This window comes from Nitrospira moscoviensis (assembly GCF_001273775.1).
GTDB classification, from domain to species: Bacteria; Nitrospirota; Nitrospiria; order Nitrospirales; family Nitrospiraceae; genus Nitrospira_D; species Nitrospira_D moscoviensis.
In genome coordinates, this window is sequence record NZ_CP011801.1 from 948,618 (window position 1) to 1,173,169 (window position 224,552).

Annotated in this window: 224 protein-coding genes, 7 tRNA genes and 5 pseudogenes (2 of these 236 cut by a window edge); 152 read left to right on the plus strand and 84 right to left on the minus strand. The window is 61.8% G+C overall.

Features of this window, described 5'->3' with window-relative positions; all coding sequences use genetic code 11:
- The 4 genes from NITMOv2_RS04655 to NITMOv2_RS04670 all read left to right on the plus strand — a co-directional run.
- Nucleotides 1-78 carry the 3' portion of an EF-hand domain-containing protein gene (locus NITMOv2_RS04655; protein ID WP_053378781.1) on the plus strand. It extends 456 nt beyond the left edge of the window, so only the last 78 of its 534 coding nucleotides appear in the window; the start codon falls outside the window, past its left edge; the stop codon is at nt 76-78.
- Between the two features lie 156 nt (nt 79-234).
- Nucleotides 235-972: a TVP38/TMEM64 family protein gene (locus NITMOv2_RS04660; RefSeq protein ID WP_083447741.1), complete on the plus strand. Its 738-nt coding sequence runs from the start codon at nt 235-237 to the stop codon at nt 970-972.
- Between the two features lie 77 nt (nt 973-1,049).
- Nucleotides 1,050-2,603 carry a mercuric reductase gene (locus NITMOv2_RS04665; protein ID WP_053378782.1) on the plus strand — a complete coding sequence of 518 codons (1,554 nt, stop codon included), beginning with the start codon at nt 1,050-1,052 and terminating at the stop codon, nt 2,601-2,603.
- Nucleotides 2,588-3,352: a DUF3047 domain-containing protein gene (locus NITMOv2_RS04670; RefSeq protein ID WP_053378783.1), complete on the plus strand. Its 765-nt coding sequence runs from the start codon at nt 2,588-2,590 to the stop codon at nt 3,350-3,352. The genes NITMOv2_RS04665 and NITMOv2_RS04670 overlap by 16 nt, the downstream gene beginning before the upstream one ends.
- 94 nt (nt 3,353-3,446) lie before the next feature.
- Here NITMOv2_RS04670 and NITMOv2_RS04675 read toward each other — a convergent pair whose 3' ends face one another.
- Nucleotides 3,447-3,848, minus strand: a complete 402-nt coding sequence (locus tag NITMOv2_RS04675; RefSeq protein ID WP_053378784.1) for a hypothetical protein — start codon at nt 3,846-3,848, stop codon at nt 3,447-3,449.
- A gap of 213 nt (nt 3,849-4,061) precedes the next feature.
- On the opposite strand from NITMOv2_RS04675, the gene NITMOv2_RS04680 reads away from it, so the two are divergent.
- The 14 genes and pseudogenes from NITMOv2_RS04680 to NITMOv2_RS04745 all read left to right on the plus strand — a co-directional run bounded on the left by NITMOv2_RS04680 (nt 4,062) and on the right by NITMOv2_RS04745 (nt 16,428).
- On the plus strand, nt 4,062-4,859 hold the full coding sequence (locus NITMOv2_RS04680; RefSeq protein ID WP_187299362.1) for a DUF547 domain-containing protein: 798 nt from the start codon (nt 4,062-4,064) through the stop codon (nt 4,857-4,859).
- Nucleotides 4,843-5,496: a hypothetical protein gene (locus NITMOv2_RS04685; protein ID WP_053378786.1), complete on the plus strand. Its 654-nt coding sequence runs from the start codon at nt 4,843-4,845 to the stop codon at nt 5,494-5,496. Before NITMOv2_RS04680 ends, NITMOv2_RS04685 begins: the two co-directional genes overlap by 17 nt.
- Before the next feature lie 7 nt (nt 5,497-5,503).
- Nucleotides 5,504-6,217: a TIGR04283 family arsenosugar biosynthesis glycosyltransferase gene (locus tag NITMOv2_RS04690; RefSeq protein ID WP_053378787.1), complete on the plus strand. Its 714-nt coding sequence runs from the start codon at nt 5,504-5,506 to the stop codon at nt 6,215-6,217.
- A gap of 183 nt (nt 6,218-6,400) precedes the next feature.
- Nucleotides 6,401-7,807, plus strand: coding sequence for a DUF5666 domain-containing protein (locus NITMOv2_RS04695; RefSeq protein ID WP_145976171.1), 1,407 nt, complete (start codon nt 6,401-6,403; stop codon nt 7,805-7,807).
- Between the two features lie 34 nt (nt 7,808-7,841).
- Nucleotides 7,842-8,375: a hypothetical protein gene (locus tag NITMOv2_RS04700; protein WP_053378789.1), complete on the plus strand. Its 534-nt coding sequence runs from the start codon at nt 7,842-7,844 to the stop codon at nt 8,373-8,375.
- A 183-nt stretch (nt 8,376-8,558) separates the two neighbouring features.
- Nucleotides 8,559-9,455 (plus strand): transporter, encoded by an 897-nt coding sequence (locus NITMOv2_RS04705; protein WP_053378790.1) that lies wholly within the window; start codon nt 8,559-8,561, stop codon nt 9,453-9,455.
- An 85-nt stretch (nt 9,456-9,540) separates the two neighbouring features.
- Nucleotides 9,541-10,143, plus strand: coding sequence for a sigma-70 family RNA polymerase sigma factor (locus NITMOv2_RS04710; protein ID WP_053378791.1), 603 nt, complete (start codon nt 9,541-9,543; stop codon nt 10,141-10,143).
- Nucleotides 10,144-10,147: 4 nt separating this feature from the next.
- Nucleotides 10,148-10,828: an isoamylase early set domain-containing protein gene (locus NITMOv2_RS04715; protein ID WP_053378792.1), complete on the plus strand. Its 681-nt coding sequence runs from the start codon at nt 10,148-10,150 to the stop codon at nt 10,826-10,828.
- A gap of 53 nt (nt 10,829-10,881) precedes the next feature.
- A complete protein-coding gene (locus tag NITMOv2_RS04720; protein ID WP_083447744.1) occupies nt 10,882-11,256 on the plus strand; it encodes an isoamylase early set domain-containing protein in 375 nt (124 codons plus the stop codon).
- 11 nt (nt 11,257-11,267) lie between these two features.
- The gene (locus NITMOv2_RS04725; RefSeq protein ID WP_053378794.1) at nt 11,268-12,149 is read left to right on the plus strand and encodes a hypothetical protein; all 882 of its coding nucleotides are present in this window, start codon (nt 11,268-11,270) and stop codon (nt 12,147-12,149) included.
- Nucleotides 12,150-12,515: 366 nt separating this feature from the next.
- A complete protein-coding gene (locus tag NITMOv2_RS24875) occupies nt 12,516-12,788 on the plus strand; it encodes a hypothetical protein (protein WP_053378795.1) in 273 nt (90 codons plus the stop codon).
- Nucleotides 12,755-13,132: pseudogene (locus NITMOv2_RS24880) on the plus strand (transposase); the annotation flags it as partial. The gene NITMOv2_RS24875 and the pseudogene NITMOv2_RS24880, both read left to right, overlap by 34 nt.
- A gap of 193 nt (nt 13,133-13,325) precedes the next feature.
- Nucleotides 13,326-13,652: a hypothetical protein gene (locus tag NITMOv2_RS04740; RefSeq protein ID WP_202967314.1), complete on the plus strand. Its 327-nt coding sequence runs from the start codon at nt 13,326-13,328 to the stop codon at nt 13,650-13,652.
- 118 nt (nt 13,653-13,770) lie between these two features.
- Nucleotides 13,771-16,428, plus strand: a complete 2,658-nt coding sequence (locus NITMOv2_RS04745) for a CBS domain-containing protein (protein WP_053378797.1) — start codon at nt 13,771-13,773, stop codon at nt 16,426-16,428.
- Between the two features lie 8 nt (nt 16,429-16,436).
- On the opposite strand, the gene NITMOv2_RS04750 is transcribed toward NITMOv2_RS04745, so the two are convergent.
- Nucleotides 16,437-17,123, minus strand: coding sequence for a DUF6573 family protein (locus NITMOv2_RS04750; protein WP_053378798.1), 687 nt, complete (start codon nt 17,121-17,123; stop codon nt 16,437-16,439).
- Between the two features lie 147 nt (nt 17,124-17,270).
- Between NITMOv2_RS04750 and NITMOv2_RS24885 the strand changes: the two are divergent.
- Nucleotides 17,271-17,474 (plus strand): annotated as a pseudogene (locus NITMOv2_RS24885) (DnaJ domain-containing protein); the annotation flags it as partial.
- A gap of 563 nt (nt 17,475-18,037) precedes the next feature.
- Here NITMOv2_RS24885 and NITMOv2_RS04760 read toward each other — a convergent pair.
- The gene (locus NITMOv2_RS04760; RefSeq protein WP_053378800.1) at nt 18,038-19,414 is read right to left on the minus strand and encodes an OmpP1/FadL family transporter; all 1,377 of its coding nucleotides are present in this window, start codon (nt 19,412-19,414) and stop codon (nt 18,038-18,040) included.
- Nucleotides 19,415-19,932: 518 nt separating this feature from the next.
- Between NITMOv2_RS04760 and NITMOv2_RS24890 the strand changes: the two genes are divergently transcribed.
- The 4 genes from NITMOv2_RS24890 to NITMOv2_RS04780 all read left to right on the plus strand — a co-directional run bounded on the left by NITMOv2_RS24890 (nt 19,933) and on the right by NITMOv2_RS04780 (nt 25,845).
- Nucleotides 19,933-20,184 (plus strand): bacterial transcriptional activator domain-containing protein, encoded by a 252-nt coding sequence (locus tag NITMOv2_RS24890; protein WP_420799890.1) that lies wholly within the window; start codon nt 19,933-19,935, stop codon nt 20,182-20,184.
- A 194-nt stretch (nt 20,185-20,378) separates the two neighbouring features.
- Nucleotides 20,379-23,429, plus strand: a complete 3,051-nt coding sequence (locus tag NITMOv2_RS04765) for an AfsR/SARP family transcriptional regulator (protein ID WP_053378801.1) — start codon at nt 20,379-20,381, stop codon at nt 23,427-23,429.
- A gap of 556 nt (nt 23,430-23,985) precedes the next feature.
- A complete protein-coding gene (locus NITMOv2_RS04775) occupies nt 23,986-25,347 on the plus strand; it encodes a class I SAM-dependent methyltransferase (protein ID WP_053378803.1) in 1,362 nt (453 codons plus the stop codon).
- Nucleotides 25,348-25,629: 282 nt separating this feature from the next.
- Nucleotides 25,630-25,845 (plus strand): HEAT repeat domain-containing protein, encoded by a 216-nt coding sequence (locus tag NITMOv2_RS04780; protein WP_053378804.1) that lies wholly within the window; start codon nt 25,630-25,632, stop codon nt 25,843-25,845.
- Nucleotides 25,846-26,056: 211 nt separating this feature from the next.
- Here NITMOv2_RS04780 and NITMOv2_RS04785 read toward each other — a convergent pair whose 3' ends face one another.
- Genes NITMOv2_RS04785 through NITMOv2_RS04795 form a run of 3 tightly spaced genes read right to left on the minus strand, consistent with a single transcriptional unit; the run spans nt 26,057 to nt 29,058 of the window.
- Nucleotides 26,057-27,265, minus strand: coding sequence for a metal-dependent hydrolase family protein (locus NITMOv2_RS04785; protein ID WP_053378805.1), 1,209 nt, complete (start codon nt 27,263-27,265; stop codon nt 26,057-26,059).
- Nucleotides 27,266-27,268: 3 nt separating this feature from the next.
- Nucleotides 27,269-27,862, minus strand: a complete 594-nt coding sequence (locus NITMOv2_RS04790; RefSeq protein WP_053378806.1) for a Tll0287-like domain-containing protein — start codon at nt 27,860-27,862, stop codon at nt 27,269-27,271.
- The gene (locus NITMOv2_RS04795; protein ID WP_053378807.1) at nt 27,862-29,058 is read right to left on the minus strand and encodes a pyridoxal-phosphate-dependent aminotransferase family protein; all 1,197 of its coding nucleotides are present in this window, start codon (nt 29,056-29,058) and stop codon (nt 27,862-27,864) included. The genes NITMOv2_RS04790 and NITMOv2_RS04795 overlap by 1 nt, the downstream gene beginning before the upstream one ends.
- Before the next feature lie 130 nt (nt 29,059-29,188).
- Between NITMOv2_RS04795 and NITMOv2_RS04800 the strand changes: the two genes are divergently transcribed.
- Complete coding sequence (locus tag NITMOv2_RS04800) at nt 29,189-30,712, plus strand: CPBP family intramembrane glutamic endopeptidase (RefSeq protein WP_053378808.1); 1,524 nt, start codon at nt 29,189-29,191, stop codon at nt 30,710-30,712.
- A 144-nt stretch (nt 30,713-30,856) separates the two neighbouring features.
- On the opposite strand, the gene NITMOv2_RS04805 is transcribed toward NITMOv2_RS04800, so the two are convergent.
- Nucleotides 30,857-31,639: a Rossmann-fold NAD(P)-binding domain-containing protein gene (locus tag NITMOv2_RS04805; protein ID WP_053378809.1), complete on the minus strand. Its 783-nt coding sequence runs from the start codon at nt 31,637-31,639 to the stop codon at nt 30,857-30,859.
- 152 nt (nt 31,640-31,791) lie between these two features.
- On the opposite strand from NITMOv2_RS04805, the gene NITMOv2_RS22455 reads away from it, so the two are divergent.
- Nucleotides 31,792-32,931 (plus strand): lactonase family protein, encoded by a 1,140-nt coding sequence (locus NITMOv2_RS22455; RefSeq protein WP_083447748.1) that lies wholly within the window; start codon nt 31,792-31,794, stop codon nt 32,929-32,931.
- Between the two features lie 59 nt (nt 32,932-32,990).
- Nucleotides 32,991-37,346, plus strand: a complete 4,356-nt coding sequence (locus tag NITMOv2_RS04810; protein ID WP_053378810.1) for a DEAD/DEAH box helicase — start codon at nt 32,991-32,993, stop codon at nt 37,344-37,346.
- 40 nt (nt 37,347-37,386) lie between these two features.
- On the opposite strand, the gene NITMOv2_RS04815 is transcribed toward NITMOv2_RS04810, so the two are convergent.
- Complete coding sequence (locus NITMOv2_RS04815; protein ID WP_053378811.1) at nt 37,387-38,232, minus strand: universal stress protein; 846 nt, start codon at nt 38,230-38,232, stop codon at nt 37,387-37,389.
- A gap of 10 nt (nt 38,233-38,242) precedes the next feature.
- Nucleotides 38,243-38,647 carry a DUF3015 family protein gene (locus tag NITMOv2_RS04820; RefSeq protein WP_053378812.1) on the minus strand — a complete coding sequence of 135 codons (405 nt, stop codon included), beginning with the start codon at nt 38,645-38,647 and terminating at the stop codon, nt 38,243-38,245.
- Nucleotides 38,648-38,785: 138 nt separating this feature from the next.
- Here NITMOv2_RS04820 and NITMOv2_RS04825 point away from each other — a divergent pair, with 138 nt between their 5' ends.
- A complete protein-coding gene (locus NITMOv2_RS04825) occupies nt 38,786-39,742 on the plus strand; it encodes a hypothetical protein (protein ID WP_053378813.1) in 957 nt (318 codons plus the stop codon).
- A gap of 79 nt (nt 39,743-39,821) precedes the next feature.
- Here the strand turns inward: NITMOv2_RS04825 and NITMOv2_RS22460 are convergent, their stop codons facing one another.
- Nucleotides 39,822-42,050 (minus strand): DUF2330 domain-containing protein, encoded by a 2,229-nt coding sequence (locus NITMOv2_RS22460; RefSeq protein WP_083447750.1) that lies wholly within the window; start codon nt 42,048-42,050, stop codon nt 39,822-39,824.
- Between the two features lie 204 nt (nt 42,051-42,254).
- Here NITMOv2_RS22460 and NITMOv2_RS04835 point away from each other — a divergent pair, with 204 nt between their 5' ends.
- The 5 genes from NITMOv2_RS04835 (at nt 42,255) to NITMOv2_RS04855 (ending at nt 44,338) form a co-directional block, all read left to right on the plus strand.
- Nucleotides 42,255-42,482: an addiction module protein gene (locus NITMOv2_RS04835; protein WP_053378814.1), complete on the plus strand. Its 228-nt coding sequence runs from the start codon at nt 42,255-42,257 to the stop codon at nt 42,480-42,482.
- Nucleotides 42,479-42,871: an addiction module antidote protein gene (locus NITMOv2_RS24195; protein ID WP_202967315.1), complete on the plus strand. Its 393-nt coding sequence runs from the start codon at nt 42,479-42,481 to the stop codon at nt 42,869-42,871. Before NITMOv2_RS04835 ends, NITMOv2_RS24195 begins: the two co-directional genes overlap by 4 nt.
- Nucleotides 42,872-43,151: 280 nt before the next feature.
- Nucleotides 43,152-43,385 (plus strand): hypothetical protein, encoded by a 234-nt coding sequence (locus NITMOv2_RS04845; protein ID WP_053378815.1) that lies wholly within the window; start codon nt 43,152-43,154, stop codon nt 43,383-43,385.
- Nucleotides 43,382-43,819 carry a type II toxin-antitoxin system VapC family toxin gene (locus NITMOv2_RS04850; protein ID WP_053378816.1) on the plus strand — a complete coding sequence of 146 codons (438 nt, stop codon included), beginning with the start codon at nt 43,382-43,384 and terminating at the stop codon, nt 43,817-43,819. The genes NITMOv2_RS04845 and NITMOv2_RS04850 overlap by 4 nt, the downstream gene beginning before the upstream one ends.
- Nucleotides 43,820-43,969: 150 nt before the next feature.
- Complete coding sequence (locus tag NITMOv2_RS04855) at nt 43,970-44,338, plus strand: hypothetical protein (protein WP_053378817.1); 369 nt, start codon at nt 43,970-43,972, stop codon at nt 44,336-44,338.
- 326 nt (nt 44,339-44,664) lie between these two features.
- Here the strand turns inward: NITMOv2_RS04855 and NITMOv2_RS24895 are convergent, their stop codons facing one another.
- Nucleotides 44,665-44,895, minus strand: a complete 231-nt coding sequence (locus tag NITMOv2_RS24895) for a HepT-like ribonuclease domain-containing protein (protein WP_083447751.1) — start codon at nt 44,893-44,895, stop codon at nt 44,665-44,667.
- A 24-nt stretch (nt 44,896-44,919) separates the two neighbouring features.
- Complete coding sequence (mntA, locus tag NITMOv2_RS04865) at nt 44,920-45,339, minus strand: type VII toxin-antitoxin system MntA family adenylyltransferase antitoxin (RefSeq protein WP_053381991.1); 420 nt, start codon at nt 45,337-45,339, stop codon at nt 44,920-44,922.
- 266 nt (nt 45,340-45,605) lie between these two features.
- On the opposite strand from mntA, the gene NITMOv2_RS04870 reads away from it, so the two are divergent.
- Nucleotides 45,606-45,950 carry an HPF/RaiA family ribosome-associated protein gene (locus tag NITMOv2_RS04870; RefSeq protein ID WP_053378819.1) on the plus strand — a complete coding sequence of 115 codons (345 nt, stop codon included), beginning with the start codon at nt 45,606-45,608 and terminating at the stop codon, nt 45,948-45,950.
- Between the two features lie 16 nt (nt 45,951-45,966).
- Here the strand turns inward: NITMOv2_RS04870 and pyk are convergent, their stop codons facing one another.
- Complete coding sequence (gene pyk, locus NITMOv2_RS04875; RefSeq protein WP_053378820.1) at nt 45,967-47,415, minus strand: pyruvate kinase; 1,449 nt, start codon at nt 47,413-47,415, stop codon at nt 45,967-45,969.
- 211 nt (nt 47,416-47,626) lie between these two features.
- Between pyk and NITMOv2_RS04880 the strand changes: the two genes are divergently transcribed.
- On the plus strand, nt 47,627-49,957 hold the full coding sequence (locus tag NITMOv2_RS04880) for a 6-phosphofructokinase (RefSeq protein WP_053378821.1): 2,331 nt from the start codon (nt 47,627-47,629) through the stop codon (nt 49,955-49,957).
- Nucleotides 49,958-49,963: 6 nt separating this feature from the next.
- On the opposite strand, the gene NITMOv2_RS04885 is transcribed toward NITMOv2_RS04880, so the two are convergent.
- The 19 genes from NITMOv2_RS04885 to NITMOv2_RS04975 form a co-directional block, all read right to left on the minus strand.
- The gene (locus tag NITMOv2_RS04885; RefSeq protein ID WP_053378822.1) at nt 49,964-51,403 is read right to left on the minus strand and encodes a hypothetical protein; all 1,440 of its coding nucleotides are present in this window, start codon (nt 51,401-51,403) and stop codon (nt 49,964-49,966) included.
- Nucleotides 51,404-51,450: 47 nt separating this feature from the next.
- On the minus strand, nt 51,451-51,948 hold the full coding sequence (locus NITMOv2_RS04890; RefSeq protein ID WP_053378823.1) for an RNA polymerase sigma factor: 498 nt from the start codon (nt 51,946-51,948) through the stop codon (nt 51,451-51,453).
- Between the two features lie 40 nt (nt 51,949-51,988).
- Nucleotides 51,989-52,486: a type II toxin-antitoxin system tRNA(fMet)-specific endonuclease VapC gene (gene vapC, locus NITMOv2_RS04895; RefSeq protein ID WP_238590464.1), complete on the minus strand. Its 498-nt coding sequence runs from the start codon at nt 52,484-52,486 to the stop codon at nt 51,989-51,991.
- Nucleotides 52,384-52,659 carry an antitoxin gene (locus NITMOv2_RS24900; RefSeq protein ID WP_420799880.1) on the minus strand — a complete coding sequence of 92 codons (276 nt, stop codon included), beginning with the start codon at nt 52,657-52,659 and terminating at the stop codon, nt 52,384-52,386. The genes vapC and NITMOv2_RS24900 overlap by 103 nt, the downstream gene beginning before the upstream one ends.
- 87 nt (nt 52,660-52,746) lie before the next feature.
- A complete protein-coding gene (locus NITMOv2_RS04905) occupies nt 52,747-53,295 on the minus strand; it encodes a hypothetical protein (RefSeq protein ID WP_053378826.1) in 549 nt (182 codons plus the stop codon).
- Entirely contained in the window at nt 53,292-54,020 is a 729-nt protein-coding gene (locus NITMOv2_RS04910; RefSeq protein ID WP_053378827.1) for a DUF3592 domain-containing protein, read from the minus strand. The genes NITMOv2_RS04905 and NITMOv2_RS04910 overlap by 4 nt, the downstream gene beginning before the upstream one ends.
- Before the next feature lie 4 nt (nt 54,021-54,024).
- Entirely contained in the window at nt 54,025-54,744 is a 720-nt protein-coding gene (locus NITMOv2_RS04915) for a DUF3592 domain-containing protein (RefSeq protein ID WP_053378828.1), read from the minus strand.
- Between the two features lie 410 nt (nt 54,745-55,154).
- Nucleotides 55,155-56,318: an FtsB/FtsL family cell division protein gene (locus NITMOv2_RS04920; protein ID WP_145976172.1), complete on the minus strand. Its 1,164-nt coding sequence runs from the start codon at nt 56,316-56,318 to the stop codon at nt 55,155-55,157.
- Nucleotides 56,319-56,341: 23 nt separating this feature from the next.
- Nucleotides 56,342-57,676: an Ig-like domain-containing protein gene (locus NITMOv2_RS04925; protein ID WP_053378830.1), complete on the minus strand. Its 1,335-nt coding sequence runs from the start codon at nt 57,674-57,676 to the stop codon at nt 56,342-56,344.
- A gap of 36 nt (nt 57,677-57,712) precedes the next feature.
- Nucleotides 57,713-57,937, minus strand: a complete 225-nt coding sequence (locus NITMOv2_RS04930; RefSeq protein WP_053378831.1) for a hypothetical protein — start codon at nt 57,935-57,937, stop codon at nt 57,713-57,715.
- A 59-nt stretch (nt 57,938-57,996) separates the two neighbouring features.
- Entirely contained in the window at nt 57,997-59,259 is a 1,263-nt protein-coding gene (locus NITMOv2_RS04935) for a M48 family metalloprotease (protein WP_053378832.1), read from the minus strand.
- Nucleotides 59,260-59,363: 104 nt separating this feature from the next.
- On the minus strand, nt 59,364-59,780 hold the full coding sequence (locus NITMOv2_RS04940) for a hypothetical protein (protein WP_053378833.1): 417 nt from the start codon (nt 59,778-59,780) through the stop codon (nt 59,364-59,366).
- Nucleotides 59,781-61,044: 1,264 nt separating this feature from the next.
- Nucleotides 61,045-62,016 (minus strand): amidohydrolase family protein, encoded by a 972-nt coding sequence (locus tag NITMOv2_RS04945; protein WP_053378834.1) that lies wholly within the window; start codon nt 62,014-62,016, stop codon nt 61,045-61,047.
- Between the two features lie 20 nt (nt 62,017-62,036).
- Nucleotides 62,037-62,669, minus strand: a complete 633-nt coding sequence (locus NITMOv2_RS04950) for a lysophospholipid acyltransferase family protein (protein WP_053378835.1) — start codon at nt 62,667-62,669, stop codon at nt 62,037-62,039.
- A 5-nt stretch (nt 62,670-62,674) separates the two neighbouring features.
- On the minus strand, nt 62,675-63,580 hold the full coding sequence (locus NITMOv2_RS04955) for a phosphatidate cytidylyltransferase (RefSeq protein ID WP_053381992.1): 906 nt from the start codon (nt 63,578-63,580) through the stop codon (nt 62,675-62,677).
- 32 nt (nt 63,581-63,612) lie between these two features.
- Entirely contained in the window at nt 63,613-64,218 is a 606-nt protein-coding gene (locus tag NITMOv2_RS04960) for a CDP-alcohol phosphatidyltransferase family protein (protein WP_053378836.1), read from the minus strand.
- Nucleotides 64,219-64,303: 85 nt separating this feature from the next.
- A complete protein-coding gene (locus NITMOv2_RS04965; protein WP_053378837.1) occupies nt 64,304-67,393 on the minus strand; it encodes an acyl-[ACP]--phospholipid O-acyltransferase in 3,090 nt (1,029 codons plus the stop codon).
- Complete coding sequence (locus NITMOv2_RS24200) at nt 67,353-67,706, minus strand: MFS transporter (protein ID WP_202967317.1); 354 nt, start codon at nt 67,704-67,706, stop codon at nt 67,353-67,355. The genes NITMOv2_RS04965 and NITMOv2_RS24200 overlap by 41 nt, the downstream gene beginning before the upstream one ends.
- Before the next feature lie 586 nt (nt 67,707-68,292).
- Nucleotides 68,293-70,131: a MutS family DNA mismatch repair protein gene (locus tag NITMOv2_RS04975; RefSeq protein ID WP_053378839.1), complete on the minus strand. Its 1,839-nt coding sequence runs from the start codon at nt 70,129-70,131 to the stop codon at nt 68,293-68,295.
- Nucleotides 70,132-70,179: 48 nt separating this feature from the next.
- On the opposite strand from NITMOv2_RS04975, the gene NITMOv2_RS23265 reads away from it, so the two are divergent.
- From NITMOv2_RS23265 to NITMOv2_RS04995, 4 genes are all read left to right on the plus strand, one after another.
- Complete coding sequence (locus tag NITMOv2_RS23265) at nt 70,180-71,049, plus strand: 50S ribosomal protein L11 methyltransferase (protein WP_053378840.1); 870 nt, start codon at nt 70,180-70,182, stop codon at nt 71,047-71,049.
- On the plus strand, nt 71,046-71,531 hold the full coding sequence (locus NITMOv2_RS04985) for an MOSC domain-containing protein (protein ID WP_053378841.1): 486 nt from the start codon (nt 71,046-71,048) through the stop codon (nt 71,529-71,531). Before NITMOv2_RS23265 ends, NITMOv2_RS04985 begins: the two co-directional genes overlap by 4 nt.
- A gap of 48 nt (nt 71,532-71,579) precedes the next feature.
- Entirely contained in the window at nt 71,580-72,239 is a 660-nt protein-coding gene (locus NITMOv2_RS04990; protein WP_053378842.1) for a class I SAM-dependent methyltransferase, read from the plus strand.
- Nucleotides 72,240-72,466: 227 nt separating this feature from the next.
- A complete protein-coding gene (locus NITMOv2_RS04995; protein ID WP_187299363.1) occupies nt 72,467-73,144 on the plus strand; it encodes a formylglycine-generating enzyme family protein in 678 nt (225 codons plus the stop codon).
- A gap of 72 nt (nt 73,145-73,216) precedes the next feature.
- Here NITMOv2_RS04995 and NITMOv2_RS05000 read toward each other — a convergent pair whose 3' ends face one another.
- The 17 genes from NITMOv2_RS05000 to NITMOv2_RS05080 all read right to left on the minus strand — a co-directional run bounded on the left by NITMOv2_RS05000 (nt 73,217) and on the right by NITMOv2_RS05080 (nt 90,181).
- Entirely contained in the window at nt 73,217-73,981 is a 765-nt protein-coding gene (locus NITMOv2_RS05000; RefSeq protein ID WP_083447756.1) for an alpha/beta hydrolase family protein, read from the minus strand.
- Nucleotides 73,982-74,046: 65 nt separating this feature from the next.
- On the minus strand, nt 74,047-74,829 hold the full coding sequence (locus tag NITMOv2_RS05005) for a hypothetical protein (protein ID WP_053378844.1): 783 nt from the start codon (nt 74,827-74,829) through the stop codon (nt 74,047-74,049).
- A complete protein-coding gene (locus NITMOv2_RS05010) occupies nt 74,826-76,064 on the minus strand; it encodes a hypothetical protein (protein ID WP_053378845.1) in 1,239 nt (412 codons plus the stop codon). Before NITMOv2_RS05010 ends, NITMOv2_RS05005 begins: the two co-directional genes overlap by 4 nt.
- Nucleotides 76,065-76,245: 181 nt before the next feature.
- Nucleotides 76,246-77,544, minus strand: a complete 1,299-nt coding sequence (locus NITMOv2_RS05015; protein WP_053378846.1) for a heme-copper oxidase family protein — start codon at nt 77,542-77,544, stop codon at nt 76,246-76,248.
- 3 nt (nt 77,545-77,547) lie between these two features.
- On the minus strand, nt 77,548-78,348 hold the full coding sequence (gene thiD, locus NITMOv2_RS05020) for a bifunctional hydroxymethylpyrimidine kinase/phosphomethylpyrimidine kinase (RefSeq protein WP_053378847.1): 801 nt from the start codon (nt 78,346-78,348) through the stop codon (nt 77,548-77,550).
- Nucleotides 78,349-78,361: 13 nt separating this feature from the next.
- Entirely contained in the window at nt 78,362-79,330 is a 969-nt protein-coding gene (locus tag NITMOv2_RS05025; protein ID WP_053378848.1) for a FlgO family outer membrane protein, read from the minus strand.
- Between the two features lie 38 nt (nt 79,331-79,368).
- Nucleotides 79,369-79,881, minus strand: a complete 513-nt coding sequence (locus NITMOv2_RS05030; RefSeq protein WP_053378849.1) for a hypothetical protein — start codon at nt 79,879-79,881, stop codon at nt 79,369-79,371.
- Nucleotides 79,878-80,804: a HEAT repeat domain-containing protein gene (locus NITMOv2_RS05035; protein WP_187299364.1), complete on the minus strand. Its 927-nt coding sequence runs from the start codon at nt 80,802-80,804 to the stop codon at nt 79,878-79,880. The genes NITMOv2_RS05030 and NITMOv2_RS05035 overlap by 4 nt, the downstream gene beginning before the upstream one ends.
- Nucleotides 80,805-80,980: 176 nt before the next feature.
- A complete protein-coding gene (tenA, locus tag NITMOv2_RS05040) occupies nt 80,981-81,691 on the minus strand; it encodes a thiaminase II (protein ID WP_238590465.1) in 711 nt (236 codons plus the stop codon).
- On the minus strand, nt 81,684-83,087 hold the full coding sequence (gene sthA, locus NITMOv2_RS05045; protein WP_053378852.1) for a Si-specific NAD(P)(+) transhydrogenase: 1,404 nt from the start codon (nt 83,085-83,087) through the stop codon (nt 81,684-81,686). The genes tenA and sthA overlap by 8 nt, the downstream gene beginning before the upstream one ends.
- 95 nt (nt 83,088-83,182) lie before the next feature.
- Entirely contained in the window at nt 83,183-83,845 is a 663-nt protein-coding gene (gene tpx, locus NITMOv2_RS05050) for a thiol peroxidase (RefSeq protein ID WP_053378853.1), read from the minus strand.
- Nucleotides 83,846-83,918: 73 nt separating this feature from the next.
- The gene (locus NITMOv2_RS05055; RefSeq protein WP_053378854.1) at nt 83,919-84,803 is read right to left on the minus strand and encodes an alpha/beta fold hydrolase; all 885 of its coding nucleotides are present in this window, start codon (nt 84,801-84,803) and stop codon (nt 83,919-83,921) included.
- Between the two features lie 73 nt (nt 84,804-84,876).
- Nucleotides 84,877-86,832 carry a sodium-extruding oxaloacetate decarboxylase subunit alpha gene (oadA, locus tag NITMOv2_RS05060; protein ID WP_083447757.1) on the minus strand — a complete coding sequence of 652 codons (1,956 nt, stop codon included), beginning with the start codon at nt 86,830-86,832 and terminating at the stop codon, nt 84,877-84,879.
- 43 nt (nt 86,833-86,875) lie between these two features.
- Nucleotides 86,876-88,294 carry an acetyl-CoA carboxylase biotin carboxylase subunit gene (accC, locus tag NITMOv2_RS05065; RefSeq protein ID WP_053378855.1) on the minus strand — a complete coding sequence of 473 codons (1,419 nt, stop codon included), beginning with the start codon at nt 88,292-88,294 and terminating at the stop codon, nt 86,876-86,878.
- Nucleotides 88,295-88,494: 200 nt separating this feature from the next.
- On the minus strand, nt 88,495-88,968 hold the full coding sequence (locus NITMOv2_RS05070) for an IPT/TIG domain-containing protein (protein WP_187299365.1): 474 nt from the start codon (nt 88,966-88,968) through the stop codon (nt 88,495-88,497).
- Between the two features lie 23 nt (nt 88,969-88,991).
- Nucleotides 88,992-89,813 carry a substrate-binding domain-containing protein gene (locus NITMOv2_RS05075; protein WP_053378857.1) on the minus strand — a complete coding sequence of 274 codons (822 nt, stop codon included), beginning with the start codon at nt 89,811-89,813 and terminating at the stop codon, nt 88,992-88,994.
- Nucleotides 89,814-89,875: 62 nt separating this feature from the next.
- A complete protein-coding gene (locus NITMOv2_RS05080) occupies nt 89,876-90,181 on the minus strand; it encodes an FmdB family zinc ribbon protein (RefSeq protein WP_053378858.1) in 306 nt (101 codons plus the stop codon).
- A 138-nt stretch (nt 90,182-90,319) separates the two neighbouring features.
- Here NITMOv2_RS05080 and NITMOv2_RS23780 point away from each other — a divergent pair, with 138 nt between their 5' ends.
- From NITMOv2_RS23780 to NITMOv2_RS05095, 4 genes are all read left to right on the plus strand, one after another.
- Nucleotides 90,320-90,496 carry a hypothetical protein gene (locus tag NITMOv2_RS23780; protein ID WP_187299366.1) on the plus strand — a complete coding sequence of 59 codons (177 nt, stop codon included), beginning with the start codon at nt 90,320-90,322 and terminating at the stop codon, nt 90,494-90,496.
- 92 nt (nt 90,497-90,588) lie between these two features.
- On the plus strand, nt 90,589-90,792 hold the full coding sequence (locus NITMOv2_RS05085) for a hypothetical protein (RefSeq protein ID WP_053378859.1): 204 nt from the start codon (nt 90,589-90,591) through the stop codon (nt 90,790-90,792).
- A 99-nt stretch (nt 90,793-90,891) separates the two neighbouring features.
- The gene (locus NITMOv2_RS05090) at nt 90,892-91,755 is read left to right on the plus strand and encodes a DMT family transporter (RefSeq protein ID WP_083447758.1); all 864 of its coding nucleotides are present in this window, start codon (nt 90,892-90,894) and stop codon (nt 91,753-91,755) included.
- A gap of 16 nt (nt 91,756-91,771) precedes the next feature.
- The gene (locus NITMOv2_RS05095; RefSeq protein WP_053378861.1) at nt 91,772-92,242 is read left to right on the plus strand and encodes a hypothetical protein; all 471 of its coding nucleotides are present in this window, start codon (nt 91,772-91,774) and stop codon (nt 92,240-92,242) included.
- Between the two features lie 22 nt (nt 92,243-92,264).
- Here the strand turns inward: NITMOv2_RS05095 and NITMOv2_RS05100 are convergent, their stop codons facing one another.
- Nucleotides 92,265-93,284, minus strand: a complete 1,020-nt coding sequence (locus NITMOv2_RS05100) for an acyl-CoA desaturase (protein WP_083447759.1) — start codon at nt 93,282-93,284, stop codon at nt 92,265-92,267.
- A gap of 361 nt (nt 93,285-93,645) precedes the next feature.
- Between NITMOv2_RS05100 and hemE the strand changes: the two genes are divergently transcribed.
- The 4 genes from hemE (at nt 93,646) to NITMOv2_RS05120 (ending at nt 97,622) form a co-directional block, all read left to right on the plus strand.
- Nucleotides 93,646-94,671, plus strand: a complete 1,026-nt coding sequence (hemE, locus tag NITMOv2_RS05105) for a uroporphyrinogen decarboxylase (protein WP_053378862.1) — start codon at nt 93,646-93,648, stop codon at nt 94,669-94,671.
- A gap of 74 nt (nt 94,672-94,745) precedes the next feature.
- Nucleotides 94,746-95,690, plus strand: a complete 945-nt coding sequence (gene hemH / locus NITMOv2_RS05110) for a ferrochelatase (protein WP_053378863.1) — start codon at nt 94,746-94,748, stop codon at nt 95,688-95,690.
- Entirely contained in the window at nt 95,675-97,138 is a 1,464-nt protein-coding gene (gene hemG, locus NITMOv2_RS05115; protein WP_053378864.1) for a protoporphyrinogen oxidase, read from the plus strand. The genes hemH and hemG overlap by 16 nt, the downstream gene beginning before the upstream one ends.
- Before the next feature lie 67 nt (nt 97,139-97,205).
- On the plus strand, nt 97,206-97,622 hold the full coding sequence (locus NITMOv2_RS05120; protein ID WP_053378865.1) for a hypothetical protein: 417 nt from the start codon (nt 97,206-97,208) through the stop codon (nt 97,620-97,622).
- A 40-nt stretch (nt 97,623-97,662) separates the two neighbouring features.
- Here the strand turns inward: NITMOv2_RS05120 and NITMOv2_RS05125 are convergent, their stop codons facing one another.
- Together NITMOv2_RS05125 and mazG are read right to left on the minus strand one after the other, a co-directional pair.
- Nucleotides 97,663-98,280, minus strand: coding sequence for an immunoglobulin-like domain-containing protein (locus NITMOv2_RS05125; RefSeq protein ID WP_053378866.1), 618 nt, complete (start codon nt 98,278-98,280; stop codon nt 97,663-97,665).
- Nucleotides 98,277-99,173 (minus strand): nucleoside triphosphate pyrophosphohydrolase, encoded by an 897-nt coding sequence (gene mazG / locus NITMOv2_RS05130; protein WP_083447761.1) that lies wholly within the window; start codon nt 99,171-99,173, stop codon nt 98,277-98,279. The genes NITMOv2_RS05125 and mazG overlap by 4 nt, the downstream gene beginning before the upstream one ends.
- A gap of 103 nt (nt 99,174-99,276) precedes the next feature.
- Here mazG and NITMOv2_RS05135 point away from each other — a divergent pair, with 103 nt between their 5' ends.
- The 7 genes and pseudogenes from NITMOv2_RS05135 to NITMOv2_RS05165 form a co-directional block, all read left to right on the plus strand.
- Nucleotides 99,277-99,672 carry a DUF1844 domain-containing protein gene (locus NITMOv2_RS05135; RefSeq protein ID WP_053378867.1) on the plus strand — a complete coding sequence of 132 codons (396 nt, stop codon included), beginning with the start codon at nt 99,277-99,279 and terminating at the stop codon, nt 99,670-99,672.
- Between the two features lie 108 nt (nt 99,673-99,780).
- Nucleotides 99,781-102,090 carry a sensor histidine kinase gene (locus NITMOv2_RS05140; protein WP_053378868.1) on the plus strand — a complete coding sequence of 770 codons (2,310 nt, stop codon included), beginning with the start codon at nt 99,781-99,783 and terminating at the stop codon, nt 102,088-102,090.
- 106 nt (nt 102,091-102,196) lie between these two features.
- Nucleotides 102,197-103,591 (plus strand): sigma-54-dependent transcriptional regulator, encoded by a 1,395-nt coding sequence (locus NITMOv2_RS05145; protein WP_053378869.1) that lies wholly within the window; start codon nt 102,197-102,199, stop codon nt 103,589-103,591.
- A 225-nt stretch (nt 103,592-103,816) separates the two neighbouring features.
- On the plus strand, nt 103,817-104,854 hold the full coding sequence (purM, locus tag NITMOv2_RS05150; protein WP_053378870.1) for a phosphoribosylformylglycinamidine cyclo-ligase: 1,038 nt from the start codon (nt 103,817-103,819) through the stop codon (nt 104,852-104,854).
- Between the two features lie 19 nt (nt 104,855-104,873).
- The gene (gene purN / locus NITMOv2_RS22470; RefSeq protein ID WP_238590466.1) at nt 104,874-106,223 is read left to right on the plus strand and encodes a phosphoribosylglycinamide formyltransferase; all 1,350 of its coding nucleotides are present in this window, start codon (nt 104,874-104,876) and stop codon (nt 106,221-106,223) included.
- Between the two features lie 160 nt (nt 106,224-106,383).
- The gene (locus NITMOv2_RS05160; protein ID WP_053378871.1) at nt 106,384-107,496 is read left to right on the plus strand and encodes a hypothetical protein; all 1,113 of its coding nucleotides are present in this window, start codon (nt 106,384-106,386) and stop codon (nt 107,494-107,496) included.
- Between the two features lie 113 nt (nt 107,497-107,609).
- Nucleotides 107,610-107,955: pseudogene (locus NITMOv2_RS05165) on the plus strand (helix-turn-helix domain-containing protein); the annotation flags it as partial.
- Between the two features lie 124 nt (nt 107,956-108,079).
- Here NITMOv2_RS05165 and NITMOv2_RS05170 read toward each other — a convergent pair.
- Complete coding sequence (locus NITMOv2_RS05170) at nt 108,080-108,967, minus strand: DUF72 domain-containing protein (RefSeq protein ID WP_053378873.1); 888 nt, start codon at nt 108,965-108,967, stop codon at nt 108,080-108,082.
- Between the two features lie 174 nt (nt 108,968-109,141).
- On the opposite strand from NITMOv2_RS05170, the gene NITMOv2_RS05175 reads away from it, so the two are divergent.
- Complete coding sequence (locus tag NITMOv2_RS05175; protein ID WP_053378874.1) at nt 109,142-109,690, plus strand: Lcl C-terminal domain-containing protein; 549 nt, start codon at nt 109,142-109,144, stop codon at nt 109,688-109,690.
- A gap of 37 nt (nt 109,691-109,727) precedes the next feature.
- Here the strand turns inward: NITMOv2_RS05175 and NITMOv2_RS05180 are convergent.
- The 7 genes from NITMOv2_RS05180 to NITMOv2_RS05210 all read right to left on the minus strand — a co-directional run bounded on the left by NITMOv2_RS05180 (nt 109,728) and on the right by NITMOv2_RS05210 (nt 115,932).
- A tRNA-Ala gene (locus NITMOv2_RS05180) sits at nt 109,728-109,803 on the minus strand.
- 183 nt (nt 109,804-109,986) lie between these two features.
- A complete protein-coding gene (locus tag NITMOv2_RS05185; RefSeq protein ID WP_053378875.1) occupies nt 109,987-110,601 on the minus strand; it encodes a hypothetical protein in 615 nt (204 codons plus the stop codon).
- Nucleotides 110,602-110,723: 122 nt separating this feature from the next.
- The gene (locus tag NITMOv2_RS05190; protein WP_053378876.1) at nt 110,724-111,047 is read right to left on the minus strand and encodes an Hpt domain-containing protein; all 324 of its coding nucleotides are present in this window, start codon (nt 111,045-111,047) and stop codon (nt 110,724-110,726) included.
- Nucleotide 111,048: 1 nt separating this feature from the next.
- Entirely contained in the window at nt 111,049-113,709 is a 2,661-nt protein-coding gene (locus NITMOv2_RS05195; RefSeq protein WP_053378877.1) for a response regulator, read from the minus strand.
- 6 nt (nt 113,710-113,715) lie between these two features.
- The gene (locus NITMOv2_RS05200; RefSeq protein ID WP_053378878.1) at nt 113,716-114,720 is read right to left on the minus strand and encodes a GGDEF domain-containing response regulator; all 1,005 of its coding nucleotides are present in this window, start codon (nt 114,718-114,720) and stop codon (nt 113,716-113,718) included.
- Between the two features lie 47 nt (nt 114,721-114,767).
- Nucleotides 114,768-115,406, minus strand: a complete 639-nt coding sequence (locus NITMOv2_RS05205) for a response regulator (RefSeq protein WP_053378879.1) — start codon at nt 115,404-115,406, stop codon at nt 114,768-114,770.
- A 76-nt stretch (nt 115,407-115,482) separates the two neighbouring features.
- Nucleotides 115,483-115,932 (minus strand): GatB/YqeY domain-containing protein, encoded by a 450-nt coding sequence (locus NITMOv2_RS05210; RefSeq protein ID WP_053378880.1) that lies wholly within the window; start codon nt 115,930-115,932, stop codon nt 115,483-115,485.
- A 159-nt stretch (nt 115,933-116,091) separates the two neighbouring features.
- Here NITMOv2_RS05210 and NITMOv2_RS05215 point away from each other — a divergent pair, with 159 nt between their 5' ends.
- Together NITMOv2_RS05215 and NITMOv2_RS05220 are read left to right on the plus strand one after the other, a co-directional pair.
- On the plus strand, nt 116,092-116,718 hold the full coding sequence (locus NITMOv2_RS05215; protein ID WP_053378881.1) for a hypothetical protein: 627 nt from the start codon (nt 116,092-116,094) through the stop codon (nt 116,716-116,718).
- Nucleotides 116,719-116,761: 43 nt separating this feature from the next.
- Nucleotides 116,762-116,971 carry a hypothetical protein gene (locus tag NITMOv2_RS05220; RefSeq protein ID WP_053378882.1) on the plus strand — a complete coding sequence of 70 codons (210 nt, stop codon included), beginning with the start codon at nt 116,762-116,764 and terminating at the stop codon, nt 116,969-116,971.
- Here NITMOv2_RS05220 and NITMOv2_RS05225 read toward each other — a convergent pair whose 3' ends face one another.
- On the minus strand, nt 116,972-118,387 hold the full coding sequence (locus NITMOv2_RS05225) for an MFS transporter (RefSeq protein WP_053378883.1): 1,416 nt from the start codon (nt 118,385-118,387) through the stop codon (nt 116,972-116,974).
- 106 nt (nt 118,388-118,493) lie between these two features.
- Between NITMOv2_RS05225 and NITMOv2_RS05230 the strand changes: the two genes are divergently transcribed.
- Nucleotides 118,494-119,129 (plus strand): hypothetical protein, encoded by a 636-nt coding sequence (locus NITMOv2_RS05230; RefSeq protein ID WP_053378884.1) that lies wholly within the window; start codon nt 118,494-118,496, stop codon nt 119,127-119,129.
- A gap of 11 nt (nt 119,130-119,140) precedes the next feature.
- Nucleotides 119,141-119,425, plus strand: coding sequence for a hypothetical protein (locus NITMOv2_RS05235; protein WP_053378885.1), 285 nt, complete (start codon nt 119,141-119,143; stop codon nt 119,423-119,425).
- 2 nt (nt 119,426-119,427) lie between these two features.
- On the opposite strand, the gene NITMOv2_RS05240 is transcribed toward NITMOv2_RS05235, so the two are convergent.
- The gene (locus NITMOv2_RS05240; protein ID WP_238590467.1) at nt 119,428-120,018 is read right to left on the minus strand and encodes a glutathione peroxidase; all 591 of its coding nucleotides are present in this window, start codon (nt 120,016-120,018) and stop codon (nt 119,428-119,430) included.
- A 25-nt stretch (nt 120,019-120,043) separates the two neighbouring features.
- Entirely contained in the window at nt 120,044-120,922 is an 879-nt protein-coding gene (htpX, locus tag NITMOv2_RS05245; RefSeq protein WP_053378886.1) for a protease HtpX, read from the minus strand.
- A 224-nt stretch (nt 120,923-121,146) separates the two neighbouring features.
- Here htpX and NITMOv2_RS05250 point away from each other — a divergent pair, with 224 nt between their 5' ends.
- Both NITMOv2_RS05250 and NITMOv2_RS05255 read left to right on the plus strand, forming a co-directional pair.
- Entirely contained in the window at nt 121,147-121,572 is a 426-nt protein-coding gene (locus tag NITMOv2_RS05250; RefSeq protein WP_238590468.1) for a cupredoxin domain-containing protein, read from the plus strand.
- Nucleotides 121,573-121,594: 22 nt separating this feature from the next.
- On the plus strand, nt 121,595-122,653 hold the full coding sequence (locus NITMOv2_RS05255; protein ID WP_238590469.1) for a phytoene/squalene synthase family protein: 1,059 nt from the start codon (nt 121,595-121,597) through the stop codon (nt 122,651-122,653).
- A 30-nt stretch (nt 122,654-122,683) separates the two neighbouring features.
- Here NITMOv2_RS05255 and NITMOv2_RS05260 read toward each other — a convergent pair whose 3' ends face one another.
- Genes NITMOv2_RS05260 through NITMOv2_RS05275 form a run of 4 tightly spaced genes read right to left on the minus strand, consistent with a single transcriptional unit; the run spans nt 122,684 to nt 124,141 of the window.
- Entirely contained in the window at nt 122,684-122,980 is a 297-nt protein-coding gene (locus NITMOv2_RS05260; protein ID WP_145976175.1) for an ATP-binding protein, read from the minus strand.
- Nucleotides 122,977-123,390 (minus strand): transcription factor IIS helical bundle-like domain-containing protein, encoded by a 414-nt coding sequence (locus NITMOv2_RS05265; RefSeq protein ID WP_053378889.1) that lies wholly within the window; start codon nt 123,388-123,390, stop codon nt 122,977-122,979. Before NITMOv2_RS05265 ends, NITMOv2_RS05260 begins: the two co-directional genes overlap by 4 nt.
- 9 nt (nt 123,391-123,399) lie before the next feature.
- Nucleotides 123,400-123,750 carry a (2Fe-2S) ferredoxin domain-containing protein gene (locus NITMOv2_RS05270; protein ID WP_053378890.1) on the minus strand — a complete coding sequence of 117 codons (351 nt, stop codon included), beginning with the start codon at nt 123,748-123,750 and terminating at the stop codon, nt 123,400-123,402.
- A 7-nt stretch (nt 123,751-123,757) separates the two neighbouring features.
- Complete coding sequence (locus NITMOv2_RS05275) at nt 123,758-124,141, minus strand: hypothetical protein (RefSeq protein WP_053378891.1); 384 nt, start codon at nt 124,139-124,141, stop codon at nt 123,758-123,760.
- 130 nt (nt 124,142-124,271) lie between these two features.
- Between NITMOv2_RS05275 and ald the strand changes: the two genes are divergently transcribed.
- From ald to NITMOv2_RS05340, 14 genes are all read left to right on the plus strand, one after another.
- Nucleotides 124,272-125,375 (plus strand): alanine dehydrogenase, encoded by a 1,104-nt coding sequence (gene ald / locus NITMOv2_RS05280; RefSeq protein WP_053378892.1) that lies wholly within the window; start codon nt 124,272-124,274, stop codon nt 125,373-125,375.
- Between the two features lie 38 nt (nt 125,376-125,413).
- Nucleotides 125,414-125,490 (plus strand) — tRNA-Pro (locus NITMOv2_RS05285).
- A 245-nt stretch (nt 125,491-125,735) separates the two neighbouring features.
- Nucleotides 125,736-126,086, plus strand: a complete 351-nt coding sequence (locus tag NITMOv2_RS05290; RefSeq protein WP_238590470.1) for an acylphosphatase — start codon at nt 125,736-125,738, stop codon at nt 126,084-126,086.
- Nucleotides 126,083-127,033, plus strand: a complete 951-nt coding sequence (locus NITMOv2_RS05295; protein ID WP_053378893.1) for a sigma-70 family RNA polymerase sigma factor — start codon at nt 126,083-126,085, stop codon at nt 127,031-127,033. Before NITMOv2_RS05290 ends, NITMOv2_RS05295 begins: the two co-directional genes overlap by 4 nt.
- Nucleotides 127,034-127,037: 4 nt before the next feature.
- A complete protein-coding gene (locus NITMOv2_RS05300) occupies nt 127,038-127,562 on the plus strand; it encodes an adenine phosphoribosyltransferase (RefSeq protein WP_053378894.1) in 525 nt (174 codons plus the stop codon).
- Between the two features lie 106 nt (nt 127,563-127,668).
- A complete protein-coding gene (locus NITMOv2_RS22475) occupies nt 127,669-128,220 on the plus strand; it encodes a TraR/DksA family transcriptional regulator (RefSeq protein WP_083447764.1) in 552 nt (183 codons plus the stop codon).
- 90 nt (nt 128,221-128,310) lie between these two features.
- Nucleotides 128,311-129,009: a 7-cyano-7-deazaguanine synthase QueC gene (gene queC, locus NITMOv2_RS05310; protein WP_053378895.1), complete on the plus strand. Its 699-nt coding sequence runs from the start codon at nt 128,311-128,313 to the stop codon at nt 129,007-129,009.
- A 4-nt stretch (nt 129,010-129,013) separates the two neighbouring features.
- Nucleotides 129,014-129,178: a hypothetical protein gene (locus tag NITMOv2_RS23785; RefSeq protein WP_187299368.1), complete on the plus strand. Its 165-nt coding sequence runs from the start codon at nt 129,014-129,016 to the stop codon at nt 129,176-129,178.
- A gap of 1 nt (nt 129,179) precedes the next feature.
- Complete coding sequence (locus NITMOv2_RS05315; RefSeq protein ID WP_053378896.1) at nt 129,180-129,572, plus strand: c-type cytochrome; 393 nt, start codon at nt 129,180-129,182, stop codon at nt 129,570-129,572.
- Nucleotides 129,573-129,761: 189 nt separating this feature from the next.
- Nucleotides 129,762-130,598, plus strand: a complete 837-nt coding sequence (locus NITMOv2_RS05320) for an SPFH domain-containing protein (protein WP_053378897.1) — start codon at nt 129,762-129,764, stop codon at nt 130,596-130,598.
- 296 nt (nt 130,599-130,894) lie between these two features.
- Nucleotides 130,895-131,260 carry a response regulator gene (locus tag NITMOv2_RS05325; RefSeq protein ID WP_053378898.1) on the plus strand — a complete coding sequence of 122 codons (366 nt, stop codon included), beginning with the start codon at nt 130,895-130,897 and terminating at the stop codon, nt 131,258-131,260.
- 37 nt (nt 131,261-131,297) lie between these two features.
- Nucleotides 131,298-131,645: a hypothetical protein gene (locus tag NITMOv2_RS05330; RefSeq protein ID WP_053378899.1), complete on the plus strand. Its 348-nt coding sequence runs from the start codon at nt 131,298-131,300 to the stop codon at nt 131,643-131,645.
- 335 nt (nt 131,646-131,980) lie between these two features.
- A complete protein-coding gene (locus NITMOv2_RS05335; RefSeq protein ID WP_053378900.1) occupies nt 131,981-132,325 on the plus strand; it encodes a hypothetical protein in 345 nt (114 codons plus the stop codon).
- 737 nt (nt 132,326-133,062) lie between these two features.
- A complete protein-coding gene (locus tag NITMOv2_RS05340) occupies nt 133,063-133,575 on the plus strand; it encodes a hypothetical protein (protein ID WP_053378901.1) in 513 nt (170 codons plus the stop codon).
- A gap of 119 nt (nt 133,576-133,694) precedes the next feature.
- Here the strand turns inward: NITMOv2_RS05340 and NITMOv2_RS23270 are convergent, their stop codons facing one another.
- Nucleotides 133,695-133,961, minus strand: a complete 267-nt coding sequence (locus tag NITMOv2_RS23270; protein WP_187299369.1) for a transposase — start codon at nt 133,959-133,961, stop codon at nt 133,695-133,697.
- Between the two features lie 123 nt (nt 133,962-134,084).
- Between NITMOv2_RS23270 and NITMOv2_RS05350 the strand changes: the two genes are divergently transcribed.
- From NITMOv2_RS05350 to NITMOv2_RS05370, 5 genes are all read left to right on the plus strand, one after another.
- Nucleotides 134,085-135,179 carry a hypothetical protein gene (locus NITMOv2_RS05350; RefSeq protein ID WP_053378903.1) on the plus strand — a complete coding sequence of 365 codons (1,095 nt, stop codon included), beginning with the start codon at nt 134,085-134,087 and terminating at the stop codon, nt 135,177-135,179.
- 2 nt (nt 135,180-135,181) lie between these two features.
- Nucleotides 135,182-145,918, plus strand: a complete 10,737-nt coding sequence (locus NITMOv2_RS23275) for a calcium-binding protein (RefSeq protein ID WP_145976177.1) — start codon at nt 135,182-135,184, stop codon at nt 145,916-145,918.
- A gap of 228 nt (nt 145,919-146,146) precedes the next feature.
- Nucleotides 146,147-148,321, plus strand: coding sequence for a type I secretion system permease/ATPase (locus NITMOv2_RS05360; RefSeq protein ID WP_053378905.1), 2,175 nt, complete (start codon nt 146,147-146,149; stop codon nt 148,319-148,321).
- A gap of 101 nt (nt 148,322-148,422) precedes the next feature.
- Nucleotides 148,423-149,697 (plus strand): HlyD family type I secretion periplasmic adaptor subunit, encoded by a 1,275-nt coding sequence (locus NITMOv2_RS05365; RefSeq protein WP_053378906.1) that lies wholly within the window; start codon nt 148,423-148,425, stop codon nt 149,695-149,697.
- Between the two features lie 133 nt (nt 149,698-149,830).
- Nucleotides 149,831-151,060, plus strand: a complete 1,230-nt coding sequence (locus tag NITMOv2_RS05370; RefSeq protein WP_053378907.1) for a TolC family protein — start codon at nt 149,831-149,833, stop codon at nt 151,058-151,060.
- Here NITMOv2_RS05370 and NITMOv2_RS05375 read toward each other — a convergent pair.
- From NITMOv2_RS05375 to NITMOv2_RS05385, 3 genes are read right to left on the minus strand one after another with little or no spacing between them, the layout of a single operon-like run.
- The gene (locus tag NITMOv2_RS05375) at nt 151,057-152,250 is read right to left on the minus strand and encodes a hypothetical protein (protein ID WP_053378908.1); all 1,194 of its coding nucleotides are present in this window, start codon (nt 152,248-152,250) and stop codon (nt 151,057-151,059) included. The genes NITMOv2_RS05370 and NITMOv2_RS05375 overlap by 4 nt on opposite strands.
- 48 nt (nt 152,251-152,298) lie before the next feature.
- Complete coding sequence (locus tag NITMOv2_RS05380; protein ID WP_053378909.1) at nt 152,299-153,444, minus strand: AI-2E family transporter; 1,146 nt, start codon at nt 153,442-153,444, stop codon at nt 152,299-152,301.
- On the minus strand, nt 153,441-154,316 hold the full coding sequence (locus tag NITMOv2_RS05385) for a M48 family metallopeptidase (protein WP_053378910.1): 876 nt from the start codon (nt 154,314-154,316) through the stop codon (nt 153,441-153,443). The genes NITMOv2_RS05380 and NITMOv2_RS05385 overlap by 4 nt, the downstream gene beginning before the upstream one ends.
- Nucleotides 154,317-154,470: 154 nt before the next feature.
- Here NITMOv2_RS05385 and malQ point away from each other — a divergent pair, with 154 nt between their 5' ends.
- The 3 genes from malQ (at nt 154,471) to NITMOv2_RS05400 (ending at nt 159,373) form a co-directional block, all read left to right on the plus strand.
- Entirely contained in the window at nt 154,471-156,720 is a 2,250-nt protein-coding gene (gene malQ / locus NITMOv2_RS05390) for a 4-alpha-glucanotransferase (protein ID WP_053378911.1), read from the plus strand.
- An 86-nt stretch (nt 156,721-156,806) separates the two neighbouring features.
- Entirely contained in the window at nt 156,807-157,961 is a 1,155-nt protein-coding gene (locus NITMOv2_RS05395; protein ID WP_053378912.1) for a sensor histidine kinase, read from the plus strand.
- An 8-nt stretch (nt 157,962-157,969) separates the two neighbouring features.
- Nucleotides 157,970-159,373 (plus strand): sigma-54-dependent transcriptional regulator, encoded by a 1,404-nt coding sequence (locus tag NITMOv2_RS05400; RefSeq protein ID WP_053378913.1) that lies wholly within the window; start codon nt 157,970-157,972, stop codon nt 159,371-159,373.
- 60 nt (nt 159,374-159,433) lie between these two features.
- On the opposite strand, the gene NITMOv2_RS05405 is transcribed toward NITMOv2_RS05400, so the two are convergent.
- The 5 genes from NITMOv2_RS05405 to NITMOv2_RS05425 form a co-directional block, all read right to left on the minus strand.
- Complete coding sequence (locus NITMOv2_RS05405) at nt 159,434-159,871, minus strand: hypothetical protein (RefSeq protein ID WP_053378914.1); 438 nt, start codon at nt 159,869-159,871, stop codon at nt 159,434-159,436.
- Nucleotides 159,868-160,122: an Lrp/AsnC family transcriptional regulator gene (locus NITMOv2_RS05410; RefSeq protein WP_053381999.1), complete on the minus strand. Its 255-nt coding sequence runs from the start codon at nt 160,120-160,122 to the stop codon at nt 159,868-159,870. Before NITMOv2_RS05410 ends, NITMOv2_RS05405 begins: the two co-directional genes overlap by 4 nt.
- A gap of 164 nt (nt 160,123-160,286) precedes the next feature.
- Nucleotides 160,287-161,477, minus strand: a complete 1,191-nt coding sequence (locus tag NITMOv2_RS05415; RefSeq protein ID WP_053378915.1) for a PD-(D/E)XK nuclease domain-containing protein — start codon at nt 161,475-161,477, stop codon at nt 160,287-160,289.
- A gap of 162 nt (nt 161,478-161,639) precedes the next feature.
- Nucleotides 161,640-162,023, minus strand: a complete 384-nt coding sequence (locus NITMOv2_RS05420; protein ID WP_053378916.1) for a hypothetical protein — start codon at nt 162,021-162,023, stop codon at nt 161,640-161,642.
- A gap of 309 nt (nt 162,024-162,332) precedes the next feature.
- Nucleotides 162,333-162,409 (minus strand) — tRNA-Arg (locus NITMOv2_RS05425).
- A 116-nt stretch (nt 162,410-162,525) separates the two neighbouring features.
- Here NITMOv2_RS05425 and NITMOv2_RS05430 point away from each other — a divergent pair.
- A complete protein-coding gene (locus tag NITMOv2_RS05430) occupies nt 162,526-163,017 on the plus strand; it encodes a hypothetical protein (RefSeq protein ID WP_145976178.1) in 492 nt (163 codons plus the stop codon).
- A 5-nt stretch (nt 163,018-163,022) separates the two neighbouring features.
- Here NITMOv2_RS05430 and NITMOv2_RS05435 read toward each other — a convergent pair whose 3' ends face one another.
- Genes NITMOv2_RS05435 through NITMOv2_RS05450 form a run of 4 tightly spaced genes read right to left on the minus strand, consistent with a single transcriptional unit; the run spans nt 163,023 to nt 167,680 of the window.
- Nucleotides 163,023-164,396 carry a DUF4340 domain-containing protein gene (locus tag NITMOv2_RS05435; RefSeq protein WP_053378918.1) on the minus strand — a complete coding sequence of 458 codons (1,374 nt, stop codon included), beginning with the start codon at nt 164,394-164,396 and terminating at the stop codon, nt 163,023-163,025.
- Between the two features lie 4 nt (nt 164,397-164,400).
- Nucleotides 164,401-165,924 (minus strand): GldG family protein, encoded by a 1,524-nt coding sequence (locus tag NITMOv2_RS05440; RefSeq protein WP_053378919.1) that lies wholly within the window; start codon nt 165,922-165,924, stop codon nt 164,401-164,403.
- Nucleotides 165,921-166,688: an ABC transporter permease gene (locus NITMOv2_RS05445; RefSeq protein ID WP_053378920.1), complete on the minus strand. Its 768-nt coding sequence runs from the start codon at nt 166,686-166,688 to the stop codon at nt 165,921-165,923. Before NITMOv2_RS05445 ends, NITMOv2_RS05440 begins: the two co-directional genes overlap by 4 nt.
- A complete protein-coding gene (locus NITMOv2_RS05450) occupies nt 166,685-167,680 on the minus strand; it encodes an ABC transporter ATP-binding protein (RefSeq protein ID WP_053378921.1) in 996 nt (331 codons plus the stop codon). The genes NITMOv2_RS05445 and NITMOv2_RS05450 overlap by 4 nt, the downstream gene beginning before the upstream one ends.
- 222 nt (nt 167,681-167,902) lie before the next feature.
- Between NITMOv2_RS05450 and NITMOv2_RS05455 the strand changes: the two genes are divergently transcribed.
- From NITMOv2_RS05455 to NITMOv2_RS05470, 4 genes are all read left to right on the plus strand, one after another.
- On the plus strand, nt 167,903-168,526 hold the full coding sequence (locus tag NITMOv2_RS05455; RefSeq protein ID WP_053378922.1) for a hypothetical protein: 624 nt from the start codon (nt 167,903-167,905) through the stop codon (nt 168,524-168,526).
- 181 nt (nt 168,527-168,707) lie between these two features.
- Complete coding sequence (locus NITMOv2_RS05460; protein ID WP_053378923.1) at nt 168,708-169,379, plus strand: septal ring lytic transglycosylase RlpA family protein; 672 nt, start codon at nt 168,708-168,710, stop codon at nt 169,377-169,379.
- Between the two features lie 109 nt (nt 169,380-169,488).
- Nucleotides 169,489-169,698 carry a hypothetical protein gene (locus NITMOv2_RS05465; protein ID WP_053378924.1) on the plus strand — a complete coding sequence of 70 codons (210 nt, stop codon included), beginning with the start codon at nt 169,489-169,491 and terminating at the stop codon, nt 169,696-169,698.
- A gap of 17 nt (nt 169,699-169,715) precedes the next feature.
- Nucleotides 169,716-170,540 carry a HEAT repeat domain-containing protein gene (locus NITMOv2_RS05470; protein ID WP_053378925.1) on the plus strand — a complete coding sequence of 275 codons (825 nt, stop codon included), beginning with the start codon at nt 169,716-169,718 and terminating at the stop codon, nt 170,538-170,540.
- Nucleotides 170,541-170,656: 116 nt separating this feature from the next.
- Here the strand turns inward: NITMOv2_RS05470 and NITMOv2_RS05475 are convergent, their stop codons facing one another.
- The 4 genes and pseudogenes from NITMOv2_RS05475 to NITMOv2_RS23790 form a co-directional block, all read right to left on the minus strand.
- Nucleotides 170,657-171,112 (minus strand): TM1812 family CRISPR-associated protein, encoded by a 456-nt coding sequence (locus NITMOv2_RS05475; protein WP_053378926.1) that lies wholly within the window; start codon nt 171,110-171,112, stop codon nt 170,657-170,659.
- Between the two features lie 8 nt (nt 171,113-171,120).
- Nucleotides 171,121-172,482, minus strand: a complete 1,362-nt coding sequence (locus NITMOv2_RS05480; protein WP_053378927.1) for a HEAT repeat domain-containing protein — start codon at nt 172,480-172,482, stop codon at nt 171,121-171,123.
- Nucleotides 172,476-174,730, minus strand: a pseudogene (glgP, locus tag NITMOv2_RS24905) (alpha-glucan family phosphorylase). Before glgP ends, NITMOv2_RS05480 begins: the two are co-directional and overlap by 7 nt.
- Nucleotides 174,697-175,530, minus strand: coding sequence for a hypothetical protein (locus NITMOv2_RS23790; protein ID WP_053378928.1), 834 nt, complete (start codon nt 175,528-175,530; stop codon nt 174,697-174,699). The pseudogene glgP and the gene NITMOv2_RS23790 overlap by 34 nt, the downstream one beginning before the upstream one ends.
- A 123-nt stretch (nt 175,531-175,653) precedes the next feature.
- Here NITMOv2_RS23790 and NITMOv2_RS23795 point away from each other — a divergent pair, with 123 nt between their 5' ends.
- The 65 genes and pseudogenes from NITMOv2_RS23795 to aroB all read left to right on the plus strand — a co-directional run.
- Entirely contained in the window at nt 175,654-176,169 is a 516-nt protein-coding gene (locus NITMOv2_RS23795; protein WP_053378929.1) for a DUF4112 domain-containing protein, read from the plus strand.
- 56 nt (nt 176,170-176,225) lie between these two features.
- Nucleotides 176,226-178,244: an ATP-dependent helicase gene (locus NITMOv2_RS05500; protein WP_053378930.1), complete on the plus strand. Its 2,019-nt coding sequence runs from the start codon at nt 176,226-176,228 to the stop codon at nt 178,242-178,244.
- Nucleotides 178,245-178,306: 62 nt separating this feature from the next.
- Nucleotides 178,307-179,206 carry a hypothetical protein gene (locus NITMOv2_RS05505; RefSeq protein WP_053378931.1) on the plus strand — a complete coding sequence of 300 codons (900 nt, stop codon included), beginning with the start codon at nt 178,307-178,309 and terminating at the stop codon, nt 179,204-179,206.
- Between the two features lie 212 nt (nt 179,207-179,418).
- Nucleotides 179,419-179,504: transfer RNA gene (locus tag NITMOv2_RS05510), tRNA-Tyr, on the plus strand.
- 74 nt (nt 179,505-179,578) lie between these two features.
- Nucleotides 179,579-179,653, plus strand: a tRNA-Gly gene (locus tag NITMOv2_RS05515).
- A gap of 268 nt (nt 179,654-179,921) precedes the next feature.
- Nucleotides 179,922-179,997, plus strand: a tRNA-Thr gene (locus tag NITMOv2_RS05520).
- A gap of 122 nt (nt 179,998-180,119) precedes the next feature.
- Complete coding sequence (gene tuf, locus NITMOv2_RS05525) at nt 180,120-181,325, plus strand: elongation factor Tu (protein WP_053378932.1); 1,206 nt, start codon at nt 180,120-180,122, stop codon at nt 181,323-181,325.
- Nucleotides 181,326-181,407: 82 nt separating this feature from the next.
- Nucleotides 181,408-181,557 (plus strand): 50S ribosomal protein L33, encoded by a 150-nt coding sequence (rpmG, locus tag NITMOv2_RS05530; RefSeq protein WP_053378933.1) that lies wholly within the window; start codon nt 181,408-181,410, stop codon nt 181,555-181,557.
- 76 nt (nt 181,558-181,633) lie between these two features.
- A tRNA-Trp gene (locus tag NITMOv2_RS05535) sits at nt 181,634-181,708 on the plus strand.
- Nucleotides 181,709-181,903: 195 nt separating this feature from the next.
- A complete protein-coding gene (gene secE / locus NITMOv2_RS05540) occupies nt 181,904-182,098 on the plus strand; it encodes a preprotein translocase subunit SecE (protein WP_053378934.1) in 195 nt (64 codons plus the stop codon).
- 44 nt (nt 182,099-182,142) lie between these two features.
- The gene (gene nusG / locus NITMOv2_RS05545; RefSeq protein WP_053378935.1) at nt 182,143-182,679 is read left to right on the plus strand and encodes a transcription termination/antitermination protein NusG; all 537 of its coding nucleotides are present in this window, start codon (nt 182,143-182,145) and stop codon (nt 182,677-182,679) included.
- 106 nt (nt 182,680-182,785) lie between these two features.
- Complete coding sequence (gene rplK, locus NITMOv2_RS05550; RefSeq protein WP_053378936.1) at nt 182,786-183,211, plus strand: 50S ribosomal protein L11; 426 nt, start codon at nt 182,786-182,788, stop codon at nt 183,209-183,211.
- 29 nt (nt 183,212-183,240) lie between these two features.
- Entirely contained in the window at nt 183,241-183,933 is a 693-nt protein-coding gene (rplA, locus tag NITMOv2_RS05555; RefSeq protein ID WP_053378937.1) for a 50S ribosomal protein L1, read from the plus strand.
- A gap of 97 nt (nt 183,934-184,030) precedes the next feature.
- Nucleotides 184,031-184,537, plus strand: a pseudogene (gene rplJ, locus NITMOv2_RS24390) (50S ribosomal protein L10); the annotation flags it as partial.
- Between the two features lie 27 nt (nt 184,538-184,564).
- Nucleotides 184,565-184,969: a 50S ribosomal protein L7/L12 gene (gene rplL / locus NITMOv2_RS24395; protein WP_053382000.1), complete on the plus strand. Its 405-nt coding sequence runs from the start codon at nt 184,565-184,567 to the stop codon at nt 184,967-184,969.
- 124 nt (nt 184,970-185,093) lie between these two features.
- Complete coding sequence (rpoB, locus tag NITMOv2_RS05565; protein ID WP_053378938.1) at nt 185,094-189,050, plus strand: DNA-directed RNA polymerase subunit beta; 3,957 nt, start codon at nt 185,094-185,096, stop codon at nt 189,048-189,050.
- Nucleotides 189,051-189,095: 45 nt separating this feature from the next.
- Nucleotides 189,096-193,283, plus strand: a complete 4,188-nt coding sequence (gene rpoC / locus NITMOv2_RS05570) for a DNA-directed RNA polymerase subunit beta' (RefSeq protein ID WP_238590473.1) — start codon at nt 189,096-189,098, stop codon at nt 193,281-193,283.
- A gap of 111 nt (nt 193,284-193,394) precedes the next feature.
- Nucleotides 193,395-193,766, plus strand: a complete 372-nt coding sequence (gene rpsL / locus NITMOv2_RS05575) for a 30S ribosomal protein S12 (protein ID WP_053378939.1) — start codon at nt 193,395-193,397, stop codon at nt 193,764-193,766.
- Nucleotides 193,767-193,853: 87 nt separating this feature from the next.
- The gene (gene rpsG / locus NITMOv2_RS05580) at nt 193,854-194,324 is read left to right on the plus strand and encodes a 30S ribosomal protein S7 (protein ID WP_053378940.1); all 471 of its coding nucleotides are present in this window, start codon (nt 193,854-193,856) and stop codon (nt 194,322-194,324) included.
- 113 nt (nt 194,325-194,437) lie between these two features.
- The gene (fusA, locus tag NITMOv2_RS05585; RefSeq protein WP_053378941.1) at nt 194,438-196,519 is read left to right on the plus strand and encodes an elongation factor G; all 2,082 of its coding nucleotides are present in this window, start codon (nt 194,438-194,440) and stop codon (nt 196,517-196,519) included.
- A 102-nt stretch (nt 196,520-196,621) separates the two neighbouring features.
- Nucleotides 196,622-197,827 (plus strand): elongation factor Tu, encoded by a 1,206-nt coding sequence (gene tuf, locus NITMOv2_RS05590; protein ID WP_053378932.1) that lies wholly within the window; start codon nt 196,622-196,624, stop codon nt 197,825-197,827.
- A gap of 77 nt (nt 197,828-197,904) precedes the next feature.
- Entirely contained in the window at nt 197,905-198,216 is a 312-nt protein-coding gene (gene rpsJ, locus NITMOv2_RS05595; RefSeq protein ID WP_053378942.1) for a 30S ribosomal protein S10, read from the plus strand.
- 75 nt (nt 198,217-198,291) lie between these two features.
- Complete coding sequence (rplC, locus tag NITMOv2_RS05600; RefSeq protein WP_053378943.1) at nt 198,292-198,912, plus strand: 50S ribosomal protein L3; 621 nt, start codon at nt 198,292-198,294, stop codon at nt 198,910-198,912.
- A gap of 2 nt (nt 198,913-198,914) precedes the next feature.
- Nucleotides 198,915-199,538: a 50S ribosomal protein L4 gene (gene rplD, locus NITMOv2_RS05605; protein WP_053378944.1), complete on the plus strand. Its 624-nt coding sequence runs from the start codon at nt 198,915-198,917 to the stop codon at nt 199,536-199,538.
- Between the two features lie 2 nt (nt 199,539-199,540).
- Nucleotides 199,541-199,828, plus strand: coding sequence for a 50S ribosomal protein L23 (locus NITMOv2_RS05610; protein WP_053382001.1), 288 nt, complete (start codon nt 199,541-199,543; stop codon nt 199,826-199,828).
- A 26-nt stretch (nt 199,829-199,854) separates the two neighbouring features.
- Nucleotides 199,855-200,697: a 50S ribosomal protein L2 gene (gene rplB, locus NITMOv2_RS05615; protein ID WP_053378945.1), complete on the plus strand. Its 843-nt coding sequence runs from the start codon at nt 199,855-199,857 to the stop codon at nt 200,695-200,697.
- On the plus strand, nt 200,690-200,977 hold the full coding sequence (gene rpsS, locus NITMOv2_RS05620; RefSeq protein ID WP_053378946.1) for a 30S ribosomal protein S19: 288 nt from the start codon (nt 200,690-200,692) through the stop codon (nt 200,975-200,977). Before rplB ends, rpsS begins: the two co-directional genes overlap by 8 nt.
- Before the next feature lie 89 nt (nt 200,978-201,066).
- Entirely contained in the window at nt 201,067-201,423 is a 357-nt protein-coding gene (gene rplV, locus NITMOv2_RS05625) for a 50S ribosomal protein L22 (protein WP_053378947.1), read from the plus strand.
- A gap of 49 nt (nt 201,424-201,472) precedes the next feature.
- Entirely contained in the window at nt 201,473-202,144 is a 672-nt protein-coding gene (rpsC, locus tag NITMOv2_RS05630) for a 30S ribosomal protein S3 (RefSeq protein ID WP_053378948.1), read from the plus strand.
- A gap of 12 nt (nt 202,145-202,156) precedes the next feature.
- Nucleotides 202,157-202,591, plus strand: coding sequence for a 50S ribosomal protein L16 (gene rplP / locus NITMOv2_RS05635; protein WP_053378949.1), 435 nt, complete (start codon nt 202,157-202,159; stop codon nt 202,589-202,591).
- Between the two features lie 18 nt (nt 202,592-202,609).
- Complete coding sequence (gene rpmC, locus NITMOv2_RS05640) at nt 202,610-202,822, plus strand: 50S ribosomal protein L29 (RefSeq protein ID WP_053382002.1); 213 nt, start codon at nt 202,610-202,612, stop codon at nt 202,820-202,822.
- Between the two features lie 2 nt (nt 202,823-202,824).
- On the plus strand, nt 202,825-203,088 hold the full coding sequence (gene rpsQ, locus NITMOv2_RS05645; RefSeq protein ID WP_053378950.1) for a 30S ribosomal protein S17: 264 nt from the start codon (nt 202,825-202,827) through the stop codon (nt 203,086-203,088).
- A gap of 36 nt (nt 203,089-203,124) precedes the next feature.
- Nucleotides 203,125-203,493 (plus strand): 50S ribosomal protein L14, encoded by a 369-nt coding sequence (gene rplN / locus NITMOv2_RS05650; protein ID WP_053378951.1) that lies wholly within the window; start codon nt 203,125-203,127, stop codon nt 203,491-203,493.
- A 9-nt stretch (nt 203,494-203,502) separates the two neighbouring features.
- Complete coding sequence (gene rplX / locus NITMOv2_RS05655) at nt 203,503-203,844, plus strand: 50S ribosomal protein L24 (RefSeq protein WP_053378952.1); 342 nt, start codon at nt 203,503-203,505, stop codon at nt 203,842-203,844.
- Nucleotides 203,845-203,858: 14 nt separating this feature from the next.
- Nucleotides 203,859-204,506: a 50S ribosomal protein L5 gene (gene rplE, locus NITMOv2_RS05660; RefSeq protein ID WP_274519501.1), complete on the plus strand. Its 648-nt coding sequence runs from the start codon at nt 203,859-203,861 to the stop codon at nt 204,504-204,506.
- Between the two features lie 66 nt (nt 204,507-204,572).
- Nucleotides 204,573-204,758 (plus strand): type Z 30S ribosomal protein S14, encoded by a 186-nt coding sequence (locus NITMOv2_RS05665; protein ID WP_053378953.1) that lies wholly within the window; start codon nt 204,573-204,575, stop codon nt 204,756-204,758.
- 49 nt (nt 204,759-204,807) lie between these two features.
- Nucleotides 204,808-205,203, plus strand: a complete 396-nt coding sequence (rpsH, locus tag NITMOv2_RS05670; RefSeq protein ID WP_053378954.1) for a 30S ribosomal protein S8 — start codon at nt 204,808-204,810, stop codon at nt 205,201-205,203.
- Between the two features lie 26 nt (nt 205,204-205,229).
- The gene (gene rplF, locus NITMOv2_RS05675) at nt 205,230-205,766 is read left to right on the plus strand and encodes a 50S ribosomal protein L6 (protein WP_053378955.1); all 537 of its coding nucleotides are present in this window, start codon (nt 205,230-205,232) and stop codon (nt 205,764-205,766) included.
- 20 nt (nt 205,767-205,786) lie between these two features.
- Entirely contained in the window at nt 205,787-206,152 is a 366-nt protein-coding gene (gene rplR / locus NITMOv2_RS05680; protein WP_083447772.1) for a 50S ribosomal protein L18, read from the plus strand.
- Nucleotides 206,153-206,254: 102 nt separating this feature from the next.
- Nucleotides 206,255-206,764, plus strand: coding sequence for a 30S ribosomal protein S5 (gene rpsE, locus NITMOv2_RS05685; protein WP_053378957.1), 510 nt, complete (start codon nt 206,255-206,257; stop codon nt 206,762-206,764).
- 2 nt (nt 206,765-206,766) lie between these two features.
- Nucleotides 206,767-206,985 carry a 50S ribosomal protein L30 gene (rpmD, locus tag NITMOv2_RS05690; protein ID WP_053378958.1) on the plus strand — a complete coding sequence of 73 codons (219 nt, stop codon included), beginning with the start codon at nt 206,767-206,769 and terminating at the stop codon, nt 206,983-206,985.
- Nucleotides 206,982-207,431: a 50S ribosomal protein L15 gene (gene rplO / locus NITMOv2_RS05695; protein WP_053378959.1), complete on the plus strand. Its 450-nt coding sequence runs from the start codon at nt 206,982-206,984 to the stop codon at nt 207,429-207,431. The genes rpmD and rplO overlap by 4 nt, the downstream gene beginning before the upstream one ends.
- Entirely contained in the window at nt 207,424-208,743 is a 1,320-nt protein-coding gene (gene secY / locus NITMOv2_RS05700; RefSeq protein WP_083447773.1) for a preprotein translocase subunit SecY, read from the plus strand. Before rplO ends, secY begins: the two co-directional genes overlap by 8 nt.
- Before the next feature lies 1 nt (nt 208,744).
- Nucleotides 208,745-209,401 carry an adenylate kinase gene (locus tag NITMOv2_RS05705; protein WP_053378960.1) on the plus strand — a complete coding sequence of 219 codons (657 nt, stop codon included), beginning with the start codon at nt 208,745-208,747 and terminating at the stop codon, nt 209,399-209,401.
- On the plus strand, nt 209,398-210,162 hold the full coding sequence (map, locus tag NITMOv2_RS05710) for a type I methionyl aminopeptidase (protein ID WP_053378961.1): 765 nt from the start codon (nt 209,398-209,400) through the stop codon (nt 210,160-210,162). Before NITMOv2_RS05705 ends, map begins: the two co-directional genes overlap by 4 nt.
- A gap of 19 nt (nt 210,163-210,181) precedes the next feature.
- Nucleotides 210,182-210,400 carry a translation initiation factor IF-1 gene (infA, locus tag NITMOv2_RS05715; protein WP_053378962.1) on the plus strand — a complete coding sequence of 73 codons (219 nt, stop codon included), beginning with the start codon at nt 210,182-210,184 and terminating at the stop codon, nt 210,398-210,400.
- Between the two features lie 18 nt (nt 210,401-210,418).
- Nucleotides 210,419-210,532, plus strand: coding sequence for a 50S ribosomal protein L36 (rpmJ, locus tag NITMOv2_RS22520; protein ID WP_083447774.1), 114 nt, complete (start codon nt 210,419-210,421; stop codon nt 210,530-210,532).
- 102 nt (nt 210,533-210,634) lie between these two features.
- Nucleotides 210,635-211,027, plus strand: coding sequence for a 30S ribosomal protein S13 (rpsM, locus tag NITMOv2_RS05720; RefSeq protein ID WP_053378963.1), 393 nt, complete (start codon nt 210,635-210,637; stop codon nt 211,025-211,027).
- Nucleotides 211,028-211,055: 28 nt separating this feature from the next.
- A complete protein-coding gene (gene rpsK, locus NITMOv2_RS05725; protein WP_053378964.1) occupies nt 211,056-211,439 on the plus strand; it encodes a 30S ribosomal protein S11 in 384 nt (127 codons plus the stop codon).
- 82 nt (nt 211,440-211,521) lie between these two features.
- A complete protein-coding gene (rpsD, locus tag NITMOv2_RS05730) occupies nt 211,522-212,148 on the plus strand; it encodes a 30S ribosomal protein S4 (RefSeq protein ID WP_053378965.1) in 627 nt (208 codons plus the stop codon).
- Between the two features lie 81 nt (nt 212,149-212,229).
- Nucleotides 212,230-213,228 carry a DNA-directed RNA polymerase subunit alpha gene (locus NITMOv2_RS05735; RefSeq protein ID WP_053378966.1) on the plus strand — a complete coding sequence of 333 codons (999 nt, stop codon included), beginning with the start codon at nt 212,230-212,232 and terminating at the stop codon, nt 213,226-213,228.
- Nucleotides 213,229-213,253: 25 nt separating this feature from the next.
- The gene (gene rplQ / locus NITMOv2_RS05740; protein WP_083447775.1) at nt 213,254-213,682 is read left to right on the plus strand and encodes a 50S ribosomal protein L17; all 429 of its coding nucleotides are present in this window, start codon (nt 213,254-213,256) and stop codon (nt 213,680-213,682) included.
- 155 nt (nt 213,683-213,837) lie between these two features.
- The gene (gene lptC / locus NITMOv2_RS05745; RefSeq protein WP_053378967.1) at nt 213,838-214,413 is read left to right on the plus strand and encodes an LPS export ABC transporter periplasmic protein LptC; all 576 of its coding nucleotides are present in this window, start codon (nt 213,838-213,840) and stop codon (nt 214,411-214,413) included.
- Nucleotides 214,385-214,969, plus strand: coding sequence for an LptA/OstA family protein (locus NITMOv2_RS05750; RefSeq protein ID WP_187299370.1), 585 nt, complete (start codon nt 214,385-214,387; stop codon nt 214,967-214,969). The genes lptC and NITMOv2_RS05750 overlap by 29 nt, the downstream gene beginning before the upstream one ends.
- Nucleotides 214,970-214,992: 23 nt before the next feature.
- A complete protein-coding gene (gene lptB, locus NITMOv2_RS05755) occupies nt 214,993-215,748 on the plus strand; it encodes an LPS export ABC transporter ATP-binding protein (protein WP_053382005.1) in 756 nt (251 codons plus the stop codon).
- 16 nt (nt 215,749-215,764) lie between these two features.
- Entirely contained in the window at nt 215,765-217,273 is a 1,509-nt protein-coding gene (gene rpoN / locus NITMOv2_RS05760; protein ID WP_053378969.1) for an RNA polymerase factor sigma-54, read from the plus strand.
- A 37-nt stretch (nt 217,274-217,310) separates the two neighbouring features.
- Entirely contained in the window at nt 217,311-217,871 is a 561-nt protein-coding gene (gene hpf, locus NITMOv2_RS05765) for a ribosome hibernation-promoting factor, HPF/YfiA family (RefSeq protein WP_053378970.1), read from the plus strand.
- Nucleotides 217,872-217,957: 86 nt separating this feature from the next.
- The gene (rapZ, locus tag NITMOv2_RS05770; RefSeq protein ID WP_053378971.1) at nt 217,958-218,824 is read left to right on the plus strand and encodes an RNase adapter RapZ; all 867 of its coding nucleotides are present in this window, start codon (nt 217,958-217,960) and stop codon (nt 218,822-218,824) included.
- 125 nt (nt 218,825-218,949) lie between these two features.
- The gene (locus NITMOv2_RS22525; RefSeq protein ID WP_187299371.1) at nt 218,950-219,162 is read left to right on the plus strand and encodes a MerR family transcriptional regulator; all 213 of its coding nucleotides are present in this window, start codon (nt 218,950-218,952) and stop codon (nt 219,160-219,162) included.
- Between the two features lie 17 nt (nt 219,163-219,179).
- Nucleotides 219,180-220,286 (plus strand): type IV pilus assembly protein PilM, encoded by a 1,107-nt coding sequence (gene pilM, locus NITMOv2_RS05775; RefSeq protein WP_083447778.1) that lies wholly within the window; start codon nt 219,180-219,182, stop codon nt 220,284-220,286.
- A complete protein-coding gene (locus NITMOv2_RS05780) occupies nt 220,283-220,834 on the plus strand; it encodes a PilN domain-containing protein (protein ID WP_053378972.1) in 552 nt (183 codons plus the stop codon). Before pilM ends, NITMOv2_RS05780 begins: the two co-directional genes overlap by 4 nt.
- Before the next feature lie 2 nt (nt 220,835-220,836).
- Nucleotides 220,837-221,478, plus strand: coding sequence for a type IV pilus inner membrane component PilO (locus NITMOv2_RS05785; protein WP_053378973.1), 642 nt, complete (start codon nt 220,837-220,839; stop codon nt 221,476-221,478).
- Nucleotides 221,479-221,486: 8 nt separating this feature from the next.
- Nucleotides 221,487-222,086 carry a pilus assembly protein PilP gene (locus tag NITMOv2_RS05790; protein ID WP_053378974.1) on the plus strand — a complete coding sequence of 200 codons (600 nt, stop codon included), beginning with the start codon at nt 221,487-221,489 and terminating at the stop codon, nt 222,084-222,086.
- Complete coding sequence (locus NITMOv2_RS05795) at nt 222,083-224,053, plus strand: type IV pilus secretin PilQ (protein WP_083447780.1); 1,971 nt, start codon at nt 222,083-222,085, stop codon at nt 224,051-224,053. Before NITMOv2_RS05790 ends, NITMOv2_RS05795 begins: the two co-directional genes overlap by 4 nt.
- A gap of 200 nt (nt 224,054-224,253) precedes the next feature.
- Nucleotides 224,254-224,552, plus strand: the beginning of a protein-coding gene (gene aroB / locus NITMOv2_RS05800) for a 3-dehydroquinate synthase (RefSeq protein ID WP_238590475.1). Its footprint extends 841 nt past the window's final position; 299 of the gene's 1,140 nt are visible here — the first part of the coding sequence; its start codon is at nt 224,254-224,256; its stop codon lies beyond the right edge, outside the window.

Below are 224,552 nucleotides of genomic sequence, written 5' to 3' on the forward strand. Positions count from 1 at the left end.
GGAGTAATCGATCCTTTCGAGCGGATCTCCGGCAGACTCGATATCGACCGGGATCTCGCGAACCATCGGTGGCAGTAGCCGCCTCGATCAGTCTGCTCACACCGAATCTTCGCCCATCTATCCTCTCGGTCCATCCGTAGTGCTCAACAACAGGGTTCGGTCCTCCGGACTGTAAGAAGTCGGAGACCGGATCGACCTACCTCCATTACATTGACAGCCACGGGAGGAGTCCCCATGATACGCCACGAGGTCACGATGTCGACCCCCGCATCTTCCACCACGGCCGGTGCTCAGACCAACATGGGTAAGCTCGTCATCGTCGCCGTCGTCGCCGTGGCCATCGGCGCCTTTTTCTTTTTCGACCTGGGGCGGTTTCTGTCGCTGGCGGCCCTCAAGGAGAATCGCGACAATTTGCTCGCCTTTACGCAGGACCATTACGCCGCAGCGGCCGGCTTGTTTATCCTGTCGTACATCGCCGTCACCGGATTGTCTCTGCCGGGGGCGGTCATCATGACGCTCGCCGGCGGATTCCTGTTCGGCGGGGTCGTCGGAACGCTCTTCGTCAACATCGGCGCGACGACCGGCGCGACGCTGGCCTTTCTTGCGGCGCGGTATGTGTTGCGCGACGCGGTCGAGCAGAAGTTCGGCAAGTGGCTTGGGCCGCTCCAGGAGGGGTTCGCCAAGAACGCCTTCAGCTATCTGATGACGCTGCGGCTGATTCCGCTCTTTCCGTTCTTCGTCGTGAATCTGGTGTCGGGGTTGACGCGGGTGAGCGTCGGGACGTACGTGGCCGCCACGGCGCTCGGCATCATTCCCGGTTCATTCGTCTATGCCTATGCCGGCCGGCAGCTCGGAACGATCAACTCGCTGAAAGAGATCGCTTCGCCGAACGTGATCGCGGCCTTTGTCCTGCTGGGCCTGTTGGCGCTGGTCCCGATCGTCTACAAGGCAGTGTCCGGTAAGCGGGCGTGATCACGGCGTGAAGCGTGAAGCGTGAAAAAGAGGGGACGTCGCGCGATGATCGGCTCCGTTCAGAGAGGACTATTTCGATGAGCCAGCCTGAAGAGACCCTTGTCCTGCCGAATGACGAGCACAATCGGACGTTGGTGGCAAACGTCCATCCGCGCGACTGGATCAATCCCCAGCCGGACGGGCGCTACAACATCGTAGTCATTGGCGCCGGCACAGCCGGCTTGGTGACGGCCGTGATTGCCGCCGGTCTCGGTGCCAAGGTGGCGTTGATCGAGCGGCATTTGATGGGCGGCGATTGTCTGAATGTCGGCTGTGTGCCGTCGAAAGGCATCATCCGGGCGGCGCGCGCCTGGGCCGATCTCAAGCAGGCGGACGAGTTCGGCGTTCATATCCCGCCGGGCATCAAGTACGACTTCGGTGCGGTGATGGCCCGTATGCGGAAGCTGCGCGCGCGCATCAGCCATACGGACTCCGCGCATCGCTATAAAAGTCTGGGGGTGGACGTCTATATCGGCGACGCGACATTCGTCGATCGCGGGACGATCCGGGTGGAAGGGCCGGCCGGCCATCGATCGTTGAAATTCGCGAAAGCGGCCATCTGCACCGGAGCGCGGGCTGCGGCGCCGCCGACGCCGGGACTCCAGGAAGCGGGCTACCTGACCAACGAAACGGTCTTTTCGCTCACCGAGCTGCCCCCGCGTCTCGGCGTGATCGGCGCCGGCCCCATCGGCTGCGAGCTGGCGCAGGCGTTCGCGCGCTTCGGCAGCCGAGTGTACTTGGTCGAGGCGATGCACGGCATCATGCCCAATGAAGACCGGGACGCGGCGGCGATCGTGGAACAGGCGATGAAGCAGGACGGCGTCACGTTGCTCTGTTGCGGAAAGGAACTGAAGGTTCAGAAGACTGAGGCCGGCAAGCGGCTCACCGTCGATTCGCACGGACAGCACTATGATCTCACCGTCGATGAAATCCTCGTCGGGGTCGGCCGGACGCCGAACACGCAGGGCCTGGAGCTCGAAGTCGCCGGTGTCGAGTACGACAAGACCGGGGTGAAGGTCAACGCCCGACTGCAGACGTCCAACCCGCACATTTTCGCTGCGGGCGATGTGTGCTCGAAGTACAAGTTTACGCACGCGGCCGACGCCATGGCGCAAATCGTCATCCAGAACGCGCTGTTTCCCCATCCCTTCGGGTTGGGCTACGCGAGCATGGATCAGCTGATCATGCCCTGGTGCACCTTCACCGAGCCGGAAGTCGCCCATGTCGGCCTGTACGAGGCGGAGGCCAAAGCCAAGGGATTGGACGTCGAAACCTACACGTACAAGCTCGATGAGGTCGATCGCGCGATTCTCGACGGGGAGGAAGAAGGCTTTGCGCGGGTGCACATCCAGAAGGGCAACGACAAGATTTTGGGCGCTACGATCGTCGCCGCCCGTGCCGGCGAGATGATCGGGGAATTTTCCGTGGCGATGAAAGCGGGCGCCGGCGCTAACACCATCGCGGCGACGATTCATCCCTATCCCACGCAAGCCGAAGTCAATAAGAAAGCCGTCAATCTCTGGCGGAAAGCCCATTTTACGCCGAGGACGAAGCACATCCTGACGAAGCTCTTTGCATGGATGAGACGGTGACACAGGCGCCGCGTCATCGCCGGATCGCGCGGGCCTGGTTGGCCGTGATCGTGGTGACTCTGCCGGCGCTTGTCCTGGCCCAGAACGAGGCCACGCTGGAGGTGGGCCGCTTTTCCACCGCCCCGCCGGGCGCGGCAGCGCCGCCGGGCTGGAAGCCGCTCAGCTTTAAGAAAGTCCCGCGGCAGACGCAGTACAAGCTGGTCAAGGACGGTGATCGGACGGTCGTCCAGGCGGTGAGCGACGCCTCGGCCTCAGGTCTGATCACAGAGGTGACGATCGATCCGCGCGACTATCCTATCGTGCGGTGGCGCTGGAAGGTCGAAAACTTGTTGACGCACAGCGATGTGCGCCGCAAGGACGGCGACGATTATCCGGCCCGGCTGTATATTACCTTCGAATACGATCCGGACAAGGTCAGCTTCGCCAAGAAACTCAAGTACAAGGCCGGGCGGGTGCTCTTCGGCGATATTCCGATTGCGGCGCTGAATTATATCTGGGAGACGGCCACGCCGGTCGGGGCCATCGTTGAAAACGCCTATACGGATTTTGCCCAGATGATCGTCGTGGAAAGCGGGGTTGGCAGAGTCGGCGAGTGGGTGGACGAGGAGCGGAACGTGTATGACGACTATCGGAGGGCCTTCGGCGAAGAGCCGCCCCTGATCAACGGCGTGGCGATTATGAGCGATACCGACAACACGAAGGAGCGCGCCACGGCCTACTACGGGGATATCGTCTTTGCGAAGCGATGACGGCTGGACCGACAAAACAAAAGGGCCGGCCTATGCAGGGCCGGCCCCCTCGAAGACACCCGCGCCGGGTGGGTGCGCGGATTCGAATACGGGACTACTGAATGGAATTCGCGAAGCCACCCCGCGTGATTTCGGCGCGAACGGTGTCCCCGACCTTCTTGTTCCCGCGAAGATGTTTGGTGCCCTGTCCGACGTACAGCTGCACCTGGTTGCCTTCGTAATCTTCGACCAGGTACATGTCGCCATGGATGCTCTTCACCGTGCCCCCGACCGTCTTCCAGGCCGGACCCGGCTTGGTATCATGCTGGCCGGACTTGGGAGCGTGGCCCGGATCGGAGATATGGGCTCCGGCAGCCGCTGCTGCGGCGCTGGCGGACTTATGGCCGGCCGGTTTTTTCGATTCCTTCTTGGAATCCTTGGCCCACGCCGGACCCATGGCCAACGCCAAAATCGCGAGGGCGCCCACCATGACCGGCATCGTCTTCGTCGTCTTCATCGCAATGCCTCCTTATTGGAAATCACCTAGAATAGGTTGATCTCTCAGCAAGGCGTATGCCATTGAAGACGAACCGCAGACCGAGCGTTTTTCTCGCCGCTTATGCGCAGGCGCGCCGGGGGAGATGCGTGGAAGTGCGTAAAAAGGAAAAAAAACGTCATGTGGCCGTGCAAATCTGGCCAACGGTCTGATCACCCACGTAAAAAGTGGGTGTTGGCTTGGGGACTTCTTGGGGCGACGGGCTTCCTTCAAGCCGGTTGTGCCGCGGTCCCGGATCGGTTTTCTCCGGCCGAGCCGGTGGATCCCACCTCGTTCAGCCAGGCGCAATGGAATGCGGTGTTGCAGGCTCATGTCCGCGACGGGCTGGTCGACTATCCCGCCATGCAACGCGACCAGCGGTTCCACGGCTATCTCAGCATGCTCGATCGCGTCGACCCCGGCTCATTGCCGACTGAGCAAGCGCGGCTGGCTTTCTGGATCAACGCCTACAACGCCTTTGCCGTCCAAGGCATCCTCGACGGCGAAAGGCCGGCTCCCTATGTCGGCTGGTATCGCTACTTCAAGCTGCGCCGTTATGGGGTGGGCGGCCAGCGCATCACGCTGTCGGATCTGGAGCATGAAGTGCTCCGCCGGCAGTTCCGCGAGCCGCGGATCCACTTTACGATCGTCTGCGCATCCTCCTCCTGTCCGAAGCTGCAACCTTGGGCGTTCGAGCCGGATCGGCTGGAGGCGCAACTCGACCAGGCCGCGCGCGACTTCATCAACGACCCGCGCCGCAACCGGTTCGATCCGCACGCCAAGATCGCCTATCTCTCGAAGATCTTCGACTGGTTCGAAGACGATTTTTCCGCTGCCGCGGGTGATGTGTTGCACTATGTCGCACGGTATGTGAATGATCCCGAGGTCGCGCAGGACGTGGCCGCCGCCCGCTATCGCATCGAGTATCTGGAGTACGACTGGTCCCTCAACGGCATCCCGCCCACGGAGGCTTCGCATGCTGATCCGTCCTGACGAACAGGTACCGATCGCTCGGCTGCTCACGTTTCTCGAATACGGCGAGCGGCTGGCGCACGACTGTGCGGCCAAACAGGCGGCCCTCGTGGACGAAGCGGGCGCCGCCCGCTTTCTGAATGGCCAGGCGCGGCAGGAACGCCTGCATGCCTGCGTGTTTCAGGGCGCCATCGCCTGGCTGGCTCCGCGCCATCTGGGCGCCGCGCCGTTTTTGCCGGCGCTGGAAGAATACCGGCGAAAACTGGACGATCGGCTGTCCCGGAGAGATCTGTATGAAACGTTCCTGGCGGAACAGATTATTCTCGAAGGGCTCGGCGAGGCGATTCTCCATCGCATCGAAGCCGGGCTCGTCAAGCGCGGCGCGCCGTTCGGCCGGCTCCGGCGCGTCCTCTTACACCAGGAGGAGGCGCATCATGCGTTCGGGTTGCGGATGATCGAACGCGGCGTGGCCGCCGGACGGGCCGATCGAGATCGGCTCCGCCATGCGGCGCAGGAGTATCTCGATCTGACGCACCGGATGGTCCTGACGCTGGCCGACCTTTTCAGCAGCATCCATGAGGATCCGGCCGCCTGGGCCGGCGATGTGAACACGTATGTACCGGCGTGGTTGGCGTGCGGGCCGTTGGAAGCGAGCTGAGGCCTTCATGGTGTCCGTCATCATCCCGGCTTATAACGAAGAGAAAGCGCTGCCGTCCACGCTCGATGCGCTCTTCCGGCAGACCGGCGACTATGAAACCGTCGTCGTCGACGGCGGCAGCACCGATGGCACGAGGCAGGTCCTCCGAAACTACGGTGTTGATTTCAACGCATCACCCGTCACGCGTCATCCATCACGCGTTCTTTTGACTGCTCCCAAAGGCCGCGCATCTCAGATGAATGCGGGCGCGAAGGCCGCGCGAGGCGAGTGGCTCTTGTTTCTGCACGCCGATACGGTGCTGCCGGTCGGCGCCATTCCACGCTTGAATGCCATGGAAATGGACCACATGATTCAAGCCGGCGGGTTTCTCCATCAATTCTCCGGCGACAATTGGCGGTTGCGGCTGATTTCGTTTCTCGATAATTTCCGTTGCACCCGCAGCCGGATTATCTACGGCGATCAGGCGCTCTTTGTCCGCCGGTCGTTGTTTGAAGAGCTCGGGGGATTTCCGGAACAGCTCATCCTGGAAGATGTGGCGTTCTGCGAGCGATTGATCCGGCGCACGAACCCGATGCTGTTGTCTCCCCCCGTGGTGACGGACTCGCGCAAGTTCGTGCAAATGGGTGTCTGGCGCAGCTTCGCCCGTGTGCTGGCCATCATCCTCCATGTCGAATGGGGCCTCCCGACGCTTCCCCGTTCGTTTTTTTCCGACGTGCGCTAGCCGATCCTCCGCGCAACGCCGACCTGTCCGGTCACCACTCCCTGAATCTTCCGTAGCCACTGCGTTTACCTTTTTTGTCCTTCCCCGTCTAACCCCTCAGCGACGGATCGGGTGACAGCGATTTGAACGTCCGCCGTCCGTTGGCAAGGGCTTCGGCATTGTTCCTTAACCAGGAGTGTTCTTATGAGACCGTCATCGTTATTCGTATCAGTCATGGGTGTCTTGGGATTGGTGGGACTCCTGAGCGGTTGCGGCGGCGGGGAGTCACCGACGGCCGGCGGCAGTGCCACCGGCACTGCCGCGGCATCCGGCACGATCACCGGATTCGGCAGCGTGTTTGTGAACGGCAAGAAATTCGAGACGAGCGGCGCCTCGTTCATCGTCGACGGCGAAGCCGGACGTGGCCAAGGGGACTTGAAACTCGGCATGACGGTAACAGTGACCGGTTCATTCAGCGGCGGTCAGCGATTCGCCAACTCCGTGCATCAAAAGGATGCCGTGGAGGGAGTGGTGCAATCGGTGGCGGCGGATGGACTGAGCCTCGTGGTGATGGGGCAGACGGTGCTCATCGACAGTACGACCATTTTCGACAATAACGTCGCTTCTGCGGTCGGGGACACGGTCGAGGTCAATGGCCATATCAGGCCCGGCGGCGTGATTCAGGCGACCTTCATAGAAAAGAAGGCGGCTCAAGGGACATCGGAAGTCCGCGGCTTCGTACACAATCACAACGACGGGACGAAGACCTTCCAGATCGGCGCGCTCATCATCAACTATGCGACAGCGCTCATCAACGACATGCCGAATCCGGCCGGCGATGCCTGGAACGGGCTTTTGGTCGAAGTGAAAGGTACGTTGTCACAAGGAACACTGGTGGCGTCGAAAGTCGAACCGGAGAATCCGGGCGTCCGACAGGCGGACGAGTTTGAAGTCGAGGGATTCGTGACGCAGGTGCTCGGCACCGGGGATTTTTTCATCGGTGGCACTCATGTGCAAACCACCTCGGGGACGGAGTTCCGCGGCGGCACGATTGATGAGATCGTCGTGGGCACAAAGCTCTCGGCAGAAGGCCGTTTGGCCAACGGCATCTTGACTGCCAAGCATGTGAAGTTCCATGAGAGCACGCGGCTGGAAGGGAACGTCGCGACGATCGACCTGGCGGCGAAGACCTTCACGATCGCCGGGCTGCCCGGCGTAACGGTCACGGTGAACAGCCAGACGGAGTTCAAGGCGAACGGCGGCACAGCGATCACCGGTCTGGGTGACCTGGCGGTGGGCAATCACGTGCGGGTGCGTGGGCGCGCGAGCGGCACTACGTCGATCATCGCCACGCGCGTCGAGCGACGCCAGGCGGACGATGATGTCGTACTGCAGGGGCCGGTGCAGGTGCTGGCCGGTCCGAACATCACGATTCTCGGCGTCACGGTCGATACATCCGGTATCGACGAGTTCGACGGAGTGAACGACGCTCCTATCAGCCGGACCGCTTTCTTCAATGCCGTGAAGGTCGGGGCAGTGGTGAAAGTGAAAGGCCGGTTGAACGGCGGAGTCGTGACGTGGCGTGAAGCGGAGTTGGAAGATGAAGAGTAAGGACGGAACCGAAACCTACACAAGGAGATCGACGATGAAGATTCAGCGCCGACACGAAATGCTCTTGGGCCTCCTCATCGGCTTCTTCGCCGCCGTCTCGCCGGCGGCGGGGCAATCGACCGACACGGAGCGCACTCCGCTGCCCCGCACGGACAATCGCGGACCTGGCTCCATGAACAGCGGGCCTGGATCCCTGAACCACGGGCCCGGATCGGTCAACAGCGGATCGGATCGAAGAGACCACAGCGGTCGCCGCGGCGATGATCTGCGTGTCGCCCAAGCGGGCGAGGTCAGGCAGGACGATCGCCGTGAAGATCGTCGAGAAGACCGGCGAGCCGATCGCCGCGAGAACCGCCGGGATAATCGAGGCGGCGAAGTCCGCGGGCTCGACCGGGCCGATCAAGTCGCCGGCGAGCATGGTCGAGAGGGCCGTGACAACGCCCGGGCTGCCCAGATGGACCGGCCGAACCGGCCGGACCGGATGGAACGGCCGCAGAGACCGGAACGGCCCGAGCGACCCCAACGGCCTGAACGTCCGGAACGACCGGAGCGCGGCGGCAGAAACTAAGCCACTCAGCCGTACGGTGGTGGGTGATATGCAGACAGCGGCGTTGCGCGCGCAACGCCGCTGTCTGCTATTGGGGCCGCCGGCAGCCGATCTTGCGGCCTTGCCGGGCATGGGGTACCTTGGGCCCCAAAACGGAGGGAGAACGCGTTGATACGGATGGGGGCCATCGCAGTAGGGGTTGCAATGATGATGTTCGGAATCGAGCAAGCGGGCATCGCAGCAGACAAGGTCGAGCAGGCGCCGCTGCCGCCTGACCGGCTCTGGCAGATCGGGTTTACGCCGTCGTATTCGTCGGGCAACTTTGGAACGAACACGACCAGCACTTTTTTCTACGCGCCCCTCTCCGTCCGCCGGCTGTTCCGGGACGGGGATGTGACGGTGATCGTTCCGTTCGTCACCGCGACGACGGATGGACGGACGACCCTCGTGGGCGGGACTGCGATACGAGTCGATGACAGCGGAGGGAGCAATTCGGGATCCGGCGGGGGCGGCGGGTCCGAGGACGATGGGGGATGCAGCGGGAAAGGGTCCAATGTAAGTGGGAAGGACCGGGTCTGCGGGACGACGACGCGTGCGCCGGGTCAAAAAGTCACCACGGCCGGTCTGGGCGACATCATTCTGCGAGGCCGGTACTACGCTGTGGAAGAGACGGAGTATCGGCCGTTGATTGCCGTGACCGGCCGGATCAAAGTCCCGACGGCGAACGAAAAGCTCGGCCTCGGGACCGGTGCCCTTGATTATGGGGTCGGCGTGGAAATGTCCAAGTTCATCGGCGACGCATGGATCGTGTTTCTGGATGGCGGCTACAATATCATCGGCGATCCCGAGGGGCTCGAGCTCCAAAACCAGCATTGGTACGACCTCGGGGCCGGGTACTATGTGACAAGGGATCTCCTTGCCAGCGTCTATTTTGAAGAGTACCGGGCGATTCTGCCGGGCTTCGTGAACGCGCGCGATTTCTTTTTCGCCGTCAATTACATCGCCTCCGCCGCCTGGCGGTTCAACGGCGGTGTGACCGTCGGCGTGTCGAACGGGGCGCCCGATTATCTGGTGTCGGTGGGCGCCAGCCATCGCTTCTGATCCGTCAAGGGTTGGTTTACGAAACCGGTATGGCGCCGTCTAATGAATCAGGTCAGCCCATGCGGACAGCGGCGAGTGAGGACCGATGAGCGCGCCGCTGGATGAAAGCCGAGCGACGGACGAGGCGCAGCTTGTTGCCCGCTGTCTCCAGCGGGACCCCGAGGCCTTCGGGCTGTTGGTCGAGCGCCATGCCGGTGTCGTGCTGAACTTGGCCTATCGCATGGTCGGCGATCGTGTGCAGGCGGAAGATCTGGCGCAGGAGACCTTTCTGGCGGCGTTCAAGGCGCTGCCGACGTTTCGGGCCGAGGCGAAGTTTGCCACGTGGCTCTACCGCATCGCGGCGAACAAGTGCAAGGATTGGCTTCGGGCCAAGCGCCCGGGAGAAGGCCCGCTGGATGTCGATGCCGAGACGGCGCTGGACGAGCGCGTCGCCGATGAGCGCACGCCCGAACGGGCCTTGTCGCAGCAGCAAGTGGCCGGTCATTTGGATCGAGCCATCCAGCGGCTGCCGCCGCTCTATCGGGAAGCCTTTGTGCTGAAGCACGTCGAAGGGCTGAGCTATGAAGAGATGGAACCGATCCTGGACGCGAAGGCCGATACGTTGAAGATGCGGGTGTATAAAGCCCGCGTGCAACTGGCCCGGGAGCTGGCGGCCCTGAACGAGGGATCGTCGGCGACGGCGAGGTGAGCGGATGACGGAACAGGAACGGCTCGTTCAACGGTTCATCGATCAGGAGCTGGCGCCGCGAGAGCGCGTGCAGTTTTTACAAGCCGTGGAGGAAGACGGGACGCTCCGGCGGCAGTGGCTTGCAATGGAGTTGGTGGCGGCGGAAGCGGCTCAGCTTCCGCGCCTGGCTCCCTCCGCCCGCTTCGTCGCCCAAGTCTGCGCGAAGGCCATGGCCGACAGGCCGAGCCTGGGTCGGCGGTTCATGACATTCGTGACCGCCCCCCGTGTGATCGAGTGGAACCTGGCCGGCGCGGTCGTCGCCGCCTCGATCGCAGGGTTGGCGATCTGGGGCCTGTTGCGCATCGTGCCGGAGCGAACCGGCGAAGTGGTCGTGACGACTCAGGCGACTCAGGCCACGGCTGCGAACGAGGCGCAGGAGCCGACGGTGTTCGTCCGGCTCGTCCTGCTGCAGCCGCAGGCGCAGTCCGTCTCGGTCGCCGGCGATTTCAACGGGTGGAATCGCGCGCTCACCCAATTGGAGCGGACTGACGGCGGCATGTGGACCGCCACGATTCCGCTCAAGCCGGGCCGGTATCAATACATGTTTGTGATCGACGGCAAACACTGGATCGCCGATCCGCTGGCATCCGAGGACGCCGGCGACGGATTCGGCTCGACCAATGCGGTGCTCGATGTGTCGATCTAAGGCGCCGGCATGGTCCCTTGCATCGGACTTGTTCGTCGGCTACCCTCGCCCGTATGGGAAGAGGACTTACGGGATTACGTGCGGGGGCCGCCGTGGTGGCGGCGCTCTGCGCCTTTCTTCCGAGTTGCGCGCAGATCTGGAAGCCGGAGCCGCCTCGGCCGATCGGCGGCGCTGTGCGGTTCACGCTCTCGGCGCCCGAAGCGAAGACAGTCTTCGTCATCGGCTCCTTCAATGGGTGGGTCAAGGGCGCCACGCCGATGGCGGCGGTCGGCTCCTCCGGCCTGTGGTCGGTGGACGTGCCGCTGAAAGAAGGGGAATACACGTTCATGTATCTCGTGGACGGGGTACGGTGGGTGACGCCGCCGCTCGCGGACGATTTTGTGACGGACGGGTTCGGGCAGACTAACGGCGTGGTGATCGTACGATGATGCATGGACGCATGAAAAGCGGTTTCGTATCCGTGGTCCTGCTGTCGGTGCTGTGCAGGGGTCCCGCTTTGGCCGAGTCGCTCTCCGTGCAAGATCGGGACGAGATCAACCGGCTCCGGGTCGCCCAGGGGCACAGCGCGGAAGCGGTCGAGCCGCTCATCGAACAGGTCAACAGGGCCGGTGAGAAAGGTATTCCGCCGGAGCCGCTTGCCAACAAAGTCAAAGAAGGGTTGGCCAAGGGTGTCGACCCGAAACGGATCGAACCGGTGTTGCGGCAGCTCACGTCCCATTTCGAAGCCGCGCAGGATCTGCTCCGTGAAGCCGGAACCCGCGGCGCCATCGAAGGCAATCGCCAGCGGGCGATGGAGACGATGGCCGAGGCCCTGGCGCGCGGCGCGACCGTCGACGAAGTGCGTGAGCTGGCGCGCGTGGCGCAGGACGGCAAACAGAAAGTGACGCAGGACCTGTTGGCGGCCGGCGCCAAGAGTTTGGCCGTGATGAAAGAAGGAAAGATTCCGTCTAAAGACGGAGCGGCGTTGGTCAGCGAAGGCATCCGCCAGGGCTATCGTCCGTCGGAGCTGCTGGATCTCAGCCGGGAAGTCAAGCGGCGGGGAGCCGAATTTCAGGAAGGCCGCGCCAATCTCCGGACGCTGCGCGAGCAAATCAGCCGCGGCGAGCGGGGCGACCGGTTGTTTCGAGAAGACCGCGGCGGTACCGGCGGCGGCGACCGCGGCGGCCGCGGAGACTCCGGCCGGGACCGGCTCGACCGGCCGGATCGCTCCGGCCACGGCGATCGGCCCGACAGGGTGGAGCGTCCAGAAAGGCTGGACCGCCCGGATCGACCGGAGCGACCTGAGCGTCCTGATCGGTCGGGCAGCGGCCGTGACCGCTAGAGCAGGATACTGAAAAAGGCCGCCAGCGGGGGACACGGGGCGCTCACCATCTCGCGCCCGTGCGCAAACCTGAGGCGACTTATTCGTCGCCTCGCGCACCTCAGTCGCCTGCCTCCCTGTGACGTACCGTTTCCGGGAAGCGAGCCGTCTCGGCGGCTCGGGGGTTGGGCGGGTGAGAATGGTACGCCTTGTATCATGGACAGTGGTACATGAGACGCACGGAATGTGACAGATCGATACGCCTCCGGTCCAACGAGACCGTGACTGAGCCAGGTCGTCACATTCCTCCAGTCCACAAGCCCGGACAGTTGCCAGGGCCAGCGAGCCCGCATCATGACAAGGACGGGCTTCACCAAGGAGGGGGCGATGCAGCCAGGGTCGATCTGTGTGGGGATTGATGTCTCGAAAGCGCACTTGGACATGGCGCTGTATCCCGGAGACGAGTCGATCCGGGTTGCGTATGACGTCCAGGGGATGGCGACCGTGATCGCTCGCGTGAGCGCCGCGTCGCCGACGCGGATTGTGGTGGAAGCCACGGGAGGAGTGGAACGGCCCTTGTTGCGGGCCCTGCTGGAGGCGGCCTTGCCCGTCGTGAGCGGGAAGACCTGCTGCGGAGTGTGCTGGGCATCGGGCCGGTGATGAGCCGCACGGTGTTGGCCGAGCTGCCCGAGTTGGGCCTGTTGAATCGCAAACAGATTGCCGCCTTGGTGGGCGTGGCGCCGTTCAATCGCGACAGCGGGCAGCTGCGCGGGCCGCGGACCATCTGGGGCGGCCGGGCCTCGGTCCGTACCGCGTTGTACATGGCCACCTTGGTGGCGACGCGGTGGAACCCCGCGATCCGTGCCTTCTATCAGCGCTTGCGGGCTGCGGGGAAAGCCCCCAAGGTCGCCCTCGTCGCGGCGATGCGGAAGCTCCTGACGATTCTCAATGCGATGATGCATCATGGGGCACGCTGGCGTTCCACAGCAGAAGTGGTCGCTTGACAATCAAGACAGTTGCTCAGTCGTCAGGCTCCCTGCGGCCTTGCTGGAAGGCCTTTTTGAGTATCCTGCAAGAGTGGACGCGTCGGTCTTAACCTGCTACATAAGCGCCACGCCGCATGCCTGCCCTGTCAACCGAGACCTCTCGCGGGCGTTGTAGGAGGCAGGTGTCGCAGTTCCACTTCACAAGGAGGCAATGATGAGGCAGATGTTGCTCGCCATCAGCACAGTGGTCCTTACCGCCGGCATGGCCTACGCGCAGGCCGACACGCCAGGGATCGATCAGCGGCAGGCCAACCAGGAGCGGCGGATCGATCAGGGCATCGCCAGCGGCCAGTTGACCCAACGCGAGGCGGCCCGCCTGGATCGCCAGCAGGACCGCATCGACCGTATGGAAAATAAGGCGAAGGCCGATGGAGTCGTCACCGCTAGGGAGCGGGCCCGCCTCCATGCCGCGCAGGATCGGGCCTCCCGCAACATTGCTCGTGAGAAGCACGACGCGCAAGGGAAGCGGCATCGCTGACCGGTCGTGAGATCAGGCGCCGTCCTCCGGGACGGCGCCTGCCGTCTCTTCATCCGTCCATCCGTTCTTTCCGAGCCGCCGCATTTCCCGCCTCAGAGGACCCTGCTAGAATGCGCCCATGGAGATCATCGCCACGCATAGCCATGCCGATTTCGACGGCCTGGCCTCCATGGTCGCCGCGCGCAAGCTCTTTCCGGAGGCCCAGCTCGTGCTGCCGGCCGGCGGCCAAGAGGCCGTGCGCGATTTCCTCGCCGTTCACGATCTCGGGCTCGCCAAACTGAAAGAGCTCGACCTCTCCCACGTGCGAAGACTGATCCTCGTCGATACGCAGGAGCCCGACCGCATCGGCGCGCTCAAGGTCTGCATCGAGAATCCCTCCGTCGAAGTCGTCGTGTTCGATCATCATGTGGACGAAGCATCCATCTGTGCAGGCCGCTCGCCGCACTCCGTCATCGACTCCGTAGGCGCGACCACGACGATTCTCGTCGAGCAACTGCGCCGGCAGAAGATCGCTATTACGCCGTTCGAAGCGACGGTGATGGCATTGGGGCTCTATGAAGAAACCGGGTCGTTCGGGTTCGCCTCCACGACCAGTCGGGATTTGGAAGCCGGGGCGTTCCTCATCGCGTCCGGCGCCGACGTGAATCTGGTGACGGAAACGTTGCGGCGCCCGCTCGATCCCGACGCCGTCGCCTTGCTCAACGATCTGCTCGAGCACAGCGAGGTGCATTATTTGGAAGGCCGAAAAGTCCTCGTCGCCACGAGCACGCTCGATCGGCGCCGCGGGGAGGCGGCCGATGTGGTGCACCGGCTCACCGAATTGGAGGGGGTCGATGCCGTGATCGTCGCCGTCACGATGGAGGACAAGGTCCAACTCATCGGCAGAAGCCGGCGGCCCGAAATCGACGTCGGCTGGATCGCGCGCGAGTTCGGCGGGGGTGGGCATGCGGTGGCCGCCGCCGCGAGCGTCAAAGGCCAGCCGCTGGCCGAGGTGCACGAGCGGCTGGTCCACCTGCTCACGACCCGGTACCGGCCCACATTGCTCGCGCAGGATGTCATGACGAAACCCGTGAAGGCGATCGCCCAGGACACCACGATCGCCGAGGTCGGCCAGCGGATGACCACCTATGGCTTGAACGTGTTTCCGATTCTCGACGAGAAAGACCGGTACGCCGGGCTGGTGAGCCGGGAGTCGATTCAAAAAGCGCTGTTCCATCGATTGGGGAAGAGATCCGTGCGGGAGATCATGCAGACCGACGCCTACTCCGCCCGGCCGGAGACGCCCTTTCACGACATCGAAACGGCGATGATCGAGCGCAACCAACGGTTCGTGCCGGTGATCAGCGGCACGAAGATCGTGGGGGTGATCACCAGGACGGATTTGCTGCGGACGTTGCACGACGATGTGCTCGGCGGCGCCAGGGTGCGCGCGCGACGGCCGGGACAGGCCGAGGACCAGTCTGCGGGGCGCCACCGCAATGTGCAGGGCCTGGTGCGGAGCCGGCTGCCGCATCGGCTCGTCGCCTTGCTGGAGGAGGCGGGGCGCCTGGCCGATCGTTTGAACGTGTCGCTGTATGTCGTCGGCGGGTGTGTCCGGGACCTCTTGCTGGGCATCGAGAATCTCGATCTCGATCTGGTCGTCGAGGGCGACGGGATCCTGTTCGCCAGGAAATTGGCCGAGGCGAAACAGGCCCGCGTGAAGGCGCACGACCGCTTCGGCACGGCCATCGTGCTCCTGCCGGACGGATTCAAGCTCGACGTCGCCACGGCGCGAACGGAATACTACGAGTATCCCACGGCGCTGCCCACCGTCGAGCAGAGTTCGATCAAGAAAGACCTGTACCGCCGGGATTTCACGATCAACGCGCTCGCCGTCCGTTTGAACGCCAAGGGTTTCGGGGAAGTGCTGGATTTTTACGGAGGCCAGCGCGATCTTCACGACAAGATCGTGCGCGTCCTGCACGGCCTGAGTTTCGTCGAAGATCCCACGCGGGTGTTTCGCGCCATCCGCTTCGCCGTGCGATTCGGCTTCCGTCTGGGCCGGGACACCGAAGCCTTGATCGAAGGCGCGGTGAAGATGAATCTCTTCCATCGATTGTCCGGCCATCGGCTGCTGGAAGAGCTGAAATTGCTGTTGGCCGAACGGGACGCGATGCAGGCCGTCAAACGCATGGCGGACTTCGGACTGCTGCGATTCATCCATCCGAAGCTCGGCTGGTCGTCGCGCCTGCAAGCGGGATTGCGCGCCGCGGAACAGGCGCTGGGTTGGTACCGGCTGCTCTATCTCGACCGAGAGATCGCGGGCTGGCTCGTCTACGTGGTGGCGCTGCTGGAGGTCTTGCCCGAGCGGGCGGTGGCCGACGTGCTCAAGCGGTTTCCCTTTACACAAGCGGAAGCCGCGGTGATCCGAGCCGCTCGGCTGAACGGCCAGGCGATCGTCCGGCAGTTGAGCCGACGCCCGCCGCCCAAGCCCGCTCAGGTCTATCGACTTCTGTGCGGCCTGTCCGACGAAACCCTACTGGGGTTGATGGCGCGCAGCAAGGCCGAGGCGATCATGCGCGCGATCTCCGCCTTTTTGACGACCTATCAGCATGTGAAGCCGTTATTGACCGGAGCGGATCTGAAAGCGATGGGGCTCAAACCCGGCCCGCAGTTCAAGCAGATTCTGGATCGGCTCTTGGATGCCCGTCTCAACGGGGAGGTGCACACGGAGCTTGACGAGCGCGACCTCGCGGCCCGTCTTATGAAGCAGAATGCGCCGCCGCCGTCTCGCTAGCCAGGTGTTCACTTCACGGGGATGATGGTCGCCGTCACTTCGTTGGGCAGCAGCAGAGTCACCAGCGCGCGGTGCCGTTCATCCGGCTGAATCAGCGCGAACAAAGGGATCGGCTGCGGAACTGATCCCGGCGGCAACGCCAACAGGGCCGGGAAGTCGATGAGCGGCGACAGAGTCGCCTGATTCGCGAGGCGCAGGCGAAAGGCCATCAGCACGTCGCGTAAGCGGTGCGCTTGTTCTTGTTCCGAGACCGATCCGCTCGTGGCGATGCCCACGTCCCATAAGGGCCTCGTCAGCGTCACGGGAAACGTCAATCCCACTTTCTTCGCCTCGTCCGTCACATCGATCAAAAATCCGGATCGAATGGCTTCTTCGCGTTTGGCTCGAATCGTCTCGGCCGATTCCGGCCCGTCACCGGAGGGCATGGAGTCGGAAGCAACCGATTGCGCCGCCGTGACCGGTTCCGAAGCGTCCTGTGTGGTCGGTTCGGCTGCTTGCGGGAGCTCAGCTCGCTCCGGCGAGGGCGAGAACGACCCGGCGGATTCAGGCTGTTGCGGGAGAGCCCGGCGTAAACCCTCGTATACTTTTTGGGCCGAGGCGGACCATGCGGGGTTGAAGGGCCGGCCGACGAAGGCGGCTTCCGCCGCCTTTTGCTCGTCATGGGTGAGCGCCCGGGGAGTACGTGGCTGTTCCATGAGTCAGTAAATAAGACGAGGCGGGGAAAAGTCAAGGGAACCTCCCAGGTCTGTGGGACATAGCGGGATGACCATGCGACGCGGCGAGGGGCGTTCACACTTGATCGAGGTGAAGCGCGTGGAAACGCCGTGCTATAGTCCTGCGCCATGGCCCGCATGGACTACTACCGCATCCTCGGCGTCTCCCGCGAAGCGTCCGACGACGAGATCAAGAAGGCCTATCGCAAGCTCGTCTTTCAACATCATCCCGATCGCAATCCCGACAGCAAGGACGCGGAGGCCAAGATCCGGGAGATCAACGCCGCCTACGAGATCGTCGGCGATGTCGAAAAACGCCGGAGCTACGACCGGCTGTTCTGGGGCGACGAACCGCGCGCCGAGGCCCTGGATCCGGGCGTCATTCTGGATCAGATGGAGCAGAAGCTCTTCGACGAAGGCCGCAAAGAGCTTTTCGCCATCTTGATGAAAGACGTGCAGCGGGTGAAGGCCGAGCTGGGCGTGATTCGGGAGCGCACGGTGGCGGCGCAGGGGTACGATTCGTTCGTCGAGAAGATCGTGGCCGCGCGCGCGGGCGAGATCATGGACGACTTGGTGACCGAGGAGATGGAAGGCCGCCGGCGGCGGCTGATCGAAGTGGCGACGGAAATGATGGTGTCGCAGGGGGTCGTCAAGCGCGGCGACGAAGGCGGCATCCGGTCGCTCCGGAATCGGCTCGACGAGAGCTTCCGCAACGGCCGCGTCCACGGCATCGCGTCGGCGTTGGAGCTGTTCTATGAACGGAGATAAGGCTGAATGTTGAATTGGCTCGGGGATTTCCGGCAATTCAACATTGAGCGTTCAACGTTGAACATTATTGTAGCCGTGCCCGGCGGTTCCCGTCACGGACGCGCCTATCTTCTTGTAAGAACACGGGATCAGAAATTGACCCGCATGGTGATGGCTCCGGCGTGAGTCGTCGTCTGGTAGATGCCGTTCACGGCGGCGATGGGGTTGCCGGTGACCGACCGCGATTCGAACAAGAACACGTGATACGCCAAATCCAGCCCGAGCATGGTACTGCTGAACCGGCTTTCTTTAGAACCGCCGCACGTGATCAGCCCCAGAAACCTGCCGTTTTCTTTGCAAAGGAAGCCGAGTCCGACTGACAGAACGTGAACCGGTGCATCCGGCGCGGCGGGGTTGAAATTCACATCGGGAATTGCGGCCTCTGAATGGAGGTACCCGGTGCGAATGGCGACGCTCCAATCGGGATGATTCGGGATCGACAGCCATTTGTATTCGGTCCCGATTCCCACGCTGACGGCATTGTTCCACCGTTGGGGATTTGCGATGGTCGTGCCGTTTGAGAGACGGACGTCGAAGTCGCGAATCGACTGCCAGCGTGCGTAATCCACGTCGACCTCAACTTTCCACTGCCGATCCCGATTGCGCACCGGCCATACGGCCAAGCCCCAGGTGTAGATTTCCGGGAGGCGAATCGAGGAGCTTGCGTCTGCCATCAGCGCTCCGTTCACCCGCAATTCTCCGTTGACCGGCAACACCGCCTGGCTACGCCACACAAAGGCGAGATTGAGCAGCGGCTCGCCGTCTTCCGTCTGCAGAACCTTGTACAGGAGACTGGCGTTGAGCCCGGCGGTCGTGCCCTTGCCGTTCAATTCGACGGTCGTGCCGCCTTGTATCGACCGCTGTTCCAAGTGGCCTTCCCCAAGGAAACTCGCGAACGTGAAGATGTCTGCGCCGAGGCCGACGGACAGGCGATCGGTCACCTTATAGGCCAGCGTCGGTTTGATATCGAGGAGCGGGAATTGGGCGAATGTCACGGCACTGGCAAACGGACCATCCCGGGGGTACTTGGCCGCGAATCCAAAAAGATTCTGCAGCCCAAGACCGACCGAGAGATCGCCGAGTGCGTGAACGCCGAGGTCCTTCAAATTCGCGGTGACGAACAGTTGTCCAGGCGGCGGCAGACCAATCGGAAAGGGGCGCTCGTTTGCGACCGAGCCGCCGGTCTGACTGGTGAAGCGCGTATTGACGCTGACGAACTGAACACCGACGGTGTGTTGAACACCGTGCAACTGTGTCATGCCGGCGGGATTGTAGAACACGGCCGTGGGATCGTCCGCCTGCGCCGCGAAGGCGTTGCCTTGTGCAATGGCGGCGGCGCCTTGAAACGGATTGCGAATGCCGTCGGCTTCCGTCCGTTGAGGTGTGGTCAATCCTATAGCAACGATGAGCGTGAGAGGGAGAAGGGCGAGGTAATAAGGCAAGTGACGGTTGCTCTTGTGTGGCACCGGCCGCTCCTAGATGGGCGGAAAGGAAGGTAACCAGTGGAGAAGCGGGTATCACAAGGGATGAACCGAGTCAACGGACGTATTGAGGTTTCTACGGCCATCGTGGGATGATGGATGCCGTCCGCCGAGTCGCAATAGGTGGAGGCGCCAGTGCCACGCACCTTGCTTGCGAAGAAGCGTCCCGCCTCTCTGGCCAAGCTCAGTCCTCCGCGTCTTCCAGCCATTGTCGGGCGCACCTGCCTCTACCGGTTGCTTGATCGTGCTCGCCGGCGTCCCGTCGTGTGGATCGCCGCCCCGCCGGGCTTCGGCATGTCGATGCGCTGTGGCCTGATGCGGATGGGGACATTGGCCAAGAGACGTTTAACAAAACGCTCCAGCGGCTGCGGCGGTTGTTGGTGCACGAACAGGTCGTGCAGGTCCGAGACGGCAAGGTTTCGCTCAATCCGTCGCTCTGCTGGGTTGACGCCGTAGCCTTCGAGAGGCTTCTCAGCTCCGACGGAGCGGATAGCCGCCGACCGATGTCTGACACCGCATGGGTCTCGCCATGGGAACGTGCGATGGCACTTTACCGCGGGCCATTCCTGGTCGAGGAAGACGGCGCAGGATGGGCGAAATTACGGCGGGAGCGCCTGCATAATCGGGTTGTAGAGGTCGGGCAACGGCTCATAGACCATTGGAGCCGCACAGGCGATGCGATAAAAGCTCAAGGAGTTCGTCGATGGATTCATGCGGTAACACTGGAATCATTCGATGTCCGATCGCCGAGATAATGTGGCCGGCATGTGCCTGAGGAGCCCTCGACTAAACCGCCATGAGCCATTCTCGAAGTGCTCCAATCGGGAAACTCTCTCCACCGCGCTTGCCCGCGATCGTCGAGCGGTCGCGCCTCTACCGGCTGCTGGATCGAGCGCGGAAACGGCCGGTCGTCTGGATCAATGCGCCTCCTGGATTTGGGAAAACGACAGTGGTCGCCGGGTATCTGCGGGCGCGCAAACTTCGTCCGCTGTGGTACCAAATGGACGAGGGGGACCGGGATCTGGCCACCTTCTTCCACTATATGGGCCTGGCTGCGCGGCACGCTGCGCCTCGATATCGGCGACCGCTTCCCCATTTGACTCCCGAATATCTACAGGGACTGCCAACCTTCACTCGGCGCTTTTTTGAAGAATTGTCTCAACGGCTGCGTACCGCCAGCCTGCTGGTGTTGGACAACTATCAGGAAGTGTCTCCGGACGCGCTCTTTCATGAGATGGTGGCGCTCGGCGTGGAGGCGGCATCGGCAGGGATTGGCGTGATGATTATGAGTCGCGAGCTTCCTCCGCCGGCATTCGCGCGGTTGCAGGCGGCTCAGATCATCAGCTTTATCGACGAAGAAGATCTCCGGCTGACGAAAACGGAAGCAAGGGCCGTCGTGCGGCTCCATACGGGATCAAACAAACTTCCTAGACTCGCACAGATCGACACGTTGCAGAACAAGTTCCACGGCTGGGTGGCGGGTTTTGTGCTCATATTGGAGCAGGTCAAAACAGTCAGGGCAGACCAGATAGCGGCAGACCAACAGACGCCCCAAGTGATCTTCGATTACTTGGCGCGTGAGGTCATGCGGCGGCTCAGTCCCGAGACGCAGAGGTTCTTATTGCGCACGGCCTTTCTGCCAAACATGACGGCGGCCATGGCGACGCGACTGTCTGAAGAAGCGTCGGCCGGTGACATGTTGGCCAGGCTGTATCAATCCCGCTCTTTTACTGAACGGCGTGCGGGAGTCGAGTCCCTCTACCAATACCACCCCTTGTTCCGAGAGTTCTTGCGCGCTCAGGCACGAGCGGTTCTGCGTCCAGATCAAGTGGCGGATATCCAGCGGGCTGCGGCCTCTCTCTTGGAAGAAGCTGAGCGAGTTGAGGACGCTGTGGCGTTGTACGCCGAGGCCGGCCAGATCCAGGAGATCGTTCGATTGGTGATGGCGCGAGGTCCGGAATTACTTCAACAAGGACGCAGCCAAACGTTGGAAAGTTGGCTCACACAAGTGCCGGCAGGCTTGTATGAGCAAGAACCTTGGCTTTTCTATTGGCTGGCCTCTTGCCGCCTGGTGACGGCTCCGCTTGAAAGCGAAGCCATTTTTGAAAAAGCCTTCGAGCGATTCAAGGCTCAAGACAATATGGCCGGCATGCTGCTGTCGTGGGCCGGAATTATTTCGTCTATCCAATTCTCGTGGATCGATCTCAGCCGGTTCGATCGCTGGATCGACATCATGCTGAAAATGGTCCAGCCCGGTGCGGCCTTTCCTTCAACGGAGATCGACATTCAGTTTACGTTTTGCATGGTGAATGCCCTCATGTGGAGACGTCCGTACGCCTCAGTTGTGGTACCGTGGATTGATCGCGCGAAAAACCTGCTTGAAGGAGTGCCAGGCATCGAAACGTATTCGCCTCTCGTCGCGCAGATGTCCAACTTCTGCGCATGGCTTGGAGATCTCGATGCCGCCGACAAATATGCAAAAATTCTGAAATCCGCCGCTGAATGTGAGACCAACTTACCATTGATGCGCCTCACCTATTATGCGAATACCACGCCGTTGGCCTGGCTTCGGGGACATCCCAAGGAAACGTTACGACTTGTCCAGGAGGGCTTGGCGATCTCGGAGAAAACCGGCGTGTATGTCTTTGACAGTGCTCTTTTGGCTGCGGGTTTTTACGGTTCGTTATTTCTGAATGAGCTGTCGTCCGCCGAACACTACCTCAAACGAAGTGCCTGCTTAGTCGAACATCCCGCCCATGTCATGCGCGCCAACTTTCTTCTTATGCAAGCGTGGATGCTGCGCATCAAAGGAGATCTGTCAAAGGCGTGGGGGCTCCTTCAGGCTGGGCTGGAAGTAAGGGGGTTACACGGGAGTCCCTATCCTGAAGCGCTCCTCAGTTGCGCGGCTGCTGAATTATTGCACGGACTCGGAGAGGAGGAACGGGCGGACCAGTACCTTAGCCATGCCCTGCGTATCGCGAAGGGCATGGGAAGTCGCGTCCTCCAGTTCATGGGGAATCTCTTCCAGTCTCAGTTCGCATTCGATCGGGATCGCCGAGAGGAGGCTCTATCGGCCTTACGGGAAGCGCTTGCCGTTGGCAAACAAAGCGGGTTCAGCTTCTTTGCCTGGTTTGTACCGGAGAACGTGGCCCGGCTCTGTGCCAAGGCGTTGGAGGCCGAGATCGAGACGGAGTACGTGCAAGAGCTGATTCGGATAACTCGGTTGGCACCAACGGAAGAATCTGTCTGGCTGCCGGAAGCCTGGCCTTGGCCGGTCAAGATTTACACACTCGGCCGCTTTGAGATTCACTTGGATGGGATACCGTTGGCTCCGAGAAGGAAAGCGCCCTATCGAGTGCTTCATCTGCTGAAATTGCTTATTGCATTAGGGGCCAAGGATGTCTCGATTTCACGGCTTGTCGATACCCTCTGGCCCGAGGCGGAGGGGGACACGGGGCAGGAGACGTTCAGCAAAACCGTCCAGCGATTGCGTCGGCTGTTGGCGTCTGAACAGGTGATTCAAGTCCGAGACGGAAAGGTCTCGCTGAACCGCGCTTTGTGCTGGACGGATGTCCTGGTTTTTGAAGAGCTCGCCAAAGAAACCGCCTTGAGCCGAGGGCAGCTCGACGGTCTAGTGCCACTCTACGAACGGCTGATCGAGCTTTATCGGGGTCCCTTTTTAGGAGAGGACGAAGTGGAAGGATGGGCGGATGACCGCCGGCGAGCCGCGCGCGAGCGATTTATACAGGCGGTAGACGGCCTCAGTGCCTCTTACCGGGAGGCAGGCCAGGCGGAACAGGCGCTGAGCTGCCTGGAGAAGGCGCTGGATGTGGATCCATTCGCTGAACTGCTGTATGGGCGTCTGATTCAGCTATTTCAATCTCTTAGCCGACCGGCGGAGGCGAAATCCGTATGGGTTCGGTACCGGAGACACGTCGTCGAGCGCGCCGGACGCGATCCCTCCGAAGCTATGCAACGTCTTGCCAAAACCCTCGTGTAACCCCCAGCCCAGTCGGTCTTTCCAAGAGAGAGGCGCGAGAATTTCCTGCCCACTTTGGTCAATATGTCCCCGTATCTGTCCGCCGCCTTATGCTGAAATAGCCGCACTTGGAAAGTAGTGTGAGCGGCAAAGCGATGGTCGTCTTCTGGTGCAAAATGGGCCTGTTGATGACGGTAGCACTGATGGTCCCGACATCTGTGCCTATCGCGGATGACCTGCGATCTCCTGTGGTGCCGGAATTGGCTCTCGGGTCTCACCCCACCGACAAACTTGAGCAGGAACTACGACTCATACAGGAAGAGCAAAGTGTCCCTCCGCCCGACTGATTCATTCTCTTGTTGGTCGCCCGTGTTGAAGCGAAGCCCATCTGAAATACGGGCATTTCGCTGTATGTGTCCTGCTATGTGTCCTCTCCTATGTGCTATCAGAGAACCTGGAGTGTAGTACCGAAAGAGAGTGCGAACGGCGGTAAGCCATGTTGGACCAGTGTGAGCAAGAACGGCGACCTGTGCAGCCAAGAGTCGGACAAACTGAAGAGAAACGGTATGGAGCAGAGATGCTGTCTGTTCCGTTTGAAGAATTCTATAAACCGCTCAGTGATATCCCCAGCCCCGAAGACCTGGCGCTGACGCGCCACAACCGCAGCCCCGAGTTGCTCACCGCTCGCTTACGCGAGCTCGTGCCGTTGTTGCGGATGCTGGAGTTCAGCTTGGTCTCCGTCTCGGATAGAGAAACCGTCGGAGTGGTGCCATTGCTGGCCTCCACCATGAATCAGAACGGCACTCACCAGTCCAGTGTCTTCTACATCATGTCGGACTACATCGCCGGGACGGCAGTCTATGCAGCTTTGGCGGGTACCTACGCCATCGGTCTGCACGATCGCGGACCGGGCCAACCTGTGCAGCTCTGGTTGAAAGCGAATGCGGTCAAACATCTTAAGCCTGGCACGGGTCTGATTCGAGGTCGAGCGGAACTGGTAGAAAAGCAGGTCAGCGAATTGAGAAGCAGACTGCTCGAAAAGGGCCGGTGTGAAGTGCAAATGCATGTCGATATCTTTCAGGGGGACGAATTGATAGCCATCGCAGAGCCGCTGATCGGAGTGTACGAGTACAATCCGCGGTTCATCGAAACCAAACTGGACATCTTCCAGCGGGAGAACATCAAGCTTTCTGCGAAACTCATCGCCGCTTTACGTGACGACGAGACGTCACGGCGTCTGGCGGGCGAACAGGGACGAGTCCTTGCCCAGCGTTTTGGAGAGATCAGCCCGCAACTGCGTACCTGTGTGGAGACCCGCAGCATGCATTTGGAGCAACACCTGGCGTCGAGACGCATGCAGTATCGACAGGTGGTCGTCATCGGTATCGGGCTCGATACCCGTGCCTGTCGGCATGCGTCTCAAACGCAGCGGTGGTTTGGTGTGGATGTCCGCCAAATGTGTTCCTATCGAACCGAGCAATTCGCGTCGCTCGGCGGCGACACGTCGTGTCTGACCCTCGTCCCGTGTGACGTGCGCTCCCCTCAATGGGGCTCTGCGCTGCAAGCGGCGGGCTTCGATCGGCACTTACCGACGCTCTTTATCGTCGAAGGCTTATCTATGTACCTGACAGGTCCCGATCTGGCCAACTTGTTTCAGACCGTCCGGATGCTTGTTCAGCACTCAGACAGTCGAATCTGGATCGATCATGTGACCCCGGACTTCTACAGGCTCGACAGCCAGGAAGTAAAAGATTTTCTCAACAACATCGGCAGGCTCGGGGAACCCTTTATTACCGGCTTCACCCGCGCCGAGGCCTTCACCCGGGATTGGGAGACTGTGGCGCAACACACATCGGCCGACATCTTGGCCGAGGATATCCCTATGCATCCGGTCTATGCGAATCACATGCTTTCATTAGTGGCTCCCAAAATGGAGTGAGGCATGCGGCTTTGTCACTGGTCTTGCTTCGACAGAACTTTGGAGGGTTATCCCCGGCCCGGCCGCCGAAGCGCATACAATCGAGGCACTCCAGTTCTCCTGCTCTTCGTGGGACTGCTATTCGCGCATGGATCCGGCGGCACGGGCAATTCCGCGGTGCTCACCGCGGCGGCGAATAGTCCAGGACCTAAGGGGCATGTTCCCACGCTCGTAGCAAGCGGCGCGCCTCTTGCCTCTCCCAATTCCCCTCAGCACAACGATCATCCGGATGAAAGCCGCCTTGTGCTGGACTGGATGGCTCAGGCGCTCGCCTCGCCGGATGTTCAAGTTCGGCTCAATGCGCTGGAGACGTGGGCGCGCGAAGGAGAAAGGAGTGCGGTCGATCCGTTGATGCTGGCCTTGAACGATCCGGACACGCGGGTGCGTGAGCGAGCGATGCAGTTGATCGAGCAGGATTGGCTGGCCGAGCAGGCCTTATTATCCAACGCAGCCCGTTGATCCCGAATTGTTGGTTCTTATCTCTTGCTCCCGGCACCCCGGCTGCTCCTGTTCTCTTCGGGCAAAGCGGGTCCGGCAGGTCCGTGACATTGACGTGGACGTACAACTGGGCTGGGCTCGCCAGCACAGCGAACGGATACGAGCTGCAGGAACCGACCGTCTGGGCGACGACCGGTTTTACCGTTCTTCCCCGCAGAACACTATGGAAGGATTACAACAACACCAGCGGTCCAGCCACGAATCGCCCCGCCTGCATCACACCCATGATCCGGCTTCGGTCGCGGAGCACCTCGATGCGGCGGAGGGGGTTGCCTTCGATGACGAGGAGGTCGGCCTGCATGCCTTTTTTCAGCGTGCCGACGGACTCGTGAATGCCGACGAGTCGGGCGGCGGCCCAGGTGGAAGCCACGATGGCTTCCATCGGCGCCATGCCGAGCGCGACCATTCGTTCGAGCTCTTGCGCGTTCTCTCCGTGATAATTGAACGGCGTGCCGGCGTCGGTGCCCATCGCGATCAGGAGGCCGCTGCGAAGGGCCTTCTTGAAGCTGGCTTGATGGCGCTTGGTTATCGACTTGGCCTTGTCCAAGGCGCTCTCCGGGATGCCGCAGCCCGGCCGTCCCGCGGCGGTGGTGGCGAGCGCCGACAGCGTCGGCACCATGTAGACGGCGCGGCGTTTCATCAATTCGCCCGCCTCGTCATCGAGCAGCGTCGCATGTTCGATGGAGTGGACGCCGGCCTGAATGGCGTTCTTCATGCCCGATGCCCCGTGCGCATGGGCCGCCACTTTTTTCTGTGCCCGGCGAGCCGCCTCGACGGCCGCGGACAGTTCTTCCAACGTCATCTGCGCCTGATCCGGCGACGTGCCGGGCGTGAGCACGCCGCCGGACGCGATCACCTTGATGACGCCGGCGCCGGCGGCGACTTGCGCCTCCACCGCCTGGCGGACTTTCTCCGGCCCCTCCACTTCCTGCCCGATGAACCGCGCATGTCCGCCGATCATGCAGATCGCCAGCCCTGCGCCGACGATGCGGGGGCCCGGCAGGATGCCGGCGTCGATGGCCCGCTGCAGCGTGAAGATCGAATGATCCCGGGACCCCACGTCGCGCACGGTGGTGATGCCGGCTTCGAGGGTCGCCTTCGCGTGGGCGGCGGATTTCAGGAGCGTGTAGGAGGGGCCTTCAGATTCCACGGCGGCGACGACATCCGGTTCGGCGCCCAGGCAGAGATGCACGTGGCAATCGATCAAGCCGGGCAGGACCGTCAAGCCGCGTCCGTCGATGCGTTTGGAGCCCTTCGGAATCGCCACCTCACGGCTCGGCCCGGCGGCGGCGACGGTGGTCCCTCGGATCAGCAGGGTGGCCGGTTCGAGGACAGCTCCGGTCCCGTCGATGAGACGGACATGGTGAATCGCGATGACCACGGGCTATTCTCCGACGGGAAAGGTGATGATGATGCCGCCCATCACGTCGTTCAGCTTGAAATCCCGGCGGGGGCTGTTCGGGTGGGCATTGTGGCAGTCGACGCAGGCCTGCGAGACGGCCCGGTCGGCATAGACGGCTTGGAACATGCGGACGCCGTTCTTCTTGATGTAACCGAAGTGCGGCTGCGACGGATCTTTCTCTACCGATGCCAGTCCCTGGCGTTCGAGGTCGGTATTGGCGCCGTTCCAGACGTAGATCGGGGTGAGGCTCGCCAAACGAAACGTGAAGTTTAAGTTCTTCAGCGAGACAAGGCGGCCGGATTCCATGAGGTATTGCGCCGGCAGCGGGACGCCCCGTTCATCCTTCCAATGTTCGTGCGCTTCGATCCCGTCCCGCTGCAGCTTGACGACGACGTTGTCCGTGTAATTGTTGCGGTTGGCTTCGAGAATGGCATGGACGAAGGCGGCCACTTTCTCGGCCGGCACCATGTCGGTCTTCATGTGATCGAGCATCGTCACTTTGAAGATCCAAAAGAAGACGACGCTGAGAAACGCGAAGGTGGCGGCCCCCAGCACGACCAGCAATGGGCGACTCATCAAACTCCGTCCTTTTCTAGTGGTGTGTGGCTATAGGCACGCGCGGCCGCTTGAAGCGCGACGCCGGGCGTCGAGAGCCAGCCGGACCGGATGCCGATTTCTTCCAGCGCGTTCAGGAGCGTCAGCACGTTGGCTTCGGTGGAGGACTCTCCCATGAGTCCGATGCGCCAGACTTTGCCTTTGAGCGGCCCCAATCCGCCGCCGATCTCGATGCCGTACGCCTGCAGCAACTGAGCGCGGACCACCGCATCATCGATATGGGAGGGAACCGTCACACAGGTGAGCATCGGCAATTGCCGGCCGGCCGGCGGCAGCAGAGTGAATCCCAGGGCTGCGAGCCCGGCGACGAGCGCGGCGCTGTTCAGGCGATGGCGGGCAAAGCGGGCCGGCAGGCCCTCTTCCTCCACCAGGCGCAGCGCTTCACGCAACGCGTATACCATCGAGATCGGCGCGGTGTGGTGATAGGCGCGCGAGCCCTCCTCCCAATAGGCGGCGATGAGCGAGAAGTCCAGATACCAGCTCTGACAGGGCGTGCGGCGGCGGGTGATCGTCTCCAGCGCCCGCTCGCTCACTGTCACGGGCGCGAGCCCCGGCGGACAGCTCAAGCATTTCTGCGTACCGCTGTAACAGACGTCGATCCCCCAGGCGTCCACCTCCACCGGAATGCCGGCGAGCGACGTGACGGCGTCCACGATGAAGAGGGCATTATGCGTGCGGCAGAGCGCGCCGACGGCGTCGAGCGGCTGCCGGGCGCCTGTGGAGGTTTCCGCATGCACCAGCGCGACGGCCTTGACCGGCCCCGATCGGCTCAACGCCGCTTCGATGGCCGCCGTTTCGATGATCCGGCCCCATGGCGCTTCGACGCGGATCGCTTTGCCGCCGCAGCGTTCCACCACCGTCGCCAGCCTGGTGCCGAAGACGCCGTTGACGCCGACGACGACGGCATCGCCCGGCTCTACGACGTTCACGATCGCGGCCTCCATGCCGGCGGACCCTGTGCCGGAGAGGGCGATCGTAAAACGGTTGTTCGTGTGAAAGATCTCCCGCAACAGTGTCTGGATATCCGTCATGACCGTCAGAAAGGCCGGATCGAGATGGCCGAGCAGCGGAGTCGCCATCGCGCGGAGCACGCGAGGGTGCACCAGGCTGGGACCGGGCCCCAGCAGTAATCGGCGGGGTGGCAGGAATTCCTGCATGCGCGAAAGCCTCCTCAAAATCGGGAGGTTAGTATAAGCCAAATGCGAGGCCCGAGGCCAAGTGATAATCGCGGGCGAGGACCAGAGGCCGACAACCGCAGAGGCCTCCGATCTAGCTATTTCGAGGGGTATGGGGGCGAAATCCTGCATGGTATTATCCGTCGTCATGAATCTGGACGCCTCTCCGATCCGGCAGCCGCCGGGCATGTCCTCCTGCTTTCCGGCCAATGACCGAGCAGAACCGTTCTCCTCGCCGGCCTCGGTCATCGTCTCCGTCTTATCGGCGCTCGTGTTGTTGGCGTCTTTCGGCGCGATTGTCTGGTTCTCCGCCGCGCTTCCCAAGGTGCAGCGATTCGAAGATCCCGTCCGGGCCCTGGACCTGATGGTGAGCCGGACGATGGAGGCACAAGACGGCCTGCGCGAGGCTCCGGCATGGCAACAATGGGTGACGGAATGGTCGTCCGGGGGCAGCGACGCGGAACGGGCCCAAGCGATTCAGTGGTACAGGGAGCTGGTGGAGGAAACCGACGACCCACTCTCCCGGCTGCGCCTGGCGATCCTGCAAGGAGAGTCGGACCGGGCGCAGGACGCGCTCGCAGCCGCAGCGGCGTGGCGCACGAGGGCCGAGATCCAGCCCCTCTATGCGGACCTCATCGAAGCGGCCTATGGCGCGGCGGTATTGGACCGCGTTCATGAGGGCGAACTGCAGGCGGGGTTGGCCGAGTTGCTGCCTGCGGGGTGGTTTTACAATGCGCTCGCTGCGCGGCTGGCCCTGCGGGCCGGCGATCAAGCGCTCTTGGCCACCGTGGAGCAGCAGCGCGCGGAGCGGGGGGAACGGATCCAAACATGGTCGGGGAATGTGATGCTGGTCGAGTTGACCTGCCTCATGGTCGGCTCGGTGATGCTGTCGGGAATCGTGCGGCTCAGGCGGCAGCGGATCGATATCATGCGCCTGCACCGGCCCGGTGTGCCGCCTCCCTGGCCAGGCGGGATCGGCACGGCGGTGTTGCTGCGGGGCGGCGCGCTCGGCGCGGTGCTGACGGTGGCGTTTCTGTCATTCGCCCCGGCTGAGCATGTCTCGCTGCGCGCCCTGGCGATCCCCGTGGCGAATCTTCCCCTTCTAGGCCTCGCCTACATGTACTTGCTCAAGCCGGCCGGCTTGACGTTCCGTGAAGGCTTCGGCCTGTTCATCAGTCGGGCGGACTTCGGCAGGCTTGCCGGAATTGTCTTGGCCGCCGTGGCGGCGGGCCTGTGGGGCGAATGGGTGATGGGGCAGGCGGCCGAAACGTTCAATTTGACCAACCATTGGACGGAATGGTTCGATCCCGATTTGGTCTGGGGGCCGCCCTCCGTGCTCGCCTTCAGCCTCTTGGAATACGTCGTCTTGGCGCCGATCTTCGAGGAGCTCGCGTTTCGCGGGCTGCTCTATGCGATCCTCCGCCGCCGCCTCGGCTTTCTGCCCTCCGCGCTGCTCAGCGCCGGCATCTTTGCGCTGGCTCATGGCTACGGGTTGATCGGCTTCGTCAGTGTGCTGTGGAGCGGCTTGCTGTGGGCCTGGCTCTATGAACGGACCGGGAGCTTGATCCCCGGCATGATCGCGCATGCGACGAACAATCTGTTGGTATGCTTGGCCGTGATGGCGCTGCTGAGATAGTAGGCTTGTGAAAACGGTCCCAAACTTCGTTCTCGGCTCGCCAAAATCCTCAACGTGCCCCGGAGGGTACGCCTGCGGTTTTGGCTTACCTGCGGCCTCGTTGGATGACCGTTTTGACAAGCCTGGAGGTTTTGAACCACGCTGTTACAGGCCAAGTAACTCTTTGAAAAGATCGGGATGCTGGATGGTGTAGCCGAGCTGCTCCGTGAGCTTGGAAATGGAGATGCGTTTGCCGGTTTCTCTGACGTCGGGTGCCGCGATAAGAGAGAGCTCGCAATGCGCTCGGCTCCAGTCGAAAATCTCATTCCATGTCCGTGGGCTGCCGTCGCTGACGTTGTAAGTTTCGCCCGGGATTCCTCGTTCCAGCGTAGCGAGGCAGATGGCGGCGAGATCTTCTACATGAATCAAGTTCACGTATTTGCGGGATGGACGGACACGGCCGGTTTTGAGCCACGTAACAGGATTGCGACCGGGTCCATAGATGCCGGCCACGCGCAGGATGATGGCGCCGCAGTGCAGTCGCAAGAATTCCTCGCCGCGCACACGGGGTTTCGTCAGATCGACCGGCGCCGTTTCGTCGATCCACGGCGGAGGATAGTCAGTCGAACGACCGACATCGTAAGCCGACGTACTGCCAAGGACGCCGATGCGCCGGGAAGAAGGATTTGCAGCGGCAGCGAACTGCTGCACCGCCTCCGGCGGCGTGGCAGGAAAGCACCAGAGGAGATCCGCGCGTTCGGGAATGTTCCGCCAGGTGTCCGGTTGCGCGAGGTCGAATTGGAGACGCTGGTCCGGAGCAACAGTGGGAAGGTTTTTCGCCGGCTCACGACTGGTGGCAAAAACCTGCACGTAGCGGCGAGAGGCAAGGGGAAAGACAACGCGCGCGGTATACCCGGCACCCAGAATGACCAGCGTATCGTGTTCCACTATGCAAGCTCCGACTGAAATGGACGACAGTGTGCCAGCCACGGTTCGAAGATGTCTATGCAAATCACGCGCTTTCCATTGGCACATGTTTTTCATGGTGCTATAAGTTGAGCGACCGACTCTCCTGCGGAACACGAACCAGAGGACCAACAATGAGCACACGATTTCTATCTTGGTTGGCACTGCCGCTGCTGATGCTGCTCACCGGGTGTCCGAGTGATGGAGGGGGAGGCGGGGGAGTTGGTGAAGGTACGGTTGCGCCGCCGGTCCTTTACACGGCGAATGATGGGTCTAATAACATTTCTGGCTTTACAGTTGGGACTGGGGGTGTTTTAACTCCAACCACTCCAGCGAGTTTTTCCACAGCTGGAACGAGTACGGAATGGATTGCTGTATCTCCTAATGGGCAGTTCCTCTATGCGTCGAATCAAGGCCCGGGAACTGTATCCGGATATACCATTAATTCCACCACTGGCGTTCTCACTGCTATGACTCCGGCGACCGTTACTACTGGCGTTGGATCTTCGCCAAGAGGAATTACTGTTACGCCAAACGGTCAGTTTTTATATGTGGCAAATAGCGTGACAAATACAGTGGCTGGTTTTTCCATTGGAGCTGGTGGTGTATTGTCACCGACCGCTCAAGGAACAATCGGGACTAGTGGTACTTTGGCAAGAGGTATTGCAGTTTCGCCTAATGGGCTGCTCCTTTACGTCGCAAATGCCGGGAGTAACAATATTTCGGGGTTTGCGATTGGTGCAGGCGGTACATTGACAGCTACCAGCCCGGCTACATTTTCTACGGGGGTTGGATCAAGTCCCGAAGGAATTGCGATATCTCCTAATGGTTCATTTCTGTATGTTGCAAGTAGCGGAACGGACCAAATAGCTGCCTTTACGATTGGAGCTGGCGGGGTGTTAGCGCCCGCCACCACACCAACCTTCTCTACAGGCCTTGTAGGATCAAGCCCTCAGCGTATTATAATTTCGCCAAACGGTTTCTTCCTCTATGTAACGAACGTCGGTATGAATGAGATAGCCGGCTTCACGATCGGCGCGGGCGGCCTTCTCACGCCGACAACTCCAGCGGCCTTTCCAACTGGTGCAACATCGGCGCCCGTCGGGATCACTGTGAATACGACTGGTCAATTTGTATATGTCGCCAATAGTGGGACAAACGAAGTAGCGGGATTCAGCATTGGAACAGGAGGAGTGTTGTCGCAAACTACGCCTGCCACTTTTTCAACCGGAGCCAATATTCCAGTTGGCATTGCCACTCCAGGCCGGCCATAAAAACTTCTTCCAACCCTACCAATAGAGCCTTCTCCATCGGCGTGGTAGAATCCCACGCCATGCCGCTTTCCCGGTTCCACCCCCTCATTGCAAACTGGTTTCACTCCCGCGTCGGTGAACCGACGGACGTCCAGCAGCAGGCTTGGCCGGTGATTCAGTCGGGCGTCGATGCCTTGATCGCGGCCCCGACCGGGTCGGGCAAGACGCTCGCGGCCTTTCTGTCGTGCATCGACAGTCTCTTCCAGCAAGCCCTTGCGCGCGAGCTCGACGATGTGACCCAGGTGCTCTACGTCTCGCCGCTCAAGGCCTTGAGCAACGATGTGCAGAAGAATTTGCAGAAGCCGCTGGCGGAGATCGGCCAGGCGGCGCTGCAGGCCGGGTTGCTCATGCCGGAGCTGCGCGTGCTGGTCCGGACCGGCGACACGCCGATGGCGGATCGCCAGCAGATGCTCAAGCGGCCGCCGCACATTCTCGTCACCACGCCGGAATCGCTGTTCATCCTCCTCACCGCGGAGAAGAGCCGCCGCATGTTGCAGACGGTGCGGACGGTGATCGTCGACGAAATCCATGCGCTGGCGCCGAACAAGCGCGGGGCTCATTTGGCCTTGTCGTTGGAACGATTGGAGGCGCTGACGCTGCGGAATCCGCAGCGGATCGGCTTGTCCGCGACGCAGCGGCCGATCGAGCTCGTGGCGCAATTCTTGGTCGGCGCCCCCTCACCCACCCCTCTCCCTCCAGGGGAGAGGGGATGCACCATCATCGACGTGGGCCACCGGCGCGAGTTGGATCTCGCGATCGAAGTGCCGAAAGATGAGCTGAGCGCCGTTGCGACGAACGCGATCTGGGCGGATGTCTACGATCGCGTGGCCGAATTGGTCCGGGAACATCGATCGACCTTGGTGTTCGTGAATACGCGGCGTCTGGCCGAGCGGGTGGCGCACTATCTCGAAGACCGGCTTCAAGACTTGGGTCCCGATGTCGTGGCCGCGCATCATGGCAGCCTGTCGCGCCACATTCGTCTGTCGGCGGAGGAGCGGCTCAAGAGCGGCAAGACGCGGGTGGTGATCGCGACGGCGTCGTTGGAATTGGGCATCGACGTGGGGACGGTGGATCTCGTCTGCCAGATCGGCTCCCCCCGCGCGATTGCGACCGCGCTGCAGCGGATCGGCCGGGCGGGCCATTGGATCACGGCGATTCCGAAAGGCCGGCTCTTCGCGATGACGCGGGATGAGCTGCTGGAATGCGCGGCCTTGGTCCGCGCCATTCGCGCCGGCACGCTGGATCGCATCGACGTGCCGATTGCCCCGCTCGATATTCTGGCGCAGCAAATCGTGGCGGCGTCGGCGACCCAGAGCTGGACCGAAGACGAGCTGTTCGCTCTCTGCCGCCGGGCCTATCCGTATCGCAATCTGGCACGGGCGGATTTCGATCACGTCGTGCGGATGTTGGCGGACGGTATTGCGACCAATCGCGGGCGCGGCCATGCCTACCTGTTTCACGATCGGATCAATCATCGCCTGAAAGGCCGGCGTGGCGCCCGGCTGGCGGCGATTACGTCGGGGGGCGCCATCCCGGATACGGCGAACTATGCCGTGATCGCCGAGCCGGACGGCACGGTGGTCGGGTCGGTGGATGAAGATTTCGCCGTCGAGAGCTTGGCCGGCGACATCATGCTGCTGGGCAATACGTCGTGGCGCATCAAGGGCATCGAAGCCGGGAAAGTCCGCGTCGAAGACGCGCAGGGCGCGCCGCCTAATATTCCATTTTGGCGCGGCGAGGCGCCGTCTCGGACCGCCGAGTTGTCGGCAGAGGTGTCGTCGTTGCGGGGGGAGATCGCGGATCGGCTTTCAATCTCGGCCATCAACCATCAGCCGTCAGCTATCAGCTCGGAGTCTTTACCCATCACCCATCACGCATCACTCATCACTTGGCTGAAGCAGGAATGCGCGCTGGATCGGCGGGGCGCCGAGCAGGTGATAGCTTACGTGGCCGCAGGGATGGCAGTGCTCGGGACGGTGCCCGCGCAGCGCCGCATCGTCGCCGAGCGGTTCTTCGACGAGAGCGGCGGGATGCAGTTGGTCCTGCACGCGCCGTTCGGCGGCCGGATCAATCGCGCCTGGGGGCTCGCGCTGCGCAAGCGATTTTGCGTGACGTTCGACTTCGAGTTGCAGGCGGCCGCGACCGACAACGGCCTCGTCATCTCCCTCGGGGAGAAGCACAGTTTCCCGCTCGATTCCGTCTTCGGCTACCTCCATGCTGCGACCGTGCGGGAGGTGCTGATCCAAGCCGTCCTGCTGGCCCCGATGTTCTCGACGCGGTGGCGGTGGAACGCCTCCCGATCTCTGGCCCTGCTCCGATTCGCCAACGGCAAGAAAGTCCCGCCGCAGATTCAACGCATGCGTTCCGAAGATCTCTTGGCCGCCGTCTTTCCCGACGCGATTGCCTGCCAGGAGAATCTCACCGGCGCGCGGGCGGCGCGGCAGATCCCAGAGCATCCGTTGGTGCAGGAGACGCTGCGGGATTGCCTGACAGAGGCGATGGATATCGACGGGCTCACGGCCGTGTTGCGCGCCATCGAGCAAAAAGAGATCGAATGTGTCGCCGTGGATACGCCGGTGCCGTCGCCGTTCTCGCACGAGATTCTCAACGCGAATCCCTATGCCTTTCTCGATGACGCTCCGCTGGAAGAGCGCCGTGCGCGAGCCGTGGAAATGCGGCGGACGTTGCCCCCTGACTTGCAGGGGCAGGTCGGCGCCTTGGATCCTGCGGCGATCGAAGAAGTGGAGCGCGAAGCCTGGCCGGTCGTGCGCGATGCGGACGAGCTGCACGACGCCTTATTGACGCTGGTGTGGGTGCCGGTGGAGCAGGCGGAAGCATGGGCGGCGTTTCTGCCGCGCTTGATCGAAGAGGGGCGCGCAGCGGAAATCGAGGGGAGAGGACATGCTGAGGGGAGAAAAGCGAGAGGATTGGTCACGGCGGAGAATCGGGATCGCATTGAAAAACTGTTCGCGAGCGGTGACGACGCGACGATGGATGCCATCGTGCAAGGCTGGATGGAAAGCATCGGACCCACGACGGTGGAGCAGTTGGCTGCGCGGCTGCACTTGCCCGCAGATCGGATCAATGCCGCGATGCTGCGGCTGGAGGCGCAAGGGCAGGTGCTTCGCGGTCGCTTCACGCTTCACGCGTCACGCTTCACGAACGACGAGACGGAATGGTGCCATCGCCGCCTGCTGGTCCGCATCCATCGCCTCACGATCGGGGCGCTGCGGAAAGAAATCGAGCCGGTCACGGCAGCGGAGTTCATGTCGTTCCTGCTACGCTGGCAGCATGCGGCGCCGGGAGCCCGGCTGCACGGCGAAGCGGGATTGGCCGAGGTGATCGGGCAGCTCGCGGGATTCGAGGCGGCGGCGTCCGCGTGGGAGCCGCATCTGTTGCGGACGCGTCTGGCGAAGTATGAGCCGGCCTGGCTCGATCGGCTCTGCCTCAGCGGAGCGGTGGCATGGGGACGATTGTCCACGCCGGTACGGTCGACTGGAATCGGAGAGGAGACCGCCCGCCGCATCGTTCCGACAAGCGCCGCGCCGGTGAGCCTCTTTCCCCGCGAAGCGGCCGAATGGCTGATCACCGCCGCCGACGGCACGATCCCGACTTGGCTCAGCGGCGTCGCGCAGCGTGTACTCCAGTGCTTGCGGCAGCGAGGCGCCAGTTTCTTTAGCGAGATCACAAGGGAGACGGGCCGTCTGGCGGCGGAAGTCGAACAGGGTCTGTGGGAATTGGTGGCGGCCGGGCTTGTAACGGCCGATGGGTTCGATAATCTACGCGCGTTGTTCGATCCGCATCGGCGGCGCGCGGAAGGGCGGGATCGCTTTCGGAGCCCCCGCCACGCCGGCGGACGCTGGTCGCTGCTCAGAAACGCCGTCAGCCCTCCGCCCTCAGCTGTCGGTCCCCAATCGCCGGACGCATCACGCATCACCCATCACTCATCACGTTCGATTGAGCCGCTTGCCCGCCAGCTCCTGCGCCGTTACGGTGTGGTGTTCCGGGATGTGCTCGGCCGGGAGTCCTCATCGATCGCCTGGCGGGATCTGTTGATGCAGTACCGGCGGATGGAGCTGCAAGGCGAGGTGCGCGGCGGGCGCTTCGTGTCGGGATTCGTAGGCGAGCAGTTCGCCTTGCCCGACGCGCTGGAATCGCTCCGCGCGTTCCGCAAAACCGGATTCAACCTCCCGCAGGAGGTCAAGCTCTCGGCGGTCGATCCGTTGAATCTCGCCGGGGTGATCCTGCCCGGCCCCCGCATTCCGGCGGTGCCGACGAATTTCCTCGTGATCAAAGACGGGGTCGTTGTTCGCACCGTGATCGGACGTGCGCGGGAAATTCGGGAATTGGGATTGGCGAAGGCAGAGTCGGTTTAGCTGGTACGAAAAACCCCTGTACTTGTCGAAGGGCCTGCTGTTACACCGGCAGCGCCAGCAGCGGACACCGCGCCCCCCGCAGCACCCGTTCCATCGTGCTGCCTTTGAGCATATCCGATATGGATTGATGCCCCTCGGTGGTCATCACGATCAAGTCGACGTCGAAGTCGGCGCCCATCCCCAGGATCACATCCACGACATTTCCCCGGCATGTCAGCGTATGCCACAGCCACCCGTTGCGCGACGGATAGCGGATGGTGTGTAACGTGGCATCATCGCCGACGTGCATGAGGATGCCGGTGAAATTGTCGCAGCCCAATGCGGCCGCCAGCTGCGCCGCCGTTTCGACGGCCGGCTGGGGGGTGGGTTGTGCGCTGACGGGGATCAGGACCCGCCGGAGCCTCGGTTGACCGCTCTCCTTCACCACAAACCCTTCGACGTGCGTGGGGACAAACAGCGTGGCGGTCCGGCTGCTGCGGGCGACCGGCTCCGCAACCAACCGGTGTTGCCAGCGCGCGAGCCCTTCGTATTGGTGCGTGGCCATGACCAGGAGATCGGCCGGATGTTCGGCGAGATAGGCCAGAAAGGCGTCTGCTGGACTGGCGGCGGTGGCGCGCGCCTTCTTGATGGTCAGTCCCAACTGCGCCACGTGGGCTTTCGTGCTGTTCGCCGGCAGGAGACCCCATTGCTCCAGAATCGGCCGGATGCGCGGAAAGTCTTCGAAGTCGGACCGTGGGACCGCCGGATCGATATGCATCATGGACAACTGCCCGTTGGCGAGGACGGCGAGCTTCAGCGCGTGGATGAGGGCCGTGTGGCTGTCGGCGGAGAAATCCGTGGGATGAAAGATCGTGCGAAAGGGAAACCCGCTCGCCCTCATCTGCATCTGATCTCTCTCAGCGAAGGAAGGGGTGCGCCGTCTCCCGCAGGGTCGCAAGGACGCGGTGCGGCGTCTCCCACGCTCCGGGGTCCGCTTCAGCATGACGCCTTTGGACCGCGGAAAAAAACCCGGGCTGCCGATCATCCGGCACGCCCAGAAGCCGGCTCACGGATCCAAGATACTCGCCCTGGCCGGCGGCCAAGTCCTGGAGCAGATCGGCTTGGTTCACGGACACAAAGGCGACCGCTTGGAACTCGGGACGGATCAGGCCCTCTTCGGTGAACCAACTGCGCGCCGACGACGTGGTGCCGGTCATGTTGGAGGTCGTGTCGGTGGTCTGATTCAGCGTGGCCTTAATCGAACAGCCCATCGCCTGCAACAGCAGCACGGCGAGAGCCATGTTCCGGAGAGTGAGTCGCATAGGACGCCTCCTTGGCTGGCGATCGTTCCGACGGACCGGGTGGCCCAACTATAGCACTAAGTCGGCTCAAGTTCAGCCGCCGTGATGCCGATAGGCATCATAGCGAAACTCATTAGAGCTGGTACCTTGGAGACTCCTATGCCGGTCGCATCCTTACGTCCATTCGATCCCGCGCAGTTGATTCATGCACCGTCGACGGCCGGCGTTCCCGCCCGGCGACTGGATACTCATATCGGCGCAATCGCGGTGTCTCATGAGCTGGCCGGACAACTGTCCGTCACGACGGCCGAAGGCGACAGGGTGACGCTGAGCGCGCAACTGGCCGAAAGCCTGCGAGCCGTGAGCTATTCGGGACAGGCCCGTCAAGAGGGGGCCTCGGTCGAGGTTGATGCCTATCAGGCGGAATACTCGTTCAGCCGCACGCTCGGGCTCAGCGTCGAGGGGGATCTGAACGATGAGGAAATTCGGGATTTGAGCAAACTGTTCAGAAAAGTCGCCGGCATCTTCAAGAAGCTCTTCAATGGCCAGGATGACGCCGCGCTCGCCAAGACGGCCAAGCTCGCCGACCGGTTCGAGCACTTGTCCAGTCTCGCCAGCCTGGATCTCGACGTGGAGGTCGAGCGCTCCGTCACCGTGATGGCGGCTCGGCTCACCGCCACCGGCGGGGGCGCAGCGACGCCGGCAGCTCCAAGTGAGTCATTCGAAACCCCGGGTGTGGCGCCTTCGACGACGGCGGCGATCCCGCCGTCGCCAACCGGTACCGCGGCGCCCACCCGACAGTCAGAAACCGGCACCGAGGTCGGCATCCGAGGCGGCCTGCGGCTCGCCGTACCGGCCGCCGAGGAACACCGGAAGTCGCTGGTCGATCGCGTGCTGGACGCCGTGCACGAGTCCAAAGTCGAAGGGCGTAAGTTGCGCAAGTATCTTCCCCGGCTGCTCGACCGCGTCCGAGAGGAGTTGGAACAGGGGCGCACCCGCCGGGACAGCCGGGAATCCGCGCCGGGTGCGGAAGCGGCCGTTCCATCCCACTCGGCGTTGTTCGTCGCCTCTCAATCCTACCGGCAGACCTCGGTCACCCTGTCGATCCGCTCATGAACAACACACGTCAGCCGCAGGGCTGGCGTCAGGTCCGACGACGGCGAGGCGGCTTGCGCCGCCTCGCCGTGCCGTTGTGCTAGTCGGCCCACAGGCGCTGATACCACTTCTTCTCTTCGGCGACCGGCAAGGCGGTGAGGTGCATCCGCTTGCGGATGTCGTCGATGTTCCAGCCGGTCAAATGCGCCAGCGTCTGCGCTTCCTTCTCATAACGTTCACGCAGCTGTTGCCGGTACGCGATCGCGGCGGGGCACTCGTCCTGTCCGGTCCATGGATGGCGGAGGATGTACCGTGCCTGGAAGTTCGACCGATCGGTGGTTTCTTGGAACAGCAGATCTTCCGGGAAATGCGCCTGGTCATAGCGCACGTGGAGGCGCGTCAGAAACACGTTGTGCGCCATCGGCAAGCCTTTGCCGATCCGACCCGCCGGCTCCTGCCAGAAGACCCCCAAGCTCCGGAGCTCCTCGGTGGACAGGGGATTCGCCGCGCAGGGATCGCACCAGGTCATGTCCCAGGCATATTCGAGGAAGACGCCGCGCTCGCTTTCCCGCTTCACTTGCTGCGTGAACAAGTCCCGGTAGAAATCGCCGAACTGGTCCTTGACGTACAGCGGAATCTCCTGCGCTTCCGGCAGGCGCACGGTTCGGTAGTTGGTCGTTTCCACGCGGCCCTGCTTCGTCAGGAAGTAGATAAAGAGTTCCTGCGCGCCGTCGGCATTCACCGTGCCGAGCCGGATCGGCAGCATGAACTTGGGCGACTCAAACACGATCTGCAGCGGGCGCAAGTGGGTGAGGCCCAGTTTGGCTTGCTCGCCGAGATTGACCTTCGCCACGAAGAACTTCATCCCCTGTTTCAGATAGCTCTTGAGGACGGAGGAAGCGCCGGTGGGAATCCGATAGCCGTTCTCCGTGAGCCAGGTTTCCAAGCCCGCGCTCTCCTTCGCGGAGAGGATCAGGATGTCGTATTCGCCCACCGTGTACTGGGCTTCGATCGTCACGCCGAGGGCCTTGCCCCGTTCACGCGCCGCGGCCGAGGCCGGCAACCGGTCCTGCAGCGCGCCCAGCTTCTGCTCTTCGAATTGGTACCGCAGGCAGGGATTCTGATCGAAATACTCCACCAGGCGCGGGGCGCTGTAGTCGGCCAGATGCCGCAAGACCGCCGCATCGCCGATGTGAATCTGATCCTTCTCCAAAACCGTCGGCACCGGCACGACCATCGCAAATTCTTTCACATCGCCTTTGAAGTCGTTCGCCATCGTGATGACGGTTTTGTCGTCATGGCGGACGATGGCGACTTCCGAGGCCTTGTTGAAGAGCTTCGTGTCGGCTTTCGCGACATAGAAGCCGCAAAACGCCGAGGCTGAACCGCTCCAGGCGAGCAGACCGGTCAGGAATGTGAGGACAAGCACAAGCGAGCGTGTCATGAGAACCTCCTTTGGTGATGGAACAACCACAGAAACCGGGATCGCGTCGGGAGTGCGCACGCTGATTGGGCCCCCCGAAGGGCGTGACCACTCGTAACGCGAACCGGGAACCAGGCGGTCGAGCAACGGAACGAACGGAGAGCAGGCAATCAAACCCCATAACGGTCCATTCGGACGAAACAGGCCGAACTGCATGTACAGCGCGGTCACGGTGACGCATAGCGCAAACACGATGCGCCCAGCGCGAGAATCCGGCGTTGTCTTGGGGTCCGAGATCATGAAAAAGGCAAAGATCAACAGCGCGCCGCTTTCGATCTGATGCAGCGGGATCGTGAGCGGATCGCCCAGCCACAGGGCCCGGGCGAGCAGCAGCCCGAGATAGAAGATCAGAAAGGCGAACGTCACGTCGGCCCGCGCCGCGCGGGTGACGACGAGCGAGCCGAGGCAGGCGATCAAAAACCCGAACCAGGCGACCTGCCCCCATTGCCCCGGCGAGATCCAGCCCAAACTGCCGGCGAGTATGGCGACGAGCGCCAGGTTGGTCGGATTGAAGAGATGTTTGCCGTTCCAGCGAAGCACGAATTTGCTGCCGATCGCGATGACGGCGGCAAGCGCCGCGACGGCAAGATCATTCGTCCGAAGCAGAAGGCAGAGCGATAGGCCCGAGATCAGCGCGCTCTTGGGATCGAAGGTGGGAACCTGGAAGTACCGTGTGCTGGCGTATTGAGTCAGGAGGGCGGCGCTGAGCGTGACGACAATTTGCCAGAGCGAAATGTCGAAATGGAGGAAGGCGAGACCATAGAGAATCAGGGCCGAGAGGCTGGCGATTTGGTAGAGCCGGGGATCGAGCGAAGAAAGCAGGGTCTTGAGTCGGTCGAACTTCATCCGGCACCTCGTGAGTAGCGTGGTGTGACGTCCCTGCACACGTTATGGCGCCAGGGGAAGAATCCTTTCATGGGGGTGAGGGTATTGGAGGCTTCTTTGATAAGGCCTACCGGGGCGAGTCGTTGACAGTTCGGTGAGCCTGCGCAAGAATCACAGGCCTATGAGCGGTTATCGTTGGAGGGAGGTTTCTAACAGGAGGATCAGATGTCCAATCTAGCCGAGGTTATCAAAGGCGCGATGAGCCTGGATGTTCGTGATCGGGCCATGCGCGCGGAAAAGCTTCTGGCCAGTCTAGAGGAGCTGAGCGAGGAGGAAGCGGAGCGTCTTTGGGCGGAGGAAGCACAACGGCGTCTGGAAGAGTATCGGGCGGGCCGGGCCAAGGGGGTGGAGGCGGGTGCCGTCCATGCCAAGGTGGATAAACTCTTTCGATGATGCCTCTGCGATATCATGAGGCGGCGGAAGAGGAATTGCTGAACGAGATTGGATACCTTGAATTACAGGCCAATGGGTTAGGGCGACGATTCTTCAGCGAGATTCGAAGAGCCGAAAGCCGCATTGCGCAATTTCCAGAATCATCCGAGGAGGTCATGAAAAAGACCACAACGACCCGTTATGACATCGCCGAGCATCTCCGAACGCCCGAAGACATGGTGGCGTATCTGGAAGCGTGCCTGGAAGAAGCCGGCGGCGACGCCGCGTTTATTGCCAAGGCTCTGGGTGATATTGCCCGGGCCAAAGGCATGGCGAAGATGGCACGTGATGCGGGCATGTCTTGCGAGAGCCTTTACAACTGTACGAAGAATGATCCCCGAACATCCTGAAGGTGGCCGGGGCATTAGGGCTCAAGCTGCACACCGAAAACTCAGTCGAGCGTCGCGTTCGTTCAGCTCCTCGTTCAGGCGGACGCGCAACAAAGGGACGAGCGGCCTGAAGTTGACGTCGTTCTGAAGACCCAAAAGTTCAAAATGATTCCCGATCCCTATGGTCGGAACGTGCCAGCACTTCATGTGATCTGCGTCCTGTCCCTGTAGATAGCCACCGGCCTTGACAGGCTGACCGGCGGCTGCCATTCTGTTGAATATTTCAACAATGGAGCGAGACATGGCGACGGTCAATTTCAGCGTGCCGGCTGATGTGAAGGAAGCCTTCGACAAAGAGTTCGCCCGTCAGAACAAGAGCGCGGTCTTGACCGAGTTGATGCGGCAAGCCGTGGAAGAGCGACGGCGCCGACAACGGCGAGCGAAGGCCGTTGAGAAATTGCTGGTGCTCCGTAAGCAAACGCGTCCCGTCACGGATCGAAGTATCCGGTCGGCGAGGAGACGGGGAAGGCCGTGACGACGGTGGTCCTCGACGCCAGCGTCGTCGTGAAATGGATCTTTGCAGACCGGGCCGAAGAATCCCATTCCCTTCAGGCGCTCCACATTCTCCGCGACATCCAGGAGTCTCGCGTCTCAGTGTTGCAACCGCCTCACTGGCTGGCCGAGGCGGCGGCGGTTATTGTGCGGCTGGACGATGAACGGGCTCGCCAAGCCGTCTTGCTCCTTCATGCCTTGGAGCTTCCCGTCGTCACCGGACCGGAGGTCTATCAAAAAGCGTGCGAACTGGCCGCGTCACACAACCAGCACCTATTCGACACGCTGTATCACGCGGTGGCCTTGACCGAACCGGGAGCCACGCTTGTGACGGCTGATGAGCAATATTATCGGAGGGTCTATAAGGCCGGCGGCATGATGCGGCTGAAAGACTATAGCTCGATCGACCTCGATTGAGGCGTTCTGCCGTTCGCGGTTCGAGGGCGCTTGTTCCCCTAGCAGTTGGTCATAGCCGTGCGCGAAGCCGAGAATCTTCTGTTGTCTTGCCAGTCTGTGCCGAGCGTGCAATCCTCAGTCATCTCAGCCCGTCCCATTTCTCGAACAGACATGAGCGACCGCAGTCCCGATTACGTGCCGGTTGTGGCATCCGCTCTGGGCGGATTCTTGGTATGCCTCGCCATTTCCATCGTTACGGGGCGCAAGGAAGCGTGGGATGCCGTCGCGTACTTTTCCATCGGCATCCCCATCATGTGCCTGCTCATCTTTGTCGTCGCCTTTCGCTATCCTCATCGGGCGTGGCGGTGGACGCTCTGGATGGCCGTCGGCCAGGCGGGCGCTATTTCGACGTCGGGCAACTCGTTATCGCTATGGCCCCTCGCCATCGTGGCGATGACGTTGGTGTCGATGCCACAGTTTGTGGCCGGGACGATTGCCAGTAAGCTGGCCCGAAAGCGCGCGGCGTTAGCGGTGAAGTAAGCCGGCGGGTCGATCTCGTGGATGGAAGTCACGCATGAATTTTGTGCTTGCCCTTCTGTTCTCTCCGCTACCACTGTTGATCGTGGGTTGGATCGTTTGCCGTCACGGTCCCATCCGGAATCGCTGGTGGCGCGGCGAGAACCCCATTGGGTTCGCGTTCTTTGTCGGCGCGATCACGTTTCTCCTCGGCTTCGTCGGTCCCATGATTGTGGTCCCCCAAGCCAATCAAGGTCCGTTGCTGGGCATCTTGTATACGGGTCCGATTGGGCTCGCTTTGGGGTTGCTGTGGGGACTTGCTCGCGCTCTGCGCCGGGGACAATGGCGTTCTACTTCGGCGGCTCAGTGACTACCAATGCCGACGTGATGATGGACAGGTCCTTTAAGAGAACGAAATTCTCAGCCATGGTGGTGGGAGGCTGAACTTCGGTGTCAGCGATGAGATGGGCGGCGAGATCGACAGAGAGTTGGACCGCACGTTGGAGGTTCAATGCAATGATGTCTTGCAAGTCCGGATCGCGTTGCAGCTGCTCGCTGGAGGCGGGCGTTTTGGCGGCGATGCGCTCGACGCATCGCCGGAGTGATTAGGTCCCGATCCATGCTTTTCTTCTGGCGGCGAGGATTCGTCGGTAGTATGGCATGAAATCCGCCTCTTCGTAGATCATTCGGCGGATGAGCTCGGCATAGTGAACCCGGTCCCTGCACAGGATCTTACGACCCTGCGTCAGGATTTGCTGGAGAAGAGGGCCATGCGTCAGATCCAGATCGATCAAATCGACCGGGCGACCCACGGCTACGGCCAGGTCGCCGATAAGATCCATCCGACCTTGCGAAGTGAGTGGAGTCGTGGCGGCGAACGCCACGTCGAGGTCGCTGTCTGTTCGACCGCGTCCTGCCGCGAGCGAGCCAAACAGGAAGGCCATCACGATGGACGGATGGCGGTTCAACACGCGTAAGATCTCTTGGTCGATATCGCTGCTGTGCGGGGATGCTGATCGAACCATGTCCCTGAGTATCACGAATGGCGTAAAGCTGCAAGAACGCGCCTGAGCATGCGGCGTGACCAGGGCGGCGCAGAGGCTTCTTCGGACAATCAGCGCCGGACCGGTCCTCTCCTGAGGACAACTTGTCCTCGACGTTGACGATCAATCCCTCCCACGTCATTCATGCGATACGTTCCCATGCAAAAGTCCGCAACAGCAAAGGATGCGGAGCGGCCGTCAGAGGCACGTGGCTTGCGTCGGTAGTTTCCGGTGGGGAGGAAACGGCCATGCAAATCTTGGTGAATACGGACAATCACATCGAAGGCTCCGAGGAGCTGACACGGCAGACGGAAGCGGTCGTGCGCCATGCGCTCGAACGGTTCAGCAGGCAGATCACGCGGGTGGAAGTGTTCTATACCGATGAAGACAGCGGGGCGCGCTCGACCGAACGGGACAAGCGGTGTCTGATCGAGGTCCACGCCGCCGGGCTCAAGCCGATCGCGGCCGGCGAGCGCGGCGCCACCGTGGAGCAGGCGCTGAATGCCGCGGCGGACACGGTCGAAGAAACGTTGGACCGAACGCTCGGCCGCTTGCACGATACCAAGCAGCGCCGTCCCGGCAAGGCGGCGTAGTGGGCGGCGGGATTGCTCACCCCACTTCCTGCAGCTTCACGAGATTCGTACCCCCCGGTTGTCCGATTCTCGTTCCGGAGAGGATGACGATCCGCTCACCGGGTTTGACCAGCCCTTCGCTTTTCAAGCGGCGTTCCGCTTCATCGATGCGCTCGTCGGTCTGGGCGATTTGTTGCATGGTCTGGGGGCGCACGCCCCAGTAGAGCGCCATGCGGCGCCGGACCGATTCGAACGGGGTGAACGCGATGATCGGCGCGGCCGGGCGCTGCTTGGAGATGAGCCGCGCGGTGCGGCCCAGCTCGCTGAACGCCACGATCGCGCTGGCGCTGATGGCTCCCGCGGCCGACGAGGCGGCGGTGCAGATCGCTTCCGGCAGCGACATGTCGCCTGCATCAACCTGACGGCGATGCACGACGCCGCGTTCGGAGCCTTCTTCCGCCGCGCGGATGATCCGATCCATCACCTGGACCGTCTCGACCGGATACCGGCCGACGGCGGTTTCCGCCGACAGCATCACGGCATCGGTGCCGTCGAAAATGGCGTTGGCCACGTCGGACGCTTCGGCCCGTGTCGGGCGCGGATGGTGCGTCATCGATTCCAACATCTGCGTGGCGGTGATCACGAGCCGGCGCCGGCGATTCGCTTCGGCGATGATGCGCTTCTGCAACAGCGGCACCGCTTCCGGCCCCATTTCGACGCCGAGATCGCCGCGGGCGATCATGACGCCGTCCGCCTCTTCCAGAATCTCATCCAGACCAGCGACGGCTTCGGCCCGTTCTATTTTGGCGATGATCGGCACCTCGGCGCCGCAATCGGCGATGAGTCGCTTGGCCGCCACGACGTCTGCGCCGTCTCCGACGAACGACAGCGCCACATAATCCACGCCCTGCGCGATCCCGAATTGGATGTCGGCGCGATCCTTGTCGGTCAACGCCGGTGCACGGAGCCGGGTGCCGGGCAGGTTGATGCCCTTATGCGAGGTGATCGTTCCTCCGGTGAGGACGATACATTCCACGCAGCCGCTTGCGATGCGGGTCGCCTGGAGCTCGATGAGCCCGTCGTCGATCAGAATACGAGCGCCGGATTCCAGGTCACGCGCCAGATGCGGATAGGTGATGGGAATGTCGATGCCGCCGCACCCACGATCGGGCGGGGCGGCCGCTCTGTCGGACGTGGCGGGCTCCGGCGTCAACCGGACGGATCGGCCGGTCTCAAGCGCCATCGTCCGGGCGGGCAGCTCGCCTACGCGAATGCGCGGGCCTTGGAGGTCTTGGATGATGGCCACCGCTGCGGCGCGGCGGTCCGCCGCCCGGCGGACCGCCTTGATCGCCGCGGCATGGGAGCCGTGCGTGCCGTGTGAGAAATTGAGTCGCGCGGCGTCCATGCCGCTGTCGATCAGACGGTCCAGTTGACCGAGCGACTCACTGGCAGGGCCGATGGTGCAGACGATCTTCACTTTGCGCATGCGAGGTTCCGAACATGGGGCGGCTCGTCGTCGCCGCGGGCGCACGTGAGCGCATGACGTATATCACAGCGAACGGAATTTGTATTGCGGCACCGTCTTCCGCACCGAGATTTTACACAGATTTTTCCCGGCGGCTCTGGACAAGCGGCGGCGGACGTCGCAATGATGCGAGGGCCGCCCCGCTGTTACAATGGCTCAGCACGAGGTGCCTATGCCGAATGCTCCACAGCTACTCGATTTCGTGACCCTCGAAGGTCTGCTCGCCTATGGGAACCGGCTGGCGCAACGCGCACCGGACGAGCGCGTGGACTGGCCGGCCGTGCGGGCCTGCTCTCTGCCATCACAACTCAGCCGCGTGAAGGCGGCCACGGACGCGATTGCCGCCTTGGTGCAACAGGCGCCGAAGGGATTTCCCGATGCCGAGGCCTACCGGTCGGCGAGGCAGACAGTGGTCGACACAGCGTGCGGGGGCGATCCGGTCGTCTTCTTCGCCGCGTGGAATCGCCTGCTGGCGGAAGGGGCCCTGCAACCCTTGCTCCGCGCGCCGATCGGGTCCGTGCTGAAGCCGACTCACCGCCGCCCGGTGGCCATCGTGCCGCGCGCGCAGTTGACGCCGCAATTGGCCGAGGGGCGCATCGTGCTGGACCTGGGCGACGACCGGTTCTGGCTCTTGCCGCGCGATCTGGCGGACCGCACCTTGCTCTTCACCATGCGCCACGGCGTTTCGCGCGTCGAAAGCAAGACGCACCGCGTGGGCCGCCGCCTGGCCAACGAACTGGACCCGGAACGGGGCGTGCCGCGGGCCGAGGCCGTGGGCGCGGCCCTCGCGCGCATGGTGGGCGTCGTGGGCCGGCAGCTCGACTTTTTGAATCTGTCGAACTACCTCGATCCAGGGAAATTCCTCCACTTCATCAGCCGCAGTCCGAATACCCGGCAGCTCTTCGAACGGGTGGCGGCCGGGTTGGCCGGCGGCGAACGTGTCGTCCCCGAGCCGGCTTATGCGCATCCGCTGGAATCGTCGGACTTCGGGTGGGTGACGGGCATGGAAAAAACCGCGGAAGCGCAAGAGCTCGCCGCTGCGTTAGGGGTCGAGGTGCCGGCGGCGAAGCGTCTCATCAAAGATCCGCTGTACTGCTATCCCGGCGGCCATTCGTTTTTCGATCTCTATGTCGACGTGATCGACGGACTGCACCGGCTCGGTCAGGCCCATCCGGGCACGGTCGCCTGCCTGTACACGCATAGCTCCACGTTGCGCGCGCTCATGATCTATCTGGACCCGCGCCCGTTTCACGAAGCCTTCACGGAGTTCAGCGACTATAAAGAAAGCCAGGACAACGTGGTGCTGCTCACGTTCGAAAAGGGGCGGCTGTCCGGCTACTCCACGGCCGTGGGGTTGTCACAGCGGGAGAAGGCCGCGCGGGAGACGTGGATCACCGTCGAACGGGTGCGCAAGGATCGGGTGACGCTGAAGCCGAGACAGATCAAGCGGATCGTCGCCCTGGTCTCCGGAGGGGATTTCGCCGGTGCCGGGGCGGCGTTGAAAGAGCTGCGCGTGACGGGCAACCGGCTCGGATTGAAAGTGCATTTCGTCCGCCACGGCTTTCTGGGGCTGGCGAATAATTGGATCGCGACCGTCACCGAAGACGATACGCGGGGAATGAGCAGCGTCGCGAGCAGCCCCATCGGCAGCAGTCGGTTCGAGGACTTCAAGGATGAAACGGTGCAGCAGGCGGCGATGCGGAATTTGGAGCCCTATCTTGAAGACGGGGCGTTGGTCGTCCTGGGCGGCGACGGCAGCCTGCGCGGCGCGCGGGCGATCTTTGAAGGCTTCGGCGTCCAAGTCGTCGGCCTCCCCGGCACCATCGACAACAACATCGAAGGGACGACATCGCTCGGCTATCATTCCGCCGTCGCGTTGGCCGATCAGTCCATCGAATCGCTCAAGGCGACGAGCGCCGCGATGGGTACGGTGTTCTTCGTCGAAGTGATGGGAGCCGGCTCCGGACACCTGGCGCTGGCCTGTGCCTATCAGGCGAGAGCCGAGGGCCTGCTGGTGAACGAGCATCCGGACCCCGACGCCTATATCGACGACGTGATTCTCGGGACGCTGAAGCAGACCCTCGGGGTGCCCAATAAAAGTCATCTCTTTGTCGTGGCCGAACGCACTCCGCACCGCCACCACAGCGACGGCGGCGTGCATGGGTTGGTGCCCTACGTGGCGGGCGCGATGGCGCAATGGCCGCCCCGCCAAGGCCGCTCAGGCTGCTATGCACCGACCCAGGCGACCAAGGCCACCATTTTGGGCCATACCTTGCGGGGAGCGCCGCCGACTCCCGAGGACAAGGCCATAGCGCAACACGTGGCGTATGAGGCCGTTCATCGGTTGGTGGAACGGCCGGATGAAGTCGTCGGCTGCATGCTGGCCTACCGGGAGCGGGCGGTGATCGAAGCCATCCCGCTCCATGCGGTGGCGCCGAAACAGTTCGATTGGGAGTTGTTCGCCAGAATGCACGGCAGCGAGCCCTCTGGGAATCTTCGGTAATCCCCGCTACGGGTGGACCGACAGGTTCACTTCGATGGAAAGGTGGTCGGTCCGGCCGGGGCCCGGAGCGACGACGTACATCGCATGTTCGGGCGGCACGTCGGGTCGGCCCGGCTCTACGCGTTCCGTCAGCAGCGCGGGCGACGACTGAGTCGGCGGCGGCGCATGTGGATCGCGAGGGCTGCGGGAGAAGACAATGAGGATCCGCGCCGGCTTGGCTTCTGTCTGCCGTTCAAAGAGCGCCGCTAAGGAAATGACGAGGGTCTTCCTGCCGGTCACCCCCCCATCGCCTTCCAGGGGGAACAGCCGTACCGGTGTCTCGCCTGCCGATCCCGGGCTATAGACAGCCAGGTAGCCGTCCTGGTTCGTTTGAACGGTCAGCCTCGGAGCATCGTCTTTTCCGATCGCCGTGGATGGATCGACTTCCAGATCAATCCCGCCCGGACCGGCCATGAGCAAACTATAGCGCAGGCCCAGCGGAGCCTGGACCGGTTGCGTGTCGGTCGATAGTTGACCGAGCAGCCCGATGCTCCGCTCCGCCCGTTTCTTTTCCCTTGTGGCGGCCTCTGCCGTCCTCCGGTCTTCGCTCTTCTGCTTGGCTGCTTCCCGTGAAGCGGCCGGCTCTTGCTGGGTGACAGAGAGTGGCTCGGCGACCGCCGGTGAGGCCGCGTAAAACAACGCGCGCGCGCTCGCGGCCGGAGGGCCGGCGCTTGCGGCGGCGGGCGCAGCCGGCGTTTGCGGTGAGAGAGGCGATTGAACCGGCCGCTGTGCCGGCGCTTCTGCGTCCGTCGCAGCGCGAGCGTCTTCGGCCGCTTTGCCGGAGGTGGCCACCTCGTCACGCGTCTTGTCCTGCTTCACGAGTGCTTCTTTGCGATCATGTCCGGCGTCGAGTCGGGACGGTTCCTGCGGTTTGGCCGGGACCGCGCGCCCGCGCCGGGCAAGCGGCGGTTCTGCCTCTCGCTGCCCGGACGGAGGAGCCTTTGCGCTCGTGTCTGTCAACTCGCGCTCCGGTTGGACACGTTGAGGCGGAGGAGTGGAAGCCGGCGGTGGGGCGGGCATGGGGGAGGCCGGAGCCTTCGTGTCTTCGGTGGCGACCGCCGGCGCGCGCTGCCGCAGACTGTCCTGATAGATCTTGGCGCCCAGCACGACGGCAAGGGCGGCCGCGGCCAGGCCGCCGGCAAAGGCCAATCCCGCCGGCCGTCGCAGCCAATCGAGCCACGAGCAGGCCTCGCCGGGCTCGGACGTCTTGCCTTGATTCAAGGCGTGAAGCAGACGGCGGCGCACGGCGGGATCGGCCAGCAGCTCTTTCAACGCCTGCTCATCAGCCAGCGAGTTGAATAGCTGTTGGTCTTCGAGCGCGGCACGGTACAGCAGCCGGCGTTCCTCAGACGTCAACGTATCCGCTGCGAAGCCGCCGAGGAGTTTCTCTAAGTCGTGCTCGGGCATGGCGAGATTACAAATGCAAAATTAAACATTCAAAATTATAAATTGCATCATTCCCAGCTCCCGCCCATTAGACTCAACAACTGTTTTCGGCAACGGAGGTCCCAGGTGTAGATCGTGTTGATCGACGCCTGGCCCATCAGTTTTTGAATCTCCGGGAAAGACTTGCCTTCCAGTTTCCACTTGAACAGCTCCCGACAGCGCTCGCCGAGTTGCGCAAGGGCGGCGAGCAGCCGGTCGACACGCTGCTTCTGGTCCAACTGTGTCGCCGGGTCGTCGGCCGGATCGGCGAGCGGGAGGTCGTCGAGCGATGCCTGATTATACTCACCGCGCCGGAGCGCTTTCCGATGGGCGTCCGACATCTTGAAGCGCAGGACCTGAAAGGCGAGGGGCACCAGCTCCGTCAACTCGGTCACGTGCGGGTACTTGTCATGCAGGACGGCCAGCACGTCCTGGGTCAGGTCCTCCGCCTGGTCCCTCGCTACTCGTGATGTCGCGAAGGCGAGAATCCTTTCGCGAAGCGAGGCGAGGATGTGATCGCGATCCATGAGAAGTCAAAATCTGTCGCGAGAGACAGACAAGAGGCTTCTATAACCAGTTCTCCACGTTCAATCGTGGCACGCGCTTAAACTCGGCGATGTTGTTGGTGATGAGAGTCACATCCAGGCTTACTGCATGAGCTGCGATCAGGAGATCCATGGCTCCGATGAGGCGACCCTGTTTTTCCAAGACGGTTCTGACACGGCCGTATTCGGCAGCCGCGTCGGTATCGAACGGCGCGACCTCAAGAGGCGCGGTAAACTCGCTGAGCGCTTCTCGGTTGCGTGCAGGATCACGGCTCTTTGCCACGCCGTACAAGAGTTCCGCCAGCGTGATGATGGAGATGCCGATTGTTCCGACCTGAAACGAGCGAAAGCGATCGAGAACGGAGACCGGGTGTTTTTTAATGAGGTAAATGCAGATGTTGGTATCGAGCATGAGCTTCATGAAAAGGCGCGTCCGCGCTTCTGGACGCGAGGCTGTTTTCGCCCCCTTTTCATGAAGTCGCTCGTGAATTTCGAGAAGCTGCTCATCATCACGTTCCAAGACGGTTTCTTGGGGCGTAAGACGAGCACATCGCCTTGCCGCCGTATCTCCACTTCGGTGCCCTCAAGATGAAACTCTCGCGGAATGCGCACCGCCTGACTGTTGCCGCTGCGGAAAATTTTCGCAGTCTTCATGACGGTCCTCCGTGTATACGAAGGATATACGGAGCCCATTGTACCGTCAAGGCGATCGATAGGACATGGCCGGGCAGCATTTGGAGAATCGCATCTCGATCCACGGCCGTCAAAATACGCTTCGGCTTAGGTGTGCCACAATCCCCATCCGATCCGGCCCAGTGCATAGAGCAGGGCTCCGCCGAGCAGGACTTTGACCCAGCCCGGTCCCAGCACGATGAATGATCCGAGAAGCCCGATCATAAACATGAGCGCGCCGAGGGCGGTGACGAACCGTCTGGCCCACACGCGGTCGCGCCGGACGGCGCCGGATCGCCAGGCCGCCTTGAGCTGGCCGAGCGTAAACTGCTCGGAGCCCTGCCGGCCTCCGGTCCGCCCCCACACGCGATAGGACGAGGCGCGCCAGGCCACCGGCCTCGCCGCCAGGCGGACGCTGCGCTCGACATCTTCCACCCCGGCATGCTCCAGAGGTTGATCCTGGTCCATCAAGAGTTTCAGGATGCCCCCCATCATCAGGGTGAATCCGATGACGCCGAGGCCGCCGGTTGTCCAGAGTAACGGCCGCTCACGGTGTTGAATCCAGGCGACGGCGGCGCGGCTGGGCGGCAACTCGGCGACGACCGCGCAGACGAAGACCAGCGCCAGGCCGCCCGCGATATGGACCAGCGTCTTCATGTCCCGGCTCGTCCGATCCAGATGTTTCGCTGCGGGCGCTCGCGATCGAACCGCACGGCGCCCGTGTCGCCGGCGCGCCATTCGGCGGCTTCATCGGGTGACAACAAGCCGCTCTCTCCTTGCCGGGTCCGTCCCATGTGATCGCGAAACGCGTAGCTCAGCCGCCATTGCGTGACGCGGTTGATTCGCGTGCTCGTCGGCCAGACCTTCTGGACCGTTCCTTCGGCGGGCAATCCTCCCCGGGACAATCGGATGACGAGGAGCACATGGCGGAGATCTGAGGAGGCGACCAAGGCTCCGATGAGCGCGAACAGCATCCCCCCGCCGGCGAAGATCAACGGCAGCCACCAGGCGTCACGATAATCCAGGTGAGTGGTCGTGGGATCAGACGGGAGGTAGCGCACGGGAAACGAGCTGCCTTCATCCAACCCCTCCCACTCGTCCACCGAAACCTCACCGACCTGCTCGACGGTGCCGCCGCCGGGAACCGCGAAGCGGTACGTCACCTGGTATTTCGTGCGGGGGTTGCCATCCCGGGTGGCCTTTTCAATCGACTTGTTCAGGATCGTCGCGTCTGTCCGGACCGATTCCCGCTCGAAGTGCTGGCGTGTCCGCCATTCCTGAAGGGCAATGAAGGTTCCTACGGTTCCGGCGGTGAGGAACAGCGCGCCGACCCACAGCAGGACCGAGCGGCGGAGCGTCTTGAACAGGGATACACCGGCCATGAGATCAGTCGGCTCCTCTCCAGACATTAACGTTCGGTTTGCGCGGGTCATACCGGACGCGGCCCATCCGTCCGGGCGGCCACTCGCCCGCCTCTTCCGGCGACAGGGTGCACGAGCCCTTGCGCGTCTTGCCTTGTGCGTCCTGAAACTCGTAATGGAGCGTCACCTGATTCACGCCGTTGATGCGGAGATAGGAGGGGCCGACGTCGGTGATCGTCGCCTCGGCCGTCATGCCGCTGCGCGCCAGGTCCCTCTCGCGTCTTCTGGCGCCGACGGCATTGAAAACGACGAACCCGCCGAGCGAGCCGATGACGCCGCCTACGACGCCGAAGACGATCGGTAAAGCAGTGTCGTCGCTCTGCCCGTGAATGCGATGGGACTGGGGCTCGTCCGGCAGGTACATCACTCGAACCGAGCCTCGTTCTTCCAACGCATCCCAATCTTCAGGGGCGACATCGGCAGTGCCCTGCACCATCTCGCCTTCACGAGGCACAAACCGGAAGGTGACCCGATAGGACGGGCTGGATTGCTTCCCGCTCTTGTTCGACTTCCGATAGACCTCCTTGGTCAATACGGTGCCGTCCACCGTCCGGCCTTCCCGCTCCAGCCGCTCGTCGACCGACATGCGGTGGATCCCGACGGACACGCCGACCACGAGAAATACCGCGCCGACGGACAGCCAGATGCCGCCGAACCAGAGCCAGAAGTTCTTTTGCGTGATCACTTTTTGCCAGCCTTAGAGATTTCTCTCTGCCCACTGTCGCATGAACTCTTTGAGTTCCCGAGCGTCTCGCATGGAAAGGATCGCTTCGACATCGGCTTGGGTGATGCGCTCATACCCGGACATACTGCTCGCTGTGCAGTAGACGCTCATCCACGGTGTTCCGCAGCGTCGACATTTCCCCAGTGTGTATTCGAAGCCGCCGGCGTGGTGGAGGTCGCGCTCGGGGTTCCATGATGGTTCATTGCAGCAGGTTAGGCAGTCCATGGATGAGGCGCGACAAGAGGTGGGGGGTAGACGAGATCTCACCGGAAGCACCGTCGATAATTTGTAACCTCGTCACATCCGCAGGGGCTAAAATAGCGTTCGCCTCTTTGATCGCGATGATTGTTAACGTGCTCTATTCTGAGATGCTAGAGATTGAGCTGTTTTTGGATCTCTTGACCGGCTAACGCCGTTTCCTCAATTTCTTTTGACCATATTTTCAGATCAACGAAAGCTTGCTGGGAAATAGCAAATAACAAAGGTGGGGACAGTCCTTTCCTAACCGATTCAATCATAAAAGGTGAGAGTGGGACGAACAGCCGTTCGCGAAAGCGGGCCTCCACCGTGTCAAGTTTTGACCTAAAACTGAACAGCTTTTGAAGGACCGCCTCGTCGGGTCCACCCTCGTCGCTGGTAAGCGCTTGTGTCGAAGAATCACTCAGGTTTTTGGTGCCCTGCTTATCGGTGCTGAATGTGCTTGCGGAACCCCCGCCTGCATCATTACTAGAGCCGCATTTCTTTCTTAGTTCTTCAAGTTCCTTAAGAATGGCTTCGATTTGATCGTCTATCTGATCGAGTTGCTTCTTTAGCTGCTTGGCTTCACGCTTTTGTTCGTAATAGTTAGAAAGGTCGTTAACCGCATCATCGGTGGCTTTTATACAACCGTAGACGTTGTTTGCGGCACTCACGACCTTGATGGCAGTCTGTGCCTGACCGACGGTGATAGGGGTGTCTGGGATTCGCATGTGTTTACCGTAGGACTGTACGGCCATTTCAAGTGATGCTTGGTCGACATAGACATCGCCTGCCTTTCTGGCGGCGTCCTTGATCAGCTCTTCTATGCCTTTGTTTAGGAATGCGTCGTCGCCGACCACTTGAGTTCCAGTGTTTACCCAGGTGTCCCATTCTATGGAGCCCTGATGAATGCTCTGTCCCATTCCAATACCCGCGTTAGCCCAACCGGCCCAATAGCTGCCTGCTCCGCTCGAAATGCTCAGCATTCCAAGAACTGAGTTGACATATCTTGCGCCGGACCCGCTGAACGGGTGAGCGAAGTTCCGCCAGGCATCGTCGCGCGCCTTAACGGCAGCACTGTACTCCTTTCGGATCATATCGGACACTTCCTTGAGTGCTCGCAGGCGTCCGATAAGGCCCTTGATCTTCTCCTCGTCCTCTTTACTGCACGGGCAGGTGGCTTCGCGGCAAGTGCCTGAGGGAGGTATGTGGCCGGGCTTATGAAATGCCAGAGCAAGTTTCACGCAGAAACTAAGTGCGACACATAAGGAAAGGAAGATCCCCATGAACTTTTTCAAGGCGCACCTGCCCGCATATAGGTTTAGGGAACTTTAGCGTTGACGCCAAACACAAACACTTTTCCGTTGCTGTGGTACGTCACTATTTTCGACCCGCGGATGGCGGACTGTTCTAAAAAGGATGGCAGTTCAGCCTCAGCGATGCTGCGACCGGAAACCCTATCAAACAGAGAAACGTGGTTTTGACTATGAACCGCCAACAAGGCGGATTCGTAAGGGAAGGCCAAGGCACTCACTGTTACACCAGGTAGGTCAGGCAACGACTTCTCTAAAGGCTGTTCTCCTGCCAAATCCCACCCGCGAATGGATCGATCCCTACTCCCGGACACTGCCATCTTTCCGTCCGGAGAAATCGCCAGTGCCACCACATTTAAAAAATGGCCCCTAAGGAGTACATGGTTTTGTGCTTTACTAGGGCTCCATATCCGCACAGTACCATCCGCACTTCCTGAGAACAGCTTGTGGCCGTCGGGGCTAAACAAAAGGCAGCTCACGGTCCGCTCATGGCCAACAAGAGGACTAGTCTTATGTTGGCGGTCCGAGCCGATAGTCCAAAGATGGATTACGCGGTCGCCACCTCCAGAAGCCACAATTCGTCCATCTGGCGAGAGCGCCAGTGCGGTCACGCGTAGTCCGTGTTTCCCGAGTAACGCGTTATCCTCCCGCGTACCATCCATATGCCATAACCGGACGGTCCTATCCTCGCCCCCCGAGACCAGAAGCTTTCCATCGTCACTGAGCGCCAGGGAATAGACCGGTCCGCGATGGCCTTGCAGGACTCGCGATTGAGACAGTTTAGATCTCGTATTACGCCAGACTTCGATGGTTCCATTTTCAAACCCGAAAGCAATAGCGTTCCCGTCCGCTGACAAAGTAAGTGCCGATAGCCTTTTCATATCCGTGGAACCGATAGCGGAGAGAGTGAGCCAGCCATGACCCGGGTAGAATACGTCGGTTTCGGTGTGCGCCACGTTCCCCGCGCGATCGGCAATCTCCACGGTCAGCTTGTGTTCACCTATGGGCAGTGACTTGGGCAGGGTGAGCTGCCCGCTCGCGCCCCGGCTATGTTGATCGAACTGACCGGCATAGTCGGTGCCGTTCAGGAGCACGTGGAGGGTGCGGACGGCGATGCCGCTGCCGGCATCCCGGTATTCGATTTCCACCGTGAGCGTGTCTCCGCCGATTTCCGTGCCGGCAGCCGGTTCGACGATGCGAACGCTGGGCGGGGTCCGATCCGGGTCGGCCGAGCCGGCGTTGGAGGAGAAGAGAAGTGGAGCGAAACCGGATAGAACAAAAACCACCCGGCAGAGCCGGAACCCTAAGCAGGCGGCCGGGCAGAAGCCGGCAGTCCGTCTCATCGCACCCTCACAGTTGAAGACAGACACCAGCGACAATTACTTTTTCGGCGCCGGCGGCGGAGCCGTCGGCTTCGTGTTCGCGTTCCTGCCCGCGTTGTTCCCTTTCTGCTCGGTTCCCGACATGGTGCTGGTGGCGGGTTTCGTCTCCTTGGTCAGCGGGGGTGTGCCGGCGGCATGGACGTCACGGGTGCTGATCCCGCTTCCCAACAGCTGCGCGACAACGCCTGATACGAGCAACATCCACAACGCATGTTTTCGCATGGTGTCCTCCTGGTTGCAGGGGCGTTTTCTGTGGCTCCCCTCAGCTTGGTGAGTCGGCATTAGGACTGCTTCAGTTCATTCACATACCGTTTGATGGGTTCCGCATCCTTGGCTCCCCCGTTCAGGGACAGATAACGTTCGAAGGCTTCAATCGCTTTGGGCTTGTTCCGCTGCTTGTAGTAGGCGAGTCCCAGTTCGCGATAGGCGTCGGCAAAGTTCTCGTTGAGTTGGACGGCCGTGGTCAAGTGGGTGACGGCCTGCTGCAGGCCGGCGGACCCGCCGGTTTCCGAGGCGATCTTGCCCATGTAGTAATGGGAGAGATGGTCTTTGTTGTTGGCGAGCAGGGCTTTCTCGAACATGGCAGCCGCCGTCTTGAATTTCTTCCGCTCATAGTCAAGGCGGCCGACTTCGACGACCAGATCGCGCGTGCGCTGCTTGAACTCGGCGGTGTTCGTGATCAACTTGCGCCTCTCGAGATCAGCGGCGTATTTCGATTGGACGAGGCTTGTGAGCTTCTCGATCCGCGCTTTGTTCGTGGGATGGTCCCCGTAGAAGAAGTTCTGCACGGCGCCCTGGTCGCCGTACTCTTTCATGAGCTGCTCGAAGGTGCCCGCCGCTTCCCGCGGGTCGTATCCGGCTTTGACCATGTAGTCCAGACCCACGACATCCGCTTCGCTTTCATTGGCGCGCCCGTGCCCGCTGACGGAGGCCTTCATCGAATATTCGTATGTCTTGTCGAGGAGCGCCGGGGGGATCTGGGTTTTTGCCGCGGCACCGGTGGAGACGGCGGTGACGCGCGCGATCTCGCCGAGCAGCTGGATGCCGTATGTGCCTTCAATCCCCTTCGTCACATGGCTTTCGGTGACATGCGCAATCTCGTGGGCGAGCACCATGGCGAGTTGCGCCTCGTTCTCCATGCGGGCGATCAAGCCGGCGTTCACGTAGAGCAATCCGCCGCCGAAGGTGAAGGCATTGATGCTGCCGTCATTCACGACACGGATGCTATAGGTAAACGGGCGTGGGTGGGCTTGAGCGACCAGCCGCTGGACGATGTCGCTCAGGTAGGCATCCAGCAGCGGGTCTTCCCACATCTTATGGCCGGCGTCGAACTTCCGCGCATTCTCCTGCGCCATGCGCTCTTCGTCGGCCTCTGTAAACTTCGGCCGATTCAGGATGGCGCCGCCGACCGACATGCCGGTGTTGAGGTACTGATCAGTCCCCGCCGGCAGTTGCCGCATGACGTCCTCGCAGCCGGTAAGCCAGACGGAAAAGAGGAGGAGTATCAGAGGAAGTACCGTGAAGGCCAAGCGACGAGTAGGCATGGCGAGCCTCCGTTATGTGGCAGGTCAGTGAGGATTCAAGGGATGAGCATTACAGCGTACAAAGGATGCCATGGTCAATAGTACGGAGGTATGCCCGATCAAAGTCAGAAGTCAGTGACTTGTCCCGCTCGAACCGTCACCTGTTCCTTCTGCCCCGCAACTTCAACATCGAACGTGCCGGCCGGCAGGCCGATGAGTTCCCCGCCGTAGCCGCCGGCGATCTCTTGGCCTCCCTCGAGGACCGCCGCTCGGACGTTCTTCGGGCGCGAGATACGCAGCACGCCCACCTTGATGGTGGTGTCATGGCCGGCTTTGACCGTGACGCTGGGAACCGTCTTGCCGGCTATCTTCACGTCGTAGGTGCCGGATAGCAGGTCAAATTCATGGTTCCCATAATCCGCCTGCACTTCTTGTCCGCCTTTGAGCACCGCGATCCTCGTGCCCGTCGGCACGGCGGCGGGCGGATACGCGACGACCAACCGCCCAAATCGACCCTTCAGCGATGAGTTTGCTAGGATCATGCAGCAGTCCTGGCCTTGCGTCTTTGCAGAAGCCGGTTCATCTGGGCAGGCGGCTCCGGCGCGATACCAAACATGAAACGCGCCATAGCTGGCGAATGCGATTGTGTCCCAGCTAAATGGGGCTGGCGTTCGGCCCGGCCCAGGATCCCAGGCCCACCGGATAATACTGTCCTCACGCACATGCTTTCGCACTTCCTCCAGGGTGCGTCCGCCATTGTGAGCCGGATCTTTGATCTGCCGGCAAATCTGTGCCGCGCTTTTCCCAGCGAACGCTAAGGCCGGCGGCGGCATTCTCCAGTGACCTGGAGCGCCGGGCGGGGTCCCGGGAGATGGTCCGTTTGTTTCGCCGTGACATTGCCGGCAGTCGGTCGTCTGGCGGTTCACGGGCGGTACATGAATGTGGCGGTCGTCGCCCTGCGTCGGACTATCTCCTGGATTGTGGCAGTTGACGCAGCGATGAAATGTGATCACCGGGCCTATGTAATTAGACCAAAGGTATCGGGCGCGTTCGTCGTCAACAAACAAGTACGGTCCCACTTCGGCCGTCTTTATCACTGTCCCCTCAGGCAATGTCAGCTGCACTGTCACAATGAACTTCGCGTCCCAACCGGGTAATGAGCTCGGGTATGGATCGGGAGTCCAACTCCATTGCGGATTGGAGGTCGGCTCTCCTGAAGCTGCTACGGGCTCGTTTCCGTGGTAACTATCAGTCTCGGCATTCCATCCCCGGATTGCGAATTGATACAGTGGCGGCGGACTGTTCGCCGGGAGACCGCTTACCGAGGCAGACATGCGTATCTCACCCCACTGAAGCCGTGGAACAAGAGGTTTGGAACTGCTCAGCTTTGGAGTTGCGCCGGTTTTGTCTGTGACTCTCAGAATGACCTGAATCGAAGATTGTTTTCCCTGCGAAGGCAGTGGCTTGCCGGTTTGACAGCCGGGTCCGACGCAGGGCTGTTTCTCCTTCGATAGCGACGGCCCGACCAGAACCATCAACAATACCGCGAGGATTGAAACCGAGAGCAGCTGCGGCGTGAGGATCAGCATAAGCGTCCTACTTCATCACCAACTGAGGGTCGTGAGTGCAACGTCCGGTCACTAAGAGAACGGGGCAGACGGCGGAACATTCGTCCGCCGGTGAGAAGAACGACCGATGCCGCATTGCTCCCTCCGTCAAGGAAGCCGGGTATCGCGGATGGAAGGTGCGCAAGCCTACAGCGAGGTATGGCGGGGCGTCAACCTGCAGAGGAGGGGAGGCTGAGCATTAGGGGGATGAAAATAGTTCGCCGAACGACCGGAATTTGACGTTCAGTCTCTCGCAGACTTCCACCTGGCGGTCAAACCGGTTCTTCGTGCGGATGATGTCGCGCAAGGTGCCGAAGGCGACGCGTCCCCAGGCCGCGACGTGGAAGACGGACAAGGGATAGTCGGTGCCGAACAGCAGGCGCTCGTGGATTTCGGGATGTTTCCGCAAATGCAGCAGCATGCGAAAGCGATTGGGCAACGTCAGAGCCGAGATGTCGGCGTAGAAATGCGGGTAGCGTGCGACGAAATCGTGAAGGGTGGGAATGAATTTCTCATAGAGGATCAAGCCGTAGCTGCAGGCGTGTGCGGCGATCACCGTCGTGCCTTCATCAAGCGCCAACTTCAGGCGATCCGGGTCTCCGACGGACTGATCCTTGCCGATCAAACTGAATTCGTAGCCGACGTGGCTCAGAAACGGCAGCTTGTGTTCGGCCAGCGCGCGATAGAACGGTTTGTACTTCGGATCGGCCGGGTTGAACTGTTGCGCATTGGGTAAGACTTTGACCAGTGTGGCTCCCGCCTCGGCGCACCGGTGAACTTCCTCGACCGCGTCCCGCCGCTGCGGGTTGATCGAGACGCCGGCAAGAAATTCGTTGGGATAGGTCTTGGCCGTCTGCAAGACATAGTCGTTGCTGATGAGGAAATCCGTGTGCTCCCGGACGAGCCGGCCGGACGTGTCGTAGACGCCGTCCATCCCGAGCAACACCGCTTGCCGCACATGGCGGGATGCCCGAAGCTCTTGCAGCAGGTCGTCGAGGTACTTGCGATTCGCGTCACCCGGCTTCTGGGGATCGAGGCCGTGTTTCCACAGCAGAAAGCGAAAGAGCGGGCTCTTCAGCATCTTCGCTGAAATGTAACAGCCGTTCCCGCCGTCCGGCAGCGCGGCGAGATGGACGTGGCAGTCGATCAGCCGCTTCGTCGTCTCAGACATCGTGTCCCCTTCTGCTCAGTCTACTCCCAGGCCGGTCTGTACCCTTCTTCCGACAGCGCCTTGACGGCCTGCTCCAGCGAGGTCATGAAGCCGGCCTTCTCTCCGGTCCACTTCAGCGGCTCGCCGACAAACACATCGCAAAAGAACGGCACCAACAAGGCCTCTCCTCGCGGCAGGGCTTTGCCCAAGCCGTGCAGAAACACCGGCACGATCGGGACATCCGGGTGGCGCTTCGCCAAGTGCGCAATCCCCGTCTTGAACGTCCCCATGTGCTCCGGGTCGCCGCGCGAGCCTTCCGGAAACAGGATCAGGATCTCCTTGCATTCCAGCGCGGCGCTGCATTCCGCCAGCGGGTCTTCCCGCGTCGTCACCTGCCGTGCCAACGGAATGATATGCATGATGCGCTTCGAAAACCAGGCCAGTAGAGGGTGCGAGAAGAAATAATCGCTCGCTCCGACCGGACGCAGCGCCGGCAGCAACCGCCAGGGCAGTAACGTCATCAGCACCAACGTGTCCAGATGGCTATTGTGATTGGAGACCACGATGGCGGGCCCGGCTGCCGGTAAGCGCTCGCGGTGGCGGACATTCATGCCAAGCACGATGAGTACCAAGGGGCGCACGATGAGAAGAAAGAATAGATGCTGCAGCGCCATGCGCCTCAGTAGTGCAGATAGTAGAGGAAATGGAAAAACAGCGGCGACGTATAGGTCAAACTGTCGATCCGGTCCAGGATGCCGCCGTGGCCGGGCAGCAGATTGCCGCTGTCTTTCACCCCGATGTCGCGCTTCAGAGCGGAGATGGTGACGTCCCCAATGAACCCGGCGATCCCGATGAGCAGGCCGGCGGCGACGGATTCCCTCTGTGTCAACGGCGTCAGATGGGGCGCGAGCAGCGCGGCGAGGGTGACGGTCGTCGCCAGTCCGCCGACAAACCCTTCCCACGTCTTGTTGGGGCTGACCGTGGGAATGATCTTATGCCGTCCGGTGCACTTACCCCAGACGTACTGCGCCACGTCGTTGAACTGCGTCAGAAACACGAGGTAGAGCACGAGCCCGGCGCCCGCCGCGATCGGATTGCGTTCCGCCGGCAGCACCAACAGGAACGCGGCATGGCTGATGCTGAAGACCATCATCATTAAGCCCCAATGCAGCGTGCCGGCGGCGCGCAAAAAGTCTTTGGTCTCGCCGATCGTGACCATGCGCATCGGCAGCAGGAGAAAGAGATAGACCGGGATGAAGATGATGAACATGCCGTACCATTCGAGATGGACCCAATAATACTGCATCGGAATCGCCGCGTAGGCCCACGCGAGCACGCGCCGGTCGGCCCGGCGCGTCGGAATGAGCGACAGGTATTCCTTCAGCGCGAAAAAGCTCACGAAGGCAAAGAAGACGATCGAGGACGTCCGGCTGAGCAGGATGGCGCCGGCGAACACGCCGGTCATGATCCACCAGGACTGAATCCGCTGCGTCAGCTCGGCATAGGACCGGTCGGGATGCAGCCGCTTCAGCAGGGTCACGATGGCCGAGGCCAGGACCAGGATGCCGACAATGCTGCCCAGCATCCACAGGACAGGGGAGCGGAGATGGGCCGGGATCACGCGGCCTCCCGCAAGGCCTGTCTGGCGCGATTGATGATCGTGAGGATGGAGAGCACCGACCCGAGCCCGAAGAGGGCCGCGCACCAGAGACCGGCCGGCACCCCTAGTGACAGCAGCAGCGTCGCCAGGCCGACGAGGACGGCCCGGTCGCTTTTCCCCATGGGACCGGCGTAATTTCGGGTGGCGCCGATCTGCACGGCGATCACGCCCGTCATCTCTACGATGGCTCCGAGGAGCACGAAGGTCACCACGATGGCCGGATCGAGGCCCGGCACCAGAGCGAGAGGGAGATACAAGACCGCGTCAGCCAGGACATCGCCGAGCTCGTTCAGGACGGCCCCCAGCCGGCTCTTCATGTGATGTTCGCGTGCCAGCATGCCGTCGATCGCGTTGAGCGCCATGCGAAAGAGCAGCACGACAGGAATGAGACCCAACATCGGCAGGTGCGCCGGCCGGCTTGCGATGAGCAGCCCGGTCACGGCCGCGAGCAGGAACGCCGCGACGGTGATCTGATTGGCCGTGACGCCCCGGGCGGCCAGTGAGACCGTCAGGGGCCGCAGGAGCCCTTGAAACGCCGGTTTAAGATCGTAGACGCTCGGCATCGACCTACGTATTCCTACAGTCAGCAGGGAGCGTATCACATGGCAGTCGGAGCGCGAGGGAATTGTGAGTTCTGGAAGGGAACGATTAGGCGGAGGTGCCCGACGCCAGCCGTTCCATTGCCATGCGCTTGAGCCCGCGGAGATCGAGCTTGCCGGTTCCGAGCACCGGCAGGGCGTCGACCTTCACGAAGTGATTCCGGGCGGGAATGAACAAATTGGGGAGACCCTGGGCCGCCAGCTTGTCGAGGATGTCCGGAATGCGTGCCTCGTCGAGCGTATGGAGGACGGCCAGGCGCTCGCCCTTTTTCTCGTCCGGAAGGCCGGTGACGGCAAACACCTGCATGTCGGCTCCGGCCGCCTGTTGCAAGGCCTCTTCCACCTTGCCGTGGGGGACCATCTCGCCGCCGATCTTCGAGAAGCGCGACAGCCGGTCGGTGATGGTGAGAAAGCCGTCTTCGTCCAACGCCGCGATGTCGCCGGTGATATACCAGCCGTCGCGCATGGCCTTGCTCGTCAAGTCTTCGCGGCCGAGATAGCCGTTCATGACGTTCGCCCCTTTGACGAGCAGCATCCCGGCTTGAGCGGGAGGAAGGATCTGCCAGGTGTCGGGATCCACGACGCGGACCGAGACGCCGGGCAGCGGCTGTCCGACGGTCCCGCGCCGGGAGGCGACTTGATAGAAGCCCGCCGCGCGGTAGTCCGGGCAATTGGCGGCGATCACCGGCGCGCATTCCGTGACCCCGTAGCCTTCGACGGGCGCGATCCCGAACTTCTGTTGGAACGCCTCGACCAGGCGGAGCGGCAGCTTCTCGGCTCCCGTCAGGACCACCCGCAAGGAACTGAACTGCTCCGGTGTGCAGCGGCGCAAATAGAGTTGGAGGAACGTGGGGGTGACGACCAACAGCGTGATGCGATACCGCGCGCACAGCTCCCCGATGGCCGCCACATCGAGCGGCGAGGGATGAAACACGATGCCGGCGTTGTGCCTGGTGTAGAACCAGAGCAGCATGTAACCGAAGGAATGGAAGAACGGCAGGATGCCGAGCGCCCGATCCTGCTTGTCGATGGGGATGACCTGCGCCGCCCCTTCGACGTTCGAATTGATGCTGAAGTGGGACAGCATCACGCCTTTCGGTTCGCCGGTGCTGCCGCTGCTGAAAATGATGGTGGCGAGGTCGTCCATCGTCGTCGGCCGTGTCTGGCCGCAGGCTCGCTCCAGCAGGGACAGCGGCGCAAGCAGGGCGAGGAGAAGGGCTGCGACTTTGTCGCGGCGACGGATCGTCTTGGCGATGTCTTCGAGCCACAGCACGGCGGCCCCTGCCGGGACCTCGAGCTTTGCCTTGTCGATGAACTGCCGGCTGGTGAGCACGGTCTTCAGCGAGGCTTGCATGACGGCCGACTCCAAGCCGGCCCGGCCCACAGTGTAGTTCAGGTTGACGCTGGTCTTCCCGGCCAGCGAGGCGGCGATGTTGACCAATGCGCCGGCCACGCTCGGCGGCAGCAGCAGGCCGACATGCTGTTGGCCGTGCCAATGCATTCGCAGCGCCCGAGCCAAGGCGATCGTGCCGATGAGAGCCTGAAAACCTGTTACCCGAGGTCGTGACCCGTCCGCCATGGCGAACGTGAAGGGCCGCCGCCGCCACGTCCGCACCACCGGCCGGTGCAACGGCTCTTGATCCGCCTTCCGCAGATGCCACGCCGCTTCACCCAACTCGCGGACCAGACGGCGCAGCTCATACGCCGGCGTCGCCGACGGCTGGGGCGCCCCGAAGGAAACCGTGACGGGATAGGGAATGCGGTCCGGCCATTTGCTCACGAAGCGGCCGTCTCTGAAGCTGAAGATGCTGCCCCACACGCGATCCAGATGGACCGGGATGATCGGCGCGGCGCGGCCTTTGACGATCCGCTCGAATCCGCGCCGGAAGGGCAGCAGCGTGCCGGTTCTGGTGATCTGGCCCTCGGGAAAGATGCAGACGACTTCGCCGTCGTCCAGCGCCTGTCCCGCCTGCCGCAGCGCCCGGAGGATCATGCGCGGGCCGCCGGAGGACGAAATGGGAATGACGCGCATCATCCGCATCAGCCAGTGCAAGAGCGGATGCGTGGCATAGCCTGCATCCACCACGAACCGGATCCGCCGGTCGATCGAGGCCATGAGCAGGAAGCCGTCCACGAAGGACATATGATTGGGGACCAGCAGGGCGCCGCCGGTCGCCGGCACATGCTCCGCTCCGACAACGCGCACGCGGTAGAGCGTATTCGTCAGGATCACCAGGACCAGGCGAATGAAGGCGTCGGGTAGCAGCCAGAGGGCCCACAGGGTGCCGCCGAGGGTCGCGAAGGCGGTGGCCACAAAAATACTGCTGGTCGAGAGGCCGCCGTTGGCGAGTGTCCCGCCGGCGAGCGAGCCGAACAGGATGCCCGTGAAGACACAGGTGTTCGAAAACGAGATGACGGAGCCGCGCCGGTCCGCCGGCGACTTCCATTGGAGGACGGCGTTCAACGGCACGAAGATGAAGGCGCTGGCGACGCCGAGCAGGCCCATCAGGGCGAAGGTGCCGGGCATCTGCGGCGCCAACAGCCCGACGAGGCCCAACGTGGCGAACACGCCCACGGCGCCCAGGGGGATCAACCCGTATTCCACCCGGTGTTGTGAGAGCCGGCCGACCAACATGGCGCCCAGCCCGATGCCGACCGATAGTACGGTCAGCGGCAGACCCGACAAGGCATCGGAGAGATTCAACACCGCCTTCGCATAGACCAGCACGTTTTGGGCGAAGAGACTCGCGATCGTCCAAAAGAAGATTTCTCCCGCGATCGCCAGGCGCAGCAACCGTTCTTCGCGAATGGCCGCCCAGGCCCCCTGGACGGTGGCGACGACGCCGCCGGACGCTCGCGCCGGCGTCACCGGCGGAACGGTCGATGCCGCTGCCAGTCCCACGATCGACAGGACCACCAGCGCGAGCGGCGCTATCCATAACGTCTCCCCGGCGCTTTGGAGGAGAAAGCCTCCGGCGGCGGTGCCGGTGAGGATGGCCGCGAAGGTCCACATTTCAAGGAGGCCGTTCGCGCCGGCCAACCCTTCGTGCGGGACCAATTCGGGAAGAATGCCGTACTTCGAGGGACTGAAGAGCGCGCTATGCACCCCCATGCCGAACAGCACGATCAACGGCAGCACGCCTCCCGCCGGATTCAACCACGAGCAGCACTTCCACGATTTTGATCGAAATGATGACGGTACGTTTGCTGAGGCGATCCGCCAACGTGCCGCCGACGAGCGAGAGCAGGACCAGCGGGAGGGTGAAGATCATGAACGTGATGGCCGTCTGCGTTTGCGCCACGGTCTCCGCGTCCGAGCCGGGCGCCATGTGCGCCGTGGCTTGCCGGATGGCGAGGAGGGCCACCATCAGCTTCCAGGCGTTGTCGTTAAAGGCCCCGCAGAACTGGGCGATGAGCAGGCCGCGAAGCGGATGTCGAGATGTCGGCGTCATCAACGATGCGACGAGATGAGAAGGCGTCTGCCGGCACAAATATGGAGGAAGATGAAGAAAAGGTCAAAGAAAAGTACAGCTGCAGGCCGAGCCAATTTCTGAGAATCAGATCGGGTCCGGCGAAATCGTGAGGGGTTAAGCGCCCAAGCCATCTTGGAGAACAACGTCGCCGCGGTCGAAGGTTGTCATAAACGGCTCGCCGAGATTGTCCCAGACCTTCTTCAGAGACGGCGTACTGGCTAAATGTGGACGAGCGAACCGCCGCAGCGGTGCTCGTTCTCCAGCAAGGTGGTCGCCCCAATGGTGCCTCTGAATCTCTCCTGCCCAACTGTGGTGTCTGCTCTATGAGCAAACGCCTCTACCCGGCATTGTGTTCGCCGGTGCATCGCCGCTATGTGGATACCGCGAAACTACGCCTGGCCCAGCGGGAGGCATCATTGAGGTTTGCCACGGTGAGACGATTCTTTGACAGCTCCTGGGCCTATGCCACTATATAGGTCCATCTATAGGTAGGCGGGGGTGTCATGGGCGCTACAAAACAAGCAAACTTCACGTTGCCTGAAGATCTGCCTGTGCCGAAAGGTGTTCAGTCCCGGCTGTTCTCCTGAACCGGCAGCCCCTCCAGTTCCATGATCCGCAGCGCATTCGTCGTCGGGCACGGACCTGAGCGCAATTTGTAGTCGAACTGCAGCGCGCCTGCCGAGACCGTTTCTTGAAAGTGGGCGTTGGTCAGCCCCGGCACGACCTTCTCCAGGTCGGCCAATTCCAAATCGTGCGTGCTCACCAGGCCGAACCCGTTGCCTTTCGACAGCTCGGCGATGTAGGCCCGGCTCCCGATGAGCCGTTCGCGGTTGTTGGTGCCCTTGAAAATTTCGTCGATCAGGAAGAGCACCGGCGGCGTCTGCCGCTCACGGGTGGCGTCGAGAATCGTTTTAAGCCGTTTCACCTCGGCGTAGAAAAACGACAGCCCGGCATCCAGCGAATCGTCGATCCGGATGCAGCAGGCCAACCGGCTCCACGTCCACTCAAGTCGATCCGCGCAGACCGGCGCGCCGGCTTGCGCGAGGCAGACGTTCACGCCGACCGTGCGCAGGAAAGTGCTCTTGCCCGACATGTTCGACCCCGTGACGAGCGTGATGGCCCCGGCGCCGTTGAGCGCGTAATCGTTGGTCACGCGCGACTGCTCGGGAATGAGCGGGTGTCCCAGTCGAGCAGCCCGCAACGCCGCTGTTGTGCCGTTGTGTTCGCTCGCCGCTGAGAGCGGCGCCGGCCACACATAGGCCGGATGAAGATAGGCGAAGGTAGCCAGGGCCGACGCGGCTTCCACTTCAGCCAGACAATCCAGCCACCGGGGAAGCTGGTGGCGGATCTCTTGCTGGACCTGTTGAAGCCGCTTGGTGAACCACAGATCCCAAGGGACGAGCGCATTGACGGCCAAGTGGACCAGGGGATGAGCCTTGATACTGATCGCGGACAGCGTCCGTGCGGCTCGCTTCAAATGCCGTGAGGGGCTGGCCCCCCCCATCAGCGCAGCGCAGGCCGACGCCAGACAAGAGCCGCGCCGTGTCGCCTGGCGCTCGAGATGGTTCAGAACGGTGCCCAGTCGCTCCGTTTCATGATGGAGGCCCACCGCATGTTCGAGCAGCTCTTCTCCCTGATCCGTCATGAAATAGATCAAGGCATAGGCGGCGAACGAGAACATCCAATAGCCGGGGAGCCAATCGAGCAGCGCGGCCAGGGCGAGGCTGATCGTCGTCAGCGCCAGCAGACTTTGGATGATCAGGACGGTGGTCAGGCTTGGCCAGCCGATCGGATGCTCCAGCACGGCGGCGAGGCGCCGGCCGTTGATTTCCTGCTCTCCGGTGAGCCGCGCTTCGAGCGCCAAGCGGTCGCGGAACAGCGGGCGGGGCGCCAGTTCCTTCACAAGATTTTGCCGGCTCTGCCACTGTGCGGGCGCGGGCGGCTGGGTGAGCAACCACGCATGCAGCCGTTCACGGCCACGATCCGAGACCGTGGTGTCGATCAGCCGGGTAAGGGAATGGGCGCCGAAGAGGTCGAGATCCGCCGCATACGGATGAGCCGCCGGGCCCTCGCCGGGCCGTGGCGGAATGGCGGCCCAATCCAGCGCCATGCGCGCGCGATGCACCAGCTTGATGTGCTTCCAGAGCCGCAGCCGGTGAATCCGGCTTTCCACCCTGTTATGATACGCCGCGATTCCGATAAACACGCCGACGAAGGCGGTGAGCGCCAGGTTGCCGCCGTGGTACCAACCGGCTTTGTAGAGGGCGACGGTGCTGACGGCGCCGATGAGAAAGACGGCCAGCCGCCATCGGGTGAGCGTGGAACTGGCCTTGGTGCCCTCCGCGATCCGGCGGTCGAGACGCCGGACGATCGTTTCTAATTGTGCCGTTCGGGAACGTGCCATGAAAGCGACCTTACTGATATGTCGTGCACCCGTCAACTTCGAGAGACCATGACACCGCACGGGTGGGTCGACGTATCGATCAAGACGGAAGTCGATGCGGGTGAGTTGTTGAACTTGCTGGACGATCCTACCGTTCAAGGAGCGTGGGAAGAGGCCGGCTTGGTCCACCTCTATTGGCCGAGCGACGCGTGGTCTCCGGAGTGCTCGGTCAGGCTGAGAGAGATCCTCCATCGGTTGGATGTGGCGGAACCGGCCATTGTCGTCCAGCCCATGGCTGGACAGGATTGGAACGAACAATGGGCTCGTTCCGTGAAGCCGCTTCGCATCGGACGCTTGGTCATCCGCCCCAGCTGGGAGCCGGTTCAGCTTGCGCCCCATGAAATTGAACTGGTGCTCGATCCCAAGCAAGCCTTCGGGACGGGGCATCATGCCACCACGCGCATGCTGCTGGAATGGCTGCAAGACGGCATCCGCGGTGGTGAAACGGTGCTCGACGTGGGCGCCGGCAGCGCCATTCTGGCGATGGCGGCGGTCAAGCTCGGCGCGGCGTCCGCCGTCGGCGTGGAGTGCGATTCGGTCGCCGTCGACTGCGCCCGAGAATATGTGGCGCTGAACGGGCTGAACGATCGCATCGAGCTGGTCTGCGGGACATTGGATGGGGCGGCTCGCACGCTGAACGTGCATATCGTGCTGGCGAATCTCGACCGACAAACGCTCCTGCTGCTGGCCGACGACTTGGCCGGATATGCCTCGGCCGGAGCGCGGCTGATGGTCTCCGGCGTCCTCCTCGACCAGCAGGCTGACATCATCGGCCGGTTTACCGATCTGGGATTGGCCTGCTCCCGGCGCCGGGAATGCGAGGAGTGGGCCGCGCTGGAGTTCATCGTTCCGGAATCTTGTGACGGGGCAGAGGCATGATCCATCATCGGCCGCCCTATCCGCATGTGCATCAAATCAACATATCCGACGGAGGCGTCCCGAAGTTTCCGGTGCTGGAAGCGAAGATCACGCAGCACGGACTGGACGGAGACCGGCAGCGGAACCTGAAAGTGCACGGCGGCCTCGAGCGTGCCGTCTGTTTGTTTTCGCTCGAGTTGATCGAACACCTTCAAGACGAAGGCCATTCCATCGATGCCGGCTCGTCCGGGGAGAATCTGACCTTGGCGGGATTGGACTGGGGGCTGATGCGGCCCGGTGTCCGGTTGACCGTCGGCCCGGACATCGAGTTGGAGGTGACGAGCTACACGGCGCCGTGCAGTCATAACGCGCGCTGGTTTCGGGATGAGGACTATTCGCGGATCTCGCAGAAGAAGAATCCCGGTTGGAGCCGCGTCTACGCCAAAGTCCTGCGCGGCGGCCTCGTGCGGCCGGGAGATGAAGTCAGTATCGTGAAGGCTTAGGTTGAGGTTAAGGTTGAGCATCTTACTCAGCCTTATGAGGGTTGTCAGATGAATCGTGTTCTCGAACCTGAGCTGATGGACGACGAGGCCCAGGTCATCGCGTATGCGAAGGCGGACTTCGCCGAGGAGAACCAAGGCTTCGTCGATCGATTTCGTGATTGCTTTCCCGGCTTCTCCGAAGGCGCCATCTTCGATCTGGGCTGCGGGCCCGGCGACATCCCTATCCGGTTCGCCAGGGCGCTGCCGAAGTGCCGGGTCGTCGGCATCGATGCCTCGGCGCCCATGATTCGGTGGGCCGAGCAGGCCGTGTCGGCGGCCGGTTTCACCGATCGCATCACGGTTCGCTGCGAGCGCATCCAAGATGTGCCCGGCGCGAACCAAGCCGACGCCATCGTCTCCAACAGCCTGCTGCACCACCTGCCCAATCCGCTGCTGTTTTGGAATCGAATCAGGCAGCTCGTCAAGCCGGGCTCGCCCGTGCTGGTGATGGATCTGCTGCGGCCCGACTCTCCGGAGGCCGCACAGGCGATCGTCGACCGGTACGCGGCCAATGAGCCGGAGATCCTCCGCCGCGACTTCTACAACTCTCTGCTCGCCGCCTTCACCGAAGACGAAGTGAGCGCCCAGCTGGCCCGTATGAACTTGACGCGCCTGCTGATCGACGTCATCGACGATCGGCATTGGGTGGTCGGCGGCATGGTCCATTAGTCAGGATGGTGAAAACGGTCCCCAACGTCGTTCTCAGTCGTGTGAACCCCTCAACGTACCGCAAGGGTACGCCTCGGGGTCCCAACTCCCTGCGGCCTCGTTGGATGACCGTTTTGACCATCCTGATCACAGTCAATACGGCAATCTGTATTTCGTCTACCTTTGGCCAACTCGACCGGCTCAGAAAGTACAAGACGTTGGAACCAGCGAGTGTTGCTGACGCGCCGATGATCGAGATTCCGGCCGGCGAGTTCACGATGGGCTTCGACGGCACGCAGGCGTTGGAGGATGAGCGGCCGGCGCATCGGGTGTGGCTGGATGCCTATTCGATGGATCAATACGAAGTGACGACGGCGCACTATGCGGCATTCCTTGCGTCGGAGAAGCGGAGTCCGCCGTGGCAATGGGAGCAAGTGGAGTTGTCCAAGCATGGCGAACGGCCGGTGATCGGGGTGGACTGGCCCGACGCCGAGGCCTATTGCCGCTGGAAAGGCAAGCGGCTGCCGACGGAGGCGGAATGGGAAAAGGCGGCGCGCGGGACCGACGGGCGGTTGTATCCATGGGGGAATCAAACCCCGACAGACAAGCACGCCAACTTCGCATTAGGCGCGCGGTTCAGCTATAGCCAGGTGCTGATGCCGGTGCAGTCGTATGATTCCGGAAAGAGTCCGTATGGGCTCTATCACATGGCGGGCAATGTCTGGGAATGGACGGCCGACTGGTATGGGGCCAATTATTACGAACGCAGTCCGGAGAAAAATCCCTCCGGCCCGGAGCAGGGCCAATTCAAAGTCCTCCGCGGCGGGTCCTGGTCGGATCTGCCCAAGTATCTCCTCACCTACGGACGTTTCAAGCTGCCGCCGGAGACACGCAATAGCTATACGGGATTTCGCTGCGCGAGATAGAGCGGTGAGGGGCGAGGGAAGAGGAAGGGCTTGATCAGAAGACGCTCTTAGAAACTTCGGCGGACGGGCCCGTCATGAGAGATGCACGGTGAGCCAATCGGCGATCAGATTCGTCATGCGGCTGAAGTCCGGGCCTTTCGTAAATTGATGATCGGCGCCGGGAATCATCTCCAGTCGTTTGTCTACGCGCAGCGCCTCGAACAGACGACGGCTTTGATGTAGCGGGACATGCTCGTCGGCGTCGCCCTGCACGATGAGCGTCGGCGCGGTGATCGATCGCGCCGGCTCATACGCGACCTGCCTCAGGCTGTCTTCATAAAATGCGTAGCGCAGCCGGATGCGGCCGGCCCCGCCCATGATGTTCGGGATCGTGTCCGTGGCTTTCCAGCGGGCCATCTCCTCCTCCCCGAATTCCAATCGTAATTCCTCGGCAAAATCGACGACGGGGCATTTCAGGGCCAGGCAGGCGAGATCCGTTCGTCCGGCGGCGGTGAGGAGCGACACGAGTCCCCCGAAACTGGAACCCATCAAGCCGACGCGGCGGTAGCCCTTCCCGTGTAGCAGCTTGATCGCGGCGTTCGCCTGCCCGACCGCCAGCGTGTTCGTAATGGCTTCGAACGGGCCCTGGCTCTCGCCCTGGCCGAAAAAATCGAAGCGAAAGGTGGCGATCCCGCGCCCTGTCAGGATGCGGGTGAGGGTCTTGTTGGTCGTGCTGTTCTTGCTGGAGAGAAAGCCGTGACACAAAACGGCGACGCGATCCGTGTCGTTGTCCGGCGTTGCGAGGAGCGCGGAAACGTGATGGCCCTCGGGGTCCTTGAACACCAGCGGCTCGTCCACGGCCGGATTGTAACAGAGCCAGACGGAGAGGTGAAAAGTGAACTTCGAACCTCGAACCGGACCCGTTACACTTTATTGGCTCGGATGCGGAAGTCGACGTTGTCGCGCAGCCAGCGCCAGAATTTCTCCTGCTCCTGGAGATCGATCCCGGGCTGCAGCTGAGCTCTCCAGCTTTTCATCACGTCCGCGTCGACGGTCCAGAGCCGCACCCGATGCCGCGGCACGTGGGCGCGCCACTGTTCGCCGACCTTGGGACTGACGTAGGCCAGCCGTAGCGTCACGTTGCGCGAGAGGTATTCCAGCGGTTTCAGGTCGATCTTCTCGTAGAGCTCCTGCGCGCCGGCTTTGGCGCCGCTGACCGACGAATCGGGTACGCCGTCCGTGATGAGCACGACGTTGACCGGCGCCAGGACGAGATTGCGCTCTTTGGTGATGCGCGCGACTTCATGAAAGAACGGATTGAAGTCCGTCACGACGTCGGTGGGAGGAAACCACTTTTTCAGGTCCGCTTCGATGGCGGCGGCCTCCTTGCCCTCGAATTCATGAATCGGATGGAAGCTCTTCGGCTCATGCAGGTTCTTGCCGCCGACCCCCGCGACGAACAGGGCCTGCGGCTTCTCCAGCCCGCCCAGCTCGTTGATGTGCCCGTAGATGTAATGGGCCAGGAACGAGAGTGCGTTGTCGTAATGCCCGGAGCCGCGGAAGGAGCCGCTCGCGTCCACGCCGATGAACAAGGTGGTTTTCGGTTTGCGCGGCTCGGCGGTGTCCCCGGCGCATCCGGCGAAGGAGCCAACGAGAATGGCCGCCGCCAGGGCGCAGGCCATGATGGCGGCCGGGCTGCGGTTCATGACGGCACCTTCTTGGTTTCCCACCGGACGGCCGGCAGGAGCTCGCGCGCTTCGACGACTTCTTGCAGGCTCTTGAACGGAATCGAAAAGACCGGCTTTCCCGTGACGAGGATCATGGCGAAGTTCAACAGCGCCGCCGCCACGTGCAGGACGGGCAGCATCAGATACTCCATCAATTCGTACGCCTTGTCGTGCAGCCAGCCGACTTCCCGCTTGAAATCGTCGAGTGGCGCGCGCCACCACACCGGCGCGGGCGCCGGAAGCGGCTCAGTGCCTTCGGCCGCCGCCGTCTGGTACATCGGCCGCCGCGAAATGAACGAGAGCAGCGGGGGCGTGCCGTATTGTCCGAAGAGGAACCAGGTCATGCCGCGGACGCCGACCCAACCGAAGGTGGCGAGGGACAGCGTGAATCCGATCCCCAGCCGGAACTGCTCGCCCGTCTGCTGTGCGATCCACGGCGTGATCGCATCTACGAGCTCGCGGTAGAGGAACATCACCTCGAAGATCATGACGAAGATTTCGACCAGCAGCATCTGCACGAGATAGCGGTACTCGTGGTTCTTCATGGCATCGGCCAACACTTGAATGCAGGCGAAGCTGCCCATGATCAGGAGGAACAGGAAAAAGTAGAGGATCGTGCCCGTCATGACGGAGGCGTCCGCTCCGGTGATGCCCGCCAGCACTTCCGTGACCGTCGGCATCAGAGTATAGGTGAAGATCGTGGCTTCGAGCAGGCACCAGAAGATCAGCAATAAGAAGGCGATCCAGGGCACGCCCGGCTGGAAGTAGCTCTGTGCTATCTGGCCCGTCATCTTGAAGGGCAGTATCACGAGCTGTTTCATTGCCTCGGCGCCGAGCTTCAGCGCCAAGCGGCCGAGCGTGAAGAGCCAGCCGGCGACGACCATGGCGAAGCGGGCGAGCCCGACCCAGTACATCCAAATCGCAAAGGCCGTATCCCACCAGGCGAGGAGAATCATTTTCAGCAGCTCGATGCGGCCGGAACGGAACGGCAAAGTATACAGCGTCAAGTGGGTGCACCAGACGGCGCCGATCCACAGCAGCACCGGAAACAGGAGCAGGAGGTAATAGAGGCCCGCGAGCCACCCGCCGGCCGACGACAACACGAAGCCGATGAGCGTGTGCTGCATATCGGGAATCCAAGACAGCGGCATCGTCAGGAAGTGGAAAAGGCTCCGCCAGGGATCGGGAACCATCTGGGAAAGCTGTTCGTTCATGGACGTCCCTCCCGTCGAGACCGAAATCGCGCCCCGGTGCATAAATAGCAAGAACCGCGCACATCGGCAGGAGCGACCGTTCCCTGAAATGACCACGACTTAGGGATTCTCGGTAGAACCGGAAGTGTTCACAGAAGGAAGCAGAGAGGCGACAGGGCTGTACAGAACAGCGCGGACGGACCTACACCGCCAGAGCGGGCGCTTCTTCGGGTCTTGTACTGAGCAGCAGCGCGAGTTTCATACTGAAGAGCACGAGGCTGCCGAGCAGGAGCGCGAAGCAGATCCACAAGGTCAGGTGAATAGACGGCGAGGAGAGCGGGACGTTCCAAGTGAGAGACGCGAGGAGCCCCAGCCCCATGGTGCCGAGGCTCAGCCCGCCGATTTGCACGGTGCGCCAGCGGTCCATCATGGCCGTGAGCCGGTCGAGATAAGGGCCGCGCTTCTTCGCATTCGCCACGCGGCGAACCGCCAGCGTCATCGGGATGAGATGGGACAGAGCCCCCATGATCGTGTTCAGCACGAATCCGAGCAGCGCCATATGGGTATAAGCGACGAGATGCAGCGTGCCGTAGGGCAGAAGCGGTGGAGAGGTGAGGCTGTTCGCGGCGACCAGCATGCCCAGGATAATCGTGAAGATGAGGAAAAAGGTTCCGAGCATGAGGTGATCCGAGGCGGCGTTGCCGGCATGGGAAGACGCCATCCACGTTCTGAACAGGTTCACGGCGTAGAGCGAAGCCGCTGCCAGTAAAAGCACCCCCCCGGCCAGCTCGATGGGCACAGAGGAATTCAGAAACCCGCCGATCAGGACCGCGACGCCCAGCGGCATCAGGATGACGACGATGCGCGCCAGTCGCGGGCTGAAGAGCGGCTGGTTCAAGACGGTCGGCAGCAAATTGTGCATCGTCCCGACGATCGCCAGCGTGACGAAGCCGAGGAGGTTCAAGTGGATATGTGCGAGCCGCACATAGCCGTATGACTGCTGGGCCCATCCGAGCGCCATGCTTTCCCCGGCCGTCAGGCCGGCAAACAGCGAGAGCAAAGCCGCGGCGTAGTACCAGAGATTGAGCGGCGGCGAGTTGAGGCTTTGACGGGCCTGCGCCCAGGCGTCCCGGGCGATCCAGAGAAAGACCCCGACGACGAACGAGCCGGCGATCCCGACGACGATAGAGTGGCGCAGCCAAAACCCGACCAGCATGCCGACGGCGGCGCCGTTGATCGTGGCGAACAGTACGGGATGAGAATCGCGTTGCTTGTGCCCCGTCATGAGCAGCGGCGGAATAAAGGCCAGGAAGCCGCCCAGAATCATTTGCGCGACGCCGCCCACCAAGGCCGCATGCACGTGGACCAGCCGGACCCAAGACGGCAGCGGCGTCCCGCGGACCAGCCCGATCAAAATCGCGAGCCCCAGAATCGACGAAACGACCAGCCATGTGAAGCCCGTGAGGAGAAAGGCGGTCGGAGGGTAGTGTTTGGGCAGCATCGGTCACCGTTCCAGAAAATAAAAATGATCCGTCGGGCCGTGGCCGTGGCCGATCGCCAGACCATGGCGGATCGCTTCGGTGACGTAAGCCTTGGCGGCCTGCACCGCGTCCAGCACCGGCCGCTCTCTCGCCAAGTGGGCGGCGACCGCCGAGGCGAAGGTGCAGCCGGTGCCGTGGGTGTGCGGGCTGTCGATGAACTCGCCTTTCAGCACGTTGAAAAACCGCCCGTCGTACAGCAGATCGGTCGCGCGGTCGGACGCCAGGTGACCGCCCTTGATCACCACGTGCCGACATCCCAGCGCATGGATGGCCTTGGCGGCGCGCCGCGCATCGGGGAGCGAATGGATCTCGACGCCGGAGAGTTGCTGCGCCTCGTGCACGTTCGGCGTGACGAGCAGCGCCAGCGGGATCAGGTGCATTTTCACGGCTTCAACGGCGTCCGGCTGCAAGAGCGCATGGCCCGACTTGGAAATCATCACGGGGTCCACCACGAGTTTCGTCACGTGTTGCGACCCGAGCCGCTTCGCCACCAGCTCCACGACGGCGGCGGAGGACAGCATGCCGGTTTTCACGGCGGCCACGTCGAAGTCGTCGAAGATCGCGTCGATCTGCGCGGCGACGATTCGCAGCGGCAGCTCGAAGACCTCCGTGACCTCCTCGGTGTTCTGCGCCGTAATCGCGGTGATCGCCGACATGGCGAACACGCCGTTGGCCGACAAGGCTTTGATGTCGGCTTGAATGCCGGCGCCGCCCCCGGAATCGGACCCTGCGATGGTCAAGACTTGCTTGAGTTGGTGGGCCATAGATGCTGAACGGTTACGGAGTCGCCGCCCCGGCGGCGGGGCCGGGATCAAGTCTCAATCGGTCGATGGCAAACGTGGCGTCCCGCCGGGGTGATTTCTCACGGTAGTGCAGCGTCCATTCGAAGGCTGAAGACTCGGCCGGCGCCGTGAACGTCAACACCGCGCGCGCCTTCTCGCGCGGCGCCAACTCCAGTCCGCGGGTGCACAGCCCGTCGCGGTTCTCCTCGATCCCTTGGACCCACGCGGCCCCATGATCGTCTTTTAACAGCGTCTCTTGCAAGAGGCACAGGATCTTGAGGTCTCGAGGCGACCGATTTTCGATCGTCACGTCCAGCTTCACGTGCCGATCCGTGCGCTGAAGCGACTGCACGATCAGCTCATAGGACTCGTTGCGATGGAAGCCGAGCCCGGTCGGTGTCGGTGCTTCCTTTGGACCTTCGAGCGCCGCCGGCGCCGGCTTGCCCGGCTCTTTGAGCATCTCGGCCAGCGGGCCGGCTTTCGGCAGCGTTCCACGCGCGGCGCCGACCACGTGCACATTGGAAGGGCTGACGAGCTTGATCGTCACCAGCAGGCCGTCCGACGTTTCGAGATAGGACCCGCTCAAGAAGACGTCCGCCCGCATGGCCTTGGCGGCGCGCCGCACGGCCTTGGCATGGGCCGAATCGACCTGCGCGACGTGGAACTTCTTGAGTGTGGATTGGACGAGCCGGCGCTCCACGACGTTCAACTCGCCCGCGACGAGCACCTGGGTGCCCACTTCTTCCGCAAGGAACTCGCCGATCGGCGTGGCCTGCCCTTTCGCGTCGGTGAAGCCGAGAAAGGCCAACCGCTGTTTTTTCGCTTTGAGCGCTTCCGCCGTCACACTCTCGGCGAGTTGTTTCAAGCTTTCTTCGTACTTGTCCGCGGCGCGGGTGACACCGGGAAGGCCAAGAGAGAGCAGGAGGGTGAACGCGAGAACCGATGTGCCGACGGAGATGCCCATGCGAATGGCCCTCATTATACTCAGGTCTTCCGAGGAGTCTAGCCTTCGACCGCGTCCGTCTCAGAGGGGCGGACGATTCGGATGAAGGCGATGATGAGCCGGCCGATGCCGTAGCCGAGCGGAATGAGGACGAGCAGGATATAGGGCAGGAACAAATAAACCAGCGCGCCTTGGGCATCGGGATACATCAGCGCGCTCAAGTGCGTCCAGAAACTGATGCCCAGCATGAGGAGGAGACTCCCCGAAACGCCGGCCAGCCGGCGCACGAAGCGCGGGCGGTCGAGCGGGCGCCATCCGAGGTGAAACAGCAGAAAGACGGCGCAGACGGCGAACGGCGCGGCGCTGAGCAGGCCCACGAGAAAATACTGATAGCCGGGGGCGAAAAAATGGAGGTGGACATGCTTCAGCGCCTCCGTCATCGTCCGGCGGTGCGCCGAGACTTCAAACAGAGTCAGCAATCCCCACGGAAGCGTTAAGCTCAGCAGGAGGCTGCCCCAAAACAGCGTGAGGATCAGCGTGGCCGGACGTGATGGGGCGTCGGCATCCCTCATGAGGTTTTCTCCCGACGCAGGGGCTCCAGCGCCTTCAGCGCATCCGGCGTGCCGATGGCTTCGAGCGCCTCCGCGGCGCTTTCCGTCACAATCGGGTCGGGATCATGGAGCGCGACGATCAATTCCGGGACCGCCTCCTCCGCGGCGGGGCCGATGGCGCGCAGCGCCTCGGCGGCCAGGTACCGATTCAGCGCCAATGAATCCTTCAACACGGAGATCAAGACCGGCGCGGCGTCGGCCGCTTTCGGTCCCAACTGCGCCAGTTGCTGGAGGGCATAGTCCTTTTCACCGGGACGCTCGAGCAAGGCCACGAGATGACTCACATCCTGTCGCTCGTTGCGGCCGGCATGTTCCAACGCCACTTCGGCCAGCGACGCGATGGACTTCTCCTTGTCGTCGCGCAATTCCAGCAGCGCCGGAACCGACATCGCGCTGACGGGAATATGAAAGGCGAACTGAGCCGCAGCCCGATAGCGGACGATGGCGGCGGGATCGTGCAGCGCGTGTGTCACCGCCGCGACGATCTCCGCCTGAGGAATGCCGATCGATCCCAACGCTCCGACCGCCCGCTCCCGGACCAGGTCGTCCGTGTCGTCCAACATCGTGATCAACGACGGCACCGCCGGCTTGGCGACCGGCCCCAGGCTGCCGAGCACGACGCAGGCTTTTCGCCTGATCTCGGGAGCGGGGTCCCACAGCGCCGGCAAGTAGCCGCTCACCACATCCCGTGCGGCGGTGAGGTCGAGGGTGTGGATGGCTGCGCCGGCCGCCGCACTCACATCTTGATTGGAATCGCGCAGCGCCGCCTCGACCAGCTTCGGTAACGCGTCCTTGGCGTCCGATCCCAGCTTCGCCAGCCACTGTGCAGCCAGAATCCGCGCGGTCGCATCTTCGTCTTCGAGCTGATCGATCAATCCAGGCACGGCACGAGGGCCGGTGTGGAGCCAAAAGATAAGAGCGAGGAAGATAGCGAACGCTCCGAGAGCTGCCACATTCAGGTAGATGGCTTGACGTGTCAATCTGCTTGCGCCTTGTCAGTGGGAAAATCGCATAGAAATTATTCAGATGGCGGGTTGACGCATGAGAAAAACTGTCTTAGTCACACCGGCCACGATTCTTCGTTCCACGCCATCTCCCAGAACATCCATTCGTAGCGGGAGCTGATCACGAACGACTCTTCCATCCGTCGCTTCTCTTCGGTGCCGGCCGTTTTGGCCCAGCGATCGACTTTCTGGCGCATCCACTCTTGCACCTCGGCGAATTCGGGCGAGGCGTAGAGCAGGAGCCAGTCGCGGTAGGGATGGTGTTTCGGCGGCGGGCCCTTTTTCAACAGGTGCCGGCCGACGACGCAATAGATCCACGCGCAGGGCAAGGCCACAACGGTCATTTCCGCCGCCGAGCCGGCCTGCGCCACGGACAGCATATGGCGGGTGTACGCATAATTGGTCGGCGCCATCGGGACGGCGGTCATCTGCTCGGCGCTCATCTTCCAGCGTGTGCCGTAGCTTTCGTGCAGGCTGCGTTCGACCGTGATGGTTTCTTCGGCCAGCTTGGCGAAGCGCAGCGCGCTGTCCGAATCGGGGGCCTTCACCGCGCCGGCCGCGAAGACGCGCGACAGGTCGGCCAGAAACCGGGCGTCCTGCAGGATATAGAATTTGAACTTCCGCTCCGGCAGCGTGCCGTCGCCCAGCGCGATGACGAATGGATGTTTCAACTGCGCGTCCCAGATGGGCTGGGCCAATTTTCGAAGATGGTTTGAAAAGGACATGTCCCCTCGCTTCACGGAGAACGCTTCACGAAGCTTACTCATGCGGCGGCCACGGCCGCGGCAGGCGGTTGATCCCGTCCAGCGCGGCGACTTTATAACATTCCGCGAGCGTCGGATAGTTGAAGACCGTGTCGATGAAGTAATCGATCTTGCCGCGGTAGGCCATGACGGCCTGGCCGATGTGGATCAATTCCGTCGCCCCTTCGCCGATCGCGTGGACGCCCAGCACTTCGAGCGTCTGCCGGTGGAAGAGCAGCTTCAGCATGCCGGTGTCGTCGCCGATGAGCTGGCCTCGGGCGATCTCGCGGTAGCGGGCGATCCCGACGCCGAAGGGCACGTTCGCGAGAGTGAGCTCTTCTTCCGTACGCCCGACCATCGAGATTTCCGGGATGGAATAAATGCCATAGGGCAGCAACGCGGTATCGGTCCGGTCGGGCTGGCCGAAGGCGTGGCAGGCGGCGTGCCGGCCCTGCTGCATCGACGTGGAGGCCAGCGCGGGAAAGCCGATGATGTCGCCGGCCGCATAGATGTGCGGGACGGCGGTTTGGAAATGCTCGTTGACGGCGAGCCGCCCGCGCGCGTCGGCCGTGAGGCCGACGCGTTCGAGGCCCAACCCGTCACTGGCGCCGACCCGGCCGACGGCGTACATGAGCGTGGTGGCGGTGATCGCCTTCGCCTCTTGCAGTGACACGTGCACCAGCCCGTCCGCTTGCGTCTTGATCCCCGACACTTCTTCGTTGTGATACAGGGTGACGCCGATCTCCTGCATCTGCCGCTGCAGCGCGTCGATGATCTCCGCATCGACGAATTCCAGCAGGCGCGGGCGCTTGTCGATCAAGACCACCGGCACGCCGAGCGCCGCCAGGATCGACGCGTATTCCGTGCCGATCACCCCGCCGCCGACGATGACGATCGATTCGGGAATGCGTTGGAGGCGCAAGAGGCCGTCGGTGTCGATCACCCGATCGTCGTCGAACGGCACATCGGCCGGCCGGGCCGGCTCGGTGCCGACGGCGATGACGATGAAGTCGGCCGTATGTTCGGCGGTCCCGCTGCTGTGGCGGATCTCCAGGCGATGCGGATCGACGAAGCTGGCCGAGCCGTACAGCATGTCGACGTGGTTGCGCGCCATCTGATTTTCGACGATCTGGATTTCGTTCTTGATGACGTGGTTGGCCCGGAAGGCGAGGTCTTCGATGGTGATGGTGTGTTTCAGACGGTAGCCGGCCCCATAGAGGCTGCGCTGGCGAAAGCCCGAAAGATAGAGGACCGCTTCGCGGAGGGATTTGCTGGGGATCGTGCCGGTGTTGATGCAGACGCCGCCGACGACTTCCTTGCGCTCGATGATGCCGACTTTCTTGCCGAGCTTGGCCGCTTGGACCGCCGCTTTTTGGCCGGCCGGCCCGGTGCCGATGGCAAGAAGATCGTAGTGAGCCATTACTGTGAGGCCAGGTTCAGGCTTAGGTTCAGGTTAGGACCATGACGCTTCGCTCGCTTTGCCTCAACCTCGCCCTCAATCTTGATCTTCCCATGCTAGCTCGCCGTGATCAGCGACCGGGCGAACTGGAAGGCTTCTTCCATGTCCGGCAGCTGCGCCAGCTCGGGGGTGATCTGCAGATATCGGATGACGTTGTGCTTGTCCACGACCATCACGGCCCGGGCGAGCAGATGGGGGTCCTTGAGGAAGAGTCCATGCGTCTTGCCGAAGTCCGCGCCGCGATAGTCGGAGAGAAACGTGACGTTGTTGATCCTGGCTTCTTCCGCGAACCGTTTCTGCGCGAAGGGCGTGTCGACGCTCACCGTGATCAACTCGACCATCTTGTCGAGCCCCTTGTTCTTCTCGCTCAGGTGATGGGTCTGTTGCTCGCAGACCTTCGTGTCGAGCGACGGCACGACGCTGATGATCCGCACCTTTCCTTGCCCTTTGGTGTGCGTGATATTCACGAGCGACAAGTCCGTCTGCGCCACTTTGACGTCGCGCAGGGTGTCGCCGACTTTGACGCCGTTGCCGGACAGCATGAGCGGGCTGCCTTTGAACAGCACGCTGTGGCCTTCGCCGGCCGCGGCGCTGCCCTCGGCCACGGCCAAATTCTTGTACATGAACCCGCTCTCGGCCGACTGACCCATGCCGGCGCAGGCCGCCGCGGCGAGGCAGAGGACGATGATTCCCAAACCGGACCAGGAGTGCGTCATCATAATGGCTCCATAGATCTCTGTAGTGAGTGGCGAGATGGCGTTGTGAAAAGTATATCTCCCGTTCGGCGCCGGCTCAAGGTTGAAGAAAGCGCAGGAGGTGCCGGTTCACCCGGTCCGGCTGCTCCCACTGAGGCACATGACCGGCCCGGGGGATTGACACGAAGGTCGAGTGCGGAATGCGGCGATGCAGGGCCTGTCCTACGGGCAGCCGGAAGACCTCGTCCGCCTCGCCCCAGATCACCAGGGTGTCGTGGCGGATCGCGCCGATGCGCGGTGCATAGCGGCTTTCCCACACCGGGAGATTCTTGCCGGCGGCCAAGAGCGGACCGAAGAGGCCGGGCCGTTTTCGGTTCCGATGGGAACGATCGAGGACGGCCGGAGTCAGCATGGTGGGATCGTAGACCAGCTCTTTCAGCACCCCTTCGGTGAACCAGCCGCCGAACAGCCAGTTGCCGAACGACACCAGCCAAGCCGGGGCGCTGGTGTCGAGAGCCCGTTTGAGCGTCGGATTGGTCAGGTTCTCCCTGACGTGCGGCGGCAGGCCGCTGATCAGAATCAATCTGGAGACGCGATCCGGTCGGTCCAACGCCATACCGATCGCCAGTCCGGCTCCCATGGAATGCCCGGCGACGGTCGCTTCCTGGATGCCCAACGCGTCCATGAAACCGGTCACGAAGTCGAGCATCTGGTCCGGGCGATACTCGATGTCCGGTTTGTCGGACAGGCCGGCACCCAGCACATCCGGCGTGATCACGCGCACGTGCGCGGCGAGGGCGGCCTGTTGGTACTCCCATTGCCACATGGAGCCGCCGAACCCGTGCAGGAGAATGACCGGCGCGCCCCGGCCCACATCGAGATAGGCGATCCGATGACCATGGACCTCGATGGACTGAAGGGGAATGCGTTCGATGGAATCGAACCAGGGGGGAAGCGGCTCGCGCGCCGCACAAGCGGTCATAAGGCAGAGGACACAAACGGTGAAGAAACGGCCTCTCACTCCACACCGGTGGGCGGCGGATGCATGACGGGAGCTATTCGAGCTGGATCAGCGTCTCGTCCGTTTTGACGTTGTCGCCCTCGGCGGCGAGGATGGCGACGACGGTGCCGTCGATGGGCGCGGGGACCCGGCTTTCCATCTTCATCGCTTCGATGATCAGCAAGGGGTCGCCGGTTTTCACCCGGGCGTCTTTGGCCACCAGAATTTTGACGACCCGACCCGGCATCGGCGGCGCCACGTCTCCGGGCTTGGACGGCTTCGGCCGCTTGGGCTTCCCGCCGGTTCCGCTCTCTTTCGCTTCCGGTACGCCGGCCAGCACTTCCTGAATCGGTTCGAGGGAGACCTCTTCCAGCTTGTCGTTGACCCGGATGTAGTACGGCTTCCGCCCGTCGGTCTTGCGACCCGAGCCGGACACTTTCACATGGTACGTCTCGCCGTGCACGGTGACGTTGAACTCGACCGGCGCGAGGTGCAGCTCGTGCGCGACGGCCGGCCCTCTGGCGGCCGAGGGCGCGAGCGGTTCCGGCATGAGATCGCCTTTCTCGCGCGCCTCGAAGAAGTCCCGCGCGATGGCCGGGAACAGGGCAAACGAGAGCTGGTCTTCCAGCGTCGTGGCGGACGGCGGCAGGTCTTTCTTGATGGTGTCGAGCTCGGGCTCCAGGCGATCCGCCGGCCTGGTCTTGATCGGCTCTTCGCTCCCGATGGCGCGGCTCATCACGTCGTTGTCCACCGGACCGGGGGCGCGGCCGTAGAGGCCGAGGAAGTAGTTCTTGGTTTCCGTCGTGATGACCTTGTAGCGCTCGCCGGTGAGCACGTTGAGCGTCGCCTGCGTCCCGACGATCTGGCTGGTCGGCGTGACGAGCGGCGGGTACCCCATCTCTTTCCGGACGCGCGGCACTTCGTCCAGCACTTCCTTCATGCGGTCGAGGGCGTTCTGTTCCGTCAGCTGCGCGGCCAGGTTCGACAGCATGCCGCCCGGGATCTGGCTGGTCAGAATCTCGGCGTCCACGCCGGTGAAGTCGCTTTCGAACTGCCGATATTTCCGCCGCACGTCGCGGAAATGCTCGGTGATGGGCTGAAACGCGCGGAGATCGAGCCCCGTGTCGTACGGCGTCTCGCGGAGCGAGGCCACCAGCGTTTCGGTCGGCGGATGGGAGGTGCCGCCGGCGAGCGGTGAGATCGACGTGTCGAGCATATCGAGCCCGCCCAAGATCGCCATCAGCGACGCCATGGAGGCCATGCCGGAGGTGTAGTGGGTGTGCAGGTGAATCGGCACTTTCACGGCGGCCTTGAGCCGGCGGATCAGATGGTAGGCGTCCAGCGGAGCCAAGAGGCCGGCCATGTCCTTGACGCACAGCGTGTCGGTGCCGAGGTCCTCCAACTGCTTGGCCATGTCCACGAAGCGGTCGATGCTGTGGACCGGGCTCACCGTGTAGCTGATGGCCGCCTCGACGTGTTTCCCGCAGGCCTTCACTTCCCGCACCGCCCGATCGAGATTGCGGACGTCGTTCAAGGCGTCGAAGATCCGGAAGACGTCGATGCCGTTGGCCGCCGATCGCTCGATGAACTTTTCCAGCACGTCGTCGGCGTAATGGCGGTAGCCGACGAGGTTCTGCCCGCGCAGGAGCATCTGCAGCCTGGTGTTCGGCATGGCGGCGCGCAGCGCGCGCAACCGCTCCCAGGGGTCTTCTTTCAAGAAACGCAGGCAGGTGTCGAACGTCGCGCCGCCCCAGACTTCGAGCGACCAGTAGCCGACCGCGTCCAGCTTTTGGGCGATCGGCAGCATGTCCTCCGTGCGCATGCGGGTCGCGAGGAGCGACTGGTGCCCGTCGCGCAACGCCACGTCGGTGATGAGGATGCGCTTTCCAGCGGCCGGCTCGATCGCCAATTCAGGCGGTCCCGGCTGCTTCGTCTTCGACGTCTTGACGAGGGGTGCCGCCGCGCGCTTCTTGGAGGTCGTTTTCTTCGCTGCCGGTCGTTTGTTCGCCATGGTGTCCGGTTATCTCATCGGAATTGAATCGGTGGCGGCCTCGTTACAGGCCTTCGTAGGCCGCAATGGCGGCGGCGAGCGCCAGCACCAAGTCCTCCGGCTGCTCGATTTCGTCGTAGTGGTAGAGGTCCGGGTGCGTGTCCAGGTAGGAGGTGTCGAAGCGGCCGGCCAGGAAATCCGGGTCCTGCATGATGGCTTTCATGAAGGGAATCGTCGTCTTCACGCCGCGCAGCACGTATTCTTCCAGCGAGCGCCGCATACGGCTCACCGTTTCTTCCCACGTCCGGCCGCGGACGGTGAGCTTCGCCAGCAGCGCGTCGTAGTAGGGCGGCACCGTATAGTCCTTGTACACCGCCCCGTCGATGCGCACGCCGATGCCGCCCGGCGACAGATAGGCCGTGACGGTGCCCGTGCAGGGCATGAAGTTGTTCTTGGGATCCTCCGCGTTGATGCGGCACTGGATCGCATGGCCTTGCAGCGTCACGTCGTGCTGCCGGATGTCGAGGGGCTTCCCGGCGGCGATGGAGATCTGGTGGCGGACGATGTCGATCGCCGTGATCTGTTCCGTGACCGTGTGCTCGACCTGCAGCCGCGGATTCATCTCGATGAAATAGAACCGCCCGTCCTGGTCCAGCAAGAACTCGACGGTGCCGGCGTTGTCGTACTGCACCGCGCGGGCGATGGTGATGGCAGCTTCGCCCATCGTGTCGCGCAGCTTCGGCGTGAGGATGAGCGACGGCGCGATCTCGATGAGCTTTTGGTGCCGCCGTTGGATGGAGCAGTCCCGCTCGCCCAGGTGGATGATATGGCCGTGGCGGTCGGCCAGGATCTGGAATTCGATGTGATGGGGCCGCTCGATATATTTTTCGATGAACACGCTGCCGTCGCCGAACGAGGCCTGGGCTTCGCGCGCCGCCGCTTCCATGTTTTCGCGCAGTTCCGCGTCGGACCGGACGACCCGCAGCCCGCGTCCCCCGCCCCCCGCGCTGGCCTTGATGATGACCGGGTAGCCCGCCTGCCGGGCGAACGCGAGGCCGTCCTTCACGTCGGCCACGCCGCCTTCCGTCCCGGGCACGATCGGCACGCCGACCTGCTTGGCCAGCTCGCGCGCCTTGACCTTGCTGCCCATCAACGTGATGGCATGCGGCGAGGGGCCGATGAAGGTGATGCCGGCCGTCTGGCAGAGCTCGGCGAACTCGGCGTTTTCCGACAGGAACCCGTAGCCGGGATGGATCGCATCCGCGCCGATCCGGACCGCGAGGTCCACGATCTGGCGGCTGTCGAGAAACCCTTTGACCGGCCCGGGCCCGACTTGATAGGCCTCGTCGGCCTTTTTGACGTAGATGCCCGTGGAGTCGGCTTCCGAATAGATGGCGGCGGTGGCGATGTTCAGCTCGCGGCAGGCGCGGATGATCCGCATGGCGATCTCACCGCGATTGGCTACGAGGATCTTCTTAAACATGTCTCGCCGGCTTTCGACAGTCCTCACCCGTCCCTCCGGAGCGGGCCGGTGAAAAAGGAGCGCGTAAGCTAGCATAGGATCAAGAGGTCTGTCGAGATAGCGATGGCCCGGGGCGCGCCGACGCAGGGCAGCGGACGCGGTGATGGGGGGCGGGGACAGGCGGGACGGGACGCCCAAAGGTCCCGCCCCGGCGACGCCTTTTACTTCGCCTGGACTAAAAAACCCTTGGATCGGGCGTTGCCGCCCCCGGCCACGACATCGATGAAGGACATGCCGGGCCGGACGTCGGGGACCGTCGCCTCGATCGTGGTGTCATTGACGAAGTTGTAGTCGATCTTCGCCGGACCGGCGGCGCTGAAGGCCACGCCGTGGAAACATTCCTTGGTCCCGAAGTTCTCGCCTTTGATCGTCACCTTTTGTCCGGGCTTGGCTTCGTCCGGTTCGACTTTGTGGATTTTCGGCCGCTTGCTGCGGTCGCAGACCGGGTCGCGTTCGACCTTCTCCGCATCGAAGCCTTTGATCGATTCCATGTCGAACAGGCTGAAGCCGGTGCCTTCGACGACGGCGCCGGGAGCGGGGGACTCCTCGGCATGCAGCGGAGCGAGGGAGGGGAGGGCCAGGGGCGTGAGTCCTACGAAAAAGAAAATCAATGAAAACCACCGCGACGTGCGCATGATGACCTCCTCATCACGAAGAATCATTTGTTCGTCATCGGGATATACGTGTCGGCGATAATGGCCTGTCCGGGGGGAGACAGCGCGAAACGGGCGAAGGCCTCCGCCACGGGATTCGGCTCTTTCTTCGACAAGAGCAGCAGCGGCCGCCGCAAGCTGTACCGGCCGTCTTTGACGGTCGGAACTTCGGGCTCGACCTTGTCGACCGGCAGCAGACGGACGGCGACGCCGCTGGAGACGACCGCGAGCCCGGTGCTCAGCGAGATGTAGGCGACCGCCGATTGCGGCGGCAGCGTCCCGACCACGGCTTTGACCACCTTGTCATCCTTGCCGATCACCTTGGCGGTCTCCGGGATTTTGCCGGCGATTCCGAGCTGCGCTTCAAAGGCGTCCCGTATATTTTGGTTGCGCGGGCGATCGATGAGCAAGACCTTGGTTTCCGGCCCGCCCAGCTCCGACCACTCTTTCACTTTGCCCGAATAAAGATCGGCGATCTGCTGCTTGGTGACTTCTTTGGTGAAATTGGACAGATGGACGAGGATGCCGATGCCGTCCCAGCCGATCTGCGTGGCGGCGAGCCCGGAATCTTCCGCGCCGGTGACGGCGATCTGCGCTTGGCCGGATTTCACCAGCTCCAACGGTTTGGAATTGTCGTCCCACAGGACATCGACATAGGCGCGGGGATGGGCCTTTTCGAACGCGCGGGCCAGCGCTTCCATCGTCGGAAGCTCCGGGCCGTTCCCCGCGATGGCCAGACTGCCCGATACTTCCGTCCTCCCCACAGTCGGCCATGCGGCCGCGCACAAGCCGATCATCACGCAGGCGAGCAGCGTTCGCGCACTCATGCGACCTCCGGGAAACTGGGTGAGAGGGGTCGGCCGCAGCGGGACGGAAGGCGGTTCATCGTTTACGATCCGGAACCGGCAGGGTCCGAGGCCGACGTGGTGTTGGGCGGCGGGACGTTGCGCTTGGCGTTCAGCGGCGGCAGCTTGGCGAACTTCTGCATGCGCTCATTGTTCATGGCGTTCGCCTTCATCTCTGTAAACGTCGGTTTATGGTCGCCCACGACCTTCGAGGAGAAGGAGGAGAGCAGGCGGGTCGCTTGCTGCGCATGGCAGAAGGGACATTCCGTGTCCTCCACCCGCGCATGCACCGATTGGGTGGCTTCGAATTGTTTCTGACACTGCTCGCATCGATATTCGTAGAGCGGCATGGCAACAGTCCTTTATGGTCTGGCAATACTCGAAGAACCCGCAAAATTTGCTCGCCGTACCCTTGACCGGTCCGCGAAGTTTCGCTTATTGTAGCACACTTGCTGAGTGAAACTGCCAGTGCTACAGGAGGATGAGCGATGTCGGTGCTGATTCGGCGGTATAAGGGAAACAACGGAGTGATGCAGGAAGAACGGATCGACGACGAAGACCGGATTGAACGGTACATGCGGCTGTTCGAGAAAGACGACGTCAAGAAGTTGGAGACCGGCGTCAAAGTCTTTATTGAAAAGGACGAGTGGCAACTCCTGCCCTAACCCGGTAAGGGGTCAGGGGTAAGGCGATCGCGAGGAGCGGCTCCTTACCCCTCACGCCTCACCCCTTACTCCGTACTTCTCGCTGGTCCCACATGATTTACTGGATTCACATCGCGCGCTCGATCGATCGGGTGACCCTGCATCGCGACCGCTGCTCGGAAGTGCCGTCCAACGCGACCTCCAGCGACTTTTGGGAGGGCGGGTGGTTCGACTATCCCGACAAGGAGCGGGCCCTGCGCGCGATGGAACAGGCCGGCACCAACGAACAGCGCCGCTGCCCGCTGTGCAAGCCGTAAGAGAAGTGACGCGTGACGTGTGATGAGTGACGAGCAAATATGAAGAAAGCAAGATTCTGATACCCGTCACCCGTCACTAGTCACTCGTCACTTATTCCCATGCCTCGCCTCGCCCTCCTATTGACGACCTTGATCTGGGGCGCCACGTTTCCTGCGACCAAGGCTGCGCTGGACCAAATCCCCCCCTTGTCCTTTCTGTTTCTTCGATTCCTGTTGGGCGCCGCGCTGGTCTGGGCATGGTTTGCCGTGGCCCGGCATCGCGTTCACCGGTCGCGCGCGGTCTTGGTTGCCGGCGCCATCGCGACGGTCTTCCTCTTTCTGGGCTATGTGCTGCAAACCGTCGGGTTGCGCTACACCAGCGCGTCGAATTCGGCCTTCATCACCGCCCTCTACGTCATCTTCGTACCGCTCATCTTGCGCCGGTTCGATGCCCGCGTGTTGACGGCGACGGCGATTGCGATGGTCGGGTTGTGGTTGCTGGTGAAGCCGAGCGCCGTCGTCAACGTGGGCGACCTCATGACGCTGGGCTGCGCCGCGGCCTTCGCCGGCCATATCGTCTGTCTCGAGCGGTTCACCCGCGAGTTCGACGCCCCGTCTCTGCTCGCGTGGCAGATGACGGCGATGACGCTGCTCTTCGCGCCCACGCTGCCTTGGGAGCAAGCGCCGGCCGCCGCTTTCGCCCCGACCGGCGTGCTGCTGACGGGACTGATCGTCACCGGAGGGTTGGCGACCGGCGCCTTCGCGGTGCAGATGTGGGCCCAGCAGATCGTGCCGGCGCAGCAGGTCGCCCTGGTCTTCGCGTCCGAGCCGGCCTATGCCGCCTGGCTCTCCTGGTATTTTTTGGGAGAAATGCTCGATCTCCAAGGATGGCTCGGCAGCGGACTTATTTTCATCGCCGTGGTGATCGGAGCCTTTGGGGCGGCCCCCGGGCCGGCGGAAATCAAAACCGTCCAGCCCGCCTAGGGCGAGAGGTTCTCCGATGGCGCAGAAATTCGGCAACAGCCGGTGGGTGCAGGAAGGATTTTTGGACAATCGCGTTCCCGGAACGGTCGTGGGCAGGATCGTCTTTGCCGCGGTCGGACCGGTGGAGTTCTGCCTGCGCGGGGACTTCCGGGGCGAGATCGCGGGCCAAGCCATCCGATTCCGCAACAGCCGGTACGAGGATGACGACTTGGCCGGGCAGGCCATCGGCGACCTGGAAAACCCGCAGGTCGGCACGGTGAATCTGATTGCGTTCGATCCGCACCCGAATCTGGCGCCGCATCCCTACATCGAATGGTTCTCTCTGCGGAAGAACCATTATCGCATCGAGCTGGCGCCGGGCGACGCATGGATCGCGTCGGCGGACGAGGTGAGCCTGATCGAGGGGGATTGCCGGAGGATCCGCGCCGCCCTGGCGGATCGACTGCACGATCAGCCGGGGCGGCGGGACGAGTCGGATTGGGTCTAACCGCCGAGTGCTCTGCCGCGCCTCACGAAGCGTCGTTCGCGAGGCTGGACCCGGTCAGCGAAACGGATGGCGCCGCGCCGGTTTCGTGCTTGCTCTTGCCTTCCCGCACGTAAATCGGCACGCCCTTGACGTCCCAGACCAGCCCCAGCCGCTCCATCGCCTTCAGGCAGTAGTAGGTCATGTCGATCTCCCACCAATAGAATCCCTGCCGGGTCGACGCGGGATAGTAATGGTGGTTGTTGTGCCAGCCTTCCCCCATGGTGATGAGGGCCAGGATGAAATTGTTGCGGCTGTCGTCGCCGGTCTCGTACCGCTGCGAGCCGTACACGTGCGAGAGCGAGTTGATCGTGCAGGTGCCGTGGATCAGCGCGACCGTCGAGATGAAGAAGCCCCAAATCAACATCTGCGGACCGTTCGTGCCGAGCTGCGGCGCATAGGCTTCCAGCAGCTCCCCGAGCCCGAACATGCCGAAGCCGGCCACGGTCGGCACGAGGATGTCGAACCGATCGAGGAAGCGCAGCTCCGGGTACTTGGCGAAGTCGGCGATGGCCTTCAGGCGCGGCGCAAAATGCGTTTGCGACGTGAACCAGCCGATGTGCGACCAGAGGAATCCGCCCTGGCGCGGCGAATGGACGTCGTCGGGTGTATCCGATGCGATGTGGTGATGGCGATGATGCCCGGCCCACCAGAGCGGACCGCGCTGCGCGCAGGAGCCGCCGAGCACGGCGAACGCGAACTGCACCGCCCGCGAGGTTTTGAACGTCCGGTGCGAAAAGTAGCGGTGATACCAGCCGGTGATGGCGAACATGCGTACGAAGTAGAAGGCCACGGCGACGGCGATCGCGGTCCAACTCCAGCCCACCCAGATGACGCCGAGACACATGAGATGCACCGCGATGATCGGCACGCAGCGGAGCCAGTCCATCTTCGGCGGCCCCTCCACCTTCATGTATTCAAGGCCGGCCCAGGAATCGAACCAGCGGAGAACCGTAAACCACAGCTCCCGAGCTTTCGTCGGCTGAAGTGCGCGCACGTCGGACATTCCAGTTACCTCCAGGTCAGGGGATCGGCGAGAGTGATTATGATGCAGAGAACGCCGGGGTCCCGATTCGTCTCAATGATCCCGCGGCGTATTGAAGAGTGGAGCAGGCCGCAGAGACTGAATCACATGTGCTGGGATGCAATCCAGCCATATAACGGGACCACATTATACACACATTGCCGCACAAAGTGGAATCCGACCGTTGTTGACGGCTGAGCCGCGGTCCGATCGCCTGCCACGATTGTACCGGAACGCCTCGCCCTGTCTACCTTTTGCCGGAGTTGCGCCGGCGCGGCGGACCGCTCTCCCGCAGCGGCTCAATTTGACACCCCCGCGCCGGCGTCTCTACAATGCGCGCACCATGAACGATCGTTTTTTGAAGGCCTGCCGGCGTGAGCCGGTCGATTGTACGCCCGTGTGGTTCATGCGCCAGGCGGGACGGTACATGGCCGAATACCGCCGACTGCGCGCCAAGCACGCGATTCTCGAGATGTGCAAGACACCGGCGCTCGCCGCCGAAGTCACGCTCCAGCCGATCGAACGGTTTCCCCTCGACGCCGCGATCATCTTCGCCGATATCCTGCTTCCGTTGGAGCCGATGGGTATCAGCCTGGAGTTTGCCGAAGGCGAAGGGCCGGTGATCCACAATCCCGTCCGCGACCGGGCGGCGGTGGACCGGCTGAACGTCGTCGACGGCGACGAATTGGACTATGTCGCCGAGGCGATCCGGCAGACGCGCCGGGCGTTGAACGGCCGTGCGCCGCTCATCGGCTTCGCCGGCGCGCCCTTTACGCTCGCCAGTTATGCGATCGAAGGCGGCGGGTCACGCAACTATCTCCACACCAAGCAGATGATGTATGCCGATCCCACGGCCTGGCACAAGCTGATGGATAAGTTCGCGCGCGTCATCACCGGCTATCTCCGGCGCCAGATTCATGCGGGCGCGCAGGCGATTCAACTGTTCGACAGCTGGGTCGGGTGCCTGTCGGCCGGCGACTATGCGGAATATGTCATGCCGCACGTGCAACTGATCTTCGACGGATTGAAGCGCGAGGGCGTGCCGCTGATTCATTTCGGCACCGGCACGACGGCGATTCTGCGTCAGATGCGCGAAGCGGGCGGCGACGTGATCGGCATCGACTGGCGGGTGCCTCTGGACGAGGCGTGGGCCACCGTCGGGCACGACCGCGCCGTACAGGGCAATCTCGACCCCGTGGCGCTGTTCGCGCCGCTCCACGAAATCGAGCGGCGGGTGGAGGATATTCTCCGGCGCGCCGCCGGCCGGCCCGGCCACATCTTCAACCTCGGGCACGGCATTCTTCCGTCCACGCCCGTCGACCACGTCGCCGCCACAATCGAGATGGTGCATAAATTAAGTACAAAGTAAGAAGGTAAAAGGAAAAAGTTCGGTGCGGGTTAAACTGTGAGCGTTCTGCTTCGCCTTTTTACTCGGGTGACTTGATGTCAGAAGGTCCCACGGCGATTCTCTTGATGATCATGGGCGGGCCGGATTGCCTGGAGAACGTCGAGCCGTTTCTGCTCGATGTGCGGGGCGGCCGTCCCACTCCGCCCGAGCTGGTGGAGGAGATTCGGGCCCGGTATCGGGCGACGGGCGGCAAGTCGCCCGCGGTCGGTATTACACAGGATGTCGCCAGGAAGTTGGAGCGGCGGCTCAATCAAGAAGGGGCCGGTCGCTATCGAGTCTACGTCGGCTTGCGGCACTGGCATCCCTTCATAAAAGAAGCGTACGCCGATCTGCTGAAAGACGAGCCGGAACAGGTCATCGGCTTGTGCATGGCGCCGCAACAGTCGTCGTTGAGCACGGGCGCTTATCGGAAAAAAGTGGAGGAGGCGCGGGCTGCGCTTCAAGACACCACTCCCGTCAGCTATGTCGGGAGCTGGAACCGGCATCCCCAATTAGTCGCCGCGATCGTCGGCCACATCCGGCAGGCCCTGCTCAAGTTTCCCGCCGAGGTCCGGGCCACGGTGCCGGTGCTGTTTACGGCCCACAGCCTGCCGGAGCGCATCGTCGCGATGAAGGACCCTTATCCCGGTGAGGTGAGGGGCACGGTGGAGGCGGTCACGGAAGGGCTCGGCGGCCAACCGACGCGCTTTGCGTATCAAAGCCAGGGACGCTCCAGCGAGCCCTGGTTGGGACCCACGGTCGAATCAGCCCTCGACGCCCTGTATCTAGAGGGGAACCGGCAGGTGCTTGTCGCGCCGATCGGCTTCATCTGCGACCATGTCGAGACACTCTTCGATATCGATATCGAGCTGAAACAGCGCGCGGCTGCCATGGGGATGCAACTGGAGCGGATGGCGATGTTGAACGGCAGTCCCGTCTTGATCGAGACCCTGGCCGACATTCTGGCGGCGCATGAATCGGCCCTGTGCCAGCCCTCGTGAGCCCGCCCCGTACAGTCGTCATCGTCGGTGGAGGCATCTCGGGCCTCGCCACGGCGTTTGCCCTCCGGGAGCAGGCGGCTGCCGCCGGCCTGTCCGTTCGCTGCATCGTGCTGGAAGCCGGCTCGTCGTGGGGCGGCAAGATCGTGACCCACCGCATCGGCGAGCTCACCACCGAAGCGGGACCCGATTCGTTTCTCTCTCAGAAGCCGGCTGGGCTCGAACTGATCACCAAGCTCGGCCTCACCGATCAACTCATCAATACCAATGAAACCGGCAAGAAGGCCTTCGTGCTGTCCGGCGGACGGCTGCACGAGCTGCCCGAAGGCCTGGTGACGTTCGTGCCGAAGGACCTCGGTCCCTTTCTTCGCAGCGGTCTCTTGAGCTGGCCGGCGTTGCTTCGAATGGGATTGGATGTCGTGATTCCGCGGGGCGGTTCGCAGGGCGATGAATCGGTGGCCTCATTTTTTCGCCGCCGGTTCGGGACCCAGGCGTTCGATCGCGTGCTCGAGCCGTTGATGGCCGGGATCTACGCCGGCGACGCGGAGCAGATGAGCCTCAAGGCGACGTTCCCGCGTTTCTTGGAACTGGAGCGGCAGTACGGCAGCGTCATCCGCGGCATGATGGCGGTCAAAAAGCAAGCGGCACCCAGGGCGCCCGGCGGTCTGAAACGCACTATGTTCGTCAGCCTGAAGAATGGCTTGAGCGATCTCGTGACGGCGCTCACAGCCCGGCTCACACAGCAGGGCGTGGAATTGCGGCTCGGGTGCCAGGTAGCCGCGCTCCGGGTGCGGTCCCATCGGCTGGGCCGCTGGATGTACGATCTGATCCTGAACGACGGCTCGGCCCTGTCCTGCGAGAGTCTCGTGCTCGCGACGCCCGCCTATGTCTCCGCCGAATTGCTGCGCCCGCTGACGCCGATCGCCGGCGGCTTATTGGAGATGATCCCCTACGCCTCCACCGCCACGATCGCCATGGCCTACCCGGCGGCGGACGTCGCCGGAGCGGTGGAGGGCTTCGGCTTCATCGTGCCGCGCAAAGAAGGGCGGGATCTGATCGCGGCGACGTGGACCTCGCTCAAATGGCCGCACCGCGCTCCAAGCGATCAGGTGCTCATTCGTTGTTACGCCGGCGGCGTCGGCCGGGAGGCGATCCTCCAACTCGATGATCAGTCGCTTATCGCGCGCGTTCGCGCTGAGCTCTCCACTGTCTGCGGGATCACGGCGGAGCCGAAGTACGTCGAAGTCAACCGCTGGTGGAAGGCGATGCCCCAGTATACGATCGGCCATCTCGACCGGCTTGCCCAGCTCGACGCGGCCTTGAGCCGCTACGGCGGCCTCGTGTTGACGGGGGCCGGCTATCGCGGAGTCGGCATCCCCGATTGCATCCGCGACGGGGCGCTCGCCGCCGGGCGCGTGGTTCGGTATCTCGCCGGGCCGCGAGAGGCGTGACCCCCCTCTTGTCTTCGCAAAAATTTCACCCGTATAGTAGCGCCTGATTCCACGGGGGCGGAGCGGCATGCAATCGACCGAAAGTAAGCTGACGATTTCCGACGTGAGCGGCCCCTTCAGGGAGCCGCGCGAACCGGTGTTTTCGTACGACTATTCCATTCAGCGTCCCACCTGGGCGACGCCGCACGGGTTGCGGGTGAAGGTCTCCATCGCGGACGAGCTCGATCCGTTCAAGATTCAACTCTTGGGTTCGGTGACCGGCACGGCGGGCCAGCAGTTGGTCATCACGAAAATTTTGTCCCGCACGATCGCCGACTGGAAGCTGCGCATCGCCGATGAAGAAGGCATGTTGTCGGAGCGGCGCGACGTCATGGTGGGGCCCTTCACCGGGCCGCTCGCGCATCTGTTTCCGAAACTGCAGGCGCTGTTCGAAAAAGAGCAAGCGGGGGTGCGGGAGGAGATCAAGAAGCGGGTGGGGATCTAGCCTGCCGAGGCGCGCTCGGGACAAGCTCGTCGAAGGGCTCTTAAAAAATCCGGCGAAAATGTTTGGAGTGCACGCCGGACTCGTCCGCCAATCCCAGCGAGCCCTTGTCCGGCGCGCCGGTGTCGTTCAGATCGATGCGATAGTGGCCCCGCACTTCTTCCATCGCCACTTCGAAGGGAATCGCCGTCGGCAGCAGGGTGCCCGGCGCATGGGCGCCGCGGGCCAGTGTACGGATGGCTTCCTGGTCGGCGTACTTCGGATCGGAAAAAATATAAATGTCCGCGACCGCATGGTCGCCGAGCTTGTGGCCGGGGGTGGTCGGAGGAACGTGGGACCCGAGCGTGCCGTCCAGCCGTTCCTGCTTCAGCCGCTTGAGCAGGCCGATGACTTGGCTGTCGGTGGCCTGCGGCGGCACGACGAGCCCGACGGCGTTCATATCGGGCACCGTGCTCTGGACCTTGAAAATCACCGGCGCCGCTTCGGGATCTTCCACCACGGGCGTCGCCAGCCCCTCGGTGCCCGCCGCCTGTTTATTCTTGGAGCTCGGGACAATCAGGGCGACAAACAGCCAAAGGCCCAGGAGAACCCCGAACACGACCACCAACGGATGAATGCCGGCTCGCTTGCCCTCCTGATAAGGTCCCTCATTGTCGCTCATCGCGATCCGCCTCTATCGGTGGAAACACGCCTGTCCGGCCGTTCCGGAGCGCCCGTCTCGCGCAACCGCTGCTTCGCCCGTTCCCAAAGCTCGTCCATTTCCGGGAGCGTCATGTCCGTGAGGGATCGGTCCTGGTCGGCCGCCTGCGCCTCCACCAGATGAAACCGGTCGACGAAGCGGTTGGTGGAGCCGCGCAACGCTTCCTCGGGATTGACCTTGAGGAAGCGGGCCAGATTCACCAGCGAGAAGAGCAGGTCCCCCAGCTCCGCTTCGATGTTTCGCTGGGCCGTGGCGTCCCGTGCAGGCGGTTCGGTGTCCGGCCGGCTCTGGTCCACCGCGTCCCGCAACTCGCCGATCTCCTCGCCGATCTTGCCGAAGATGTGCTCCAAGCCGGCGCGATTGTGCGGCCAATCGAAGCCCACCCGCGCCGCCCGGGCCTGGGTCTGGTACGCGCGGAGCAACGCGGGCAAGGTTTTAGGGACTCCATCCAGCGCCGATTGCGAGCCGCCGGCCGCTTCCCGTTCCGCGCGCTTGATCTCTTCCCATTGGCTCAGGACCTGTTCGCTGTTCGTGGCGCTCTTCTCGCCGTTGCCGAACACGTGCGGGTGGCGGCGGATCAACTTCGTGGCCAGCAACTCCAACACGTCGTCCACGGTGAACGTGCCCGCCTCCGCGGCGATTTGGCTATGGAAGAGGACTTGGAGCAGGACGTCTCCCAATTCTTCCCGCAGCTTGGCGATATCCCCCTGATCGATGGTCTCCAGGACTTCATAGGTCTCTTCGAGCAGATAGGGCTTTAACGACTGATGAGTCTGCTTGCGATCCCAGGGACAGCCGTTGGGAGCCCGCAGCGCGGCCATCAGCTCGACGAGCTTGGAAAATCGGTCGGACATGCCGCCCACTCTATACCGAGGACCGCCACCGCTTCAATGTCGCCCGTCTTGCGATGATCCGGGTGTGAATGGTAGGGTACTCCCCACGGAGGGACGGCATCTTATGGCAGAGCAGGAGCAGGGATTCGTCATCCGGGACCGGCGGGGAGGCGGGGGAAGTTCCGAGAGCCCGTCCGCTTCCGCATCGACACAGAAGCCCGCGGCGTCCGCGTCCCCATCGAGTACGGCGTCGGCTCCGCAGTCCCCCGGCCTTCCCGTCACATTTTCCTCCTTCGTTATTTCGCTCGGCTCCTCCTCCCTGATGTTGATGGGAGAACAGTTGGATCCGCAGCAGGCTCCTCTTCCGGTCAATCTGGCGCAAGCGAAGGAAATCATCGATCTCCTGTCGGTGCTGGAAGAGAAGACCAAGGGCAACCTCACGTCGGACGAACAGACGGTGCTGCGCGACATGTTGTACGCGCTCCGCATGAAATACGTCACGCTGGCCTCGCCGAAATAATCTTGGCGCGGTAGCCCCGCAGCCGGCACGTTTTGAGACGGCCTCCTAAATCCGCTATAGTGTGGCACGTATCCTCCGGCGAGACGCATCCGTCCAGAGGCCGCATCCATGCCTGAGTTGAATCCGCCCAAGTCCGCGTTGGGGATGGTCGCCCCCGGATCCGCCGATCCCGCCGTCCCGCCGAATCGGCGTGACGCGCCAGAAGCGGAGCGCAAAACTCCCCATCTACGGCCCGTCTGGGTCGTGCTGATTTTGCTCGTCTCCTGTCTGGCGCTCACCGTCTATTACTCGCAAGTCGTCATGCCGGCCGGCGAAGAGACGGATTCGTTTCTCCCCACCACCAGCTACGCCTTCGTCCTGCTTCTCCTGAATCTGGACCTCATCGGCTTCGTCGTGCTCACCCTGCTGCTCTCGCGCAATCTCATCAAGGCCTATTTCGAGCGGCGGCACCGGCTCGTGGGGTCGGGTTTCCGCACGAAGCTCATCGCCGCCTTCATCGGCTTTTCGCTGATTCCGACGGTCTTGCTGGCCCTGGTGGCGAGCGGATTGGTGAACAAGGCGGTCGACGTCTGGTTCAACGAGCAGATCGAAAAGGTGATGAAGGATTCGTACGAGGTCGCCCGCATGCAGCATGCCGGACACATCGCGCTGGCGGTGAACAGCGCGCGCGCGATCGGACAGGAGCTGTTCCGGGAAGACTTGCTGGTCCCCGAGCAGCGGGATCTGCTCGCCGCCGCCATGGCCCGGAAGCGCACGGAGTACGGGGTGGCGGGCATCGAAGTGTTCTCCGCCAAGATGGAGACGTTGACCAAGGCCCTCGATCCCGAGGTGCCGGCCGGCGTGCTCGATTTGCCGATCAGCCAGCTCGTGCTCCAAGTCATCAACGGCAAGCAGGAATTCACGTCCGTCCAGGAAGCGCAGATGGGCCGGCTGGTGCGGGCGGGCATTCCGGTCGCGTCCAGCAGCCGGCGCGGCGAATTGGAAGGCGTCGTCGTCGTCGAGGCCTACGTGCCGGAATCGCTGCTCACCAAGATGGAGGGCATCGGCCGGCAATACGCCGAGTACAAGCAGATCAAGGCGATGAAGAATCCGATCAAGGCGGGCGCCTATCTCTTCGTGGCCGTCATCACGGTGCTGATCGTGTTCAGCGCCACCTGGTTCGGCTTCTACGTGGCGCGGAGCATCACGGTCCCCATCCAACGATTGGCGGAAGCCACGGAAGCCGTGGCGCAGGGCGATCTGTCCGTCAAGATCGAGGCGAAGGCCACGGACGAGATCGGGACGTTGATCGACTCCTTCAATCGGATGACCGAGGACCTGCAAGGGAGCAAGTCCAAGCTGGAACAGGCCAATATTTCGCTCCGCCAGACGAACGTGGAGCTCGATCGGCGGCGCGCCTACATCGAAACGGTGGTGGATACCATCGCGGCCGGCCTGATGTCCATCGACCGCAACGGGATCATCACGACCTACAATCCCTCCGCCGAACGGATTCTGGGGCTGTCCGCCGACCGGTTCCGCGGGCGGTCGGCCAACGAGGCGTTCAAGGAATTCGGCTTGGATCTCTTCCAGACGGCGTACGACCGCATGCTGGCCGACGACCGCGACGATGTGGCCTTGGACGGCCAGCTGGACGTGCAGGGCAAGCTCGTCACGATCGGCCTCAACGCGTCGCGCATGCGCGACGAGGCCAACAAGGATTTTGGATTCGTGCTGGTGTTCGAAGACCTGACGGAGCTCATCAAGGCGCAAAAGACCGCGGCCTGGCAGGAGGTGGCCCGCCGGGTGGCGCACGAGATCAAAAACCCGCTCACCCCGATTCAGCTGTCGGCGCAGCGGCTGCGGAAGAAGTTTCTCGAGAAGGCGCCGGACTTCGACCGGGTGTTCGACGACGCGACGAACGTCATCATCAACGAAGTGACCAGCCTCAAGCACATGGTGGACGAGTTTTCCAAGTTCGCCCGCCTGCCGGCGCCGCAGATGGTCCGGCAGTCGTTGCACGACGTGATCCAGGAAGTCGTGACCCTCTACCGTTCGGCGCACAAGGACATCGAGTTGCTGGTCGAGCTCGACGAGGACTTGCCGCCGATCAATTACGATCGCGAGCAGCTCCGGCGGGTGCTGGTCAATTTGTTCGACAACGCCATCCAGGCGATGAATCAGAAAGGCCGGCTCTGGGTGAGCACGAAATACGACACGAAGCGGAAGCGGGCGGTCGTGACGGTGGCCGACGAAGGGCCGGGCATCGCGCCGGAAGATCAAGAGCGGCTGTTCGTGCCCTATTTCACGCGGAAGAAAAGCGGGACGGGATTGGGATTGGCCATCGTGCGCCGCATCATCACCGACCATGAAGGCCAGATTCAGGCCGGGAACAATCAGCCCAGAGGGGCGGTCTTTACGTTCGATCTGCCGGTGTAATGGATGCAGTGATGGGTGATCGGTGATGAGTGATCAGTGGAGCCTGACGAACGGGATACATCGCTCATCACCCATCACTCATCACTGATCACTTTTCAGGAGGAGCATGTCAGCGTCGATTTTGATCGTGGACGATGAAGAATCCATCCGCAGCTCGTTGCGGAGCATTCTGGAAGACGAGGGGTATGAAGTGGCGGTGGCCAGCAACGGCCAGGAAGCCCTGAGGCTCTACACCACCGATCCGCCCGACCTGATGATGCTCGACATCTGGATGCCCGAGATGGACGGGTTGGAGACGCTGCGGCGCGTGAAGGAATTCGTGCCGACGGCGCAGGTGATGATGATGTCGGGCCACGGGTCCATCGAGACCGCGGTGAAGGCGATCAAGCTGGGCGCCTACGACTATATCGAAAAGCCGCTGTCGCTGGAGAACGTCACGCTCCGGGTGAAGCACGCGCTGGATCAGTACCGGCTGGAGCAGGAAAACCGGTCGCTCAAGACGAAGGTCGAGCGCAAGTTCGAGCTGGTGGGCCAATCGCCGGCCATGCAGCAGCTGCGGCTGCTGATCGAAACGGCCGGCCCGACCAACAGCCGCGTATTGATCGGTGGTGAAAACGGCACGGGGAAGGAGTTGGTGGCCCGCGCCATCCACATGCACAGCACCAGGGCCGATCACCCCTTCGTCGCCGTGAACTGCGCGGCGATTCCGGAGACGCTGATCGAAAGCGAGCTGTTCGGCCATGAAAAAGGGTCGTTCACCGGCGCCACGTCGATGAAGCGCGGCCAGTTCGAACAGGCCGACGGCGGCACGCTGTTTCTCGACGAGATCGGCGACATGAGCCTCAGCACGCAGGCCAAAGTGCTGCGGGCGCTGCAGGAGCAGCAATTCACCCGCGTCGGTGGCGGCAAGCTGATGAAGGTGGATGTGCGGGTGCTGGCGGCCTCCAACAAGGACCTGGAAAAAGAAATCGAGAAGGGGAATTTCCGCGAAGACCTCTACTATCGTCTCAACGTGGTGCCGATCATCGTGCCGCCGTTGCGCGAGCGGCGGGAAGACATCCCGGCCCTCGTGCGGCACTTCATGAAGATCCACGCGGAAGAGCAGGGGCTCCGCATCAAAGAAGTCTCGCCGGAGGCCATGACGGTCTTTCAGCAGTACGAATGGCCGGGCAACATCCGCGAGCTGCGGAATCTGATCGAACGGCTGATGATCATGGTGCCCGGACCGGTCATCGAAGCGCAGCAGGCGACGGCGTCGTTGCAAGGCCGGGCCAGCAGTCCGGCGGCGGCTCAGGCCGGCCAAACGGTGAGCCCGCTCTTCACGAAATCCTACGATTCGTTGCGCGACGCGCGGAACGCGTTCGAGAAGGAATACATCGCCCGCAAGCTGCGCGAGCACCATTGGAACATCTCACGGACGGCGGAGGACCTGAAGATCGAGCGGAGCCATTTGCATCGGAAGATCAAGCTACTGGAAGTCGAAATGAGGCCGGAGGGGTGAGGAGCGGAGGCGGGTCGCTCCTGTGCTCGCCCACCGCCCACATCTGATTATCGGATGATTCAATTATGGTGGACGATGTGCTCGGTGGATGCGCGCAGTTAGGAGCGACCCGCCTCCGCTCCTCACAGGAAAGTGAAAAGATGGGAAGAAGAAAGAGAAACAAGAGTGCAATGGCACATTCCTTCCGTTGACCCTGTTGCAGCCCTCCTCTAAGATAGCGCCCCCATGACGACGTATCGGGAATCAGGTGTCGATATCGATGCGGGCGACGAGTTTGTCGAGCGCATCAAGCCGCTGGTCCGTTCGACCTTCCGCCCGGAGGTGTTGACGGATTTGGGCGGGTTCGGCGGGTTGTTCGGGTTTCAGGCGAAGAAGTATCAGGACCCGGTGCTCGTGTCCGGCACCGATGGCGTCGGGACGAAGCTCAAGATCGCCTTCATGATGGACAAGCACGACACGGTCGGCATCGACCTGGTCGCGATGTGCGTGAACGATATCGCGGTGAGCGGCGCGGAGCCGCTGTTTTTCTTGGACTATTTCGCCACAGGCAAGCTGTCGGTGTCGACGGCGCAGGACGTGGTCAAAGGCATCGCCGACGGCTGCCGCCAGGCCGGCTGCGCCTTGATCGGCGGCGAGACGGCCGAGATGCCCTCGTTTTATCCGGACGGGGAATATGACCTCGCCGGCTTTGCGGTCGGCGCGGTCGATCGGCCGAAGATCATCGACGGCAAGACGATCCAGCCCGGTGATGCGGTCATCGGTCTGGCCTCGTCCGGTCTCCACAGCAACGGCTATTCGCTGGTCCGCCGGGTCTTCTTCGACAAGGCCAAGCTCACCGTGCAGAGCCGATTGCCTGAGCTCGACCGGCCGCTCGGCGAAGTGCTGCTCACGCCGACGAGAATCTACGCCAAACAGATTTTAACCCTCGCGCAGGAATTTCCCATCAAGGGCCTCGCGCACATTACGGGCGGCGGCATCACCGAAAATCTGCCGCGCGTTTTTCCGGAGGGTGTCGGCGCGAGGATCTTCAGAGGACGATGGACTGTGCCGCCGATCTTCAACGCGCTGGCGCGGCTCGGCGAAGTGCCGCGCGAGGAAATGTACCGGGTCTTCAACATGGGCATCGGGTTGATCCTCGTCGTGCCGCCTGCGTCGGCTCAAGCGGTATTGGCGCGAGCCGCTTCGCTGGGCGATCAAGGCTGGCAGATCGGCGAGATTGTGGCGGCCGGCCCTGATCAACCGCTGGTGACGTATGTCGATTGACCGGACGAGACCGCTGCGCGTGGCCGTGCTCGCGTCAGGCCGAGGATCGAACCTCCAGGCCGTCATCGATGCGATCGAAGCGGGCCATGTCCGCGCGCAGATCGTGGCGGTGATCAGCAACAAGAAAGACGCGCCGGCGCTGGAGCGGGCGAGAAAGCACGGCATCCAGGATCTGTTCATCGATCCCAAGCCCTTCGCCGGCCGGCCGGACAGCCGCGAAGCCTACGACAATCTGTTATTGGAGACGCTGCGCCGGCTCGACGTGGAACTCGTCCTGTTGGCCGGCTACATGAAAATCGTCACCTCGGTGCTCGTGAAGGCCTACGAGAACCGCATGATGAACATCCATCCCTCGCTGCTGCCCTCGTTCCCCGGATTGGACGTGCAGAAAAAAGCCATCGACTGGGGCTGCAAACTGGCCGGCTGCACGGTCCACTTCGTGACGGAAGGCGTAGACGAAGGGCCGATCATCCTCCAAGCCGCAGTCCCGATCCTCGACAACGACACCCCCGAAACCCTCGCCGCCAGAATCCTCGTGCAAGAACACAAAATCTACCCCCGAGCGGTGCAACTGTTCGCGGAAGGACGCCTGCGCGTGGAAGGCCGAAGGGTGTTCATTGAAGACGCGAAGCCGGGCGAAGAGGCGATCGTCAGTAAAGAGCGGACGCTTAAGTTGACGGTGTTGGATTATCTCGCAGCTGAGGTTGACTACGTTTTTAGCCGTCATTTCTCGCTAATCGACGAAGTCGGTAAGCGCATTGCTATGCACCTTGCTAATCAGCACCAAACTGTCCCAGATGGGCCTGAGAAGACGATTTGTGTGCTTCTGCTAAATGCGATGTCTTCTTTGATGTCTGCACTAGAACTGGTGCGACGAGGATTTCCACTCCAGACAGGTATTGTCATAAGAAACTCAATCGAAGTAATGGCATTAGCGGCAGTAATCAATTCCGATGGCAAGGCCTATGAAAGATACAAGCATGGGAGGCTCGACTCTTCCTCTTGCATCGGCATGGTTAAAAAAGCTTGGCCAGAGGTTGGCAGTGTTCTTGCTAGGGCGTGGGGAAGCCTTTCCAGTGATTTTGCCCATGTGGGGGGACTGCTATATCGGCGATGGCAAACTGTTTCGCCAACCCCCACTTCAGGAGAGTTGTTCGCGCTAGGGACGGTCCTTCTATCGCTCAAGTTTGCCCTTCACACACTTGATCTGCTGAGCGAAGTTGTTGCTTATCGGCATGTCAATGAGCCGAGATTTTGGAAGCGCGTGGAAGCGAACAAGTATATGTATGATCCCACTCCCGAAGCAAAAGAATGGATGGCAGCTTTTTTAACAGACCCTTGTAAAGATATCCCTGTCTCCCAGGCATGAAACAAGGCTCGCCGTTAAAATCATTGGCCACCCCTACTGCATATTTAAAGAGAGATTTGGCTTCTGCGTTTCAATGATCCTGCCTATTAGTTTTCTTCCCGCCGTTTGTATGAAACTACCCTCCTAGGGCTAAGGTTTCCCGTAATCGAGGAGGTGAATCATGTTCGGATCGCATTCCCAAGGAATCGAAGTATCTCGGCAGAATCTGTACGAGCAAGTCTGGTCGACGCCGATGACGAAGTTAGCCGAGAAGTATGGGATATCGGATGTAGGGCTGGCGAAGATCTGCAAGAAGCTGAACTTGCCCTATCCTGGTCGCGGTTATTGGCGGAGAAAGGAGACTGGCAAAGCAGTCGAACAATTACCGCTCCCGCCGAATGCGGATCCCAGCAAGGAGTCCGTAACGATTTATCCGAGTGCACAGCCTGAGGTTGCGATGGAGTTCTCTGCGGACACCATTCAGCGCGTGGAGGCAGAGCTGACAGAGAGAAAGAAGATCGTCGTGCCTGAGCGCCTGTTAAATCCACATCGCCTTTTGAAGGATCGTTTGTCAGAATGGCGAAAGCCACAGGTCGACGAATACGGTGCAATCGTATCTGGCAACATCAGGCAACTTGGCATGCGTGTGAGCCCTAAAAGCCTCGATCGCGCATTTCGGATCATGGACACCCTTTTCAAGGCGCTCGAGTCGCGCAGCTATCAAGTCGGGATTCAGGATGGCTTTCACAAGACTCTAGGAGTTCGCATCAGTGGAGAGTGGATCGAGTTCGGGCTCGAAGAACGATTCACACGCATCGATAACCCAGATCACAATAACGCTCGGGTCGAATACTGGATGCGCGGACGTTACCGATACATTCCTACTGGTTCGTTATTCTTAAGGATTGGCCGCTGGGGTATGGATGGGCTACAGAGAAGCTGGAATGATGGGAAAACCGTAACACTTGAATCATGCTTGAATGATTTCGTAGTCGGGCTCCTCAAAGTTGCTGAGGCCGAAAAGGGTCGACGCGTAGAACGCGAAGAGCAACAACGACGATGGCTCGAAGCTGAACGTCGTCGCCAAGAAGAAAGTGAAAGGCGACAAGCCTTGGAGCAGGAGATTGAAAAGTGGGCTAAGGCACGACAACTAAGAGCCTACTTGGCTGCAAAGAGAAAGACGTACGTTACCAAACATGGAGAGCTTCCAGTTGGGAGCAAAGCGGAACAATGGTTTGCGTGGGCGCATTGGTATGCAGATTGCCTGGATCCGTTGGTGTCAGACCAAGGCTAGCGTACTAATGAACATCTGCAAGGAGAGATCTAGGGTTCATCTAATATGCGAAAGCTAGAACTTAATCTGACGGTCAGCTAGAGCCCTCCCTCTTCACGGAAGGAGCGAGGACGATGACGACGGAGCAGAAGATCATCAAGACCAAAGTCGGCGTGTTGGAACTGGCGAAGCAGCTGGGCAATGTCTCCAAAGCCTGTCAGCTGATGGGGTATAGCCGAGATAGTTTTTATCGGTTCAAAGAGCTCTATGACACCGGCGGCGAGACCGCCCTCCAAGAGATTTCGCGGCAGAAGCCCCTCCTCAAGAATCGGGTGGCGCCAGAGGTGGAGCAGGCCATCGTGCAGATGGCCATCGAGCAGCCGGCGTGGGGGCAGGCCCGCGTGGCGAATGAACTGCGCAAGCAGGGCGCTGACCATTTCACCGGCGGGCGTTCGATGCATCTGGCTCCGCCACGAAGTGCCTGCGATATGCTTGAGTTCTAACTAGAACCTACCTCAAAACCACGCTTTCGGCGGCACGGCACCCAGTCTGGTCCCCTCCTTCGTAAGGAGGGGGAAGGGGAGGTTGGTTTTTGAGATAGGTTCTAGATAAAGGCCTGCAGCAACGCCTGCACCGTCAACGGCGCATTGCCCTCGGATCGATTGTTCGCCAGCACATAAGCTCGCCGGTTCTCTGCTACAGCCTGCTTAATCAAGCTGACGGTATCCCTCCGCATCTCCGGCAGCTCTTTTACGATCTTGTTGTAGGGCGCCGCTCGTTTCTTCGCGGTTTCGTAGGGCATGTTGAGCGGCGTTAGCAGTCGCAGGATGGTGAACGGCGCCGTGAATTGTTCCATTCGTCGATGCTGCTCGGCTAAGGGCGGCATGTAGGACCAATGGTTGTAGACGTGCGCGACGCCGTACGACTCCAAGACTTTGCGATAGTCCGGGCTGAGCAGGCCGGCGTTTCTGATCTCCACCGCGTACCGGAAATCTTGCGGAAGGTGGCTGAAAAACCGATCGAGCTTTTTGCAGAACTCGTGACCGGGTAGGCCGTGCTGTTGGAACTCGAACAGGAACGGTCCGGCGTGCGGCTCGAATTGCGCCTCGCGGAACGGCGTCAGCACAAGATCGTTGAAGAGGGCGGCGTCCAGAAATCTGGGATTGGGCCGTCCGGCTTTCGCGCCGTAGCGCGGATGGTTTGCGAAAAACGGAATGGTGATCTCCTCCCACACTTTGAAGCACATCTCGAAGTCTTCCGGGATCTGAGTCAGGTAATGGCGGAGTTGGTTCGCCGTGGGCGGACGATAGAACGTGGAGTCGTTTCCGACGGTGCGGAAACAGGGCTTGCCGTTATGGAGGTACTGGCAGTACTCGCCCAAACAGTCCCGCGCAAACGCCGTCTTCGTATAGTTCTTCTGATAGACCTGTCCTTTCCAGCCTTCGTAGGTCCATGTCGACGTGCCAAAACGGATAAGAGGAGAGATCGCCATACGCGGCCGGCATTGTACAGCGAAGCAGTCAGAGGCGGAATAGCGCAGGATGGCTCGCTTCTTTTGCCGACACCCTTGGGGTGAATTGGTTAAGCCTCCGTGCTAACTATCCAGATCCCTAGCTTTCGGGGTAGGCTGGCCGCCTGATTCACCCTCACCATCTGGAGGCCCTCCATGCTTGTTTCGCAGTGCAGATGTTTACCGGAGGTTCGATTCGCCCTTGCCGGGCTGGCGCTCGTCACTCTGACTCTCTCTTCACCCATCTTCGCCGCATCCTCCAACGCCGAGAGCCAGACGTCGGCTCAAAAGGAAAACACGATCCCGTCGAGCAACTCGCGGTTTACCGTCTTGAATGAATTCAACAACGAAGCCGTGCGGGACAATACGACCGGCCTGGTCTGGGAACTGTCGCCGCGTCTGGAAGTCTATGACTGGGATCGGGCGCACCGACAATGCTCGGCGAGCACCGCCGGTGGGCGGACGGGTTGGCGCGTACCGACCGTCGATGAACTGAGCAGCCTCGTGGATCCCGCTTCGACGGACCTCAAGCTGCCCGCGGGCCATCCATTCACCCATATCGAATCGGCCATCTATTGGTCGGCGACGAAGCACAAAGACCATACCGGCTATGCGATGTTCGTCAATTTGAGCAGCGGCCGTTCCGCCGCCCTCGAAAAATATATGGCGAGCTTCGTGTGGTGCGTGCGCGGGGGGAATGACTGAAGAAGCGGTCAGTGAAGTCTGTCGCGGAAGCGAGGTTTGGTGGAGGGCAGGGGAGTCGAACCCCCGACCCCTACGTTGCGAACGTAGTGCTCTCCCAACTGAGCTAGCCCCCCACCTGATGGGAAGGGAAACGCGAGCTGAGAAACACCCGCGGGGTTGCATCGCGCGTGATTGCGCGAGTGTGAGCCGCGGAAAGAGAACGGGGAGGAGTCAGGCTCGCGTTCCCGTGGAGCGCATTATACACAACCGTTTGCCGAGACTCTACTTCAATTCTCCGTCGAGGTGCGGCGGCAGTCCTAGCAATCGTGATACGGCACGCTGGTCCAGCTTACGGCGACCCATTCGGCCGACTCCACCAGCGAGCGGGGAATCCCCGGGGCTTGGATGCCGCCCCGGCTGACACGGCCCTCCTGGCAGTTGCGAAGGGCCGCATCCGTAAAAGACAGGGAAAACAACGGTGTGCTCGCGTCGCGGGCGCCGAAAAAGTACAGCGTCATGGGCAGATCGAACCTCTTGCCGGTTTGCTGCACGAAGTGCGCTTCGTAGATCGTGCCCCGTTTCGGATCGTCGATCACCGTAATGGTCGGACCGATCTGGCGCGCGGAATCCGGTCCGTACATCCGGCGGATCACCTCGCCGGCGGCGTTGCGCACTTCCCAGGGCCGGTCCCAGCGCCATTGTTTGATCACGTCTCCGGTGGTTGACGCATCGGTTTTGTGCGCCGCCACTCGCCGATCGTCCAGCCGCGCGGCCCGTACGATATTCTGCTCGCTCCCCGAAGCGCCAACCGGGATCTTGCCGCTGGTGGTGCGGGCGCATCCGACCGCCGCCAGGATGGCCAGCGCCATTGCGGGCAGCAGAATGGCTGAGTGGATGGTCGTGCCTGTCGGTTCCCGGGATGCTGTCTTCATACGGCGCTTCTCCGTACGTCTCCATCTTACCCTATCGACAGACCGCCCAGATTGAATCGTACCGACCAGCCGATTTGACTGAAACAGCAATGGTGGAGAAGCGAAATGGCCGGCGCAGGCTCTCAACGATACACGACGCTGACCCGGGCGAGAAAATCTTCCAACTGATGCGTCAGCCGCTCGATGGCCGGGCTGTCGTGGCGGCCGGCGGCGAGCTCCAGGGCCCCGCCGATCTCGCTGACGGTGTGAAAGCCGTACCCGCCGCCGTCGCCTTTCATGCGGTGGCCGAGCATGCGGATCGTCTCGAAATCCTTGCGCTCCAGCGACTCGCGCAGCGTCCGCACGTCTTTTCCCCGATTGGCGAGAAAAATCGGCACGATGTCTTCGAGATCGCGGTCGATGGAGACCGTGATGCGGTCGGGCGAGGTCGTGTCCGGCGTCGGCATCTTAGGCGGCGCGTCCTTTGTAGGCCTGGAGGATATCCAGGAGGGTGGATTTTTTCACCGGCTTGGTGATGTGGGTGTTGCAGCCGGCCTCGAAGATCTTGACGGCTTCTTCCTTCAGTGCGAGGGCCGTCAGCGCGATGATTTGGGTGGCCGGGAGATCCTGGTCGCGCTCCCATTTGCGGATGGCGCGCGTGGCGGTGTAGCCGTCCATGACCGGCATCTGCATGTCCATGAGCACGACGTCGTAGTGCCCGTTCTTGAATTTTTCGAGCGCGATCGCGCCGTGATCCGCCACGTCCAGCCGGTGGTCGGTCTGTTTCAGATACGACCGGATCAGCAGTTGATTGTCCGGGCTATCCTCGACCAGAAGGATGCGGAGCGGGCGGACGGACGCCGGCGGCGGAGCGGGGATCGGCTCCGGCGCGGGACCTTTGGTCCGACCCAGCGCGATGCCGATCGTTTGAAACAAATCGGCCCGCCTGATCGGCTTAATGAGATACCCGCCTAAGCCCAGGTCATACGTGCGGGCGATGTCGTCGGCCCAGTGGTCCGATGTCAGCATGATGATCGTCAGCCCGTTTCCAAACGGCGCATTCTTGACCGCCTCGACGACTTCGAAGCCGTTCATCCCCGGCATGCGGGCGTCCAACAGAAGCAATTCGTAAGGGCGCTCGCTTCCCCCGGCGCGCTGCAGCTCCGCCAAGGCCGCTTCTCCGCTGTCCGCTTCGGTGACGACGGCGCCCCACGCCGCCAACGTTTCGCGCAGGATCAGCAGATTGGTGGGATGATCGTCCACGACGAGCGTCCTCACGCCGGTGAGATTGATCGGGGAGGCGGGCTTCGGCTGGCCGGGCCGCGTCTGAACACCCAGCGTCACGGTGCAGTGAAAGGTGCTGCCCTGCCCGACGGTGCTCTCCACCCAAATGCGCCCGTTCATCCGCTCGGCGAGATGTTTGGAGATGGCGAGCCCCAGCCCCGTCCCTCCGTACTGTCTGGACGTGGAGGCATGCGCCTGCGTGAAGCTCTCGAAGATGATCTCCTGCTTCTCGGGGGGAATCCCGATCCCGGTGTCGGTGACCGAAAATCGGATGGCGCCGGGCCGGCCGCCGTCCGGCTCGTTGGCGACGCGGACGATCACCGATCCTTTCTCCGTGAATTTGAGCGCGTTGCCGATCAGATTGATGAAGATCTGGCTCAGCCTCGTGGGATCGCCGATCAGCGCGCAGGGCACATCCGGGGCCAGGTGGCAGGCCAGCTCCAGCCCTTTCTCGTTGGCGCGCATCGCCAGGATCTCGATCGCCTTGTCGATCACCTCGTTCAGGTCGAAGTCGAGCGATTCCAACTCGAGATGTCCGGTTTCGACTTTCGACAGATCGAGGATATCGTTGATCAGGTTCAGCAGGGTGCCGCCGGCGCGCCGGAAGATCCGCAGATATTTCCGCTGTTCCGGCGTCAGCTGCGTCTCCCACAAGAGGTCGGCCATGCCGATAATGGCGTTCATGGGCGTCCGGATCTCATGGCTCATGCTGGCCAGAAATTCGCTTTTGGCGCGGCTGGCCACCTCGGCGGCTTCTTTCGCGAGGCGCAGCGCTCGGTCGGATTCATTCCGCTGGTGCGCCTCCATGGCGAGGGTGATGAACGTGGTGAGCGAGCCGGCGAAGTGCGCCTCTTCCGGCGTCCACATGCGCGACCCGCCGACGTGCTCGTTGCAGAGGACCCCGACCACCTTGCCGTTCAGCCGGATCGGCGCGTCCAGCATGGCGCCGATGCCCAAGGGGGCAAGATAGGAATCGGCAAAATCGCGCGTCCGCCGGTCGGTGGCGGCATGGTGCGCCGCGATGGCGTATTCTTCCTGCAGCAGCGCCTGGAAATAGATGGGGTAATCGCGAGCGGTCAGGATCTGTCCCGCGGAATGGCCGCGCGGGCTCTGCTCGAAGAGATCCATCAGGCGCAGCGAGCTTCCTTCATCGTCGAGCAGCCAAATGCTGGTCCGTTCCACGCCGAGCACCCGGCTGCCCATTTCGGTCAGCGCCTGAAAGGCCCGGTCCAGATCGCCGGTGTAAATCGCTTCGTGTTTCGCCAACTCGCAGAGGGCGAACTGCTGCAACTCCAGCATGAACGCCCGCCGCTGTTCCGCGTGCTTGATCGACTTCTGTTCGGTGATGTCTTCCGAGATGCCGAGCAGGTAGGTGGGCTTGCCGTCCGCGCCGAAGATCGGCACTTTCTTGGTGTGGAGGATGCGCGACCCCTTCGTCTTGGTTTCAATCGGCTCCTCGGCGATATCGACGACCTGCCCCTGCTGCAGCACTTGCCGATCCTTGGCGGTGAAGAAATCCGCTTCCTGCTTCGGGAAAAAGTCGTAGTCCGACTTTCCGAGCAGCTCGTCCTGCGAATAGCCGAGGAGCCGCTCGCCCGCGCGATTGAACCGGACGAATGTCAGCGTCTCGGCGTCCTTCACGAAAATCATGTGGGGGATATGGTCGATGATCTGGGTCAGCAGCGAGGGCGCGTCCGGCGCGCCGCCGCCCGGGCCGGCGGGCGCCGAGGCGGCGCGTGCCGGCGGGACACGGGCCGGCCTGCGGCGCGGCCGCACGTCCTGTCGCCGGGCGCCGCCGGGCGTGACGTTGCGGGACAGGCGCGATGGAGCTCGTTTCTTTGGCACTGCGGCTCAGTCTTCCCGCAGATTTTCCACCAGCGTCAGCATGGCGGCCGGCTTCGCCCGGTTGCGGCCCTCTTGCTTGGCTTGATACAGCGCCTGGTCGGCGGCCTTGATGAGATCCGTCGGAGAGGCTTGGCGGGTGGGGATGACGCTGGCGTAGCCGACGCTGATCGTGACGAGGTCCCCCTCGGCATGCCGGATGCCGAGCGATTCGACCCGGCGCCGCAGACCTTCCGCGACCTGCGCGGCGCCGTCGATGCCGGTGCCGGGCAGCACGATGACGAATTCATCGCCCCCGTAGCGTGCGACGAGGTCGCCGGGTCGATTGACGGCGCTGGAAATCGCCGCAGAGACCTGCTTCAGGCATTCATCGCCGGCCGTATGGCCCTTGGTGTCGTTGTAGTTCTTGAACCGGTCGATGTCGAACATGATGAGAGACAGCGGCGTGGAGTCGCGCACCGCCCGCCGCCATTCCTGGTCCAGGAAATCGTCGAATTGGCGCCGGTTGGTGATGCCGGTCAAGCCGTCGAGGCAGGAGAGCCGGAGCAACATTTGATTGGCTTCCTGCAGTTGGCGCATGACTTCCAGCAACTCCTGCTCGCGCGCGCGGCGACGGTCGATCTCATGCACCAATCGAAGCACGGAGCGCACCCGCGTGAGCAACTCGATCTTGTTGACGGGCTTCGCGACGTAATCCATCGCGCCGGCGGCAAAGGCGAGCTGGAGATCCACCGGGTCGGTTTTCACCGTCACCATGATGATCGGCGTGTCGCGGAACCGGTCGACGGCTTTGATCTGGCGGCAGGCTTCGATGCCGTTCATGTCCGGCATCAGGATGTCCATGAGAATCAAGTCGACGCGCGCGGCGGCTTGCTTCCCGCCGTCGAGCCCCAGGGAGGAGAAAGCGGCGGCCGCCGAATCGGCCGTGAGAATGTCTTCGTAACCGGCGGCCGACAAAATCGAGTGCAGCAGCAGGCGGTCGTCGGGAGAATCGTCGACAATGAGAATGCTCATCGCGTCAATCGGGCTTGCAGGGTGAAAAACTGGAGAAATCGTAGCAACTAGTCCTGGTAAACACCAGGATAAAGCTTCTTGATGCAGGGCTGGCAGAGGCCGTGACTGAACTCCGCCTCGGAATGTTCGCCGAGATACTCTTCCAACTGCTGCCAGAAGCCGCCGTCGTTGCGGATCTTCTTGCACGAGGCGCAGATGGGAATGAGGCCGCGGAGGACCTTCACCTCCTTCAGCGCGCGCTGCAGCTCCTCGTTGCTGCGGCGCAGCTCCGCCTCGCGCGCCTTGCGGCAGTCCATTTCCTGTTTCAGCGTCAGGGCCGACGCGACCCGCGCCAGGAGCTCCACGGCCTTCACCGGTTTCGTGATGTAATCCATCGCTCCGGCGGCAAAGGCCTCCTTGAGATTGGCGAGGTCGTGGTTCGCCGTCACCATGATGACCGGAATGTCGCGAAGCTGCTCGTGCGTTTTGAGGCGCTTGCAGGCCGTCACGCCGTCGATCTCCGGCATGAGGAGGTCCATTAGCACGAGATCGATGGGGACGGACGGCTGCGGTGCGTCGAGGCTCAATTCCCTGAAGGCCGCTTGCGCGGAGTCGGCGGTCCGGATGTCCGTGTGTCCCGCCTTCGTGAGGATGGACTGAAGCAGGAGATGCTGGTCCGGCGAATCATCGACGATCAGGATGGCCATACGCGTCCCTCGTGGCGGCGCTGCGATCACGCGACGTGTGCGAGTAGAGCAGCCGCTCGGACGACCCTAGCCCGGGCTACCCCTGGAGCTTCGAGCGAACCAGGTCGCTGATCTGTTTCCCGTCCACCGCGTGCCCCGCGAGTTTCGCCATGACGGCTTTCATGACCGCGCCCATGTCTTGGGGCGAGCGGGCGCCGGTTTCGCGGAGCACCGCAGCCACGATCGCCTCCAGCTCCTGCGCCGACGGCGCCTTCGGCAGATAGTGCTCGATGATCGCGATCTCCTGCCGCTCCTTCTGCGCGAGATCGGTCCGCTGCGCCTTTTCGAATTGCTCGACCGACTCGCGGCGTTGCTTGAGCAGGGCCGTCATGACCTTGCTCATCTCGGCGTCGTCCAGATCCTTCTTGAGCTCCACTTCCTTGTTCAGCACCGCGGCCTTGATCATCCGGATGACGTCGACGCGCAGCTGGTCCCGCGATTTCATGGCGAGTTTCAGATCTTCGGTCAATCGATCCCGGAGCGACATGGCGAACCTCATGGGGGTGCGGGCGTTTCTGGATCGGAGCATACTCTGCCGGTGCAGGTGAGTCAACGAAAGGGCGGCAATGGCATTCACCGGAGGCGGGGAGTATGATGACGCCACGTAGGGGAACCGCCAGTCGGCGAACGATCCACGAGGTCGTCCATGCCCCCGGCACGAGCGAGTCTGACCCTCATCGTGATGATCGGCGCAGCCGGATGCCACTATGATGCCCCCGCGCTCCGGCTGTCCCCCGCGCCGCCGGCCTTTTCAGTCTCCATTCCCCGAGACGTGCAACGCATCGCGGTGCTCTACCCGAAAACGACGAACCCCGACGTGGCGGGCGCGTACAATCGCTTGGAAAGCGAGACGTTTCGGCTCAAGACGCGCCGGCCGGACTTGAAGATCGTCGATCGATTCAACCTGCCGCTGCTCCAGCATGAGCAGCAACTGCAGCTCGCGCAGGCCGGTTCGGACGACAGCGCCATCCGGGTCGGGCGGCTTCTGGGGGTGGATTCGGTCCTGATCTACCGGATCGACGGGCCGTCCCATCGCGACCGCCTCTGGGCGAGAACCAGCCGCGATTTGCCGCCGATCACCGTGACCAGTAAATTGATTCGTGTCGAGAGCGCCGAAGTGCTGTATCATCGGGTCGTCACCGCGCGGTTCGACCCGGTCTCGGACGGCGGGTGGATGCCGGCCGACAACGTGGATTACCAGCGCTTGAGCCGGGACGCGATGGAACGGGGAATCATGCAGACGGTCGACGAACTGGGCCGGGCGTTCCAGTGAGAGGGGATATGAACGATGGAAGCAGCCACCAGAGGAGGCGCGCATGAGTCAGCGACGGGGGCCAGTCATCCGATACGGGTATGGAGTGGGCGGAGCGTTGCTGCTCATGCTGGCGGGCTGCGCGGGCGATCCGCCGAAGCCGGCGCCGACCGTCACGCCGGAACAGGTCCGTACCCATGCCGATAAGGCGTTCGAGAAACTGAAGCAGGAAGAACAGAGCCGCAGCGCCGATCCGACCGTGCCGCGCTACTGATTACTGGTTCGGGCGTCGCAGCGCCAACTGGCCGAGCGGCTTGAGCAACGGCAGTTCCCAGAGCAGGTAGGCATGCGACCGCTGCTCCACCAGCCGGGGCTCCCGGAACGTATGCAGCAGGCCGCCGGAGACCAGCAGCCGCAGGACTCCGGAAATGAAAAAGATGAACGGGAGATTGGAAACCGGACGGAGCTCCCAGGCCCCGACGCGCAGGACGTCGGGGACCGCGCCGATGAGCCAACTGCCGAGCAGCGTCCCTGCGGCCCAGCCGCAGGCGTTTACGACACTCGTCACCGCCACCGCCTTGGCGCGGTCGGGCGCCTCCACCACGTCGAACACATAATTTTGCAGGCCCAGCGAGAGGCCCGCCCACACCACGCCGCCGAAGAAGTTGACGGCCAGCAGAAAGGGCCAGGCGGTGCTCAACAGATAGAGCATCGGCAGCACCGGCACCGCGAATCCGGTGATCGTCAACAAGGCCTTGTTCCCGAACCGATCGCTGAAACGCCCCCAGGCGGCAAAGCTCAGCAGTTGGCCGACGAGACCGATGCCCATCCAGGCGCCGTATTGCCAATAGGGCAGGTGGAGGTTCTGCAGCATATAAAGGACGAAGAAGGGGCCGGCCACCAAGACGGCCGCATGCATCAGCCCCGAGAACAGGAGGAAGCGGAAAAAGTCGCGTGACGCCCCTCGTGCGAGGAATTGCCGAAAGCCCGTCGGTCTCCCGCCGAGATCGTGCGGCGGCAAGTCGGCGACCTGAGACAGGGCCACGGCGGAGGCGGCGCGGCAGAGACCCGCGACGACGAAGATGACGGCAAACCCGATCCACACGGCGTGCCATCGGGTGAAGAGGCTGAGCACCGCGCCGCCGAGCGTGAGGGCCAGAAAGCTGACGACCGTCATCGCCCGCGCGCGACGCGCAAAGTAGGTGCCCCGCTCATCGGCGTCGAGCAGGTCGGTGATCAAGCCGGTCCAGGCCGGCGCCGTGAAGTGCGCGCAGGCGAAATACAGTGCGACGCCGCAGAGCAAGAGCCAGGGACCGGCCTCCGGCCACAGCAGCGGCAACAGAAGGATCGGAATCCAGGAGACCGCCTGGGCGACGATGCCCCAGAGGACATGGAGCTTCCGGTTCGGAAACCAGTGCGACACTTTGACGGAAAGGAGCTGCGCCCAGGTCCCCAGGAGCTGGGGCACGGCGGAGAGCATGCTGAGGTGAAACGGTGTCGCGTGAAAGAGCAGGGCGAAGGCCGACAGATACTGCTCGCCGCCTCCTTGGGCGACCGCCTGAAACAAGCCGTCGCGAATGCCGTAGCGCCGGCCGGCCGTACACGCCGTGGCGGCGGGAACCCGTTCGCTCTCAACGGACTGACGGGACGAGGGGCGGCTGTCGGACGGGGGGTGTTGCAGGGTGTTCATGGAAATGGCGCCATCACTGTACCATAGCGAAGCCTCTCTGTGGGCTTCATCGGTCGTGTCCGCTCACCGGTTGACCCGCGACCTGCTGTGTGGATAGCATGAACCCATGAGTGCAGCCCGGACAGGGAACGCCGTCAAGCCGATCCTCGCGAGTCTCGCCATGCTGGCGGGACTGTCGGGTGCCGAAGGCTGGGCCAAGGACCTGATGGCCCCGAAAGAGCAGGAGACCACCGAGATCGGCTCGACGCAGAGCCCGTCGTTCGACGAACAGAAGAAAGGCATTCCTCAGTCGCTCTTTACCTGGATCAAAATGGCGAAGGGGTATGAAGTCGAATGGGACACGTTCGGGCGCAAGGGCTGGTACACGCAGGATCCCCGCCTGAAGCCGGTCGAGCCGGCGTCGGTCTTTACGCCGGACACCCCGGCGATCTACATCATTTTCGAAGTGGCGCCCTTGGAGGACCCGGCTCAATTCGCGGTGCAATGGTTTCAAGAGCAGCCGGGCGGCCAACTGAGCCAGACGCCGGTGGGCAAGGATGTATTGGAAGTCCCGGGCCATGAGCGGTACGGCTATCTGGAGCTGAAGAAGCCGGGGGAGAAGTGGGCGCTCGGCAACTACGTGGCCAAGTTATTTATCACGCCGCTCGGGCAACAGCCGTTTCACGCCGTGAATCAGGTCGGGACGATGCGGTTTTCCATCGCCGAGGCCGCATCGTCTGCTCAGCAGACCCCTTCTCCGTAGCCCGCCCTCCGATGGCAGACCGCATCAAGATCACGGATCCGGAGAAGCTGGCGTTGCTCTACGAGCGCTTCCGGGACGTCTGTCTGGTGGAAAAAGAAGTGTGGAAAGAAATCTTCATGCCTCGCGACGTGTCGCAGGGGCCTGTGCGGACGAACATTCAAGACCGCTATGAAGTGGACATCGACGATCCGGCGGTTGAAGAGACGCTGGAGGCCAACATCCCGCGCGGCGCCGCCGCGCTCGGCGCCGCGATCCAAGAGTACCGCGCCCACATCGCATTCTTCAAAAGAGTCTGAACCTACTTCGCGGCCAGCACCCGTTCCACTTCCTTCACGACTTCGGGCGCCAACGGTTTGGTGCGGTGGTGAAAGCGGCCGACCACATTCCCCGAACGGTCCACCAAATACTTCTGGAAGTTCCATTCGACTTCGCCGGGGAACGGGCTCTGTTCGGTCAGGTATTGATAGAGCGGATGTTTGTCCGCGCCTTTGACGCTGATCTTGCTGAAGAGCGGAAACGTCAGACTGTACTTCGTGAAGCAGAAACTCTTGATCTCCTGGTTCGTGCCGGGCTCCTGCTGGCCGAAGTTATTCGCCGGGAAGGCGAGGATCTCCAATCCGCGCTCTTTATATTGCTCATACATCGCCTGCAGGTCCGCATACTGCGGCGTGTTGCCGCAGAAGCTCGCCGTGTTGACGACGAGCAGCACCTTCCCCCGATACTGCGCCAGGCTGACCGGCTGGCCGTCGATATCGTCCACGGTGAAGTCATAGAGCGAAGCCGTCTTTACCGCCATCAGGGTCCCTTCCTGGCCGGCCTGGGCCGGACCGGTAAGCGCCGCGAGCAGCATCCCGCTCACGGTCAGCACGGTGCGAAGCGTCCCGGGCATGATGCCGCTCCCTTCGTCCGGAGAGTTACAGGCGCTGCAACGCGGCGATGCGCTCCTCGATGGGAGGGTGCGAGGCAAACAGGCGCAGGAGGCCGCCCGTCTGCCCGGCGATCTTGAAGGTCGCCAGCGGATCGGCCGTGCTGCTCGGCGCCATCTGCGTGCGCGCCACCCATCCGTCGATCGCGCGGAGCGCGGAAATCATCGATTCCCGCCCGTAGACTTTGGCGGCGAACGCGTCGGCGCCGAATTCCCGCCGCCGCGAATGCCACATGATCGGAATCATCGCCAGGAATCCGAGGACGATCTGCACCACGAACGACAAAGCGAAGCCCAACCCTGCCTGATCCCGTTCGGCGAAGAAACGGCGGACGAGCATGGAGATGAAGTACACAAAGGTATTCATCAGACCGGCCAGCACCGTCGTGGTGAACATGTCGCCATTGAAGACATGGCCCATCTCGTGCGCCAGCACCGCCCGGACTTCCTGTTCGTCCAGATTGTTCAACAGTCCCGTCGAGACCGCGACCATGGAATTGTTTCGGGTAGGGCCGGTGGCGAAGGCGTTCGGATCGGCCGATTCATAGACCCAGACTTCCGGCATGGTGATGCGGAGGCGCTGCGCGATCTCCTGCACCGCGCCGTAAATGACGTGTTCGGCCTGGGTGCGGGGTTGCGTAATTTGGTAGCGTTCTCCCAACGCGGCCCGGGCGAATTGCTTCGAAAACGCCAAGCTGAAGAAGGCGCCGCCGAATCCGAAGAGGCCGGCCACCGTCAGCAGGGAGGTCGTGTCGGCTCCCAGCGTAATGCCGAATGCCGGCAGCACGATGCTCACGATCACGTTGATCGCGACCATGAACAGCAGGTTGGCGATCAGGAGCAGTGCGATACCCTTCAACCACTTCATCGAGATCCTCCTTCACCTCCGGGTCATCCCGGGAGGTGTTTCAATGCCATGATTATACAAACCGGGATGCTGAAATGCATCCTCGTGGTCGGGACGCATCAAGACGAACGGTAACATAAGGCTTGGTTCTCGAAGGTCAAGTCGCGTACAAGTGCCGGTTGCACCGAGGGAAAGTTGACCCCTCCCATTCCTTCTGTTAGAACAGCCTCACGATGAGAGGCGTGGTGTCGCGGATCTTCGCCCCTTGCGCATCCGGGATCGGCATCGTCCTGCTGGCCGGCACGGCGCTCGCCGCCTCGGATCCCGCGGCAGCGCCGCCGTTCGTCGTTCCAGTCTCGCCGGATGGGGTGCAGCGGACGACGGTGATCCTGGACAGCTATTCGTATCAGCCCAACCATCTGGTGGTGGAAGCCGGAAAGCCGGTCGAATTGACGCTTACCAGCGTGACGACCATTACGCCGCACAACTTCATCATCAAAGACCTGGCGCCGGGTCTCTCGGTTGAACAGGACGTGAGCGCCGGGAAAACGGCCACCGTGAAGTTCACTCCTCCGCAGCGGGGCTTCTATACCATTTATTGTGACAAGCGCCTCTGGCCCATGCCGAGCCATCGCGACAAGGGGATGGAGGGCGCGCTCGAAGTCCGATAGGGTGGCGCCTCGTATGTGACGCGTGAATCGTGAAGCGATCGTGCCGACTTCTTCCACCAAGCCCGACCTCCTGCGTGTCCTCCTCAAGCAAGTCTCCCGGCTCTTCTATACGACGCTGGTCGTCGTCCCGGGGGATGTACGGGACCAAGTCAGCCTGGCGTATCTGTTCGCCCGCGCCGCCGATACGATCGCCGATACCGACCTCATCGATCGGCCGCGCCGGCTTGATTATCTGAACCAGCTCAAGGGCCAATTCATCACCGACGCGGTCGCCTGGGGGCAAGTTCGCGAGATTCAGCGGGCCGTCGGGCCGCTGCAACAGGACTCCGCCGAACGTGCGCTGCTCGAACGGCTGGAGGACTGTTTCACCCTCTATCAAACCTTTTCCTCCGCCGATCGGCGCCGCGTGCAGCGGTTGATGACTACGCTGGTTCAGGGCATGGAGATGGATTTGTCCGTGTTCCCCGGCGCGTCGGCCGGCGATCTCGCGGCCTTGAAGACCATGGACGATCTCGATCGCTACACCTACTATGTGGCGGGCTGTGTCGGTGAATTCTGGACCGATCTCATGTGCGCGCATCGGCGGGCGTTGGCGTCCTGGAACGTCCGCGAAATGTCGGACGTCGGCGTGCGGTTCGGCAAGGGTCTCCAGTTGACGAACATCGTGAAGGACGTGGCGCACGATCTGCAGAAGGGCCGCTGCTATATCCCTGAGTCGCTGCTCACGGATGCGGGACTGAAACCGCGTGATCTGCTGAGCGCCGATTCACTGCCGCGGTTCAAGCCGGCGCTGGCCAAGCTGGTTCGCCAGGCGACGGAGCACCTCGATCAGGGCTGGCTCTATACGATGGCGATTCCTCGATATGAAACGCGGCTTCGACTCGCCTGCATGTGGCCGATCCTCTCAGCCGGCGAGTCCTTGAAGCTGGTGTTGCAATCGACCGATCTGCTGAATCCCGCCCTGAAGGTGAAAATCCCCCGCAGCAAGGTCTATCAGATCATCGCGCTGACCACCTTCACCGGCGCCTGCGGCTACGTCGGCACGGCGTACTGGGGCCGGCTGCGCAAGCAGCTCCTGTGACGAAGCACGACGATCTTCCGTCGCCTCCTCCTACTTTTTCTGCGGCTCCAGCAGCTTGTCGCCCTTTCTGAAGACGGCAAAGATGGCCTGCGACGGGCAGGCGTCGAGGCAGAGTCGGCAACTTTCGAGGCAGCGGGAGGGGTCGAACTTATAGGGCGGGGTGGAGAGCCAGGCGCCGGTCGGGCAGATGGGGACACAGATCGCCTGATGGGTGCACCGGTCCGGATGGCGCACGAGATGGTCGCGCACGATCATCATGGGTTTGACTCCTTCGAAGAGACCTTGCGAGAAGATCTCGAACATATTCTTCTTCGGTAGACTGCTCACTTCCACTCCTTCACAAGCGCCTTGAGTCGATCCTTCAATTCCGGGATCTGTTCCATATTGTTGTGAATGGCGCCGAGGATCTTCTCCAGACGCGCCGATTTCAGCGCCTCGCGGTCCAGCTGCGCCAGGCGATCGTACTCGGCGTAAGCGTCCCGATGGGCCGGCTCCAGATGGCGCCGGGCGTCGATCAGCGCCTGACCCAGCTCCCAGGCCTCGGGGTTCAGCGGCGGCACGATCGTGAAACAGCCGTCGGCAAAGACGATCACCGCCGCGCCCTGCTTCCCCGTCAAGGGCACCACCGCCTGGACGGTCTTGCCTTCACAGGCTGCCCACTCCAAAGTCAGCCCGGGGAACTGCTTGGCGAAGGCCACCTTGGCTTGGTTGGCCTTCCATTTGTCTTCGACCGCCATCGGAATATCTTACGGCTTCAGGGGAGGAAGTGCGGATGGAGCCGGATGATCAGGCATCAGCAGCCTGGTCACCACTTCGCCGTGCAACACATGCCGTTCCATAATTTCCGTGGCATCGGCTTCCGTCCGAACGCGATACCACACGCCTTCCGGGTAAATCACCACGCTGGGACCCAGCGCACAGTGGTCCAGGCAGCCGGCCTTGTTGGCCCGCACGACCCCTTTCAGGTTCAGGCGCTTCGCTTCCTGCTTGAAATGCGCGTGCAGCGCCTCCGAGCCCAGCTTCGAGCAGCTGCCCCGCGGATCGTCGGCGCTGCGCTGGTTGGTACAGACGAAAATATGTCGCGTGAATCCGGACATGCTGTTTCTATGCCGGCATCGTGGCGGTGTTCAATCGTTCTATAAGAAGGGCCACGTCGTGGGCGGCGATCAGCGGAGATTGTCCCGGCAAGGATCCCAGCAGGGCGCTGATTTCCCGCAGCCGCAAGGAAGCCCGCCGGAACTCGTCTCCTTTCGCCAACTCCGATTGCTGGCCCGCGATCAACTTGTCGTACTCCGCGCGGATATCCCGAAAGTCGCGCTGGAGATTCTTCTGCATCGAGCAGTTCGCGCAATACCATTTGGGACTTTGATCGGCAGAAGGAGACAAGCGGTCGTAGGGGCGGCCAAAAAAGTCTTTGCCCAGGGAGAATTTCATGAGCGCCGTTCCGCCGGTCCCGCACGCGTTGCATGATCCGCTCGACAGATCCATGGGCGTCCTCCTCCTTGACCACAAGTCGCAACGTGAAGAGCGCGTATCTTATACCAGCGTCTTTTAGACTGTCTACCGAAGGCCGCGCGCGTCTGTTCGCCGGCGTGAGATCCCTATATAATGGAGGCGTATGGTCATCGGGATTCCCAAAGAGATCAAGGATCAGGAATATCGCGTGAGCCTCACGCCGGACGGGGCGGCGGTGCTCGTACAGGCCGGCCATACCGTGTGGGTCGAGCCGTCCGCCGGCGTCGGCAGCGGGTTTGCGGATGAGGATTATCGGCGAGCCGGTGCGACGATCGCGTCGGGCAAGGACGAAGTCTTCGCCAAGGCGGAGATGATCGTGAAGGTGAAGGAGCCCTTGCTCTCGGAGTGCCATCTGTTTCGGCCGGGACAAGTGGTGTTCACCTATTTGCACCTGGCGTCGCTTCCCGACCTCACCAAAGCGCTGCTCGAGCGGAAGGTCTGGGCCATCGCCTATGAAACTACCGAGGCGAAGGACGGCAGCTTGCCGATGCTGCGCCCGATGAGCGAGATCGCCGGACGCATGTCGGTGCAGGTCGGGGCGCAGTATCTGGAAAAGCTTCGCGGCGGCCGCGGCGTCTTGCTTGCGGGTGTGCCGGGTGTCGAGCCGGGACACGTCGCGATCTTGGGAGCCGGCGTCGTCGGTGCCTCGGCGACGAGGATCGCCGTCGGTCTCGGCGCTCAGGTCACGGTGATCAACTTGGACCTCGACCGGCTCCGGTATCTCGACGACCTCTACGGGGGACGAATCGTGACGCGCGCGGCCCATCCTGCCGCCATCGAAGAGGCGGTGTGCGGGGCCGATCTGGTCATCGGCGCCGTGCTGGTGCCGGGCGCGAAGGCCCCGAAGCTCGTGTCGCGCACCCTCCTGAAGAAGATGAAACCGGGCTCCGTAGTGGTCGATGTCTCAGTGGATCAAGGCGGGTGCTTCGAGACGACCAGGCCGACCACGCATTCCGATCCCACCTATGTGGTGGACGGGGTGATTCATTACTGCGTGGCGAATATGCCGGGCATCGTGCCTCGGACGTCGACTTTCGCCTTGACCAACGCGACCCTCCCTTATATAGTGCGCCTCGCTTCTGATGGTGTGGAGCGGACGATCCGGTCCGATCCCGGATTGGCGAAGGGGGTCAACCTCAAGGACGGACAGGTCACCTGCCGGGGCGTGGCGGAAGCGCATGGGTTGCGTTTTACCCCCCTCCTGTAAGAGAATTCCATCCTCGTTTCTCGGTGTGAGTTTGATGTCGGGGCGTAGCGCAGCCCGGTAGCGCACTGCGTTCGGGACGCAGGGGTCGGAGGTTCAAATCCTCTCGCCCCGACCAAACCAAGCTTGCTCGCGCCGCTGGCCTATTAAGTTGAGGCCAGCGGATACACACCTCCAGTACAGTTTGTAATCTGATTGCACTTCGTGCGACCCGGCGCCTCTTTTTCGTTGTATCGAATTGAGGCGCCGGATAATTCCTCAAGTGTTTTTCTTCTCACCTCCATTTTCATCGCGCGGAATTGCAAAACACGTGACGCCTCCGGTGAGGTGTGAGATCATCCGTTCAACATTGCGGCGGCGCGCATGACCGCGTGGAAGCGCGCCGGGTTTTCCATGACTGAACCAGCAGCCGAGCAGCCGGCGGGGGCTCACATTGTCGTCAGCGGTCGGGTCCAGGGCGTCGGCTATCGTGCGTTCGCTCACCGGGTGGCGACGGGACACGGCCTCGTGGGCGGCGTGCGCAATCTGAACGACGGGCGGGTGGAGCTCGATGTGGAAGGGCCGAAGGCCGCGATCGAGGCCGCGCTCCTTGAACTCAAAGTCGGTCCCCCTGCCGGACGCGTGACGAAGATCGAAACGGAATGGAAAGCCGCCACTGGGCGGTTCTCGGCGTTCAGTATCTGGTATGAGGGAGCCGATAGAGACGACGGATGAGTCGCGAGGACGGACAAGACGAAATGGGCGAAGCGCGCAGGCAAGCGGCGGACGATTTCCACGATTCGGAGCCGGAGACGGCGTCCGACGGCGCCGATAAAGAGTCCGGCCGGTCGGAAGGCCTGGACACCCTCAAAAGCTATTTGCGCGAAGTCCGCCGCTCGACCCTCCTGACCTTCAAGCAAGAACAGCAGCTCGGCAAGCGCGTGATGGCCGGCGACGAACAGGCGCGCCAGCAGATGATCGAATCCAATCTCCGGCTCGTCATCAGCATCGGCAAACGCTACATGAACCGGGGCTTTCCCTTCTCGGACATCGTGGAAGAGGGGAATTTAGGTCTCATCAAGGCGGTCGAGAAGTTCAACTACAAACGCGGCTTCCGCTTCAGCACCTACGCGTCCTGGTGGATCCGGCAATACATTGAGCGGGCCATCATCAACCAGGGCAAGCTGGTGCGTCTGCCGGTGCATGTTGTCGAGCGGCTCAATCGGTATTTGGGCAAGGTGGAGCAGCTCGTGCAGGCGCTGGGCCGCGAGCCGACGGCGCACGAAGTCGCCGTGAAGATGAAAACGTCGGAAGAGGAGGTGTTGGACCTCAAGCAGTTGGTCCGCACGACCTGTTCGCTCGACAGCCCGATCAACGACCGGACGGACACATTCCTCCGCGACGTGATCGAAGATCCGATGTGCCTGTCTCCCGACGAGACGGCGGACGGGGTGCGCCGGCGGACGGAGCTCATGGGCTGGGTAAAGGAGTTGCCTGAGAAAGAGCAAACTGTTATTGTGTCGCGGTTCGGTCTCGATGGAGACGAAGCCAAGACGCTGGAGGAGATCGGCCGGCAGATGGGACTCACCCGCGAGCGGGTGCGGCAGATCGAGATGGCGGCGCTGGTCCGGCTTCGCAACACCATCGCGCGGAAGACCATGACGCAAGCAGACCTGCTCTAGCTCCGTGACGACCTTCAATTACCAGTCGCTCATCCGCGAAGTGCCGGACTTTCCCAAGCCCGGCATTCTGTTCTACGACATCACGACCTTATTGAAAGATCCCGCCGCGCTCCGCAACCTGACCGAGGATCTGACCGCCCGCTATCAACCCCGGCGCATCGCCAAAGTGATCGGCATCGAATCGCGAGGCTTCATCTTCGGCGGCATCCTCGCCGCACGGCTGGGCGCAGGCTTCGTGCCGGTGCGCAAACCGGGGAAACTGCCGGCCGACTGTTATGAAGTGAAGTACAGTTTGGAGTACGGCTCCAATTCGCTGGCGATCCATCGGGACGCGGTGCAGATCGGAGAGCGGGTGCTCATCGTCGATGACCTGCTGGCGACCGGCGGCACCGCCGAGGCGACGGTGAATTTGGTGCGCCAGCTCGGCGGCGAGATCGTCGGTCTGGATTTTCTCGTGGAGCTGAAAAGCTTGAAAGGCCGCGAGAGACTGGCCGGGTACGACGTCCATTCCACGATCCTCTATCCCTAGGGCCGCCGGCCCTTCCCACCCCAAGCCCTTGTCAAAGTCGACACAGGCGTGTTATAGATGCCGGACTTTTTTGGCTCCTCGACCCTCTCGAAGGAGTGAAGATCCTATGGCAACCAAGGCACAGGCGAAGAAGAAACCCATGGCAAAAACAAAATCCGCTTCATCGACCGCATCGAAATCCCGCTCCACCGACGCCGAAGAGAAACCGACCACGGCCGCCATCGTCGTGGAATCCCTCCGCCCCAAGGAAACCACGAAAGAGCGGGAAGCCCGGGAGCGCCGCCAGGAAGTGCTCCACAAGATGCTGCTCGGCAAACGGCAAGAGATCATGAAAGAGATCGAGGGCAGTCTCGGCCAGTCCCTTACGGAGGATCAGCAGCGCCGGTTGGAATCCGCCCGCGATGTGGGCGATCAGGCGCTCATGGATCTCGAGCGCGAACTGGGCATTTCACTGATGGAGATGCGGAACCGGCGCCGGCAGTCCATCGATGAGGCGCTCACGCGGCTGCACGAAGGCACCTACGGCATCTGCGCCGAATGCGGCGTGGAGATCAGCGAAAAGCGCTTGCAGGCGGTGCCGTTCGCCAAGCTCTGCGTGGAATGCCAATCGCGCGCGGAGTTGCTCGAAAAGATCGAGAAAGAAGAAGATCGGGACTGATTCCGATTCGTCCGAGCCGCCCGCCCGTCGTGACCTCTCCACCGGTTTGTCGCCGGACCCCCTATGGTGTGGATCGCGTGAGTGATACCCATGACCGTCCAGTCTGTCCCTCCGGCGGTTGTTCTGGCGAGCGGAGGATTGGATTCCACCGTGACGGCGGCGGTGGCCCGCCGGGACGGCTTCGGACTCCATCTGCTGACCATCGCCTATCAGCAGCGGCATGCCGTGGAGGTGGAACGCGCCGGCCGGGTCGCGGTCGCCTTGCACGCGAAGCGGCATGTCGTGCTGGACGTGAATCTGCGGGCGCTCGGCGGGTCGGCGCTGACGGCGGATCTCCCGGTGCCGAAGAAGCGGGACGCAGGCGCGCGAAGCCGCGGGATTCCTGCGACCTATGTGCCGGGACGGAACTTGATCTTCCTCTCGCTCGCGGCCGCGCACGCCGAGATCGTGGGCGCGTCGGTCATCTACTTCGGCGCCAATGTCGTGGATTATTCCGGCTATCCCGATTGTCGTCCGGAATTCATCCGGGCCTTTGAGGCTGCGGTCCATGCGGGCACGAAGGCGGGCGTCGAAGGGCAGCGCATCGAGGTGCGGGCGCCGTTGCTGACTTTGACGAAGGCCGAAATCATTCGACTGGGTGTGGAATTGCAGGTTCCGTTCGAGTTGACCCACAGTTGCTACGATCCGATCGGTTCCCTGGCCTGCGGAGAATGTGACAGCTGCCTGATCCGCAAACAAGGATTCGCGCAGGCGGGAGTTGTAGATCCGATCGCATATGCGATAGGCTGACGGCATGTCGCCCGAAGAATTTTTCATGTACCTCACCATCGGTCTCATCGTCCTCGCGCCGATCGGCGCGAGACTGTATCGGCGCATGACCTTGCGGCAAACGCAGGCCATGCTCCGGGAACAATTCGGAGCCGAGCAGCGTGGTGATGGGCCGGCGGTGAAGAGCTAGGATGAGACGGGTCCGAGCCATCTGTGCCGCCGGTCTCTGCCTCGTGACGCTCGCCGCCACGCCGGCCTGCAGCCAGGGCGATGCGCCGACCAAGAACGCCGCAGGCACCGTCCCGGCCGAATTGCAGGCAGGCGAAGCGAAGTTCAACGCGAACTGCGCCGCCTGTCATGGCGTGGGCGGAGTCGGCACCAGCCAAGGGCCTCCGCTGGTCCATAAAATCTACGAACCCAACCATCACGGCGACGCCGCGTTCCAGCGCGCGGCCGCTCAGGGCGTGCGGGCGCATCATTGGGAATTCGGCAATATGCCGAAGATCGACAGCGTGACGCCTGCGGACGTCGACCAGATCACACAGTATGTCCGGTGGCTCCAGAAGCAGGCCGGAGTTTTTTGAACAACGGCCCTACTCGCGGTTCCGTTCCCCTCCCGCACCCTTCTCTGAACGCCACTCTCAGCCGTTTGACTTCATTCCAAGCGGTTCGTAAGGTGATGTCGCCCTGAACGTGGAGCCAGGGCGTCGCGTCACCGTGTATTCAACCGTGCGGCCTCACGCCTCTTGTGGGGCTGCGAGAGAGGAGGGGTTATGAAAGCTCAACCCGACCGCGTCTTGCTTGCCGTAGGTGTCTTGTCACTGTTTCTCCTGACCATCGGCTGTGTGGGGATCGACGCAGGCCACGAGGGCGTCCTCGTCGAACAGCCGTTCTTCTTCGGCCACGGCGGCGTCGATCCGGTGCCGGCCAAAACGGGACGAGTCGTCGTCGCGCCGACGACCAAAGTGATCGACGTGGATGTTCGGCCCATCCAATACTCGGAGCATTTCGACATCATCTCGGCCGAGAACGCGCCGGTGTCCTTCGATGCGTTTCTGATCGCCAACGTGGTGGAAGGCCGATCGCCGGAGCTCATCTCAAAGTACGGCCCGAACTGGTATCAAAACAACGTCAAGGAAGCGTTTCGCACCTTCGTGCGCGAGGAAGTCCAGAAATACCCCCTGTTTCAATTGACGACTGATCCGACCACGAGAGCGAAGTTACAGGATGCCATTGCACGGGAGATCCAGACGAAGCTGATCGAGAAACAGGGCATTCCGGTCCGGCTGAATCGCGTCGTCGTCGGAAGCATTCTTCCGCCGAAGGGCGTGGTCGAGCAGACGACGCAGACCATCATCCAAGAACAGCGGAAAATCACCATGGTGGAATTTCAAAAGGCCGAAGAAGCGCGCGAGAAGGCGGAACGGCAGCGCGGCATCGCCGACCGGGCCTACCGTGAATCGCTGGGGCTCACCGCGCCCGAATTCGTGGACCTGCGCCGTATCGAAGTGCAGAAAGAAATCGTCCAACATTCGCCGACCGCGCTGACCGTCATCATGGGCCTCGAACGCATCGGCATCAACATTCCGCCCTTCGGCGCGGAGAAGTAGCGGGAGATACATCAGTTGAAAGTGCGGATGGGCCGCATAGGACCATCCGCGCTTTTTGTCCGCGCAACTTTCGCAGTTCCTCCCTCTTCGTCACCCCATTGACACTTCTCAGAGTGCTCGGTAGAGTCGCCGCCCATCAATTTGGAATGCGCAGAACTTGAGGTGTTGTCTTCCGCAGACCGGCCTATGGCTGCCCCACCTGGCCGTTGCGCCAGGGGTTTGTAGGCGTCCGTTGTTGTACAGCATGTGGCACTGGCTCGTAATTCGTCTACTGAGTGCCGATTGAAAGGATCATCGTGGGCCGGATCCTCGTCATCGATGATGAAGAAAGCATCCGATCGCTGCTGCAGACCATTTTGCAGCGACGTCATCACGACGTGCTGCTGGCGGCGTCGGGGGCCGAGGGGCTTGAGCAGTTCCGGCAGCATGCGCCGGACGTCACAATCCTGGACCTCAAAATGCCGGGGATGAACGGTCTCCAAGTCTTGCAACACACCCGGGCTGTCGCGCCGATGGCGCCCGTCATCGTCCTGACCGGCGCTGGCACGGAGGCGACCGAGCAGGAAGCGCGGGCCTACGGAATCACGGCGTTCTTGACCAAACAGTTTTCCCTGCATGAATTAGGCGCAGCGCTGAGGCTCGTGCTCGGCAATTCAGCATGAGAGAGCAAGGTAATTAACCACTGAAAGGAGCAAGATCATGGCAGAGAGGAATCAAAAGACGATCGCCCTCAACGTCCAACTCCGCGGCAACGACCAGACGGCTCAGCCGGGGCTCGCTAATTACACAACCGTAGGGCTCGCCCAAGGACTGGTGTACGTCGACTTCGGCTTCATCGAGCCGGCTATGCTGGTGGCCGTGGCCAAGGCGGAAGCCAACGGAGGCGCGGCGCCGAAGGCGGTCGAGGGCCGCGTGACCACTCGCGTGGCGATGCCGCTCGAAAGCCTGCTGCGCCTGCAGCAGCAGGTACAGCAAGTGATCGGCGGATTGCGGGCAAGAAGGAAGGCCACCGAGGCGGCTAGGCCGCAAGGCGGAGAAACAAAATAATGAACCGGATTTCGTAGCCATTTCCTTCAGTGTGTAGAAAAAGGAGGAACAATGTTGGATCCGCCGGTTAGCCACGTCGATGGGCCGCCAGTGCAACCACTATGAATCGGCGAGCCCGTATTCTGATATCACGGCGATTAAAGGAGCGACAATCTCTTTGGACGTGGTGTGCCGCTCTGCCTTCAACGGAGATTGAATGGCATTGGCTTGTCTGATGATACAGACGGACACGACTCGTCATCCACCGCTGCATTAACGAACTAAACGCGTTCGCGGTCATGGGTTGCGCTGTTGAAGTCGAATAGAATGACACCGTTTTCGTCACGAGGAGAGATGTGAGACAGAATCTGACGCTCATCGGGTTGCTCTTAATGGCTGGTGTCCTTCAGCTTGCGGCAGCTCCAGACAAGCCGTCATTCATCCTTAAGGACTCGGGGTTTCCTGCGAGCAGCCAACACCGAATTTATTGGCTCGATAATGAGCGGGTGATTTTTACGGGGTATGAAATCGACCTCGAGAAAATAGATAAGCAGGGAAAGTATGGGCGTGAACAGAATATTTATATTTGGGATACCCGAGAAAACCACCGTTCAATCTATGTGAAGAACGCCAGCCTTGGTTGTTATTCCGCGGCTACATTCGCTACTCCATCCTTGACGGCGCATCAAAGAAAGGGCTGATGGGACAAGAGCGGACCTACCTTGACATGTACTACTCGAAGGAAACCTGGGAGGGAGAACCGCCGGAGTGGGAAGAGGGTGTGAAAACGCATCCTATTAGCTGCAGGAGTTACATATCGCGCGGAATGGGATTTTTAGATTTACTTCCAGAGCACGGCTATTTCGATTACCACCGAAATGCTTATCATGGTTCAGGCGATAAGATTCCGATCGTTTGGTTCCGCCCTGGTTTTACCGAAGGAGTTAAGCTGCCACTTAAGGTTCATCCCTACCTTAACTCTTCGATAGTTCGCTTTGAGTCGTTCCTAAACAGCTATGTATTGGATGCTACACCCCTCGCTGTTCCTCGCGAAGGTCTTGTGACTTCTCCTTCGGAAAATAGTGACGCGTATTCAATTTGGCTCTTCGTAGCTGATGGCAAAATCTCTTCTATTAATGTCCCATACCGTGGATGGATGCGCGGGGGGGGCGAGGAATTTTTACCCTGCACGAGAAGGCGTTTTCACTTGGACTCACGATTGGGGGCGGCATAAAGAACCACCAGGTGATGCAGGGGCGTATTGGATCCAAGGTGACCAAGTGGTTAAGGTCCTCAGCGAGGAAATAGGACCAGATTCAATAAGAGTCTCTCCAGACGGCTGCAAGATTGCGTTTGTGAGTGCGCCCTATGAAAAACGTCAGCCATACATCAGTAACGCATCTCTCCACATCCTTCATGCCTGCAGAGGAGAATAGCCATGTCTGTCACTCAGCCACTCAACGAGTTGGTGAAGTTGACCTTAATAGCAAGCGATGCCTCCTACTTCACTTCTGCTCTGACCGCGCCTTCAATACTCGCCCCACTCCGCGACACTCCGAGTTACGACATATTGCCTCCCTACTCAATTGGGCCGGGCTTCGAGAAGGTAAGTGACGATGCCCAGTCAAGTATCGATTCGGTTGGTTTCAAGTTCGTTGCATATCGAGATGCTGGAACGAATGAAGTAATTGTGGCGTTTGGCGGTACTGATGGGCCCGATTCAGTTGATTGGACTGGCAATACCGCGCTGGGATGGAATCAGTGGACGCGTGGCCGTGACCTGGTATTTACGCTCTTGCGAGACTCAAATATCATCAATGCCAGCACCAAGATCCATTTCACCGGTCAGGAGGGGAAAAAGAGGGACAGGCTACTTATTCTGAAGTTTTCGGGGGCGACCGCTCGGACGAAGTGTCGGAGGTTATGTCGGCTGCATGATCCAGAGGTTTGAAATTTTTGGCCCTAGTCCATTTTTTAATTTGACAAGTTCATCGGTTCGGAATACAAGCGTCCATCATCAAGCATCCTCACTGTAAGGATTCCATGGTTGATGCCTAGACGGGGCAGCCACTATGAATCGGCGAGCCCGTATTCTGATATCGCAGGCATGAACGGACTGAGCGCGTCCTCGGTCTTGGGTTGCAGCACGAGATGAAAATGATTGGGCAACAGGAAGTAGCCAAAGAGACGGACCGGAAACTTGGTTTTCGCGGAGGTCAGCAGATCGAGAAACGCTGCGTAGTCGGCTTCTTTGTGAAACACCACCGCGCCGCTATTGCCGCGGTTAAGCACATGGTAGGCGTGCCCGGCCAGTTGACCACGAGGTATCCGAGGCATAAGGGCGGCAGCTTGGGAGAAACTGGGCAGGGACGCAAGGGAAAAGTAGCCTGTCCCTCTATTTCTCGTGCACGCGCGCATCCGTGGGCGAGTATTGTTATCACGTCATCAATAAGGAGCTGCATGAATAACAGACTGGCCCTCATCATCGTATTGTTTCTCATGGTGGTCAGCCCGCAGCTGGCGGCCTGTGCTGCACTTACGGCGCCATACTCGATAAAAGATGCGGGCATCTTCGCTGAAGATGCCGACCTTGTTTGGCTCGATAACCGTCGAGTTCTATTTCATGGCCACAAAGGGATGGAACCCTCATCCGACCCGAAGACAATTCTTCGACTCAATGATCGAGGTCTGTATTTTTGGGACACGATTTCAGGCGCACTTGAGTTGTACGACACATTTGATACACGGTCCGATGGCTTGCTGCTGAAAAGCAGTTTATGCGTGCATGACGGGGTGCTGACTTATGTCAATCGTGGAATAATTATCAGCGGAAAACGAGGTCAGGAGGCCCGGACTCCTTTCCCCAAGCAGCCGTATTGGTTCAACCCACACAGCTGCGGCTATTACGATACGAAACCGTTTTGGTTTGTCGAGAATCATCGGACGATTCCGCTGTTAGAAGAGCACGGATATCTGGATCTGGGGACTGTCATTCCGCCACAGCCAGATCCTCTTACGCTCCGGTTTGAGAATCCCAACCCTGCGATCAGCTTCTATTCTCTTGCCGCGAAAAAGAGTTTCACCTTGCCGATGGGGCAGCTTGAGGTGGGTGGGCTTCGAGTTGAGTTCGCGCCATATAAAAATGTCTATCTGATTTCGGGGCTCCAATACTTTGATGATGTAAAACGTGACGTGCAGCCTGCTTGGCCCGATGCTGTGCCGCTCAGAGTTTGGTGGCTTAGCCCGGATGGGACATTAACAAAACAGGAAATGCCAAAATTGCCATGGAGCCATGGCAACGCTTTCAAATTCTTCCCAGCTCGCAATGGTGTTTTCATGTCAAAGCAATCACCCAGCGGACCAGAAGCATTTGGATCTATGGGCGGATACCTTATTCAAGGCCAAGAAATGAAGAGGGTTGTGTCAGGGGCGTTGCGAAGGGTAGCGATGTCGCCAGACGGCTGCTCAGTGGCCGTTGTGAACGACATGTACGAAAAAAAATCTGTGAGTGAGCGGGCGAGATTGCAACACATTCAGCTCTGCCAAGGAGAATAATCATGGCGCTACCAGCTGGATTGAATAACCTTGCCAAGCTTACGCTTCTAGCTAGTGATGAATCGTACTTCTCACCACAGTTTCCAGTAGATATTGGAAGCTTATTGAAGCCGCTTCTCGATACGCCCTCGTATAATGTGGACCCGAAGTATGACATTATCCCGGCTCTATCGTTTCGTGTGGACAGACGGGAATTAGTCGACAGTACGGGCTTCAAATACATTGCTTTCAGAAATGATGTGACCAATGAGGTGATTATTGCGTTTGGTGGCACTGACGGCGTGAACGCTCAAGATTGGGCCGCGAATGTCGAACACCTCGGATGGAATCAGTGGCAGAACGGTGGAAGAGATCTGGTCTTCAGCTATCTAAGCGGGTTAAGGAATCCAGATGAAAATCCATTCACAGGCAAGATTCATTTTACTGGTCAGAGTCTTGGCGGCGCGCTGGCGCAATATGCGACTTATGAATATGTACAATCGCAGCAACTAATCGCCACTCAAAACAACACCACCTTCGACGCCTCACGCATTACGCTTACGACCTTCAATGCCCTTGGTGGCCAACTGGGCTTGCAGCGCAACAGCTCAGGATTCAACCCATCCATTCTGAATGGTCTCGGCGCCTCGGCCCATTTTGTGATCGACGGCGATCTGGTGAGCCGGCTCGGTGGTGGTCACGTGGGCGGATCGGTGTATCAGCTCGATTTTGTCTCCACCCAGATTAACCCGGAGACCGGGCAACCATACTTCCTCGATTTAATCGGCGGCCATCGGATTGAAACCGGATTCTACGCGAATCTGGCTCCGCTCGTGACGTTTGACGAGGCTCGAGCGCTGACGCCGACAGAGGTCAGCCAATACTATCTGCCCATGGCGTCGTTGCAGAAGACGGCTGCTCTTCTGGGAAACATTCTCAACGGCAAAGATATCGCACCGCTTGAATCCGTGCCGCGCCTAGTGGCCGGCCTCTTCGCCGGCATGACCTTCGGGGATCCGGCGGAACTGGACAAGCTGGCCAAAGTCGTGTTGAGCAATCTCCATGCGGCCGGCAAGCTATCCGACGGCGCCTATACCGCGTGGAATGGGGCTCGGCTTCCCTTGGCGATTGTCTCAAAACCATTCACGTTGGCGATCACACCCGTGAGCCTGCTGGCCGCCGGCCTTCTCGATGCCATGGATGCGGGACTAGACGCGATCCAATCGGCGTTGTCGTCCGTAAGACAGTTTTTTAATTTAACGACTGGGCCAACGGTCCCTCTGAACATGTCTCAGCATGAATTGGAAATGAAGGCCAGGGTCTTCCTTGCATCGGTACCAGGAGCTCTATCCGCGTCCGATCCGCTGGCACAGGAACTGGCATCCATGCAGGTCAATCCCGATGAACTGGCTCAACGGCTCTTGACGACAACGGGCAGTACGTGGCGTACCGAGATTTTGGCGTACCTGCGCGAGCAATTGCCGAATCCGGCCGACAAGGTGGAGGCCAACGGTCTCGCTGTGGCGTTCTATGAAACGCTCAGCGCCACGCCAGGGCTGGATTCATCGGACTTTAACCTCTTCGCGCAGGAACGGGACGCATTTATTACCGATACGGCTTCTGGATTTGCGAATGCGATGAGCGACTTTACCCAGAAGATTGCCAATGTGGCCTTCAATCTTGGGCAGACTCTCGCGAGCTTTACCGACATCCAATTGATCGATCAGGCCTATGCAGCAGAGTTGAACGATCCGCGGCTCTCATCATCAGCGAGGGGGGCTGTCGAAGACGCCCGCGACATCGTTCGGCGCGCCGGCCAGACGGTGGTGATTCAGACTGGAGTTGGAGGCAATCCCTTTGAGACGCCGGGCTATGTGCCGGGCGGGGCGTCGAGCGCGACGGTGGAGGAAAAACTCGGGGAGGATTTCCGGCTGTCGCTGCCGTTTGCAGCGGGCGCCGGCGGCCAGCGCGTCTCGCTGCAGCTTCAAGGGCCACAAGTGAATCAGTTGCGTGTGATGACAGCGGAGGGCACACAAGCTATCGGTGCCAACGGCATGTTTCAGTTAGTCGTGCCCGAGGGGGCCGATCAAGTTCGCTTTACACTCTTGGCGAGTGATGAGATTTCCAGTGATGCCACGGTGACGCTATCGGCCACGCTGATGGACGAAAACAGTCAGGCGACGCATACCACCCAGATCGAAAGCACCATCACGGTGAAGGCGTTTGTGGGAAATACAGACAATCGCTATGAAACGTATACGGAAGATTGGTCTTCAATTACCGATCCCACTGTGGGTGTGGCAATGGGAGCCGGAGGGCTTCTTCATCAAACGCTCATAGGGGGCGCGGGGCCGGACTTCGCCACGGCCTTTGCTAATGCCTTTGGAGACGACACGATTTATGGCAATGGTGGAAACGATATCCTCTCTGCTGCCCGCGGGCATGATGTGCTGTATGGAGGCGAGGGGGATGACCGGTTACGCGGAGACCACGTGGACGACATCGTAGACGAACCTTGGGAGGGACCCGATCCCGATCCTCGGGGTACTTTTCGTGGCAGAGATTACGTGGACGGAGAAGGGGGCAATGATGTGCTCGGGGGTGGAGGAGGCGATGATCGTCTCATAGGTGGACCTGGGGATGATGAGCTTTGGGGCGATGCGTACACGAATGGCTACGTCATCCAGCATCCCGACGGCAGTGCCACACTCGTTTCGATGACAGGGGTCCTCCAGCCCGGCGACGATGTGCTCGAAGGAGGCGAAGGCAACGATACGTTGAGCGGTGACGGCGGCGACGATACCCTTGATGGGGGGCCGGGCGCCGATCTGTTGATCGGTGACACACAGCAAGGGCTTGAACTCATATATCCGATGGTGCCCGGGGATGACTACCTCGTAGGCGGCGACGGGAATGACGAACTCCAGGGGAATGCCGGACACGATGTGTTGCTCGGAGGAGATGGAGATGATCGCTTGTATGGAGACGACTCCGGGGTAGATCCATCGCAGGAAGGTGATGATTGGCTCGAAGGGGGAGACGGCGCCGATTTCGTTGCCGGCCGCGGTGGGGACGATACGTTGATCGGCGGGAACGATGCGGATGTGCTGTTCGCCGATGCGGGGAATGACACGTTGATTGGCGGAGACGGGGACGACACCGGGTTTGGTGGTGAAGGGGACGATGAGATCATCGCCGGCGCGGGTGCTGATCAATTCGATGGAGAAGCCGGCGATGACGTCATGTTCGGCGACGACGGGAACGATCTGCTGCTTGGCGGTGACGGGCTCGATGAACTCGACGGCGGTGCGGGTGACGATGTGCTGCTCGGCGGCGCAGACAACGATACGCTGTTTGGCGGCGAGGGGAATGATGAGCTGCAAGGAAATGCGGGCGACGATTTGTTAGCGGGCGATACCGGCGACGATCGGATCTTTGGACAGAAAGGTAACGATGAGCTCTTCGGCGGCGATGGGAATGATGGATTGCGGGGAGATGACGGCGATGATGTGATCGAGGGAGGTGCCGGCGACGACACGTTGGTCGGCGACGCGGATGGGCAGATCGGAGGCACCGGAGGTAATGATCTGCTAAATGGCGGAATCGGCAATGATGTGCTGGTCGGTGGAGGCGGGCAAGATACCTATCGTTATGAATTGGGTGATGGCTTTGATGTCATTGTCGATGCTGCCGGAGAAGGGAACCGGCTCGTGTTCGGGGCAGGAATTAGCTCAACTGCGATAGTGGCAACCGTGGGATTCAATGACTCGCTCGTGGTGCGTACTGGAAGCGGCAGCGACGCGGTCGAAATCATTAACTTCGGAACAGCCAATCTCGCAGGCTCTCACCCCATCGACACATTCGAGTTTTCGGATGGCACCGTACTCACATACTCCCAGATGGTTACGAGCGGGCTAGGAATTTCTGGAGGCGCAGGGAACGATACCCTCATCGGTTCGCTTCAAGGGGAGCAGATGTATGGTGGGGCAGGCAACGATACACTTCAAGGCTTGGATGGAGCCGATACTCTTCTCGGCGAGGATGGTGCCGACACACTTGAAGGCGGAGCGGACAATGACGTGCTTGTCGGCGGGGTCGGTGATGATACGTTGCTTGGCGGTTCAGGCGATGATCGATTGTTGGGAGGAGCCGGAGCGGATTGGCTTCAAGGCGAGATTGGTGCCGATACCTTGGATGGTGGCATTGGGGACGACATGCTCCATGGGGGAGACGGCGATGATCTCCTCAACGGGGGAGCCGGTAATGACAGCTTCGATGGAGGAGTCGGAAATGATGTCCTCGCCGGCGGGCTTGGCGACGACCAACTCCTCGGCGGCGCGGGCAACGACACCTATCGCTTCAATCTTGGCGACGGACTGGACAGCATCAGCGATACGGTCGACGCAGGCGAAGGCAACCGTGTGCTGTTCGGCGCCGGCATTACGGCGGCCACTGTCTCGCTCACGACGAACTTCGGCCAGGTGATGGTCCGCCCCGGCGCGACATTCGAAGGCGTGATGGTTGGAGCGAGCGGCGAGGACCCGCTGGGATTCCATGCCGTCGACCTGTTTGAGTTCGCCGATGGCACGACCTTGACCTATGCCGATCTGGTCGCGCGCGGGTTCGAGATCGAGGGGACGGAGTTCGACGACTTTCTGTTCGGCACCACCGTGGTGGACCGGTTCCGCGGTGGGCTTGGCAATGACTGGTTGGAGGGCGGCGCAGGGAATGACGCCTACTTCTTCAACGCTGGCGACAGTATCGATACGATCGTCGATACCGCGGCGCTCGGTGCTGGGAATGAACTCGTCTTTGGGCCCGGCATCGCTTCCGCCGATCTGCGTCTGGACTTGGCTGCCGATCAATCCGATCCCAGCTTGAGAGATTTGCTGATTCACGTCGGCACGAATGGCGATGCGGTGCAGATCGACACCTTCGATCGCAACAACGTGCTGGGATCTCGCGGCGTCGAGTCCTTCCGCTTCGCGGACGCCAGCACGCTGACGTACGAACAGCTGCTCGCACGGGGTTTCGATCTCACCGGCACCGACGGTGATGATCAGATTGACGGGACTACTATGGCCGATCGTGTGCAGGCCGGCGATGGATCGGACGTCGTCAAGACCGGCTTGGGCGACGACCAACTAGACGGTAGCACCGGCGACGATCGCCTGTTCGGCGGCCAAGGCAACGACACCTATGTGTTCGGCTCGGGCTCCGGTCATGACACGATTGTGGAATTTCAGGGCAGCCAGGATCGGATCAGCATGGCCGCCGGTGTGTTGCCGTCCGATGTGGTTGTGACGCGAGATGGAAATGACTTGGTTCTGAGCCTCAACGGCGGGGCCGATCGGCTCACCGTGTCGTTGTACTTCCTTGCGCCTCCTCTGCAGATCGAAGAGGTGGCCTTTGCCGATGGCACCGTGTGGGACCGTACGGTGATTGAAAACCTCACGAGACCGGCCATTGCCGGAACGGCCGGCAACGATGTCCTCGTCGGCACGAGCAGCGATGACCGGCTGCTGGGACTGTCGGGAAACGATGAGTTGTCTGGCCTGGCGGGCAATGATCAACTGGATGGCGGGACAGGTGCCGATCTGCTGGCGGGAGGCTCGGAGGACGACACGTATATAGTCGACGACCCGGGAGATGTTGTGACGGAGCTGGCGAATGAAGGAGTCGATACGGTGCTGAGCAGCGTCACTTGCACGTTGGAGGTTCACGTCGAGAACCTGACACTCACCGGAACAGCGGCGATCAACGGCACCGGCAATGAGTTGGATAACGTTTTGACGGGCAACAGTTTCGCGAATGTTCTGACCGGCGGCCAAGGGAACGACACCTATATCGCGGGCGCGGAAGATACCGTGGTGGAAGCGTCCAGCGAGGGAACGGACACGATTCACACCAATGCCAACACGACCCTGGGCGCCAACGTCGAAAATCTCTCGCTGGTCGGTAGCGCCCCGCTGGTTGGTACCGGGAACGCGCTGGATAATGTGCTCCAGGCCGACGGTTCGATCAGTGTGCTGGCCGGCGGCGCCGGCAACGATACCTATCTCATCGGACCGAACGGCGATGACATTCTGGTTGAGACGGCTAGCGGCGGTATCGATACCGTGATCGCCGCACACGACTATCGCCTGCCTGCGAATATTGAAAATCTGACGCTTCTTGATCCTCGAATTCCAGACTTCGCGAGCTTCTCACTCATCCCCTATGGGGCATCCGAAAAGGCCGTGGCCGGATTCGGCAACAATCTGGCCAACATTTTGACTGGCGGCCGGGCGAACAATGTCTTGGACGGCGGTCTCGGTGCCGATACGCTGATCGGCGGCGCCGGCGATGATACCTATCTCGTGGACAATGGCGGCGACAGCGTAATCGAGCAAATGAACGAGGGCACCGACAGCGTGCGGAGCACCGTGAGCTACAGCCTCAGTGCCAATGTCGAGAACCTCACATTGACCGGACTAGCTTCGATCAATGGCACCGGCAACGCGCTGAACAACGATCTCAGAGGCAACGAGGCGGCCAACGTGCTCGACGGAGGCGCGGGGGACGACAGCCTGATGGGATTTGGCGGTGCCGACACCTATCTCTTCGGCCGCGGCTCAGGACGCGATATCGTGTTCGATTCCGGGACGGCCGGGGAGATCGATACGATCCAACTGGCGCCGGATGTCAATCCGAGCGACGTCGGCGTGTACCGGCGGGAGTATGGTCTCGTCCTGGCCATCGCTGGGACCATGGACGAGATCACGCTCGCGAGTTTCTTTGACGCGCCCGGTTACGATCAAAAGCAAGTGCGGTTCAACGACGGCACTGTCTGGAATAACGCCGAATTGCGTGCGCGCGCACTGACCGTGGGTGGCACGATCACCGGTACGATCGGCGATGACCAGCTCACAGGGAGTGCCGGTCACGATGTTCTCATCGGGCAGGCCGGGAACGATGTGCTCACCGGTGGGCTGGGGAACGATTGGATCTACGGAGATGCCACCAGTCAATCAGCGTTCGGGCCGCAGGTGATCGGCAACGACACGCTGGTGGGAGGAGCCGGCGATGACGTGCTGGTGGACCTTCGAGGGACGAATGTGTTTGACGGGGGAGCAGGCAACGATACGCTCTTCGTCGGAACCGGGCAGGATACGATCCTGTTTGGCAGAGGAGCGGGTCTCGACTCCTTGACGCTTGATACGAACGCCGGCGATCTCGACCTCATCCAAATAGCACCGGATGTCTCACCAAACGACGTGATGCTGACACGATCGGTGCAACGAGCGACCGGAACCAATCTTATCGATCTGACGATTCCCACAACCGGCGACCGACTGACCGTCAATGTTTCATATGTCGGCATCGGGAGTGAGACGACGCCCCAGGCTGCCGTTTTGTTCGGCGATGGGACTCGATGGGACCTCATGTGGGCGCCGGTTGCACCGGTGGCCTCCGGCCCCGATGTGTTGGAATCCGCCTTCCCGGCGACTGTGGCTGGGCTTGGCGGTGACGACACCTACCTCTTTGGAAGCTCGGGCATCCCTGGAGCGTACGCAGCCATCGAAGCGCCAGGCGGAGGGATTGATACGGTGCAAAGCTTTTTTAGCTATACATTGGACGCACAAGTCGAAAATCTAATCCTTGCCGAGAGCAACAGCTCGGTTATCCCAAACGCTGGGCGAGGAACCGGCAACGAGTTGGATAATCTCATCATTGGGAACACGGGAGACAATATTCTGGATGGTGGAGCGGGGAATGACGTATTGGTCGGCGGAATCTTTCTGGAGCTGGAGGGACCCCCCTATCTCACAGGGACCGGTAGCGACATTCTCATCGGCGGCGCGGGCGACGACGTGCTGATGGAAGACGCCGGGAATTTCTCGTTCACCGGCGGATCGGTGTTTCTCGATAACACGCTGGATAGCCAGGAACGTGTGCCGCGTAGAGCTGACGACCTCTTCATCGGTGGGACCGGCAACGACACGTATATCGTACATAGCCAGCAGCAGACCGTGGTGGAATTTGAGAACGAAGGGACCGATACGGTCAGGAGCACGGTTTCCTATGTTTTGGGCGAGCATATTGAGAACCTTGTGCTCGGTTCACCGCCGACCGTCTTCGACGAGGAAGGCAACATCGTTCCTCCGCCGCCGCTCAATGGAACAGGCAATGAACTGGACAACGTTCTGATCGGCTTTGAGGATGCGAATATTCTTTCCGGCCTCGCAGGCCGCGATACCCTCGTTGGCCGACTCGGCAACGACACGCTGCGCGGGGGTACGGGGCATGATATCTATGTCTTCAACCTCGGCGACGGCATCGACACGATCGAGGATACCGCGGCGGTTGGTGAAGGCAACCGGATTCAGTTCGGTGCCGGGATCAGCCGCAACGGTCTGACCGTCACGCATGATGACGTCGCACGGATGCTCACTATCCAAGTCGCCAGCAGTGGAACCGATCGGCTTGTACTGACCAACTTCGATCCCACCGGCGCCAACGGCTCGCTGGTGGTTGAAACCTTAGCCTTTGCCGACGGGAGCGAGGTCAGCCTCGCGAGCCTGCTTGGACCCACTATCACCATGTGGGGAACTGAGAATAATGATGTCCTGGTCGGGACGGCCGGCGCTGACGGGATCGACGCCGGAGCCGGCAACGATACCGTCTACGCCAACGGCGGCGACGATCTGGTCTTGGCCGGCGAGGGCGACGATGTGGTGACCGGTGACGAAGGGGTGGACACCATCTCAGGTGGAGGCGGGACGGACTATCTCTATGGCGGAGACGGCGACGATGTCGTGAACGGCGACGACGGCAACGATTCGCTGGCGGGCAATGCCGGCAACGACACGCTGACCGGCGGGCTGGGCAACGACGTGCTGGGCGGCGGCGACGGGGACGATGTGCTCTCTGGGGAAGCGGGTAATGACAGCTTCTACGGTGGACTAGGCAACGATCAGATCAGCGGCGGCGATGGCGACGACTCGGTTTCTGGAGAGGCCGGCGCTGATACCATCTTGGGCGGTACTGGCGGCGACTACCTCTATGGCGGCGACGGCGATGATGTCCTCGATGGACAGGACGGCAACGATGTCGTCGTGGGCGAGGCGGGCGTGGATGTAGTTCAGGGCGGCGCTGGCAACGATGTTTTGAACGGCGGCGCAGGCGCCGACCAGCTCTCTGGCGGCGAGGGTGACGATGTCCTCTATATCGATGGAGCCGATACGATCGTCAACGGCGGCGCCGGTTACGATAGCGTCACCGTGCTCACCCCGGACGCCGTCACACTCGACGCGACCGCAGGCCAAGTAGAATTTGTCCAAGGCAACAGCGGAAATGACGTATTGACCGCCGCAGGCAGTGCGGCCGGCAGGACGCTGTACGGCGGTGACGGAAATGATCAGATCACCGGCGGAGACGGCAACGACGGCCTCGCCGGGCAAGGCGGGAACGATACGGTATTCGGCGGGCTGGGCAACGATGTGATCAGCGGGAGCGACGGGGATGATGCGCTCTATGGCGAGGCCGGCAATGACACGTTCTATGGCGGGGCGGGCAATGATCTCCTCACCGGCGGTGAGGGCGACGATGTTCTGAACGGGGAAGACGGCGTCGACACCGTCTTCGCAGGCAACGGAAGTGACTATCTCTATGGCGGTCAGGGGGACGATGCCCTCGACGGCGAGGCTGGCAACGATGTCCTCGTCGGCGAGACGGGCAATGATGTGCTCAACGGCGGGGCCGGCAATGACGTGCTCAATGGCGGCACTGGCGCCGATCAATTGAACGGCGGCGACGGCGACGACAGCCTGTATATCGATGCAGCCGATACCATTGTGAACGGCGGGGTGGGCTACGACAGCGTGACCGTCGTCGGTCTGGAAGCGGCCACACTGGATGCGGCGGCGGCTCAAGTGGAATTGGCCGTCGGGAGCAGCGGGAGCGATGTATTCACCGCCGCGGGCAGCCTGAGCAACGTCACGTTCTATGGCGGCGAGGGCAACGACCAACTCACCGGCGGAGATGGGAATGACGTGCTGATCGGGCAAGCCGGTAACGATACGCTGGCCGGTGGGCTCGGGAACGATAGCCTTAACGGTGGCGAGGGCGACGATATTCTGAATGGTGGAGCAGGGAATGATGCCTTCTATGCCGGTGCGGGCACCGATCTGGTCAGCGGCGGGGACGGGGACGACTCCCTGTCGGGCGAAGGGGGAGCCGATACGCTATCTGCCGGCAGCGGTCAGGACTATCTCTATGGTGGTGACGGCGACGATGTGCTCAACGGCGAGGAAGGGAATGACGTTCTGTCCGGCGACGGTGGGAACGATACCCTCACCGGCGGTCTTGGCAATGACTATCTCGCGGGCGGTCTGGGCAATGACCAGTATAGCTTCTCACGCGGCGACGGTGCAGACGCCATTTCTGAAAACGATGCCACCGTCGGCAACAGCGATCGACTCCTCTTCGGGAGCACCATCAATCCGCTGGATCTCGTCATCAGCCGGCAGGCTGATAGTCTGCGGCTGGCGATTTACGGCAGCAGCGACCAGGTAGTCATCGAGAACTGGTATCTTGGCGAGGCGCGGCAGGTCGAAACCTTGCTGGCCGGCAACGGCGAACTGCTGCTGAATAGCCAGGTCGATCAGCTCATTCAAGCCATGGCGTCCTTCAGCCAACAGACCGGGCTGACCTGGGAGCAAGGGATCGAGCAACGGCCGCAAGACGTGCAGGCTGTGCTCGCGGCCAGTTGGCACTAAAAGGGACTGGCTCCGGCACAGCCGGTGCCTGTCCCGCTTCCTCTGGGGGGCAGTCACCAATCGGAAGGGTGACTGTCCCCCCTCGCCAGGACGAGGAGAGCCGCGACGCGAGGCGCGCAGAAGCGCGGCAGTCCCCCAGGAAATCCCCTTGACAGGCGCCGAATGGCTCTATACATTCGCCACCCGTACAGTTAGGAACTGATTCATCAGTTCTGAGGTGTGCATCGAGTGGCAGATCCAACCAGTTCCCCATCGGAGCCCGCCGCCACTGGCGGTCCGCCGCCGCCCGACACCGGTCTCATTTGTCTTCTCATCCTCGCCCGGTTTCACGATCTGCCGGCCGATGCGGCGCAGCTGCGCCATCAATTTTCCCAATTCGGCAAGGTGCTGTCGGATACCGATCTTCTGCGTGCCGCCAAGCATCTGGGGCTCAAAGCCGGCCGGCGGACGACGACCTGGGAGCAACTGGCAAAGTTCCCGCTCCCAGCGATGGCGAAATGCACGGACGGCCGCTATGTCGTCCTCGCTAAGCGGGAGGCCGATAAGGTTCTCGTTCAGGATCCCGTCGAAGGGCGCCCGCTCATCCTTTCGCGTGTACAGTTCGAATCCGTTTGGAGCGGCGCAGTGCTGCTCTTCACCAAGCGGGCCAATCTCCGTCTGCACGATCTGAAATTCGATCTCACCTGGTTTATTCCCGCCATCGTCAAGTACAAGAAGTTCTTCGGCGAAGTCCTGTTGGCGTCCTTCTTTCTGCAGCTCTTCGCGCTGCTGACGCCGCTCTTCACGCAGGTCGTGATCGACAAGGTGCTGGTCCACAAGGGATTCACTACTCTGCACGTCCTGGCGGTCGGCATGATCGCGCTGGCGCTCTTCGACGCTGTCTTAGGTGGCCTGCGCACTTATCTCTTGTCGCATACGACCAACCGCATCGACGTGGCGCTCGGCGCGCAATTGTTCCGCCACATTTTGGCGTTGCCCTTGGCCTACTTCGAAACGCGGCGCGTCGGCGATACGGTGGCGCGCGTCCGTGAGTTGGAGCAGATCCGGCAGTTCATTACGAGCCATTCCATCACGGTGGTGCTCGACGCGTTGTTCATCGTCGTCTTCCTCGCGGTCATGTGGTTCTACAGCCCGCTGCTGACGATCGTCGTGATGGCGTCGCTGCCGTTGTACGCGCTGCTGTCGATCGCCATTACGCCGGCGATCCGGGCGCGCCTCCATGAAAAATTCAACCGTGGCGCGGACAACCAGTCGTTCCTAGTCGAAGCGATCGGTGGGATTCAAACGGTGAAGGCGTTGGCCGTAGAGCCGCCGCTGATTCGCCTATGGGAAGAGCAATTGGCCGGCTACGTGCGGGCGAGCTTTCGGGCGACGAGTGTCATGACCGTCGCCGGGCAGACGGCGGCGTGCATTCAGAAAGTGACGGTGGTCGCGGTGCTCTGGGTCGGCGCCTATCGTGTGATCGAAGGCGAACTGTCCATCGGGCAGTTCATCGCGTTCAATATGCTGTCGGCGCAGGTGACGGGTCCGCTGCTGCGGATGGTGAATCTCTGGCAGGAGTTTCAACAGGTCGGCGTCTCGGTCCAGCGGCTGGGCGACGTGCTCAATACGCAGCCGGAGCCGTCGTACAATCCCGGCCGCACGACGTTGCCGCACGTGAAGGGAGCCGTGACGTTCGATGAAGTCTCGTTCCGCTATCGGCCCGACGGCGCCGACGTGCTGCGAAAGGTATCCTTCAGCGTGGCGGCCGGCCAGGTCATCGGCGTCGTGGGCCGGTCGGGGTCCGGGAAAAGCACCATCGCGAAGTTGATTCAGCGGCTGTATGTGCCGGAGCGCGGGCGCGTTTTGGTAGACGGCGTGGATCTGGCCCAAGTCGATCCGGCCTGGCTGCGGCGCCAAGTGGGTGTCGTGCTCCAGGAGAATTTCCTGTTCAATCGCTCGGTCCGCGACAACATTGCGTTGATTGATCCGGGTTTGGCGATGGAGTCGGTGATGCAGGCGGCGAAGCTGGCCGGGGCGCACGAGTTCATCCTCGAATTGCCTGAAGGCTACGATACGATCGTCGGCGAGCACGGCTGTTCGCTTTCCGGCGGGCAGCGCCAGCGGATCGCCATCGCGCGGGCGCTGGTGGCGAATCCCAGAATTCTCATTTTCGATGAAGCCACCAGCGCGCTTGACTACGAATCCGAAGCGATCATCCAGCAGAACATGGCGCAGATCTGCAAGGGCCGCACGGTCGTCATCATCGCCCATCGGCTCAGTACTGTGAGGTGGGCGCAACGGATTTACGTCGTCGAGAAAGGCGAGATCGTCGAAGAGGGGCCGCATGACGAATTGGTCCAGAGGAACGGATGGTACGCGCGGTTGTATCAACATCAAGTCGGTACGGTGAGCCGCGCATGATTGACAGAAGGGATCAGGCCCTACGCGAAGCGCGAAGAAGAGGGCCAGACCCCTCTGAAGCGCGGGGAAGAGGGTCAGACCCCCATGAATTCCTGCCGGCGGTGCTGGAAATCCAAGAAGCGCCGCCCTCGCCGATCGGGCGCGCGATCCTCTGGACGCTCGTGCTGGTGTTCACGACCGGCGTCCTCTGGGCCACCTTAGGCTGGATCGATATCGTGGCGACGGCGCAAGGCAAGATCATTCCCAGCGGCTATTCCAAAGTGATTCAGCCCTATGAGTCCGGCGTCATCGCGGCGATTTACGTACAGGATGGACAGGTCGTCAAGAAAGGCGACGTACTGATCGAGCTGGACCCCACGCTGAATCGGGCGGATTACGATCGAGCCGCCAACGAATTCCATGCCGCCCAAGTGGAGGCGGCGCGGTTGCGGGCGCTCATCGCCAGCCACGATACCTTCGATGCTCCCCCTGATGCCGAGGCTCACTACGTGGTGCTCCAGCAGCAGCTCTTGCGGGATCAACTGGCGGAATATCGGGCGAAGGTAGCCGCCGCACGACATCTCATCGAGCAGCGCGCAGCCGCCGTGGAGCAGACGCGGGAAAATATCGTGCGGCTGGAAACCACCGTCCCGATGGAAGCGGAGCGCGCCGACGCCTACAAGACGCTTTTGGAGCATGACGCGGTCACCAAGATGGACTTTTTGCAGGCGGAGGGACAGCGCATCGACAAGCAGCAGGAATTGGCCGGTCAACGCAAGAAACTGACGCAGGATCGGGCCGCGTTGGCCGAGGCAGAAAACAATTACCGCGCCATGCTGTCCGAATTCCAGCAGACGAAACAGGCTGAGCTGTCCGCGGTCGAAACGAAGACTGTCTCACTCGTGCAGGAGGTGACGAAGGCCGGCCAAAAGGCTGAGTTGCAGCGGCTGCTTGCGCCGATCGACGGAGTTGTCCAACAACTCGCCGTCCATACGGTCGGCGGCGTTGTCACGCCGGCGCAGCAACTCTTGATCGTCGTCCCGCAGGACCATCCGGTGGAAGTCGAGGCCCAGGTCGAAAACAAGGACGTGGGATTTGTGAAGGAAGGGCAGCCGGTCGAAGTCAAAGTCGAGACCTTTCCATTTACACTCTACGGCACCATTCCCGGGCATGTCCTGACGGTGTCCGACGACGCGGCGCCGATCGAAAAAGTCGGGCTCGTGTATCCGACGAGAGTCAGCATGGAGCCTTCCACTATCCAGGTCGAAGGCAAGCAGGTGAATCTCTCGCCGGGCATGGCGGTGACCGTGGAAATCAAGACGGGCCAGCGGCGGGTGATCGAATACCTCCTCAGCCCGCTGCTCAAGTCGGTCAAAGAAAGCCTGCGTGAGCGCTGAGCCGTCTCTGCTCATGACCATCGCTCCCGCAATAGGGTCACGGTTGTGCGCGGGTGCGATCGGACTCCTGGCACTCTGCGCCGGATCATCCGGGCCGGCCGCCGCCGAGCCGGCCCCTTCCGCGCCGGTACCCATGCCCGCGCTGACGTTGACGTTGCGGGGCGCTCTCGCCGCCGCGGCGGACAACAATCCCGACGTCCAGCTCTACAGGGAACGGATCAAGGCCGCGGAGGGCCAGGTGCTGACGCAGTTCGGTGCGATGTTGCCGAACTTATCCTCCACCGTGAAGCAAAGCAGGCAGACATTGTTCCTCGGTACGATCGGACTGGCTCCGGTACGCACCGATCCCTTCAGCATTTTCGATGCGCGCCTGTACGCGTCTCAAAACCTCATCAGCGTGAGCCTCATTAGGCGTTGGCGCGCGTCGCGCGAGCAGCTGCACATCGCGGAGTTCGAGTCGGATGCCCGCATGTATGACACCATGGCGAGTGTCGGTTTGCTCTATATGGAGGGGTTGAAGGCCATCGGCATGGTGAAGATGCACGAATCCAATCAGCAGGTGATGAGCGAGTTGCTGGCGATCGTGCGGCAACGGCAGAAAGGCGGCGTGGCGACCGGACTCGATATCGCGAGGCTCGAAGCCCAGTTGGCCGGGGAACGGCAACTGGCTGCGGCGGCCCGCTACGACATCCAGCATGCCAAGCTGGGCATCCTGAATCTCCTCAACCTGCCTTTCGATATTGCGATCGTGTTCGCCGACGAGTTTCAGACCGATACCGCGGATCTCTCGTCGCCTCCAGCGGTGGAAGAGGCGCTGGCGAGGCGGCCGGAAGTGCAGGCTCAATACACCAGGATAAAGGCCGCCGAATTGACCTATTCGTCGATCACCGGAGAGCGGCTTCCTTCGTTGGTGGCGCAAGGGGACTATGGATTGATCGGCAACCGCTGGAGCAATACGTTGGACACGTTTACGGGAGCCGTGCTGCTGCAGATTCCGATCTTTGACGGGGCGCAGCGGGAAGGGCGCGTGGCCGAGGCGCGCAGTCAATTACGGCAGGAAGCGTTACGGATGCGCTCGGTCCTCAACCAGGTGAAGATGGACGTGCACGATGCGCTTGCGGCCATGGTGGCGGCCAAGGAACAGCTGAGTGTCGCCCGGCATGGTCTGCAGGCGGCGACGAGAGAATTGGAACTGGCCCGTGAACGCTATGCCGTGATGACGGCCGCCAGTCATTTCGAATTGACGAACGGCCTGTTCGCCGTGGCGAGAGCGAGGGAAGGGTTGGTGAGCGCCCTCTTTCAGCTCAATGCCGCCCGGGTCAATCTCGCCCGTGCGACCGGGACGCTGACGACGTTGAATTAGTCGCGCATCTCAGTGGCACACGTGGTACGGTGTGGCGGCCAGCGGCCTTGCATCAGATCAGCGAGCACCAGATCGGCGATGGCCAGGCATTCGAGGCCGAACGGGAGGTAGCCGGCGTAGCCGAGGAGCGGCATCGCGAACAGAGGGAAGCGATCGACGTAGGGAATGGCATAGCTCCAATGGGCGAGGCTGCGCCAGTTCCACAGCTCCCAGAAGAGGCCGCAGACGAGCGCGGCGAGGGCGGCCGTCCACAGCGACCGCCAATCGCCGTGCCGGAGCGGTTCGAATATCGTCCGCTGTCCCGCCAGCACCTGAAGACTCACGAGCAGGCCGAGCGGCGCCGTCCACACCAAGGGGAACAAGACATTCGGCCGGAGGCCGAGCCCCAGCAAGCCGCCGCCGGCGAGGAGCAGGGCGGTGAAGGCCCAGACGCGCGGCGACCGGACACGAAGCGCCGGTCCAAAATCCAGCCCGCACGACAGGCTCGGCATAGTCGCGAGCAGCTGATAGGTGCTGACGAACGCGGGAAGCACCGTTGAAAAGGGAATCGACGCCTGCACCACATAGTCGAGGGCGCTCAATTCCGCGACGCCGCTGTAATACCAGTTCTGCACGAACCGGTTCAGGTATTCGAAGAGCCACCAGAAGGCCGCGCTGGCGGGAAACAAGGCGGCAAAGGCGGTCGGCTCTTCGATCATGAGGCTTGCGCCGCCGCGCCTGACGGTCCACGCGTTGACGACGACAATGTAGCCGATCCATAAAGGGGTGAACGTCCAGGTTTGGAAGGGCTCCATCCATTCCCATCGGGTCCAGGCCAGCACCCAGGCCGCCATCGTCCACGCGATTCCGAGGCAGCCCCACCAGGGAAAGCCGCGGCCTTCACCCATCCGCTCCTCGCCCTGAACCCCCTCACCTCTTCTCTCCCCCTCACCCTTCCCTCTCCCACGAGCGGAGAGGGTGGAAGGCAGGGTACAGAACAGGATCCGGAGCAGAAAGGGCGCGAGGGACGCGAGGATGAGGAGCGCCAGGCCGGCAAAGACCGGCCAGGAAAACGCCGCGTGCTCGACGAAGGGGATCTTCGGTGGAAATTCCAGATAGCCGCCGATCGGTTTGCCGGCGAGCGCGACGCCGAGGAGCGGAAGCCCGACCGACAAGAGGACGGTGAACGAGCAGATCAGTAACCGGCTCATGCAGGCAGGGCTTCCTCTCCGGCTTCAGCGCGCCCTCTCATCGCGGCCTCAGCGACCCAGGAACTGGCCGAGGGATTGTAAGCGTGGAATGTGGTCGCAGACAATCTTCAGACTTGCGAAGAGCGGCACCGCCAGGAAGACGCCGGCAATGCCCCACACCCAGCCCCACAACAGGAGGCTGATCAGCACGGCGACCGGATTGAGCGCGAGCCGCTGACCCAAAAACGTGGGGGTGACGAACATGCCTTTGATCCACATGAGCGCGAGGTAGAAGGCGCCGGGAAAGGCGATCCACCAGAGGTCCTGGAAGGACAGCAGGGCCGCGAGGGTGACCACTCCGACGACGAAGATGGTCCCGAGATAGGGAATGAATTGGAGCAGGAGCGTGGCGGCTCCCCAAAGGGCGGGATTCGGCAGGCCGATCGTCCAGAGCGCCAGCGCGAAGAGCCCCGCCGCGCCGGCGTTTTGAAGCAGAGAGTTGAAGAGAAAGCGCGAGAGCTGGCGTTCGATGCCGCGGATGGTTTCCCCCACCCGGCGTCGGTCTTCCTCGGTCGGGAGGACGATCAACAGTTTGTGCGTGAAGAAGTCGCCCGAGCAGAGCAGGAAGTAGAGCAGCACCAGCGCGGCGCCGATCTCGGCCGCGACCGCCGCCGTCCACCCCAGGACTGGAATTTGCCAATCGGTCTTCACCGCCACCTCCGGTGCGGCGTCGGCAGCCGGGCCTTGCGCGATCTGCTCCACGGCCGTCTTCGCTTGGCTCATCTGCTTGGCCGATTGCTTCAAGGGCCGCAGTTTGGCGTCCAACGTCTCCAGCGCCGAGGGGATTTTGTCCATCCATTCGCGCGCCGGATCGGCCAGGGAGTACAGGCCGGCGGCGACCACGATCGAGAAGAGCAACAGGACAAGCCCGGCGCCGGCCGGCTCGGGCAGACGCAGCCGGGTGAGCAAGCGGACGACAGGAGTCAACAGGAGGTACAGCAAGAGCGCCAGCGTGATCGGCAGGAAGAGCGCCCGGGCGGCGTGCAGGCTATGCAAAAGAGCGAGCAGAAACAACCCGGTGATCGATGCGCCGGCCAGCGTGAGCGAAGACCGGCCGGCGTGCGGCGGGGTCGGCTTGTCGGTGATCGGCCTCCGCTGAGCCGGCGGTGGAGGCGGCCCAGCGGACGGCCCCCGGCTCGTCGAGGAGTGATTCATGGCAGCATCGAAGAAGCGGTCGGGCTAGGGCCGCCGATCGAGGGAAGCTGCGCCACCGGCGCTTTGTCGGCCTGTTCGTACAGCGCCAAGGCTTCAGGCAGGTGCTCGGTCAGGCGTGCGATCCTGGTGTCGTGGCCCGGATGCGTGGAGAGGAATTCCGGGGGTTGCCGCCCACCGGAGGCCGCTTTCATCCGTTCCCACACGCGGACCGCTTCCCGGGGATCGTAGCCGGCCTCGGCGGCGAGCAGCAGCCCGATGTAGTCGGCTTCCGATTCGTGGGCCCGACTGTAGGGCAAAAGAATGCCGACCTGGGTGCCGAGGCCCAAGGCGGACATCGCGGCTTGACTGGTCAGAGGGCTGAACCCTTGCGTCTGCATGGCGACCGACGCGCCGATCAATCCCGCCTGCGCCAGCACGCCCTGACTCATCCGCTCGGCTCCGTGTCGCGCCAGCGCGTGGACGACTTCATGCCCCATGATCGCGGCCAGGCCCGATTCGTTGCCGGCCATGGGAAAGATGCCGGTATAGACGGCGATCTTGCCGCCGGGCAGGGCGAAGGCGTTTTGCGTCCGATCGTTCTTGATGACGCTCACGTCCCACTGAAATTCCTTTGCCGCCTCACTGTACTTCGACCGTTTGGCCGCGTCGATGATCCTCGCCGCCGCCCGTTTCACTGGCTCGACCTCGTCCCGATCATGCGAGAGCCGGATTTGTGGATCCCGCAGCACGTCTCGATAGGCCTGCGCGCCGAGCTGCGCTTCATACGATTGGGGAACCATGAGCAGCTGCCAGCGCCCCGTATAGGGATTCGTGACGCAGCCGGTGAGCGCCAGTATCCACAGGAGCAACCCGATCGAACGACGAAAGACCATAACCCTATAATAGGCGGGGACCTCGACGAGAGATGATGCGGGGGACCCCTGGCTGGCAGGAGGGGGCGCCCTAGCTCGATGTTGTTGTGATGGCCAAGATGGTCAATAGGCGGATACCTTGACTTGATGGGTATCTTCACTCACACTCGGGTCGATGTACGACCAGCCCGAGACGGAGCTCTTGCGCCTGTTGGCGGAGCGCGCCGGCATCGCCTCCGAGTACCACGACATCGCCGGGACACAGCACGTCACCACCGATGAAACACGCCGGGCGATCCTGGCCGCCATGGGATTTCGCCCCACGGATCGTGCGGCGCTCATCGAAGAGCTGACCGCCTGGGATAACGGTCCCTGGTTGCGGGGCTGTGATCCTGTCCGCGTGACAACGGTCGGCCGTGATCCCGGCTCCTGGTCATTGTACGTCCCTTGCGAGAGCCCGGACGACCAGCGGGTGCAAGTCCATTGGCTCATTCACGCGGAGAACGGCGAGAAACGCTACGAGCGGGAGGAAGGGCCGGGACTCGCGATCGGCGACAGCCGCATCATTGACAACCGCCGCTACATCACGCTGACGTTCCCGCTCCCGAGCGATCTCCCGATGGGGTATTACGAGGTGAAGGCCTGGGCGCAGGGCGGGCAGGCCGCGGCGGAAGCTTCGTTCCGCCTCATCGTCGCGCCGGATCGGTGCCACGTGCCCGACACGATACGGCAGGGTGAGCGGCTGTGGGGCTTCGCGCTGCAGCTCTATTCGCTGCGCAGCGAGCGCAACTGGGGCATCGGCGATTTTCGCGATCTGGGCGACGTCGTCGAATGGGCCGGCAAGCTCGGCGCCGGCGTGCTCGGGCTCAATCCGCTGCACGCCCTGAAAAACGTGAAGCCGTACCACATCAGTCCCTACGCGCCGACCAGCCGGTTGTTTCTGAACGATCTCTACATCGACGTCGAGCAGGTGGCCGAGTGCAAGACTTCCCCGGAAGTCCAGAAGCGGCTGGCCGATCCGTCGTTCCGCGCCCAGCTCGACGCGGCCCGCGCCAGCGAGCTGGTGGATTACAACGCGGTGGCCTCCGCGAAACGAGCGGTGCTCGATCTCTGCTATCGCGCCTTTCTCCGCGAGAATTTCGAAGGGACCGAGCCGGACCTTACACCCAAGACGGCGCGCGGCTGGTTTTTCCACCAGTATGTGCAACAGGAAGGGGAGCCGCTGGCGCAGTACGCCCTGTTTCAGGCCCTGGAGGACGAGCGGCAATTCGTCCAGTCGCGCTCCGTCGTCTGGGCGGATTGGCCCGAACACTATCGGTCGCCGGCGTCCGACGCGGTCGCGGAGTTCAAGCGCCGGCACATGAAAAGAGTCCGCTTCTTTCAGTATCTGCAATGGCTCGCGGCCGACCAGATGGCCACCCTCGTCGCCAAGACGCATGAAGCCGGCATGCCGATCGGCTTCTATCATGACCTGGCGCTGGGCAGCGACCGGTACGGCGCGGACGGTTGGCGCTTCCAGGACGTCTTGGCGATGAAGGCGGACTGCGGCGCGCCGCCGGACGCCTTCGCGCCCGAGGGGCAAAACTGGGGCTTGTCGCCGGCCGATCCGGTCCGGCTGCGCGCCGGCGGCTACGAATACGTCATCGAAATCCTGCGCAACAATCTGCGCTACGGCGGCGCGATCCGGATCGATCATGTGATGGCGCTCTTCCGGCTCTTCTGGATTCCGCGCGGCCTCCCGGCGTCGAAGGGCACGTATGTCCACTATCCGGCCGAGGATCTGCTCGCGATTCTGGCGCTGGAAAGCGCGCGGGCCAAGGCCCTCGTCATCGGGGAGGACCTCGGGACGGTGCCCGATTGGGTGCGGGAGCGACTGGCGGCGGCCGGCGTGCTCTCCTATCGCGTCTTCTATTTCGAGCGCACCGGCTCAGGCGCGCTGAAACCGCCGGGGTCCTACCCGGCGCAATCCTTGGCCGTCGTCACCACGCACGATCTGCCGACGCTGGCCGGCTATTGGGAAGGGGCCGACATCGAGACACGGGCCAAGCTGGGCCTCTTCGCCTCGGACCAGGCGCGCATCGCGATGCTCGCCGAGCGCCGGACGGACAAGGCCCGGATCCTGGCGGCACTCAAGTCGGAAGGCTTGCTGCCCGAGGGCGTGCCGGACGACCCGGCCCATACGCCGGCCATGACGACGGAGCTCGCCGACGCGGTGCATCAGTATCTCGCCCGCACGCCCTCGTGGATCGTCCTGGCGAACGTGGAGGACCTGCTCGGCGTACGGGCACAAACGAACCTTCCCGGCACGGTGGACGAACATCCGAATTGGTGCCGCAAGCTGCCGGTGTCGCTCAGGGAGCTGATGCGCGATCCGCGATCCGAGCGCCTGGCCGGGCAGTTGCGCCAGGCCCGTCCGGTTGTGTAAGACAATACGTCCTCGTTCCCCTCTCCCCGCTGTGGTGAGCGACGGGAGGGGGCCGCGGGTGAACCGGGTCCAGCAGTCCACCGCCTATGGCGCATCGCAACCGTCTCGTCCTCGCCGTCGCCGCGACCTGCTTTCTGATCATCGTCGTCATCGAAAAATTCGCGCCGGCGAACGTCGTCGGCGCCTACGGCTACGTGCTGCCGATTCTCCTGGTCGCGATTCTGCGCAACCGCAAGCTGATGTACGCGACGGTGTTAGCCTGCGTCGTGGCGACCTACGCCGGATTGCTCCAGCCGACGAAGCCGGGCCGGTTCCAGGCCGCCGTCATCAACCGCAGCGTGGTGGTCGGCGTGCTGCTGGTCGTGGCCTACATCGGCATGAGCTGGGAAGAGCGCAAGGCGCGGGAAGAGGCGGCCCGCGCGGCGCTCGCCCGCCAGACCGAAAATCTGTTGAAGGCCAACGCGCAATTGGTCGACATCAAAGATCAATTGAACCGCTCCGAACGGCTGGCGGCCGTGGGGCAGCTCGTGGCGTCGGTCGCGCATGAAGTCGGGACGCCGCTCCATTCCATCGCCTGGCACGTGCAGGCCTTGAGCGAAGAGCCGAGCGTGACGCCCGACATGAAGAAACGCATCGCGGTCATCGACGGGCAGTTGAACCGCGTCGTGCGCATCATTCAGGATCTCCTGTCCTCGACCCGCCAGCGAAAACCCGATCCGACCTGGCTGCCGGTGGATCGCGTCGTGAGTCCAGCCGCGGCGCTGCTCGAACCGGCCTATCACGCCAAGGGCGTGGCGTTGCGCGTCGAGATCGACTCCGATGTGCCGATGGTCTGGGCCGACGCCGAAAAGATCCATCAAGTCCTCGTCAATCTGTTGACCAATGCCTTGGCGGCGACGCCGGAAGGCGGCGAGGCGGTGATTCACGTCGCCGCCAGGCCGGCCACGCAGGATGAAGCGGAGCTCGGCAAGCGGTCGGCCGGCGCGCCGCCGGCCACGATGGTCACGGTCGCCGTCCGCGACACGGGGTGCGGGATGCCGGCGGAAGATCTGCGCAAGGCCTTCACCCCGTTTTTCACGACCAAGGCGGTGGGCACCGGGACGGGGCTGGGGCTCTTCCTGAGCCGCGAAACCGTGCAGGCGCACGGCGGCCACCTGTCGATCGAAAGCGAAGTGGGAAAAGGCACGACGGTGACACTGTCGCTGCCCGGGCTCGCCGCCAGTGCGAGCGCCGTCGCATAGGAGCGTCTATGCAGCAGGCCAAAATTCTGGTCGTAGATGACGACGCCGTCGCGCGCGAGTTGCTCGCCGAGGCGTTGAAAAAAGAAGGCTATGATGTCGAAGCCTTCTCCAACGGAGCGGACGCGATCGAGCGCGGCAAGCAGCAGCGTGTGGATCTCGTGCTCACCGACATCCGCATGGGCACGGTGGACGGGCTCACGGTGCTGCGGGAGTTCAAGCGGTTCAGCCCCGACACGTCCATCGTCCTGTTGACGGCTTTCGGGTCGCTCGAAGGGGCGATCGAGGCCATCAAGCAGGGTGCCTACGACTATCTTGCCAAGCCGTTCAAGAAAGAAGAAATCAAGCTGGTGGTGCAGCGCAGCCTGGACCATTGCCGCCTCGTCCGCGAGAACGCCCGCTTCCGCGAGGAACTGAAGACGAAGGACGAGTGGTCGCCGTTGGTCGGCAGCAGCCCCGCGATGCTGGAGGTGTACAAGCTGGTGGCGCGGGTCTCCGAAAGCAAGAGCACCGTGCTGTTGCAAGGCGAAAGCGGCACCGGCAAAGAGCTGATCGCCCGTGCCATCCATGCGAACGGCCCGCGGCGCGACAAACCCTTCGTGCCCGTCAACTGCGGCGCCTTGCCGGACACGCTGCTGGAGTCGGAAATGTTTGGCTATGAGAAAGGCGCCTTTACCGGCGCGATCGGCACCAAGACGGGCTTGTTCGAGGCGGCGAACGGCGGGACGTTGTTCTTGGATGAAATCGGCGAATTGGGGCCGGCCTTGCAAGTGAAGCTCCTGCGAGTGATGCAGGACCAGGAGGTCCGGCGGGTCGGCGGCACCGGCTCGGTGAAGGTCGACGTGCGGATTATCGCGGCGACGAATCGCGACCTGGAGCAACTCGTCAAGGACGGCAAGTTCCGCGACGATCTCTATTACCGGCTCAACGTCGTGCGGATCACGTTGCCGTCGCTCGCGGAGCGCAAAGAAGACATTCCGATGCTCGCGCATCACTTTTTGCAGAAGTGCGCGGCCGGGTCCCCCGGCATGGTCCGCGGACTGCTGCCGGAAACCATGGCGCTCTTGAAGCAGTACCGCTGGCCGGGCAACGTGCGCGAGCTCGAAAATGCCATTGAACGGGCGGTGTCATTGAGCCATGGACCGCTGCTGACACCGGACGATCTGCCCGAGGCGATCCGCCACAGCGCGGCAGCCAACGGCGAGTCGAAGGCCGGGAAGACCGAGGACAGCGAGGTCTGTCTCACGCTGGAGGAAGTGGAAAAGCGCCACCTGATTCGCGTGCTGAGAGAGACCAAAGGCAACAAGGTGAAGGCGGCGAAGATCCTCGGCATCGACCGGCGGACCTTGTACCGCATGGCCGAGCGGTTCGGGTTGGATCTCGGGGATGATGCCGAGGGGACGGAGAAAGAGTAGGGCGAGTCTGCTGAGGATGAGTCGGAAATCCGTTCACCCCGAATGGGAGGTGAGCAACAGCTACAAGATGTTCAGCGCGTTCTTGATGAGACGGAGCTGGTTGTCGGCGCTCTGGGGGAGGGCGCTCTGCTGGTCCTTCCAGCTCATGAAGATCCCGTCTTTACCTTGCGTCAGCACATGGAGACGGACTCTGGTGCTCTGGTCGGTGGAGGGAGTGACCATCCCTTCGACGCGGCTCTTGATCGTGCCGAACCGCCAGAGGTAGAGCCAATCCCACGGCCCACGGGTTTCTTCGCGGTACCCGGTGTGGACCGTCTGCTCGTCCTTCCATTCCACGTCGTACCCACCCTCCGTCAGCACCTGCGTCACGGCCGTTCTCACTTGCTCGGCCGGCGCCGGCAGCGTCACGTCGATCATATCGGCTTCATAGGGATGCGGTGTGCTGCTGCAGCCGAACAAGAGGGCGACGGTCAGGACGGCGGCCGGGCGCATGATCATTTCGCGTTCACTTCTTTGAGCCGGTACACCAGGTGCGTATCCGTTTGCGTCACGCCTTCGATGGCGTGGATGCGGCTCAACACCAATTGTGTCAGCGCGTCCTGATCCGCCACTTCGACGACGGCGATGATGTCGGGTTTGCCCCAACAGGGATCGATGGTTTTGATCTCTTTGATCTGGCTCAAGGCGCGCGCCACCGACGACGTTTGCCCCGGCTGCACGTTGATCAAGACATAGGCTCGGTCGGACATCAGACGTTCTCCGGAGGTCGGCGCGTGAATCGTATAGGGAATCGCCGCGGGAGCGGGTTGAGGCTCACCGTAGCGAAGTCGCCGCGGTCCTGTCAACAGCGGACCGGAACCGGAAGGAACGGAGGCGGACGGGGGAACGGGATTCAGTTTCGGTTTGGCCATGGTTATTTGGGCGCGACGAGCACTTCGATCATGTAGCGGTCGCTGACGCTGGTGAGGTCCGTTTCCAGCCGCTTCGGACTTCCGATGCGGCCTTCCGGATCGTAAATAAAGCAAAAGAGCGTGGTGCACCGTTCGCGGGCGCCGTAGTGCGCCGAGTCCGCCGCCACCTGATCGACCAGCTCCTTCATCGTGAGTCCCGGCCTGGTTTTTTTCGCCACCACCGCGATCTGATCGCGGTGCAGCAGGAAGGCGGTCCGCGGGGCGCCGTCCGTATAGGGCGGAATCCATTCGTCGAAGCCCACTTCGTCAAACTCCACCCGGAGCAGCGCGCACAACAGGTCTTGTAGATCGTAGTCGTCCTCCACTTCCAGCGTGGTGCGGTAATCCTTCCGCAGTCGGAGTTGGCGCGTGACCGCGTGGAACCGCAAGCACACCTTGCGGATCAGTTCCAGCGAGTCCTCCTTATATAAGGGGTCGGCGACGCGCGATTCCGACGAGGCCGGCGGCGAGGGGGTGGCCGGAGTAATCGGTGCTGCGGGCGGCTCCGCCGGCTTTTCCAAAGAGGGGGGCGCTGGATGGGCGGCTGAAGGCTGCGGCTCGGAGGGGGGAGCATCCGGCTGAGGGAGAGAGACAGGATGAACCGATGGGCCGGCTGCGGCGGTCGGCTGCGCCATGGCCGGCGTCGGGACCGGCGGCGGACCGCTGGGTGCCACGGGCGGTGAGGATGGTATCGCCTGCACAGGAGAGGGAGCCGGCGAAGCTGTGGCTGGTGTGGGCTGAGTCTGAGCGTGGACAACCGCCGGTGTCGGCGGCGGCTGCGGCGTAGCGGCGGGCGGGTCCGGCGCCGCCGGCTTGAGTCCTTGAAGCTCCAGCTTCTTGTCTTCCAGATTCTGAATCAGCTCCTTGATGACGGTGATGCTCTGCGCGGTTTCGGCTTTGTTCGATATGCGCAGCTTGTGGTTGCGGTAGGTCTGAAATTCCGGAGACCGCTCGCCGAAAATCCGGCGGACGCATTCCCGCAACTGCAATTCAGCCTTGGCCCGGGCCGCATCGCGATAAGGAAAGCCTTCCCGGCTGAAATCTTCAATCGAGGCGAGGAGGTCCTGAAACTGTTCGATGCCTCGGCCGATCTCGTCGATTTGGACGGCCTTGGATCGGGAGCGGGCGTTGTCGGAGGCGCGTGCGCGTGCCATGGCGAATGGAGAAAAGTCTAGCCCAGGGTCTGCAACCTGGCAAGAAAACGCACCATTTCGACGTGCGAGTCGCGAAGCCGGTCAATTGAACCACGGCCGTCTTTGGGCGCGAAGCGCACGAACAGCCTTGAGCTGTAGGACACGCACAGGGATGGAAGCCGGTCAATCCTGATTGGTGGGGAGCGGAAACAGCACCTGCAAAATGGAGAGAAATTGCTGTGGGTCGATCGGCGTCGCCAACAGGTGGTGCGCGCGGAGCGATTCGGCCTTGAGCAGCGTGGTCAATCCGTCCCCCTTGTCCAGGGCGGCGAGCGCGAGGATCTTCGTGTCCGGCGTCCGGAGCAGCGCGCGTTGCACGCGAGGCGCCGTGTCCTCGGAGACCGCCGCGAGCGAGATGATGGCGAGTTCCACGCGCTCCCGAGTCAGGCGATCGAGGAAGTCGTCGAGATCGTCGGCTTCGATCAGCCGATGCTCTGTCTCCGGCATGGCGCGCCGGATGGCGTCACGGTCGGCCGGATCGTCATCCAAAAGGAGAGTCGTCCACATGATGGCTGCGCTATTTCTAGCACGGCGGCTCCGGCGAAGAACCTGGCCGTTCCGCCAGGGACAAAACGGACTAAGGCCACTAGGAATCCTGGGTGTTGAAAAACCGGACTATTGTTCGGCGATTCGGCTACCACTCTGACGAGTGGCGAGAAGACGAAGCCCGTGGAAAGAAGAGGAGAGGGCACAGCCACGCCTATAGCTGGCCGTGTGCCAAGACGGGACACCCACAGAAAGAAACACTGGAGGTATTTATCCGCGCCACAATGTCGATAATCCGATGAAGAGCGCGCGGCACGAGCGAGCTTGGTTTGGTGCCCCCGACACGAATTGAACGTGCGACCCGCGGTTTAGGAAACCGCTGCTCTATCCAACTGAGCTACGGGGGCGTGACGATGAATGTAACTTACTGGATTGGGGTTGTCTACTGACCTGGAAGCTAGGGATTCCCCCCGTATGTTGCCTCCCTGCCGAGTCGCTATCGTACTAGGCAAGGGGGGAGGCCATGCGTACCGAGAGCCGGTTCACCATATTCCTGTCCCTCATTGCCCTGCCCTGGTGTTCCTACGCTGCTCCTTATCCCTTGGGCGATCCGGAGAGACTCATTGAAGAAAAATGCGACGCTGACTGGGGGCACAATCCTCGTATGCGCGCCGCCTGCATCGAGCAGCAGGAGAAGATCCTTGAGAAGTCGCGGGTCACGGCCCTCGATCCGCGCCTCAAGACCGAGGATCTGTCACTGATGCGCGAAACGTGTGCCAAAGAATGGCCTGACGATATACGCAAGCGGGTGCAATGCGAAGAGCACCAGATACGCTGGTTCCAAAAGCTCCAGGCGCCACCCCCCAAGGACATCACGCTGCTGGACTATTCCATCGCCATGGCGAATTGCGCGAAGGAATGGCCGGATGATTTTCGACTGCGAGCCCGCTGCGTAGAAAACGAGTTTGCGACGCGACGGACAGGCCAGGGGTTTGAGCTGCTGAACGAACGATAAATCCGCTACCCGCGCTTTTTCTCGTCCGCTTCAGCCAGCAGCTCCTCCTTCGACGGAATCTGCGTGAGGATGTCGGGCCGGACTTGGAAGATGCCTTGCAGGCGGGCGCCGGTGGCGTAGAGGAGATTGCCGGCCTGGTTGCCGAGGGAGAGTTTTCCGACGACCTGTCCATTCTTGCCGGTCGCGACGAATTCCGCCGCGGGGGCCGTCAATCCATAGGGTGCCAGCGGTGCCGATTGCTTGATCACGCGCTCTTCTGCGGGTAGGTTCGCCACCCGGCTTACGAATAAGTCCGCAGCCTGTTGGCTGACTTTTTCGGTGGGCCGGTCCTCCAACAGCCATTCGCCGTTTTGGTTGATCAACACATACTCCTTGTCCCGCGTTTTCACGGAGAGCATGGCGATGTCGGTGTAGTCGACGCCGAGCAGGCGCTTGTCCTGCAGCGTGAACAGTTCCTTGGTCAGATCCTTGATGGCGGCGGGGCTGATCCGGTAGAGCGGCGCATCGGGTTTGGTTTCGGCGATGGCTTCTCCGCTCTCGACGTCCGGCTGGTAGAGCTTGACGGTTTGATCCCCTTCCGCCGTGTGGAGGGTGATTTTGACTTTGGGACTCGTGAGCGTCTTCGCCACCGCATCGCGCTGCGGGCCGGGATCGATGATGCCAAGGGCCTTCAGATCTTCCAGGCGGAACATCAACGCACGCACTTCGGTCTGATCGGCCTCCGCTTCGATGGGGTAGCGGATTTTCCACGACGGCTTCGGCTTGTCCTTCGCCATGTTGTAGAGCACGATTTCGGTGGTGGGATACGTGAGGCGCACCCGCTCGACGTCGTTCTGCACGAATCGCAGCAGCTCTTTGCGCCGGAACGTCAGGAGCGTCTTGTTCACGAAACTCTTCGGGGCCAGATCGGTGAGCAGGACTTTATGGTCCGACCCGCGCAGGACGTAGAGGGTGTTCGAGAGCGGGCCGCTGTCGCCGATGGAAATCGTGTCTTGTTGACCGCCGGCTTTCACGGTGATCGTCGTGACCGGCTGATCCAGACCGAACGGCGCCAAGGCCGAGCCGACGTCATCCACCGTGCGGGTGACTTTGCCGGTCACGAGCGCGCGGATGAGGGATTGCACTTCACGCGGATCGGCTTCGACCTGAAGCGGCGCGGTGATGGCCCATCTGCCGCCATCCAGCAGACTCATCTCCACGATCCCTTGCGGCGTCGAGATGCTGAGGCCGGTGATGGCGGTGTCCGGAAATGGAAGCAGCGTCTTGCTCGCGGTTTCCTGTTGTTCTTCTTGCCGTTGACTCGGCAACTCGACCCAATAGAGATAGCCCCCAAGCGCCGCGAGGATCACCAAGAGGAGGATGGTCGGCCGGTACGTCATCGCACTACAGGCGGCGGCGTTTGCGCCAGACCATCATGCCGGTGAGGAAGGTCACGAGGGGGAGGAAAATCACCTGGACGTAGAGCAGCGTCCGTTCCTGAATGGGATTGGGCGTGAAGGGCCGCAGAGCCGGTTCTTTCGGCGCGATGGTGATCAAGTCGCGTTCCTCGGCCAGCCAGCCGGCGGTGTGCAGGAAGAAATCGCTGTTGCCGGGAAAATTGAAAAAGGCGTTGGTGGCGAACGTCGAATTGCCCACGACCACGACGGCCGGGCGCGGCTTTCCTTCTTCCGGCGCGTTCTTCGGCGCGAGCGCGGCGGCCATCGGAAGCGGGCCTTTGATGTCTTCCTTTTCGTTCAAACTGACGACGCGGCCTTGCATGTTCGTTTCCGCCCAGCTGTTGGGCGACGTGCGGGCGAGCGGGACATAGTCCCAGTCCTTGCCGGTCTGCTCATCGAATGTCACGTGGCGCGAGAGCGGGAAGAGCACCGCGGAGGTGAGGTCCTGCGTGATCTCATGCTCGGTGAAGGTGCGGACCAGCAGGGCGGTCAGATCGCCTTGCGCGAGCCGATCTTGCAGATCCACCAGCACGCCGGGCCCGAGACCAAGCCCCCAGCGGGTGAGCAGCGCCTCCAACCCGGTCTGTGTATCCGGATCGACCAGCACGAGCAGGCGTCCGCCTTTCTCGACATAGTCGTAGATCCGATCCTGTTCTTCCTGGGTGACGGGGCGCCGGGGGCCGGCCAGGACGAGCACGGAGGTGTTCGCCGGCACGGCGGTCTCCGTGAGCAGTGAGACGGTACCCACGTCGTAGCCTTGTTTTGTCAGCGCTTCTTTGGCGATGGACAGACCGTTGCGTTCCTTGTCCTCGAGGCTGCGCTCGCTGTGGCCCTCCACGAACACGATGCGCTTCTTGGTGTCTTTGGAGATGCGGATCAGCGCGCCGGTGAGCTCGACTTCGGAGGGCGACGTGACGCGGATCGTCTGGCCGTGGCTTTCGAAAATCGCCGTGTCGGTGCGGAAGATGCCGTAGGTCTGCGCCAGCTTCGGCTGCTTTTCCGGATCGATGAACTCGACCGTCAGTTTGGTGGAGGCCTGGCGGTAGCTTTCCAGCCGCTCTTTGTAGGCCTGGTAGCCCGGGTCTTTCTCGCGGGTGAAGACGGTGATCTTCACGTCGTGCGGCAATGTGCGGAGGACGCGATGGGTTTGGGGCGCGAGCGTGAAGTTCTGGTTCTCCGAGAGGTCCCACCTGATGGAATGGCGGGAGGCCAGGAAATTGACGATCACCAGGATGGCCGAGAACAGCACCACCATCAGCACGGTGTTCACACCCATCTTGGTGGAACGCCGGCCCGAGAAGGCTTTGACCGCTTCGAAATGCAACACGAAAAAGGCGATCAGACACATCAAGGCCAGCCCTTCGGCGAGGGTGACGGCCCAGAGCAGCTCGGGCCGGAGGCTGTACGCGATCAGCCCGGCGGCGGCCAGGACGGTTCCGATGATCCCGAGCGGCAAGGTTTTCAGGCTCATTTCCAGCGCGCGGCGTCTACGACTCGATGGGTGAGAAACAGCATCAGCGCGAGGCCGCTGGCGAAATAGATCAGATCGCCGGTGTCGATCAAGCCGCGAACCAGGCGATCGTAGTGCTCCATGAACGAGATATAGGAGACGACGCGGCCGGCGGCCGTGTCGCCGAGCAGCGCGCCGAGGCCGGAGATCAGCCAGATGGTCAGCAGCAGGCCGAAGCTCACGAAGGCGGCGACGATCTGGTTCTCCGTCAGCGCGGACGCGAACAGGCCCACCGCTAAAAACAACGCGCCGAGGAGCGCCATGCCCAGATAGCCGGTCAGCACCGGATTCCAGTCGAAGTCGCTGAAGAGCATCAGTACGGCCGGCACCAGCCCGGTCAAGCCGAGCAATCCGAGAAAGACCAGGAAGACGCTCGTGAACTTGCCCGCGACGATTTCATTGATCCCGATGGGCGAGGTCATCAAAAATTCGAACGTGCGGAGTTTCCGCTCTTCGGCGAAGAGCCGCATGGTGAGAATCGGCAGAATGATCAGCAGTACGAACCGCATGCTGGCAAAGAGGTTGCGGAAGACCAAATCGTTCAGGTTGATCTGCGCGATGCCTTGCATCTGCATCAGTTGAATCGCCTGTGCGCCGGCAAAGACGATGTACAGATAGGACAGAAAGCCGAAGATCAGCAGGAAGACAGAACCGACGACATAGACGATCGGCGAGACGAAATAGCCGCGCAGTTCTTTGGCAATCATGGCTTGTACCGGTGTCATGGCTGGGTCGTCTCCTGCGATGTGGGCGCCGGGTCGGCAAGCGGCGTCCCGGCTGCCTGCGACAGGCCTTCTTCTTCGCGGGTCAGCCGGAGAAACACGTCCTCCAACGTCATCGAGATCGTGCGGAGCTCCAGAAGCCCCCATCCGTTCGACACCACGAAGCGAGCGATGTCGTCCCGGAGGTCCTGTCCCAACACGCACTCGATCAGCACCGTCCCGGGATTCTGTCCCGAAAACACATTCAACACGCCGGGAATGGACCGCAGTTTGGCGTCGGCATCCACGGGCGGTCTTTTCATCGTCACGGAGATTTTTTCCGATTGCCGCAGCCGCGCCGACAGTTGCTCCGGGGTGTCCTCCGCGACGATGCGCCCGCCGCTGATGATCACTACCCGCTGGCAGACCGCCGTCGCCTCGGGCAGGATGTGGGTGCTGAGGATCACCGAGTGCGAACCGGCAAGGCTCTTAATCAACTCGCGGATTTCAATGATCTGTTTCGGATCCAACCCGACCGTCGGCTCGTCGAGGATCAGGACCGGTGGATCGTGCAATAGCGCTTGCGCGAGCCCCACTCGCTGTCGATACCCGCGCGACAGGTTGCCGATCAGCCGGTGGCGGACGGTCCCCAATTCGAGACGGCCGATGGATTGGTCCAGCGCCGTCGTCAGATTCCGCCCCGCCATACCGCGCAGGCGGCCGACGAAGGTCAAATATTCCGTGACGGTGAACTCCTGGTAGACCGGGGGCGTTTCGGGAAGATAGCCGATGCGCCGCTTCACTTCGAGCGGCTGGTCGGCGCAGTCGAAGCCGGCCACGCGCGCCGTCCCTTCGGTGGCGGGCATGAAGCAGGTCAAGATCCGCATCGTGGTCGTCTTCCCGGCTCCATTCGGACCCAGGAAGGCCAGCACTTCGCCTTTCGCCACCGAGAACGTGACCCGGTCGATGGCCGTATGGTGACCGTACCGTTTAGTAATGTTCTGGACTTCGATCATGAACGTGATGTCGGGACGCTAAACCGCGGGGGAACTGGCAGTGTCGCGATCGTGCACTCGCCCGTGCCGCTTATCGGAGGGGATCTTACTGACTCGATGCCGGTCAGTCAATACGGCCGGCTTTACAGGTCTCAATCCGACCTGCTACATTTCGCCCGCGTTTCTTCCATGCGATTCTGGTTCTGCGCGACCATCTCATACCGCTCTATTATGGAGGCTCCTGTGAAACATCGGATTGTCGGCGTGATGGTCCTCGGTCTTCTGGCAGGGCTCGACGGGTGCGCCGGGCAAGGCGATGCCGTGCCGATCGGTCTGTCGCTGAAGCCGGCGGCGGATCAAGCCGCCTCGGCGCCGGCCGGCACGGTCGAGGTCTTGGTGACGCCCTTCGGGGATGATCGTTCGGATCGGACCAAGCTCGGCGTCCACCAGTCGTTGTGGGGCACCACCGAGCCCTTGACGTTGAAAAACGGCTCGGTAGGCGAAGTCACCGCGAAAGCCTTGGCCGAGTACCTGGTTCGCAAAGGTTGGCGCGCCCGGTATGCGGCGGCTTTCGCCGGGCAGGACGGCGAAGTGGTCATTTCCGGCAAGGTCCTGGAGTCGTCGGTGGACGCGCATGGGACGGTCGGGTCGACGGATATCGTGGCGAAAAATAAGATCGTCGTCCATGCCAAGAACCAAAGCGACGGCAGCTCCATCACCAATACAGTGGGCCATAATGGGACGTATTCGGTCTTTTGGTATGGACCGGAGGATGCGGAAGAGATCCTCAGCGAAGTGATGGAGCGGAATTTTGAGAAGTTCGTGAGCCAGACGCGATTCGACGGCTCGGCGCTACGGTTCAAGTAATCCGGCGTCTATTGCCCCTTCACGTCCGCTCTCAGGCTTCCATTGAATAGAACGAAGCCATTCCCCTCCATACGGAGGTAGGGGAGAGGGGTACGCAGACGGTATTGTCGACCACTCGGGGCTTCCCTAGTCTGGAACCGACGCTCGCTGGTTTATGTTCCACAGGGAGGCGAGGGCCATCATGACCACACAGCAAGCACCTCAACCGCAGACTCCGTCGGGCTCGGCTCCGCTCGTCGCGCTCATCGTCTGTCTGTCGCTCGGCGCGTGTTCCTGGATCCCGAAAGGTGAGAGCGGGTTGGACGTCGGGATCAAGGATCGAGGCATGGCCTCTTGGTACGGGGAACAGTTTCACGGCAAGTTGGCGGCGAACGGAGAAGTGTTCGACATGTCGGCCTTGACCGCGGCCCATCGGACCTTGCCGCTCGGCAGCATCATCCGGGTGGTCAATCTCCAGAACGGCAAGCACGTGCGGGTGCGGGTCAACGACCGGGGGCCTTACGTGAACGGCCGCATCCTTGATCTGTCCTATGCCGCCGCGGCTCAACTGGGCATGGTGGAGGGCGGTCTCTCGGTGATCCAGCTGGAAGTGATCGGCGACCACCGGCCGCACGCGGCGCTGGCGGTGGACGATGCCGGCCCGATCAATCTGTCTCTGTTGGCGCTCCGCCGGGTGGAGACGTCGGCGGAGCGGGCCGCGCCGTCCCGGCCCTCCGCGAACCGCCTCGATCGCATGACGCCGCTGCGCCGTCTGCCGCCGAACGACGTCCTTCTCCAGCGCCGGTGGAGAAAAGCGCCGGTGCTCGCCGCCGATCCGGCCAGTCCGGATCCGGCCTCGTTGGTCTTGGTCTGATCGCCTCACGATCCCGCCCGCGGTTGACAGTGCCCAAACCTCTCCTCTAGACTGACTCGTCGTTGCGGAAGCAGCGGTTCAACCGATCACGGGGAAGGAGCGAGTGGGAATGGCAAAGAAGGCGGCGGAATCCGACGAGGCGCGATTGAAGAAGAAGGTGGCGGCGAAGCGGGCCGGTCATGCGAACCCGGAAGGGGATGCGGCCTTGCGGGCGTTGCGGAAACGATTGAAACGGGAACAGCGCAAGCGCCGGGCGCTTGCGCTGCGCAGGAAGCACGCAGCCGGGCAAAAAGGCGAAGCGGCGGCGGCTTCCGCCTAAGGCACAACGGGATTCACATGGAACAGGAACACAAAGAGCACAGCGTGGAGTCGTCGGCAGAGTTGCAGCCGGCCACTGACGAGCTGACCGACAAGGTCGCGGCCGAGATGGTGGGCGAAGCCCAGCCGGCCGAGGCCGGCGCTCAGGACACCGTCGCGCTCGAAGAAGAGCAGGTCAAGGACGAGATCGACATTCAGATCGATCTGCTCAACGACCCCGATTGGGTCGTGCGGCGCGAAGCGGTCATCACGCTGGGTGAAATGGGCGATGAGCGCTGCGTCGAGCCGCTGGCCCGCGCCCTGCGGGACGGCGATTGGCAGGTCCGCGAAGTCGCGATCGAGGCGCTCGGGCAGGTCGGCTCGCCCGCCGTCGAGACGCTGCTGAAACTCCTGCGCGATTGGGACGTCCGCAAGTACGCGATCCTTTCCCTCGGCAAAATCCGCGACGAGCGGGTGCTTGATCCCTTGATGCATCAGTTGCGGAACGACGAGTTCAAGGACGACGCGATCAACGCCCTGGTGGAACTGGGCGAGCCGGCGGTGCCGCGGTTGATCGCCGCCCTGAAGGACAAGGATGAAAACGTCCGCAAGAGCGCGGTGCTCGCGCTCGGCCGCATCAAGAACAACGAGGCCATCGATCCGCTGATCGAGATGTTGAGCGACAAGGATTGGTTCACGCGGCTCACGGCCGCGGCGGCGCTCGAATCCATCGGCGACGAACGGGGCCGCGAGGCGATCAAGCCGCTGCTGAAAGATCCGGACATGGTCGTGAAGATGCGCGTGGAGCGGATCCTGGCGAAGTGGAAGAAGGCGCCGCCGGTGTCGCAGCCCGCCAACGCGTAGTCATGATAGTTCCGTCATGGTTCGACGGTTCGGCCGGGCTCACCGCATGCAAGCTCGCCAGGAACGGAGCGAATCGGTACAGGTCATAGTCCGTTCGCCCTGAGCCTGTCGATGGGTCACTTGTTCAGCAGCTGATCCAGCCGTTTTTGAATCTCGTCCAGCTTCTTCAGCGGCACCGATTTGCCCATCGTAATCTCCAATCGCACCTCTCGCAGCGAGCCGGTGAGGTCCCGGACCGCTTGACCGGCCTCGTCAGACTTCCCGCCTTTCGTCGCCGCTTCCAGGGCATCCACCGCTTCCGCCAATTCTTTTGCCGCATCGCCGAAATTCCGTTCGAAGACGTTGGCCTTCGCTTGGACGAGCCTGGATTTCGCGTCGATCAGCCCTTGCCGGCGCCGGAGGTCGCGCTCGATTCCCATGGTGGTGTCCAACACGTTTCTGGAGAGGTCCTTCAGGGCCTGCTGGAGATCGGAGATGGTTTGCTGGAGGGTGCCGACCGGGCGTTGCCCGAAATAGTAGCCGGTGGCGAACGAGGCGGCGAGCAGAAGCACGACGGCGAGGAATTTCAGCATGGCGATCCTTACGGTGAGGGGCGGCGTTTGGGAGGAGCCTCGCGCGCCAACTGGTGAATCAGGCTGCCGGCCGCCACGATACGGACGGCTTCGTCGGAGTCTTGCAGCCCCTTGATCAGCAGGGGCACCGCTCCGGCCGGCTGCTTGCCCAACGCCTTCGCCGCCATCAGGCGCGGGAGGGGCTGTTGATCTTGAAGCAGCTGCTGCAACACGGCCAGCGCCTGCTTGTCCTTGGCGGCGCCGAGAGCCTGCGCCGCCGCTCCGCGGATGGACGGATCCGGATGGCGCGCGAGATCGGCCGCGAGGAGAATCGCCGATGCGTCTCCTAACCGCAGCAGTCCCTCCACCGCGTTCGCCCGGACTTGCGGGCTCGGATCTCTGGTCAAGGCGTGAAGCAAAGGCCGATTCTCCTTGATCCCGAGCCTTCCAAGACTGCCCGCCGCTACGCTGCGCACGATCGCCATGTCATCGCCGATGGCATGGGTCAGCGGCGCGACGCCGCCGGGATGGCCGTACTCGCCGAGCGCTCCCGCCGCGAAGGCCCGCACTTGCGGGTTGGGATCATACACAGCTTGCGTGAGGACCGCCAGGCTGGCCGGGCGTTTCAGACGACCGAGCACGCCGAGCGCCGCCATGCGTACTTCCGGGTCGGGCAGCGTGGCGGCGCTCGTGATGTCGGCCAGCATGTCGGACCGACCCATCTTATAGAGCGCGGCGTAGGCGAAGACGGCTTCCGGCCCTTCTTCAGTGCGGCCGATCTCGATGAACCGCCGTTGGACGTCGGTCGCCTTGACATCCCCCAGGGCATTGATGGCCGCAATGCGGACCGTGGGCATCGCGTCGTCAAGGGCGCGCCGGAGCGCGCCGGACTGCGCCGCCAAGCCGGCCTTCCCGATCGCTTCGGCGGCGCGGGCGCGGACGAGTACGGATGAATCGAGCAGACCGTCTTCCAGAATCGCCGTCGTCTCCGGGAGGCCCAGCTCAGCCAGCGCCGTATAGGCGGCGATCCGGACATGTTCTTTCTGATCGCGGACCCGGCTCGTAATGACGCTTAGCGCGATGGGGTGCAGGAGAACGGGATCTTGCGCCTGACCGGCGGGATGCAAACGTTGGTAGACGGCGAGGGCTTCGTCGGGCCGGCCCAGCTTCACATAGCTCAACAGCGCGAGGCGGGACAGTTCTTTGGAGGGACGACCGTCCGGATCCAGCCCCCGATACAGGGATGCAACTGCGGCATAGTCGCCGGCTTTGAACAGCGCCGCCGCGTCGGGAGCGGCGGTCACCAGCGCAGGAGTCGTCACGGACAAGAAGACGACGAGGGACAGCGCGGCGGAAGACCGGCGTACCCGCGAGGAGAGGGCGATCACCATGTCGTGGGAAGGCGGACGGCGGCGGCGCTGTACATCGTTTCCACGTAATCCTTCACCATCCGCTTCGTGCAGAACTGCGGCGCAATCGTCCGGATGCATTCCTTCACCATCTGCAGCCAGCCGCGCGGGATGCCGTCGAGGTCCCGCTGATAATAGAGCGGCACCGCTTCCTGCTCCAAGATGCGGTACAGCTGCTCCGCATCGTGCTGATCCTGCGCCTGCTGGTCGGCGCCGTCCCCCAGCGGCTGGATGCCCCAGCCGTTGGCGCCGTTGTACCCTTCGACCCACCAGCCGTCGAGGACGCTCAAGTGCAGGGCGCCGTTGAGGGCGGCTTTCATCCCGCTGGTGCCGCTCGCTTCCATCGGGAAGCGCGGCGTGTTGAGCCAGATGTCGACGCCTTGGACCAGATACTTGGCCATGTGCATCTCATAGTCTTCGAGGAAGGCGATTTGGCCGCCCAGCTTATGGTCATGGCAAAAATTCAGCACCTCATGGATGAAGTACCGGCCGGGCTCGTCGGCCGGATGGGCCTTGCCCGCGAAGATGAGCTGGACCGGCCGCCACTGGTCCTGCAACAGATGCTTCAGCCGTTCGAGATCCTTGAAAAGCAGCGTGGCCCGTTTGTAGGTGGCGAAGCGGCGGGCGAAGCCGATGGTCAAGGCTTCCGGATCGAGCAGCGTGCCGCGCGCGATGACCTGCGAAGGCTGCAGCTGGCCGTGCATCCATCCGGCCCTGGCGCGTTCGCGGATGAAGCCCATCAATTCCGTTTCATCGCTTGGCGGACGGCCCAGAGCTCGTGGTCCGGGATATCCATGACCCGTTGCCACATCGCCGGATCGTCGCAATGCTCCGTCCAATCGGGGCTCAGCGAGCGGCTGTAGAGGCGATGGAGCTCGGGGCTCACCCATGTCGGCGCATGGATGCCGTTCGTCACGCTGCGGATCGGAATTTGCTCCGTGGAGAGGCCCGGCCAGAAGTGCCGCCACATTTCGCGGGTGACGCGCCCATGTTCCCGGCTCACCCCGTTCACGTGCGCCGAGAGGCGCATCACGAGCGCCGTCATGTTGAACCCGTGCCCGCGCGACTCCGGCGTGTCGCCCAGCCGGAGGAATTCGTCACGGGACAATCCAATCTGCTCCCAGTAGCCGGCGAAGTAGCGGTCCATCAGATGATGCGGGAAGACGTCGTGGCCGGCCGGGACGGGGGTATGGGTGGTGAAGACGGTGCTTTGCCGGACGATCTCGCTTGCCTCGGCATGGCTCGTGCCCTTTTGAACCAGCTCGCGAATCCGCTCCAGCGTCAGGAAAGCCGAATGGCCTTCGTTGGCGTGCCAGATCGACGGGACAATCCCCAGCGCCCGCAACATGCGCACCCCGCCGATCCCCAGCAGGATTTCCTGGCAGAGCCGCATTTCCTGATCGCCGCCGTACAGGCGGGCGGACAGGGCCCGGTTCTCCGGCGTATTGTCCGCCACGTCGGTATCGATGAGATAGAGGGGCACGCGCCCGACGAGCACCTTCCACACCACGGCGGTGACGTGGCGCCCGCCCATGTCGACGGTGAATCGGCAAGGGTCGCCGGCCGGCGTCAGCGCCGGATGGATGGGCGACTCCTCCCGGGTGAAGGGCGCGTAAGCCGCTTCCTGCCAGCCTTCGGGCGTGATGCGCTGCCGGAAATAGCCCTGCGGATACATGAACCCGATGCCGACGAGCGGCACGCCGAGATCGCTCGCCTCCTTACAATGGTCGCCCGCCAGGATGCCGAGGCCTCCGCTGTAGATGGGGATGGACGTATGCAGGCCGAATTCCGCCGAGAAGTAGGCGACGGTGGTGCCGGCCAGGTCGGGGTGCTGCGTACTGAACCACGTCTTGCCATCGGAGCGATAGTCGTCGAACAGCCGGAGCACCGCCGAATATTGGCGGAGAAACGACGGATCTTCGGCGAGCCGCGCCAGCCGTTCCGGTTTCACGTCGGCCAAGAGCTTGACCGGATTGTGGTGCGTGTAGAACCACAACGTCGGATCGATCGACTCGAAGAGCCGCCTGGCTTGCGGCGTCCAGCTCCACCAGAGGTTATGGGCCACTTCGGAGAGGCGGGTCAGGCTGAGAGGCAGAGAACCGGACGAACCGCTCACGGATTCAGCAATCTTCACGAAGACTCCTTTGCAATGACGGGAAATTGGGGATGCGAGGAGCGGGGCTTCTCGCGTTCGGATCAGGCGTGGCCAGCCTTGTGCCAGGAGGCCCACTGATCGGAGAATGCCACGGCGGCATAGCGTTCGCCAAGGATTTTCGCAACTCGGTTGAGCAGCTTGGTGAGCTGCTGCAATTCGGACGGAGTCAGATCCTTTCTGAATCGAGGATGCAGGCCCCAACGTGTTTCAACCTCCTCGCCCGACACGCTGGACATGAGGCTCACGAGCTTGATCTCTTGTCCCGTCGGACCCTTCTTTTCGGCTCCTTCGCCGGCCGACACGACCGCGGCGGGAGCGGAGACCGGCGCCGGCGCCTGGCCTTGCAGCACCGCGCTGATGGCCGGAACGATGGCGCTGGCGCAGAGCGTGGCCGCCGAGCTGAGCTGCGCATTGCCGCGCGCGCCCAGCAGCTCCGCCACGCGCTCGCCGAAATCGCGGAACATGTCATTTTTTGTTTTGGAATCTTCGGTGATCAAAAATTTGTACTTCTCGTACAACTGCCGGCTTTCCGCCACCGCGCCGCCGACGGTCAGCACGATTTCCATCTGGTCGCTGTTCGCGCCGAAGGCCGGCTCGAGCACGCTCTTCAATTGGGCCGTCACCGCATCTTCCAGATTGTTCATGAATTCCATCTGATCTTTGATGGGGATGTGGAGAGCGGACAGGCGGTCGGTCAGATTGAACATGATCTTGAGAAACTCAAGGTAGATGCCCCACTCGTCCTGCCGCTTCAGCTTCAGCGCCTGCTCGGGGGCGTTGCGCTTCATCATCGTGACGGATTCGCCCGAAACGGCGAGCATCAGCTCGGCCAAGGCCCGAAGTTGCTGCTGATATTCGGTTTTGACGGTCGTCATGGCATTCGTGCTTCCGGCTCCCCGGGTGCGCGGGCCACATTATATACAGGTTCTCCGTCAGGCTCCAAGGGGTGGCGGCGGGCTTCCCGTCTTCGACGGCGCGCCGTTACAATGAGGCCGCATATGCCCCCGCATGGTCACAAGAAGCCGGCCCAATCGGCCGCCGGTACTCCGGAGCGGCAGTACTTGCTCGAGCTGGCCGACTTGCTCGCGAAAGTGCTTGATACGGCGGTCAAGATTCCCGGAACGTCGTTGTATCTCGGCCTGGATCCCTTGCTGGGCCTCATTCCCGGGATCGGCGACGCGATCGCGAATCTGATCGGCGCCATCATCTTGGGATTGGCGACGCGGTTGGGGGTGCCCCGGATCGTGGTGGCCCGGATGAGCCTCAATCTGTTGATCAACGGCGCAGTGGGTGCGGTGCCGATCGTCGGCGATCTCTTCTCGGTGTGGTTCCGCAGTCACGCGAGGAATGCGGTCTTGCTCCGGCAGGCGGCGCTGGAGACGGAGCGGGGGACTCGATGGGACTGGTTGTATGTGATCGGCATCGTCGGCGGGACGGTGCTGGTCTTGCTGCTCGCCATCGCGTCGGTCGTGTGGCTGGTCGTCGCGCTATGGGCGGTCGTGGCGCAACTATGAAAGCGGGGGGGACTATGTTATACAGGCCGGCCTCGTTGGTATGATGGAACCCGCTCATGGAACGCGAGGTCAAAACCTACGTCTTGAAACGGCCGGCTGAGGAAGCCGCGCCCGCCAAGCTGTCCATCGACTATGCGGCCGCCTTGAATCCGCAGCAACTCGCGGCGGTGACGGCCGGGGACGGGCCTTCGCTGGTCATCGCCGGCGCCGGCAGCGGAAAGACTCGCACGCTGATCTATCGTGTCGCCTATCTCATCGACTCGGGAGTCGATCCGTCGAACATCCTGCTGCTCACCTTCACGCGCAAGTCGGCGCAGGAAATGTTGGAGCGCGCGGGCGAGCTGATCGGCGCGCGGAGCCGGCGGGTGTGCGGCGGCACCTTCCATTCCGTCGCCAATCTGCTCTTGCGGCGGTACGGCCGGGGCATCGGCATCGAGCCGGGCTTCACCATTCTCGATCGCGGCGACGCGGAAGACTTGATCGCCCTCTGTCGCGCGCAGCTGGGGCTCAACGAAAAAGACAAGCGCTTTCCCCGCAAGGGGACGATCATGGAGATGGTGAGCAAGAGCGAGAACACGCTCAAGAGCCTCGACGAGATCATTCTCGAGGAGTTCAGCCACTTCGCCGACCATGCCGAGGATCTGGGCCGACTGCAGAAGGCCTATCAGGCGGCCAAGCGGCAGAAACAGCTGCTCGACTACGACGATCTGCTGGTGGCTCTGCGGCAGTTGCTCTTGCTGGACGAGACGGCGCGCCAGACGATTTCAAGCCAGTACCGGTATATCCTGGTGGACGAATATCAGGACACGAATCGGCTGCAGGCGGAAGTGATCCGCCAGCTCACGACGGCGCACAACAACGTCATGGTCGTCGGCGACGACTCGCAGTCGATCTATGCGTTCCGCGGCGCGACGTTCAAAAACATCATGGATTTCCCCGTGCTGTTCCCCGGGACGAAGATCTACAAGCTGGAGGAAAACTATCGCAGCACGCAGCCGATCTTGAATCTGGCGAATTGCATCATCGACGAAGCGGCGGAAAAGTACACGAAACGGCTCTTCACCCGAAAGATCGACGGCCCGCTGCCGGCGCTGGTCGAGGCCGCGGGCGAGAACGCGCAATCGCGATTCATCGCCCAAAAGATTCTCGAGCTGCGGGAGGAGGGTGTGCCGCTCAGCGAGGTAGCGGTGCTGTTCCGGTCCAGCTTCCATTCCTTCGATCTGGAAATCGAGCTGTCGCGCCGAGGGTTGCCGTTCGTCAAGCGCGGCGGCGTGAAGTTCATCGAAACCGCCCACGTGAAAGACTTGCTGGCCCATTTGCGCGTGTTGGCGAATCCGATGGACACGGTGAGTTGGCATCGCGTGCTCATGTTGGTGGAAGGGGTCGGCCCGAAAAAGGCGCAGGATCTATTGGCCGCCCTCGTGAAATCCGACAAGCCTTCTGACGTCTTGCGGGGAGCGAGCGGCCGGTCGGGGCAGGGGCTGAAAAACTTGGCCGATACCCTGGAAAGCCTGTCCGGCGCCGGTGAGGTACGACCGGCCGAGCAGGTGAACCATATCTATGAGTATTATCTGCCGATCCTCAAGGAGCAATACGACGACTATCCCAAGCGGACGAGGGATCTCGACCATCTCCATACGATCGCCGAAGGCTATCCGAAAGTAAGCGACTTCCTGGCCGACTTGGCGCTGGAGCCGCCCGACGGCAGCGCGATCGACGTGGACGCGCCCGACCGGGACGACGAGCGGCTGGTCCTCTCGACGATCCACTCGGCCAAGGGACTAGAGTGGCAATGCGTGTTCGTGATTTGGGTGGTGGACGGCAAGTTCCCCTCCGTCTACTCCTTCATCACGGATGATGAGTTGGAAGAAGAACGGCGGCTCTTTTACGTCTCCGTGACCAGGGCCAAGCGCCACTTGTTTCTGACCTATCCTATTAATGTGTACGACAAGACCAGCGGGATGCTGCTGTCGAAGCCCTCACGATTTCTCGACCATGTTTCGTCGGATCTGCTCGACACACTGGCCTTGGTTGAGGAGGGCGGGCGAGGAGACTGGGGACGCGACTCCTATTAGTAACGTCGTCGCGGTCCCGGTTTAACCGCGGGCGTCTCCTGTCCATCTCTGATCGAGATCGTATGGCTTCTCGTCGGCTCCGCTGCCTGGCGATCGGGTATCTTGGCCTGATGATGGTGATGGGAGGGGCTGCGCGTGCCGACTCGGATGATATGACGTCCGGGCGCATGTGGCAGCAACTCTTGGCCGATGCGTCGAAACTCCACCTGCCGACGAAATTCCTGGAACAGATTCCTCCGGATTACATCCGCTTCGAATTTGAAGATCTCCATACGTATGCGGCGGAATACCATCCCGGGGAGCGCCGCCTCGTGCTGAATCGAGCGCTGTCCTTCAATGCGGCGGGCGGAACGTTGAAGCCGTTGACGAAGCTGACGCACAAAGAATTGGACGTCCTGTATCACGAGCTGTTCCATGCTTATATGGATTATCTTGCTTCCGTTCAGGACCGGCGGAACCCGGCTGACATGTTGTTGCTCTCGTTCGCGCGCCAGCAACAGGGCTGCCGGTATGCAGAGGTCAAGATCACGCCGGTGGTCCAACGGAAAGGCGAAACGGAGACGCGGTACTTGACGGAGTCCGAGTCATGGGAAGCGTTGAACGAAACCTGGGCGGTCTTCATCGGGTGGGCGATTTGGACGCAACTCGAGGTACAACAGAAAAGCGGAGGGTCGATGTTCAGGCAGGCCGGAGCGGTCGAGCAATGGATGCGCCGCTTTGAAGAGGCGGTGCAGAACGGGGAGCTGCGCGGCTACTACGTCCCGGAAGATCCCGATGAGCGCCGGGTCGCGCAGAAACGGTTTCTTGCCAAAGAGTCGCAGATTTCAGGGGGCGAGGCAGCGGCTTTGATGGGTCAAGCCCTTGGATTCTCAGAAAAATTTTTCGAAACGCTGAAAGCGCGGCCACGCCTCTCGTCGTTCTTTCGGCGGGAGGCGGATTGTGAAGGGGCGGGAGGGTCATGAGAAAAATTCCATGCCGGGGCATTTCCCCTCTTGACATGTCCTAACTTCATCAATAGAATCCAGCGTTTCCTAAAATAGCCTGTCCGAGCACGGAGCGGCTCATCCTTAGCCGAGGAGAGAGAGCTGTGCGCGGAGAGGCTTACTCTTCTTTTCTCTCCGCGAGAAAAAGAGAAGCGATTCGAAAGTGGCATTGAATCAATAACGAAGTAGCGGGGCAGGTACCCAAGCGGCCAAAGGGGGCAGACTGTAAATCTGCTGGCTTATGTCTTCCAAGGTTCGAATCCTTGCCTGCCCACCAAACCGCGCTTGCGCGACCCGGAGCCCATGGCGGTTCCTAGTTTCGCGTGGCGAAGTCGGGTGATGGTTTCCGAGGCGGGCGTAGCTCAGCGGTAGAGTCCCAGCCTTCCAAGCTGGCTGTCGTGGGTTCAACTCCCACCGCCCGCTCCATAATAGATGGGAGCGATTGAACCCACGACAGTGGGGATTGCGAAAGGGGTGGGCCCCTTTCGTGGGGAGCGCGCGAGGGGGCTGGCCCCCTCAGCGGGAGTCAGCGAAGGAGGCTTCAGGCTTGAGCTGACGACGGAGTGCGGTTCAACTCCCACCGCCCGCTCCAAAGAAGACGTGAAACGTTACTCGTTAAACGTGAAGCGTACAGATTGTAGGAGGCTAAGTCATCAATCGATTAACGAAGAGCGGTTCACGATTAACGAAAAGCGCCCACGTAGCTCAGTTGGTAGAGCACGTCCTTGGTAAGGACGAGGTCACGCGTTCGATCCGCGTCGTGGGCTCCAGGAAAGACAGTGACGAGTGATGGGTGATGAGTGATGAGTGATGAGTGATGGGCAAGGCGGAAGGCAGTGGGTCTGCGACTCATCACTAATCACTGCTCACTCATCACGGTTGAGGAGGAAGTATGGCGAAGGCGAAATTTGAGCGGAAGAAGCCGCATGTGAACATCGGGACGATCGGGCACGTGGACCATGGGAAGACCACGCTGACCGCGGCGTTGACGAAGGTCTGCGCGGACAAGGGCATGGCCAAGTTCGTGAGCTACGACGAAGTGGCCAAGGCGAGCGAGAGCCAGGGCCGGCGCGACGCCACCAAGATCATGACCATCGCCATCAGCCACGTCGAGTACGAAACCGACAAGCGGCACTACGCCCACGTCGATTGCCCGGGCCACGCCGACTACGTCAAGAACATGATCACCGGAGCCGCCCAGATGGACGGGGCGATCCTGGTCGTGAGCGCGGCCGACGGCCCCATGCCGCAGACGCGGGAGCACATCCTGTTGGCCCGCCAGGTGGGCGTGCCCTACATCGTCGTGTTCTTGAACAAGAGCGACAAAGTCGACGACAAAGAGTTGCTGGAGTTGGTCGAGCTCGAAGTCCGCGAGCTGCTCACCAAGTACGGCTTCCCGGGCGACAAGACGCCGATCATTCAGGGCAGCGCCTTGAAGGCGATGGAAGGCGATCAAGGGCCGCTCGGCGTGCCCAGCATCATGAAGCTGCTCGACGCCGTCGATACGTATATTCCGACGCCGCAACGGCCGATCGACAAACCGTTCCTGATGCCGATCGAAGACGTCTTCACCATCAGCGGGCGCGGCACGGTGGTGACGGGACGCTGCGAGCGGGGCATCGTGAAGGTGGGCGACGAAATCGAGATCGTGGGCTTGCGGCCGACGCAGAGCACCGTGGTGACGGGCGTCGAGATGTTCCGCAAGGTGCTGGACGAAGGGCAGGCGGGCGACAACATCGGGGTCTTGCTGCGGGGGACCAAGAAGGAAGAGGTCGAGCGCGGCATGGTGTTGGCCAAGCCCAAGAGCATCACCCCGCATACGAAGTTCAAGGCGGAGATCTACGTGTTGACCAAGGAAGAGGGCGGGCGGCACACGCCGTTCTTCAACGGCTACCGGCCGCAGTTCTACTTCCGGACGACGGACGTGACGGGGGTCGTGCAGTTGAACCCGGGGGTGGAGATGGTCATGCCGGGGGACAACGTGAGCGTGACGGCCGAGCTGATCAGCCCGATCGCGATGGATCAAGGCCTGCGGTTCGCCGTGCGCGAAGGCGGCAAGACCGTCGGCTCGGGCGTGGTCACCGAGATATTGGCGTAAACAGCAGTGATCGGTGATGAGTGACGGCCGCATAACGCGCACTCATCACGCATCACTCATCACGGATCACGAGGGTTAAGAGATGCGCGAAATCATCGACATGGCGTGCACGGCGTGCAAGCAGCGGAACTATTCGACGACCAAGAACAAGAAGAACGATCCCGATCGGTTGGAACGTAACAAGTTCTGCAAGTTCTGCCGGAAACACCAGCCGCATAAGGAAGTGAAATAATCGTGTTATGCGTCGTGCGTGACGCGCGAGGCGTTCCGGATCGCCGCGCGTTCCGTACCACGCATCGCGTCCGAGTAGGGGCATAGTGTTAATGGCAGCACGTCGGTCTCCAAAACCGAAAGTCTGGGTTCAAATCCTAGTGCCCCTGCCAAACCTCGCTTGCGCGACCCGGAGGGCTCATAATTGAGCCCGACGGGATAAACCCACAAGCGGGTGTGGCTCTTGACGTATGAAAGCTTGCTCGTACCGGGCGCCATCTAATGGTTCTTGGCGGCCGGATAAGCATCTCGGTGTGGCTGCAGTTCCAGGGATGAGATTCGCTGAGAGTTAGAGGTCGGAGGGGCTGATGTTCAAGCGCATGACGGATTCGATCCGAGCCTTCATCACGGACGTACGCGGGGAATTGAAAAAGGTCTCATTTCCGACCAGGGCTGAAACGATCGGATCCACGACCGTGGTCATCGTCTTTTGCATCATCATGTCGCTGTATCTGTCGGTGGTCGATTCGTTCCTTGTATGGTTGGTGAGCAAGATCATTTGAGGCTGTGAGCGACGCGCGCACTGATCTGTAGCGAAGGGTGGGGCATGACGAAGAACTGGTACGTCATACATACGTACGCCGGGTTTGAGGGGCGCGTGAAAACGAGCCTCCTTGAGCGCGCCAATCAAATGGGACTGGTGGATAAGCTCGGGCAGGTGCTGGTGCCGACGGAGGATGTCATCGAAATCAAGGACGGCAAGCGACGCACCTCGCGGAGAAAGTTTTTCCCCGGCTACGTGCTCGTCGAGCTCGAAACGCCTCTGGGCGATGAAACCTTGCAGATGATCAAGGAGACGCCGAAGGTGACCGGCTTCGTCGGCGGCGGCGCGCAGCCGATGCCCTTGACGAGCGAGGAAGTCGAATCCTTGCTCAAGCAGGTGGATGCGGGGCAGGCGGGCCCGCGCGAGCAGGTGAAGTTCATCAAGGGCGACAACGTCCGCATCATCGATGGGCCGTTCCTGGGATTCAACGGAGTGGTGGACGAGGTGGATCAGGACCACAACCGGTTGAAGCTCATGGTGAGCATCTTCGGGCGGTCGACCCCGGTGGAATTGGGATTTTTGCAGGTGGAACGGATTTAAGGGAGTAATGGGTGATGGGTCATGAGTGATGAGCAGCTAGAAGAAGAGTGCTCGAGAACTCATCACGCATCACTCATCACCGATCACTAGGGAGTAGGAGTAGAAGATGGCCAAGGAAGTATCCGCGCAGATCAAGTTGCAGATTCCGGCAGGGAAAGCGAATCCCGCTCCTCCCGTGGGCCCGTCGCTGGGCCAGCACGGCGTGAACATCATGGAGTTCTGCAAGCAGTTCAACGCCAAAACGCAGAAGGAAGGCGACAGCATCATTCCCGTCATCATCACGGTCTACAAGGACCGGAGCTTCACCTTCATCATGAAGACGCCGCCCGCGTCGGACCTGTTGAAGAAGGCCGCCGGGATCATCAAGGGGTCGGGCGTGCCGCAGAAGGACAAGGTCGGGAAGATCACCAGGAAGCAGCTCACGGAGATCGCGCAGAAAAAGATGGCCGATCTGAACGCCGCCGATCTGGAAGGCGCCATCAAGATCATCGAAGGCACCGCCCGCAGCATGGGCGTCGTCGTTCAGGGTTAACGAATCGGGAGCCGGAAGGAGTAGCAGTCATGGGAAAGAAGATGAAGGCGGCGCTGGAGAAGGTGGAGCCGCGCGCATACGCGCTGCGCGAGGCCGTCGATGTGGTGAAGAAGGCGGCCTATGCCAAGTTCGACGAGTCCGTCGATTTGGCGCTGCGCCTGGGGATCGATCCGAAGCGGTCGGATCAGATGGTCCGCGGCACCACGTCGCTGCCGCACGGGACGGGGAAGCAGGTGCGCGTTGTGGTCTTCGCCAAGGGCGAGAAGGAGCAGGAAGCGCGTCAGGCGGGAGCCGACTTTGTCGGCGCCGACGATTTGATGGAGAAGATCAAGGGCGGCTGGATGGATTTCGACTATGCCATCGCCACGCCGGATTTGATGGCTTCCGTCGGTAAGCTCGGCAAGCAGTTGGGCCCGCGCGGCTTGATGCCGAACCCAAAGACGGGCACCGTCACCTTCGAAGTCGGGAAAGCGGTGGGGGAGATCAAGAAGGGGCGCGTCGAGTTCAAAGTGGAAAAGGCCGGGATTGTCCAGGTGCCGGTCGGCAAGGTCTCCTTCGACGTGAACAAGCTGTATGACAACGCCGCGGCGATCATCGAATCCGTCATCAAGGCCAAGCCGGCTTCGTGCAAAGGGCGGTATCTGAAGAGCGCCACCATTTCAAGCACGATGGGCCCCGGCGTGCAACTGGACACAGTGGCGTTGACCAAGCAGTGGAGCTAAGGGGGATGGCCAACCGTCAACGGTCATCGGTCGACAGAGGCATGCAGCCGTTGACCAGTGACCATTGACCAATGACATCCGTTAGAAGGAGAGAGCGATGAAGAAGGAAGAGAAAGCCACGGCGGTGGCGGAGCTGGCCGAAAAGTTCGGCCGGGCGCGCCTCGCCATTCTGACCGAGTGCGTCGGCTTGCCGGTCAATCAGGTGACGGAATTGCGCAAGCAGCTCCGCGGGGCGAAGGCGGAGTACAAGATCGTCAAGAACACGCTCGCGGCCCGCGCGGCGGACGGCACCGCGCTCGCCGGGCTCAAGACGCATCTCAAGGGGCCCACCGGGGTCGTGATCGGGTACGACGATCCCGTCTTGCCGACGAAAGTCTTGCGCGATTTCATCGGCGGGGAAAAGCGCGAAGAAAAGATCCGCATCACGATCGGGGTATTGGAAGGCAAGGTCGTTCAGGCGGCGGATCTGGCGGCGGTCGCGAAGCTGCCGAAGAAGGAAGTGCTGATCGCGATGCTGCTGTCGGCCATGCAGGGGCCGATCCGCGGCGTGGTCTATACACTCAGCGCGGTCTTGTCGAAATTTGTGCGGGTCATTGCAGCCATTCAGGACAAACGGAAAGGAGAAGGGGACATGCCAGCCACAGAGGGGAAACTATCACAGGAAGAATTGATCAAGGCCATCGAGAGCATGAGCGTGCTCGAGCTCGCCGAGCTGGTCAAGGGGTTGGAGAACAAGTTCGGCGTCACGGCGGCGGCTCCGGTGGCCGTAGCGGCTGCTCCGGCTGCCGGCGGTGGAGCGGCGGCGGCGCCGGCCGAGGAGAAGACGGCGTTCGACGTCATTCTGGCGGCGGCGCCGGCGGACAAGAAGATCCAGATCATCAAGGTGGTGCGCGAGCTCACCAGCCTGGGGTTGAAGGAAGCCAAGGACCTCGTGGAAGGCGCGCCCAAGCCGGTGAAGACCGGCGTGGCGAAGGAAGAAGCCGACACGATGAAGAAAAAGCTCGAAGAGAGCGGCGCCAAGGTCGACGTCAAGTAAGTACGTCAGTAGTCATCGGTCACTGGGCATTGGTCAATCGGAGGAGGCCGCGTTTCGTGGGTCCCACCATTGACCGATGACCATTGACTTCTGTTTACCGCCAACCAGCGTGGAGGAGCGGCTAATGCCCGAAACGACTCTCCAAGAGTTCGTCGAGCGGAAAGATTTTTCCCGCATTCGAACCAACATCGATATCCCTGATCTGATCGAGATTCAGAAACGCTCCTATGAAGAGTTCCTGCAAATGGAAGTGGAGCCGGAGCGGCGGAAGGATCATGGGCTGCAGGCGGCGTTGGCGAGTGTATTTCCGATCCCCGACTACAACAACACCGCCGTGCTCGAATTTTCGAGCTACACCCTCGGCACGCCCAAATACGACGAGCGGGAATGCCTCGAACAGGGCATGACCTTCGCCGTGCCGCTCAAGCTGCGGGTCCGGTTGGTCGTGTTCGACAAGGAAGACAAGGGGCCGCGGAAGAAAGTCCTCGACGTGCGCGAGCAGGAAGTCTACGTCGGCGAGCTGCCGCTCATGACCGAGCGCGGGACCTTCATCGTCAACGGCACCGAACGGGTCGTGGTGAGCCAGCTGCACCGGTCGCCGGGCGCCTCCTTCACGCATGACAAGGGCCGGACGCATGCCAGCGGCAAAGTATTGTACAGCGCCCGCATCATTCCCTATCGCGGATCCTGGCTCGATTTCGAGTTCGACGCGCGCGACATCCTCTATGTCCGCATCGACCGCCGGCGGAAGATGCCGACGACGATCCTCCTGAAGGCGTTCGGCTATTCCAGCGACGACCTGCTGAAGATGTACTACCCGGTCGAAGAGATCCGGGTGGTCAAGGGCAAACTGTTCCGCAAACTCGATCCCGAAATCCATCACGGATTGCGCGCCTCCGCCGAAGTCACCGAAAAAGGCGCCAAGGAACCGCTGGTGCGCGAAGGCGCACGGTTGACCAAGGGCCTGATCGCCAAGTTGAAGGCGGCCGGCGTGAAAGAAATTCCGCTGGCGCCGTCCGAATTGGTCGGCCGCGCCGTGCTGACCGAATTGGTCGACTCGAAGAAGAACAAGTTGGCCGAAAAGAACCAGCGGCTGACGGCCGAGATCGTCGAGCAAATCGTCGAGAGCGACGTCGAGGAGTTCAAAGTCATTTACCTCGACACGGCGACGGCCACGCCGGTCATTCTCGATACCTTGGAAATGGAAAAGATCGCCTCCAAGGAGGAGGCGATGGTGGAAATCTACCGCCGGCTGCGTCCGGGTGAGACGCCGTCGGTCGATACGGCCCGCGCCCTGTTCGACAATCTGTTTTTGAACAGCAAGCGCTACGACCTGTCGCCGGTCGGCCGGCTCAAATTGAATAAGAAACTGGGCCTCGACCTGCCGTTGGAGCAGCGCACGTTGACCGCGCAGGACATCGTCGAGGTGATCCGGTATCTCGTCAACCTCAAGATGGGCAAGGGCGAGATCGACGACATCGACCACTTGGGCAACCGGCGTGTCCGTTCCGTCGGCGAGTTGCTGGAGAATCAGTTCCGGTTGGGGCTGGTCCGGATGGAACGCAGCATCAAGGAGCGGATGAATCTGCTGGATATGGAGACCGTGCTGCCGCATGACTTGATCAATGCGAAGCCGGTCGTGGCGGCGGTCAAGGAATTCTTCAGCAGCAGCCAGCTGTCCCAGTTCATGGACCAGACGAATCCGCTGGCCGAGATCACCCACAAGCGCCGGCTGTCGGCGCTCGGGCCGGGCGGGTTGACCCGAGAGCGGGCCGGTTTCGAAGTGCGCGACGTGCATCCGTCCCACTACAGCCGCATCTGCCCGATCGAAACGCCGGAAGGGCCGAACATCGGGTTGATCACGTCGCTGGCGACCTATGCGCGGATCAACCAGTTCGGCTTCATCGAAGCGCCGTACCGCAAGGTCGTGAAGGGCCGCGTGACGGACGAGATCGAATTCCTCTCGGCCATCGAGGGCGACAAATACATCATCGCGCAGGCGAACTCCAAGGTCGACGGCTCCGGCCGGCTCGTCTCCGAGACCGTCTCCTGCCGGCACGGCGGCGATTTCGTCATGGCGACGCCGGATCGCATCGAATACATGGACGTGTCGCCCAAGCAGGTGGTCAGCGTCGCGACGGCGCTGGTGCCGTTCCTGGAGCATGACGACGCGAACCGCGCCTTGATGGGTTCGAACATGCAGCGTCAGGCGGTGCCGCTCATCACGTCGGAGGCCCCGTTGGTGGGCACCGGCATGGAGGCGGTGGTCGCACGGGACTCCGGCTATGTCGTGCAGGCGCGCCGGGCCGGTGTCGTGGAAAGTGTAGATGCCACGCGTATCGTCGTCCGGGCCGACTCGAAAGACGGCAAGAAGGGCAAGGATTCCGGTCTGGACGTGTACGACCTGATCAAGTTCCAGCGGTCGAACCAGAATACCTGCATCACCCAGACGCCGGTGGTCCGCATTGGACAGCCGGTGAAGAAGGGCCAGGTCCTGGGCGACGGGCCTGCGATCGACCACGGCGAGCTCGCGTTGGGCAAGAACGTGCTGGTCGCCTTCATGCCTTGGGGCGGCTACAACTTCGAAGACGCCATTCTGCTCAGCGAAAAGCTGGTGCGGGAAGACGCCTTCACTTCGATCCACATCGAGGAGTTCGAGGTCGAGGCGCGCGACACGAAACTCGGCAAGGAAGACGTGACGCGCGACATTCCCAACGTCGGCGAAGAGGCGCTGCGCAATCTCGACGAGAGCGGCATCATCCGCATCGGCGCCGAAGTGAAGCCGGGCGACATTCTGGTCGGGAAAGTCACGCCCAAGGGCGAGACGCAGCTCACGCCGGAAGAAAAGCTGCTCCGCGCCATCTTCGGCGAAAAGGCCGGCGACGTGAAGGATACGTCGTTGACCGTGCCGCCGGGCGTGGAAGGCATCGTCGTGGACGTGAAGATCTTCTCGCGCAAGGGTCTCGATAAGGACGAGCGCTCGAAGAGCATCGAAACCGACGACCAGATGAAGCTGCAGCGCGATCACCATGAAGAGCTGCGCATCATCGACGAGGAAAAAACGAAGAAGATCCGGAAGCTCCTGCTCGGCAAGGTGGTGGGCCGAGATCTCATGGATCCGGACACCGGCGATGTCATTCTCAAGAAGAAAGGCAAGCTCACCGCCGAGATTCTCAAGCGGTTGCCGGACGACACGGTCCGCCACATCATTCTGAGCGATCCGGACGAGCAGAAGGAATTGGAAGACGTCGAGCGGCGGGCGAAGGAGCAGATCGAAATCCTCCAGACCCTATACGACGAGAAGATCGGCCGCCTGAAGCGAGGCGACGAGTTGCCCCCGGGCGTGATCAAGCTGGTCAAGGTCTACATCGCGATGAAGCGGAAGATCCAGGTCGGCGACAAGATGGCTGGCCGTCACGGGAACAAGGGCGTGGTCTCGCGGGTCTTACCGGAAGAAGACATGCCCTACCTGCCCGACGGGACGCCGGTCGAGATCGTGTTGAATCCGCTGGGCGTGCCGTCCCGTATGAACGTGGGCCAGATTCTGGAGACGCACCTGGGCTGGGCGGCCAAAGCGCTCGGCATCAAAGTCGCGAGCCCGGTATTCGACGGAGCGTCGGAAAAGGAAATCAAGGATCTGCTCAAGAAGGCGAAGCTGCCGCCGAGCGGACAGAGCCAGTTGGTTGACGGCAAGACGGGCGAGCCCTTTGGCAGCCCGGTCACCGTGGGCTACATGTACGTGCTGAAGCTGCACCATTTGGTGGACGACAAGATCCATGCGCGGTCGATCGGGCCGTATTCGCTGGTTACGCAGCAGCCGTTGGGCGGCAAAGCCCAGTTCGGCGGCCAGCGGTTGGGAGAAATGGAAGTGTGGGCGCTGCAGGCCTATGGCGCGGCGTCGACGCTGCAGGAATTCCTGACCGTGAAGTCCGACGACGTGCCGGGCCGTTCGCGCATGTACGAGGCGGTCGTCAAAGGGGAACCGTTCCTGGAGCCGGGGTTGCCCGAGTCGTTTAACGTCTTGGTCAAAGAGCTGCAAAGTTTGGGCTTGGACGTCGAATTGGTCAAGACGCAAGACTAACCACTTGTGGACCGGCGCCGAGCCGGTCTCGGAGGAGGTCATACCTTGGAAGGCGTATACACATTGTTCGAAAAGCCGCGGGACTCGGTGTCGTTCGATTCGATGCGCATCCGCATCGCGTCGCCCGAGAAGATCCGGTCCTGGTCGTACGGCGAAGTGAAAAAGCCGGAAACGATCAACTACCGATCGTTCAAGCCGGAAAAAGACGGATTGTTCTGCGCGAAGATTTTCGGGCCGATCAAGGACTGGGAATGCAACTGCGGCAAATACAAGCGCATGAAGCATCGCGGCATCGTCTGCGATAAGTGCGGCGTCGAAGTGATTCAATCCAAAGTGCGCCGCGAGCGGATGGGCCATATCGAGCTGGCCGCACCCGTCGCGCATATCTGGTTTCTGAAGGGTGTGCCGAGCCGCATCGGCACGCTGCTCGACATGAGCCTGAAGCAGTTGGAGAAGATTCTCTACTTCGAAAGCTACGTGTGCGTCGATCCCGGATCGACGGATCTCTCGGAAAAGGAATTGGTGCCCGAAGACAAGCTGCGGACGCTCATGTCCGAATACGGGTCCAGCGGATTCAAAGTCGGCATCGGGGCCGAGGCGATCCGCGATTTGCTGCGCAAGATCGACATCAACGCCCTGTGGGACGAGCTGCAAGTCAAGGCCAAAGCCTCCGCCTCGGCGGCGATGAAGAAGAAATATGCGAAGCGCCTTAAAGTACTTGAGGCGTTCCGCAAGTCCGGCAACAAGCCCGAATGGATGATCATGGACGTCATCCCGGTGTTGCCGCCGGAATTGCGTCCGTTGGTGCCGTTGGACGGCGGCCGGTTCGCGACGTCCGACTTGAACGATCTCTATCGTCGTGTGATCAACCGGAACAACCGGTTGAAGCGGCTGATGGAATTGAAGGCGCCGGGCGTCATCATCCGGAACGAAATGCGGATGCTGCAGGAAGCGGTGGATGCGCTGTTCGACAACGGCCGCCGCGGCCGCGCCATCCGTGGACCGAACAAGCGCCCACTCAAGTCCTTGAGCGACATGCTCAAGGGCAAGCAGGGCCGCTTCCGCCAAAATCTGTTGGGGAAACGCGTCGACTACAGCGGCCGTACCGTCATCGTGGTCGGCCCGGAGTTGCGCCTGCATCAATGCGGCTTGCCGAAAAAGATGGCCTTGGAGTTGTTCAAGCCGTTCATCTTCCACAAGCTGGAAGAGCGCGGCGCGGCGACGACCATCAAGAGCGCGAAGCGTCTGGTCGAGAAGGAACGGCCCGAAGTCTGGGACGTGCTGGACGAAGTGATCCGCGAGCATCCCGTGCTGCTCAACCGCGCACCCACGCTGCACCGGCTCGGCATTCAGGCCTTCGATCCGGTGCTGGTCGAGGGTAAAGCCATCCGTCTGCATCCGCTCGTGTGCGCCGCGTTCAACGCGGACTTCGACGGCGACCAGATGGCGGTCCACGTGCCGCTGTCGGTGGAAGCGCAGGTCGAAGCGCGCGTGCTGATGATGTCGATCAACAACATTCTCTCGCCCGCCAACGGCAAGCCGATTGCCGTGCCGTCGCAGGACATGGTGCTGGGCTGCTACTGGCTCACGAAGGAACGGCTGGGTGCCAAGGGTGAGGGCAAGGTCTTCGGCTCGCCCGAAGAAGTGCGGATCGCGTTCGATGCGCGCGAAGTGGAAGAGCATGCGCGGATCAAGGTCCGGATCGGCGGCGCGTTGGTGCAGACCACCGTCGGTCGCGTGCTGCTGTCGGAGATCCTGCCGGCCGGCATGCCGTTCGCGAACGCGAACAAGCTCATGACCAAAAAGGAAATGACCAAGCTGATCGACGCGGTGTACCGGCAGACCGGCCATCGCGACACGGTCGAGTTTCTCGACAAGATCAAGGACATCGGCTTCCAGTACGCGACGCGCGCCGGCGTGTCGATCTGCATCGACAACATGCACATCCCGACCAAGAAGGAAGACTTCATCGGGAAGGCGCAACGCGAAGTGAACGAGATCGAAAAGCAGTACGCCGAAGGCTTGATCACCAACGGCGAACGGTACAACAAGGTCATCGACATCTGGGCGCATGTGACGGAGCAGGTGGCCAACGAGATGATGAAGGAGCTCGGCGCGGGCGGCGATCCCGGCAAGGCCGAATCCTTCAATCCGATTTTCATGATGGCCGACTCCGGCGCGCGCGGCAGCTCGCAGCAGATCCGGCAGCTGGGCGGCATGCGCGGCCTGATGGCCAAGCCGTCGGGCGAAATCATCGAAACGCCGATCACCGCCAACTTCCGCGAAGGACTGACGGTGTTGCAGTACTTCATCTCGACGCACGGCGCCCGCAAGGGGTTGGCCGACACCGCGTTGAAGACCGCGAACTCCGGCTATCTCACCAGACGGCTGGTGGATATCGCCCAGGACGTGATCATCAGCGAAATCGACTGCGGCACGCACGACGGCATCATGGTGAGCGCGCTGGTCGAGGGCGGCGAGATCATCCAGCCGCTGGAAGAGCGCGTGCTGGGCCGGTTGGCGGCGGAAGACATCCGCGATCCGGTGACCGGCGAAATCATCGTGTCGCGCAACGAAGAGATCAACGAAGAGCTGACGCGGTCGATCGTGGAGGCGGGCGTCGATCGGGTGAAAATCCGGTCTGTGCTCACCTGTGTCTCGCAGCGCGGCGTGTGCCAGGCCTGCTACGGCCGCGATCTCGCGCGCGGGCGCCTCGTCGAAAAGGGCGAGCCGGTCGGCGTGATTGCGGCGCAGTCCATCGGTGAGCCGGGCACCCAGCTCACCATGCGGACGTTCCACATCGGCGGAACGGCCAGCAAAGTGGTGGAGCAGACCGTGCTCGAAGCCAAGCACGCGGGCCGCATGAAGTTCATGAGTTTCGACGCGAAAAAGAACGCTGACGTGCACAACGGCGGCATCGCCGTCCGCAACAAGGAAGGCGAATGGGTCGTCATGAACCGCAACGCAAAAATCGCGATCATCGACGACAGCGGCCGCGAGCGCGAGAAGTATCCGGTCGTGTACGGCGCGAAGATCAAGATCAAGGACGGCGATCCGGTGGCCCTGGGCCAGAAGCTGGTGGAGTGGGATCCCTACTCGCTCACGATTCTGACCGAGGTGGGCGGCAAGGTGGCCTACGGCGACATCGTCGAAGGCGTGACGATGAAGGAAGAATTCGACGAGGTGACGGGCCTCTCGCGAAAGGTGATCATCGAACACACCGGCCAGACCCTGCGCCCGCGCGTCTCGATCAAAGACGAAGGCGGAAAGACCGCCAAGGTGTCCGGCGCGGCCGGCACGGTCGCACGGTACCTGTTGCCGGTGGGCGCCCACATCTTCGTGGAAAAGGGCGCCATGGTCCATCCGGGCGACGTGTTGGCGAAGATTCCGCGTGAAACGACCAAGACGAAAGACATCACCGGCGGTCTGCCGCGCGTGGCGGAACTGTTCGAGGCGCGGAAGCCGAAGGAGCAGGCCGTCATCAGCGAGATCGACGGTGAAGTGTCCTACGGCGGCTTCGTCAAGGGTCAGCGCAAGGTGCTCGTCGACAACAAGATGGGCGACGTGAAGGAATACTTCATTCCGAAAGGCAAGCACGTGAACGTGCACGAGGGCGACTGGGTGCGCGCGGGCGAGCCGCTCATGGACGGTTCGGCGAACCCGCACGACATCCTGGACGTGCTCGGGCCGAACGAGCTGCAGAAGTATCTCGTGGATGAAGTGCAGGACGTGTATCGCCTGCAGGGCGTCTCGATCAACGACAAGCACATCGAGATCATCGTACGGCAGATGCTGCGCAAGGTGCGCATCGAAGAGCCCGGCGATACGCAATTCCTGCCGGGCAGCCAAGTCAGCAAGCACGTGTTCGAGAAGGAAAACGAACGGGTGCTCGAAAGCGGCGGCAAGCCCGCGTTGGGCAAGCCGGTGCTGCTGGGCATCACCAAGGCCGCGTTGACGACCGACAGCTTCATTTCCGCGGCGTCGTTCCAGGAAACGACGCGCGTGCTGACGGAAGCGGCCATCAACGGCCGCGAAGATAATCTGCTCGGTCTCAAGGAAAACGTCATCGTCGGTCGGTTGATCCCGGCCGGGACCGGGTTCGACGAGTATCGCGACACGTTCGTCATTAGTGAAAAGCCCGAGCCGGCGGCGGTGGCGGCCGCTCCAGCAGCGGTGACCGCCACTCCGGACGCCGCCGCCGCCGCGGCGACGAGCGATGCTGCGCGGTCTTAAGAAGAAGGACGGCGCGCCCCTCCCTTGACAGGTGGGGGGCGCGTCATTATAATCCACCGGCTTTGCTCATGAGGGCAGAGTTTCGTGTGCGTTTGAAAAAGGTTTAACACGATGCCGACGATCAATCAGTTGGTGAGAAAAGGCCGCAATCTCGTCAAGGCCAAGACGAAGAGTCCTGCGTTGAAATCCTGCCCGCAGAAGCGCGGCGTATGCCTCAGGGTGTATACCACGACTCCGAAGAAGCCGAACTCGGCCTTGCGGAAAGTCGCCCGCGTGCGGTTGACCAACGGGATGGAAGTCACGACGTACATTCCCGGCGTCGGCCACAACCTGCAGGAGCACTCCATCGTGCTGGTCCGCGGCGGTCGTGTGAAGGACCTTCCGGGCGTGCGGTATCACCTGGTCCGCGGCGCATTGGACGCGGTCGGTGTGGCGGACCGGAAGCAGAGCCGGTCCAAGTACGGAGCGAAGAGGCCGAAGTAAGAAACGTTGTGCGCTTGACGATTGAATCAGGGATGCATCGGTTCGATGATTCGCATGATTCAATGGAACTATAGTAATAGGTAGAAGATGCCACGTAGCAGATTTCTGGATCAGCGTGAAGTGCTCCCCGACGTGCGGTATCGCGACAAGCTGGTCGGGAAGTTCATCAATACGCTCATGAGCGACGGCAAGAAGAGCACCGCGGAGCGGATCTGCTACGGCGCCTTCGACGCGATTCAGCAGAAGACCGGCAACGATCCGTTGAAAGTGTTCAAGGCGGCGATCGACAACGTGAAGCCGATCGTCGAGGTGAAGTCGCGGCGCGTCGGCGGTGCGTCCTATCAAGTGCCGGTGGAAATCCGGCCGGCTCGCCGGGTGTCGTTGGCCCTTCGGTGGCTCTCGGAATATTCGCGCACCCGCGGCGGCAAAAGCATGCGGGAAAAGTTGGCCGCCGAGCTGCTCGACGCATCGAACAATACAGGGGCTTCGGTCAAGAAACGGGAAGACGTGCATCGGATGGCGGAGGCGAACAAGGCTTTCGCCCATTATCGCTGGTAACGTCGTTCTGTGCTGCAGTTGGGCCGTGCTGCGATCCGCAGACGCGGGGGTGCCCCTGAATCGCAGCAGCGTAGTCGGCTCGACTTGCAGCATACGTTTTTTTAGAGGAACACGTGGCTCGTCAAACATCATTGGAACATACGCGCAATATCGGCATCATGGCCCACATCGATGCCGGCAAAACGACGACGACGGAGCGCATCCTGTTCTATACCGGGATGACGCACAAGCTCGGCGAGGTGCATGAAGGCGCCGCGACGATGGATTGGATGGAACAGGAGCGCGAGCGCGGCATTACGATTACGGCCGCCGCGACGACCTGTTTCTGGCGTGATCATCGCATCAACATCATCGACACGCCGGGCCACGTCGACTTCACGATCGAAGTCGAGCGCTCGCTCCGCGTGCTGGACGGCGCGGTGGCGGCGTTCGATTCGGTGCAAGGCGTGGAACCGCAGTCCGAAACCGTGTGGCGCCAAGCCGACAAGTACAACGTCCCGCGCATCGCCTTCATGAACAAAATGGACCGGGTCGGCGCCGACTTTTATGCCAGCGTGCAATCCATCATCGACCGTCTCGGCGCCAAGCCGGTGCCCATTCAAATCCCCATCGGCCGCGAAGGCGAGTTCCGGGGGACGATCGATCTCGTCAAGATGAAGGGCTTCTTCTACGACGACGAAACGCTGGGCGCCAAATACGTCGTCGACGAGATCCCGGCGAATTTGGTGGATCAGGCGAACGAATATCGCGAGAAGATGCTCGACGCGGTGGCTGAATTCGACGATCAGGTGATGGAAAAGTATCTCAACGGCCATCAGCTGACCGAAGACGAGATTCGCCGCGCCATCCGTGCGGGGACGATCTCGATGAAGATCACGCCGGTGATCTGCGGGTCGGCGTTCAAGAATAAGGGCGTGCAGCAGTTGCTCGACGCGGTGGTTGAGTATCTGCCCTCCCCGGTGGACATTCCGCCGGTGAAAGGCATCGATCCGAAGACGGACAAGGAAGTGGAGCGCAAGCCCTCCGACGACGAACCGTTCTCCGCCTTGGCCTTCAAGATCATGTCCGATCCCTTCGCGGGGCAGTTGACCTATTTCCGCGTGTACTCCGGCACGCTCAAGACCGGCACCCCGGTCCTCAACGTGACCAAGGGCACGAAGGACCGCATCGGCCGCTTGTTGAAAATGCATGCGAACAAGCGGGAAGAAATCGACATGGTCTACGCCGGTGATATCGCTGCGGCGGTGGGTCTGAAAGGCGCGACGACGGGAGACACGTTGGCCGACGAAAAGCAGCCGGTGCTGCTGGAAGTGATGAAGTTTCCCGAGCCGGTCATCGCGATGGCGATCGAGCCAAAGACGAAGCAGGACCAGGAGAAGATGGGCTTCGCGCTGCAGAAGCTGGCGCAGGAAGATCCGTCGTTCCGCGTCCGCACGGACGAGGAAACCGCGCAGACCATCATCGCCGGCATGGGCGAGCTGCACCTGGAGATCATCGTCGATCGTCTGCTGCGTGAATTCAAAGTCGAGGCTAACGTCGGCAAGCCCGAAGTGGCGTTCCGCGAGACGATCCGCCGCAAGGCCGAGGCCGAGTCCAAGTACATCAAGCAGACCGGCGGGCGCGGCCAGTACGGACACGTGGTCCTCACGGTGGAGCCGTCCGAAGCGGGCAAGGGCTTCGAGTTCGTCAACAAGATCGTCGGCGGGGCGATCCCGAAGGAATTCATCCCGGCGGTGGAAAAGGGCGTCAAGGAACGGATGGAGACCGGCGTGATTGCAGGCTATCCCTTGCGCGACATTCGCGTCACGTTGACGGATGGGTCCTACCACGACGTCGACTCCAACGAAATGGCGTTCAAGATCGCGGCGTCGATGGGCTTTGCCGATGCCTGTAAGAAGGCCGATCCGGTGCTGCTGGAGCCGATCATGAAAGTCGAAGTGTTGGTGCCGCAGGAGTTCATGGGCGACGTGATCGGCAATTTGAACGGCCGGCGCGGCAAGGTCCAGGGGATGAAAGTGAGGGCCGGCGCCCAGGCGATCGAAGCGTCGGTGCCTTTGAGCGAGATGTTCGGTTATGCGACGGATCTCCGGTCCCGCACGCAGGGCCGCGCGACCTACAGCATGGAATTCGATCGCTACGATCAGGTCCCGCGGCAGATCGCCGAAGGCATCATGGCCAAGTATCGCGGGGAATAATACAGTGACGAGTGATGGGTGATGAGTGATGGGCGGGAGAAAGCGGTCGGCCTGATAACTCATCACTAATCACTGCTCACTCATCACGGTTGAGGAGGAAGTATGGCGAAGGCGAAATTTGAGCGGAAGAAGCCGCATGTGAACATCGGGACGATCGGGCACGTGGACCATGGGAAGACCACGCTGACCGCGGCGTTGACGAAGGTCTGCGCGGACAAGGGCATGGCCAAGTTCGTGAGCTACGACGAAGTGGCCAAGGCGAGCGAGAGCCAGGGCCGGCGCGACGCCACCAAGATCATGACCATCGCCATCAGCCACGTCGAGTACGAAACCGACAAGCGGCACTACGCCCACGTCGATTGCCCGGGCCACGCCGACTACGTCAAGAACATGATCACCGGAGCCGCCCAGATGGACGGGGCGATCCTGGTCGTGAGCGCGGCCGACGGCCCCATGCCGCAGACGCGGGAGCACATCCTGTTGGCCCGCCAGGTGGGCGTGCCCTACATCGTCGTGTTCTTGAACAAGAGCGACAAAGTCGACGACAAAGAGTTGCTGGAGTTGGTCGAGCTCGAAGTCCGCGAGCTGCTCACCAAGTACGGCTTCCCGGGCGACAAGACGCCGATCATCCAGGGCAGCGCCTTGAAGGCGATGGAAGGCGATCAAGGGCCGCTCGGCGTGCCCAGCATCATGAAGCTGCTCGACGCCGTCGATACGTATATTCCGACGCCGCAACGGCCGATCGACAAACCGTTCCTGATGCCGATCGAAGACGTCTTCACCATCAGCGGGCGCGGCACGGTGGTGACGGGACGCTGCGAGCGGGGCATCGTGAAGGTGGGCGACGAAATCGAGATCGTGGGCTTGCGGCCGACGCAGAGCACCGTGGTGACGGGCGTCGAGATGTTCCGCAAGGTGCTGGACGAAGGGCAGGCGGGCGACAACATCGGGGTCTTGCTGCGGGGGACCAAGAAGGAAGAGGTCGAGCGCGGCATGGTGTTGGCCAAGCCCAAGAGCATCACCCCGCATACGAAGTTCAAGGCGGAGATCTACGTGTTGACCAAGGAAGAGGGCGGGCGGCACACGCCGTTCTTCAACGGCTACCGGCCGCAGTTCTACTTCCGGACGACGGACGTGACGGGGGTCGTGCAGTTGAACCCGGGGGTGGAGATGGTCATGCCGGGGGACAACGTGAGCGTGACGGCCGAGCTGATCAGCCCGATCGCGATGGATCAGGGCCTGCGGTTCGCCGTGCGCGAAGGCGGCAAGACCGTCGGCTCGGGCGTGGTGACGGAAATCTTAGCGTAGCGATCAGCCGTCAGCGATCAGCCGTCAGCCTTGAGCTGAATGCTGAACGCTGAGAGCTGAAGGCTGAGGAGCAAGACGTGAAGGTCGATCAACGAATCAGAATCAGGCTGCGGGGGTTCGACTACCGCGTGCTGGACCAATCCGTGGCGGAAATCGTCGAGACGGTGCGGCGCAGCGGGGCGAAGATCGTCGGGCCGATCCCGCTGCCGACCAAGATCGAGAAGTTTACGGTGCAGCGATCCACGCACGCGGATAAGAAGTCGCGCGAGCAGTTCGAGATGCGGACGCACAAGCGGCTGCTCGACATCATGGAGCCGACCCCTGAGACGATGGACTCCTTGATGAAGCTGAATCTCGCGGCCGGGGTGGACGTTGAAATTAAGTTGTAAGTGTTCGAAGTTCGACGTTCGAAGTTAACGCGATTGCTTCGAACCTCGAACCTCGGACCTCGAACGGGGTTAAGAATGACGAACGGGTTGCTTGGGAAAAAACTGGGGATGACCCAGATTTATGACGAGAGCCGGTTGACTCCGGTCACGGTGATCGAGGCCGGCCCTTGCCGGGTGGTCACGGTGAAGACGAAGGAGCGGGACGGCTATGAGGCGGTTCAGTTGTCCTTCGGCGAAGTCAAGGAGCGGAAACTCTCGAAGGCGGAGCTGGGCCATCTCAAGAAACAGCAGGCGCCGGCCAGCCGGTGGCTGCGGGAATTCAAAAAGGACGGCGAGGTGGCGGTCGGTCAGTCGGTCACGGTTGGGATCTTTAAAAAAGGCGACTGGGTCGATGTCATCGGCGTGTCCAAGGGCAAAGGGTTCCAAGGCGTCGTGCGGCGGCACCATTATGCCGGCGGTCCCGAGTCCCACGGGTCGATGTTCCATCGGGCGCCCGGATCTATCGGTTCCAGTTCCTTTCCCTCCCGCGTCTGGAAGGGCAAGACCCTGCCCGGTCATATGGGGGCCGAGCGCGTCACGGCCCAGCGATTGAAAGTGGTAGAGTCCCGGCCTGAAGAGAATTTGCTGTTCGTGCGCGGTGCCGTTCCCGGTGCGGCGAACGGCCTGATCATGGTGAGAAAGTCGAAGAAGGGTTAGTCATGCCCACCGTTGATGTCGTCGATTTGCAAAAAAGAAAAGTCGGCACGGTCGATCTGCCGCAGGAAGTGTTCGGCTGCGAGCCGCGCGCGGCCCTGGTGCATGAGGCGGTCGTGATGCAGCGAGCCTGCGAGCGCCAGGGCACCGCCTCCACGCTGCGCCGGGGTGAAGTGAGCGGGTCCGGCAAGAAGCCTTGGAAGCAGAAGCACACCGGCCGCGCCCGCGCCGGTTCGCTGCGGTCGCCCGTATGGCGGCACGGCGGCACGGTCTTCGGTCCGAAGCCGCGCAGCTACGCCTACACGATGCCGAAGAAGAAATACCGGGCGGCTCTGCAGGGCGCGCTGTCGGGCAAGCTGACGGACAACAAGTTGATCGTCGTGTCCGATTTGTCGCTCGATCAGCCGAAGACCAAAATATTGGCGAAGGCGCTCGCACAGTTCAGCGGGGGCGATCATGCGTTGGTCATCGCCGGCGACGGGCAGACCGGCGTGTTGCAGGCGGCGAAGAATCTCGAGGGGGTGAAAGTCGTGAGCCCGGACCGGCTGAATGTCTATGACATCGTCCGCGCCCAGGTGGTCGTGATCCCGGAACGCGAGCTGGGCCGCGTGAAGGAGGTGTGGTCGTGAGTCTGAGTATGCACGCCGTTCTGGTGCAGCCGCTGTTGACGGAAAAAATCACCGGACTTCGGGAGAAGACGAATACGGTCGGCTTCATCGTTCATCCCGAAGCGAACCGCGTGCAGATCAAGCAGGCGGTGGAAGCGCTCTTGAAGGTCAAAGTCGAGAAGGTGAATGTGCTCAACGTCCGCGGCAAGGTGAAGCGTCTCGGCCGGTTCTCCGGCAAGCGGTCCGATTGGAAGAAGGCCTTCGTCACCCTGAAAGAGGGCGAGAAGCTCGAAATGTACGAGAGCGCGTAGGTATTGAGGAAGGGTAGGGCTCCATCATGGGTTTGAAATCGTATCGTCCCACGTCGGCGGGCCGCCGCGGTATGACGGCGGTCACGACGGAGGAATTGACCAAAAAAAAGCCGGAGAAGTCGCTGACGTCCTTCCATGTCAGGACCGGCGGCCGGAACAACGACGGCCGGATGACCATCCGCTTCCGTGGGGGAGGACATAAGCGGCTGTATCGCACGATCGATTTCCGTCGCGATAAAGCCGGCATTCCGGCTCGCGTGGAGGCGATCGAGTACGACCCGAACCGGTCGGCACGCATTGCGTTGCTCAAGTATCGCGACGGCGAGAAGCGGTACATCCTCGCACCGGTGGGCTTGAACGTGAACGACGAAGTGCAGTCCGGGCCCGAGGCGGAAATCCGGCCGGGAAACGCGCTGGCCCTGTCCAGCATGCCGCTCGGCACCACGATCCATAACATCGAGCTGAAGCCGGGGAAGGGCGCGCAGCTCATCCGCAGCGCGGGCGGATTCGCGCAGGTGATGGGCCGCGAAGGGGGCTACGTACAGGTCCGGCTCAAGTCCGGTGAAATGCGCCGAATTCTCGGATCCTGCATGGCGACCGTCGGACAGGTGGGCAATCTGGACCATGAGAACGTGAGTGTCGGCAAGGCTGGCCGCTCGCGCTGGAAAGGCAAACGGCCGCATGTGCGCGGTGTCGTGATGAACCCGGTCGATCACCCGCACGGCGGGGGCGAAGGGAAGTCCGGGCAAGGCAATCCGCATCCCGTGTCGCCGTGGGGGCTTCCGACGAAGGGCTACAAGACGCGGCAAAACAAGAAGACGGACAAGTACATCATCGCCCGCCGCAAGTCAGGAGTGCGCAATGCCTAGATCCATCAGCAAGGGCGCGTTTGTCGACGAGCACCTGCTCAAGAAAGTCGAGCAAATGAATCAGACGAAGGATCGGAAGCTGATCAAAACCTGGTCGCGCCGGTCGACCGTGGTCCCCGACATGATCGGCCACACCTTCGCCGTCCACAACGGGAAGAAGTTCATCCCCGTGTTTGTGACCGAAAATATGGTCGGCCACAAGCTGGGCGAATTTGCGCCGACCAGATTCTTCAAGGGGCATGGCCAGGCGAAGACGGAGAAGGCGGTTCCGCTGAAATAGGGAGGTCAAGAGTCATTCGTCGACGGTCATTCGTGTGAGACGGCGGTTCCCTGCACCAATGACTAGTGACCAATGGCTGGATTTCAATCATGGCAGAGGCAAAGGCAATTCTCAGATTCGTCCGCGTCGCACCGCGCAAAGCGAAGCCGGTGATCGACATGATCCGCGGACAGCAAGTGCCGATGGCGCTCGCGATGCTCAAGCATACGCCGCGGCATGCCGCGCGGGTGGTGGAGAAAATTCTCAAGTCCGCCGTGGCGAATGCGGAACAAAAAGAAATGGGCGACAGCGAGTCGATGGTCATTTCCAAGGCCTTCGTGGACTGCGGCCCGACGTACAAGCGGTTTCGGGCCCGCTCGATGGGGCGGGCGAATGCGATTCAAAAGCGGACCAGCCATATCACCGTGGTGGTCGCGGCGCCGTCCCTGGACGGCAAACGGAAGTAAACGGATCACGATTACTCATTCAGCGATCGTTCACTGAGGCACACAGCGTATGGGTCAAAAAACACATCCCATCGGTTACCGACTCGGGTACAACTACACCTGGAACTCGCGCTGGTACGCGGGCAAGGAGTACGCGAAGCTGCTCCATCAGGACATCAGGATCCGAAAGATGGTTAAAGCGAAGCTGTACCACGCCGGTGTCGCCAAGGTGGAAATCGAACGGTCTGGCGATCAGACCAGAGTCATCATTCACACCGCCCGCCCCGGCATTATCATCGGCCGTAAGGGCGCCGAAGTGGACAAGCTCAAGGCCGACCTCGAAAAGCAGTACGGCGGTCAGGTCTACATCACGGTGAAGGAAATCAAGAAGCCCGAGTTGGACGCGCAGCTCGTGAGCGAGAACGTGGCGACGCAGCTGGAAAAACGCGTCGCATTCCGCCGGGCCATGAAGCGGAGCGTGCAGTCGGCCTTACGGCTTGGCGCCCAGGGTATCAAGATCATGGTGGCCGGCCGATTGGGCGGCGCGGAAATCGCGCGCACGGAATGGTATCGCGAAGGCCGGGTGCCCTTGCACACGCTGCGGGCCGAAGTCGATTACGGCTTTGCCGAAGCGCATACGACGATGGGCCAAATCGGCGTCAAGACGTGGATCTACAAGGGCGAGTTGCTGCCGGTGCAGCCGTTGAAAGCGGAATCGGCGCTCGACCGTCGTCTCGGTTAAGGAGAAAGACCAGTGTTAGCGCCAAAGAAAGTCAAGTTTCGCAAGATGCAAAAGGGCCGCATGACGGGCAAGGCCTATCGTGGCGGCGACATTACGCTCGGACAGTTCGGGCTCAAGGCCTTGGAGCCGGGATGGGTCACCAGCCGCCAGATCGAAGCGGCGCGTATCGCGATCACGCGCTATGTCAAGCGGGGCGGGCAAGTGTGGACCAGGATTTTCCCGGACAAGCCGATCACGAAGAAGCCGGCGGAAACCCGCATGGGCAAGGGCAAGGGGAATCCGGAATACTGGGTGGCGGTCGTGAAGCCCGGCCGGATTCTGTATGAAATGGACGGCGTGACCCCGGATGTGGCCAAAGAAGCCTTTCGGCTGGCCTCGCACAAGTTGCCGGTGGCGACCCGCTTGGTGGTGCGCGGCGAATTCTTGATGCGGTATCAGGGCGAGTGAGGAACGGTGACCATGGCGTTGGACCTGAAAGAGTTGCGGCAATTGAGCGGCCCTGAGTTGGCCGATAAGGAAAAGCAGTTGGTGCAGGAGCTGTTCAATCTTCGCTTTCAGTTCGGCACCGGGCGGCTCGAAAATCCCATGCAGATTCGCAAGACCAAGCGGGATATCGCGCGGATCAAAACCGTGATCGCGGAAGTCTCCAAAAAGGAAGCGAAGGCCAAAGGATCGTGACTATGACGGAAGCTGTAAAGAAGCGCGAGTGGGTCGGCCGTGTCCTGAGCAACAAGATGGACAAGACCGTAGTCGTGGCCGTGGAGCGGTCAGTCATCCATCCGGTGTACCGCAAGGTCTTGCGCCGGGTCACCAAGCTCAAGGCGCATGACGAGCAGAACGCCTGTCACATCGGCGATCAGGTGCGCATGGTGGAGACGCGGCCTCTCAGCAAGGAAAAGCACTGGCGGGTGGTCGAGGTGATTCAGAAGGGCCGGGCGGACTAATCAGGGGCGCGGCGGCACGGAAAGAAAGATCGGCACATGATTCAGAACTATACCTATATGGATGTGGCGGACAACTCCGGGGCGAAGCAGGCGATGTGCTTCCATGTGTTCGGAGGGACGAAGCGCCGGTATGCGTCGCTGGGAGATGTGGTGGTCGTCGCTGTCAAGGAAGCGATTCCCCAGGCCGGCGTGAAGAAGGGCGATGTCAGCCGGGCCGTCATCGTGCGGACGACCAAAGAAGTGCGGCGCGAGGACGGGTCCTACATCAAATTCGACCGCAACGCCTGCGTGCTGATCAATAAAGACGGCGAGCCGATCGGCACCCGCATCTTCGGGCCGGTGGCGCGCGAGCTGCGGTGGAAGAAATTCATGAAGATCATCTCCCTGGCACCTGAGGTGCTGTAGGGGGACGTCATGGGGGACGTTGTGCAAGCACTTGGGAAAAGCAGGATTAGGAAAGGCGACACGGTCGTGGTCATCGCCGGCCGGGAGCGCGGAAAATCCGGCAAGGTCTTGTCCGTCGATTTGGGCGCCGGCAAGGTGACGGTCGAGAAGTTGAACATCATCAAACGGCATACGAAACCGAATCAAAAAGCGAAGCAGGGCGGGATCCTGGAGCGCGAAGCGCCGCTGGCGATCTCCAATGTCATGTTTCTCTGTCCCGTCACGCAGAAGCCCACGCGCATGGGCATCCGTACCCTGGCGGACGGCCGGCGGGTCCGGTTCAGCAAGAAATCGAACGAGACGATCGAGTAGCCGAGGAGTTAGGCATGGCGAAGGTGGAAAAAGGCGGCGGGAAGAAGCCGGCCGAGCGAAAGAGCGCGAAAAAGGACAGCGCGCCCCAGCAGTTGGACCAGGGCAGCGAAGAATCGAAGTTCCGCCCCAGGCTGCGCGATATGTATCAGCAACAGGTGGTGCCGGCCCTCATGAAGGAGTTCGGCTACAAGAACGTGATGCAGGTGCCTAAACTGGAGCGCGTGGTGCTGAACGTCGGCATGGGCGAAGCGATCCAGAACGTGAAGTTGCTGGAGAGCGCGGTCGCGGAGTTGGGCACGATCACCGGACAGAAGCCGGTGGTGACCAGGGCCAAGAAGGCGATCGCCGGCTTCAAGTTGCGTCAGGGGCTGCCGATCGGCGCCAAAGTCACGCTGCGCAGCCGCCGGATGTACGAGTTCTTCGACCGGCTGGTCACGCTGGCGCTGCCGCGCATCCGCGACTTCCGCGGCGTGTCGCCCAAGGCGTTCGACGGGCGCGGGAACTACACGCTGGGACTGAAAGAGCAGTTGATTTTCCCGGAGATCAAGTACGACGAAGTGGCCTCCATTCACGGGATGGATATCACGATCGTCACGACGGCGCGCACGAATGACGAAGGCAAGGCGCTGTTGAAACATTTGGGGATGCCGTTCAGAACGTAGGCCTCCTCGTCAGGCTCCCTTCGACGGCGCTCAGGGCGAGCGGGGTTCGGAACGGAAGGAGAGGTTGTGTCACGATTAGCGCTGAGAAATAAGGCGGCGGCCAAGCAGAAGTTTTCGACGCGCGAGTATCACCGGTGCGGCGTGTGCGGACGCGTACGGGGCTATCTGCGCCGGTTTCGCATGTGCAGAATCTGCTTCCGCTTTTTGAGCCTGCGCGGCGAAATTCCGGGCGTGCGGAAGTCCAGCTGGTAGAACGCATTCACCGTAAAACACGGTCCGAGGAAGGTAGAAGGATACAGCAATGGTTACTGATCCCATCGGCGATCTCTTGATTCGGTTGAAGAACGGCTCGCAACGCCGGCATGAAACCGTCACGGTTCCGGCATCCAAGTTGAAGCGCGCCATTCTGGAGATCTTGAAAAAGGAAGGCTACGTCGAGACGGTGGAGGACGCCACGGTCGAAGGCCACCCGGCGCTGAAAGTCCAGTTGCGGTATGTGGGGGATGGGCAACCCATGATCACCGGGTTGGAGCGCGTCAGCAAGCCGGGCCGCCGGGTGTACGTCGGCAGCAAAGACATCGCGAAGGTCCGGAACGGCATCGGGATGTCCATCCTCTCCACGTCGAAGGGCATTATGACCGATCAGGAATCCCGCCGGAACAAGCTGGGCGGGGAAGTCCTTTGCTCGGTGTGGTAAACGTCAGCGTCGAGAGGCGGAACGATATGTCACGCATTGGGAACAAGCCGATCGCGATTCCGGGCGGAGTGGAAGTGAAGGTGGCCGGACCGACGGTGTCGGTGAAAGGGCCGTTGGGCAAGCTCGATTGGTCGGTCGCGCCGGGCATCGCTGTCGCCGTCGAGAACGGGCAGATCGTCGTGAGCCGGTCCAGCGACGACCGGCGAGTGCGCGCGTTGCACGGTCTGGTTCGAGCGGAGCTCAATAACATGGTCCAGGGAGTGACCAAAGGCTACGAACAGTCCATGGAAATTACCGGCGTCGGGTATAAAACGCAGATTCAGGGCCGGACGATGAGCTTCAACGTTGGCTACATCAATCCGGTCACCTATCAAGTGCCGGCCGGCATCGATGTCAAAGTCGATAAGCAGACGATCATCAACATCAAGGGCGTGGATAAGCGCCTGGTGGGGCAGGTGGCCGCCAATCTGCGGGCCATCAAGCCGCCGGACGTGTATAAGCAAAAGGGCGTCCGCTACATGGGTGAAGTGCTGCGCAAGAAGGAAGGCAAAACCGGGAAGTAAGGCGGGGTAAGGATTGGATCATGAATACAGCCGAAAAAGAACGACAGCTCGAACGGCGCAGACGGCGGGTTCGCCAGCGGATCATGGGTACGCCCGAGCGGCCTCGGTTGAACGTCTTCCGCAGCAGCGCGCATATCTATGCGCAGATCATCGACGACATCAAGGGCACGACGCTCGCCGCCGCCTCGTCTCTGGACAAGTCGTTGCGGACATCGCTGAAATCCACCAGCAGCATCGAGGGCGCCAAGGCCGTGGGCAAGCTCCTGGCGGATCGCGCCAAGGCGGCCAAGATCACCGCAGTCGTCTTCGATCGCGGCGGCCGCATGTATCACGGTCGGATCAAGGCGTTGGCCGAGGCGTCGCGTGAAGGCGGACTGCAATTTTAGACAGGTTGAGGCTGAGGTCGAGCTTGAGAACGAGAACCGTGGCGCCCGACGTCTCCTGAGCCTAAGCCGTAACCTCAACCTACGACCCAAGGGAGTGAACGCGTGCGAGTCAATCCAGATGAACTGAGCTTGAAAGACAAGGTCGTCTTCATCAACCGCGTGGCGAAAGTGGTGAAAGGCGGTAAGCGGTTTAACTTCTGCGCCTTGGTCGTGGTCGGCGACGGCCATGGGTGGGTCGGCATCGGCAAGGGTAAAGCCGCCGAGGTCCCCGTCGCCATTTCCAAGGCGGTGGAACAAGCCAAGAAGCATCTGGTGCACGTGCCGCTCAAGGGCGGGTCGATCCCGCACGAGGTCCATGGGTTGTTCGGCGGGGAGCACGTGTTGCTGAAGCCGGCGGTGGACGGCACGGGCATCATCGCGGGCGGCGCCGTGCGCGCGGTGGTGGAATTGGTCGGCGCGCACAACGTGATCGCCAAGACGTTGGGGCGCGGCAATCCCTTCAACACGGTGCGGGCCACGTTGGACGGGTTGACGCAATTGAGAAATCCGGACGAAGTCTTGCGCTTGCGGCGCCAGACGGGCGTCGAGCGGCAGGAAAGGGCGGCGGTGTAACCATGGCTGCGGCGAAGTCGACGAAGACCACCAAGGCGGGCGCGCCCGGCATTCGGGTCACTTTGCGGCGCAGTCCGATCGGCACTCCGGAGCGGCATCGTCTGGTGCTGCGGGGGTTGGGGTTGCGGCATATCAGGCAGACGGCCGTGCATCCCGACACGCCGCAGGTCCGCGGGATGATCCAGAAGGTCGGGTATCTGCTTGAAGTGGGGACACCATGAATTTGCATGATTTGACGCCGGCGAGAGGCGCAAAAAGGCGGCGGAAACGTATCGGACGAGGACCCGGGTCCGGGCACGGGAAGACGGCGACGAAGGGCCATAAGGGCTTGCTGGCGCGGTCGGGCGGCGGCAAGCGCCCCGGCTTCGAGGGCGGACAAATGCCGTTGATCCGGCGTCTGCCGAAGTACGGGTTTGCGAACCCCTTCCGGACCGAATATGCCATCGTGAATGTGAAGAGTTTCGAGCAGTGGACCGGAGCCGGGACGATCACGCCCCAGGCATTGGTCGATGCGGGGTTGGTGAAGCGCAAGCACCTTCCGATCAAGATTCTCGGCACGGGGGAGCTCCACAAGCCGCTCGTGATCCAAGCGCATAAGTTCAGCAAATCGGCCGAAGCGAAGATTCAGGCAGCTGGAGGGAGAGTCGAGGTCATCGGCGGTGTTTGAGCGGCTCCTGACCAGTTTTCAGAACATCTTCAAGATCCCGGAGCTGCGGACCCGCGTCTTGTTCACGCTCGGGATGCTGGTTGTCTACCGGGTCGGGGCCCATATCCCGACCCCCGGCATCAACGGCGACGCGCTGTCCGATTTTTTGCAGAAGCAGGGCGGGGCGCTGCTGGGATTTTTGGATATTTTTTCCGGCGGATCGCTGTCCCGGCTGACGATCTTCGCGCTGGGCATCATGCCCTATATCAGCGCGTCGATCATTCTGCAGCTCTTGACGGTCGTCATTCCGCACCTGTCGAAGCTGGCGAAGGAAGGGGAGCGCGGGCGCAAGAAGATCATCCAGTACACCCGTTTCGGCACGATCGGCATCGCGCTCATTCAAGGATTCGGCATCGCGATCGGGCTGGAACAGATGAATCAGGGCGCGTTCGTGCTGAGCGGCGGGTGGGGGTTCCGTCTCATGACGGTGATCACGCTCACGGCCGGCACGGGCTTCCTGATGTGGCTCGGTGAACAGATCACCGAGCGCGGAATCGGCAACGGCATCTCGCTCATCATTTTCGCCGGCATCGTGGCGCGCTTGCCGGCCGCCGTCGCGCAGACGTTCGACCTCTATAAGGTCGGGCAACTGAGCATCGTCCTGCTGGTCGCCTTGGCGGCGCTGATGGTGGCGGTCGTGGCGGCGATCGTCTTTCTGGAGAGCGGGCGGCGCAAGATTCCGGTGCAGTATGCGAAGCGCGTGATCGGACGGCGCGTCTATGGAGGACAGAGCACGCATATTCCGTTGAAAATCAATACGGCCGGCGTGATTCCGCCGATCTTCGCCTCGTCGATCATCGCGTTTCCCGCGACGATCGCCGGGTTTTTCGAGACGCCGTGGGTCAAGGCCATCGGCGCGCAGTTGGCGCCCGGGTCGCTGCTCTATACCCTGATGTACGTCGGCCTGATCATTTTCTTCTGCTTTTTCTATACCGCCGTGGTCCTGAATCCGGTGGACATGGCGGACAATATGAAGAAGTACGGAGGGTTTATCCCGGGCATCAGGCCCGGGCAGCGGACCTCGGACTATATCTATAATGTGTTGACGCGGATCACGTTTGCCGGGGCGATCTATCTGGCGATCGTGTGCGTGATTCCGGAGTTTTTGATCTATAAGCTCAATGTGCCGTTTTATTTCGGCGGCACCTCGCTCTTGATCGTGATCGGGGTCGGCCTCGATACGGCCCAGCAGATCGAGTCCCATATGCTGATGCGGAACTACGAGGGCTTCCTGGGCAAAGGCATGGCCCCGTTGCGCGGGAGAAGCGGCTGACATGCGGCTGGTGTTTCTCGGAGCTCCCGGCGTCGGGAAGGGCACGCAGGCGGACCGACTGGCGGTCCAGTACGGTGCGAAGAAGATCTCGACGGGGGATTTGCTGCGGGAAGCGGTGCGCAATCAGACGCCGCTGGGACTCGAAGCGAAAAGCTATATGGATCAAGGCAAGCTGGTTCCGGATTCCGTGGTCATCGGTCTGGTGCGTGACAAATTGGCCGATCCCAGCTACGCGAAGGGCTTCGTGCTGGACGGGTTCCCGCGAACGGTGCCGCAAGCGGAGGCCTTAAGCCGGGTGTTGAGCGAGCGGAGCATCGCGCTGGACCGCGTGGTGAACTTTCGAGTGTCCCGCGAGGCGATCGTGGAGCGGCTCAGCGGACGGCGCAGTTGCCCGAAATGCCAGGCGACGTTTCACGTGGAGTTCGCGCCGCCGAAGCACGACGGCGCCTGCGATCGTTGCGGCGAGCGGCTGGTGCAGCGGAGCGACGATCAGCCGGAGGCCATCGAAACGCGTTTGAAAGTGTATGAGGAGCAGACGGCTCCCTTGATCGAGTACTACGAGCAGAAACACCTGTTGTCGCATCTGCCGGCCGAAGGATCGGTCGATGAGGTATATCGCAATCTGACGAAGATGTTGGCGACAGCGCAGATGGCATGATCATTCTCAAGACGCCTGCCGAGATCGAAGTCATGGCCCAGGCATCCCGGGTTGTGGCGGAGGCGCTGGAGATCGTGGCCAAGGAAGTGCGGGCGGGGATCACGACGGACGAACTGGACCGCATCGCGGAAGAGGCGATTCGAGCCAGAGGCGCCGCGGCGGCGTTCAAGGGGTACCGCAGTTATCCGAAGACCCTGTGCGCGTCGGTGAACGAACAGGTCGTGCATGGGATCCCGTCGAAGCGGAAGCTGAAGGACGGGGATATCATCGGACTGGACCTCGGCGCCATCGTCGGGGGCTTCTACGGCGACTCCGCCGTGACGGTGCCCGTCGGTGATGTGGATGACCAGGTCGCCCGGTTGGTGCGAGTGACCGAAGAGGCGCTGTATCTGGGCATCAAAGAAGCGGTCGTCGGCCGTCGGTTGACCGATATTTCGCACGCGATCCAGCGCCACGTGGAAGCCGCCGGCTACTCCGTCGTGACCGAGTTTGTCGGGCACGGGATCGGGCGGCAGTTGCACGAAGAGCCGCAGGTCCCGAACTACGGCAAGCCCGGGCAGGGCCCGCGGTTGCAGCCGGGTATGGTGCTCGCCATCGAGCCGATGGTCAATATGGGCGGCAGCGCCGTGCGGGTGCTCGAGGATCGGTGGACGGCGGTGACGGCGGACGGCAGTTGGTCCGCGCACTTCGAACATACGATCGCGATTCAGCCGGCCGGCCCGGCGCGGGTGTTGAGCCAACGGGCGGCGGTCGCTCGGTAATCAAAAGGACCGGGAGTACGTGGCGAAAGAAGACGTTATCGAGGTACAGGGCACCGTGTCGGAGACCTTGCCGAACGCCATGTTTCGGGTGAAGCTCGACAACGGCCATATGATCCTGGCGCATATTTCCGGCAAGATGCGGATGCACTTCATTCGGATCCTTCCCGGCGACAAGGTGACGGTGGAGATGTCCCCGTATGATTTGACCAGGGGCCGCATTACCTATCGTTTTAAGTAGTGGGAGCGTGTAAGACTTATGAAAGTGAAATCATCCGTCAAGCCCATTTGTGCGAAGTGCAAGGTCGTTCGTCGGCGAGGCGTCGTCCGTATTCTGTGCGACAATCCCCGACACAAGCAACGGCAGGGGTAGAAAACAGTGACGGGTGACCAGTGACGAGTCACGTGCAAGAGGGAATCGCTACACGCTCGTCGCTTGTCACTCGGCACTCGTCACGTTTGTAAGGAGATATGTATGGCACGTATTGCGGGCGTGGATTTGCCGAGGGAGAAGCGGGCCGACATCGGCTTGACGTACATCTATGGTATCGGGCGGGCCGCCGCCCGGGAGATTCTGAAAGCGGCGGGCGTCGACGGATCCGTCCGCGTGAAGGATCTCAGCGAGGACAAAATCGTCAAGCTCCGCGAGATCATCGAACGGGATTACCGGGTCGAAGGCGACCTTCGCAAAGAAGTGTCGCTCAACATCAAGCGGCTGATCGATACCGGCACGTACCGCGGCCTGCGCCACCGTAAGGGGTTGCCGGTGCGCGGGCAGCGCACGAAGACCAACGCCAGAACGCGAAAAGGCCGCCGTGCGGGCGTCGGCAGCAAGCCGAGGCCCGCGGGCGTGAAGGCGGGCGCATGACTGTTGAACGCGGCATGAAGGAGTTCGCATGAGCGTCAAAAAGGGCAAGAAGAAAGAACGGCGGATTGTGCAGAGCGGCGTCGCGCATGTGCAGGCGTCCTTCAACAACACGATCGTCACCATTACGGACATGAGCGGCAATACCGTCGTATGGGCGAGCGCCGGGAACCAGGGGTTCAAGGGATCGAGGAAGAGCACGCCGTTCGCCGCTCAGCGCGCCGGTGAAGCCGCCGCCCGCAAGGCGATGGAAAGCGGAATGCGGCAGATCGACGTCTATGTGAACGGTCCCGGGTCCGGCCGCGAATCAGCCATCCGGTCGCTGCAAGCGGCCGGGCTGCGCATCAATCTGATCCGCGACGTGACGCCGATCCCGCACAATGGGTGCCGGCCGCCCAAACGGAGACGCGTGTAGGAAGAACGTTAAACGTGAATCGTGAATCGGACGACGTTTAACGAATAACGATCAACGATTCACGACGAACGAGGAGGAAGCAGTGGCAAAGTATCGCGGTCCTGTCTGCCGGTTGTGCCGGCGTGAAGGTGAAAAATTATTCTTGAAGGGTTCCCGCTGCATGACGGAAAAATGTGCCATCGAACGGCGCAGCTATCCGCCCGGCCAGCACGGTCAAGGGAGGCCTCGGACGTCGGATTACAGCTTACAATTGCGCGAGAAGCAAAAGCTGCGGCGCATCTACGGCTTGCAGGAACGGCAATTCCGCAGCGTCTTCGAACGGGCCGAGCGGCAGTCCGGCGTCACCGGCGATGCGTTGTTGCGCCTGCTGGAATGCCGTCTGGATAACGTCGCCTATCGGCTGGGCTTCGCCGCGTCACGGAAACAGGCGCGGCAGATCGTGAGCCACGGCCATCTGACCCTGAACGGCAAGAAAATCACCGTCGCCGGCGCATTGGTCAAAGCCGGCGATGTGATCGAGGTGCGGGAGCGGAGCCGCAACCTGGTCGCGATCCAGTCGGCTCTGGAGGCGGTCGACGGCCGCGGGGTTCCCGAGTGGCTGGAATTGGACAAGGGCGCGTTCAAGGGCACCGTCCGCGCCTTGCCGGCGAAGGAGCACATCGCTCTGCCGGTCAACGAGCAGATGGTCGTGGAATTGTACAGCCGATAGTCATTGGTCTGATAGAGCGCGGGAACCAGCCGGATCTGTTCTATCAGGTGACAATCACTCGATGGTAATGAAGGGGGAGTCATGATCAAAGCGATGAAAGACTTTCAGGTCCCAATGCGGGTGGAAGTCGACAAGGATACTCTTTCCCCAACATTCGGCAGATTCACCACCGAGGCGTTCGAGCGCGGGTTCGGCACCACCATCGGAAACGCCCTGCGGCGTGTGCTGCTGTCGTCTCTCACCGGGGCCGCCGTCACCACGGTGAAGATCGAAGGAGTGTTGCACGAGTTTTCGACGATTCCCGGGGTCACGGAAGACGTGACGGCCATCATCCTCAATATCAAGACGCTGAGGCTGGCGCTGCACACGGACAAGCCCAAGACGATCCGCTTGAAGAAAAAGGGGCCGGGAGAAGCCAAAGGGTCCGACATCGTCCACGACGCCGACGTCACGATTCTCACGCCGGACCTGCATATCGCGACGCTGGACAAGGATGCGTCGTTGGACATTGAAATGACCGTCAAGCACGGCCGCGGCTATGTGCCGGCCGAGCGGAACAAGGAAGAGGGCCTGCCGATCGGCGTGATCGCCATCGACTCCATCTTTTCGCCGATCAAGCGGGTGAATTTCCATGTCGAGAACGCGCGGGTCGGCCGCATGACGGATTATGACAAGCTGACGATGGAGATCTGGACGGACGCGACGATCAGCCCGCGCGACGCGTTGTCGACGGCCGCTGGAATCCTCCGTGAGCACATCGACATCTTCATCAATCCCGAAGAGCGCGCGGAGGGTAAGACCGAGGCGGGCTTCGAGGAATCGCAGCGCGAGATCAATAAAAATCTCTTCCGCAGCGTGAACGAGCTCGAGCTTTCGGTGCGGGCCGCGAATTGCCTGAAGAACGCGAACATCAAGACGATCGCGGATCTCGTGCAAAAATCGGAAGGCGAGATGTTGAAGACCAAGAACTTCGGAAAGAAGTCTCTCAACGAGATCAAGGAAATCCTGTCGGAGATGGGGCTGTCGCTCGGCACGAAGATCGATACGACCTCGCCCAACGGGAGCCCAAAGTCGGAGTAATTTCGAGCCAAGGGGAAACGCCGCCGTGCGACACAGAAAAAAAGGACGACAACTCGGGCGTCAAACCAAACACCGATGGGCGTTGTTTCGGAGCCTTGTCACGTCTCTGCTGGATCACGAGCGCATCGAGACGACCGAGGCGAAGGCGAAAGAGGTGCGGGGATTTACCGACCGCATGATCACGCTCGGGAAGGAAGGCACTTTGCCGGCGCGGCGCCGGGCGCTCACGTTCCTGCGCAGCAAAGCCGTCGTGTCGAAGTTGTTCAGCGATGTGGCGGGACGGTTCAAGGACCGCCCGGGCGGCTACACCCGCATCGTCAAGACGCGGCGGCGGGTCGGCGACGCGGCCGAGCTGGTCGCGATCGAGCTGGTCAGCCGGGCGGATGCTTCCACCTCCAAGAAGACGGGGGCGCCTGCCGTACCACCTCCATCCGGCTCCGGGAAATCGGCGTAAGACGTTTCAGTGCTCTTTGGTTTCCCCAGCGACTCCCACGCGGCGACGCGTGGGAGTCGTGTTGTTTTTAGAGCCGGAGACATTTACTTGGCCCATCATGCATGCTACGATCGTGCCAGACAATCGTGCGGTCTGTTTGAGGAGCCTTTCCGCCAATGTGGGAACTCGTTGCGAGGCGTATCCTGCTCGCGCTAAGTGTCGTGCTGGCTTCATTTCTCGGCTATTTGCTGTTCGTCAATGCAGACTCCGCTCCCGCCAGCCGGCCGGCTGCGCCCGGATCACTCGAGCGAGCCGACGCCAAGATCTCCGAGTTTTCCTTCACGCAGACCAAGGGCGACGCAATCCAGTGGCAGGTCCAGGCCAAATCGGCCCGGCTGTTTGAGCAGGAGAAAAAAGCCTTGCTCAGTACCGTGGACGTCACGCTCTACGGGGTGCAGGGGAAAGAGTTGACGGTGTCGGGCGACGAAGGCACGCTCGATACGGCGACCAAGAATTTCACGCTGGTGAATCGGCAGGATCCCCTTGTGGTTGTCACCAGTAGCGGATACACCATTTATACCAATCACCTGGCCTGGACCGACGCGACCCGCGAGATCCGTACGGACGATCCGGTCAGGATCGTCGGTAACGGCTTGGCGGTCACCGGCCGGGGCCTGCTCGGCCGGCTGGAGTCGGAAGAGTTTGAGGTCTTAGAGGATGTTCATGTGGATGTGGCTCCTGCTTCTTCATAGCCTGGCGCTGTCCGTCTTTGCCCTTGCTCCAAGCGCTGTCGCGGGGCTGGCCAAGCCGGGCGCGGACGAACCGCCTGTCTCCACGACGATTACGGCCAAGAAGATGACGGTGCGTAATCAGGACGGCCAAGCCGTGTTCGAAGGATCGGTCGTGCTGACCAAGGGCACACTGGTCGTCTATTCCGACAAAATGATCGTGCTGTTCCATTCCAACAACGAAACGGCGAAAGGTGCGCCGGAGGGCCGTGAAGCGCCCAAGACTCCTGCGCCGGCGAAGGGGGCCGATGCGATGCCGACCGTCTCCAACCGCTCGATGAGCCAGATCGAAGCGACGGGACGCGTCAAGATCGTCAAAGAGAACGGGAACGCGACCTGCGGGAAGGCCGTCTATGTCGCCGGTGAGGACATCATCACGCTGACCGACAATCCGGTGGCGTGGGAAAAAGGCACCCGCGTGAGCGGCAGGAAGATCACCATGTATCTGAAGGAAGACCGCAGCGTGGTCGAGGGAGGCTCTCACCTGCGCATGGAAAACGAGGAGACGGCCGCCCCATGACGCCGGGAATACAAACCGAAGTCATGCCGGGTCTCGCGGCGGGCTCGGTGGCGCGGACCGAGTGCCTCAGGGCCAGCGGACTGGTGAAGAGCTTTCGTGGGCGGAAGGTCGTCAAGGGCGTGGCCATCGAAGTCCGGGCGGGGGAAGTGGTCGGCTTGCTGGGCCCCAACGGCGCCGGCAAGACGACGATTTTCGACATGATGGTCGGCCTGTGCCAGCCCGACGAAGGCGAGATCACGTTGAACGGAGAGTCGGTCACCGAGCTGCCGATGTACAAGCGGGCGCGCAAGGGCATCGGATACCTGCCGCAGGAGTCCTCGGTGTTTCGAAGGCTTTCGGTCGAGCATAATGTCTTGGCGATTCTGGAAATGCTGGGGTATGCTCGCGACGAACGAGCCCGGCGAACCGACGAATTGCTCAAGGAACTGGATCTGCTCCATATCCGAACCAGTATGGCCTACGCCCTGTCGGGCGGAGAGCGGAGGCGGCTGGAAATCACCCGCGCGCTGGCCACCGATCCTTCCTTCATGCTGCTGGACGAACCCTTTGCGGGCATCGATCCGATCGCCGTGGCGGACATTCAGCAGATCATCACGAGACTCAAAGAAAAAGGAATCGGCATCCTGATCACGGATCATAATGTGCAGGAAACCCTCTCCATCACCGATCGGGCCTATATCATCAACGAAGGACTGATCCTGGAAGCCGGGTCGCCCGAGACGATCGTCAAGAGCGAAACCGCGCGAGCGGTCTATCTGGGAGAGCGCTTCAAGCTGTAATTCGCGGAACACGGCCATGAAACTGCGACTGGATCTCAAGCTCAGCCAAAAGCTGATCATGACGCCGCAACTGCAGCAGGCCATCAAGCTGCTGCAGCTTTCCCGGCTCGAGCTGCAGCAAAGCCTGGCCCAGCATTTGCTCGATAACCCGCTGCTGGACGAAGTGCAAACGGAAGTCGAAGAGGGTGAAGCGACGGCGACGGACGAGAAGGTGGAAGAAGCCCCGGCCGCCTCGACCCAGGAGACGACGGATGAGACCGGCACGCCGGAGGAGCGGGAATCGCCGGAAGAATTCTCGGCGTCGGGCTGGGAAGAATATTTCGGCAGCGATCGCCGGGCGGGGGATTCGGAATACCCGTCGTCTTCGCAGGATGAATTTCCGTCGTACGAGCAAACCGTTGCGAAGGCGACGTCGCTCGAAGAACATTTGCTCTGGCAACTCTGTCTGTCCGGCTTGTCGGAGCGCGAGAAAGCCATCGGGCGGCTGATCATCGGCAATCTCGACGATGACGGCTATCTCCGGATCCCGCTCGCGGAGGTGGTCAGCGGAACAGAATTCACGGAAGCGGACGCCGAATCGGTCCTCAAGGACATTCAAACCTTCGATCCCACGGGTGTCGGGGCCCGCGATCTTCCGGAGTGCCTGTTGCTGCAGCTCGGGCACCTCGGCCGGAATCCGATGGGCTCACTCGGCTCCCGTCCGGGCGCGCTCAAAGGATCGGTGGTGGAAGGGATTGTGCTCCACCATTTGAAGGATCTGGAAAAGAAGCAGTATGCGAAGATCGCCAAGGCGTTGAACGTCACGGTTGAAGAAGTCTTTCAGGCGACCAAGATCATCGAGGATCTTGAGCCGAAGCCGGGCCGCCCGTTCACGAACACGCAAAATTATGTGATCGTTCCCGACGTCTTCGTGGTGAAAAACGAAGGGGAGTGGGTCGTGCTGCTGAACGACGACGGGCTGCCGCGCATGCGGATCAGCCCCTATTACAAACAGCTCATGGCGTCGGGGCAGGGCGGTACGGCGGAAACCAAAGCCTACATGGATGAGAAGCTGCGGGCCGCCCAGTGGGTGATCCGCAGCATCGAGCAGCGCAATAAAACCATTGTGAAAGTCGTCTCCAGCATCGTGAAGTTCCAGGAGCAATTCTTCGAGCACGGGGTGCAATACCTGAAACCGCTGGTGCTGAAACAGGTGGCCGAGGACATCGGCATGCATGAGTCCACGATCAGCCGCGTCACCGCCAACAAATACATGTATTGCCCGCAGGGCATGTTGGAACTGAAGTTTTTCTTCAATGCCGGCCTTCAGCGGGTGGATCAACCGTCCGATATGTTGTCGTCCGTCACGGTCCGGGAAATGATCCGCAAGATGGTGTCGGAGGAAGACCCGCGGCGACCGCTGAAAGACGAGGAGATTGCCGCGCGCCTTCGTACGCAGCAGGTGCTGATCGCCCGACGGACCGTCGCCAAATATCGAGCGGAAGAGAATATCCCCTCCGCCAGTCAACGTAAACGCTTTTTCTAAGCCGGTTGCTATCCCTCACAGACTACTTGGAGATGCTATGAAGTTGAGAATCACGGGCCGACATATGGACATGACCCCGGCGCTCCGGGACTATATCGAGTCACGGTTTGAGCGTTTGGATCGGTACGGGTTGAAAGTTGGATCGCTGCAAGTCGTCCTGAGCGTCGAGAAGCTGCAGCACAAAGCGGAAGTCGTGGGCGCGGTGAACGGAAAGCGCGTGCAGGCCAAGACGGCGACGCGCGAGATGTACGCGACGATCGACGCCCTGATCGACCGCGTGGACGCGCAATTCAGAAAATGGAAAGAGCGCTTGGCGAATCACAAGCCGGGCAAGATGAAGAAGAGCCGGCAGCCGGCGCGTACACCCGCCAAGTGGGGGCAGGACGACGATGCCTCGCCAGTGGAACGGCAGGCGGTGCCGGTGCTTTCGCTCGCACAGGCTCAGAAACAGTTCCGGGCCGAAGCCGCCCAACCCTTCATGGTGTTTGTGAACGCGGAAAACGGCCGGCTGCAGGTGGTGCAGCGGACGGGCGGCGGCCGACTCGCCATTGTGGAGCCGTATGCCGAAGACGGCCGAGGCGTTCCATCTGTCCGCTGAGGCGGGGCGGAAAACCGGTGTTCGCGTGGGTGCGCTCCGCACCATGCCGCTGCAGACGATCGACTCGAGGCTGAGGCTGATACAGGATGGCGCGGCTTAGTCTGGTCATCATCAGCGGTTTATCCGGCTCCGGTAAGTCCCATGCGCTGAAGGCCTTTGAAGACGCCGGTTATTTCTGCATCGACAATCTTCCTCCCGCCCTGCTGCCGACCTTCGTGGAGCTCTGCAACCAGCAAAACGGCGAAATCTCGAACGTCGCGCTCGGCATCGACGTGAGGGAGCGCGTGTTCTTCTCGGATCTCGTCGGCATTCTCGAACGGGTCAAAGGGCTGGGACATTCGGTGCAGCTGCTGTTTCTCGAAGCACGCGAAGAAGTGTTGGTCAGGCGCTTTTCGGAATCGCGGCGGCCCCATCCGCTGCTGCCGCACCTGCCCGTCTTGGAAGGCGTCCGATTTGAAAAAGAGCGCGTCGCGGAGCTCCGGCGCCATGCCGATCGGATCATCGATACGTCCGATCTGACGGTGCATGAACTGCGGGATCTCCTGACGAAACAGTTCCGTCGCGAGCCGACCGCGAGGAAACTGACGATCTCGCTGTTGACCTTCGGGTACAAGTACGGGGTCCCGTACGACATCGATCTGCTGTTCGACGTGCGATTCCTCAAAAATCCCTATTTTGTGCCTGATCTGAAGCCCCTTCCCGGCGATGACCCCCGAGTCCGGACGTTCGTGCTGACGGATCCGGACGCCATCGCGCTGATTCAGCAACTCGAAGGGCTCTTCAAATTCTTGATCCCCTTGTTCGAACGAGAGCAACGCAGCTATCTCACCATTGCAGTCGGATGCACCGGAGGCCGGCATCGCTCGGTGGCCATCGCCGGACGATTGCAGGAAAGCCTGACATCTCTGGGCTACGACGTAGTGGTAAAGCACCGCGATCTGCAGAAATCGTAATCTTCGCTCCGGCCGGCCCTCCTGCCTCGCCTCCGCTTCCAACGGTTTCCTTGACAGGTTGAGCATATTGACTATACTTGCCCCTGTATGCCATCGCGTCTGCTTTCCTAAGGTCATTTCTCAACGTGAACAAGCGTAATAGCCTCGATAGAGAACACGGCATCAACACGAACGAAGTGTGCGGCCTGTTCGATATTTCCAAGGCCACGCTCTATCGGTGGGAGCGCCAAGGGCTGATCAGCGGGCCGCCGCGCGATTGGAGAAACTGGAGGCGCTATACCAGGAAGAACGTGGAGGAAATCAAGAAAGTTATTCGCGCGCGAAAGCTTGTCGTGTAGAGTGGCGGGGAATAGAGATGCTCACTTCATTTAAAAATATCTTCGAAACGGACATCGTCTCGCTGCTGACGCCCCGGCGGCAGCTCGTCGGGCTGGACATTGGGTCCAGCGCGATCAAACTGGTGCAGCTGAAGGAAAGCAAGGGGCGGTACTTTCTGCAGAAATTCGGCGTGAAACCGCTGGAGCCTGAAGTCATCGTCGACGGCACCGTCATGGACGAGGGCCGGGTCGTGTCGGCGATCCGGGAATTGTTCGACGAGTCAAACGTGAAGAACAAGCATGTCGCGATTTCCATCTCGGGCCATGCCGTGATCGTGAAGAAAATCAGCCTTCCGCCGATGCCGGATGATGAATTGGAGGGGCAGGTTCGATTGGCCGCCGAGCAGTATATTCCGTTCGACATCAATGAAGTGAACATCGATTTCCACGTGCTGCCTCCCGATCCTTCCGGCGACGCCCAGACCGATATGTCGGTCATTCTCGTCGCCGCCAAGAAGGACAAGATCAACGAATTGACGGAGCTCGTGAAGGGCGCCGGCTTGATCCCGATGGTGATGGATGTCGACGCGTTTGCCATCGAAAACATGCACGCGGTCAATTACCCGATGGCGCAGGAAGAAACGACGGCGCTGGTGAACGTCGGGGCGAGCGTGATGAACGTCAACATTATCCGCGGCGGGGTCTCGCTGTTCACGCGCGATATCCCGCTGGGAGGAAACCGGTATACCGAGGCGATCCAGCGGGAAATGGGGATGTCCTACGAAGAGGCCGAGGAAGTCAAGAAAGGCGAGCGCGCCAATGAGGCCGGCGGCGCCCAGTTGACCAACGTCATCGACAGCGTGAACGCGGAAGTGGCATCGGAAATTGCGAGGACGGTCGACTATTTTAAGACATCGACCTCCAACGCCGATCTCGATCGGGTATTGGTCTGCGGCGGGGTGGCGCGAATCCGAGGGCTGGTGCAGCAACTCGGGGATCGCATGCAGGTGCCCGTAGAGCTGGCGAATCCGTTCGGCGAGATCGACACATCGGGCAGCGACTTCGATCAAGACACGCTGGCCGATATGGCTCCGTTGGCGGCGGTTGGGGTGGGGTTGGCCCTGCGCGCGGTAGGTGATCGATGATCCGCATAAATCTCCTTCCCGGACCGAAAGGCAAGAAGGCGAAGCCTCAGTACGATGTCCGCGCGCAGGCTCTGCTCGGAATCGGCGTGATCGTCATCACGCTGGCCGGCTGTTGGTGGTATTCCGCGTCCTTGGACAGTGAATTGGAAGTCCAGCAAGAGGAGAAGCGCGACAAGGAAAAGCAAGTTGCTCAACTAAAAGAGCAGGTGAAACAGGTTCAGGATTTCGAACAGAAAAAAAAGCTGCTGGAAGATAAGAACCGGATCATCGATCAGTTGGAACAGTCGCGTCTCGGTCCGGTCAAGGTCCTGGACCACGTCAGCCAAAGCCTCGAGCCATTGAAAGTATGGCTCACCAAGCTCGGCATCGCTTCAGACGTCATCGAACTGGAAGGGAAGGCGTTGACCAACGACGACGTCGTCGAGTTCGTCAATAACCTCCGCAGGACCGATTACTTTACGGCCATCAATCTCCAAGAGAGCAAAGCGGCGGTCGAAAACAAGATCAATGTATACCAATTTCGTCTGGTTTTTCGGTTGAAAGGGTGAATATGGATCTGCCCGCTGTCAACCTGGATGCGCTCCGTAACGTTCCGGCTGCCCAGAAGGTCGCGCTACTGCTGCTGCTCGTGGGCGTCTTGATCGCCGGGTTTTATTTCTATATCGCGGAACCAAAGGCCGCCAGCATCGAAGCGGTGCGCGCCGATAATGCCAGGCTGGACGGGGAAATTCAGTCCTTGACCATCAAGGTGAAGCATCTCGATGAGTTGGTGGCGGCCAACAAACAGCTGGAAATCGAGCTGGCGAAGAAGAAAGAACGGCTCCCGCCCGAAGAAGAAGCGATCATGTTGCTCAAGCAAGTGTCCGACCTGGGCGTGAGACTGGGTTTGGATATCAAGTTGTGGAAGCCGGGCGCCCAAACGGAAGATGCGTCGAAGCTCTTTGTGAAGATGCCGGTCAACGTCGAGGTGACGGGTGTCTACCACACGGCGGCGTTGTTCTTTGACCGGATCAACCGCCTCCCACGCATTATCACTGTGTCCGGTCTCAAAATGGGAAATCCGAAGGTTGAGCAGGGACGCATCGTCTCTCAGACCAGTTTTGATCTCGTCGCGTATGCCGCTCCGCAAGAAAAGCCGGCAGCGCCTGCACCGGTCCCTGCCGCAGCCAAGCCGGCACAGCTCGGTAAATGAGGGTTCGAATGGGTATGCGGGAGTATCATCACATCTCGAAAGCCGGCCGGAAGAGCATCATCCTTGTCGCTCTTGTCTGCACGATTTCCGTCACGGCCGACACCCTTCTCGCCGGTCCTCCGATGCGTCAGGACTCCATCAGCAGAGTCGCGCCCGTTCCGGAGGCCGTACGAGAAAGCCCGATACCTTCCGACGTGCCCGTGAATCATGCGCTCGCCCAGGCGCCCGTGGATTTGATGATGCCCGGTAGTGGCAATGGGGTGGGGTACGATCCGTCAGGCCGGCGGGATCCGTTTGCTCCGGTGGTACAGGAGCTCCAACCGGGCAAAGCCGACCCCAATCTTCCTCCGCTCCAGCGCGTCACGCTGACCGAGCTCAATCTCGTTGCGATCGTATGGGGAGCGTACGGATACACCGCCATGGTTCAGACGCCGGAGGGGCACGGGTATACGGTCCGGCGCGGGACGAGGATCGGCCAAAACAACGGTGTGGTGAGCGCGATCACGGAGCGGGGGATCATCGTGCAGGAACGGTTCACTGACATCTATGGCAAGAAGCAAGAGCGTGAGTACGTCAAGCTTCTTCATCCGAAAGAGGGCTCAGAATGAAACCACTATTGTTCGGCGCCAACCCCTTCCTTTCCACCGTCCGATTGGCTGGCATCGCCGGTCTTCTTGGCATGGCGCTGACCGCGCAGGCGGATGTCACCACGTCGCCCGATGAGCGGAGAGCGATGGGAGGGCTTGGAGCAGCGCAGGCCGCGAACGCACCGGTGGAGGCGCCCGCCCAGACCATCACGCAAGTCGAAGTCCGACCGGAGGGCAATCAGGTCACGGTTGTGGTCCTGGGGGACGGCAAGTTGTTCCCTGAGGCGAGGATGGTTGATGATGATCGGCTGGTGATTGACCTTCTTGCGGTCGCTTCTGCTCTCCGCACCCCTGTGGTGCGCGCCCATCATCCGCTTTTGAGAAAAGTTCGTGTGGGGCACCATGCAGATAAGGTCCGGCTGGTTCTCGATCTCATCGACCGCCCGGCCTACTCGGTGAGTCAGGCTGGTCGCGAGCTCTCCATCACGCTGAAGCCGGCAGAGTCGGAAACAATCGGTGGAGATGGCCGGCCGGCGGCGGTCATCGGCACGCGGCCGGAGCATGCGCTGTTTCAGCCAGGTGTTCAGCGGGCGACAAGAGTCGTCGGACCGGCCTCATCCAGGTTCCGAGTGCAACCGGTTCAGATGGCGGCAGATGGGGGTGCGCCTGAAAAAGACAACCGACCGGACGATATCGTTGCCGGCCAAACGCGGTTCGTCGGGCGGAGAATCTCGCTCGACTTTCAGCAAGCCGACATTACGAACATTCTCCGGTTGATCGCAGAAGTCAGCGGCTTCAATATCGTGGTCGGCGAAGGGGTGAAGGCCAAGGTCACGATGAAGTTGGTCAGCGTGCCCTGGGATCAGGCTCTGGACATGCTGCTGAAGATGAACGGCCTGGGCATGATCCGCCAAGGAACGATCGTCTGGGTGGATACGCTGGCGAACATTGCCAAGCAGCAGGATGAAGAGGCCCGGGCAAAGGACTCCAAGACCAAGGCCGAAGAATTGGTCGATCGGGTGTTCTACATCAGGAACCTTCAAGCTCAGGAACTGATGACTTCCTTGCGTCAGTATCTAAGCCCGCGTGGCGTGATGCAAGTCAGTCCAGGCAGCAATGCCCTCATTATTCGAGAGACGGAAACCAAGCTCGCGGTGATGAAGCAGTTAGTCGACGGTCTCGATTTGGAAGTCCCTCAGGTGCAGATTGAAGCGCGCATTGTCCAGGCGGATACCGTCTATGCCAGGGGATTGGGTATTCAGTGGGGCGTCAAAAATTCGGATTTCGGGACAAACAGTTTCAGCCTCGTCGGCAATGTCACCGGTCCATTCGCTGCGGCGAGTGGTCTGGGCGCTGGCGCCTCCACCACGGCAACTATCACCAGGGACTTCCTGGTTAACCTTCCGGCTCAGGTGGGCGGGTTGCCGGCCGTGCCGGCGATCGGTTGGACCTTCGGTAAGTTGGCCGACGGGTTCGCGCTCGATATGCGGTTGTCGGCCGGCGAGTTGCTCGGCTTGACCAAGGTCATCGCCGCGCCGAAGATTACGACGCTGGATAAGCGTGAAGCCAAGATCTCCCAGGGTGAATCGATTCCGTTCCAAACGACCTCGCTGCAGGGAACACAAACGACGTTCGTCGATGCCAATTTGGAGTTGAACGTCACCCCGCAAATCACGTCGCGGGATCCGAAAGAGATCGGCAAGACCATCCTGCTTCGCGTGCGCGCGACACGGAATGCGGTCGGCGCGCGAAGCAATCCGGCCGGCCCGAGCATCGATCGCCGTGAGGCCACCACGCAAGTCATCGTCCGCGACGGAGAAACGATGGTCATCGGCGGCGTCTTCGTGGACACCCAGAACAACAACGTGCAAGGCGTTCCGTACCTGTCACGCATTCCTGTGCTCGGATGGCTGTTCAAGAACAAGTCCGAATCCGTGTCAAAGCAAGAGCTGCTGATCTTCTTGACGCCCACCATCGTGAAGGCGTAGAGGCCGATTTAGGGCCTCTTGAGCCGACGGGAACGGCGCTGTGGGGCGAAGCCCCACAGCGCCATCTGCTTGGCCGGGACCCTCCCCGCGACGTCCTCTCTTCGCAAGCATGCCACATCGCTCCTTTCAGTTTTGGCGAGCCTATGCTACGATTTGCGCGCTTTTGTCGTTCCCTTCGAAGGTAACAATCCCGCTATCGTATGCCTCGCATGACAAGCTCGGCCACCGTTCCCGTCTCACTCGGCGAAAGAAGCTACGACATCGTGATCGAACCGGGTCTTTTAGAGAGGCTTCCCGGGCGGTTGGAGCATCTCGATGTCCGAGGAAAGGTCGGTGTCGTGACCGACCGACATGTGAAGCGGCATTACGCCAAACAGGTCATTGCGGCGCTGACGAAGAAGCGCCTTGAACCAGTGCTGATCGCTCTGCCCCCGGGAGAACGTACGAAAACCCTCACATCCGTTCAGTCCATTTTGGACGTGCTCGCGACACACCGCTT

Bases quoted from the DNA above. Each gene is read 5' to 3' on its own strand.
- NITMOv2_RS04660 (WP_083447741.1), top strand. From the start codon at position 235: ATGATACGCCACGAGGTCACGATGTCGACCCCCGCATCTTCCACCACG.
- NITMOv2_RS04665 (WP_053378782.1), top strand. From the start codon at position 1,050: ATGAGCCAGCCTGAAGAGACCCTTGTCCTGCCGAATGACGAGCACAAT.
- NITMOv2_RS04670 (WP_053378783.1), top strand. From the start codon at position 2,588: ATGGATGAGACGGTGACACAGGCGCCGCGTCATCGCCGGATCGCGCGG.
- NITMOv2_RS04675 (WP_053378784.1), bottom strand. From the start codon at position 3,848: ATGAAGACGACGAAGACGATGCCGGTCATGGTGGGCGCCCTCGCGATT.
- NITMOv2_RS04685 (WP_053378786.1), top strand. From the start codon at position 4,843: ATGCTGATCCGTCCTGACGAACAGGTACCGATCGCTCGGCTGCTCACG.
- NITMOv2_RS04690 (WP_053378787.1), top strand. From the start codon at position 5,504: ATGGTGTCCGTCATCATCCCGGCTTATAACGAAGAGAAAGCGCTGCCG.
- NITMOv2_RS04695 (WP_145976171.1), top strand. From the start codon at position 6,401: ATGAGACCGTCATCGTTATTCGTATCAGTCATGGGTGTCTTGGGATTG.
- NITMOv2_RS04700 (WP_053378789.1), top strand. From the start codon at position 7,842: ATGAAGATTCAGCGCCGACACGAAATGCTCTTGGGCCTCCTCATCGGC.
- NITMOv2_RS04705 (WP_053378790.1), top strand. From the start codon at position 8,559: ATGATGATGTTCGGAATCGAGCAAGCGGGCATCGCAGCAGACAAGGTC.
- NITMOv2_RS04710 (WP_053378791.1), top strand. From the start codon at position 9,541: ATGAGCGCGCCGCTGGATGAAAGCCGAGCGACGGACGAGGCGCAGCTT.
- NITMOv2_RS04715 (WP_053378792.1), top strand. From the start codon at position 10,148: ATGACGGAACAGGAACGGCTCGTTCAACGGTTCATCGATCAGGAGCTG.
- NITMOv2_RS04720 (WP_083447744.1), top strand. From the start codon at position 10,882: ATGGGAAGAGGACTTACGGGATTACGTGCGGGGGCCGCCGTGGTGGCG.
- NITMOv2_RS04725 (WP_053378794.1), top strand. From the start codon at position 11,268: ATGAAAAGCGGTTTCGTATCCGTGGTCCTGCTGTCGGTGCTGTGCAGG.
- NITMOv2_RS24875 (WP_053378795.1), top strand. From the start codon at position 12,516: ATGCAGCCAGGGTCGATCTGTGTGGGGATTGATGTCTCGAAAGCGCAC.
- NITMOv2_RS04740 (WP_202967314.1), top strand. From the start codon at position 13,326: ATGATGAGGCAGATGTTGCTCGCCATCAGCACAGTGGTCCTTACCGCC.
- NITMOv2_RS04745 (WP_053378797.1), top strand. From the start codon at position 13,771: ATGGAGATCATCGCCACGCATAGCCATGCCGATTTCGACGGCCTGGCC.
- NITMOv2_RS04750 (WP_053378798.1), bottom strand. From the start codon at position 17,123: ATGGAACAGCCACGTACTCCCCGGGCGCTCACCCATGACGAGCAAAAG.
- NITMOv2_RS24890 (WP_420799890.1), top strand. From the start codon at position 19,933: ATGTCTGACACCGCATGGGTCTCGCCATGGGAACGTGCGATGGCACTT.
- NITMOv2_RS04775 (WP_053378803.1), top strand. From the start codon at position 23,986: ATGCTGTCTGTTCCGTTTGAAGAATTCTATAAACCGCTCAGTGATATC.
- NITMOv2_RS04790 (WP_053378806.1), bottom strand. From the start codon at position 27,862: ATGAGTCGCCCATTGCTGGTCGTGCTGGGGGCCGCCACCTTCGCGTTT.
- NITMOv2_RS04795 (WP_053378807.1), bottom strand. From the start codon at position 29,058: ATGCAGGAATTCCTGCCACCCCGCCGATTACTGCTGGGGCCCGGTCCC.
- NITMOv2_RS04800 (WP_053378808.1), top strand. From the start codon at position 29,189: ATGGGGGCGAAATCCTGCATGGTATTATCCGTCGTCATGAATCTGGAC.
- NITMOv2_RS22455 (WP_083447748.1), top strand. From the start codon at position 31,792: ATGAGCACACGATTTCTATCTTGGTTGGCACTGCCGCTGCTGATGCTG.
- NITMOv2_RS04810 (WP_053378810.1), top strand. From the start codon at position 32,991: ATGCCGCTTTCCCGGTTCCACCCCCTCATTGCAAACTGGTTTCACTCC.
- NITMOv2_RS04815 (WP_053378811.1), bottom strand. From the start codon at position 38,232: ATGCAGATGAGGGCGAGCGGGTTTCCCTTTCGCACGATCTTTCATCCC.
- NITMOv2_RS04820 (WP_053378812.1), bottom strand. From the start codon at position 38,647: ATGCGACTCACTCTCCGGAACATGGCTCTCGCCGTGCTGCTGTTGCAG.
- NITMOv2_RS04825 (WP_053378813.1), top strand. From the start codon at position 38,786: ATGCCGGTCGCATCCTTACGTCCATTCGATCCCGCGCAGTTGATTCAT.
- NITMOv2_RS22460 (WP_083447750.1), bottom strand. From the start codon at position 42,050: ATGAAGTTCGACCGACTCAAGACCCTGCTTTCTTCGCTCGATCCCCGG.
- NITMOv2_RS04835 (WP_053378814.1), top strand. From the start codon at position 42,255: ATGTCCAATCTAGCCGAGGTTATCAAAGGCGCGATGAGCCTGGATGTT.
- NITMOv2_RS24195 (WP_202967315.1), top strand. From the start codon at position 42,479: ATGATGCCTCTGCGATATCATGAGGCGGCGGAAGAGGAATTGCTGAAC.
- NITMOv2_RS04845 (WP_053378815.1), top strand. From the start codon at position 43,152: ATGGCGACGGTCAATTTCAGCGTGCCGGCTGATGTGAAGGAAGCCTTC.
- NITMOv2_RS04855 (WP_053378817.1), top strand. From the start codon at position 43,970: ATGAGCGACCGCAGTCCCGATTACGTGCCGGTTGTGGCATCCGCTCTG.
- mntA (WP_053381991.1), bottom strand. From the start codon at position 45,339: ATGGTTCGATCAGCATCCCCGCACAGCAGCGATATCGACCAAGAGATC.
- NITMOv2_RS04870 (WP_053378819.1), top strand. From the start codon at position 45,606: ATGCAAATCTTGGTGAATACGGACAATCACATCGAAGGCTCCGAGGAG.
- pyk (WP_053378820.1), bottom strand. From the start codon at position 47,415: ATGCGCAAAGTGAAGATCGTCTGCACCATCGGCCCTGCCAGTGAGTCG.
- NITMOv2_RS04880 (WP_053378821.1), top strand. From the start codon at position 47,627: ATGCCGAATGCTCCACAGCTACTCGATTTCGTGACCCTCGAAGGTCTG.
- NITMOv2_RS04885 (WP_053378822.1), bottom strand. From the start codon at position 51,403: ATGCCCGAGCACGACTTAGAGAAACTCCTCGGCGGCTTCGCAGCGGAT.
- NITMOv2_RS04890 (WP_053378823.1), bottom strand. From the start codon at position 51,948: ATGGATCGCGATCACATCCTCGCCTCGCTTCGCGAAAGGATTCTCGCC.
- NITMOv2_RS24900 (WP_420799880.1), bottom strand. From the start codon at position 52,659: ATGGGCTCCGTATATCCTTCGTATACACGGAGGACCGTCATGAAGACT.
- NITMOv2_RS04905 (WP_053378826.1), bottom strand. From the start codon at position 53,295: ATGAAGACGCTGGTCCATATCGCGGGCGGCCTGGCGCTGGTCTTCGTC.
- NITMOv2_RS04910 (WP_053378827.1), bottom strand. From the start codon at position 54,020: ATGGCCGGTGTATCCCTGTTCAAGACGCTCCGCCGCTCGGTCCTGCTG.
- NITMOv2_RS04925 (WP_053378830.1), bottom strand. From the start codon at position 57,676: ATGAGACGGACTGCCGGCTTCTGCCCGGCCGCCTGCTTAGGGTTCCGG.
- NITMOv2_RS04930 (WP_053378831.1), bottom strand. From the start codon at position 57,937: ATGCGAAAACATGCGTTGTGGATGTTGCTCGTATCAGGCGTTGTCGCG.
- NITMOv2_RS04935 (WP_053378832.1), bottom strand. From the start codon at position 59,259: ATGCCTACTCGTCGCTTGGCCTTCACGGTACTTCCTCTGATACTCCTC.
- NITMOv2_RS04940 (WP_053378833.1), bottom strand. From the start codon at position 59,780: ATGATCCTAGCAAACTCATCGCTGAAGGGTCGATTTGGGCGGTTGGTC.
- NITMOv2_RS04945 (WP_053378834.1), bottom strand. From the start codon at position 62,016: ATGTCTGAGACGACGAAGCGGCTGATCGACTGCCACGTCCATCTCGCC.
- NITMOv2_RS04950 (WP_053378835.1), bottom strand. From the start codon at position 62,669: ATGGCGCTGCAGCATCTATTCTTTCTTCTCATCGTGCGCCCCTTGGTA.
- NITMOv2_RS04955 (WP_053381992.1), bottom strand. From the start codon at position 63,580: ATGCTGGGCAGCATTGTCGGCATCCTGGTCCTGGCCTCGGCCATCGTG.
- NITMOv2_RS04960 (WP_053378836.1), bottom strand. From the start codon at position 64,218: ATGCCGAGCGTCTACGATCTTAAACCGGCGTTTCAAGGGCTCCTGCGG.
- NITMOv2_RS24200 (WP_202967317.1), bottom strand. From the start codon at position 67,706: ATGACGCCGACATCTCGACATCCGCTTCGCGGCCTGCTCATCGCCCAG.
- NITMOv2_RS04975 (WP_053378839.1), bottom strand. From the start codon at position 70,131: ATGGCACGTTCCCGAACGGCACAATTAGAAACGATCGTCCGGCGTCTC.
- NITMOv2_RS23265 (WP_053378840.1), top strand. From the start codon at position 70,180: ATGACACCGCACGGGTGGGTCGACGTATCGATCAAGACGGAAGTCGAT.
- NITMOv2_RS04985 (WP_053378841.1), top strand. From the start codon at position 71,046: ATGATCCATCATCGGCCGCCCTATCCGCATGTGCATCAAATCAACATA.
- NITMOv2_RS04990 (WP_053378842.1), top strand. From the start codon at position 71,580: ATGAATCGTGTTCTCGAACCTGAGCTGATGGACGACGAGGCCCAGGTC.
- NITMOv2_RS04995 (WP_187299363.1), top strand. From the start codon at position 72,467: ATGATCGAGATTCCGGCCGGCGAGTTCACGATGGGCTTCGACGGCACG.
- NITMOv2_RS05005 (WP_053378844.1), bottom strand. From the start codon at position 74,829: ATGAACCGCAGCCCGGCCGCCATCATGGCCTGCGCCCTGGCGGCGGCC.
- NITMOv2_RS05010 (WP_053378845.1), bottom strand. From the start codon at position 76,064: ATGAACGAACAGCTTTCCCAGATGGTTCCCGATCCCTGGCGGAGCCTT.
- NITMOv2_RS05015 (WP_053378846.1), bottom strand. From the start codon at position 77,544: ATGCTGCCCAAACACTACCCTCCGACCGCCTTTCTCCTCACGGGCTTC.
- thiD (WP_053378847.1), bottom strand. From the start codon at position 78,348: ATGGCCCACCAACTCAAGCAAGTCTTGACCATCGCAGGGTCCGATTCC.
- NITMOv2_RS05025 (WP_053378848.1), bottom strand. From the start codon at position 79,330: ATGGGCATCTCCGTCGGCACATCGGTTCTCGCGTTCACCCTCCTGCTC.
- NITMOv2_RS05030 (WP_053378849.1), bottom strand. From the start codon at position 79,881: ATGAGGGATGCCGACGCCCCATCACGTCCGGCCACGCTGATCCTCACG.
- tenA (WP_238590465.1), bottom strand. From the start codon at position 81,691: ATGAGTAAGCTTCGTGAAGCGTTCTCCGTGAAGCGAGGGGACATGTCC.
- sthA (WP_053378852.1), bottom strand. From the start codon at position 83,087: ATGGCTCACTACGATCTTCTTGCCATCGGCACCGGGCCGGCCGGCCAA.
- tpx (WP_053378853.1), bottom strand. From the start codon at position 83,845: ATGATGACGCACTCCTGGTCCGGTTTGGGAATCATCGTCCTCTGCCTC.
- NITMOv2_RS05055 (WP_053378854.1), bottom strand. From the start codon at position 84,803: ATGACCGCTTGTGCGGCGCGCGAGCCGCTTCCCCCCTGGTTCGATTCC.
- oadA (WP_083447757.1), bottom strand. From the start codon at position 86,832: ATGGCGAACAAACGACCGGCAGCGAAGAAAACGACCTCCAAGAAGCGC.
- accC (WP_053378855.1), bottom strand. From the start codon at position 88,294: ATGTTTAAGAAGATCCTCGTAGCCAATCGCGGTGAGATCGCCATGCGG.
- NITMOv2_RS05070 (WP_187299365.1), bottom strand. From the start codon at position 88,968: ATGCGCACGTCGCGGTGGTTTTCATTGATTTTCTTTTTCGTAGGACTC.
- NITMOv2_RS05075 (WP_053378857.1), bottom strand. From the start codon at position 89,813: ATGAGTGCGCGAACGCTGCTCGCCTGCGTGATGATCGGCTTGTGCGCG.
- NITMOv2_RS05080 (WP_053378858.1), bottom strand. From the start codon at position 90,181: ATGCCGCTCTACGAATATCGATGCGAGCAGTGTCAGAAACAATTCGAA.
- NITMOv2_RS23780 (WP_187299366.1), top strand. From the start codon at position 90,320: ATGTCGGTGCTGATTCGGCGGTATAAGGGAAACAACGGAGTGATGCAG.
- NITMOv2_RS05085 (WP_053378859.1), top strand. From the start codon at position 90,589: ATGATTTACTGGATTCACATCGCGCGCTCGATCGATCGGGTGACCCTG.
- NITMOv2_RS05090 (WP_083447758.1), top strand. From the start codon at position 90,892: ATGCCTCGCCTCGCCCTCCTATTGACGACCTTGATCTGGGGCGCCACG.
- NITMOv2_RS05095 (WP_053378861.1), top strand. From the start codon at position 91,772: ATGGCGCAGAAATTCGGCAACAGCCGGTGGGTGCAGGAAGGATTTTTG.
- NITMOv2_RS05100 (WP_083447759.1), bottom strand. From the start codon at position 93,284: ATGTCCGACGTGCGCGCACTTCAGCCGACGAAAGCTCGGGAGCTGTGG.
- hemE (WP_053378862.1), top strand. From the start codon at position 93,646: ATGAACGATCGTTTTTTGAAGGCCTGCCGGCGTGAGCCGGTCGATTGT.
- hemH (WP_053378863.1), top strand. From the start codon at position 94,746: ATGTCAGAAGGTCCCACGGCGATTCTCTTGATGATCATGGGCGGGCCG.
- NITMOv2_RS05120 (WP_053378865.1), top strand. From the start codon at position 97,206: ATGCAATCGACCGAAAGTAAGCTGACGATTTCCGACGTGAGCGGCCCC.
- NITMOv2_RS05125 (WP_053378866.1), bottom strand. From the start codon at position 98,280: ATGAGCGACAATGAGGGACCTTATCAGGAGGGCAAGCGAGCCGGCATT.
- mazG (WP_083447761.1), bottom strand. From the start codon at position 99,173: ATGTCCGACCGATTTTCCAAGCTCGTCGAGCTGATGGCCGCGCTGCGG.
- NITMOv2_RS05135 (WP_053378867.1), top strand. From the start codon at position 99,277: ATGGCAGAGCAGGAGCAGGGATTCGTCATCCGGGACCGGCGGGGAGGC.
- NITMOv2_RS05140 (WP_053378868.1), top strand. From the start codon at position 99,781: ATGCCTGAGTTGAATCCGCCCAAGTCCGCGTTGGGGATGGTCGCCCCC.
- NITMOv2_RS05145 (WP_053378869.1), top strand. From the start codon at position 102,197: ATGTCAGCGTCGATTTTGATCGTGGACGATGAAGAATCCATCCGCAGC.
- purM (WP_053378870.1), top strand. From the start codon at position 103,817: ATGACGACGTATCGGGAATCAGGTGTCGATATCGATGCGGGCGACGAG.
- NITMOv2_RS05160 (WP_053378871.1), top strand. From the start codon at position 106,384: ATGTTCGGATCGCATTCCCAAGGAATCGAAGTATCTCGGCAGAATCTG.
- NITMOv2_RS05170 (WP_053378873.1), bottom strand. From the start codon at position 108,967: ATGGCGATCTCTCCTCTTATCCGTTTTGGCACGTCGACATGGACCTAC.
- NITMOv2_RS05175 (WP_053378874.1), top strand. From the start codon at position 109,142: ATGCTTGTTTCGCAGTGCAGATGTTTACCGGAGGTTCGATTCGCCCTT.
- NITMOv2_RS05185 (WP_053378875.1), bottom strand. From the start codon at position 110,601: ATGAAGACAGCATCCCGGGAACCGACAGGCACGACCATCCACTCAGCC.
- NITMOv2_RS05190 (WP_053378876.1), bottom strand. From the start codon at position 111,047: ATGCCGACGCCGGACACGACCTCGCCCGACCGCATCACGGTCTCCATC.
- NITMOv2_RS05200 (WP_053378878.1), bottom strand. From the start codon at position 114,720: ATGAGCATTCTCATTGTCGACGATTCTCCCGACGACCGCCTGCTGCTG.
- NITMOv2_RS05205 (WP_053378879.1), bottom strand. From the start codon at position 115,406: ATGGCCATCCTGATCGTCGATGATTCGCCGGACCAGCATCTCCTGCTT.
- NITMOv2_RS05210 (WP_053378880.1), bottom strand. From the start codon at position 115,932: ATGTCGCTCCGGGATCGATTGACCGAAGATCTGAAACTCGCCATGAAA.
- NITMOv2_RS05215 (WP_053378881.1), top strand. From the start codon at position 116,092: ATGCCCCCGGCACGAGCGAGTCTGACCCTCATCGTGATGATCGGCGCA.
- NITMOv2_RS05220 (WP_053378882.1), top strand. From the start codon at position 116,762: ATGAGTCAGCGACGGGGGCCAGTCATCCGATACGGGTATGGAGTGGGC.
- NITMOv2_RS05225 (WP_053378883.1), bottom strand. From the start codon at position 118,387: ATGAACACCCTGCAACACCCCCCGTCCGACAGCCGCCCCTCGTCCCGT.
- NITMOv2_RS05230 (WP_053378884.1), top strand. From the start codon at position 118,494: ATGAGTGCAGCCCGGACAGGGAACGCCGTCAAGCCGATCCTCGCGAGT.
- NITMOv2_RS05235 (WP_053378885.1), top strand. From the start codon at position 119,141: ATGGCAGACCGCATCAAGATCACGGATCCGGAGAAGCTGGCGTTGCTC.
- NITMOv2_RS05240 (WP_238590467.1), bottom strand. From the start codon at position 120,018: ATGCCCGGGACGCTTCGCACCGTGCTGACCGTGAGCGGGATGCTGCTC.
- htpX (WP_053378886.1), bottom strand. From the start codon at position 120,922: ATGAAGTGGTTGAAGGGTATCGCACTGCTCCTGATCGCCAACCTGCTG.
- NITMOv2_RS05265 (WP_053378889.1), bottom strand. From the start codon at position 123,390: ATGGCGGTCGAAGACAAATGGAAGGCCAACCAAGCCAAGGTGGCCTTC.
- NITMOv2_RS05270 (WP_053378890.1), bottom strand. From the start codon at position 123,750: ATGTCCGGATTCACGCGACATATTTTCGTCTGTACCAACCAGCGCAGC.
- NITMOv2_RS05275 (WP_053378891.1), bottom strand. From the start codon at position 124,141: ATGGATCTGTCGAGCGGATCATGCAACGCGTGCGGGACCGGCGGAACG.
- ald (WP_053378892.1), top strand. From the start codon at position 124,272: ATGGTCATCGGGATTCCCAAAGAGATCAAGGATCAGGAATATCGCGTG.
- NITMOv2_RS05290 (WP_238590470.1), top strand. From the start codon at position 125,736: ATGACCGCGTGGAAGCGCGCCGGGTTTTCCATGACTGAACCAGCAGCC.
- NITMOv2_RS05295 (WP_053378893.1), top strand. From the start codon at position 126,083: ATGAGTCGCGAGGACGGACAAGACGAAATGGGCGAAGCGCGCAGGCAA.
- NITMOv2_RS22475 (WP_083447764.1), top strand. From the start codon at position 127,669: ATGGCAACCAAGGCACAGGCGAAGAAGAAACCCATGGCAAAAACAAAA.
- queC (WP_053378895.1), top strand. From the start codon at position 128,311: ATGACCGTCCAGTCTGTCCCTCCGGCGGTTGTTCTGGCGAGCGGAGGA.
- NITMOv2_RS23785 (WP_187299368.1), top strand. From the start codon at position 129,014: ATGTCGCCCGAAGAATTTTTCATGTACCTCACCATCGGTCTCATCGTC.
- NITMOv2_RS05315 (WP_053378896.1), top strand. From the start codon at position 129,180: ATGAGACGGGTCCGAGCCATCTGTGCCGCCGGTCTCTGCCTCGTGACG.
- NITMOv2_RS05320 (WP_053378897.1), top strand. From the start codon at position 129,762: ATGAAAGCTCAACCCGACCGCGTCTTGCTTGCCGTAGGTGTCTTGTCA.
- NITMOv2_RS05330 (WP_053378899.1), top strand. From the start codon at position 131,298: ATGGCAGAGAGGAATCAAAAGACGATCGCCCTCAACGTCCAACTCCGC.
- NITMOv2_RS05340 (WP_053378901.1), top strand. From the start codon at position 133,063: ATGTCTGTCACTCAGCCACTCAACGAGTTGGTGAAGTTGACCTTAATA.
- NITMOv2_RS23270 (WP_187299369.1), bottom strand. From the start codon at position 133,961: ATGCCTCGGATACCTCGTGGTCAACTGGCCGGGCACGCCTACCATGTG.
- NITMOv2_RS05350 (WP_053378903.1), top strand. From the start codon at position 134,085: ATGAATAACAGACTGGCCCTCATCATCGTATTGTTTCTCATGGTGGTC.
- NITMOv2_RS23275 (WP_145976177.1), top strand. From the start codon at position 135,182: ATGGCGCTACCAGCTGGATTGAATAACCTTGCCAAGCTTACGCTTCTA.
- NITMOv2_RS05370 (WP_053378907.1), top strand. From the start codon at position 149,831: ATGCCCGCGCTGACGTTGACGTTGCGGGGCGCTCTCGCCGCCGCGGCG.
- NITMOv2_RS05375 (WP_053378908.1), bottom strand. From the start codon at position 152,250: ATGAGCCGGTTACTGATCTGCTCGTTCACCGTCCTCTTGTCGGTCGGG.
- NITMOv2_RS05380 (WP_053378909.1), bottom strand. From the start codon at position 153,444: ATGAATCACTCCTCGACGAGCCGGGGGCCGTCCGCTGGGCCGCCTCCA.
- NITMOv2_RS05385 (WP_053378910.1), bottom strand. From the start codon at position 154,316: ATGGTCTTTCGTCGTTCGATCGGGTTGCTCCTGTGGATACTGGCGCTC.
- malQ (WP_053378911.1), top strand. From the start codon at position 154,471: ATGTACGACCAGCCCGAGACGGAGCTCTTGCGCCTGTTGGCGGAGCGC.
- NITMOv2_RS05395 (WP_053378912.1), top strand. From the start codon at position 156,807: ATGGCGCATCGCAACCGTCTCGTCCTCGCCGTCGCCGCGACCTGCTTT.
- NITMOv2_RS05400 (WP_053378913.1), top strand. From the start codon at position 157,970: ATGCAGCAGGCCAAAATTCTGGTCGTAGATGACGACGCCGTCGCGCGC.
- NITMOv2_RS05405 (WP_053378914.1), bottom strand. From the start codon at position 159,871: ATGATCATGCGCCCGGCCGCCGTCCTGACCGTCGCCCTCTTGTTCGGC.
- NITMOv2_RS05410 (WP_053381999.1), bottom strand. From the start codon at position 160,122: ATGTCCGACCGAGCCTATGTCTTGATCAACGTGCAGCCGGGGCAAACG.
- NITMOv2_RS05415 (WP_053378915.1), bottom strand. From the start codon at position 161,477: ATGGCACGCGCACGCGCCTCCGACAACGCCCGCTCCCGATCCAAGGCC.
- NITMOv2_RS05420 (WP_053378916.1), bottom strand. From the start codon at position 162,023: ATGTGGACGACTCTCCTTTTGGATGACGATCCGGCCGACCGTGACGCC.
- NITMOv2_RS05430 (WP_145976178.1), top strand. From the start codon at position 162,526: ATGCGTACCGAGAGCCGGTTCACCATATTCCTGTCCCTCATTGCCCTG.
- NITMOv2_RS05435 (WP_053378918.1), bottom strand. From the start codon at position 164,396: ATGACGTACCGGCCGACCATCCTCCTCTTGGTGATCCTCGCGGCGCTT.
- NITMOv2_RS05440 (WP_053378919.1), bottom strand. From the start codon at position 165,924: ATGAGCCTGAAAACCTTGCCGCTCGGGATCATCGGAACCGTCCTGGCC.
- NITMOv2_RS05445 (WP_053378920.1), bottom strand. From the start codon at position 166,688: ATGACACCGGTACAAGCCATGATTGCCAAAGAACTGCGCGGCTATTTC.
- NITMOv2_RS05450 (WP_053378921.1), bottom strand. From the start codon at position 167,680: ATGATCGAAGTCCAGAACATTACTAAACGGTACGGTCACCATACGGCC.
- NITMOv2_RS05460 (WP_053378923.1), top strand. From the start codon at position 168,708: ATGACCACACAGCAAGCACCTCAACCGCAGACTCCGTCGGGCTCGGCT.
- NITMOv2_RS05465 (WP_053378924.1), top strand. From the start codon at position 169,489: ATGGCAAAGAAGGCGGCGGAATCCGACGAGGCGCGATTGAAGAAGAAG.
- NITMOv2_RS05470 (WP_053378925.1), top strand. From the start codon at position 169,716: ATGGAACAGGAACACAAAGAGCACAGCGTGGAGTCGTCGGCAGAGTTG.
- NITMOv2_RS05475 (WP_053378926.1), bottom strand. From the start codon at position 171,112: ATGCTGAAATTCCTCGCCGTCGTGCTTCTGCTCGCCGCCTCGTTCGCC.
- NITMOv2_RS05480 (WP_053378927.1), bottom strand. From the start codon at position 172,482: ATGGTGATCGCCCTCTCCTCGCGGGTACGCCGGTCTTCCGCCGCGCTG.
- NITMOv2_RS23790 (WP_053378928.1), bottom strand. From the start codon at position 175,530: ATGACGACCGTCAAAACCGAATATCAGCAGCAACTTCGGGCCTTGGCC.
- NITMOv2_RS23795 (WP_053378929.1), top strand. From the start codon at position 175,654: ATGCCCCCGCATGGTCACAAGAAGCCGGCCCAATCGGCCGCCGGTACT.
- NITMOv2_RS05500 (WP_053378930.1), top strand. From the start codon at position 176,226: ATGGAACGCGAGGTCAAAACCTACGTCTTGAAACGGCCGGCTGAGGAA.
- NITMOv2_RS05505 (WP_053378931.1), top strand. From the start codon at position 178,307: ATGGCTTCTCGTCGGCTCCGCTGCCTGGCGATCGGGTATCTTGGCCTG.
- tuf (WP_053378932.1), top strand. From the start codon at position 180,120: ATGGCGAAGGCGAAATTTGAGCGGAAGAAGCCGCATGTGAACATCGGG.
- rpmG (WP_053378933.1), top strand. From the start codon at position 181,408: ATGCGCGAAATCATCGACATGGCGTGCACGGCGTGCAAGCAGCGGAAC.
- secE (WP_053378934.1), top strand. From the start codon at position 181,904: ATGTTCAAGCGCATGACGGATTCGATCCGAGCCTTCATCACGGACGTA.
- nusG (WP_053378935.1), top strand. From the start codon at position 182,143: ATGACGAAGAACTGGTACGTCATACATACGTACGCCGGGTTTGAGGGG.
- rplK (WP_053378936.1), top strand. From the start codon at position 182,786: ATGGCCAAGGAAGTATCCGCGCAGATCAAGTTGCAGATTCCGGCAGGG.
- rplA (WP_053378937.1), top strand. From the start codon at position 183,241: ATGGGAAAGAAGATGAAGGCGGCGCTGGAGAAGGTGGAGCCGCGCGCA.
- rplL (WP_053382000.1), top strand. From the start codon at position 184,565: ATGCCAGCCACAGAGGGGAAACTATCACAGGAAGAATTGATCAAGGCC.
- rpoB (WP_053378938.1), top strand. From the start codon at position 185,094: ATGCCCGAAACGACTCTCCAAGAGTTCGTCGAGCGGAAAGATTTTTCC.
- rpsL (WP_053378939.1), top strand. From the start codon at position 193,395: ATGCCGACGATCAATCAGTTGGTGAGAAAAGGCCGCAATCTCGTCAAG.
- rpsG (WP_053378940.1), top strand. From the start codon at position 193,854: ATGCCACGTAGCAGATTTCTGGATCAGCGTGAAGTGCTCCCCGACGTG.
- tuf (WP_053378932.1), top strand. From the start codon at position 196,622: ATGGCGAAGGCGAAATTTGAGCGGAAGAAGCCGCATGTGAACATCGGG.
- rplC (WP_053378943.1), top strand. From the start codon at position 198,292: ATGACGAACGGGTTGCTTGGGAAAAAACTGGGGATGACCCAGATTTAT.
- rplD (WP_053378944.1), top strand. From the start codon at position 198,915: ATGCCCACCGTTGATGTCGTCGATTTGCAAAAAAGAAAAGTCGGCACG.
- rplB (WP_053378945.1), top strand. From the start codon at position 199,855: ATGGGTTTGAAATCGTATCGTCCCACGTCGGCGGGCCGCCGCGGTATG.
- rpsS (WP_053378946.1), top strand. From the start codon at position 200,690: ATGCCTAGATCCATCAGCAAGGGCGCGTTTGTCGACGAGCACCTGCTC.
- rplV (WP_053378947.1), top strand. From the start codon at position 201,067: ATGGCAGAGGCAAAGGCAATTCTCAGATTCGTCCGCGTCGCACCGCGC.
- rpsC (WP_053378948.1), top strand. From the start codon at position 201,473: ATGGGTCAAAAAACACATCCCATCGGTTACCGACTCGGGTACAACTAC.
- rpsQ (WP_053378950.1), top strand. From the start codon at position 202,825: ATGACGGAAGCTGTAAAGAAGCGCGAGTGGGTCGGCCGTGTCCTGAGC.
- rplN (WP_053378951.1), top strand. From the start codon at position 203,125: ATGATTCAGAACTATACCTATATGGATGTGGCGGACAACTCCGGGGCG.
- rplX (WP_053378952.1), top strand. From the start codon at position 203,503: ATGGGGGACGTTGTGCAAGCACTTGGGAAAAGCAGGATTAGGAAAGGC.
- rplE (WP_274519501.1), top strand. From the start codon at position 203,859: ATGGCGAAGGTGGAAAAAGGCGGCGGGAAGAAGCCGGCCGAGCGAAAG.
- rpsH (WP_053378954.1), top strand. From the start codon at position 204,808: ATGGTTACTGATCCCATCGGCGATCTCTTGATTCGGTTGAAGAACGGC.
- rplF (WP_053378955.1), top strand. From the start codon at position 205,230: ATGTCACGCATTGGGAACAAGCCGATCGCGATTCCGGGCGGAGTGGAA.
- rplR (WP_083447772.1), top strand. From the start codon at position 205,787: ATGAATACAGCCGAAAAAGAACGACAGCTCGAACGGCGCAGACGGCGG.
- rpmD (WP_053378958.1), top strand. From the start codon at position 206,767: ATGGCTGCGGCGAAGTCGACGAAGACCACCAAGGCGGGCGCGCCCGGC.
- rplO (WP_053378959.1), top strand. From the start codon at position 206,982: ATGAATTTGCATGATTTGACGCCGGCGAGAGGCGCAAAAAGGCGGCGG.
- NITMOv2_RS05705 (WP_053378960.1), top strand. From the start codon at position 208,745: ATGCGGCTGGTGTTTCTCGGAGCTCCCGGCGTCGGGAAGGGCACGCAG.
- map (WP_053378961.1), top strand. From the start codon at position 209,398: ATGATCATTCTCAAGACGCCTGCCGAGATCGAAGTCATGGCCCAGGCA.
- rpmJ (WP_083447774.1), top strand. From the start codon at position 210,419: ATGAAAGTGAAATCATCCGTCAAGCCCATTTGTGCGAAGTGCAAGGTC.
- rpsM (WP_053378963.1), top strand. From the start codon at position 210,635: ATGGCACGTATTGCGGGCGTGGATTTGCCGAGGGAGAAGCGGGCCGAC.
- rpsK (WP_053378964.1), top strand. From the start codon at position 211,056: ATGAGCGTCAAAAAGGGCAAGAAGAAAGAACGGCGGATTGTGCAGAGC.
- NITMOv2_RS05735 (WP_053378966.1), top strand. From the start codon at position 212,230: ATGATCAAAGCGATGAAAGACTTTCAGGTCCCAATGCGGGTGGAAGTC.
- lptC (WP_053378967.1), top strand. From the start codon at position 213,838: ATGTGGGAACTCGTTGCGAGGCGTATCCTGCTCGCGCTAAGTGTCGTG.
- NITMOv2_RS05750 (WP_187299370.1), top strand. From the start codon at position 214,385: ATGTGGATGTGGCTCCTGCTTCTTCATAGCCTGGCGCTGTCCGTCTTT.
- lptB (WP_053382005.1), top strand. From the start codon at position 214,993: ATGCCGGGTCTCGCGGCGGGCTCGGTGGCGCGGACCGAGTGCCTCAGG.
- rpoN (WP_053378969.1), top strand. From the start codon at position 215,765: ATGAAACTGCGACTGGATCTCAAGCTCAGCCAAAAGCTGATCATGACG.
- hpf (WP_053378970.1), top strand. From the start codon at position 217,311: ATGAAGTTGAGAATCACGGGCCGACATATGGACATGACCCCGGCGCTC.
- rapZ (WP_053378971.1), top strand. From the start codon at position 217,958: ATGGCGCGGCTTAGTCTGGTCATCATCAGCGGTTTATCCGGCTCCGGT.
- pilM (WP_083447778.1), top strand. From the start codon at position 219,180: ATGCTCACTTCATTTAAAAATATCTTCGAAACGGACATCGTCTCGCTG.
- NITMOv2_RS05780 (WP_053378972.1), top strand. From the start codon at position 220,283: ATGATCCGCATAAATCTCCTTCCCGGACCGAAAGGCAAGAAGGCGAAG.
- NITMOv2_RS05785 (WP_053378973.1), top strand. From the start codon at position 220,837: ATGGATCTGCCCGCTGTCAACCTGGATGCGCTCCGTAACGTTCCGGCT.
- NITMOv2_RS05790 (WP_053378974.1), top strand. From the start codon at position 221,487: ATGGGTATGCGGGAGTATCATCACATCTCGAAAGCCGGCCGGAAGAGC.
- NITMOv2_RS05795 (WP_083447780.1), top strand. From the start codon at position 222,083: ATGAAACCACTATTGTTCGGCGCCAACCCCTTCCTTTCCACCGTCCGA.